217 protein-coding genes, 8 tRNA genes, 1 other RNA gene, 1 pseudogene and 1 riboswitch (2 of these 228 only partly in view) are annotated in these 226,965 nt (G+C 69.7%); of the genes and pseudogenes, 157 read left to right on the plus strand and 70 right to left on the minus strand.

Annotated features, from left to right (window positions below):
- From ABMQ42_RS12250 to ABMQ42_RS12305, 12 genes are all read left to right on the plus strand, one after another.
- Positions 1–973, plus strand: the 3' portion of a protein-coding gene (locus ABMQ42_RS12250; protein ID WP_349723277.1) for a glutamate-5-semialdehyde dehydrogenase. Its footprint begins 287 nt before the window's first position; only the last 973 of its 1,260 coding nucleotides appear in the window; the start codon falls outside the window, past its left edge; it ends in the stop codon at positions 971–973.
- Positions 974–1,029: 56 nt separating this feature from the next.
- Complete coding sequence (locus ABMQ42_RS12255) at positions 1,030–1,254, plus strand: hypothetical protein (RefSeq protein ID WP_349723278.1); 225 nt, start codon at positions 1,030–1,032, stop codon at positions 1,252–1,254.
- A 9-nt stretch (positions 1,255–1,263) separates the two neighbouring features.
- The gene (gene nadD / locus ABMQ42_RS12260; RefSeq protein ID WP_349723279.1) at positions 1,264–1,860 is read left to right on the plus strand and encodes a nicotinate-nucleotide adenylyltransferase; all 597 of its coding nucleotides are present in this window, start codon (positions 1,264–1,266) and stop codon (positions 1,858–1,860) included.
- The gene (locus tag ABMQ42_RS12265; RefSeq protein WP_349723280.1) at positions 1,857–2,996 is read left to right on the plus strand and encodes a hypothetical protein; all 1,140 of its coding nucleotides are present in this window, start codon (positions 1,857–1,859) and stop codon (positions 2,994–2,996) included. The genes nadD and ABMQ42_RS12265 overlap by 4 nt, the downstream gene beginning before the upstream one ends.
- Positions 2,993–3,370, plus strand: coding sequence for a ribosome silencing factor (gene rsfS / locus ABMQ42_RS12270; RefSeq protein ID WP_349723281.1), 378 nt, complete (start codon positions 2,993–2,995; stop codon positions 3,368–3,370). Before ABMQ42_RS12265 ends, rsfS begins: the two co-directional genes overlap by 4 nt.
- A gap of 72 nt (positions 3,371–3,442) precedes the next feature.
- A tRNA-Ala gene (locus ABMQ42_RS12275) sits at positions 3,443–3,518 on the plus strand.
- Positions 3,519–3,628: 110 nt separating this feature from the next.
- Positions 3,629–4,510 (plus strand): helix-turn-helix transcriptional regulator, encoded by an 882-nt coding sequence (locus tag ABMQ42_RS12280; protein ID WP_349723282.1) that lies wholly within the window; start codon positions 3,629–3,631, stop codon positions 4,508–4,510.
- A gap of 1 nt (position 4,511) precedes the next feature.
- On the plus strand, positions 4,512–5,498 hold the full coding sequence (locus tag ABMQ42_RS12285; protein ID WP_349723283.1) for an aldo/keto reductase: 987 nt from the start codon (positions 4,512–4,514) through the stop codon (positions 5,496–5,498).
- Between the two features lie 69 nt (positions 5,499–5,567).
- Positions 5,568–6,005, plus strand: a complete 438-nt coding sequence (locus tag ABMQ42_RS12290; protein ID WP_349723284.1) for an SRPBCC family protein — start codon at positions 5,568–5,570, stop codon at positions 6,003–6,005.
- On the plus strand, positions 6,002–6,472 hold the full coding sequence (locus ABMQ42_RS12295) for a MarR family winged helix-turn-helix transcriptional regulator (protein WP_349723285.1): 471 nt from the start codon (positions 6,002–6,004) through the stop codon (positions 6,470–6,472). Before ABMQ42_RS12290 ends, ABMQ42_RS12295 begins: the two co-directional genes overlap by 4 nt.
- Before the next feature lie 42 nt (positions 6,473–6,514).
- Entirely contained in the window at positions 6,515–8,320 is a 1,806-nt protein-coding gene (locus ABMQ42_RS12300; RefSeq protein WP_349723286.1) for an oleate hydratase, read from the plus strand.
- Positions 8,321–8,340: 20 nt separating this feature from the next.
- Complete coding sequence (locus ABMQ42_RS12305; RefSeq protein ID WP_349723287.1) at positions 8,341–9,192, plus strand: hypothetical protein; 852 nt, start codon at positions 8,341–8,343, stop codon at positions 9,190–9,192.
- A 10-nt stretch (positions 9,193–9,202) separates the two neighbouring features.
- Here ABMQ42_RS12305 and ABMQ42_RS12310 read toward each other — a convergent pair whose 3' ends face one another.
- Positions 9,203–9,871 (minus strand): TetR/AcrR family transcriptional regulator, encoded by a 669-nt coding sequence (locus tag ABMQ42_RS12310; protein ID WP_502884696.1) that lies wholly within the window; start codon positions 9,869–9,871, stop codon positions 9,203–9,205.
- Positions 9,872–10,005: 134 nt separating this feature from the next.
- On the opposite strand from ABMQ42_RS12310, the gene ABMQ42_RS12315 reads away from it, so the two are divergent.
- The 6 genes from ABMQ42_RS12315 (at position 10,006) to ABMQ42_RS12340 (ending at position 17,726) form a co-directional block, all read left to right on the plus strand.
- Positions 10,006–11,685, plus strand: a complete 1,680-nt coding sequence (locus tag ABMQ42_RS12315) for an ABC transporter substrate-binding protein (protein WP_349723289.1) — start codon at positions 10,006–10,008, stop codon at positions 11,683–11,685.
- A 75-nt stretch (positions 11,686–11,760) separates the two neighbouring features.
- Entirely contained in the window at positions 11,761–12,585 is an 825-nt protein-coding gene (locus ABMQ42_RS12320; RefSeq protein ID WP_349723290.1) for an ABC transporter ATP-binding protein, read from the plus strand.
- Positions 12,582–13,394, plus strand: a complete 813-nt coding sequence (locus ABMQ42_RS12325) for an ABC transporter ATP-binding protein (protein WP_349723291.1) — start codon at positions 12,582–12,584, stop codon at positions 13,392–13,394. The genes ABMQ42_RS12320 and ABMQ42_RS12325 overlap by 4 nt, the downstream gene beginning before the upstream one ends.
- Positions 13,391–14,476 carry an ABC transporter permease gene (locus tag ABMQ42_RS12330; protein ID WP_349723292.1) on the plus strand — a complete coding sequence of 362 codons (1,086 nt, stop codon included), beginning with the start codon at positions 13,391–13,393 and terminating at the stop codon, positions 14,474–14,476. The genes ABMQ42_RS12325 and ABMQ42_RS12330 overlap by 4 nt, the downstream gene beginning before the upstream one ends.
- Positions 14,477–14,478: 2 nt before the next feature.
- Positions 14,479–15,483, plus strand: a complete 1,005-nt coding sequence (locus tag ABMQ42_RS12335; RefSeq protein WP_349723293.1) for an ABC transporter permease — start codon at positions 14,479–14,481, stop codon at positions 15,481–15,483.
- Entirely contained in the window at positions 15,480–17,726 is a 2,247-nt protein-coding gene (locus ABMQ42_RS12340) for an exo-beta-d-1,3/1,6-glucosidase (protein WP_349723294.1), read from the plus strand. The genes ABMQ42_RS12335 and ABMQ42_RS12340 overlap by 4 nt, the downstream gene beginning before the upstream one ends.
- Here ABMQ42_RS12340 and ABMQ42_RS12345 read toward each other — a convergent pair.
- Both ABMQ42_RS12345 and ABMQ42_RS12350 read right to left on the minus strand, forming a co-directional pair.
- On the minus strand, positions 17,713–18,261 hold the full coding sequence (locus tag ABMQ42_RS12345) for a cysteine hydrolase family protein (protein ID WP_349723295.1): 549 nt from the start codon (positions 18,259–18,261) through the stop codon (positions 17,713–17,715). The two genes, ABMQ42_RS12340 and ABMQ42_RS12345, sit on opposite strands and share 14 nt — an antisense overlap.
- On the minus strand, positions 18,258–19,748 hold the full coding sequence (locus tag ABMQ42_RS12350) for a purine-cytosine permease family protein (protein WP_502884697.1): 1,491 nt from the start codon (positions 19,746–19,748) through the stop codon (positions 18,258–18,260). Before ABMQ42_RS12350 ends, ABMQ42_RS12345 begins: the two co-directional genes overlap by 4 nt.
- A gap of 71 nt (positions 19,749–19,819) precedes the next feature.
- Here ABMQ42_RS12350 and ABMQ42_RS12355 point away from each other — a divergent pair, with 71 nt between their 5' ends.
- Complete coding sequence (locus ABMQ42_RS12355) at positions 19,820–20,899, plus strand: PQQ-dependent sugar dehydrogenase (RefSeq protein ID WP_349723297.1); 1,080 nt, start codon at positions 19,820–19,822, stop codon at positions 20,897–20,899.
- A gap of 4 nt (positions 20,900–20,903) precedes the next feature.
- Positions 20,904–22,577: an acyl-CoA dehydrogenase family protein gene (locus ABMQ42_RS12360; RefSeq protein ID WP_349723298.1), complete on the plus strand. Its 1,674-nt coding sequence runs from the start codon at positions 20,904–20,906 to the stop codon at positions 22,575–22,577.
- 3 nt (positions 22,578–22,580) lie between these two features.
- Here the strand turns inward: ABMQ42_RS12360 and ABMQ42_RS12365 are convergent, their stop codons facing one another.
- A complete protein-coding gene (locus tag ABMQ42_RS12365) occupies positions 22,581–23,396 on the minus strand; it encodes a DUF805 domain-containing protein (RefSeq protein WP_349723299.1) in 816 nt (271 codons plus the stop codon).
- Between the two features lie 68 nt (positions 23,397–23,464).
- On the opposite strand from ABMQ42_RS12365, the gene ABMQ42_RS12370 reads away from it, so the two are divergent.
- Entirely contained in the window at positions 23,465–24,655 is a 1,191-nt protein-coding gene (locus tag ABMQ42_RS12370; protein WP_349723300.1) for a glycoside hydrolase family 3 N-terminal domain-containing protein, read from the plus strand.
- On the opposite strand, the gene ABMQ42_RS12375 is transcribed toward ABMQ42_RS12370, so the two are convergent.
- Genes ABMQ42_RS12375 through ABMQ42_RS12390 form a run of 4 tightly spaced genes read right to left on the minus strand, consistent with a single transcriptional unit; the run spans position 24,656 to position 28,007 of the window.
- Positions 24,656–25,516 carry a 3-methyladenine DNA glycosylase gene (locus tag ABMQ42_RS12375; RefSeq protein ID WP_349723301.1) on the minus strand — a complete coding sequence of 287 codons (861 nt, stop codon included), beginning with the start codon at positions 25,514–25,516 and terminating at the stop codon, positions 24,656–24,658. It abuts the gene before it with no gap.
- Entirely contained in the window at positions 25,513–26,241 is a 729-nt protein-coding gene (locus tag ABMQ42_RS12380; protein ID WP_349723302.1) for an SOS response-associated peptidase, read from the minus strand. Before ABMQ42_RS12380 ends, ABMQ42_RS12375 begins: the two co-directional genes overlap by 4 nt.
- Before the next feature lie 39 nt (positions 26,242–26,280).
- Complete coding sequence (locus tag ABMQ42_RS12385) at positions 26,281–27,318, minus strand: App1 family protein phosphatidate phosphatase (protein ID WP_349723303.1); 1,038 nt, start codon at positions 27,316–27,318, stop codon at positions 26,281–26,283.
- Between the two features lie 5 nt (positions 27,319–27,323).
- Positions 27,324–28,007 (minus strand): DedA family protein, encoded by a 684-nt coding sequence (locus tag ABMQ42_RS12390; protein WP_349723304.1) that lies wholly within the window; start codon positions 28,005–28,007, stop codon positions 27,324–27,326.
- A 42-nt stretch (positions 28,008–28,049) separates the two neighbouring features.
- On the opposite strand from ABMQ42_RS12390, the gene ABMQ42_RS12395 reads away from it, so the two are divergent.
- From ABMQ42_RS12395 to holA, 5 genes and pseudogenes are all read left to right on the plus strand, one after another.
- Entirely contained in the window at positions 28,050–29,309 is a 1,260-nt protein-coding gene (locus ABMQ42_RS12395) for an anthranilate synthase component I family protein (RefSeq protein ID WP_349723305.1), read from the plus strand.
- Between the two features lie 48 nt (positions 29,310–29,357).
- A complete protein-coding gene (gene leuS / locus ABMQ42_RS12400; RefSeq protein WP_502884699.1) occupies positions 29,358–31,898 on the plus strand; it encodes a leucine--tRNA ligase in 2,541 nt (846 codons plus the stop codon).
- A gap of 92 nt (positions 31,899–31,990) precedes the next feature.
- On the plus strand, positions 31,991–32,593 hold the full coding sequence (locus ABMQ42_RS12405; protein WP_349723307.1) for a helix-hairpin-helix domain-containing protein: 603 nt from the start codon (positions 31,991–31,993) through the stop codon (positions 32,591–32,593).
- Positions 32,594–33,155: 562 nt separating this feature from the next.
- Positions 33,156–34,376: pseudogene (locus ABMQ42_RS12410) on the plus strand (ComEC/Rec2 family competence protein); the annotation flags it as partial.
- Positions 34,377–34,921: 545 nt separating this feature from the next.
- Positions 34,922–35,950 carry a DNA polymerase III subunit delta gene (gene holA, locus ABMQ42_RS12415; protein WP_349723308.1) on the plus strand — a complete coding sequence of 343 codons (1,029 nt, stop codon included), beginning with the start codon at positions 34,922–34,924 and terminating at the stop codon, positions 35,948–35,950.
- Between the two features lie 50 nt (positions 35,951–36,000).
- On the opposite strand, the gene rpsT is transcribed toward holA, so the two are convergent.
- Positions 36,001–36,261 (minus strand): 30S ribosomal protein S20, encoded by a 261-nt coding sequence (rpsT, locus tag ABMQ42_RS12420; RefSeq protein WP_349723309.1) that lies wholly within the window; start codon positions 36,259–36,261, stop codon positions 36,001–36,003.
- A 206-nt stretch (positions 36,262–36,467) separates the two neighbouring features.
- On the opposite strand from rpsT, the gene ABMQ42_RS12425 reads away from it, so the two are divergent.
- Together ABMQ42_RS12425 and ABMQ42_RS12430 are read left to right on the plus strand one after the other, a co-directional pair.
- Positions 36,468–37,826, plus strand: a complete 1,359-nt coding sequence (locus ABMQ42_RS12425; protein WP_349723310.1) for a GH1 family beta-glucosidase — start codon at positions 36,468–36,470, stop codon at positions 37,824–37,826.
- Positions 37,823–39,088, plus strand: a complete 1,266-nt coding sequence (locus ABMQ42_RS12430; protein ID WP_349723311.1) for an MFS transporter — start codon at positions 37,823–37,825, stop codon at positions 39,086–39,088. The genes ABMQ42_RS12425 and ABMQ42_RS12430 overlap by 4 nt, the downstream gene beginning before the upstream one ends.
- On the opposite strand, the gene ABMQ42_RS12435 is transcribed toward ABMQ42_RS12430, so the two are convergent.
- Entirely contained in the window at positions 39,021–39,761 is a 741-nt protein-coding gene (locus tag ABMQ42_RS12435; protein WP_349723312.1) for an alpha/beta fold hydrolase, read from the minus strand. The genes ABMQ42_RS12430 and ABMQ42_RS12435 overlap by 68 nt on opposite strands.
- Positions 39,762–39,804: 43 nt before the next feature.
- On the opposite strand from ABMQ42_RS12435, the gene lepA reads away from it, so the two are divergent.
- The 12 genes from lepA (at position 39,805) to leuA (ending at position 52,628) form a co-directional block, all read left to right on the plus strand.
- A complete protein-coding gene (gene lepA / locus ABMQ42_RS12440; RefSeq protein ID WP_349723313.1) occupies positions 39,805–41,655 on the plus strand; it encodes a translation elongation factor 4 in 1,851 nt (616 codons plus the stop codon).
- A gap of 45 nt (positions 41,656–41,700) precedes the next feature.
- Entirely contained in the window at positions 41,701–42,348 is a 648-nt protein-coding gene (locus ABMQ42_RS12445) for a DUF1990 domain-containing protein (RefSeq protein ID WP_349723314.1), read from the plus strand.
- A gap of 7 nt (positions 42,349–42,355) precedes the next feature.
- A complete protein-coding gene (hemW, locus tag ABMQ42_RS12450) occupies positions 42,356–43,573 on the plus strand; it encodes a radical SAM family heme chaperone HemW (RefSeq protein ID WP_349723315.1) in 1,218 nt (405 codons plus the stop codon).
- A gap of 102 nt (positions 43,574–43,675) precedes the next feature.
- Complete coding sequence (gene hrcA / locus ABMQ42_RS12455; protein WP_349723316.1) at positions 43,676–44,722, plus strand: heat-inducible transcriptional repressor HrcA; 1,047 nt, start codon at positions 43,676–43,678, stop codon at positions 44,720–44,722.
- A gap of 51 nt (positions 44,723–44,773) precedes the next feature.
- The gene (gene dnaJ, locus ABMQ42_RS12460) at positions 44,774–45,889 is read left to right on the plus strand and encodes a molecular chaperone DnaJ (protein ID WP_349723317.1); all 1,116 of its coding nucleotides are present in this window, start codon (positions 44,774–44,776) and stop codon (positions 45,887–45,889) included.
- A 3-nt stretch (positions 45,890–45,892) separates the two neighbouring features.
- Positions 45,893–46,624 (plus strand): 16S rRNA (uracil(1498)-N(3))-methyltransferase, encoded by a 732-nt coding sequence (locus ABMQ42_RS12465; protein ID WP_349723318.1) that lies wholly within the window; start codon positions 45,893–45,895, stop codon positions 46,622–46,624.
- Positions 46,625–46,647: 23 nt separating this feature from the next.
- Positions 46,648–46,998 (plus strand): HIT domain-containing protein, encoded by a 351-nt coding sequence (locus ABMQ42_RS12470; RefSeq protein ID WP_349723319.1) that lies wholly within the window; start codon positions 46,648–46,650, stop codon positions 46,996–46,998.
- Positions 46,988–48,070 (plus strand): PhoH family protein, encoded by a 1,083-nt coding sequence (locus ABMQ42_RS12475; RefSeq protein ID WP_349723320.1) that lies wholly within the window; start codon positions 46,988–46,990, stop codon positions 48,068–48,070. The genes ABMQ42_RS12470 and ABMQ42_RS12475 overlap by 11 nt, the downstream gene beginning before the upstream one ends.
- Positions 48,067–48,534 carry an rRNA maturation RNase YbeY gene (gene ybeY / locus ABMQ42_RS12480; RefSeq protein WP_349723321.1) on the plus strand — a complete coding sequence of 156 codons (468 nt, stop codon included), beginning with the start codon at positions 48,067–48,069 and terminating at the stop codon, positions 48,532–48,534. The genes ABMQ42_RS12475 and ybeY overlap by 4 nt, the downstream gene beginning before the upstream one ends.
- Positions 48,531–49,817: a hemolysin family protein gene (locus ABMQ42_RS12485; RefSeq protein ID WP_349723322.1), complete on the plus strand. Its 1,287-nt coding sequence runs from the start codon at positions 48,531–48,533 to the stop codon at positions 49,815–49,817. Before ybeY ends, ABMQ42_RS12485 begins: the two co-directional genes overlap by 4 nt.
- Entirely contained in the window at positions 49,814–50,707 is an 894-nt protein-coding gene (gene era / locus ABMQ42_RS12490; protein ID WP_349723323.1) for a GTPase Era, read from the plus strand. The genes ABMQ42_RS12485 and era overlap by 4 nt, the downstream gene beginning before the upstream one ends.
- Positions 50,708–50,867: 160 nt before the next feature.
- Entirely contained in the window at positions 50,868–52,628 is a 1,761-nt protein-coding gene (gene leuA, locus ABMQ42_RS12495; RefSeq protein WP_349723324.1) for a 2-isopropylmalate synthase, read from the plus strand.
- Here the strand turns inward: leuA and ABMQ42_RS12500 are convergent.
- Positions 52,625–53,317 (minus strand): trimeric intracellular cation channel family protein, encoded by a 693-nt coding sequence (locus ABMQ42_RS12500; RefSeq protein WP_349723325.1) that lies wholly within the window; start codon positions 53,315–53,317, stop codon positions 52,625–52,627. The genes leuA and ABMQ42_RS12500 overlap by 4 nt on opposite strands.
- Before the next feature lie 37 nt (positions 53,318–53,354).
- Here ABMQ42_RS12500 and recO point away from each other — a divergent pair, with 37 nt between their 5' ends.
- Both recO and ABMQ42_RS12510 read left to right on the plus strand, forming a co-directional pair.
- On the plus strand, positions 53,355–54,107 hold the full coding sequence (gene recO, locus ABMQ42_RS12505; protein WP_349723326.1) for a DNA repair protein RecO: 753 nt from the start codon (positions 53,355–53,357) through the stop codon (positions 54,105–54,107).
- Complete coding sequence (locus ABMQ42_RS12510) at positions 54,104–54,913, plus strand: isoprenyl transferase (RefSeq protein WP_349723327.1); 810 nt, start codon at positions 54,104–54,106, stop codon at positions 54,911–54,913. Before recO ends, ABMQ42_RS12510 begins: the two co-directional genes overlap by 4 nt.
- Here the strand turns inward: ABMQ42_RS12510 and ABMQ42_RS12515 are convergent, their stop codons facing one another.
- Positions 54,914–55,585, minus strand: a complete 672-nt coding sequence (locus tag ABMQ42_RS12515; RefSeq protein WP_349723328.1) for a DsbA family oxidoreductase — start codon at positions 55,583–55,585, stop codon at positions 54,914–54,916. It abuts the gene before it with no gap.
- Positions 55,586–55,634: 49 nt separating this feature from the next.
- A complete protein-coding gene (locus ABMQ42_RS12520; RefSeq protein WP_349723329.1) occupies positions 55,635–56,138 on the minus strand; it encodes a glutathione peroxidase in 504 nt (167 codons plus the stop codon).
- Positions 56,139–56,195: 57 nt separating this feature from the next.
- On the opposite strand from ABMQ42_RS12520, the gene dusB reads away from it, so the two are divergent.
- The 6 genes from dusB to ABMQ42_RS12550 all read left to right on the plus strand — a co-directional run bounded on the left by dusB (position 56,196) and on the right by ABMQ42_RS12550 (position 62,102).
- Positions 56,196–57,359, plus strand: a complete 1,164-nt coding sequence (gene dusB / locus ABMQ42_RS12525; RefSeq protein ID WP_349723330.1) for a tRNA dihydrouridine synthase DusB — start codon at positions 56,196–56,198, stop codon at positions 57,357–57,359.
- The gene (locus ABMQ42_RS12530; protein ID WP_349723331.1) at positions 57,349–58,683 is read left to right on the plus strand and encodes a deoxyguanosinetriphosphate triphosphohydrolase; all 1,335 of its coding nucleotides are present in this window, start codon (positions 57,349–57,351) and stop codon (positions 58,681–58,683) included. Before dusB ends, ABMQ42_RS12530 begins: the two co-directional genes overlap by 11 nt.
- Complete coding sequence (gene dnaG, locus ABMQ42_RS12535; protein WP_349723332.1) at positions 58,683–60,542, plus strand: DNA primase; 1,860 nt, start codon at positions 58,683–58,685, stop codon at positions 60,540–60,542. The genes ABMQ42_RS12530 and dnaG overlap by 1 nt, the downstream gene beginning before the upstream one ends.
- A gap of 43 nt (positions 60,543–60,585) precedes the next feature.
- The gene (locus ABMQ42_RS12540) at positions 60,586–61,371 is read left to right on the plus strand and encodes an ATP-binding cassette domain-containing protein (RefSeq protein ID WP_349723333.1); all 786 of its coding nucleotides are present in this window, start codon (positions 60,586–60,588) and stop codon (positions 61,369–61,371) included.
- Between the two features lie 55 nt (positions 61,372–61,426).
- Positions 61,427–61,499 (plus strand) — tRNA-Asn (locus ABMQ42_RS12545).
- Between the two features lie 57 nt (positions 61,500–61,556).
- Positions 61,557–62,102 (plus strand): ribonuclease H family protein, encoded by a 546-nt coding sequence (locus ABMQ42_RS12550; RefSeq protein WP_349723334.1) that lies wholly within the window; start codon positions 61,557–61,559, stop codon positions 62,100–62,102.
- An 8-nt stretch (positions 62,103–62,110) separates the two neighbouring features.
- Here the strand turns inward: ABMQ42_RS12550 and def are convergent, their stop codons facing one another.
- Positions 62,111–62,677 (minus strand): peptide deformylase, encoded by a 567-nt coding sequence (def, locus tag ABMQ42_RS12555; protein ID WP_349723335.1) that lies wholly within the window; start codon positions 62,675–62,677, stop codon positions 62,111–62,113.
- A gap of 42 nt (positions 62,678–62,719) precedes the next feature.
- Here def and ABMQ42_RS12560 point away from each other — a divergent pair, with 42 nt between their 5' ends.
- Positions 62,720–63,718 (plus strand): DMT family transporter, encoded by a 999-nt coding sequence (locus tag ABMQ42_RS12560; protein ID WP_349723336.1) that lies wholly within the window; start codon positions 62,720–62,722, stop codon positions 63,716–63,718.
- Here ABMQ42_RS12560 and ABMQ42_RS12565 read toward each other — a convergent pair.
- Positions 63,715–63,909, minus strand: coding sequence for a hypothetical protein (locus ABMQ42_RS12565; RefSeq protein WP_349723337.1), 195 nt, complete (start codon positions 63,907–63,909; stop codon positions 63,715–63,717). The genes ABMQ42_RS12560 and ABMQ42_RS12565 overlap by 4 nt on opposite strands.
- A 56-nt stretch (positions 63,910–63,965) precedes the next feature.
- Between ABMQ42_RS12565 and ABMQ42_RS12570 the strand changes: the two genes are divergently transcribed.
- From ABMQ42_RS12570 to ABMQ42_RS12585, 4 genes are all read left to right on the plus strand, one after another.
- Positions 63,966–64,039, plus strand: a tRNA-Ile gene (locus ABMQ42_RS12570).
- A 265-nt stretch (positions 64,040–64,304) separates the two neighbouring features.
- Entirely contained in the window at positions 64,305–65,513 is a 1,209-nt protein-coding gene (gene istA / locus ABMQ42_RS12575) for an IS21 family transposase (RefSeq protein WP_349723338.1), read from the plus strand.
- Positions 65,513–66,310, plus strand: coding sequence for an IS21-like element helper ATPase IstB (gene istB, locus ABMQ42_RS12580; protein WP_349723339.1), 798 nt, complete (start codon positions 65,513–65,515; stop codon positions 66,308–66,310). The genes istA and istB overlap by 1 nt, the downstream gene beginning before the upstream one ends.
- 642 nt (positions 66,311–66,952) lie before the next feature.
- Complete coding sequence (locus ABMQ42_RS12585) at positions 66,953–67,168, plus strand: hypothetical protein (RefSeq protein WP_349723340.1); 216 nt, start codon at positions 66,953–66,955, stop codon at positions 67,166–67,168.
- Here the strand turns inward: ABMQ42_RS12585 and ABMQ42_RS12590 are convergent.
- Together ABMQ42_RS12590 and ABMQ42_RS12595 are read right to left on the minus strand one after the other, a co-directional pair.
- On the minus strand, positions 67,165–68,478 hold the full coding sequence (locus ABMQ42_RS12590; RefSeq protein WP_349723341.1) for a 13E12 repeat family protein: 1,314 nt from the start codon (positions 68,476–68,478) through the stop codon (positions 67,165–67,167). The genes ABMQ42_RS12585 and ABMQ42_RS12590 overlap by 4 nt on opposite strands.
- Positions 68,479–68,588: 110 nt before the next feature.
- Entirely contained in the window at positions 68,589–69,257 is a 669-nt protein-coding gene (locus ABMQ42_RS12595) for an NAD(P)H-hydrate epimerase (RefSeq protein ID WP_349723342.1), read from the minus strand.
- A 148-nt stretch (positions 69,258–69,405) separates the two neighbouring features.
- Between ABMQ42_RS12595 and ABMQ42_RS12600 the strand changes: the two genes are divergently transcribed.
- A complete protein-coding gene (locus ABMQ42_RS12600) occupies positions 69,406–69,909 on the plus strand; it encodes a DUF3145 domain-containing protein (protein ID WP_349723343.1) in 504 nt (167 codons plus the stop codon).
- Between the two features lie 148 nt (positions 69,910–70,057).
- On the opposite strand, the gene ABMQ42_RS12605 is transcribed toward ABMQ42_RS12600, so the two are convergent.
- The 6 genes from ABMQ42_RS12605 to aceE form a co-directional block, all read right to left on the minus strand.
- On the minus strand, positions 70,058–71,296 hold the full coding sequence (locus tag ABMQ42_RS12605; protein ID WP_349723344.1) for a beta-ketoacyl-[acyl-carrier-protein] synthase family protein: 1,239 nt from the start codon (positions 71,294–71,296) through the stop codon (positions 70,058–70,060).
- A gap of 57 nt (positions 71,297–71,353) precedes the next feature.
- Positions 71,354–71,602, minus strand: coding sequence for an acyl carrier protein (locus tag ABMQ42_RS12610; RefSeq protein ID WP_275279757.1), 249 nt, complete (start codon positions 71,600–71,602; stop codon positions 71,354–71,356).
- Between the two features lie 74 nt (positions 71,603–71,676).
- A complete protein-coding gene (locus ABMQ42_RS12615) occupies positions 71,677–72,681 on the minus strand; it encodes a beta-ketoacyl-ACP synthase III (protein WP_349723345.1) in 1,005 nt (334 codons plus the stop codon).
- Positions 72,678–73,598: an ACP S-malonyltransferase gene (locus ABMQ42_RS12620; RefSeq protein ID WP_349723346.1), complete on the minus strand. Its 921-nt coding sequence runs from the start codon at positions 73,596–73,598 to the stop codon at positions 72,678–72,680. The genes ABMQ42_RS12615 and ABMQ42_RS12620 overlap by 4 nt, the downstream gene beginning before the upstream one ends.
- A gap of 76 nt (positions 73,599–73,674) precedes the next feature.
- Complete coding sequence (locus ABMQ42_RS12625; RefSeq protein ID WP_349723347.1) at positions 73,675–74,901, minus strand: PucR family transcriptional regulator; 1,227 nt, start codon at positions 74,899–74,901, stop codon at positions 73,675–73,677.
- Positions 74,902–74,907: 6 nt separating this feature from the next.
- Positions 74,908–77,634 carry a pyruvate dehydrogenase (acetyl-transferring), homodimeric type gene (aceE, locus tag ABMQ42_RS12630; protein WP_349723348.1) on the minus strand — a complete coding sequence of 909 codons (2,727 nt, stop codon included), beginning with the start codon at positions 77,632–77,634 and terminating at the stop codon, positions 74,908–74,910.
- 132 nt (positions 77,635–77,766) lie between these two features.
- Here aceE and ABMQ42_RS12635 point away from each other — a divergent pair.
- The 3 genes from ABMQ42_RS12635 to ABMQ42_RS12645 all read left to right on the plus strand — a co-directional run bounded on the left by ABMQ42_RS12635 (position 77,767) and on the right by ABMQ42_RS12645 (position 80,304).
- Positions 77,767–77,839 (plus strand) — tRNA-Val (locus ABMQ42_RS12635).
- 1 nt (position 77,840) lies between these two features.
- The gene (locus ABMQ42_RS12640; RefSeq protein WP_349723349.1) at positions 77,841–78,572 is read left to right on the plus strand and encodes a zinc ribbon domain-containing protein; all 732 of its coding nucleotides are present in this window, start codon (positions 77,841–77,843) and stop codon (positions 78,570–78,572) included.
- A gap of 25 nt (positions 78,573–78,597) precedes the next feature.
- The gene (locus ABMQ42_RS12645; RefSeq protein ID WP_349723350.1) at positions 78,598–80,304 is read left to right on the plus strand and encodes a bifunctional 3'-5' exonuclease/DNA polymerase; all 1,707 of its coding nucleotides are present in this window, start codon (positions 78,598–78,600) and stop codon (positions 80,302–80,304) included.
- A gap of 11 nt (positions 80,305–80,315) precedes the next feature.
- Here the strand turns inward: ABMQ42_RS12645 and ABMQ42_RS12650 are convergent, their stop codons facing one another.
- Positions 80,316–80,981, minus strand: a complete 666-nt coding sequence (locus tag ABMQ42_RS12650; RefSeq protein WP_349723351.1) for an LPXTG cell wall anchor domain-containing protein — start codon at positions 80,979–80,981, stop codon at positions 80,316–80,318.
- A gap of 155 nt (positions 80,982–81,136) precedes the next feature.
- On the opposite strand from ABMQ42_RS12650, the gene rnpB reads away from it, so the two are divergent.
- An RNA gene (gene rnpB, locus ABMQ42_RS12655) (RNase P RNA component class A) lies at positions 81,137–81,502 on the plus strand.
- 77 nt (positions 81,503–81,579) lie between these two features.
- On the opposite strand, the gene ppgK is transcribed toward rnpB, so the two are convergent.
- Positions 81,580–82,344, minus strand: a complete 765-nt coding sequence (ppgK, locus tag ABMQ42_RS12660; RefSeq protein WP_349723352.1) for a polyphosphate--glucose phosphotransferase — start codon at positions 82,342–82,344, stop codon at positions 81,580–81,582.
- 126 nt (positions 82,345–82,470) lie between these two features.
- Between ppgK and ABMQ42_RS12665 the strand changes: the two genes are divergently transcribed.
- From ABMQ42_RS12665 to ABMQ42_RS12675, 3 genes are read left to right on the plus strand one after another with little or no spacing between them, the layout of a single operon-like run.
- Complete coding sequence (locus ABMQ42_RS12665) at positions 82,471–82,692, plus strand: SPOR domain-containing protein (protein ID WP_349723353.1); 222 nt, start codon at positions 82,471–82,473, stop codon at positions 82,690–82,692.
- Positions 82,693–82,717: 25 nt separating this feature from the next.
- Positions 82,718–84,055, plus strand: coding sequence for a type I glutamate--ammonia ligase (glnA, locus tag ABMQ42_RS12670; protein ID WP_349723354.1), 1,338 nt, complete (start codon positions 82,718–82,720; stop codon positions 84,053–84,055).
- A gap of 16 nt (positions 84,056–84,071) precedes the next feature.
- Positions 84,072–87,050: a bifunctional [glutamine synthetase] adenylyltransferase/[glutamine synthetase]-adenylyl-L-tyrosine phosphorylase gene (locus ABMQ42_RS12675; protein WP_349723355.1), complete on the plus strand. Its 2,979-nt coding sequence runs from the start codon at positions 84,072–84,074 to the stop codon at positions 87,048–87,050.
- A gap of 51 nt (positions 87,051–87,101) precedes the next feature.
- Here the strand turns inward: ABMQ42_RS12675 and glnA (ABMQ42_RS12680) are convergent, their stop codons facing one another.
- Positions 87,102–88,526 (minus strand): type I glutamate--ammonia ligase, encoded by a 1,425-nt coding sequence (glnA, locus tag ABMQ42_RS12680; protein ID WP_349723356.1) that lies wholly within the window; start codon positions 88,524–88,526, stop codon positions 87,102–87,104.
- 138 nt (positions 88,527–88,664) lie between these two features.
- On the opposite strand from glnA (ABMQ42_RS12680), the gene ABMQ42_RS12685 reads away from it, so the two are divergent.
- Entirely contained in the window at positions 88,665–89,081 is a 417-nt protein-coding gene (locus ABMQ42_RS12685; protein ID WP_349723647.1) for an RDD family protein, read from the plus strand.
- 12 nt (positions 89,082–89,093) lie between these two features.
- Here ABMQ42_RS12685 and ABMQ42_RS12690 read toward each other — a convergent pair whose 3' ends face one another.
- Positions 89,094–89,804, minus strand: a complete 711-nt coding sequence (locus ABMQ42_RS12690) for a DUF4191 family protein (RefSeq protein ID WP_349723357.1) — start codon at positions 89,802–89,804, stop codon at positions 89,094–89,096.
- Positions 89,805–89,920: 116 nt separating this feature from the next.
- On the opposite strand from ABMQ42_RS12690, the gene ABMQ42_RS12695 reads away from it, so the two are divergent.
- Positions 89,921–91,189 (plus strand): hypothetical protein, encoded by a 1,269-nt coding sequence (locus tag ABMQ42_RS12695; protein ID WP_349723358.1) that lies wholly within the window; start codon positions 89,921–89,923, stop codon positions 91,187–91,189.
- A 6-nt stretch (positions 91,190–91,195) separates the two neighbouring features.
- Here ABMQ42_RS12695 and sucB read toward each other — a convergent pair whose 3' ends face one another.
- From sucB to ABMQ42_RS12710, 3 genes are all read right to left on the minus strand, one after another.
- Positions 91,196–92,950 carry a 2-oxoglutarate dehydrogenase, E2 component, dihydrolipoamide succinyltransferase gene (gene sucB, locus ABMQ42_RS12700; protein WP_349723359.1) on the minus strand — a complete coding sequence of 585 codons (1,755 nt, stop codon included), beginning with the start codon at positions 92,948–92,950 and terminating at the stop codon, positions 91,196–91,198.
- 63 nt (positions 92,951–93,013) lie between these two features.
- A complete protein-coding gene (lpdA, locus tag ABMQ42_RS12705; protein ID WP_349723360.1) occupies positions 93,014–94,387 on the minus strand; it encodes a dihydrolipoyl dehydrogenase in 1,374 nt (457 codons plus the stop codon).
- The gene (locus ABMQ42_RS12710) at positions 94,384–95,853 is read right to left on the minus strand and encodes a leucyl aminopeptidase (protein ID WP_349723361.1); all 1,470 of its coding nucleotides are present in this window, start codon (positions 95,851–95,853) and stop codon (positions 94,384–94,386) included. Before ABMQ42_RS12710 ends, lpdA begins: the two co-directional genes overlap by 4 nt.
- Before the next feature lie 79 nt (positions 95,854–95,932).
- On the opposite strand from ABMQ42_RS12710, the gene ABMQ42_RS12715 reads away from it, so the two are divergent.
- The 3 genes from ABMQ42_RS12715 (at position 95,933) to ABMQ42_RS12725 (ending at position 99,054) form a co-directional block, all read left to right on the plus strand.
- Complete coding sequence (locus ABMQ42_RS12715) at positions 95,933–96,856, plus strand: proteasome assembly chaperone family protein (protein WP_349723362.1); 924 nt, start codon at positions 95,933–95,935, stop codon at positions 96,854–96,856.
- 213 nt (positions 96,857–97,069) lie between these two features.
- Complete coding sequence (locus ABMQ42_RS12720) at positions 97,070–98,356, plus strand: RNA polymerase sigma factor (RefSeq protein WP_349723363.1); 1,287 nt, start codon at positions 97,070–97,072, stop codon at positions 98,354–98,356.
- The gene (locus ABMQ42_RS12725; protein WP_349723364.1) at positions 98,353–99,054 is read left to right on the plus strand and encodes a coenzyme F420-0:L-glutamate ligase; all 702 of its coding nucleotides are present in this window, start codon (positions 98,353–98,355) and stop codon (positions 99,052–99,054) included. Before ABMQ42_RS12720 ends, ABMQ42_RS12725 begins: the two co-directional genes overlap by 4 nt.
- A gap of 3 nt (positions 99,055–99,057) precedes the next feature.
- On the opposite strand, the gene ABMQ42_RS12730 is transcribed toward ABMQ42_RS12725, so the two are convergent.
- Positions 99,058–100,077: a sugar-transfer associated ATP-grasp domain-containing protein gene (locus ABMQ42_RS12730; protein WP_349723365.1), complete on the minus strand. Its 1,020-nt coding sequence runs from the start codon at positions 100,075–100,077 to the stop codon at positions 99,058–99,060.
- 77 nt (positions 100,078–100,154) lie between these two features.
- On the opposite strand from ABMQ42_RS12730, the gene ABMQ42_RS12735 reads away from it, so the two are divergent.
- From ABMQ42_RS12735 to ABMQ42_RS12745, 3 genes are read left to right on the plus strand one after another with little or no spacing between them, the layout of a single operon-like run.
- On the plus strand, positions 100,155–101,171 hold the full coding sequence (locus tag ABMQ42_RS12735) for a sugar-transfer associated ATP-grasp domain-containing protein (protein WP_349723366.1): 1,017 nt from the start codon (positions 100,155–100,157) through the stop codon (positions 101,169–101,171).
- A 2-nt stretch (positions 101,172–101,173) separates the two neighbouring features.
- Positions 101,174–101,800: an alanine racemase C-terminal domain-containing protein gene (locus ABMQ42_RS12740; RefSeq protein ID WP_349723367.1), complete on the plus strand. Its 627-nt coding sequence runs from the start codon at positions 101,174–101,176 to the stop codon at positions 101,798–101,800.
- Positions 101,797–102,828, plus strand: a complete 1,032-nt coding sequence (locus ABMQ42_RS12745; protein WP_349723368.1) for an alanine racemase — start codon at positions 101,797–101,799, stop codon at positions 102,826–102,828. The genes ABMQ42_RS12740 and ABMQ42_RS12745 overlap by 4 nt, the downstream gene beginning before the upstream one ends.
- A 13-nt stretch (positions 102,829–102,841) precedes the next feature.
- Here the strand turns inward: ABMQ42_RS12745 and ABMQ42_RS12750 are convergent, their stop codons facing one another.
- Positions 102,842–103,063, minus strand: a complete 222-nt coding sequence (locus ABMQ42_RS12750; RefSeq protein ID WP_349723369.1) for a DUF7455 domain-containing protein — start codon at positions 103,061–103,063, stop codon at positions 102,842–102,844.
- A 165-nt stretch (positions 103,064–103,228) separates the two neighbouring features.
- Between ABMQ42_RS12750 and ABMQ42_RS12755 the strand changes: the two genes are divergently transcribed.
- Complete coding sequence (locus tag ABMQ42_RS12755; protein ID WP_502884706.1) at positions 103,229–105,298, plus strand: DNA gyrase/topoisomerase IV subunit B; 2,070 nt, start codon at positions 103,229–103,231, stop codon at positions 105,296–105,298.
- A gap of 27 nt (positions 105,299–105,325) precedes the next feature.
- Here the strand turns inward: ABMQ42_RS12755 and ABMQ42_RS12760 are convergent, their stop codons facing one another.
- Entirely contained in the window at positions 105,326–107,782 is a 2,457-nt protein-coding gene (locus ABMQ42_RS12760; RefSeq protein ID WP_349723370.1) for a DNA gyrase/topoisomerase IV subunit A, read from the minus strand.
- A gap of 55 nt (positions 107,783–107,837) precedes the next feature.
- On the opposite strand from ABMQ42_RS12760, the gene ABMQ42_RS12765 reads away from it, so the two are divergent.
- Complete coding sequence (locus tag ABMQ42_RS12765; RefSeq protein ID WP_349723371.1) at positions 107,838–108,965, plus strand: alkaline phosphatase family protein; 1,128 nt, start codon at positions 107,838–107,840, stop codon at positions 108,963–108,965.
- A gap of 3 nt (positions 108,966–108,968) precedes the next feature.
- Here the strand turns inward: ABMQ42_RS12765 and sepH are convergent, their stop codons facing one another.
- Positions 108,969–110,033, minus strand: coding sequence for a septation protein SepH (sepH, locus tag ABMQ42_RS12770; protein ID WP_349723372.1), 1,065 nt, complete (start codon positions 110,031–110,033; stop codon positions 108,969–108,971).
- A gap of 212 nt (positions 110,034–110,245) precedes the next feature.
- Here sepH and ABMQ42_RS12775 point away from each other — a divergent pair, with 212 nt between their 5' ends.
- On the plus strand, positions 110,246–110,539 hold the full coding sequence (locus ABMQ42_RS12775; protein WP_349723373.1) for a DUF4193 domain-containing protein: 294 nt from the start codon (positions 110,246–110,248) through the stop codon (positions 110,537–110,539).
- 4 nt (positions 110,540–110,543) lie between these two features.
- On the opposite strand, the gene ABMQ42_RS12780 is transcribed toward ABMQ42_RS12775, so the two are convergent.
- Entirely contained in the window at positions 110,544–111,032 is a 489-nt protein-coding gene (locus ABMQ42_RS12780; protein ID WP_349723374.1) for a DUF3093 domain-containing protein, read from the minus strand.
- Positions 111,033–111,050: 18 nt separating this feature from the next.
- Here ABMQ42_RS12780 and dut point away from each other — a divergent pair, with 18 nt between their 5' ends.
- The 4 genes from dut to acnA all read left to right on the plus strand — a co-directional run bounded on the left by dut (position 111,051) and on the right by acnA (position 115,808).
- Positions 111,051–111,506, plus strand: a complete 456-nt coding sequence (gene dut, locus ABMQ42_RS12785) for a dUTP diphosphatase (RefSeq protein ID WP_349723375.1) — start codon at positions 111,051–111,053, stop codon at positions 111,504–111,506.
- Entirely contained in the window at positions 111,503–112,099 is a 597-nt protein-coding gene (locus tag ABMQ42_RS12790) for a DUF3710 domain-containing protein (RefSeq protein WP_349723376.1), read from the plus strand. Before dut ends, ABMQ42_RS12790 begins: the two co-directional genes overlap by 4 nt.
- On the plus strand, positions 112,096–112,860 hold the full coding sequence (locus ABMQ42_RS12795; RefSeq protein ID WP_349723377.1) for a DUF3159 domain-containing protein: 765 nt from the start codon (positions 112,096–112,098) through the stop codon (positions 112,858–112,860). The genes ABMQ42_RS12790 and ABMQ42_RS12795 overlap by 4 nt, the downstream gene beginning before the upstream one ends.
- Before the next feature lie 137 nt (positions 112,861–112,997).
- Entirely contained in the window at positions 112,998–115,808 is a 2,811-nt protein-coding gene (gene acnA, locus ABMQ42_RS12800; protein ID WP_349723378.1) for an aconitate hydratase AcnA, read from the plus strand.
- A 62-nt stretch (positions 115,809–115,870) separates the two neighbouring features.
- On the opposite strand, the gene ABMQ42_RS12805 is transcribed toward acnA, so the two are convergent.
- Entirely contained in the window at positions 115,871–116,653 is a 783-nt protein-coding gene (locus ABMQ42_RS12805; protein ID WP_349723379.1) for an MOSC domain-containing protein, read from the minus strand.
- 48 nt (positions 116,654–116,701) lie between these two features.
- On the opposite strand from ABMQ42_RS12805, the gene dxs reads away from it, so the two are divergent.
- Positions 116,702–118,654 (plus strand): 1-deoxy-D-xylulose-5-phosphate synthase, encoded by a 1,953-nt coding sequence (gene dxs, locus ABMQ42_RS12810; protein WP_349723380.1) that lies wholly within the window; start codon positions 116,702–116,704, stop codon positions 118,652–118,654.
- Between the two features lie 41 nt (positions 118,655–118,695).
- Positions 118,696–119,163 carry a hypothetical protein gene (locus ABMQ42_RS12815; RefSeq protein ID WP_349723381.1) on the plus strand — a complete coding sequence of 156 codons (468 nt, stop codon included), beginning with the start codon at positions 118,696–118,698 and terminating at the stop codon, positions 119,161–119,163.
- 102 nt (positions 119,164–119,265) lie between these two features.
- Here ABMQ42_RS12815 and ABMQ42_RS12820 read toward each other — a convergent pair whose 3' ends face one another.
- The 4 genes from ABMQ42_RS12820 to ABMQ42_RS12835 form a co-directional block, all read right to left on the minus strand.
- Positions 119,266–121,425 (minus strand): 3-hydroxyacyl-CoA dehydrogenase NAD-binding domain-containing protein, encoded by a 2,160-nt coding sequence (locus ABMQ42_RS12820; protein ID WP_349723382.1) that lies wholly within the window; start codon positions 121,423–121,425, stop codon positions 119,266–119,268.
- Between the two features lie 5 nt (positions 121,426–121,430).
- A complete protein-coding gene (locus ABMQ42_RS12825) occupies positions 121,431–122,633 on the minus strand; it encodes a thiolase family protein (RefSeq protein ID WP_349723383.1) in 1,203 nt (400 codons plus the stop codon).
- 73 nt (positions 122,634–122,706) lie between these two features.
- Positions 122,707–123,903 carry an HRDC domain-containing protein gene (locus tag ABMQ42_RS12830; protein WP_349723384.1) on the minus strand — a complete coding sequence of 399 codons (1,197 nt, stop codon included), beginning with the start codon at positions 123,901–123,903 and terminating at the stop codon, positions 122,707–122,709.
- Positions 123,896–124,480, minus strand: coding sequence for a DUF3000 domain-containing protein (locus ABMQ42_RS12835; protein ID WP_349723385.1), 585 nt, complete (start codon positions 124,478–124,480; stop codon positions 123,896–123,898). The genes ABMQ42_RS12830 and ABMQ42_RS12835 overlap by 8 nt, the downstream gene beginning before the upstream one ends.
- A 25-nt stretch (positions 124,481–124,505) precedes the next feature.
- Here ABMQ42_RS12835 and ABMQ42_RS12840 point away from each other — a divergent pair, with 25 nt between their 5' ends.
- Positions 124,506–125,717, plus strand: a complete 1,212-nt coding sequence (locus tag ABMQ42_RS12840) for an alpha/beta hydrolase family protein (RefSeq protein WP_349723386.1) — start codon at positions 124,506–124,508, stop codon at positions 125,715–125,717.
- Positions 125,718–125,741: 24 nt separating this feature from the next.
- On the opposite strand, the gene ABMQ42_RS12845 is transcribed toward ABMQ42_RS12840, so the two are convergent.
- On the minus strand, positions 125,742–126,182 hold the full coding sequence (locus ABMQ42_RS12845; RefSeq protein ID WP_349723387.1) for a SufE family protein: 441 nt from the start codon (positions 126,180–126,182) through the stop codon (positions 125,742–125,744).
- 23 nt (positions 126,183–126,205) lie between these two features.
- A complete protein-coding gene (locus ABMQ42_RS12850; RefSeq protein ID WP_349723388.1) occupies positions 126,206–127,111 on the minus strand; it encodes a sulfurtransferase in 906 nt (301 codons plus the stop codon).
- 153 nt (positions 127,112–127,264) lie between these two features.
- Between ABMQ42_RS12850 and zapE the strand changes: the two genes are divergently transcribed.
- The 3 genes from zapE to ABMQ42_RS12865 all read left to right on the plus strand — a co-directional run bounded on the left by zapE (position 127,265) and on the right by ABMQ42_RS12865 (position 130,261).
- The gene (gene zapE, locus ABMQ42_RS12855; protein WP_349723389.1) at positions 127,265–128,278 is read left to right on the plus strand and encodes a cell division protein ZapE; all 1,014 of its coding nucleotides are present in this window, start codon (positions 127,265–127,267) and stop codon (positions 128,276–128,278) included.
- A gap of 99 nt (positions 128,279–128,377) precedes the next feature.
- Entirely contained in the window at positions 128,378–129,691 is a 1,314-nt protein-coding gene (locus tag ABMQ42_RS12860; protein ID WP_349723390.1) for an ammonium transporter, read from the plus strand.
- A 21-nt stretch (positions 129,692–129,712) separates the two neighbouring features.
- Positions 129,713–130,261 (plus strand): type II toxin-antitoxin system PemK/MazF family toxin, encoded by a 549-nt coding sequence (locus ABMQ42_RS12865; RefSeq protein WP_349723391.1) that lies wholly within the window; start codon positions 129,713–129,715, stop codon positions 130,259–130,261.
- A 12-nt stretch (positions 130,262–130,273) separates the two neighbouring features.
- Here the strand turns inward: ABMQ42_RS12865 and ABMQ42_RS12870 are convergent, their stop codons facing one another.
- Positions 130,274–130,846: a TetR/AcrR family transcriptional regulator gene (locus ABMQ42_RS12870; protein ID WP_349723392.1), complete on the minus strand. Its 573-nt coding sequence runs from the start codon at positions 130,844–130,846 to the stop codon at positions 130,274–130,276.
- Between the two features lie 5 nt (positions 130,847–130,851).
- Positions 130,852–131,649, minus strand: a complete 798-nt coding sequence (locus ABMQ42_RS12875) for a CPBP family intramembrane glutamic endopeptidase (protein ID WP_349723393.1) — start codon at positions 131,647–131,649, stop codon at positions 130,852–130,854.
- A 284-nt stretch (positions 131,650–131,933) separates the two neighbouring features.
- Here ABMQ42_RS12875 and ABMQ42_RS12880 point away from each other — a divergent pair, with 284 nt between their 5' ends.
- Positions 131,934–132,146 carry a hypothetical protein gene (locus tag ABMQ42_RS12880; protein ID WP_349723394.1) on the plus strand — a complete coding sequence of 71 codons (213 nt, stop codon included), beginning with the start codon at positions 131,934–131,936 and terminating at the stop codon, positions 132,144–132,146.
- A gap of 7 nt (positions 132,147–132,153) precedes the next feature.
- On the opposite strand, the gene ABMQ42_RS12885 is transcribed toward ABMQ42_RS12880, so the two are convergent.
- A complete protein-coding gene (locus ABMQ42_RS12885; protein WP_349723395.1) occupies positions 132,154–132,807 on the minus strand; it encodes an NAD(P)-dependent oxidoreductase in 654 nt (217 codons plus the stop codon).
- A gap of 41 nt (positions 132,808–132,848) precedes the next feature.
- Entirely contained in the window at positions 132,849–133,439 is a 591-nt protein-coding gene (locus tag ABMQ42_RS12890) for a TetR/AcrR family transcriptional regulator (protein WP_349723396.1), read from the minus strand.
- Positions 133,440–133,517: 78 nt separating this feature from the next.
- On the opposite strand from ABMQ42_RS12890, the gene ABMQ42_RS12895 reads away from it, so the two are divergent.
- Positions 133,518–133,778 (plus strand): hypothetical protein, encoded by a 261-nt coding sequence (locus ABMQ42_RS12895; protein ID WP_349723397.1) that lies wholly within the window; start codon positions 133,518–133,520, stop codon positions 133,776–133,778.
- 286 nt (positions 133,779–134,064) lie between these two features.
- Here the strand turns inward: ABMQ42_RS12895 and ABMQ42_RS12900 are convergent, their stop codons facing one another.
- From ABMQ42_RS12900 to ABMQ42_RS12940, 10 genes are all read right to left on the minus strand, one after another.
- Positions 134,065–134,433, minus strand: coding sequence for a hypothetical protein (locus tag ABMQ42_RS12900; RefSeq protein WP_349723398.1), 369 nt, complete (start codon positions 134,431–134,433; stop codon positions 134,065–134,067).
- Positions 134,433–135,281, minus strand: coding sequence for a phage major capsid protein (locus ABMQ42_RS12905; protein ID WP_349723399.1), 849 nt, complete (start codon positions 135,279–135,281; stop codon positions 134,433–134,435). Before ABMQ42_RS12905 ends, ABMQ42_RS12900 begins: the two co-directional genes overlap by 1 nt.
- 85 nt (positions 135,282–135,366) lie before the next feature.
- The gene (locus ABMQ42_RS12910) at positions 135,367–135,789 is read right to left on the minus strand and encodes a hypothetical protein (protein WP_349723400.1); all 423 of its coding nucleotides are present in this window, start codon (positions 135,787–135,789) and stop codon (positions 135,367–135,369) included.
- On the minus strand, positions 135,782–136,321 hold the full coding sequence (locus ABMQ42_RS12915) for a hypothetical protein (protein WP_349723401.1): 540 nt from the start codon (positions 136,319–136,321) through the stop codon (positions 135,782–135,784). The genes ABMQ42_RS12910 and ABMQ42_RS12915 overlap by 8 nt, the downstream gene beginning before the upstream one ends.
- Positions 136,318–137,007: a hypothetical protein gene (locus ABMQ42_RS12920; protein WP_349723402.1), complete on the minus strand. Its 690-nt coding sequence runs from the start codon at positions 137,005–137,007 to the stop codon at positions 136,318–136,320. Before ABMQ42_RS12920 ends, ABMQ42_RS12915 begins: the two co-directional genes overlap by 4 nt.
- The gene (locus ABMQ42_RS12925) at positions 137,004–137,621 is read right to left on the minus strand and encodes a terminase large subunit (RefSeq protein WP_349723403.1); all 618 of its coding nucleotides are present in this window, start codon (positions 137,619–137,621) and stop codon (positions 137,004–137,006) included. Before ABMQ42_RS12925 ends, ABMQ42_RS12920 begins: the two co-directional genes overlap by 4 nt.
- A 123-nt stretch (positions 137,622–137,744) precedes the next feature.
- Positions 137,745–138,272 (minus strand): helix-turn-helix domain-containing protein, encoded by a 528-nt coding sequence (locus tag ABMQ42_RS12930; protein ID WP_349723404.1) that lies wholly within the window; start codon positions 138,270–138,272, stop codon positions 137,745–137,747.
- Between the two features lie 781 nt (positions 138,273–139,053).
- Positions 139,054–139,335, minus strand: coding sequence for a helix-turn-helix domain-containing protein (locus ABMQ42_RS18185; protein WP_502884708.1), 282 nt, complete (start codon positions 139,333–139,335; stop codon positions 139,054–139,056).
- Positions 139,336–139,338: 3 nt separating this feature from the next.
- Positions 139,339–139,593 (minus strand): hypothetical protein, encoded by a 255-nt coding sequence (locus ABMQ42_RS12935; protein ID WP_349723405.1) that lies wholly within the window; start codon positions 139,591–139,593, stop codon positions 139,339–139,341.
- 37 nt (positions 139,594–139,630) lie between these two features.
- Positions 139,631–139,813, minus strand: coding sequence for a hypothetical protein (locus ABMQ42_RS12940; protein WP_349723406.1), 183 nt, complete (start codon positions 139,811–139,813; stop codon positions 139,631–139,633).
- Between the two features lie 142 nt (positions 139,814–139,955).
- Between ABMQ42_RS12940 and ABMQ42_RS12945 the strand changes: the two genes are divergently transcribed.
- From ABMQ42_RS12945 to ABMQ42_RS12960, 4 genes are all read left to right on the plus strand, one after another.
- Positions 139,956–140,453: a helix-turn-helix transcriptional regulator gene (locus tag ABMQ42_RS12945; RefSeq protein WP_349723407.1), complete on the plus strand. Its 498-nt coding sequence runs from the start codon at positions 139,956–139,958 to the stop codon at positions 140,451–140,453.
- A gap of 85 nt (positions 140,454–140,538) precedes the next feature.
- Positions 140,539–140,859 (plus strand): hypothetical protein, encoded by a 321-nt coding sequence (locus ABMQ42_RS12950; RefSeq protein WP_349723408.1) that lies wholly within the window; start codon positions 140,539–140,541, stop codon positions 140,857–140,859.
- A complete protein-coding gene (locus tag ABMQ42_RS12955; protein ID WP_349723409.1) occupies positions 140,856–141,056 on the plus strand; it encodes a hypothetical protein in 201 nt (66 codons plus the stop codon). Before ABMQ42_RS12950 ends, ABMQ42_RS12955 begins: the two co-directional genes overlap by 4 nt.
- Positions 141,053–142,405, plus strand: a complete 1,353-nt coding sequence (locus ABMQ42_RS12960; RefSeq protein ID WP_349723410.1) for a site-specific integrase — start codon at positions 141,053–141,055, stop codon at positions 142,403–142,405. The genes ABMQ42_RS12955 and ABMQ42_RS12960 overlap by 4 nt, the downstream gene beginning before the upstream one ends.
- A gap of 56 nt (positions 142,406–142,461) precedes the next feature.
- On the opposite strand, the gene ABMQ42_RS12965 is transcribed toward ABMQ42_RS12960, so the two are convergent.
- A tRNA-Val gene (locus ABMQ42_RS12965) sits at positions 142,462–142,537 on the minus strand.
- Positions 142,538–142,690: 153 nt separating this feature from the next.
- Between ABMQ42_RS12965 and ABMQ42_RS12970 the strand changes: the two genes are divergently transcribed.
- The 3 genes from ABMQ42_RS12970 (at position 142,691) to ABMQ42_RS12980 (ending at position 142,997) form a co-directional block, all read left to right on the plus strand.
- Positions 142,691–142,763 (plus strand) — tRNA-Gly (locus ABMQ42_RS12970).
- A gap of 51 nt (positions 142,764–142,814) precedes the next feature.
- Positions 142,815–142,888, plus strand: a tRNA-Cys gene (locus tag ABMQ42_RS12975).
- Between the two features lie 37 nt (positions 142,889–142,925).
- Positions 142,926–142,997: transfer RNA gene (locus ABMQ42_RS12980), tRNA-Val, on the plus strand.
- Positions 142,998–143,072: 75 nt separating this feature from the next.
- Here ABMQ42_RS12980 and ABMQ42_RS12985 read toward each other — a convergent pair.
- Positions 143,073–143,669 carry a hypothetical protein gene (locus ABMQ42_RS12985; protein WP_349723411.1) on the minus strand — a complete coding sequence of 199 codons (597 nt, stop codon included), beginning with the start codon at positions 143,667–143,669 and terminating at the stop codon, positions 143,073–143,075.
- A gap of 115 nt (positions 143,670–143,784) precedes the next feature.
- On the opposite strand from ABMQ42_RS12985, the gene ABMQ42_RS12990 reads away from it, so the two are divergent.
- The 4 genes from ABMQ42_RS12990 (at position 143,785) to ABMQ42_RS13005 (ending at position 148,087) form a co-directional block, all read left to right on the plus strand.
- A complete protein-coding gene (locus ABMQ42_RS12990; protein ID WP_349723412.1) occupies positions 143,785–144,951 on the plus strand; it encodes an acyltransferase family protein in 1,167 nt (388 codons plus the stop codon).
- A 49-nt stretch (positions 144,952–145,000) separates the two neighbouring features.
- Positions 145,001–145,510, plus strand: coding sequence for a glycine cleavage system transcriptional repressor (locus tag ABMQ42_RS12995; RefSeq protein ID WP_349723413.1), 510 nt, complete (start codon positions 145,001–145,003; stop codon positions 145,508–145,510).
- A gap of 85 nt (positions 145,511–145,595) precedes the next feature.
- A complete protein-coding gene (thrS, locus tag ABMQ42_RS13000) occupies positions 145,596–147,533 on the plus strand; it encodes a threonine--tRNA ligase (RefSeq protein ID WP_349723649.1) in 1,938 nt (645 codons plus the stop codon).
- Complete coding sequence (locus ABMQ42_RS13005) at positions 147,530–148,087, plus strand: HIT family protein (RefSeq protein WP_349723414.1); 558 nt, start codon at positions 147,530–147,532, stop codon at positions 148,085–148,087. The genes thrS and ABMQ42_RS13005 overlap by 4 nt, the downstream gene beginning before the upstream one ends.
- A gap of 4 nt (positions 148,088–148,091) precedes the next feature.
- Here the strand turns inward: ABMQ42_RS13005 and pdxY are convergent, their stop codons facing one another.
- Positions 148,092–148,943, minus strand: coding sequence for a pyridoxal kinase PdxY (pdxY, locus tag ABMQ42_RS13010; protein ID WP_349723415.1), 852 nt, complete (start codon positions 148,941–148,943; stop codon positions 148,092–148,094).
- A 7-nt stretch (positions 148,944–148,950) separates the two neighbouring features.
- Positions 148,951–150,288, minus strand: coding sequence for an aminotransferase class I/II-fold pyridoxal phosphate-dependent enzyme (locus tag ABMQ42_RS13015; protein ID WP_349723416.1), 1,338 nt, complete (start codon positions 150,286–150,288; stop codon positions 148,951–148,953).
- A gap of 90 nt (positions 150,289–150,378) precedes the next feature.
- Between ABMQ42_RS13015 and pdxS the strand changes: the two genes are divergently transcribed.
- The 13 genes from pdxS (at position 150,379) to ABMQ42_RS13080 (ending at position 162,037) form a co-directional block, all read left to right on the plus strand.
- Positions 150,379–151,269 (plus strand): pyridoxal 5'-phosphate synthase lyase subunit PdxS, encoded by an 891-nt coding sequence (pdxS, locus tag ABMQ42_RS13020; protein WP_349723417.1) that lies wholly within the window; start codon positions 150,379–150,381, stop codon positions 151,267–151,269.
- Positions 151,259–151,849, plus strand: coding sequence for a pyridoxal 5'-phosphate synthase glutaminase subunit PdxT (pdxT, locus tag ABMQ42_RS13025; protein ID WP_349723418.1), 591 nt, complete (start codon positions 151,259–151,261; stop codon positions 151,847–151,849). The genes pdxS and pdxT overlap by 11 nt, the downstream gene beginning before the upstream one ends.
- Positions 151,846–152,379 (plus strand): DUF1697 domain-containing protein, encoded by a 534-nt coding sequence (locus ABMQ42_RS13030; protein ID WP_349723419.1) that lies wholly within the window; start codon positions 151,846–151,848, stop codon positions 152,377–152,379. Before pdxT ends, ABMQ42_RS13030 begins: the two co-directional genes overlap by 4 nt.
- A 22-nt stretch (positions 152,380–152,401) precedes the next feature.
- Positions 152,402–152,632: a hypothetical protein gene (locus ABMQ42_RS13035; protein ID WP_349723420.1), complete on the plus strand. Its 231-nt coding sequence runs from the start codon at positions 152,402–152,404 to the stop codon at positions 152,630–152,632.
- Positions 152,633–152,692: 60 nt separating this feature from the next.
- Positions 152,693–153,262: a ribonuclease FAU-1 family protein gene (locus tag ABMQ42_RS13040; protein ID WP_349723421.1), complete on the plus strand. Its 570-nt coding sequence runs from the start codon at positions 152,693–152,695 to the stop codon at positions 153,260–153,262.
- A 59-nt stretch (positions 153,263–153,321) separates the two neighbouring features.
- A complete protein-coding gene (locus ABMQ42_RS13045) occupies positions 153,322–154,083 on the plus strand; it encodes a YebC/PmpR family DNA-binding transcriptional regulator (RefSeq protein WP_349723422.1) in 762 nt (253 codons plus the stop codon).
- Between the two features lie 54 nt (positions 154,084–154,137).
- The gene (gene ruvC, locus ABMQ42_RS13050) at positions 154,138–154,707 is read left to right on the plus strand and encodes a crossover junction endodeoxyribonuclease RuvC (RefSeq protein ID WP_349723423.1); all 570 of its coding nucleotides are present in this window, start codon (positions 154,138–154,140) and stop codon (positions 154,705–154,707) included.
- Positions 154,708–154,756: 49 nt separating this feature from the next.
- Positions 154,757–155,374: a Holliday junction branch migration protein RuvA gene (gene ruvA / locus ABMQ42_RS13055; protein WP_349723424.1), complete on the plus strand. Its 618-nt coding sequence runs from the start codon at positions 154,757–154,759 to the stop codon at positions 155,372–155,374.
- Positions 155,367–156,395 (plus strand): Holliday junction branch migration DNA helicase RuvB, encoded by a 1,029-nt coding sequence (gene ruvB, locus ABMQ42_RS13060; protein WP_349723425.1) that lies wholly within the window; start codon positions 155,367–155,369, stop codon positions 156,393–156,395. Before ruvA ends, ruvB begins: the two co-directional genes overlap by 8 nt.
- Before the next feature lie 76 nt (positions 156,396–156,471).
- Positions 156,472–156,939, plus strand: a complete 468-nt coding sequence (locus ABMQ42_RS13065; RefSeq protein WP_349723426.1) for a preprotein translocase subunit YajC — start codon at positions 156,472–156,474, stop codon at positions 156,937–156,939.
- A gap of 31 nt (positions 156,940–156,970) precedes the next feature.
- On the plus strand, positions 156,971–158,734 hold the full coding sequence (secD, locus tag ABMQ42_RS13070; protein WP_349723427.1) for a protein translocase subunit SecD: 1,764 nt from the start codon (positions 156,971–156,973) through the stop codon (positions 158,732–158,734).
- Positions 158,734–159,723 (plus strand): protein translocase subunit SecF, encoded by a 990-nt coding sequence (gene secF, locus ABMQ42_RS13075; protein ID WP_349723428.1) that lies wholly within the window; start codon positions 158,734–158,736, stop codon positions 159,721–159,723. The genes secD and secF overlap by 1 nt, the downstream gene beginning before the upstream one ends.
- A gap of 61 nt (positions 159,724–159,784) precedes the next feature.
- Entirely contained in the window at positions 159,785–162,037 is a 2,253-nt protein-coding gene (locus tag ABMQ42_RS13080; protein ID WP_349723429.1) for a RelA/SpoT family protein, read from the plus strand.
- Here ABMQ42_RS13080 and ABMQ42_RS13085 read toward each other — a convergent pair.
- From ABMQ42_RS13085 to ABMQ42_RS13095, 3 genes are all read right to left on the minus strand, one after another.
- Positions 162,016–162,579, minus strand: coding sequence for a hypothetical protein (locus ABMQ42_RS13085; RefSeq protein ID WP_349723430.1), 564 nt, complete (start codon positions 162,577–162,579; stop codon positions 162,016–162,018). The two genes, ABMQ42_RS13080 and ABMQ42_RS13085, sit on opposite strands and share 22 nt — an antisense overlap.
- 63 nt (positions 162,580–162,642) lie before the next feature.
- Positions 162,643–163,905: a DUF349 domain-containing protein gene (locus ABMQ42_RS13090; protein ID WP_349723650.1), complete on the minus strand. Its 1,263-nt coding sequence runs from the start codon at positions 163,903–163,905 to the stop codon at positions 162,643–162,645.
- A gap of 148 nt (positions 163,906–164,053) precedes the next feature.
- Positions 164,054–164,353 carry a dioxygenase gene (locus ABMQ42_RS13095; RefSeq protein ID WP_349723431.1) on the minus strand — a complete coding sequence of 100 codons (300 nt, stop codon included), beginning with the start codon at positions 164,351–164,353 and terminating at the stop codon, positions 164,054–164,056.
- 112 nt (positions 164,354–164,465) lie between these two features.
- Here ABMQ42_RS13095 and ABMQ42_RS13100 point away from each other — a divergent pair, with 112 nt between their 5' ends.
- The 12 genes from ABMQ42_RS13100 to aroQ all read left to right on the plus strand — a co-directional run bounded on the left by ABMQ42_RS13100 (position 164,466) and on the right by aroQ (position 176,769).
- Entirely contained in the window at positions 164,466–165,791 is a 1,326-nt protein-coding gene (locus ABMQ42_RS13100) for a replication-associated recombination protein A (RefSeq protein WP_349723432.1), read from the plus strand.
- Between the two features lie 180 nt (positions 165,792–165,971).
- Positions 165,972–166,601 carry a 30S ribosomal protein S4 gene (rpsD, locus tag ABMQ42_RS13105; protein WP_275279866.1) on the plus strand — a complete coding sequence of 210 codons (630 nt, stop codon included), beginning with the start codon at positions 165,972–165,974 and terminating at the stop codon, positions 166,599–166,601.
- A gap of 131 nt (positions 166,602–166,732) precedes the next feature.
- On the plus strand, positions 166,733–166,936 hold the full coding sequence (locus tag ABMQ42_RS13110; protein WP_349723433.1) for a hypothetical protein: 204 nt from the start codon (positions 166,733–166,735) through the stop codon (positions 166,934–166,936).
- Between the two features lie 69 nt (positions 166,937–167,005).
- Entirely contained in the window at positions 167,006–169,666 is a 2,661-nt protein-coding gene (alaS, locus tag ABMQ42_RS13115; protein WP_349723434.1) for an alanine--tRNA ligase, read from the plus strand.
- Positions 169,663–170,136 carry a Holliday junction resolvase RuvX gene (ruvX, locus tag ABMQ42_RS13120; RefSeq protein WP_349723435.1) on the plus strand — a complete coding sequence of 158 codons (474 nt, stop codon included), beginning with the start codon at positions 169,663–169,665 and terminating at the stop codon, positions 170,134–170,136. Before alaS ends, ruvX begins: the two co-directional genes overlap by 4 nt.
- A 1-nt stretch (position 170,137) precedes the next feature.
- A complete protein-coding gene (mltG, locus tag ABMQ42_RS13125) occupies positions 170,138–171,718 on the plus strand; it encodes an endolytic transglycosylase MltG (protein ID WP_349723436.1) in 1,581 nt (526 codons plus the stop codon).
- Complete coding sequence (locus tag ABMQ42_RS13130; protein WP_349723437.1) at positions 171,712–172,551, plus strand: shikimate dehydrogenase; 840 nt, start codon at positions 171,712–171,714, stop codon at positions 172,549–172,551. The genes mltG and ABMQ42_RS13130 overlap by 7 nt, the downstream gene beginning before the upstream one ends.
- Positions 172,552–172,581: 30 nt before the next feature.
- Positions 172,582–173,799: a chorismate synthase gene (gene aroC, locus ABMQ42_RS13135; RefSeq protein ID WP_349723438.1), complete on the plus strand. Its 1,218-nt coding sequence runs from the start codon at positions 172,582–172,584 to the stop codon at positions 173,797–173,799.
- Positions 173,796–174,329 carry a shikimate kinase gene (locus ABMQ42_RS13140; protein ID WP_349723439.1) on the plus strand — a complete coding sequence of 178 codons (534 nt, stop codon included), beginning with the start codon at positions 173,796–173,798 and terminating at the stop codon, positions 174,327–174,329. The genes aroC and ABMQ42_RS13140 overlap by 4 nt, the downstream gene beginning before the upstream one ends.
- On the plus strand, positions 174,326–175,408 hold the full coding sequence (gene aroB, locus ABMQ42_RS13145) for a 3-dehydroquinate synthase (RefSeq protein ID WP_349723440.1): 1,083 nt from the start codon (positions 174,326–174,328) through the stop codon (positions 175,406–175,408). Before ABMQ42_RS13140 ends, aroB begins: the two co-directional genes overlap by 4 nt.
- A 321-nt stretch (positions 175,409–175,729) precedes the next feature.
- Entirely contained in the window at positions 175,730–176,314 is a 585-nt protein-coding gene (locus tag ABMQ42_RS13150; RefSeq protein WP_349723441.1) for a helix-turn-helix domain-containing protein, read from the plus strand.
- A complete protein-coding gene (gene aroQ / locus ABMQ42_RS13155; protein ID WP_349723442.1) occupies positions 176,311–176,769 on the plus strand; it encodes a type II 3-dehydroquinate dehydratase in 459 nt (152 codons plus the stop codon). Before ABMQ42_RS13150 ends, aroQ begins: the two co-directional genes overlap by 4 nt.
- Here the strand turns inward: aroQ and ABMQ42_RS13160 are convergent.
- Positions 176,712–178,166 carry an MDR family MFS transporter gene (locus tag ABMQ42_RS13160; protein WP_349723443.1) on the minus strand — a complete coding sequence of 485 codons (1,455 nt, stop codon included), beginning with the start codon at positions 178,164–178,166 and terminating at the stop codon, positions 176,712–176,714. The genes aroQ and ABMQ42_RS13160 overlap by 58 nt on opposite strands.
- 72 nt (positions 178,167–178,238) lie before the next feature.
- On the opposite strand from ABMQ42_RS13160, the gene ABMQ42_RS13165 reads away from it, so the two are divergent.
- The 37 genes from ABMQ42_RS13165 (at position 178,239) to ABMQ42_RS13345 (ending at position 219,541) form a co-directional block, all read left to right on the plus strand.
- Positions 178,239–178,865, plus strand: a complete 627-nt coding sequence (locus tag ABMQ42_RS13165; RefSeq protein ID WP_349723444.1) for a TetR/AcrR family transcriptional regulator — start codon at positions 178,239–178,241, stop codon at positions 178,863–178,865.
- A gap of 58 nt (positions 178,866–178,923) precedes the next feature.
- The gene (efp, locus tag ABMQ42_RS13170; protein WP_349723445.1) at positions 178,924–179,484 is read left to right on the plus strand and encodes an elongation factor P; all 561 of its coding nucleotides are present in this window, start codon (positions 178,924–178,926) and stop codon (positions 179,482–179,484) included.
- A 19-nt stretch (positions 179,485–179,503) separates the two neighbouring features.
- A complete protein-coding gene (nusB, locus tag ABMQ42_RS13175) occupies positions 179,504–179,914 on the plus strand; it encodes a transcription antitermination factor NusB (protein ID WP_349723446.1) in 411 nt (136 codons plus the stop codon).
- Between the two features lie 41 nt (positions 179,915–179,955).
- Positions 179,956–183,243 (plus strand): DEAD/DEAH box helicase, encoded by a 3,288-nt coding sequence (locus ABMQ42_RS13180; RefSeq protein ID WP_349723447.1) that lies wholly within the window; start codon positions 179,956–179,958, stop codon positions 183,241–183,243.
- A 75-nt stretch (positions 183,244–183,318) separates the two neighbouring features.
- Complete coding sequence (locus ABMQ42_RS13185; protein WP_349723448.1) at positions 183,319–184,887, plus strand: Rieske 2Fe-2S domain-containing protein; 1,569 nt, start codon at positions 183,319–183,321, stop codon at positions 184,885–184,887.
- 45 nt (positions 184,888–184,932) lie between these two features.
- Positions 184,933–185,190, plus strand: coding sequence for a hypothetical protein (locus tag ABMQ42_RS13190; protein WP_349723449.1), 258 nt, complete (start codon positions 184,933–184,935; stop codon positions 185,188–185,190).
- Positions 185,187–185,567 (plus strand): type II toxin-antitoxin system VapC family toxin, encoded by a 381-nt coding sequence (locus ABMQ42_RS13195; RefSeq protein ID WP_349723450.1) that lies wholly within the window; start codon positions 185,187–185,189, stop codon positions 185,565–185,567. The genes ABMQ42_RS13190 and ABMQ42_RS13195 overlap by 4 nt, the downstream gene beginning before the upstream one ends.
- Positions 185,568–185,638: 71 nt before the next feature.
- On the plus strand, positions 185,639–186,169 hold the full coding sequence (gene pyrR / locus ABMQ42_RS13200) for a bifunctional pyr operon transcriptional regulator/uracil phosphoribosyltransferase PyrR (protein ID WP_349723451.1): 531 nt from the start codon (positions 185,639–185,641) through the stop codon (positions 186,167–186,169).
- The gene (locus ABMQ42_RS13205) at positions 186,166–187,155 is read left to right on the plus strand and encodes an aspartate carbamoyltransferase catalytic subunit (protein WP_349723452.1); all 990 of its coding nucleotides are present in this window, start codon (positions 186,166–186,168) and stop codon (positions 187,153–187,155) included. Before pyrR ends, ABMQ42_RS13205 begins: the two co-directional genes overlap by 4 nt.
- A complete protein-coding gene (locus tag ABMQ42_RS13210; RefSeq protein WP_349723453.1) occupies positions 187,152–188,456 on the plus strand; it encodes a dihydroorotase in 1,305 nt (434 codons plus the stop codon). Before ABMQ42_RS13205 ends, ABMQ42_RS13210 begins: the two co-directional genes overlap by 4 nt.
- On the plus strand, positions 188,453–188,962 hold the full coding sequence (locus ABMQ42_RS13215) for a PH-like domain-containing protein (RefSeq protein ID WP_349723454.1): 510 nt from the start codon (positions 188,453–188,455) through the stop codon (positions 188,960–188,962). The genes ABMQ42_RS13210 and ABMQ42_RS13215 overlap by 4 nt, the downstream gene beginning before the upstream one ends.
- Positions 188,959–190,113: a glutamine-hydrolyzing carbamoyl-phosphate synthase small subunit gene (carA, locus tag ABMQ42_RS13220; RefSeq protein WP_349723455.1), complete on the plus strand. Its 1,155-nt coding sequence runs from the start codon at positions 188,959–188,961 to the stop codon at positions 190,111–190,113. The genes ABMQ42_RS13215 and carA overlap by 4 nt, the downstream gene beginning before the upstream one ends.
- On the plus strand, positions 190,113–193,406 hold the full coding sequence (gene carB / locus ABMQ42_RS13225; protein WP_349723456.1) for a carbamoyl-phosphate synthase large subunit: 3,294 nt from the start codon (positions 190,113–190,115) through the stop codon (positions 193,404–193,406). The genes carA and carB overlap by 1 nt, the downstream gene beginning before the upstream one ends.
- The gene (gene pyrF / locus ABMQ42_RS13230) at positions 193,403–194,227 is read left to right on the plus strand and encodes an orotidine-5'-phosphate decarboxylase (protein ID WP_349723457.1); all 825 of its coding nucleotides are present in this window, start codon (positions 193,403–193,405) and stop codon (positions 194,225–194,227) included. The genes carB and pyrF overlap by 4 nt, the downstream gene beginning before the upstream one ends.
- Positions 194,228–194,230: 3 nt before the next feature.
- Entirely contained in the window at positions 194,231–195,127 is an 897-nt protein-coding gene (gmk, locus tag ABMQ42_RS13235; protein ID WP_349723458.1) for a guanylate kinase, read from the plus strand.
- Between the two features lie 104 nt (positions 195,128–195,231).
- The gene (gene rpoZ, locus ABMQ42_RS13240) at positions 195,232–195,486 is read left to right on the plus strand and encodes a DNA-directed RNA polymerase subunit omega (protein ID WP_349723459.1); all 255 of its coding nucleotides are present in this window, start codon (positions 195,232–195,234) and stop codon (positions 195,484–195,486) included.
- A 91-nt stretch (positions 195,487–195,577) separates the two neighbouring features.
- Positions 195,578–196,771 (plus strand): methionine adenosyltransferase, encoded by a 1,194-nt coding sequence (gene metK, locus ABMQ42_RS13245; protein ID WP_349723460.1) that lies wholly within the window; start codon positions 195,578–195,580, stop codon positions 196,769–196,771.
- Position 196,772: 1 nt separating this feature from the next.
- Positions 196,773–198,755: a primosomal protein N' family DNA-binding protein gene (locus tag ABMQ42_RS13250; protein WP_349723461.1), complete on the plus strand. Its 1,983-nt coding sequence runs from the start codon at positions 196,773–196,775 to the stop codon at positions 198,753–198,755.
- Positions 198,756–198,772: 17 nt separating this feature from the next.
- Positions 198,773–199,693: a methionyl-tRNA formyltransferase gene (gene fmt, locus ABMQ42_RS13255; RefSeq protein WP_349723462.1), complete on the plus strand. Its 921-nt coding sequence runs from the start codon at positions 198,773–198,775 to the stop codon at positions 199,691–199,693.
- Positions 199,690–201,051: an RsmB/NOP family class I SAM-dependent RNA methyltransferase gene (locus tag ABMQ42_RS13260; protein ID WP_349723463.1), complete on the plus strand. Its 1,362-nt coding sequence runs from the start codon at positions 199,690–199,692 to the stop codon at positions 201,049–201,051. Before fmt ends, ABMQ42_RS13260 begins: the two co-directional genes overlap by 4 nt.
- Positions 201,052–201,085: 34 nt before the next feature.
- Complete coding sequence (rpe, locus tag ABMQ42_RS13265; RefSeq protein ID WP_349723464.1) at positions 201,086–201,754, plus strand: ribulose-phosphate 3-epimerase; 669 nt, start codon at positions 201,086–201,088, stop codon at positions 201,752–201,754.
- Between the two features lie 46 nt (positions 201,755–201,800).
- Positions 201,801–202,064, plus strand: a complete 264-nt coding sequence (locus ABMQ42_RS13270) for a phosphoribosyl-ATP diphosphatase (protein WP_349723465.1) — start codon at positions 201,801–201,803, stop codon at positions 202,062–202,064.
- Between the two features lie 41 nt (positions 202,065–202,105).
- Positions 202,106–202,948, plus strand: coding sequence for an ATP phosphoribosyltransferase (hisG, locus tag ABMQ42_RS13275; RefSeq protein ID WP_349723466.1), 843 nt, complete (start codon positions 202,106–202,108; stop codon positions 202,946–202,948).
- Complete coding sequence (gene hisF / locus ABMQ42_RS13280; protein WP_349723467.1) at positions 202,948–203,727, plus strand: imidazole glycerol phosphate synthase subunit HisF; 780 nt, start codon at positions 202,948–202,950, stop codon at positions 203,725–203,727. Before hisG ends, hisF begins: the two co-directional genes overlap by 1 nt.
- Positions 203,724–204,083, plus strand: a complete 360-nt coding sequence (gene hisI, locus ABMQ42_RS13285) for a phosphoribosyl-AMP cyclohydrolase (RefSeq protein WP_349723468.1) — start codon at positions 203,724–203,726, stop codon at positions 204,081–204,083. Before hisF ends, hisI begins: the two co-directional genes overlap by 4 nt.
- Positions 204,080–204,682: a Trp biosynthesis-associated membrane protein gene (locus ABMQ42_RS13290; protein ID WP_349723469.1), complete on the plus strand. Its 603-nt coding sequence runs from the start codon at positions 204,080–204,082 to the stop codon at positions 204,680–204,682. Before hisI ends, ABMQ42_RS13290 begins: the two co-directional genes overlap by 4 nt.
- Before the next feature lie 45 nt (positions 204,683–204,727).
- Positions 204,728–204,958: a DUF6704 family protein gene (locus ABMQ42_RS13295; protein WP_349723470.1), complete on the plus strand. Its 231-nt coding sequence runs from the start codon at positions 204,728–204,730 to the stop codon at positions 204,956–204,958.
- A 2-nt stretch (positions 204,959–204,960) separates the two neighbouring features.
- The gene (gene trpC, locus ABMQ42_RS13300) at positions 204,961–205,746 is read left to right on the plus strand and encodes an indole-3-glycerol phosphate synthase TrpC (protein WP_349723471.1); all 786 of its coding nucleotides are present in this window, start codon (positions 204,961–204,963) and stop codon (positions 205,744–205,746) included.
- Positions 205,743–206,951, plus strand: coding sequence for a tryptophan synthase subunit beta (gene trpB, locus ABMQ42_RS13305; RefSeq protein ID WP_349723472.1), 1,209 nt, complete (start codon positions 205,743–205,745; stop codon positions 206,949–206,951). Before trpC ends, trpB begins: the two co-directional genes overlap by 4 nt.
- On the plus strand, positions 206,948–207,754 hold the full coding sequence (gene trpA, locus ABMQ42_RS13310) for a tryptophan synthase subunit alpha (RefSeq protein ID WP_349723473.1): 807 nt from the start codon (positions 206,948–206,950) through the stop codon (positions 207,752–207,754). Before trpB ends, trpA begins: the two co-directional genes overlap by 4 nt.
- Positions 207,755–207,764: 10 nt before the next feature.
- A complete protein-coding gene (gene lgt, locus ABMQ42_RS13315) occupies positions 207,765–208,760 on the plus strand; it encodes a prolipoprotein diacylglyceryl transferase (protein ID WP_349723474.1) in 996 nt (331 codons plus the stop codon).
- An 80-nt stretch (positions 208,761–208,840) separates the two neighbouring features.
- Complete coding sequence (gene gltB / locus ABMQ42_RS13320) at positions 208,841–213,415, plus strand: glutamate synthase large subunit (RefSeq protein ID WP_349723475.1); 4,575 nt, start codon at positions 208,841–208,843, stop codon at positions 213,413–213,415.
- Positions 213,408–214,874 carry a glutamate synthase subunit beta gene (locus ABMQ42_RS13325; protein ID WP_349723476.1) on the plus strand — a complete coding sequence of 489 codons (1,467 nt, stop codon included), beginning with the start codon at positions 213,408–213,410 and terminating at the stop codon, positions 214,872–214,874. Before gltB ends, ABMQ42_RS13325 begins: the two co-directional genes overlap by 8 nt.
- A 68-nt stretch (positions 214,875–214,942) precedes the next feature.
- Complete coding sequence (gene pyk, locus ABMQ42_RS13330; RefSeq protein ID WP_349723477.1) at positions 214,943–216,394, plus strand: pyruvate kinase; 1,452 nt, start codon at positions 214,943–214,945, stop codon at positions 216,392–216,394.
- A gap of 70 nt (positions 216,395–216,464) precedes the next feature.
- Entirely contained in the window at positions 216,465–217,613 is a 1,149-nt protein-coding gene (locus tag ABMQ42_RS13335; RefSeq protein WP_349723478.1) for a low temperature requirement protein A, read from the plus strand.
- A 263-nt stretch (positions 217,614–217,876) separates the two neighbouring features.
- On the plus strand, positions 217,877–218,719 hold the full coding sequence (locus ABMQ42_RS13340) for a type II toxin-antitoxin system death-on-curing family toxin (RefSeq protein WP_349723479.1): 843 nt from the start codon (positions 217,877–217,879) through the stop codon (positions 218,717–218,719).
- Between the two features lie 6 nt (positions 218,720–218,725).
- Positions 218,726–219,541, plus strand: coding sequence for a methyltransferase domain-containing protein (locus ABMQ42_RS13345; protein WP_349723480.1), 816 nt, complete (start codon positions 218,726–218,728; stop codon positions 219,539–219,541).
- Here ABMQ42_RS13345 and ABMQ42_RS13350 read toward each other — a convergent pair.
- From ABMQ42_RS13350 to ABMQ42_RS13375, 6 genes are read right to left on the minus strand one after another with little or no spacing between them, the layout of a single operon-like run.
- A complete protein-coding gene (locus tag ABMQ42_RS13350) occupies positions 219,523–220,113 on the minus strand; it encodes an HAD family hydrolase (protein ID WP_349723481.1) in 591 nt (196 codons plus the stop codon). The genes ABMQ42_RS13345 and ABMQ42_RS13350 overlap by 19 nt on opposite strands.
- On the minus strand, positions 220,113–221,876 hold the full coding sequence (locus ABMQ42_RS13355) for an HAD-IC family P-type ATPase (protein ID WP_349723482.1): 1,764 nt from the start codon (positions 221,874–221,876) through the stop codon (positions 220,113–220,115). The genes ABMQ42_RS13350 and ABMQ42_RS13355 overlap by 1 nt, the downstream gene beginning before the upstream one ends.
- 46 nt (positions 221,877–221,922) lie before the next feature.
- Complete coding sequence (locus ABMQ42_RS13360) at positions 221,923–222,486, minus strand: histidine phosphatase family protein (RefSeq protein ID WP_349723483.1); 564 nt, start codon at positions 222,484–222,486, stop codon at positions 221,923–221,925.
- Positions 222,483–223,775 (minus strand): phosphopyruvate hydratase, encoded by a 1,293-nt coding sequence (gene eno / locus ABMQ42_RS13365; RefSeq protein WP_349723484.1) that lies wholly within the window; start codon positions 223,773–223,775, stop codon positions 222,483–222,485. The genes ABMQ42_RS13360 and eno overlap by 4 nt, the downstream gene beginning before the upstream one ends.
- The gene (locus ABMQ42_RS13370; protein WP_349723485.1) at positions 223,765–225,315 is read right to left on the minus strand and encodes a MutS-related protein; all 1,551 of its coding nucleotides are present in this window, start codon (positions 225,313–225,315) and stop codon (positions 223,765–223,767) included. Before ABMQ42_RS13370 ends, eno begins: the two co-directional genes overlap by 11 nt.
- Positions 225,312–226,895: a MutS-related protein gene (locus ABMQ42_RS13375; RefSeq protein ID WP_349723486.1), complete on the minus strand. Its 1,584-nt coding sequence runs from the start codon at positions 226,893–226,895 to the stop codon at positions 225,312–225,314. The genes ABMQ42_RS13370 and ABMQ42_RS13375 overlap by 4 nt, the downstream gene beginning before the upstream one ends.
- Positions 226,896–226,906: 11 nt before the next feature.
- Positions 226,907–226,965, minus strand: a riboswitch (Fluoride riboswitch) (it continues 13 nt past the right edge of the window).

The raw sequence follows: 226,965 nt of genomic DNA on the forward strand, positions 1-226,965 counted from the left end.
GGGCCGGGTGCTCGACGAACGGACGCTGCCGAGCGGCGTGCGCCTGCAGAAGGTCTCGGTGCCGTTCGGCGTGGTCGGCGCGATCTACGAGGCGCGCCCGAACGTCACCGTCGACATCACGGCGATCGCGCTGCGCTCGGGCAACGCCGTCGTGCTGCGCGGCGGATCTGCGGCGCAGCGCACCAACGCCGTCCTCGTGGACGTGATCCGCGAGGCGCTCGAGGGCGCCGGTGTGGATCCCCGTGCGGTGCAGAGCGTCGATGACTTCGGTCGTGACGGCGCGCGTGAGCTCATGCATGCCCGCGGTCTCGTCGACGTCCTCGTGCCACGGGGGAGCGCCCAGCTGATCGAGACGGTCGTCACCGAGTCGTCCGTCCCCGTCATCGAGACGGGCGCCGGTGTCGTGCACATCGTGCTCGACGCGAGCGCGCCGCTCGACTGGTCGCGCGACATCGTGGTGAATGCGAAGGTGCAGCGCCCGAGTGTGTGCAACGCCGTCGAGACGGTGCTGGTGCACCGGGATGCCGCGCCGCGCCTCGTCGGTCCGGTCGTGGCGGCCCTGCAGCAGGCGGGTGTGACCGTCCACGGCGATGCGTCGGTGGCGGCTCTCGCCGACGAGGTCGTCCCTGCGACGGAGGAGGACTGGGCGCTCGAGCATCTGAGCCTCGACCTGTCGATGCGCGTGGTCGACGACCTCGACGACGCGCTGGCGCACATCCGCCGCTACTCGACGCATCACACCGAGTCGATCATCACGACCGACGACGCCAGCGCAGAGCGCTTCCTCGCCGAGGTCGACTCGGCCGTGGTCATGGCGAACGCCTCGACGCGCTTCACCGACGGCGGGGAGTTCGGGTTCGGCGCCGAGGTGGGCATCTCGACGCAGAAGCTGCATGCGCGGGGGCCCATGGGGCTGGCCGAGCTGACCAGCACGAAGTGGCTCGCGCGCGGTGCAGGACAGGTCCGGGCATAGCGCCTAGACTGAGGGATGGCGCGTAAGCGCCCAGGAACGACACGAACGGAGTCCCGATGACCTTCGCCCCGCTGATCGCCTTCGCCGCCGAGGAGGCCGAGCACTCCGGCAACGTGATGCTCGAGACGGTGTGGTACCCGATCATCGCCCTCTGCGTGTTCTTCTTCCTCGCCATGGTGACGCTCTCCTACAAGAACGTCGCCAACCGTCACGCGCACAAGGCCGAGGCCTACGCGAAGGAGCACGCGGACGACGCACCGCAGGCGGGTCACGGCCACTAGGCCCACCGTATGACGGCGTCGCGGCCCGAGCGCATCGGGGTCATGGGTGGGACGTTCGACCCGATCCACCATGGCCACCTCGTCGCGGCGTCCGAAGTGGCGGAGTCCTTCGACCTCGACGAGGTCATCTTCGTGCCGACCGGCCAGCCGTGGCAGAAGCAGAAGGTCTCGCCGAGTGAGCACCGGTATCTGATGACCGTCATCGCGACGGCATCCAACCCCCGTTTCACGACGAGTCGGGTCGACATCGACCGCTCCGGTCCGACGTACACGATCGACACCCTCCGCGAGCTGCGTGCGGAACGGCCCCATGCGGAGTTCTTCTTCATCACGGGCGCCGATGCCGTAGCGCAAATTCTCAGTTGGAGGGACCATGATGAACTATGGGATCTTGCGCACTTCGTCGCCGTCTCCAGGCCCGGCCATGTTCTGAACACGGACGGCTTGCCGAGTGACGACGTGAGTCAGCTGGAGATCCCCGCCCTGGCGATATCGTCGACGGATTGTCGGCAGCGCGTCCGTGAGGGCCACCCCGTGTGGTACCTCGTCCCGGACGGCGTCGTCCAGTACATCGCAAAGCATCATCTTTACCGGAGCAAGGCATGAGCACACCCGATCAGCCGCTCACGCGTCGGCAGCTGCGTGAGCTGCGCAACACCGGCGTCACCCCCGTGGTCACGCCCGCGACCGCGTCAGACAACGCGGAGGCGGAGCAGGATGCCGTGGCCGCCGTGCCTCCGGCTGTGCCGCAGCCCGAACCCGCGCCGCAGCCCGATCCCACGCCCGCCCCTGTCGCTGCACCCGCGCCGTTGCCGCGCGCGGCAGCGCCCGCACCGGTGCACACCGCTCCGGTCCCCGACCACAACGTCGATCTCGGCGCCACACCGCTGACCCGCCGCCAGGCCCGCCAGCAGGAGCGCATCCGCACGGCGTCCGTTCCCGTCATCACGCCCGAGGTCGCAGGGGCAGCCGCTTCGTTCCCCGCCCTGCGCCCGGCAGCGACCACGGTCGCGGAGCGGTCGCCCTGGGCTCCGCCCGAAGAGGCGGCTCCGAGCACGCCCGCGCCCGCGGCGCACGAGCCCGTGGTGCCCGCACCGGCTCCCGTGCCGGTGGCGCAGCCCGAACCCGAGCCGTCCTTCGAGCAGCTGCTGGGCATCGACGCGTCCGCCGAAGACGCCGCGCCGGCGGCCCCGCAACCCGCTCAGGCCGCACAGGCCGCTTCTGCCGCTCCTGCGAGCGAGAAGCCTGTGCTGAACCCCGCCTTCGGCGCGCATCTGCTCGCCGGTGACGCGAAGGCGCCCGAGCCGGCCGCCTCGTTCGAGCAGCTGCTCACGCGCGACACCGCGAGCACCGGCAGCACGTCCGCACCGCACGCGCTCATCATGTCGCAGACCTCGGCACCCCTCGTCGCACCGATCGCCGGCACCGGCGAGGTGCTCGTGACCGGCACGTTCGCGTTGCCGGAGGGCCTCGGTTCGACCGGACACGCCGTCGGCACCGCCGACGGCAAAGAGGTCGACGCGATCCTCGTCGACGGCGAGCTGCCCGCGCACTCGTCGCCCACGCCGATCGCCGCCAGCGCCGCGGTCAGCACGATCAAGACCAACGACGAGGTCATGCAGGCGCCCGCCCCCGAGAAGGGCGGCAAGCTCATGCTGTCGCTCGCCATCACCGCCGGCGTGCTCGCGCTCGCCCTTGTCGGCGTGCTCGTCTACGCCCTCGCTTCTGGAGTCATTTCGTGACAGCAACCCCACAGGGACTCGACATGCTGGCCGTCGCCGCGGCCGCCGCACAGGCCAAGGGCGGTGAAGAGCTCGTCGCCCTCGACGTGTCCGAGCCGTTGCCGCTCGTCGACGTCTTCCTCGTCGTCTCCGGTCGCAGCGAGCGCAATGTCGCCGCCATCGCCGACGAGATCGAAGACAAGATGCTCGAGGCAGGCTACAAGCGCCTGCGCCGCGAGGGACGGCAGGAGGCCCGTTGGATCCTGCTCGACTTCGGTGACCTCGTCGCGCACGTCTTCCACGAGCAGGAGCGCGAATTCTACGGTCTCGAGAGGCTGTGGAAGGACTGCCCGGTGCTGCCGATCGCCGAGGAGCAGCCGGCCTCTGTCGGCTGATGGCTCGATTTCGTCGGTGCCCCGGAATGTAGTAATCTAAACGGGTTGCTTCGAGAGCTTCGAAGTGATTCTGGGCCTGTGGCGCAGCTGGTAGCGCACCTGCATGGCATGCAGGGGGTCAGGGGTTCGAGTCCCCTCAGGTCCACCAGAGAAACCCCCGGGAGAACCGGGGGTTTCGTCGTTCCGGCGGCACGTCCTCGCCGAAGGGGGTACGCACAGGGCATCCCTCAGCGGTGCGCGCCGTCGTACGGTATGGGCATGGACAACAGGAGCGAAGTCCGGGAGTTCCTCATGTCGCGGCGGGCGAGGCTCACCCCCGAGCAGGCGGGCATCACCGTGGCGGGCAACAGGCGCGTGGCAGGCCTGCGGCGCAGCGAGGTCGCGATGCTCGCCGATGTGAGCATCGAGTACTACACCAAGATCGAGCGGGGCAACGTCGCGGGCGTGTCCGACAGCGTGCTGGACGCGGTCGCGCGCGCCCTGCAGCTGGATGACGCCGAGCGCGAACACCTCTTTGACCTCGCCCGCGTCGCGCACGGCGGTGCGGAGCCGGTGAAGCGCCGCAAGCCGTCCCGGTGGGCGCCGCGCGAGACGCTGACCCGCGCCCTCGACGCCGTCACCGCCGGGCCGGCGTTCGTGCGCAACGGGCGCATGGATGTCCTCGCCACCAATGCACTCGGCGCCGCGTTCTACGACCATGTCCTCGAACCGCCGTCGCGTGGCAACCTGGCGCGGTTCGCGTTCCTCGACGAGCGCGCCCGCGATTTCTATTCGGACTGGGATGCCGCGGCCGATGTGACCGTCGCGATCCTGCGTACGGAGGCGGGGCGCGATCCGCGTGACAAGCGCCTGCACGATCTGATCGGTGAGCTCTCGACGTGCTCGGATGAGTTCCGCACCCGGTGGGGAGCCCACAACGTCCGACGGCACGGCTCGGGCACCAAGAGCTTCCACCACCATCTGGTCGGAGATCTCACCCTCGGCTATGAAGGGCTCGAGCTCACCGCAGAGCCCGGGCTGTCATTCCTGATCTACACGGCCGAATCGGGCTCGCCGAGCCAAGAGCGGCTGAACCTGCTCGCAAGCTGGAGTGCGACGCCCGCACCGCAGGTATCGGCCGACGTCGTGGCAGAGGGCTGAGATGCACACGAGAACGCTGGGCCAGGGACTCGAGGTCTCGGCGATCGGCCTCGGCTGCATGGGCATGTCGCAGAGCTACGGGGCGAACCCCGGCACGCGCGACGAGATGATCGGCGTGATCCGCTCCGCCGTCGACAGCGGAGTGACGTTCTTCGACACCGCGGAGGTGTACGGCCCCTACGAGAATGAGGAGCTCGTCGGCGAGGCGCTGCAGCCGATCCGCGGCGAGGTCGTCGTCGCCACGAAGTTCGGCTGGCGCATCGAAGACGTCAGGAGCGTCGGGCTGGACAGCCGTCCGGAGCGGATCGCCGAGGTCGCCGACGCCTCGCTGCGCAGGCTGCGCACCGACGTCATCGACCTCTTCTATCAGCACCGGGTGGATCCTGACGTGCCCATCGAAGACGTCGCGGGCGCGGTCGGTGATCTCGTGCGGGCGGGCAAGGTCCGCCACTTCGGGCTCTCGGAGGCATCCGCGGCGACGATCCGTCGTGCCCACGCCGTCTACCCGGTCACCGCCGTGCAGAGCGAGTACTCGCTGTGGACGCGCGATCCGGAGGTCGAGGTGCTGCCGGTGCTGGGGGAGCTGGGGATCGGGTTCGTGCCGTTCAGCCCGTTGGGCAAGGGCTTCCTCACCGGCACGGTGTCGACCGATACCGCCTTCAGTGAGGGCGACGTGCGAGCGACGATCCCGCGGTTCACCGAAGAGAACCGTGCGGCGAACCAGGTCCTGATCGACCAGGTGGCGGCGCTCGCCGCGGCGAAGGGTGCCACGCCGGGGCAGGTCGCCCTCGCCTGGCTGCTCGCCCGACAGCCGTGGATCGTGCCGATCCCGGGCACCCGCCGCACCGCGCGCATCGAGGAGAACGCCGGTGCCACGCGGGTGGCGCTGTCTGCCGATGAGCGCGCGGACCTCGACGCGCTCGCGACGCGCGTGGGCGTGCACGGTGATCGCTACAACGCCTTTCACCTCGGACTCGTCGGTCGCTGATTCCGCCGGGGGATGCGCTCCGAGTGCTTCGGTGATATAGTAAGCGCACATACTAATGAGGGGGATGTCATGTGGACAACGACGTACACGGCCGAGACGACCGCTGATGCCCGCGCCGTCTGGGCGGCGCTGGAGGCACTGCACTCGGGCATGCCGCTGGGGCCCGGTTCCGACAGCTTCGAGCTGCACGGTCCGTTCGAGGTCGGGACCACGGTGACGGTCACACCTCAGGGGCAGGAGCCGATGACCTCGTCGATCGTCGAGCTCGTGCCGGAGCGCGTATACGCCGACCGGACCGTGTTCGGGCGGGTGGCGCTGACCTTCCGCCATACGCTCGCGCGCAGGGCTGACGGCGGAACCAGGGTCTCGCACACGCTGGAGATCGATGGCTCCGACGCGGATGCCGTCGGACCCGAGTTGGGCCCTCAGATCAGTGGCGACTTCCCCGTGGCGATGGGGGAGCTGCTCGCGGCGGCGGAGCGCGGCGTACCGCGGATGTCGGCGTGACCGGCCTTGAGACGGCGTATCCCGATGCGTCGCTCAGCCCGGGTCTGGCGCTGTGGCGGGTCACCAACGCCTGGCAGCGGGCGATCCGTGCGGCGCTCGCGCCGCACGACCTGACGCACGTGCAGTTCGTCCTGCTCGCGTCGCTGACGTGGATGGACCGCAGCGAGCCCGTCACTCAGCAGGATCTGGCGGCGCATGCCGGCACCGACGTGATGATGACCTCGCAGGTCCTCCGCACGCTTGAGACGAAGGGATGCGTGTCGCGCTCGCGGCATCCCACCGATCGACGTGCGTACGCCCTCGCGCCGACGCCCGCCGGAGTGCGCCTCGCGAGTGCCGCGAACGCCGACGTCGAAGCGGCCGACCGGGAGTACTTCGGTGCGCTCGACGACGACGCGCGGGCCGTCTTCCTGCGCTGCCTGCAGACGCTGGAGGAGCCCTATCGAAGCCGCGGTCGCGCCCGTTAGATTGGCAGCACATGCTGGTGATCGACGGTCGGGGGAGACGACATGTACTACAGCAGTGGCAACTACGAGGCCTTCGCGCGGCCCCGCAAGCCGGAGGGCGTGGAGAAGAAGACGGCCTGGTTCGTCGGGGCGGGACTGACCTCGATGGCATCAGCGGTCTTCATGATCCGCGACGGGCAGCTGCCGGGGGAACGGATCACGATCCTCGAACGCCTCGAGCTTCCCGGTGGGGCGCTCGACGGCATCAAGAAGCCGGAGAAGGGCTTCGTCATCCGCGGCGGGCGCGAGATGGAAGACCACATGGAGTGCCTGTGGGACCTCTTCCGCAGCATCCCGTCCCTCGAAGTCGAGGGCTCGGTCCTCGACGAGTTCTACTGGCTCAACAAGGACGACCCCAATTACTCGCTCTGCCGCGTGACGTACGGGCAGGGGAAGGATGCCGAGACCCACAACCGCTTCGGGCTCAGCGATGCCGCGCAGAAGGACATCGTGAAGATCTTCCTCGCCTCGCGTGAGGAGATGGAGGACAAGCGCATCGACGAGGTGTTCGGCGAGGACTTCCTCGCCAGCAACTTCTGGCTGTACTGGCGCACGATGTTCGCGTTCGAGGAATGGCACTCGGCGCTGGAGATGAAGCTCTATCTGCACCGCTTCGTGCACCACATCGGGGGACTGCCCGACCTCTCCGCGCTGAAGTTCACGAAGTACAACCAGTACGAGTCGCTGGTTCTGCCGATGTACCGCTGGCTGCTCGACCAGGGGGTGACCTTCCGCTTCGAGACCGAGGTCACCGACATCGACTTCGCCTTCGACGGAGATCGGAAGCAGGCGACGCGGATCCACTGGCTCGCGGGCGGCGAGGAGAGCGGGGTCGACCTGGGGCCGGATGACCTGGTGCTCACGACGATCGGGTCGCTGACCGAGAACTCCGACGACGGCAACCACCACCGTGCAGCGTCGCTGAACGAGGGCCCCGCGCCGGCGTGGGACCTGTGGCGGCGGATCGCCGCCAAGCATCCGTCGTTCGGACGTCCGGACGTGTTCGGGGGCGACATCGCCAAGACGAAGTGGGAGTCGGCGACGGTCACGACGGTCGGGCCGGAGATCCCCGCGTACATCGAGCGCATCGCTCGACGCGACCCGTTCGCGGGCAAGGTCGTGACCGGCGGCATCGTCACGGCCAAGGACTCGTCGTGGCTGATGAGCTGGACGGTGAACCGCCAGCCGCATTTCACAGCGCAGGCACCCGATGAGATCGTCGTGTGGGTCTACGGCCTGTTCGTGGACGTCCCCGGTGACTACGTGAAGAAGCCCCTGCAGGACTGCACGGGCGAGGAGATCACCCAGGAGTGGCTCTACCACCTCGGCGTGCCGGTCGAGGACATCCCGCGGCTGGCGGCCGAGGGGGCGAAGACGGTCCCGGTGATGATGCCGTACGTCACGGCGTTCTTCATGCCGCGGCGGGCTGGTGACCGTCCCGACGTCGTTCCCGAGGGCGCCGTGAACTTCGCGTTCATCGGCCAGTTCGCCGAGACGACGCGTGACACCATCTTCACCACCGAGTACTCGGTGCGCACGGGGATGGAGGCGGCCTATCAGCTGCTGGGCATCGATCGCGGCATCCCCGAGGTCTTCAACTCGACCTACGATCTGCGCTTCCTCCTGAAGGCGACGACGCGCTTGCGGGACGGCGCGGAGGTGGAGCTGCCCGGGCCGAGGTTCATCGGCAACAGCGTCATCCGCAAGCTCGATCACACGCAGATCGGCCAGCTGCTCACCGACTTCGGGCTCGTGCCGGCGGTGGGCGACACGATCCAGCGCGATCGCAGCGACGACGCCGGCGCATGACCGCCGCGGGGGAGGAACCGATGCTCGAGCAGGCGGCACAGACGGGCCTGGAATGGTGGGATGAGCGCGGCCCGGTGTTCTCGACGATGGAGCACGGTGCCCGCGTGACCCGGATTCCGCCGGGCTTCGTCTTCCGTGAGCGGGCGACCGCCGACATCGCGGGGGCCGTCGCCTGCGCGGTGTTCGCCGCACTCGCGGTCTGGGGCGTGTCGCTCCTCTTCGTCGGCCCGAGCACGGACGGCGTGGTACCCGGCGGGCTCTGGTGGCTTGCGCTGGTGATCCCCGCTGCGCTGCTCTCGGGCGGGATCGCGCTGGGCATGACGCTGACGGCGCCCGACCGCTACGGGCGGGCGGGGGTCGGAGGTGCGCTCGCGGCGACCGGCATGGCCGGTGGCATCGCCGTCGGATTCGCGGTCACGGTGCTCCGCGTCGACGGAGCGATGCGGACGGTGCTCGCGGTCCTGGCGGCCGCGTTCCTGGTCACCGCCCTCGTCTGCGTGCTGTGTACACCGCCGGCGCTGCGACGCGCGAAGATCGAGGCGTCGCGCATCATGCGATTGCGCGAGAGCGGCGACCGGTTCACCGGGCGGGTGCTGGCGCCGCCGGACAGCGACACGTGGAAGGGCCGTGGCCCGGTCTCGATCCGGTACGACGACGGTGCGGGGGAGCGCACTCTGCAGGCGACGGTGCATGCGACGCCGTCGCGGGTGCCGACCGGGGGGACCCAGGTTCTGGTGTTCACCCGTTCGCCCGCCGGGGTCGCGCCGACGGCGGAGGGAGTGCACATCGAGCTCGACACCTCCATCGCCCCGCGGTTCTTCCCCCGGCCGCGCGAGTACGAGAGCGCGGGTGCCGACGGCGGGACCATGTGAGCACGGGTGCTCAGCTCGCGTAGCTCTCCAGCACCGGGCCGGGGTGCAGAACGCCGTTGACGATCGAACGGATCGCGAACTCGCTCGCGTGGGCGAGGTCGACCGCCGACGGGTCGAGAAGCCACTGCAGCTGCAGGCCGTCCATGACCGCCAGGATGGCCGCGGATGCGGCATCCACCGTCTCCGTCGACGTGACGCCCTCCTGCGCGCACAATTCGCGGAACGCGGTGGCGACGTCGCCGCGCAGCACCCGATAGCGCTCTTCGAAGTAGGGCCGGCCGGGGTGGTCATCGGTCACCGACTCGGCTGACAGCACCGTGTACACCTGGACGATGCCGGGGCGCTGCGCATTCGCGAGCGCAGTGCGCACGAGGTGCAGGAAAAGCTCAGGTCCGCCCGGGATATGCTGGTCGGCGAGTTCGGCGACATCCGTCTGATCCCGGTACGACAGCACCGCGAGCAGCAGATTCTGCTTCGACCCGAAGTGGTGGAGGACGCCGGCGTGCGTCATGCCGGCCTGTTCGGCGATGTCTGCCAGGGTGCCGTTCGTCGACCCCTTGCTCCCGAAGACATCCATGGCGGCCTGAAGAATCTCCGCATGCTTGCGCTGTGTGGCGGGTCGCATGCGCGCGCCGAGACCTTCAGCACCATCGGCCACGTTGGCTCCTTCGTCGAACATCACAAATCGGCAACTGTCACTTGTCAGCTTACCGATGAGTAGGTAATCTCACATCAACTTACTTTCTCGACAGTAAGTTTACCCACGGGGCACTGCCCCATCCATTGCACAAGGACCCGTGTCAAGGAGACGCAATGAAGCTCGGAAAGTCACTGATCGCGTGGACGGCGATCACCGTCCTCAGCGCCACAGCGCTGGCAGGATGCTCGTCAGGCGGCAGCAACGGCGACAAGGGGTCGGCGAGTTCCGGCTCGCTCACCGTCGCCAAGCCGGACGGATCCGGCGTCCTGTCGACGCAGATCAACAACCCGTTCATCGGCACGGGGTCGGGCATGTCGCTCGGCTACGACCGGATGATCTACGAACCGCTGGCCATGGTCAACCCGGTCGGCAAGAACGAGACGACCCCGTGGCTCGCCTCGAAGGTCGAGTGGAACAGCGACTACACGCAGCTGACCGTCACCCCGCGTGAGGGCGTGAAGTGGAACGACGGCGAGCCGTTCACCGCCGACGACATCATCTTCACGTTCAACCTGATCAAGAACACTCCGGCACTCGACCTGGGCGGCCTGAAGCTCGCAGACATCAAGAAGGACGGCGACAACGTCGTCATGACCTTCAGCGAGTCGAAGTTCGTCAAGCAGGGTGACGTGCTGCAGATCAGCATCGTCCCCGAGCACCAGTGGAAGGACATCGCGGACCCGACGAAGGATCCCGTGAAGGATGCCGTCGGCACCGGTCCCTACACGATCAAGACGTTCTCGTCGCAGGGCGTCGTCCTCGACGCGCGCAGCGACTACTGGGGTGGCGACGTTCCGGTGGGGCAGCTCAAGTACCTCGAGTACAACGACAACACCGGTCTGCTGCGTGCACTGCAGAACGGCGAGACCGACTGGGCGCAGATCTTCATCACCGACTACCAGACCAACTACGTCGACAAGGACCCCGATCACAACGTGTTCTGGGGCGCGAACGTGCTCAGCCCCGACATGATCCTGGTCAACACGACGAAGGCGCCGTTCGATGACGTCGCGTTCCGCAAGGCCGTGAACATGGTCGTCGACCGCAAGGCCCACGCCGAGAAAGCGCGCAGCAATGCGGGCCCGGAGCTGACCAGCGTCACCGGCATCCCGCAGCCGACGGGCGACCAGTACATCGCGCCCGAGTACAAGGATCAGAGCTTCAGCGTCGACGTCGACGGTGCGAAGAAGGTGCTCTCCGACGCCGGCTACACCTGGAAGGACGGCGCGCTGATCGACCCGAAGGGCAACCCGGTGTCGTTCACGCTGCAGGACCCGCAGGGCTGGAACGACTACGTGACCGGCATCCAGCTCGTCGCCACCCAGGTCAAGAAGACCCTCGGCGCGGACGCCAAGGTCGCCACTCCCGACGCCGACACCTGGACCACCAACATGGCGACCGGCAACTTCGACGCCGCGCTGCACTGGTCGGGTTCGGGCTCGAACCCCTGGCACATCTACGACGACGTCATGAACGGCGCCTACCTCGAGCAGGCCGCCGATGGGAAGGTGTCCGACAACTTCGGGCGCTACAACAACCCCGAGGCGACCGCCCTGCTGAAGGAGTACGCGCAGGCGTCCGACGACGCGACCCGCACCGCGGCACTCAACAAGATCCAGAAGATCTTCGTCGAGGACGTGCCCGCGATCCCGATCGGCACCCACCCGCAGCTCGCACAGTACAACACCCGCTCGTTCACCGGCTGGCCCAGCGAAGACGACCAGTACGCCACGGCCGACCCGACGCAGCCGTCGGCCGTGCAGGTGCTGATGAACCTGAAGCCCGCCAAGTAACGGTGCCTTCCCGGTCGTTGAGCGGAGCCCACGGGCCCCGCTCAACGACCGGGGTGCGAGAACGAAGGAACCCCCATGCCCGATTCCCTCCTGTCTGTGCGCGACTTCTCCGTCGTGTACGACGTGGACCCGCCGGTCAAGGCCGTGGCGAACGTGAACCTCGAGATCCAGCGCGGCGAGATCGTCGGCCTCGCCGGTGAGAGCGGCAGCGGCAAGACCACGCTCGCGTACGGTGTTCAGCGGCTGCTCAAGCCGCCGGCGGTGATCACGAGCGGCAGCGTCGTCTTCCACGACGAGAGCGGCGAGGACATCGACCTGCACTCTCTCGACGTCGAGCAGATGCGGCGGTTCCGCTGGGACCGCATCTCGATGGTCTTCCAAGGCGCGATGAATGCGCTGAACCCGGTCGCCACGATCGGTTCGCAGCTCGACGATGTGTTCGTCGTCCATCGTCCCGGCATGACCCGCAGAGACCGCCGTGCGGCGGTCGCCGAACTGCTGGACATCGTGAAGGTCGGCGCACAGCGTGCGCGGTCGTACCCGCACGAGCTCTCAGGCGGCATGCGGCAGCGCGTCATGATCGCGATGGCACTCGCCCTCCGGCCACAGCTCATGGTGATGGATGAACCGACGACGGCCCTCGATGTGCTGGTGCAGCGCGAGATCCTCAAGCAGATCTCGCAGCTGCGTCGCGAGTTCGGGTTCTCGGTGGTGTTCATCACCCACGATCTGCCGCTGCTGCTCGAGATCAGCGACCGCATCGCGATCATGCGCGATGGGGCGATCGTCGAACTGGCCGACGCGCGGGAGATCTGGAGCAACCCGCAGCATGAGTACACGCGCAGCCTGCTCAGCTCGTTCCCCCGGCTGACCGGCGAGAGGGGGGTGGTGGTGCGATGACCGTTCTCGAGTTCAGGAACGTCACCAAGATCTACAACGTCCGCGGGTCGGGACAGATCAAGGCCCTCGACGACGTGAGCTTCACGCTGCACTCCCGGCAGACGATCGGTCTGGTGGGCCAGTCGGGCAGCGGCAAATCGACGATCGCGAAGATCCTCACGCAGCTGGAGACACCGACGCGCGGTGAGGTCCTCCTCGACGGAGCGCCCATTCCCCGCAGCGGCAAGGGGCTTCGCCGGTATCGGCAGCAGCTGCGGATGGTCTTCCAGGATCCGTTCGCGTCGCTCAACCCGTACCATTCCATCCGCCACCACATCGAGAGGCCGCTGCGGCTGGACAAGGTGGTTCCCCGCGACGAGGTCGACGACGAGGTCCGCCGTCTGCTCGAACGCGTGCGGCTCGATGCCGACGCCGTCATGGAGCGGCGACCGCACGAGCTGTCCGGCGGCCAGCGTCAGCGCGTCGCGATCGCCCGAGCGCTGGCCTCCCGTCCGGCGCTCCTGGTCGCGGATGAGCCGGTGTCGATGCTCGACGTGTCGATCCGACTCGGTGTGCTGAACCTCCTCGCCGACCTTCAGCGCGAAGAGGGGCTCGGTGTGCTGTACATCACGCACGACCTGGCCACCGCGCGGCACTTCAGCGACGAGATCATGGTGCTCAACCAGGGCCGGGTCGTCGAGCAGGGCCCTGCCGACGACGTCATCCTCCACCCGCAGGACCCGTACACCCGCGAGCTGCGGGCGGCCTCGCCCGATCCCGAGGAGTTCTTCCGCACGGCCGGTGCACAGATTCAGGGAGGTGCGCGATGAGCGCCGAGATCACGACGCCGGTCGACCCGACACCGGTCGACCCGACGCTCGTCGGCACGACGGCGACCGTCGCCGAGCGCGGCGGTGTCCGCGTGCCGTGGCGGTTCATCGGCGGACGAGCGGCCTTCTACCTGTTCACGGCCTGGGCGGCCATCACCATCAACTTCTTCCTGCCGCGCATGATGAAGGGCGACGCGGTCGACGCCTACATGGCGCGCAGTCAGGGGCAGCTGCCGCCCGAAGCGGAGAAGGCGCTGCGTGCGCTTTTCGGTCTCGACAAGTCCGTCCCGCTCTGGCAGCAGTACTTCGACTACTGGGGCCGGCTGCTGCACGGTGACCTCGGCCTCTCGATCTCGACGGGTATGGCACCCGTCGGCCAGGCGATCGCCTCTGCGCTGCCGTGGACGCTCGGGCTCGTCGGCGTCGCGACCGTCATCTCGTTCGTCGTCGGCACGGTGCTCGGCGCGGTGATCGGATGGCGCCGCGGGGGACGTCTGGACGCCCTTGTGCCCATCACCACTTTCATGGGAACCGTGCCGTACTTCTGGCTCGGACTCATCTTCATCGCGATCTTCTCGACACTGCTGGGCTGGTTCCCCGCCGGCCATGCGTACGAAGTGGGGGTGGATCCGGGCTGGAACACCGCGTTCGTCTCAGAGGTGGTCTCCCACGCGGCCCTGCCCGTGATCACGATCGTGATCGCGTCGATCGGCGGCTGGGTGCTCGGGATGCGCAACATGATGCTCACCGTGCTCGACGAGGACTACATCACCGTCGCGCAGGCCAAGGGCATGCCGAACCGGCGCGTTCTCTGGCGGTACGCGGCCCGCAACGCGGTGCTGCCGCAGATCCAGAGCTTCGCTCTCGCGCTCGGCTTCATCGTCGGGGGCACGATCGTGATGGAGATGGTGTTCTCGTATCCGGGGATCGGCCTGCTGCTGCTCAGTGCCACCAACGCGAAGGACTACGCGCTGATGCAGGGGATCTTCCTCGTGCTCGTGCTGGCCGTGCTGATCGCGAACATCCTGGCCGACATCGCCTATGCGATCCTCGACCCCCGTACCCGTCAGACGGAGGCCTGACCATGACCGCTCCTGTGATGACCGCCCCGGCCTCGGAGGCCGAGGCGGCGAAGAGCAAGAAGACGTTCTGGACGCAGCTGTCGGCGTCGATGGCGATGTTCAGCAACCGGAAGTCGGCCGCGGGGCTGATCATCCTGGGCGTCTTCATCCTCGTGGCGATCTTCGCTCCGCTGATCGCCCCGTACGATCCGACCGAGCAGAACCTCGATGCGACCCTGCAGGCGCCCTCGTTCCAGCACCTTCTGGGCACCACGCACATCGGAGAGGACGTGTTCAGCCAGATCGTCTACGGCACCCGCGGCGTGCTCGTGGTCGGCTTCCTGGCGACGATCATGGCGACGGTGGTCGCCGTCGTGGTCGGTGTGACCGCCGGGTATCTGCGCGGATGGAAGAGCGAGTCGCTGTCGGCGCTGTCGAACGTGTTCCTCGTCATCCCCGGGCTGCCGCTGATGATCATCATCGCCTCGCAGTTCGCCGACCCGCCGCTGTGGATCATCGCCGCCGTGCTGGGACTGACCGGCTGGGCGTGGGGGGCGCGCGTGCTGCGCGCGCAGACGATGTCGCTGCGCAACCGCGACTTCATCCAGGCCGCGCGCGCCAACGGCGAGCCGCTGCACCGCATCATCCTCGTCGAGATGCTGCCGAACCTCATGGCGCTCATCGCCTCGAGCTTCGTCGGCACGATGACCGCGGCGGTGCTGGGCCTGACCACTCTGGCCTTCATCGGCGTCATCCCGGTGTCGAACCTCAACTGGGGGACCATCCTGTTCTGGGCGCAGCAGAACAGCGCCTTCCCCGACTACTGGTGGTGGTACGTGCCCGCGGGCCTGTGCATCGCCTTCGTGGGAGTCGCGCTCGCGCTGATCAACTTCGGCATCGACGAGTACGTCAACCCGCGCCTGCGCTCGGCAGGAGAACGCGCCCGGGCCATGAAGAAGAAGGGCCTCAACGTGAACGACGCCGTGACGGCCGTGCGGACCGCAGACGACGAAGAAAGCCAGGCATGACCATCCTCAGCACCTCCACGCTCCCGTACCGCGATACAACCCTCACCACAGCCGAGCGCGTCGCCGATCTCCTGGGGCGGATGACGCTCGAGGAGAAGATCGGGCAGATGCTGCAGCTCGACGCCCGAGGCGACCTGGACGACATCGTGCTTCAGCGGCACGCCGGCTCGATCCTGCACACCTCGCCGGAGCGGATCCTTCAGGCGAACGCGCTCACCGCGCGCACGCGCCTGGGCATTCCGCTCCTGGTCGCCGAGGACTGCATCCACGGTCATTCCTTCTGGCCGGGGGCGACGATCTTCCCGACCCAGCTGGGGCTCGCCGCCAGCTGGGACGCCGAGCTTCTCGAGCGGGTCGCGCGCGTCACCGCCGTGGAGGTGGCGGCCACCGGCATCCACTGGACCTTCTCCCCGGTGCTGTGCATCGCCCGCGACCTGCGCTGGGGCCGCGTCGATGAGACGTTCGGCGAGGACCCCTTCCTCATCGGAGAGCTGGCCTCGGCGATGGTGCGCGGCTATCAGGGCGCCGGGCTCGACGACCCGACGGCGATCCTGGCGACGGCGAAGCACTTCGCCGGCTATTCGGAGACCCAGGGCGGACGGGACGCCAGCGAGGCGGACATCTCCCGCCGCAAGCTGCGCAGCTGGTTCCTCCCGCCGTTCGAGCGCGTCGCGCGAGAGGGCTGCCGCACCTTCATGCTCGGCTATCAGAGCACCGACGGCGTGCCGATCACCGTGAACGACTGGCTGCTCAGCGACGTGCTCAAGGGGGAATGGGGCTATACCGGCACCCTCATCACCGACTGGGACAACGTCGGCCGCATGGTCTGGGAGCAGCACGTGCAGCCCGACTACGCGCACGCGGCGGCGGCGGCGACCCGCGCCGGCAACGACATGATCATGACGACGCCCGGATTCTTCGAGGGCGCACGGCAGGCGGTGGACGACGGGATGCTGCCGCCCGACGCGTTCGATGACGCCGTGGCGCGCATCCTCACCCTGAAGTTCGATCTGGGACTGTTCGAGGACCCGCGCCTCCCACAGGCCGGTCTCGACCGGATCGTCGGCTCGGACGAGCACGCCGCCCTCAACCTCGAGGCCGCGCGACGCTCGATCGTGCTCCTCGAGAACGACGGCACCCTGCCGCTGACCGACCGTGCGGCATCCATCGCCGTCGTCGGCCCGCTCGCCGACGACGCCCAGTACCAGCTCGGCGACTGGGCCGGCGGTTCCGGGCAGGCGGGCTGGCTCGACGGCCAGCCGCGCGCGATGATCACCACCGTGCTCGACGGCGTGCGCGCGCTCGCGCCGCAGGGCTCGACGGTCACGCATGCGCGGGGCGCCGACATCCTGACGATGCAGCCCGACCCGGCCGGGGCCACGTTCCCCGACGGGCAGCCGCGGCCCCCGGTGGTGCACGCGTGCCCGCCCGACGACGCGAGGATCGCCGAGGCGGTCGCCGCGGCCGAAGCAGCCGACGTCGTGATCGCGGTCGTCGGCGACCACATCGAGCTCGTCGGGGAGGGGCGCTCCACAGCCACGCTCGAGCTCATCGGCGGGCAGAACGCGCTCCTGGATGCGGTGATCGCGACCGGCACACCCGTGGTCGTCGTGCTCCTGGCGTCCAAGCCCCTCGTGCTGCCGGCTTCCGTGCAGCGCGCCGCGGCCGTGCTCTGGATCGCGAACCCCGGCATGCAGGGTGGCCGGGCGCTCGCCGAGGTGCTCACCGGTCGCGTCGAGCCCTCGGGGCGACTGCCGATCTCGTTCGCGCGCCACGCCGGGCAGCTGCCCATCTACTACAACCGCATCCGCGGGCAGCACGGCGACCGCTACGCCGATCTGACGCAGGCGCCGGCGTGGGCCTTCGGCGAGGGGCTGTCGTACACGACCGTCGAGTACACGGACCTCGCGCTCGCCGAGGCCCGGCTGAGCGAGTCCGACACGCTCGTCGCCGAGGTGACCGTGCGCAACACCGGGCAGCGCCCCGCACGCGAGACCGTGCAGCTGTACGTGTGCGACGACGTGACCTCGGTGAGCTGGGCGGAGAAGGAGCTCAAGGCGTACCGGCAGGTCGACATCGCTCCCGGCGCGTCCGAGCGGGTGCGCATCGAGCTGCCCGTCGCCGAGTGCACGATCGTGGATGCCGCGGGCCGGCGCCTGGTCGAAGCCGGCCGCTTCCACGCCCTGGTGGGCTCGTCGTCGCGCGACGCGAATCTGCTGTCGGCCGAGTTCAGCGTGCGGTGAGCACGGCCGCCGTGTCGGTGAGGGCGATCTGCGGCGGGTAGAGACCGAGCACGTGCAGGGCGGCGGCCTGGTTCTCGGCCGTGGACCCGGCGCACGCATCGGCGACGATCTCGACGTGCGCGCCGGCGTCGGCCGCCGGCAGCGCCGTGGAGATCACGCAGCAGTCGGTCGACACGCCGCACAGCACGAGGTGCGGTGCGGGGCCGGTGATCCGCTCGAGCGCCGGACCCCACTTGCCGAAGGTGGGGAGGTCGACGGTTGCGCGTGGTGACAGGCCCGCGGCATCCGGCACCAGCGCATAGAGGGGATCGTCGGCCGGCACGTCCGCGAACGGCCACGCGGCGAAGTAGTCGCCCCAGGCCGTCGACCGGTCGGCGGTGGGCAGCCACCGCGTCACGATGACGCGGTCGCCGAACGCGTCGGCGAGGCGCCGGATGTTCGCGAACGCCTCGGGGAAGAACGGCGAGCCCCAGTCCGAGTCGGGCGCCGCGAAGATCGCCTGCGGATCGATGACGACGAGCCAGCGGTCGGTCACACGGACTCCTGCCGACGGATCCGGCGCTCGCGTGCGAGCAGGGTCACCACGAAGCCGATCACCAGGGCGAAGAACACGCCGAGATTGGCGTAGGCCCAGTCGCCGTCCTTGCCCCCGATGAGGAACAGCAAGTAGCCCTGCCAGTTGTTCCAGCTGGCGTCCTCGGCGAAGTTGTTGATGACGAAGCCCCAGCCGATGACCGAGGCGACGACCATCGTGATGATGGAGGTCCAGTCCCACGACCCGTAACGGCCCTTCGGGTCGAACAGGGCGGCCTCGTCGTAGTCCTTGCGGCGGCGCAGGATGTCGGCGATGAGGATGCCGGCCCACGCCGCCAGCGGGACGCCGAGCGTGATCAGGAAGCTCTGGAACGGTCCGAGGAAGCTCTGGGCGAAGAACACGACCCAGATCGTGCCGAGGGTCAGGATGACGCCGTCGATCGCCGCGGCGGAGGGCCGCGGGATGCGGATGCCGAGGCTGAGCAGCGTCAGCCCCGACGAGTAGATGCCCAGGACCGCGCCGGAGACGAGGGCGAGGATCGCCGTGATGAGGAACGGCACGAGCACCCACACCGGGAGGATCTTCGCGAGGGCGCCGATCGGGTCGTTCTGCACGCCCTGGAACAGCTCGTCGTTCGAGCCCGCCAGCAGCAGACCGAAGATCACGAGGATCACCGGGGCGACGGCGCCGCCGAAGGTGTTCCACCAGATGATGGCGCCGTCCGAGGCCGTGCGCTTCTGGTAGCGCGACCAGTCGGCGGCGATGTTGATCCAGCCCAGGCCGAAGCCGGTCATGACCATGACGAGCGCGCCGATGACGTGGCCGATGTTGCCTGACGGCAGCGCCATGACGGCGCCCAGATCGATCTGCGGGATCGCGAGGATGATGTACAGGATCGTGACGATGCCGGTGATCCAGGTGAGCACCGACTGCAGCCGCATGATCGTGTGGTAGCCGAGCACCGACGCGGCGACGATGAGCGCCGCGACGATGAGGATCGCCACGATCTTCAGCCATACGCTGTCGCCGTCGCCGCCCAGCTGCGAGATGATCGTCGCCGTGGCGAGCACCGCGGTGATGGCCAGGAACGTCTCCCACCCGATCGAGGTGAGCCATGAGACGATGCCGGGCACCTTCTGACCGTGGACGCCGAAGGCGGCGCGCGAGAGCACCATCGTCGGCGCGGAGCCGCGCTTGCCGGCGATGGCGATCAGCCCGCACAGGAAGAACGAGACCACGATGCCGATCACCGAGACGACGGTGGCCTGCCAGAAGGAGATGCCGAAGCCGAGCACGAACGAGCCGTACGACATGCCGAACACCGACACGTTCGCGGCGAACCACGGCCAGAACAGGTCGCGGGGCTTCGCGGTGCGGTCGGACTCGGGGATGATCTCGATGCCGGTGCGCTCGATGAGCGTCGACGCCGGCAGGGTCTCGTCGGGTGCGGACACGTGTGCCTCCCAGGGGCAGAGTGGTGCGGGCATCCCCATCCTGGCACTTTCCTGTGAGTCGTGGGCGGTCTTGTGTCCGGAGAGACGGCGCGGGACGCTGGAGCATGGGCGCCCGTCGGGGAGGACTGCTGGTCACCGTGCTGCTGGTGGCTCTGGTCGGTTGCGCGCCGGTCTCCGAGAACCTGCCGGCCACCGGCGTCCCGTCGTCGTCGAACGGGGACGATGGGACGATCGTCCGCGGACTCGACGCCCCGTGGTCCTTGGCGATGCTGCCCGACGGGGGAGCCCTGGTCTCACAACGGGACGACGGCAGGATCCTGGAGATCTCCGCCGGCGACCACGAGGTGCGCGAGGTGGGCACCGTGCCCGGCGTCGTCGCGCAGGGGGAGGGCGGGCTGAACGGCATCGCCCTCTGGGACGGGGACGGCGGCACCTGGCTGTACGCGTACCACGCGGCGGCCGACGACAATCGGGTGGTGCGGATGCCGCTGCTGGGCCAGCCGGACGCGTATCGCCTCGGCGATGCCGAGGTCGTGCTGCGGGGCATCCGCAAGGCGTCGTTCCACAACGGCGGGCGTCTCGCGTTCGGACCCGACGGAATGCTCTATGTGACGACGGGGGATGCGGGGGACTCCGCGCAGTCGCAGGACACGTCGAGCCTGGGCGGCAAGATCCTGCGCATCACGCCGGAGGGGGAACCGGCCCCCGGCAACCCGTTCGGCAACGCGGTCTACAGCTACGGCCACCGCAATGTGCAGGGCATCGCCTGGACGAGCGACGGCGTGATGTGGGCGGATGAGTTCGGGCAGGACACCTGGGACGAGCTGAACGTCATCGTGCCCGGCGGCGACTACGGCTGGCCGGTTGTCGAGGGCATCGCGCACGACGGGCGCTTCCGCGACCCGCTGCTGCAGTGGCACACGGATCAGGCCAGCCCCAGCGGCCTCGCGGCGGTCGGCGACGTGCTGTACCTGGCCTGCTTGCGCGGCGAGCGGCTGTGGCGCGTGACGACCGACGGCGACACCGTCGTGGGCGATCCTGAGGCTCTGCTGCAGGGGAGCGGACGGCTGCGGGATGCCGCGACCGCCGACGACGGGACGCTGTGGGTGCTCACGAACAACACGGACGGGCGGGGGAGCCCGCGCCCCGGCGACGATCGCGTGCTGCGGTTCGCAGTAACGTGACGGCATGACCACAATCGGCCGCGGCCTGCAACCGGGTGGCACCCACCTGGTCGAGAACCAACCCGAGTGGCGGGTCGGCACCGACGAATACGCAGCGAACCTCCCGCTCACACAGGCCGTCGACGACTTCGGAGCCGGCTGGGCCCAGGGCGAGCTGCACGAGATCGGCGCGCTGGTCGGCGGCGAGGACTTCCAGCGCGACGCCTTCCTGGCCCACGCGCACCCGCCGATCGCGCACACCTTCGACCGCTGGGGCTTCCGCCTCGACGAGGTCGAGTACGACGAGTCGTACCACCGCATCATCGCCGCCGCTGTCGCCCACGGCGCCCACACCTCGGCGTGGGCCGATCCCCGACCCGGGGCCGCCGTCGCGCGTGCCGCGGCGTTCATGCTCTTCGCGCAGATCGAGCCGGGCCATGCCTGCCCGATCTCGATGACGCACTCGGCCGTGGCATCCCTCAAGGAATCGCCCTGGATCGGCGACACCTGGCTGCCCCGGCTCTACTCGCGCGAGTACGATCGCCACCTCCTGTCGTCCAGCCAGAAGCCGAGCGCCCTGGTGGGCATGGCCATGACCGAGAAGCAGGGCGGCTCGGACGTGCGCGCGAACACGACCGTCGGCGTGCATGTCAGCGGGCACAGCTACCAGATCACCGGGCACAAGTGGTTCTGCTCGGCCCCGATGTCGGACGCCTTCCTCGTGCTCGCCCAGACGCGCCGCGGCGGCAGGGACGAGGGGCTGTCATGCCTGTTCGTGCCGCGGGTGCTGCCGCACGGTCAGCGCAACGTGTTCCGCATCCAGCGCCTCAAGGACAAGGTCGGCAACCGGTCCAATGCATCGGCGGAGGTCGAGTTCGACGGCACCGTCGGGAGGCTGCTCGGGGAGCCGGGACGCGGTGTGCGCACGATCATCGAGATGGTGCAGCGCACACGGCTCGACTGCGTGCTGGGGACGGCGGCGGGCATGCGGCAGAGCGTCGCCGAGGCGGTGTGGCACGCGCGGGGACGGCGGGCGTTCGGGCGTGATCTCGTGGACCAGCCGGCGATGACGGCGGTGCTGGCCGATCTCGCGCTCGAGGCGGAGGCGGCCATGCTCACCGGGCTGCGGCTCGCGCAGGCGTTCGAGGCGGATGCCTCATCGGCCGACGTCGCGTTCCGCCGGCTCGCGACGCCGGTGTCGAAGTACTGGGTGTGCAAGCGAGGCCCGCAGCACGCCTACGAGGCCATGGAGTGCCTCGGCGGCAACGGCTACACCGAGACGTTCCCCCTCGGCCGGCGGTTCCGCGAGCAGCCGGTCATGGCGATCTGGGAGGGGTCGGGCAACGTGATCGCGCTCGACGTGCTGCGTGCCCTCGCCCGCGATCCCGAGTCGGCCGCCGCCGTGCAGGACGAGCTGGTCTCCACGCAGGGAGCGCATCCGCTGCTGGACGCGCACGTCGCCCGCACGCTCGCGCTGCTGCACGAGATCGCGACGGATGACATGGATGCCGCGGCCGCCCACGCGCGTCGTCTCACCGAATTTCTCGCGCTGGCGCTTCAGGCGAGCGTCATGGTGCGCCACGCGCCGCAGATCGACGCCGAGGCGTTCATCTCAGCGCGCCTCGGCGACGATCGCGGGTGGCAGTACGGGGTGCTGCCGCGGGGAACGGATGCCGCGGCCATCGTGGCGCGGCACTGACGATCAGCGCTCGGGGAACTTGCTGGGCAGGCAGGTCATGACGAGCACGGCGATGCTGCCGAACGGGACGAGGCTGAGGAACACGAAGCCCCACGCGAAGCCCGCGTCGCGCAACCGTCGGACGAGCACGGCGAGGGTCGGGATGATGAGGGCCAGCTCCCAGAGACCGGCGAGCATGAAGAGCACACTGCCGAGGATCGAGATGCCCGCACCCGCGGTGTGGCCCGCGTTGATGCTCGCCGCCGCCGCGAGGACGATCACGAGTCCGACGATGTACAGCACCAGGAAGACGGCGTAGTTCGCCAGAATCCACCACCAGTACTCGGCGCGGCCGGCGCGCCCCGTGAACGTGGCGAACTTCGAGAACACGACGCGGATGGCGTCGACCAGGTTCCGCACGACCGGACGGTCGTCCTCGGGCGAGCGCCACATGCCGACCGGCGCGACGGCCGGGGCCGCATAGCCGGCATAGCCGGGCTGAGGCTGCGGTGCGCCGGGGTAGCCCTGCTGCGCACCGGGGTAGGCCTGCTGGGCGCCGGGGTAGCCCGGCTGTGCGCCCGGGTAGCCCTGCTGGGCGCCCGGGTAGCCCTGCTGGGCGCCCGGGTAGCCCTGCTGCACCGCCGGGTAGGGATCGGCTGCCGGGGCCACAGGCTCGGCCGGAGCCACAGGCTCAGCCGGAGCAGCCGGAGCGACCGGCGCCTCGGGCTGGGCGGCACGGGTCTCGGACGACCAGGCCACGCCGTTCCACCACCGCTGCCCATCCCCTCCCTGGGGGTCGGGGTACCAGCCGGCCGGGGGCAGGGATGAGGGCGTGCTCACGTGCGATCGTCTCCTTGGGGTGGGAAAAGCAGTACACCTACCGTAGCGGGTGCGCTTAGCCTGGTCGCGTGGGAATCCGAATGCCGGCGACGGCCGGAGCCGTCGTGATCTCGGTGCTCGCCGTCGCGAGCCCGGGCACGACGTCGCCGCCGCCTGCGGCGGCGCCGGCCGCGGCATCCATCACCGTCATCGCCGGCACCGACGATGATCTGACCGTGCAGGCGCAGGCGCGCGTCGCCGCGCTCAGCCTGCACGAGAAGGCGGCATCGGTGGTCATGGGGCACATCCCGACCACCGACACGGCGGCGCTGCGCTCGTACATGCAGAGCAGCGACGCCGGCGGATTCATCCTGATGGGCGCGAACATCCCCGGGAGCGAAGCGGCGCTGCGCACGCTGACGGCCGCATTGACGCTCGACCCGGCGCTGCCGCCGCTGATCGCCGTCGACGAGGAAGGGGGAGATGTCACCCGCCTGCCGTGGGACCGCTTCCCCGCCGCATGGCAGGTGCGCGACGACACTCCCGAGATCGCAGGGCAGGCGTATGCGGCCCGCGCCGCCCTCGTGCAGCGCGCCGGGATCGGCGTGAACTTCGGCGTCATCGCCGACGTCACCGATGACTCCGCCTCGTTCATCTACGACCGGGTGCTGGGAACGACACCGGATGCCGCGGCCGAGCGCGTCACCGCCGCCGTCGACGGCGAGTCGGGGCAGGTGCTGACCACGCTCAAGCACTTCCCCGGTCACGGTGCGGTCGAGGGCAACTCGCACGTGATGATCCCGTCCACGCCGCTGTCGAAGGCAGAGTGGAAGAAGACGGATGCCGTGCCGTTCGCCGCGGGCATCGACGCGGGCGCTCCCCTTCTGATGTTCGGGCACCTCGCCTATACCTCCGTCGACAGGGCGCCGGCATCGCTGTCGGCGACCTGGCACGAGATCGCGCGGGATGAGCTCGGGTTCACCGGCGTCGCGATCACCGACGATCTGGGCATGCTGCAGGCGTCGGGCGTCGCGGCCTACGCGGATCCCGTGGCGAACGCGGTGCAGGCGCTCGTGGCCGGAAACGACATGGTGCTCGCGGTCATGTACACGACGCCCGATTCGGTGCGCGCGATCAGTGACGGCATCGTGGCGGCGGTCAAGGACGGCACGCTCAGCGAGGATCGTCTCGACGAGGCGGCCGTCCGGGTGATGCGGCTGAGACTGCAGACCGCGGCGGACGGGCGCGGGCTGCTGCCATGCGACTCCTGCGGCGGCTGATCAGCCCAGGCTGTCGAGCAGCCGGTGCCGCAGCGCGTTCGCGCGGTCGGCGAACCCGCGCTGGCGGCGGACGTACTCGGCCTTGCCCTCCGGCGTCTCGATGCGCACCGGCGCGCCGGCCCAGGCCCGCATGTCATAGGGCGAGGCCTGCATGTCGAGGTAGCGGATGTCGCGGGCCAGCTCGAAGGCGTCGAGCAGCAGTTCGCCGGGCACGAGCGGGCCGAGCTTGACCGCCCACTTGTAGACGTCCATGTTCGCGTGGAGGCAGCCGGGCTGCTCGGTGTCCGCCTGCGTTGCGCGGCTCAGCCGCTGCCCGTTGCGCGGAACGGCGTCGGGCGTGAAGAACCGGAAGGCGTCGAAGTGCGTGCAGCGCAGCTCGTGCGCCTCGACGACGGCGTCGGTCTCGGACCGCCCGAGGCGCAGCGGCACCGGGTGTCGGTGCTCGCGCTGCCGATAGACCATCGCCCACTCGTGCAGGCCGAAGCAGCCGAACCGGGCAGGACGATCGACGGTCGCGCGGAGGATGCGGGTGATGCCGTCGACGAGCGCACCCTTCTCGGCGCGGAAGGCGGTGTCGTCGACGCGGGCGCTGCCCGGCGTCGTGCCGGGTGCGTACCAGCGCTTCGCCGCGCGCTCGGCGGCATCGTCGAGCTCGACACCCGTGCCCGGATGCCAGGCACGCAGCACCGCAGGCTTATAGGAGTAGTACGTGAACAGGAAGTCCTCGACGGGGTGCTTCTCGCCCCGTGCCGCCCGGGCGCGGTGCCCGGCGGTCAGCGCATCGGCGCGTTCGCGGTGCGCCGCCTCGCGGGCGCGCCACTCGGCACCGGGGAGCACGTCGGGAGCGGCGAGGACGGTCACCCTTCCAGGGTAGGCGGCTCTGCCGGCTCGATCAGTTCGGGCCCGTTGTTGCGCACGTTGCCGACGGCCTTTGAGACGGTGAAGTCGGCGAGGGTCTCGGCGACGTCGGGAGCCGCGTCGACCGCCGCATCGAGGATGTCGCCGACATTCTCTGTGGTGGGGTCGAGCCAGGCGTCGGCGAAGTCGGGGTCGAGGAACAGCGGCATGCGGTCGTGGATGGATCCGAGGTGGCCGATCGCGTCGCGGGTGAGGATCGTGAAGCTCAGCACCCATCGTGCAGGATCGTCGTCTTTCAGCGCCGGGTCCTTCCACCACTCGTAGAGGCCGGCGAAGAACATCGGAGAGCCGTCGGCCGGGTGGATGTAGTGCGGCGTCTTCAGACCCTCGGCGGTCTTCCATTCGTAGTAGCCGGATGCCGGGACCACCGCGCGGTGCTTGATGAGCGCATTGCGGAACAGGGGCTTGTCTTCGACCTCTTCGGCGCGGGCGTTGAACGCGCGCGAGCCGATCGAGACGTCTTTCGCCCACGAGGGGACCAGCCCCCATCGGGCCGATGCGAGCCGACGCGTGGGCGGCTCGGTCTTCACCGAATCGAGGACGATGGCCGCCTGATCGGTCGGCGCGATGTTGTAGGACGGCGCCGGCAGGTCATCGCCCTCCACATCGACGCGCAGCACGCCCACGAGCTCGGAACCGGCCTCGGCGACCACGAATCTTCCGCACATGGCTTCAGCCTAGGGCGGGCCACCGACATGCGTGCGGAGTCAGTCCTGGGCGATGCCGGCCTCTTCGAGGCGCTCGAGCAGCGCCGCGCCGTCGTCGCCGGTGACCCACGGCACTTCGGAGGCCGAATGGTCGTTCACGGTCGTGCGGCCGCCGGCCAGCACCGCCTGCGTCGACGAGAGGCGGCGGATCGCCACGGCGGAGACGCTCTCGGGGTGACTGCCGGCGAAGGCGGTGTAGATCGCGTCGTCGTGCTGCCCGTCGTCGCCGACCAGGAGCCAGCTCACCTGCGGGAATTCCTCGGCGAGCCGCTCCAGGTTGGCGCTCTTGTGCTCGGTGCCGCTGCGGAAGAGGCGGTCATGGGTCGGTCCCCAGTCCGTCAGCAGGAGCGCGCCCGTCGGGAACAGATGGCGGCTCAGGAACCGCAGCAGGGTCGGGCCGACGTTCCACGCTCCGGTGGAGAGGTAGACGACCGGTGCACCGGGGTTCTCGCGGACGAGACGTTCGAGGAGCACGGACATGCCGGGTACGGGCTGGCGTGCATGCTCGTCGACGACGAAGGAGTTCCACGCCGCGACCAGCGGGCGCGGCAGCGCGGTCACCATGACGGTGTCGTCGACGTCGCACACGATGCCGAAGCGGATGTCGTCTCCGACGACGAAGACCCGCGTATCGACCGGTGTGCCGTCTTCGACCGACATGGCCACGGTGTGCCACCCCGGGGAGAGGTCGACCGGCAGCACCGTGTCGACGACGCCACCACGGTCGGCGACCACGTCGTGCGTCGCGTCGCCGATGCGGACGGTCACCTGGGCGAAGCCGATCGGGACGGCCAGGAAGCTGCGCCATCCCCGCACGGATGCATATTCGCCGGTCGGGTCGCGGCGTGCCGGCGGGGTGATGAGCACGCGGCCGACGACCCGCACCCAGCCGTTGCCGCCGTAGCCGGGGAACGCCGCGACCGTGGGGGTCAGTCCGCGCCTGCGGGCGCGACGCTCGCGCCACGCGTGGAACCGATATTCCAGGCGCGCGAGCCACAGCACTTTGGCGCGCTGGGTCGCCGCGGGGTTCTCGGGCATCCGTCTCAGTCTCGCACGGTCGTGCCGTCGCTCCCAACGGACGACTCGGGCTCGGCGGCCAGATGCCGCTGTTCAAGACGCTCGAGCAGCTTCTTGCCGCCCACGATCAAGAGCAGGAACACGACGATGACGCCGATGAAGATGTACCCGGCGAGGTGCACGGTGTCGGCGGCGTCGCGGTACGTGTGCGCGGCGATCGACACCACGGTGACGTACATGCTCGCCCACAGCACGCACGCCGGCGCCGTCCAAGCCAGGAAGCGCCGGTAGCGGTAGCCGCTCATCCCGACGGTCAGCGGCACGACGGAGTGCAGCACGGGCAGGAAGCGGGAGATGAGGATGGCGATGCCGCCGCGCCGTGTGACGTACCGCTCGGCGCGCTGCCAGTGGCTCTCGCCGATCCATCGTCCGATGCGGGAATGGCGGATGCGCGGGCCGAGCACGCGCCCCAGCCAGAATCCGATGCTCTCGCCGATGAGCGAGCCCACGATGATCGTGGCGACGAGGGCCGCGCCCTCCCAGAAGGAGCCCACCGCCGTGCCCGCGACCATGACGATCGTGTCGCCGGGGACGAACAGCCCGACGAGCACGCTCGTCTCGAGCATCATCGCGACGCCGGCGATGAGCACGCGCCAGACCGGGGCGACGCTCTGCACGGCGTCGAGCAGGCCGGTGAGCAGGTCGTTCACCCCGCCGAGCTTACGGGCGCCGGCGCCCTCTAGCCTGGGAGCATGCCCCAGGTACTGCAGCCCGGCCGAGCGGTGCCGTGGCGCGATCCGTCCGCCGCCTTCGACGTGGTCGCCGCGGACCACGACGGTGTCTTCTGGCTGGACGCCGGACCCGACGCCTCCGACGGGCGCAGCATCGTCGGCTGGGGTGTGCCCGACGAGGTCGCACGTGTACGCAGCACCGTTGTGGTCGGCGGCGACGGCGCCTTCCGCGGCGGGTGGGTCGGCTGGTTCGGCTACGAGGCCGGCGCTGAGGCAGCAGGTGCGCCGGTGGCGGCATCCGATCCCGACGTCCCCGGCGACCTTCTGCTCGCCGTGCGCGGGTTCGCGGTGTTCGACCACGCCGCGCGCACGGTGGCCTGCCACGGCGACATCGACCTCGAGGGGCCGACACCGAGGCCTCCGCAGGCGCCGCGGACCGCGGCATCCACCGCCCGCAGCCGTCACACGCCGGTCGAGTACGCCGCGCTGATCGGCCGGTGCCGCGACGCCATCCGCGCGGGGGACGCCTACCAGCTGTGCCTGACCACGCGGTTCGAGGTCGACGGCGATGTCGATCCGATCGCCGCGCATCGCGCGCTGCGCGCGGCGACGCCCGCGCATCATGGTGGCCTCATCCGCTCCGGGGGCGTCGCACTGGTGAGTGCGAGCCCCGAGCGCTTCCTCGAGATCGGCGGGCGCACCGTGCGCACGCACCCGATCAAGGGCACACGGCCGCGTGGAGTGGATGCCGCGGCCGACGCGAGGCTTGCGGCAGAGCTCGTCGCGAGCCCGAAGGAGCGCGCCGAGAACGTCATGATCGTCGACCTCATGCGCAACGATCTCGCGCGGATGTGCGAGCCGGGCACCGTGCGCGTCGAGCAGCTGCTCGCGGTGGAGAGCTACCCTGCCGTGCACCAGCTCGTGAGCACGGTCGCGGGCACGCTGCGCGACGGCACGACGGTCGGGCAGGTGCTCGACGCCGCGTTCCCGGCCGGCAGCATGACCGGCGCACCGAAGCTGTCGGCGATGACGATCCTGCACGAGCTCGAGCGGGGACCCCGCGGTGTCTTCGCCGGCTGCTTCGGCTGGATCGGCGCCGACGGCGGGCTCGATCTCGCGATGGTCATCCGCTCGATCGTCACCCGTCCGGGCGGCGCGTATGTCGGTGCCGGGGGCGGCATCACGTGGCTCTCGGACGCCGCCGAAGAGGTTGCCGAGGTGGGGCTGAAGGCGCGGGCGCCGCTGCGGGCGATCGGCGCCGTGCCGCCCAGGGGGTGGTGAGACGCCGCTGGTATCCTGAAGGATGCGCGTTTCGCGCGGCATCCCGACATGATCCGATTGGCTCCATCCGTGTCTCAGACCACTGCTACCGACGTCCCGACCGAGGGCGGCTACGACCCGCACGTCATCCAGGCGAAGTGGCAGCGACTCTGGGCCGAGCAGGTGCCCTTCCGTGCCGGCGGCGACGACGACACGCGGCCGCGCAAGTACGTGCTGGCGATGTTCCCGTACCCGTCGGGCGACCTGCACATGGGACACGCCGAGAACTACCTCTACTCCGACATCGTCGCGCGCTACTGGCGGCATCGCGGTCACAACGTGCTCAACCCGATCGGCTGGGACTCGTTCGGGCTGCCCGCCGAGAACGCGGCGATCAAGCGCGGTGCCGACCCGCGCGAGTGGACCTACGCGAACATCGACCAGCAGAAGGCCGGGTTCCGTCAGTACGGCGTCTCGTTCGACTGGAGCCGTGAGCTGCACACGAGCGACCCCGAGTACTACCGCTGGAACCAGTGGCTGTTCCAGCGCCTGTACGAGCGGGGCCTGGCGTACCGGAAGCAAAGCCCGGTGAACTGGTGCCCGAACGACCAGACCGTGCTGGCCAACGAGCAGGTCGTCGACGGCCACTGCGAGCGCTGCGGCGCCGAGGTCGTGAAGAAGAAGCTCACGCAGTGGTACTTCCGCATCACGGACTACGCCGACCGGCTGCTGGACGACCTCGACACGCTCGAGGGGCACTGGCCGAACAAGGTGCTGCAGATGCAGCGCAACTGGATCGGCCGCTCCACCGGCGCCGACATCGACTTCGAGATCGAGGGCCGTGCCGAGAAGGTCACGGTCTTCTCGACCCGCCCCGATACGCTGTACGGTGCGACGTTCTTCGTGGTCGCGCCCGACTCCGATCTGGCGGCCGAGCTGGTCGCCGAGACCTCGGCCGACGTGCGTATGCAGTTCCAGGCATATCTCGAGAGGGTGCAGAAGCAGACCGACATCGAGCGGCAGAGCACCGAGCGCGAGAAGACCGGTGTGTTCCTGGGCCGCTACGCGATCAACCCGGTCAACGGCGAGCGGCTGCCGATCTGGGCGGCCGACTACGTGCTGGCCGACTACGGCCACGGCGCGGTCATGGCCGTGCCCGCACACGACCAGCGCGACCTCGACTTCGCGCGCGCGTTCGACCTGCCCGTGCGGGTCGTCGTCGACACGACCGTCGAGGGCGGTCCGACCCTGGACGAGCTGGATCCCGTCGCGACCGGCACGGCGATGGCCGGGGAGGGGCGCATGATCAACTCCGGCGCGCTCGACGGCCTGGGCAAGAAGGACGCCATCGCCGCGATGATCGCCGAGCTCGAGAAGCGCGAGGCGGGCCACGCCGCCACGACGTTCCGGCTGCGCGACTGGCTGATCTCGCGGCAGCGGTTCTGGGGCACGCCGATCCCGATGATCCACACCGAGGACGGCCAGATCGTCCCGGTGCCCGAAGACCAGCTGCCGGTGCTGCTGCCGCAGGCGAAGGACCTCGACCTCAAGCCCAAGGGCCAGTCGCCGTTGGGCGCGGCGACCGAGTGGGTCACCACGACCGACCCGGCCACCGGCGCGCCGGCGCGCCGCGACCCCGACACCATGGACACTTTCGTCGACAGCTCGTGGTACTTCCTGCGGTTCCTGTCGCCGAACTCCGCCACGCAGGCGTTCCCGCCGGCCGAGGCTGCGCGCTGGGCGCCCGTCGACTTCTACATCGGCGGCGTCGAGCACGCCATCCTGCACCTGCTGTACGCGCGGTTCATCACCAAGGTGCTGCACGACATGGGGCTGATCGACTTCGACGAGCCGTTCTCGAGCCTCATCAACCAGGGCATGGTCATCCTCAACGGCGCGAAGATGTCGAAGTCGAAGGGCAACCTCGTGCTCTTCAACGAAGAGCTCGACGCGCACGGCGCCGACGCGCTGCGCACGGCCCTCGCCTTCGCCGGTCCGGTGGAGGACGACAAGGACTGGGCCGACGTCTCGGCGACCGGTGCCACGAAGTTCCTCGCCCGCGCACTGCGCGTGGCGCACGACGTCGCGAGCCCGGTCGGCGCCGATGCGTCGACGGGCGACGTCGCGCTGCGCCGCGTCACGCACCGCGTGCTGGCGGACGCGTCGGGCCTCGTCGAGCAGACGAAGTTCAACGTGATCGTCGCGCGCCTCATGGAGCTGGTCAACGCCACCCGCAAGACCATCGACTCGGGGGCCGGTGCGGCCGACCCCGCCGTGCGCGAGGCCGCCGAGGTCACCGCGCAGGTTCTCGACCTCGTTGCGCCGCACACTGCCGAGGAGATGTGGTCGGTGCTCGGCCACGAGCCGTTTATCGGCCTTGTCGAGTGGCCTTCGGCCGACCCGGCGCTGCTGGTCGACGACAGCGTGACCGCGGTGGTGCAGATCGACGGCAAGGTGCGCGCGAAGATCGACGTGCCCGCCGACATCGCGCCCGACGTGCTCGAGCAGCTCGCTCGCGATGACGAGCACGTGCAGCGCTCGCTCGGCGACCGTGCGATCACGCGCGCGATCGTGCGCGCGCCGAAGATCGTCAGCTTCAGCACGAAGTAGCGGTTCCTCCCCAGGCAGGGCCGGGCGGGGAGTTGTCCACCGATCGGGGGAGACCGCCTCGGCGGTGCCCGGCGCGTGCCTAGCGTGGTCGGGTGTCATCCGCTGAGCCCGAACCCCGTGCACCGGCCCGCCACCGGCTCGGGCTCGGGGCCGCTGTGGTGCTCGTCCTGGTGGCGCTGGCCGTCACGGTGGGCATCGGCATCTTCCGCGGCCAGTCGGCGCCCACGCAGGCCGTCACGATCGATCAGACGCCGGCGGCCACGTCGGGTGCGGGGGCCGAGATCTACGTGCATGTGTCGGGCGCGGTGCGCGAGCCCGGGCTGTATGTGCTGCCGGACAGATCGAGGGTGGTGGATGCCGTGGCCGCCGCCGGCGGCTTCGCCAAGAGCGCCGCGCGCGACGGGGTGAATCTCGCCCGTGAGCTCAGCGACGGCGAGCAGCTCGTCGTCCCGAAGAAGGGGGAGGAAGCGACCGTCGCCCCCGGTGGCGGGGTCACCGCGGGTGGAAAGCTGAATCTGAATACGGCCGACCAGTCCGCGCTCGAAGAGCTGCCGGGCATCGGCCCGGCGCTCGGCCAGCGGATCATCGCGTGGCGTGACGAGAACGGCCGGTTCACGAGCGTCGACGATCTGCTGGCGGTGTCGGGCATCGGCGAGAAGGTCCTGGCCGGGCTGCGCGACCTGGTGACGGTGTGACGTGCGCGTACGGGATCTGCGGCTCGTCCCGATCGCCGCCGCCGCGTGGGGCGGGGCGGCAGCGGGCGTCATGCTTCCCGGGCTCGCACGGTGGATCGCCCTCGGGCTCTGGGCGGGCTCGCTGGCGGCGATCGGCATCACGACGCGACGGCGCACGACGGCGTGGGCACTGGTCGCCGTGAGCCTCGCGATGGCGGCGGCCGCGGCATCCCACGTCGCACTCGTGCAGCCCGCGCGCGCCGCGGCCGCGGAGCTGGCGATCGGCGGCGGTCGGGCGATCGTCGTGCACGCGACGGTCACCGGCAAGGCCGAGCGGACGGCATCGGGGCAGGTGGCCTTCGACGCCCGGGCCGACGAGATCGACATCGGCGAGAGGAGCGCGCGGGTCGCCGTGCCCGTGGTCATCCGCGGAGACGAGGGTGCGGATGTCGGTGCGCGCGTCGTCGCCTCGGGGACGGCGTTCGCCGCCGACGCGGGAGAGCGCGCGGTGCTGATCGTGAGCGCCGGGCGAGGCATCGACGTCGTGTCCGCGCCGACCGGGGTCGCCGCCGTGGCGGCGAGCATGCGCCATGCGCTGGCCGATGCGACCGAGGGACTACCCCAACCGGCCGCGGGTCTCATCCCGGGGCTCGCGGTGGGCGACACCGGGGGTGTGACGGCGACGCTGGACACCGCGATGAAGGCCGCGTCGCTCTCGCATCTGACGGCGGTCTCCGGAGCCAACTGCGCGATCGTCGTCGGGCTCGCCTTCGGCGCCGCGGCGCTGTGCGGTGCGCGGCGCGGCGTGCGCGTGGGCGCAGGAGTTGCCGCACTGGCGGGCTTCGTCGTGCTGGTCACCCCCGAACCGAGCGTCGTCCGCGCGGCGGCGATGGCCGGGATCGCCATGCTCGGCGTGCTGCTGGGGCGCGTGGGCGCGGGCGTCTCCCTTCTCGCGCTCGCGGTGGTCGTGGTGCTCGTCGCCGATCCGTGGCTGGCCGTGTCGATGGGGTTCGCGCTGTCGGCAGCGGCCACGGGCGCGCTGCTCGTGCTGGCGGCGCCGCTGGCTCGCGGGATGGCACGGTGGCTCCCGCAGGCCATCGCACTGGGGCTCGCCGTCCCGCTGGCCGCGCAGCTGGTGTGCGGGCCGCTGCTGATCCTCATCAACCCGACGGTGCCGCTGTACGGCGTCGCGGCGAATCTGCTGGCGGCTCCCGCGGCGCCGATCGCCACGGTGCTGGGGCTCGCCGCGTGCGTGGCGGCGCCCGTCGTCCCGATGCTCGCATCCGGGCTCGTCGCGCTCACCTGGCTGCCGGCTGCCTGGATCAGCGAGACCGCACTGGTGAGTGTCACCCTGCCGCAGGCCGCGCTGCCGTGGCCCTCGGGGTGGGTGGGTGCGCTCGCGTTGACGGCGGTGGGCGCGGCCGCTGTCATCCTCCTGCTGCCACGGACAGAACGCCGCGGGTGGCGCCTCGCGCGCCGGATCGCGGCGGCGTCGCTCGCCCTGATCGTCGGGGTGCAGACCGGCACGGCGGCCCTGCGTACGACGGTGGGGAGTCTGACACTGCCCGGTGACTGGACCATCGCCCTGTGCGACGTCGGCCAGGGAGATGCGATCCTCGTCCGTTCTGAAGGGGCTGTGGCACTCATCGACACCGGTCCCGATCCGGCGCCGCTGCGCGCCTGCCTCGACAGGTTCGGCATCCATCGCCTCGATCTCCTGGTGCTCACGCACTACGACCAGGACCACATCGGCGGGCTGGCGGCCGCCGAAGGCCGGGCTACGATCGTGCTGCACGGTCCGCCGGGCGACGCGGGCGATCGGCGGACGCTCGCCGACCTCGCATCCACGGGTGCGCAGGTGGTGGACGCCGCGGCCGGCCTGTCGGGCCGCCTCGGCGCCGCCACGTGGACCGTCCTGTGGCCGCGAGCGGATGACCCGGCGTTCCCGACCGGCAACGAGGCGAGTGTGGTGCTCGATGTGCGGGGCGGGGGAGTGCCCGCATCCCTCTTCCTCGGGGACATGGATGCCGTGTCCCAGCGCGCCCTGCGTGCGTCCGGTGCGCTGCATCCGCCGTATGCCGTCGTGAAGGTCGCGCACCACGGCAGTGCCGATCAGGATCCGGAGCTCTACCGTTCGCTCGGCGCCGCGGTCGCGTTGATCTCGGTGGGCGCCGGGAACGACTACGGGCACCCGCGGGCCGGGACCCTCGCCTTCCTGCGGGCCGACGGGATGACGATCGGGCGCACCGACCAGTCGGGGGTCGTCGCGGTGTCGGTCGACGGTGACGGGCTCGCCGTGTGGCGCGAGCGCGCGCCGCCGATGTCGGCACCGCCCCGTAGGCTGGAAGCATGCCGGCCCGCCGTACTCCCGCTCGCGCGAAGAGCGCGATCCCGCAGCTCGACTGGCGCACGCCGCAGCCGGCGCCGATCGTGCTGGTGTCGGGCCCCGAAGAGGTGTGCGCCGAGCGTGCCATCGCCGCCGTCCGCGACTATCTCCGTGCCGAAGACGCCAGCCTTGAGGTGAGTGATCTCCGCGCCGACGACTACGAGTCCGGCACTCTCATGGCGCTGACCTCCCCCTCGCTGTTCGGCGAGCCGCGCCTGGTGCGCATCACCGGGGGAGAGAAGTCGTCCGACGCGTTCCTCACCGAGGCGCTCGCGTATCTCGAGCATCCGCAGGACGGCGCGACCGTCATCCTGCGCCACACCGGCGCCACCGTGCGGGGCAAGAAGCTCCTCGACGCGATCCGCGCGGCGGCCGGCATCGCGGTGGAGGTGCCGTGCGCGGCCGTGAAGCGCGACGGCGACCGATTCGACTTCGCTGCCGGCGAGTTCAAGGCCGCGAAGAAGAAGATCGCGCCCGCCGCACTCCGCGCCCTCACCCAGGCGTTTGCGGACGACCTCACCGAGCTCGCGGCCGCGTGCCAGCAGCTGATCGCCGACGTCCCCGGCGAGGTGACGGCCGAGGTCGTGCAGCGGTACTACGGCGGCCGCGTCGAGACCACGGCGTTCACCGTGGCCGACACCGCGATCGCGGGTCGCTACGGCGACGCGCTGATCGCGCTGCGCCACGCGCTCGACTCGGGCGCCGACCCGGTGCCGCTGGTCGCCGCCGTCGCGATGAAGCTGCGGACGATGGCGCGCGTCGCGGGTCGCCGCGGCTCGTCGGCCGCGCTTGCGGCCGAGATCGGCATGAAGGACTGGCAGGTCGACCGTGCCCGGCGTGACCTGTCGGGCTGGAACGAAGAGAGCCTTGGCCGTGCCATCCAGGCGACCGCGCGGGCCGACGCCGAGGTCAAGGGCGCCTCGCGCGACGCCGTGTTCGCGTTGGAACGGATGATCACCGTCATCGCGACCCGCGCACCGTTCGGCGGCTGAGACGACGAAGCCCGCCCCTTGCGGGACGGGCTTCGGCAGAACTGCTCGCGTCAGAGCGCGTTGACCTGCTTCGCGATCGCCGACTTGCGGTTCGCGGCCTGGTTGCTGTGGATGACGCCCTTGCTGACGGCCTTGTCGAGCTTCTTGCTCGCGGTCCCCAGCGCCTTCTCGGCGGCGGCCTTGTCGCCGGCTGCGACGGCCTCGCGGGTGCGACGCACCGCGGTCTTCAGCTCGCTCTTGACGGCCTTGTTGCGCTCGCGCGCCTTCTCGTTGGTCTTGTTGCGCTTGATCTGCGACTTGATGTTTGCCACGTGTGGACGTTCTTTCGTTCAGGTGATCGGTTGAGTGCCGTCCGGCAGAGAGGGCGCCGTCGGGCGTGTGCGGGAAAAACCCACACGCAAGCCAAGAGAAGAGTCTACCAGGAAACGCCCGAGTCCCCGATTCGCGCAACCGGCGCGCGTGCACCATGATTACAGCACCCGAACACTCTCGCACGACGACGAGCGAGGAGACTTCCATGTCAGAGCCGACACCCGACCCGCGACTGCTGGCGGCGCGCTTCCCCGCGCGCATGCGCTGGGCGGCCGCGACGTCGTCCTTCCAGATCGAGGGCGCTCGGACCGGTGACGGCCGTGGCCGCAGCATCTGGGACACCCAGGTCGACGTACCCGGCTGGGTGAAGGACGGCTCCACGGCCGAGCCGGGTCCCGACAGCTACCACCGCTACGGCGACGACATCGCCCTGCTGCGCGAGCTCGGCGTCGATCGCTACCGGTTCTCCCTCTCGTGGGTGCGCATCCAGCCCGACGGAACGGGCCCCGCCGAGCCCCGTGGTCTCGACTACTACGACCGGCTCATCGACGGGCTGCTGGATGCCGGGATCACGCCCTTCCCCACGCTCTATCACTGGGACCACCCGCAGCAGCTCGAAGACGCCGGCGGCTGGCTCACGCGCGACATGGCCGACCGCTTCGCCGACTACACGAGCATCGTCGCCGACCGGTTCGCGGACCGCGTGCGGCACTGGTACACGATCAACGAGCCCGTCTCGATGTCCTTGCAGGGATACGGACTCGGCACGCTGGCGCCGGCCCGGCAGCTGCTGTTCGAGGCGCTGGCGACCGTGCACCATCAGCTGCTGGCCCATGGCCGGGCTGTGCAGGCGCTGCGTGCCGCGGGCGCGACAGAGATCGGCATCCCGAACAACCACACCCTCGTCCGACCCCTGCACCCGGATGACGGGGCGGCCGTGGCCACCTACGATCTGCTGCACAACAGGGTCTTCGCCGACCCGCTGCTGACGGGGGAGTATCCCGACCTCGAGTCGTTCGGGCTGCCGCCGATGCCTGTCCGCGGCGATGATCTGGCTGTCATCGCGGAGCCGCTCGACGTCTACGGCATCAACTTCTACAATCCGACCACGGTCACCCGTGCCACCGCTCCCGGCCCCCTGCCCTTTGACATCGTCCCCACGCCGGGTGTGCCGGTGACCGGTTTCGGTCCGGAATGGCCCATCGATCCGCCCGCGCTCCGCGACCTGCTGATCGATTTCGGCTCCCGGTACGGCGAGCGGCTGCCGCCCATCGTCATCGGCGAGAACGGCGCCTCGTTCCCCGAGCCCGAGCGGGCTGCGCGCGTGCAGGACGACGACCGCATCGCCTATCTCGCCGAGCACATCGGAGCGGTCGCCGACGCGATGGACGCCGGTGTCGACGTCCGCGAGTACACGGTGTGGTCGCTCCTCGACAACTTCGAGTGGGCGGACGGCTTCACCCAGCGCTTCGGACTCGTGCATGTCGATCAGCGCACCTCCGAACGCACGCCCAAGGCGTCCTTCGACTGGTATCGCACGCTCATCCGAGAGGCCCACGCATGACACCTCCCCGCACGACCAAGGTCGGTCGCCTCTGGTTCCTGCTCTTCACACTCGCGTGGCTGGCGATCTGGACCGTCCAGCTCACCCCCGTGCAGCTGCTGCTGCCCGATCAGCTCGACACGCCGGGGGATGCCGGCACCTGGGTGTACGGCGTCGTCTCGTCGGGCATCGTGCTCGGCATCGGGGGACTGGCCGGCATCGTCGCCGCACCCCTGTCCGGTGCCCTCTCCGACCGCACGCGGTCGCGCTGGGGCCGGCGCCGCCCGTGGGCGGTGGGCGCGAGCTGGTTGACGGCGGTCTGTCTCGTTCTCACCGGGTTCGCACACGGCGCGTGGCCGATCGGTCTGGCCTGGACGGGTGTCTCGATCGGCGTCGCCGTCGCGTCGGCCGCCTTCACCGCGCTCATCGCCGACCAGCTGCCCGAGTCGCAGCGTGGGGCGGCGGCCGCGTCTGCGAGCTCATCGCAGGCGGTCGGGATCGTCGTGGGTGTGGGCGCTGTCGTCCTGCTGGGGCTCAGCGTGCTCGCCGGGTATCTCGTTCTCGCCGTCTTCATCGCGGTGATCGGCACGCTGGCGGCCGTGTTCCTGCCGGATCCGAAGCCGGATGCCGCGCAGCAGCCGGTCCGCGAGCGCCGGGGTCTTCCCTGGGAGTCGCTCCGCGACCGCGACTTCGCCTGGGTCGTGTGGGGTCGCTTCGTCACCAACGTCGGCAATGCGCTGCCGACGACGCTGTTCCTCTTCTTCCTCATGTACGGGCTCGGGCAGCCCAAGGCAGACGCGGAAGACAACCTGCTGCTGATCATCGTCGTGTACACGATCTTCGTCGTCATCGCCTCGGTGCTCGCCGGCGGCTGGTCTGACCGGACGGGCGCGCGCCGCGGCCTGACGGTGATCTCCGCGCTCGTGCAGGCGGCAGCCGCCGTCGTCATCCTCGTCTCGCCGTCACTGACCACCACGATGATCGCCGCGGCACTGCTTGGCGTCGGCTACGGCGCGTTCTCGACGGTCGGGCTGGCCTTCGCGACCGATCTCCTGCCGCATCCCGACGACCATGCCCGCGACCTCGGACTCGTCAACACCGCGGCCGCCCTCGGTCAGCTGGTGGGCCCGCTGGTGGGCGCGCTGCTCGTGGCGCTCGTCGGCGGCTTCTGGCTGCTGCTGGTCTTCAGCGTCGTGCTCTCGGCGGTCGGCGGCATCATGTCGGGCTTTGCGCGTGAGCGTCGGAGCACACGGTCGCCACAGCCAGATCAAGCACTGCGTTGAAGACGCGCGGCCGCATGGCCGTGACCAGATGCGTCGTGCGCGGCACGACGATCAGCTCGGCATGCGGCACGAGCGCGCAGAAGGTGCGCTCGTTGATCCGCAGCTGGTCGAACTGCCCGTTCACGAACCAGGTCGGCACGGTGATGCGCCGCAGAGCGGCCGCGAGGTCGAGCTGCGCGAGAGAGCGCAGCGCGGCATCCTGCGCGAGGAACGCGTAGCCCCCGGCGCCGAAGTCGGCACGGGTGTCGTCCGGCAGCGTCGCGTCGAGCACCCGCTCGGCGAGCCAGAGCCCGTGATCGGGCAGCGCCGTCATGGCCTGCGTCGCGAACCGGTAGGCGGCCAGGCCCGCACCGCGCGGGAACGCGGTGCACGACCCCGCAACGAACCCGGCGAGCGGCGGCGGGTTTTCGCGCCCCGCGTACGCGGTGGACACGAGCCCGCCCATCGAATGGCCCACCAGCAGCACGGGGCCGTCGGCCGCGGCATCCCGCACCGCACGATCCACGGTCGCGAAGGCCTCATCCAGGGTGAACGGCTCGGCCATCCGGGTGCCGTGCGCGGGCAGATCCACCGCGGTGGAGGGGATACCGTGCTCGGTCAGATGCGCGACCTGCGTCCGCCACATCGTCGCGGAGGTGCGGATCCCGTGCACGAAGACGACGTGGACCACCATTCCTTCAGGGTAGGACAGGCCGTCCCCGTAGAATCGAAGCGACATGTCACCACGCGCCACACAGCCCCTCGAGCCGTCGCAGACGCCCCCGGAGCTCATCCGCAACTTCTGCATCATCGCCCACATCGACCACGGCAAGTCGACCCTCGCCGACCGCATGCTGCAGATCACCGGTGTGGTCTCCGACCGCGACATGCGTGCGCAGTACCTCGACCGCATGGACATCGAGCGCGAGCGCGGCATCACGATCAAGAGCCAGGCCGTGCGCATGCCGTGGGCCACGGCCGACGGCACGTTCGCGCTGAACATGATCGACACGCCCGGCCACGTCGACTTCACGTACGAGGTCTCGCGGTCGCTCGCGGCCTGCGAGGGGGCGATCCTGCTGGTGGATGCCGCGCAGGGCATCGAGGCGCAGACCCTGGCGAACCTCTACCTGGCGCTCGAGAACGATCTGCAGATCATCCCCGTGCTGAACAAGATCGACCTGCCCGCCGCCGATCCCGACAAGTTCGCGGCGGAGCTGGCGAACCTCATCGGCGGCAGCCCCGACGACGTGCTCCGTGTGTCGGGCAAGACCGGTGAGGGCGTCGAAGAGCTGCTCGACCTGATCGTGGAGCGCATCCCCGCCCCGCAGGGAGATGCCGACGCGCCGGCCCGCGCCATGATCTTCGACTCGGTGTACGACGCCTATCGAGGGGTCGTCACCTATGTGCGCATGATCGACGGGCGCCTGCAGCCGCGGCAGCGCATCCAGATGATGTCGACGCGCGCGACCCACGACCTGCTCGAGCTGGGCGTGTCCAGCCCCGAGCCGACGCCCGCGCAGGGACTCGGAGTCGGTGAGGTGGGATATCTCATCACCGGCGTGAAGGACGTGCGCCAGTCCAAGGTCGGCGACACCGTCACCGACGCGCGCAAGCCCGCCGGGCACGCGCTGCCCGGCTACACCGACCCGAAGCCGATGGTGTTCTCGGGGCTGTACCCGATCGACGCCAGCGACTACGCCGAGCTGCGCGAGGCCCTCGACAAGCTCAAGCTGTCGGACGCGGCGCTGGTCTACGAGCCCGAGACGTCGGTGGCACTGGGCTTCGGCTTCCGTTGCGGTTTCCTGGGGCTCCTGCACCTCGAGATCGTCACCGAGCGTCTCGCGCGCGAGTTCGACCTCGACCTCATCACGACCGCGCCCAGCGTCGTCTACGAGGTCACCACCGACGCCGGCGAGCACGTCACCGTCACGAACCCGAGCGAGTACCCCGACGGGCGGGTCGACAGCGTGTCCGAGCCGATGGTGAAGGCCGCGATCCTCACGCCGAAGGACTTCGTGGGCACCGTCATGGAGCTGTGCCAGTCGCGCCGCGGCAGCCTGCTGGGCATGGACTACCTCAGCGAGGACCGCGTCGAGCTGCGCTACAACATGCCGCTCGGCGAGATCGTCTTCGACTTCTTCGATCAGCTGAAGTCGCGCACCCAGGGCTACGCGTCGCTGGACTACGAGCCCAACGGCGAGCAGGAGGCCGACCTGGTGAAGGTCGACATCCTGCTGCAGGGCGAGCGCGTCGACGCGTTCAGCTCGATCGTGCACCGCGACAAGGCCTACTCCTACGGCACGATGATGACCGAACGCCTGCGCAAGCTCATCCCGCGCCAGCAGTTCGAGGTGCCCATCCAGGCCGCCATCGGCGCCCGCATCATCGCCCGCGAGAACATCCGCGCCATCCGCAAGGACGTGCTGGCCAAGTGCTACGGCGGCGACATCTCCCGCAAGCGCAAGCTGCTCGAGAAGCAGAAAGAAGGCAAGAAGCGCATGAAGATGGTCGGCCGCGTCGAGGTGCCTCAGGAGGCCTTCATCGCCGCGCTCTCGGGCGACGTCGAGGGCAAGGACAAGAAGTAGACGCGTGCACTCCGCTCACAGGCTGGTCTCGGTAGGCTGAAGCCCATGCGTCGAGGGACCTTCCGTGACGAGACGGTGGATTATGCAGCGGTCGGGGCGACCCAGGCGCCCGATCTCATGCAGTATCCGCCCGAGCGCAGCCGCCCCGCGCAGGAGTCGTGGCGCCTCGGCAGCGGTGAGGACCGCTTCCGCACCGCGTCGGAGGCCGTGCTCTCGTGGCGCGCGCAGCGCGACGGCGGGCTGATCGTCACCGACGTGCGCCCCGCCTCCGGGCCGATGTACTCCGGCGTCAGCTTCGACGCCGAGGGCACCCCGATCGCGCCGAGCAAGCTCGAGGCCGACCAGCGTTTCGACGCGGACGGCACACCCTGGGTCAGCTCGGGTGCGACCGTGCACCTCCGCGGCCGCGTCAAGGGCTTGAAGGCGGGCGGCGAGCTGCGGGTCATCCAGGCCATCGAAGAGCCGCGTCGCGTCGGGTTCCTGCTCGGCACGGTCAGCGACACCGTCGTCAGCGGCGAGGAGTCGTTCATGATCGACTGGTACGAGAACGACGAGGTGTGGTTCACCGTGCGCGCGTTCGACGCCCCGCGGTCGTTCTTCTACAAGGCCATGCCCTGGCTGATCTCGCGCCGGCGCAAGGCGCTCTTCCAGCGGTACCTGCGGGCCATCTCGCCGCTGTACGCGACCCGGTGAGGCTCTGATGGGCTCGGCTCTGCCGCTGGGCGATCCGGCGCCGGCCGACGGGATGCTGCCGGCCGATCTGCCGGTCGACCGCGGGGTGCCGTTCAGCGTCTACCTGCATGTGCCGTTCTGCCGCGTGCGCTGCGGATACTGCGACTTCAACACGTACACCGCGACCGAGCTGCGGGGTGCCCGGCAGGATCAGTACGCCGACACGCTGCTGACCGAGATCGCGCTGGCACGGGGGGTGATGGATGCCGCAGCCGCCGGCCGCGCGGCATCCACCGTCTTCTTCGGCGGCGGCACGCCGACGCTGCTGCCGCCCGGCGATCTGGCACGGATGCTCGACGGCGTCCGCGACGCGTTCGGCCTCGAGTCGGGCGCGGAGGTCACGGTCGAGGCGAACCCCGACACCGTGACCGACGCGGTGGTCCGCGACCTCGCGGCGGCGGGTGTGACCCGGCTCTCGATCGGCATGCAGTCGGCGGTGCCGCACGTGCTGGCGGCGCTCGACCGCACGCACGACCCCGCGAACGTCGACACGGCGGTCGCGGCGGCGCGCGCCGCCGGGCTCGATGTCAGCGTCGACCTGATCTACGGCGCACCGGGGGAGTCGCTGGACGACTGGCGGCGTTCGGTGGACACGGCCGTCGCGCTCGAGCCCGACCACATCTCGGCGTACGCGCTGATCATCGAGCAGGGCACGAAGCTCGCCCGGCAGATCCGCCGCGGCGAGGTGCCGGCCCCCGACGATGATCTGCAGGCCGACATGTACGAGCTCGCCGACGCCGCACTGGCCGACTCCGGCTTCGGCTGGTACGAGGTGTCGAACTGGGCGCGGGGCGACGCGCACCGCTCGCGCCACAACCTCGCGTACTGGCGCGGTCACGACTGGTGGGGGTTCGGCCCCGGCGCGCACAGCCATGTCGCGGGCCTGCGCTGGTGGAACGTGAAGCACCCCGCGGCGTACGCGCAGCGCCTCGCGCTCGGGGAGTCGCCCGCCGCCGGACGCGAGCGCCCCGATGAGACGGCGCGTCAGCTCGAGGCCGTGCTGCTGCGCACCCGCATCCGGGAGGGGATGCCGGTGGCCGAGCTCGCGGGCGATCGACGCGGTGCCGTCGCCGGCCTGATCGCCGACGGTCTGGTCTCGGGTGCCGACGCCGTTCACGGCCGGATCGTGCTGACCCTGAAGGGCCGACTTCTCGCCGATGCGGTGGTGCGGGCGCTCACCGACTGACGGCGAAGCGCGCCACGCCCATCCACCCGAGCGGTTCCCCAGCCGGACTCGCTAGAATTGGCACTCGACCCAGACGAGTGCCAGCAGACGGAGGGAGCGCACATGGTCACGGAACGCGGACTGCAGGTGCTCCAGGCGATCGTGCAGGACTACGTCGAGACCCGCGAACCGGTCGGCAGCAAGCGCATCGTCGACCGCCATGCCTTCGGCGTGTCGGCGGCGACGATCCGCAACGACATGGCGCTGCTCGAAGACGAAGAGCTCATCGCCGCCCCGCACACCTCGTCGGGGCGCGTGCCCACCGACAAGGGCTACCGGGTGTTCGTCGACCACCTGGCCGAGCTGCGACCGCTCAGCCCGGCGCAACGCTCGGCGATCACGATGTTCCTCGACGGCTCGACCGACCTCGACGACGTGCTGGCACGCACGGTGCGGGCGCTCACCCGGCTCACCGGCCAGGTCGCCATCGTGCAGTACCCCTCGTTCGCCCAGGCGAACGTCACCCACGTCGAGCTCGTCGACCTCGGCGATGCGCGACTGCTCGTGATCCTGGTGACCGACACCGGTCGGGTCTCGCAGCGCATCGTGCCCGTTCCCCTCGCCCTCGACGAGGCGGATGCCGCGCAGTTGCGCGCCCGGCTGTCGGTGCTCCTCACCGGGCACAGCGTCGGCGACGGCGCGAAGGCGGTCACGGCGCTCCTGGCGGCCATCGCCGACCAGAGCAGGCCTGCGCGACTCGACCCCGCACTGCAGTCGCTGCTGGGTGTGGTCGCGGAAGAGCTGGAGGAGTTCCGGCAGGACAAGCTGCTGATGGCCGGGGCGGCGAACCTCGCGCGCAGCGAAGCAGACTTCCGCGGCTCGATCTATCCGCTGCTGGAGGCCATCGAAGAGCAGGTGACGCTGCTCCGGTTGATGAGCGAGATGGTGGCCGACCAGGAGGGGCTGGCCGCATCGATCGGACGCGAGAACGCGCCGTTCGGGCTGGCCGAGGCCTCGCTCGTCGTCGGCGACTACGACGTCGCGCGCACGCGCGGGCGGGTCGGCGTGCTCGGCCCGACGCGCATGGACTATCCCACCAACCTCGCGGCGGTGCGAGCCGTCGCGCACTACTTGAGCAGGTTGCTCGAAGAGGACGAGTCGGGGCGCTGACCCGACCCAGACACGACGAACCCGCGCTGCGGCGCGGGCAGGAAGGCGATTGTGGCTGATCAGGACCACTACGAAGTGCTCGGCGTGTCGCGCGATGCGACGCCGGACGAGATCAAGAAGGCGTACCGGCGGCTGGCGCGCGAGCTGCACCCCGATGTGAATCCGGGCGCGGACGCCGAGGAGAAGTTCAAGCACGTCACGCACGCCTACGACGTGCTGAGCGACCCCGAGCAGCGTCGCCGTTACGACATGGGCGGCGATTCGGCCTTCGGCGGTGCGGGCGGGTTCGGCGGCTTCGGTGACATCTTCGAGACGTTCTTCGGTGCCGCCGGGGGCGGCCAGCGCGGGGCCCGTCCGCGGTCGCGGCGGGAGCGGGGGCAGGATGCCCTGGTGCGCGTCTCGCTCGAGCTCGGTGACGTCGTGTTCGGCGTGCACCGTGACATCGAGGTCGACACCGCCGTGCTGTGCGAGACCTGCGACGGCTCGTGCTGCCAGCCCGGCACCTCCCCGGTGACCTGCGAGATCTGCCACGGGAGCGGGCACGTGCAGCGCACGGTGCGCAGCCTGCTGGGCAACGTGGTCACCAGCGCGCCCTGCAACGTCTGCCAGGGCTACGGCACGACCATCCCGTACCCCTGTGCGACCTGCCAGGGGCAGGGCCGCGTGCGGGCCCGCCGCACGGTGTCGGTCGACATCCCCGCCGGCGTCGAGTCGGGGCTGCGGCTGCAGATGCCGGGATCCGGCGAGGTCGGCCCCGCCGGCGGCCCCAACGGCGACCTGTATCTGGAGATCACCGTCGCCCACCACGATGTGTTCAGCCGTGAGGGCGACGACCTTCTCGCGACGCTCGAAGTCTCGATGCCCGACGCGATCCTCGGCACCACCACGACCATCGAGTCGCTCGACGGCACCGTCGAGCTCGAGGTGCGGCCCGGCGTGCAGAGCGGCGACGTTCTGACCATCAAGAACCGCGGCATCACGGCGCTGCGCGGTGCGGGACGCGGTGACCTGCGTGTCGGCGTGCACGTCATCACGCCGACACGCCTCGACGCCAAGGAGCGCGCGCTCATCACCGACTTCAAGAAGAAGACGAAGGCGCCGGCGCCCAAGCTCGCCGAGTTCCAGCAGGGGCTGTTCGCGCGGCTGCGCGACCGCTTCCGCAACTGACCCATGGCCCTGCACTTCGTGGTGGATGCCGCGACCGACGCCCGCATCGGCGACCGCGTCGTGCTCACCGGTGCCGAGGCGCACCATGCCGCGACCGTGCGGCGTGTGCGCGCGGGCGAGCAGATCACGCTCGGCGACGGTCGTGGCGCCTGGCTGACCGCCGAGTGCGAGGACGTCGCACCCCAGCAGGTCGCCGTGCGCGTGACCGCCCGCGACGACGTGCCGGCTCCGGCTCCGCGCATCGTGCTGGTCCAGGCGCTGGCCAAGGGTGACCGCGACGAGCTCGCCGTGCAGGCGTCGACCGAGCTGGGGGTCGACGAGATCGTCCCGTGGCAGGCGGCACGCAGCGTGTCGCGCTGGGAGGGCGCGAAGAAGGCGAAGGCTCGTGGTCGCTGGCAGACCATCGCCCGCGAGGCGGCCAAGCAGGCGCACCGCGCCTGGATCCCGGAGGTGGCCGAGGTCGCCACGACGCGTGAGCTGATCGGCCGGGCTGCGGCATCCCGCCTCATCGTCCTCGAGCCGACCGGAGCCGAACGACTGAGCGCGCTCGACCTCCCGGTCGACCGCGACGTCGTGCTGATCGTCGGGCCCGAGGGCGGCGTGGCGCCCGAAGAGCTCACGGCGTTCGCCGACGCGGGGGCCGTCATCGCCGTCCTCGGCGACACGGTGCTGCGCACCTCGACCGCGGGGCCGGCCGCGATGGCCATCGTCAGCACGCGCCTCGGGCGCTGGTGAGACCCGCTCAGTAGACTGGACGCATGAGCGAACCCTCGATCTTCACGCGCATCCTGAACGGCGAGATCCCGTCGGAGATCGTCGCGCAGACCGACACGCTGTTCGCGATCCGCGACATCGCGCCGAAGGCGCCGACCCACCTGCTGGTGATCCCCAAGACACAGGAGTACCGCGACGTGACCGAGCTCGCCGCGGGCGACCCCGGGCTGCTCATCGAGATGATCGAGCTCGCGAAGGGGCTCGCCGACGCGGAGGGCGACGGCGACTTCCGCCTCATCTTCAACACCGGCGCGAATGCCGGTCAGACCGTCTTCCACGTGCATGCGCACGTGCTGTCGGGCGGCCTCGACGAATCGAGCATGAATGCCGGATGACGCAGCCGCCGTCGAGCGGATCTACGCGGACGGCGTCGCGATGGTGCAGCTCCTCGGTCCGCAGGACCGCCTGCTGCGCGTGGTGGAGCGTGAGCATCCTGATGTCGATGTGCACGTGCGCGGCAACGAGATCACGCTCTCCGGTGACGCGCCGGCCGTGAGCGCGGCACGGTCGCTGGTCGAAGAGCTCATCGCGATGGCCCGCGCCGGCCACGGCCTCGACCCCGTCGACGTCGTGTCGTCGAACCGTATGCTGCGGGCCGAGACGGGCATGCGCCCGTCCGAGGTGCTCGGCGAGGCGATCCTGTCGTCGCGCGGCAAGGTGATCCGCCCGAAGACCGCCGGCCAGAAGGCCTACGTCGACGCGATCGACGAGAACACCATCGTGTTCGGCATCGGTCCGGCCGGTACCGGCAAGACCTATCTGGCCATGGCCAAGGCCGTGCAGGCGCTGCAGCGCAAAGAGGTCAGCCGCATCATCCTGTCCCGTCCGGCCATCGAGGCGGGGGAGCGGCTGGGGTTCCTGCCCGGCACGCTCAACGACAAGATCGACCCGTACCTGCGGCCGCTGTACGACGCGCTCAACGAGATGATGGACCCCGAGCTGGTCCCCAAGCTGATAGCGAGCGGCACGATCGAGGTCGCGCCGCTGGCGTACATGCGCGGAAGGACGCTCAACGACTCCTTCGTCGTGCTCGACGAGGCGCAGAACACCACGCCCGAGCAGATGAAGATGTTCCTCACACGCCTCGGCTTCGGCACGCGCATGGTCGTCACCGGCGACATCACGCAGATCGACCTGCCGCAGTCGGCGTCGGGCCTGCGGCTCGTGACACGCGTGCTGAAGGAGATCGACGACATCCACTTCTCGTACCTCACCAGCGACGACGTGGTGCGCCACACCCTGGTGGGCCGCATCGTCGATGCGTACACCGAGTACGACGAGAAGCGCCTGGCCGCGCGCCGCGAGCGCGATGAGGCCGAGGAGTTCGCCAACCGCGCCGAGCGGCGCGGCGCACAGCTGCGCCCACGCGGACCACGAGACCACCAGCAGAGGCGAGGACGGCCATGACGATCGAGATAACCAACGAGTCGGGCGTCACGGTCGACGAGCGGAAGCTGCTCCGGCTGACCGAGCACAACCTGGCCCAGCTGCACGTGAGCCCCGACGCCGAGGTGGCGATCCTGCTCGTCGACGAGGGCGCCATGGAGTCCCTGCACGTGCAGTGGATGGACGAGCCGGGCCCCACCGACGTCCTCAGCTTCCCGATGGACGAGCTGCGCCCCGGCACCGCCGACCTGCCCACGCCCGCGGGGCTGCTCGGCGACATCGTGCTGTGCCCGCAGGTCGCCGAGGTGCAGGCCGAGCAGGCCGGCCATTCGACGCTCGACGAGCTGCTGCTGCTGACCACGCACGGACTGCTCCACCTGCTCGGCTTCGACCACGCCGAGCCCGACGAGGAGCGCGAGATGTTCGGACTGCAGCGCGACCTGCTGCTGAGCTTCCACACCGCGGAGCGCCGCCACCGCTCATGACGGCACTCCTCCTTCTCATCGCCGCCGTCCTCCTGGTGGCGTTCGGCGGGCTCATGGCCGCCATCGACGCCGCGATGGAGGTGACCAGTCGTCAGGACCTCGTCGACATGGCCGAGGACGGCGGCCGCGGGGCACCGCAGCTGCGCCGCATCGCCGACGACGCCGACGCGCACCTGCAGGCGGTCACGTTCATCCGCGTGCTCGTCGAGACCGGTGCCGCCGTGCTGGTCACGGTCGCGTTCACGATCCTGTTCCACAGCATCTGGTGGGCGATGCTCGCCGCGGTCATCCTCATGACCGCGATCTCGTTCGTCCTGGTGGGCGCGAGCCCCCGCTCGGTGGGCCGGCGCCACGCGCAGGGCCTGCTGCGCGGCAGCGCGCGCATCGTGCGCGGCATCCGGATCATCCTCGGCCCGATCGTGCACGGCCTCATCGCCTTCGGCGACAAGGTCACCCCCGGCGGCGCGCGGGGTGCGTCGTTCTCCAGCGAAGAGCAGCTCCTCAGCATGGTCGACGAGGCCGCGTCGCAGGACCTCATCGAGCAGGACGACCGCGACCTCATCCACTCCGTGTTCGACTTCACCGACACGTTCGTGCGCGAGGTGATGGTCCCGCGCCCCGACATGGTTTCGGTGGATGCCACGACCAACGCCCGTGAGGCGATGAGCGTGTTCCTCGACAAGGGCGTGTCGCGCATCCCCGTGGTCGACGACGACGCCGACGACGTCGTGGGCGTGCTGTATCTGAAGGACCTCGTGCTGATCGGGTTCCGCGATGGCGGGACCGACACCGGGTGGCAGGATGCCCCGGTGACGGGCATCGCGCGTCCGCCGGTGTTCGTCCCCGAGTCGATGCGGGTCGAGACGCTTCTGCAGCAGATGAAGCGTGACGCCGTGCACGTGTGCATGGTGGTCGACGAGTACGGGTCCGTGGCGGGCCTGGTCACGCTCGAGGACATCATCGAGGAGCTCGTGGGCGAGATCGCCGACGAGTACGACCCTCGCGCGAGCGAGGTGGTCGAGCTGGGCCCCGAGCGGTTCCGGGTCAGCTCGCGGCTGCCGGTGTCGGACGTGGGGGAGCTCTTCGACCTCGAGCTCGACGATGAAGAAGTGGACTCGATCGGCGGACTCCTCGGCAAGGTGCTGGGCCGGGTGCCGCAGCCGGGGGCGACGGCCGTCTACGACGGGCTGAGACTGACCGGGGGCGCCTCGCGCGGGCGCGGGCGCGGCATCGCGACCGTGTTCGTCGAGCGCGTCGCCGCAGAGAAGGAGCAGGGACGATGACCGACATCCGATGCGGATTCGTGACGTTCGTGGGGCGCCCGAACGTGGGCAAATCGACGTTGACCAACGCGCTCGTCGGCGAGAAGGTCGCCATCACCAGCGAGAAGCCGCAGACCACGCGGCGGGCGATCCGCGGCATCCTGAACCGCCCCGACGGCCAGCTGATCATCGTCGACACCCCCGGCATCCACCGCCCGCGCACCCTGCTCGGGCAGCGGCTGAACGATCTCGTCGAGCAGGTGCTCGGCGACGTCGACGTCATCGCCTTCTGCGCTCCCGCGACCGAGAAGGTGGGGCCGGGCGACCGGCGCATCGCGGCGTCGCTCGACGGATATCCGCGTGCGAAGAAGGTCGCGATCGTGACGAAGACGGATGCCGCGACCCGCGACGAGATCACCGAGCGGCTGGTGGAGGTCGATCAGCTGCGCGAGGACTGGGCGGCGGTCATCCCGCTCTCGGCGCTCACACGCGACCAGCTCGACGTGCTCAGCGACGAGCTGCTCTCCCTCATGCCGACCGGGCCGGCGCTGTACCCCGACGACGTCGTGACCGATGAGAGCCTCGAAGACCGCATCGCCGAGATCATCCGCGAGGCGTCGTTGGAGGGCGTGCGCGACGAGCTGCCGCACTCGATAGCAGTGACCATCCAGGACATCTCGCGACGCGACGACAAGGAGCTCACCGACGTCTACGCCGACATCGTCGTGGAGCGCGACAGCCAGAAGGCGATCATCATCGGGCGCAAGGGTGCACGGCTGAAGGATGTCGGGGCCCGCGCTCGCGCGGGGATCGAGCCGCTCGTGGGCACCAAGGTGTTCCTGTCGCTGCACGTGCGCGTGGCCAAGGAGTGGCAGCGCGACCCCAAGCAGCTCGGGCGCCTGGGATTCTGAACCGTGTCCTGCACGCCCTCGCGACGGGTGTACTCTGTCTTCATGCGTGCAGGCTTCGTGCTTCTCCTTAGCTGCCGCGGCGAGTCCTCGTTCTAGGGCCTTCCTCGTCGCGGAGCTTCGCGTTGGCCCGCTTTCCAGACGAGAGATGCAGAGCCCCGAGATGAAGAACAACCAGAAGCCCTCGACGATGCCGATCCACAAGTATCGGCCGTTCCACGAGCAGATCCGCGTCGACCTGCCCGACCGCACCTGGCCCACGAAGCACATCAGCGTCGCGCCCCGGTGGTGCGCGGTCGATCTGCGCGACGGCAACCAGGCGCTCATCGACCCGATGAGCCCCGAGCGCAAGCGCATCATGTTCGACCTGCTGGTGCGCATGGGCTACAAGGAGATCGAGGTCGGATTCCCCTCGGCGAGCCAGACCGACTTCGACTTCGTGCGCCAGCTGATCGAAGAGCACCTCATCCCCGACGACGTCACGATCCAGGTGCTGACGCAGTCGCGCGAGCACCTGATCGAGCGCACGTACGAGGCGATCGCCGGGGCCAAGCAGGCCATCGTGCACCTGTACAACTCGACGAGCATCCTGCAGCGCGAGGTCGTGTTCCGCACCGACAAGCAGGGCATCATCGACATCGCCCTGAACGGTGCCCGCCTGTGCCGCGAGTACGAGAAGCGGGTGCCCGAGACGGCCGTGTACTACGAGTACTCGCCCGAGAGCTACACGGGCACCGAACTGGAGTTCGCCGCCGACATCTGCAACCAGGTGCTGGACATCTTCGAGCCTGAGCCCTCCCGCAAGGTCATCATCAATCTGCCCGCCACCGTCGAGATGGCCACGCCCAACGTGTACGCGGACTCGATCGAGTGGATGAACCGGCACCTGAACCACCGCGAGAACGTCATCCTCTCGCTGCACCCGCACAACGACCGCGGCACCGCGGTCGCGGCGGCCGAGCTGGGCTACATGGCCGGCGCGGACCGGATCGAGGGCTGCCTGTTCGGCAACGGTGAGCGCACCGGCAACGTCGACCTGGTGACGCTGGGCGTCAACCTGTTCACGCAGGGCATCGACCCGCAGATCGACTTCAGCGACATCGATCAGATCAAGCGCACCGTCGAGCACTGCAACCAGCTGCCCGTGCCCGAACGCACGCCGTGGGGCGGCGACCTGGTCTTCACCGCGTTCAGCGGCTCGCACCAGGACGCCATCAAGAAGGGCTTCGAGTCGATGGAGGCCCGCGCCGCCGCGGCGGGCGTCACGGTCGACGAGATCGAGTGGGGCGTGCCTTATCTGCCCGTCGACCCGAAGGACCTGGGCCGCTCCTACGAGGCGGTCATCCGTGTCAACTCGCAGTCGGGCAAGGGCGGCGTCGCCTACCTGTTGAAGACCGACCACGCGCTCGACCTGCCGCGCCGTCTGCAGATCGAGTTCTCTGGTGTCGTGCAGGCCAAGACCGACGAAGAGGGCGGCGAGGTCACCAGCTCCCAGATCTGGGACATCTTCACCGACGAGTACCTGCCCACCGATGTGGACGAGGCGCGCTGGGGCCGGTTCGAGCTGCTGAGCACGCGCACCTCGAGCGACATGACCGGTGACGTGGTGCTCGACGTGAAGCTGCGCGACGGCGAGATCGAGGTGCAGACGCAGGCGACCGGCAACGGCCCGGTCGCGGCGTTCGTCGAGGTGCTGCGCGCCGAGGGCATCGACGTCACGGTGTACGACTACGTCGAGCACGCGCTCTCCACCGGCGGCGACGCGCAGGCGGCCTCGTACGTCGAGCTGCAGGTCGACGACCAGCGCCTGTGGGGCGTCGGCATCGACGGCGACATCTCGACGGCATCGCTCAAGGCCATCGTGTCGGGAGTCAACCGGGCGATCCGTACGCGGCAGGAGTCGCAGACCCTCGCCGCGGTCTAGTCCTCGGGCTTGACGATCGGGATCGCGGTGGTCTCCACCGCGACCTTGCGCCGATGCAGCATGCGCTGCTCGGGCAGCGACACGTCGAAGACCACCGCGAGCACGCGGATCACGGCGGTCACCACGATCCCGATCACGGCCGAGGCCACCATCGGCGTGCCGAGCAGGTGGGCCACGGCCAGTACGAGGCATCCCGCGCCGGCGGCGACGGCGTAGAGCGACCCGACGTGCATGATCGCGACGGGCAGTCCCACGAGGACATCGCGCAGAACGCCGCCGCCGACCGCGGCGCACGCTCCGATGAAGACGGCCGGCACGAGCGGCAGCCCCAACGTCAGGGCCTTGCTCGTTCCGAACGCGCCGAACAGGGCGATCACGAGGGCGTCGAGCCCCACGATCACACCGTTGGCCCTGCTCAACGGCCCCGCGAGGAGCATCCCCACGAGGGATGCCGCCGTCGCCGTCAGGAGGTACCAGTTGCTGTGCAGCGTCACCGGCGTGACGTTCAGCAGCAGGTCGCGGATGAGCCCGCCGCCCATCCCGACCATGATCCCGATGATCGCTACGCCCAGGAAGTCCAGGCGGCGCTGCCCGCGGAACCCGGCGGCGAACAGCGCGCCCTGGATGCCGCCGAGGGCCACCGCGGTCAGGTCCGCCCACAGCGGAATGATGAGGATCGGCTCGTTCACGCCCTCTATTGTCCCCGGTGCCCGGGATAATGGAGGAGTGCCCACCTATCGCGACGAAGTCGTGGTCCTGCGCACCCACAAGCTGGGTGAAGCCGACCGCATCGTCACCTGCCTGAGCAGGCGGCACGGCAAGGTCCGCGCGGTCGCGAAGGGCGTGCGGCGCACCTCGTCGCGCTTCGGCGCGCGCCTCGAGCCGTTCATGGTGGCCGACGTGCAGCTGTACGTCGGGCGCAGTCTCGACATCATCCAGCAGGCCGAGTCGCTGGGCGCGTACGGTGCCGAGATCGCGATGCACTACGACCGCTACACGGCCGCCAGCGCCATGGTCGAGACCGCCGATCGGCTGAACGAGGCCGAGGCGACACCCCAGCAGTATCTCCTGCTGGTGGGCGGCCTGCGGGCCCTCGCACGCGGCGAGCACGCGGCGCGCAGCATCCTCGATTCCTATCTGCTGCGCGCGATGTCGATGTCGGGCTGGGCACCCGGGCTCGGCGACTGCGCGCGCTGCGGGCTGCCGGGCCCCCACGAGAACTTCGTCGCGCAGCTGGGGGGCGTCGTGTGCCACGAATGCGCACCCGCGGGCTCCGTCCGCGTCGACATGGCGACGACCGGGCTGCTGCAGTCGCTCATCGCGGGGGAGTGGGATGTGGTGGATGCCGCGACCCCGGCCGCGACGGCGGCCGCGTCGGGCCTCGTGGCGGCCTACGCCCAGTGGCACCTCGAGCGCGGCATCCGCGCCCTCGAGCACGTCCTCTCCGAGCCGGCGCTGCCGGAGGAAGCCCGCCTGTGAGCCCCAAGCCCTACACGCACAAAGACGCCGTGCCGTTCCGCCCCCTCGATTGGACGGGCGTGTACCCGCCGGAGTATCCGAAGGGGGCGGTGCCCGACCACGTCGCCATCGTGATGGACGGCAACGGGCGCTGGGCGAACCGCCGCGGTCTCACCCGCGTCGAGGGGCACCGCGCGGGTGAGGCGGCACTGCTCGACGTCGTCGCCGGCGCCGTCCAGGCGGGCGTGAAGCACCTGTCGGTCTATGCCTTCTCGACCGAGAACTGGACGCGCTCGCCCGACGAGGTGCGCTTCCTCATGGGGTTCAACCGCGAGGTGCTGCACCGGCGGCGCGACCAGCTCAACGAGTGGGGCGTGCGCGTGCGGTGGGCGGGGCGCAAGCCGCGGCTGTGGGGTTCGGTCATCAAAGAGCTGCAGTACGCCGAGCAGCTCACCGCCGGCAACGACGTGCTCACCCTCACGATGTGCGTGAACTACGGCGGCCGCGTCGAGCTCGTCGACGTGATGCGCTCGATCGCCGACGACGTCGCCGCGAAGAGGCTGAAGCCGTCGGCGGTGACCGAGAAGCTCATCCGACGCCGGCTCTACATCCCCGAGATGCCCGACGTCGACCTGTTCGTGCGCTCGTCGGGCGAGCAGCGCACGTCGAACTTCCTGCTGTGGGAGTCGGCCTACGCCGAATTCGTCTTCCTCGACACGCTGTGGCCCGACTTCACCCGGCAGGACCTCTGGCACGCCATCGACCTGTACCTCGACCGCGATCGGCGGTTCGGGGGCGCGGTGGACGCCCCCGACGAAGCGCTCTGATCAGGCCGTCGCAGCGCGGTGCTCGTCCCACACCTGGCGAGCGATCTGCGCGAAGGCCTCGGGCGGCTGGGCGCCGCTGACACCGTACTTGCCGTCGATGACGAAGAACGGCACGCCGTTGATGCCGTAGGCGGCGGCCTGGGCCTGGTCGTCGCGCACGGCCTGCAGGTAGCGGCCCGACTCGAGCGCGTCGCGGGCGGCCGCGGCATCCAGCCCCACCTCTTCGGCGAGCGCGACGAGGTCGTCGATGCGCCCGACGTGGCGTCCCTCCGTGAAGTACGCCGACATCAGGCGCTCCTTCATCTCGCGCTGCGCGCCGTGCTCCTTCGCGAAGTGCAGCAGCTCGTGCGCCTTCACCGTGTTGGTGTGCTGCAGACTGTCGAAGTCGTAGTGCAGCCCCGCCTGGGCGGCCACTCCCGTCACGCGGTCGAGCATCTGGTGCACCTGGTCGGGCGACATGCCCTTGTGCCCCGTGAGGTAGTCGACCTCCGTGCCCTGGAAGTCGACGGGGGTGTCGGGGGAGAGCTCGAACGAGTGGAACACCACCTCCACCTCGGGGGCGTCGTCGCCCTCGGATGCCTGGGCCAGCCCCTTCTCGAGGTTGCGCTTGCCGATGTAGCACCACGGGCAGGCGATGTCGGACCAGATGTCGATCGAGATGGGTTCAGTCACAGCAGGTGCAACCTCTCCGGGCGAGATGTATTCCCACGCATGGGAAAGATCACGCGGGCAGGTTCTCTTCGATCACGGCGACGACGGCGGGGTCGTCGGGCTTCGTCTTGGGGTGGAAGCGATGGATGCCGCCGCCCGGCGTCACCACGAACTTCTCGAAGTTCCAGCGGATCGGGCCGCGCTCGCCCTCGGCGTTGCGCGCCTTCTTCAGCGCCTTGTAGAGCGGAGCGGCGCCGGGCCCGTTGACCTTGATCTTGTCGAGGATGGGGAAGGTGACCCCCCAGGTGGTGGAGCAGTACTCGACGATCTCGTCGATCGAGCCGGGCTCCTGGCCCATGAACTGGTTGCAGGGGAAGCCGAGCACGGTGAAGCCGCGGTCGCCGTAGGCCTCCTGCAGCTGCTCGAGCTGCTCGTACTGCGGGGTGTTGCCGCACCGGGAGGCGACGTTGACGATCATCACGACCTTGCCGTCATAGTCCTGCAGGGTCGCGGAGCCGCCATCGGCCGTCGCGAAGGGGATCTCGCCGAGCGAGGGGGAGGTTTCGGGTGCCATGTCCACAGCCTAAGCGTGTGCGTCCCGCCTGGCGCCGCGGTCTGGGAGAATGGACAGGTGACGACCCTGACCGCCCCCGCCCGCACGCTGCGCATCGGGCCGATCGAGCTCGACGCGCCCGTCGTGCTCGCGCCCATGGCAGGGATCACCAACGCCGCGTTCCGGCGGCTGTGTCGCGAGTACGGTGCTGGCCTCTATGTCAGCGAGATGATCACCACTCGTGCGCTCGTCGAGCGCAACGCGGTCACGATGCGGCTGATCACCCACCACGAGTCCGAGTCGCTGCGGTCGATCCAGCTGTACGGCGTCGATCCTGTGACGGTCGAGAACGCGGTGAAGATCCTCGTCGACGAAGACCGCGCCGATCACATCGACATGAACTTCGGATGCCCCGTTCCCAAGGTCACCCGCAAGGGCGGCGGTTCCGCGCTGCCGTGGAAGCTCGACCTGTTCGAGGCCATCGTGACACGCGCCGTGAAAGCCGCGGGTGACGTCCCGGTCACCATCAAGATGCGCAAGGGCATCGACGACACGCACCTCACCTATCTCGATGCGGCGCGCATCGCCGAAGACGCGGGGGTATCGGCCATCGCGCTGCACGCGCGCACGGCGGGCCAGTACTACTCCGGTCACGCCGACTGGTCGGCGATCGCGACCCTGAAGGATGCGGTGACGAGCATTCCCGTGCTCGGCAACGGCGACATCTGGTCGGCGGCCGACGCGCAGCGGATGATGGCCGAGACCGGCTGCGACGGCGTCGTGGTGGGTCGTGGATGCCTCGGCCGCCCATGGCTGTTCGGCGACCTCGCCCGTGCCCTGGGCGAGCCCGGCGCCGCGCACGGCGACCCCGTCGACGCGACGCTCGGCTTCGTCGCGCAGGCGTTCCGTCGCCATGCCGAGCTGCTCGTCGAGTTCTTCGAGGATGAGGACCGCGGGTGCCGCGATGTCCGCAAGCACGTCGCCTGGTATTTCAAGGGCTATCCGGTGGGCGGCGAGCTGCGTGCGCGCCTGGCCACCGCCTCGAGCCTCGCCGAGATCGACGAGCTCCTCGCGGAGATGGATCTCGATGCCCCGTATCCCGGGGCGGGTGCCGAAGGCCAGCGCGGCCGTGCCGGCTCTCCCAAGCGCACGGTGCTGCCCGAGGGGTGGCTCGACTCGCGCGAGATCGGTGCGCACGCCGCGACCCTGACCGAATCGGAGGCCGACACGAGTGGCGGCTGAAGGCGCGTCCGCGGTCGGCGTCTCCCCGGGCCGGCCGAGCGGATACGACGACGCCGATGCCGCGCGCTTCTTCGGGGAGCGGCATCGCTCGCAGCGCGACGACTTCGCCCGTGACCGCGCCCGAGTGCTGCACTCCGCGGCGCTGCGCCGGCTGGCCGCGAAGACGCAGGTGCTCAGCCCCGCCTCGCCCGCCGATTTCGCACGCAACCGACTGACGCACTCGCTCGAGGTCGCGCAGGTGGGCCGCGAGCTGGCCACGGCCCTGCGCCTGTCGCCCGACGTGGTCGACACCGCGTGCCTGAACCACGACCTGGGGCATCCGCCGTTCGGACACAACGGCGAGCGCGCCATGAACGAGTGGGCCGAAGACATCGGCGGCTTCGAGGGCAACGCGCAGACCCTGCGCATCGTGACGCGACTCGAGCCGAAGGTGCTCGGGCCCGACGGGGCCAGCTACGGGTTGAACCTCACCCGTGCGAGCCTCGACGCCACCTGCAAGTACCCGTGGACGGCCGACAGACCCCTGCCCGACGCCGGCGGACGACTCAAGTTCGGCGTGTACGCCGAGGACGAGGACATCTTCCACTGGATGCGTGCCGGCGCGCCCGGTCGGGTGCGCTGCATCGAGGCCGAGGTCATGGATCTCTCCGACGACATCGCCTACTCGGTCCACGACTTCGAGGACGCGATCGTCAACGGGTACCTCGACCCGGCGCGTCTGACCGCACCCGGTGAGCACGAGGCTCTGCTGGACGCCATCCAGACCTGGGTGGGGTACGACTTCCACCGCGACGAGCTGGCCGACGCCCTGCATCGGCTCACCCGGCTCGGCGAGTGGCTGACGACGTTCACCGCCACACGGGCCGATCTCGCGCGGTTGAAGAACCTGACCAGCGACTTGATCGGGCGCTTCGCCCGGGCGGCGACCGCAGCGACGCGCGACGCGTACGCCGCAGAAGACCTGACCCGCTATCGCGCACACGTCGTGGTGCCGCGGGTCATCGAGGTCGAGATGGCGGTGCTCAAGGGCGTCATCGGCGCATTCGTCGTCTCGATCGAGGGGCGCAAGCAGCTGTACAAGGAGCAGCGGAGAGTCCTCAAGCGGCTCGCCGACGCGCTGGTGCAGCATCCCGAACGTCTGTCGCCCATGTACGCGGAGGACTTCGCCGCCGCGGGGACGGATGCCGCGGCACGGCGCGTCGTCGTCGATCAGGTCGCGAGTCTCACCGACCAGCAGGCGATCTCCTGGCATCGGACGCTCGTCGGCGACATCGACGCGGCCTCGCTGGGAGTGTGGTCGCCCGACCCGGTCGGGGCGCACTGATGGCGGGTCGCATCGCGCAGGCCGACATCGACGAGGTCAAGGCGCGCGTGAACATCGCCGACGTCATCGGCGAGCGCGTGGCGCTCAAGCCCGCCGGCATCGGCTCGATGAAGGGTCTCTGCCCGTTCCACGACGAGAAGAGCCCGAGCTTCAACGTGCGCCCGCAGGTGGGCTTCTACCACTGCTTCGGCTGCGGCGAGTCGGGCGACGTGTACACGTTCCTGCGGCAGATGGACCATCTCACGTTCACCGAGGCCGTCGAGCGGATGGCCGCGCGCATCGGCTACACCCTTCACTACGAGGAGGGCGGGGTCGCCCCCGAGACCTCCGGCCGCACGCGGTTGTACGCCGCGAACTCCGCGGCTGCCGAGTGGTACCGCCAGCAGCTGATGACCCCCGCCGCCGATGCCGGTCGGCGCTTCCTCGGCCAGCGCGGCTTCGATGCGGGTGCGGCGGCGCATTTCGGCGTCGGCTTCGCGCCGAAGGGATGGTCGGGACTGCGCGACGCCCTGCACAAGCAGGGGTTCACCGATGAGGAGCTCCTGGCCGCCGGGCTCGTGTCACAGGGCCAGCGCGGCGTCTACGATCGCTTCCGCGGGCGGGTCGTCTGGCCGATCCGTGACATCACGGGGCAGACGCTCGGCTTCGGCGCGCGCCGGCTGTTCGACGACGACAACGGTCCGAAGTACCTGAACACCCCCGAGACCGTGCTCTACAAGAAGACCCAGGTGCTGTACGGGCTCGACCTCGCCAAGCGCGACATCTCGCGCGGTGACCCGCGTCGGGTGGTCGTCGTCGAGGGGTACACCGACGTCATGGCCTGCCATCTGGCCGGCGTGACGACGGCGGTCGCGACCTGTGGCACGGCGTTCGGCGGCGAGCACATGAACATCCTCCGCCGCGTGATCGGCGACGACGGCTCCGCCGAGGTGGTCTTCACCTTCGACCCCGACGCCGCGGGCCAGAAGGCCGCGGTGCGCGCGTTCGCCTCGACCAAGGGGCTGAAGGCGCAGAGCTTCGTGGCCACCGGTCCGGAGGGTCTCGACCCCTGCGATCTCCGACTGCAGCGGGGGGATGCCGCGGTCCGTTCCCTCATGGACGCGAAGGTGCCCATGTTCGAGTTCGTCATCGACCAGCGGGTCTCGGGGTTCGATCTCGCGACGGTGGAGGGACGCATCGGCGGCCTGCGGGCTGCGGCGCCGATCGTCGCAGAGCTGCGCGACCCGCTGCTGCGCAGCGAGTACAAGCACGTGCTCTCCCGCCGGCTCGGCATGGAGCCGGGCGCCGTCGATCGCGAGGTCGACCGTGCCGCCCACGCCGAGGCGAACCAGGCCCGGACGCCGCAGCGGCAGGATGCCGCGGCATCCACCCCGTCCGAACCCGAGCTGCGGGTCACGCTGGCCACGCTGCAGCGCACGCCCGACGTGGGGCTGGAACGCGACGCGATGATGGGGTTCCTGCAGTACGGGCACCGCATCGAGACGACGTTGCGCGTGCGCGCGCTCGCCCTGCCGCTGCGCAACCCGGCGCTGGAGGCCGTGCGGCAGAGCGTGGCGGCCGTCACCGATGTCGAGCGCACCGGGTGGGCCGTCGATGCGGTCTCGGCGGTGCGCGAGCCGTACCGGTCGCTGGCGGCCGAGCTTCTCACGGGGGAGTTCCCGGCGCGCGACGACGACCACGCCGTGGTGTCGGCGCACGACCTGGCGCGTCGGCTGGTGCTGCGCGCGCTGGACGGGCGCAAGCGCGAGCTGCTCGGAGCCATCCAGCGCGTGCCGGCCGATTCCGAAGAGGGCCGTGCCGTCCGACTCGAGCTGCGTGAGCTCGATGCCGAACGGCAGCGACTGCTCGCCGACTCGTAGCGCGTCGCTGGCGCCGTCGGCGGGGACAGGGCAGGATGAAGGCATGACCCGACGACGTGACGCCGAAGTCGCCATCGAGTGCGTCGATCTGTCGATCGCGCGGGCCTCCGCTCGCGGGGGAGCACGCGTCGTCGACGGCGTCAGTGCGAGGCTGCCGCACGGCGGGGCCCTCGCGGTGCTCGGGCCCACGGGGGCGGGCAAATCGAGCCTGGCGACCGTGCTCGCCGGCGCGGAAGAACCCGGACTGGCCGTCGTGGGCGGCGATGCATGGGTGGAGGGGATCCCCGTGCGCAAGCCGGGACGTGCGCACCGCCAGCACACCTATGTGACCGGTTACCTCGCACAGGGCGATGGCGCCCGCCTGCCGTCGCGGCTGACGGTCGAAGAGGTCATCGCCTCACCGATCACCCGACGCTCGCGTCGAGTCGACAAGCGCGCACTGGCGATTCGCGTCGCCGCGCTGCTCGACGAGATGAAGCTCCCTCTGGGCATCACGGTGCAGTATCCGTACGAGCTGAGCGCAGGGATGCGGCAGCGGGTCGCCTTCGCCCGCGCCGTGATGCTGCAGCCGCGCGTGCTCATCGCCGACGATCTGGTGGCGAATCTCGACCTCTCGTCGCGGGAGGCGGTGCTGGCGGCCATCCGCCGGCGACGCGAGGCCTACGGCATGTCGACCCTGCTCGTGGGCAACGATCGAGACGTCGTGGAGGCGCTCGGCGCCCACGTGCTGGTGCTGCGCGCGGGGCACGTCGTCGCCGTGGGCGAGAGTGCGTCGGACGTCACCTGGACCCCGAGCGGCGACGCGGATCATCGCCTCATCGCGTCATGAGCACCCCGAGAAGTTTGCTAAGCTAGACGAGCTGCTGCGGCGACGCGGTATGTATTCCTCCATAGCTCAATTGGCAGAGCAGCCGGCTGTTAACCGGCAGGTTCTTGGTTCGAGTCCAAGTGGGGGAGCGAAGGCCCTGAGGCTCCACCCTCAGGGCCTTTTTTCGCGCGCGAGAAGGGGCCCCCGTGACTGACAGCTACACCCTCGCAACAGACGGCGCCTGCTCGGGAAACCCCGGGCCCGCAGGATGGGCGTGGGTGGGCGCCGACGGCCAGTGGGCCGCCGGTTCGGTCGTGCAGGGGACGAACAACATCGGGGAGCTGCTCGCGCTGCTCAACGCGATCCGCGATCACCGGGATGTCGAGAACCTCACGGTCCAGGCCGACTCGAAGTACGCGATCGACACCTACGCGTCGTGGATGGACGGTCACGCGCGCCGCGGCTGGAAGACCAGTACGGGCGCCCGCACGAAGAACGTCGACATCCTCAAGGACCTCATCGCCGAGCGCGACGCCCGCCGTGAGCACGGGCTGCCCGACGTGATCCTCGAGCACGTGCGCGGCCACACCGGCCACCGGTTGAACAGCTGGGCCGATGAGCGTGCCGTGCGCGCGGCGAAGCACGCCGCGAAGGGGACGGCGAGCCGGTGGTCGTCGCTGGACGGCCAGGAGCCGCTCGACGTGAGCGTCGACCCGCCCCGCTCTGCGCAGGACAAGCCGAAGCGCCGTTAGGCGCGTTGCTAGGCGTCGATGTCGTCGACGCCGGGCGTCCAGGCCTGTCCGGGGCGACCCCAGCCGCGCTTCCTGGCGATCTTCTGCGTCGTCTTCCAGTCGCTGTCGCTCAGCCGATCGATGTAGAGCACGCCGTCGAGGTGATCGAACTCGTGCTGCATGATGCGGGCGCGCCAGCCGTCCACCTGGATCTGGACCGGCCTGCCCTCGACATCGATGCCGGTGACGAGCACCTCATCGGATCGGCGGAGCGGGAACCGCTCGCCGGGAAACGACAGGCACCCTTCCGACTCCTCATCGGGGTCGGGCGCGCCGGGCTCGGCCGGCTTCATCCACAGCACCGGATTGATGATCTCGCCGCGCCAGGGAGCACCGTCGTCGTCCTGATACGTGTAGACGTAGATGCGCAGCGGCACGCCCACCTGAGGCGCCGCGAGGCCCACGCCGGGTGCGGCATCCATCGTTTCGTACATGTCGGCAACCAGCTGTCGGATCTCGTCGGTGATCTCGTCGACGAGGGCCGCGGGGGAGTGGAGCACGGGGTCGCCCATTATGCGGATGGGAAGAACAGGCACGTCTTCAGCCTACCGGCGGCCTCGCCCCGGTAATGTCGAAGGGTGATCGCGACGGACCTGCCGCTGGACGATGTCACCGACCAGCTGGTCGGGGTCCTTGGTGACCCGAAGATCCTCATCGGTATTCCGCTGGCGCTGCTCGGAGCCGTCTTCATGTCGTTCGGTGCGCAGTATCAGTACCGTGGCGTCAACAAGGTCGAGCGGATCACCGGCACCAGCGGCAGCGAGGGGCTCACCGGCAAGCAGATGCTCAGCCTGCTGCGCCGGCCGTCCTGGGTCGTCGGAACGCTCATGCTGGGCCTCGCGATCGTCTGCCAGCTCAGCGCCCTCGTGTTCGCCCCGCTGATCCTCGTGCAGCCGCTGGGCGCCGTGTCGCTCGTGATCACGACGCTGCTGAACGCCCGCGTGTCGGGCCACAAGCCCACGACGCAGTCCGTGCGGTCGATCATCGCCTGCGTGGGCGGCATCTTCGTGTTCGTCACGATCGCCGCGTTCGTGGCCACCGAGACGCTGCTGACGGACGGACAGATCCTGACCGTCGTCGTCATGCTGGGAGTCGTGCTGGTGCTCGCCGCCGGCACGTGGCTCGTGTTCCGCAAGCGTGCGCACCCGCTGTTCTACATCGTGACGTCGGGCATCCTCTACGGCTTCGTCGCGACGCTCGCGAAGATCGTCATCAAGCGCGTGCAGGCGGGCGACATCGATTGGCTGACGATCGCGTGCGCCGCGGGCCTGCTGCTCGCCGTGGTGCTGGGCGCCTACTTCGTGCAGACGGCGTATTCGGTGGGCCCGCCCGACCTCGTCATCGCGGGGCTGACCGTCATCGACCCGATGGTGGCGGTGCTCATCGGCCTGCTCGTCCTGAAGGAAGCCGCGACGGCCAACATCTGGGCGTTCCTCGGATTCGTCGCGGCCGGCCTCATCGCCGTCTACGGAGTGTTCTCGCTGGCACGCAACCATCCGCAGGTCATCAGCGAGAGCCAGGAGCTGCCGATCCGCCGCGGCAGCCACGGCACGAACGACGGCAAGCCGGAGAATTAGTCCCGCTCGGTGCTGATCACGATCTTGCCGTCGTGAATGCGTCCCTTGTCGCCGGGGATCGGCGTGGGTGCGGGCAGCTCGACCTGCATCTCCCAGTCGGCATGCGCCTCTTCGGCCGTCGGACGCCAGACCACGTCGAGTCCGGATCCGAGTCCCCCGAATGACGAGGCCCGACGCCGGAGCCAGCCCATCGCACCCATGGTGTGATCATCCCACGACGGCGGCACGATAGGCTCGTTCTCCGAGAGGGGCGGTGGCCAAGCTGGTGAAGGCAGCGGGCTCATAACCCGACGATCGTGGGTTCAAGTCCCACCCGCCCTACAAAAAGATCTGGTCAGACGCGATTAATTTCGGGACCAAAGAGCTCAGGATGCCGCCACCTACGCAATAGGTTTCGTGAACCTCGGTGGAGAAGTAGGTTCTCGAGAGTACTGGATCCGAGTTCTCCGCACGAGGCAAACCTGGTCAGCAGGACTTCGCGTCATTCAAGAGTGCTACAGGATGCTGCTCCGAGGTGCTCTTGTCGGCGGCGCTCGAAAACTGGACAGTAGCGGCGCTTGAAAAGTGAACACTCAACGATTGGAGAGTGATCACTTTGGAGGACTGGGCGCTGATTCGGAGGCTTGCCGCGGAGGGTGAGCCGAAGGCGAAGATCGCGGCGAGGTTGGGGATCTCGCGGACCACGGTCATCAGGGCGGTGAATTCGGAGTCGCCGCCGCGGTATGAGCGCAGGCCTGCGCCGACGTCGTTCACGCCGTTCGAGGCGCGGGTGCGTGAACTTCTGGGCGAGACTCCGACGATGCCGGCGACAGTGCTCGCCGAACGGGTTGGCTGGACCGGGTCGATCCGATGGTTCCGCGACAACGTGAAGAGGCTGCGACCCGAGCAGCAGCGCATCGATCCTGCTGACCGGCTGGTCTGGGCCGCGGGCGACGCGGCGCAATGCGACTTGTGGTTCCCGCCGAGGAAGATCCCTCTCGAGGACGGAACGGCGAAGCTGCTCCCGGTGCTGGTCATCGCTCCGGCGCACTCGAGATTCGTGACGGGGCGGATGATCCCGACCCGCAAGACCGAGGATCTGCTGCTGGCATCGTGGGAGCTGATCGAACGGCTCGGGCGGGTGCCGCGGCGGCTGCTCTGGGACAACGAGCCCGGCATCGGCCGCGGCAAACGGCACGCGGACGGGATCGACGCGTTCATGGGAACCCTCGCGACAAAGCTGGTGCTGCTACCGCCACGGGACCCGGAATCGAAGGGCATCGTGGAGCGCCGCAACGGGTGGTTCGAGACCTCGTTCATGCCAGGCCGGTCGTTCACCTCACCGGCGGACTTCAACGAGCAGTTCACCGACTGGCTGACTCTCGCGAACGGGCGGGTCGTGCGCACTCTGGGTGCGTCTCCGGCTTCCCGGTTGGAGACAGACCTGGCGGGCATGCTGCCGTTGCCGCCGATCCGGCTGCATCTGGGCTGGCGCAGTCGGATCCGGCTCGGCCGGGACTATTACGTCCGCGTCGACACGAACGACTACTCCGTTGACCCGCGCGCTATCGGGCGGGTCGTGGAGGTGACCGCCGATCTTGATCAGGTTCGAGTGCGTCTGGACGGGCGGGTCGTCGCGGACCATCCCCGGTCGTGGGCGCGCGGAAGGGTGATCACCGACCCCGCCCACAAGGACGCGGCGGCGGTGCTGCGGCACCAGTTCCAGCAGCCGCGGCGGGTCGCGGCCGGTGATGATCTCGCCCGAGACCTCGCGGACTACGACCGGGCGTTCGGTCTGGTCGAGGGAGATCACTGATGGCCGCCACCAAGACCACCGAGTCGGTCAAGCAGATCACCTACCTTGCCGGTGCGCTGAAAGCGCCCCGGATCACCGAAGCTGCCTCCCGGATGGCGGACCAGGCCCGGGATGCGGGCTGGTCGTTCGAGGACTACCTCGCCGCTGTCCTGGAACGCGAAGTGAGCGCCCGGAACGCTTCGGGCGCGGAGCTGCGGATCAAAGCGGCCGGGTTCTCCGCGCGGAAGACGCTCGAGGACTTCGACTGGGACGCGCAACCGGCCGCCCGGCAGCAGATCGCCGCTCTCGCCTCCGGAGGGTTCCTCCTCGAAGCGCAGAACGTGGTCCTGCTCGGCCCGCCTGGAACCGGGAAGACGCACCTCACGACTGCGCTCGGAATCGTCGCCGCGCGGCACGGGCACCGGGTGTTGTTCGGGACCGCGACGGAATGGGTCACCCGCCTGACCGACGCACACCGGCAAGGCAACCTACCCCGTGAGCTTGCGAGGTTGCGGCGTTACGGGCTGATCATCGTCGACGAAGTCGGCTACCTCCCCTTCGAGCAAGACGCCGCGAACCTGTTCTTCCAGCTCGTCTCATCCCGCTACGAACACGCGTCGCTGATCCTGACCTCGAACCTGCCGTTCTCCGGCTGGGGCGGGGTCTTCGGAGACCAAGCCGTCGCCGCTGCGATGATCGACCGGATCGTTCACCATGCCGATGTCCTCACCCTCAAGGGCGCCAGCTACCGACTCCGCGGCAGAGGCATCGACAGCCTTCCCAGCATCCGAACCACCACCGACGAAACACCCAGCTAAACTGCCCGCAACCGTTCACTTTTCGAACGCCGAAAGCGTTCAGAGTTCGAGCGCCGCCGACAGTGACAGACGTCGGTTGAATAGTGGCCGACACGAAGCTGTTGGGCGCTGATGCACCGAGGTTCGCGTCGTTGGCCGTTGAGCTCCAGAACATGGAAGCGAGCGACAAGATCGTGGTGACGACGATCACGCCGGGGCAGGGTGTCACGCTTCTTCACCTCAGGTCTACGAGCCGGTGCGGGACGAGTCGCAGAAAGATTAGCAGGCTACGAACACACTCGAACGGGTAGGGGCGGGACCTTTCCTCGGCTGGCAGAATGGTCAAGGCGTCGGGCGCAGTTGAGTTCGCTCCTGCGTATCTCGTAGCAACTCGTCCGTGCGCGGCTTCTCGCTGCATATCGACACGCTCTCTGACGCTGTCCGGAAACTCGAGCACATCCACGAAGACGCCGAGGTTGCGGACAAGTCGCTGTTGCAACCGGCTCACGTCAGGAACGCGGCACGAGAGAATGCCCTCGACCGGTTCGCGGGTGTTGCCTTGCGTGGCTGGGGTGAGCGCACCTCGGCCATCCACCAGCTCGCCGAACGGCTGGGCCTGGTGAGGCATCTGTACGAGAACGCCGTCCAGGTGGGTCAGCAGTTATGCAACTGGGACAGACCAGCGACCCGACAGCACTGGTTCCGCGATCTGTCGCCGGCATCGAGGCTGTTGTCACCGCATGGCAGAAGCGCGGCGACACGGCATCTCAGATCGCGCGTGCGCTGCGTCGGCAGGCCGTTCCTGAGGGCTGGGCCGGTGACGGTGCTGACGGGCTCGAGGCCCGCGAGAGCGAGATCGCGGCCTCCCGCGCACCCTAGAAGGGTGGTTTGTCGGGGAGTGGGGGTGTGGGTCTGGTGCGGTGCCCGGTGGGGAATTCGAGTTGGATGGTGTGGTCGCGTCGTCGTCGGTGTTTGATTTTGGTGAAGTCTTTGATGACGTGGTCGGGGTCGCATTCCGGTGCGAGGTTGGCGATGTTCGTGGGCCCTCGTTTCGGCCCGTGGTATTGGCACCAGTGGTCGATGTCGGCGTCCAGGGCGAGCCGATCGCACCCGTCGCGCAGGCAGGTGCCGTGCCATAAGGCCAACCATGCCCGCTGGGCGGGGGTGGCGGTGCGGGTCCGGCGGTCCATGTCGAGGATGACCCCGGTGACCGGGTCGGTGATCACACGGGTGAACGCCCCGGCATCCAGGAGCAGCTGGCGGGCGGTGGCCTCGTCGATGGGTCCTTCGCCGGGGATGAGGGGTTCCCGGTTCAGGTTGAGCCCTGCCCGGCCGGGCACATGCTCGCGCACCGACGCCCGAGCACCGGGGGTGAGCTTGTCCAACGGGATGGTGACGAACACTTTCGTCTTCACCGCGTGCGGGGTGTTCTCCCCGAGCAGGGAGGCTGTGGCGAGGTCTGCGCGGAGTTGGTGGCGGGTGCGGTCTTCACGCTGGTTCTTGGCGAGGTGTTTGGCGGTGGAGGTCTGCCGGCGGAAGACGGCCTTCGCCTTCCAGGTGGGCATCAGCACGCTGTACCAGGACATGCCGTCCTCGACGTCGGTGACGACCACCCGGCGTTCCTTCAACGCCTGTGCGTGTTTCTCGGCGGCGGAGGCTTGCAGCAGCCGGTGGGCGAGTTCTTTCGCCTTCTTCTTGAACACGGGCAGGCTCACCCGCAGGGCGAGGTCGGCGAGGGTGGTGTCGTAGGTCTCGCGGAGTGTGGGGTTGTGGCGCATGGCACCGAGGTGGGTGGATGCCGCGGTCACATGTGCGGGTGTGGCGAACCCTTCGCGGACCTGGTGCCAGAGCCCGGGCAGCAGGCGGCGTCCGTCGCGGGCGGCTTGGGCGAGGGCCCAGACCTCGCGTTCGGGCAGGCACATGCGGGAGGCGGCCTCGATGGCCGCGCACCGTTCGGCGAGTTCGGTCTGGTCGTGCGCCCATCCGCCCCGGTTGGGGGTGTCGACGTAGATGTCGGGGATCTCCCGCGCCATATCCAGGATCGCAGCGAGCTGTTCGGCGCGACGGGCAAGAGCCCGATTCGCGTCGTACTGGTCGGCCTCGGCGGTATGGAACAGGGCCCGCAGCGCGTGGACGTCATCGACCCGCTCAGCGGGGTCTTCGCCCGGGGTGCTCGACGACTGGTCCATACCCCCACATTACCGAACAAGCCTTCGAATTGCAACCCCGATTATGCACGTGATCTGGGTTATTCCCGGGGGAGAACCCTACCCTCAACCTCCGACATCGACCCTCGACGTCACTCGCACACCTCGACCACCGGCGTCATCGCGGCGAGGTCGTCGCCGATCCCGATGTCGACGAGCCGCACGTCGCCCGCGAGCCGAACGGCGTCACCGCGGAGCAGTCCGGTCTTGTACCCGCCGAAGGTGACGGTGACGTCCGCGGGCAGCACGGTCGGGTCGGGAACGGACCCGTCGTCGGGATCGATGCCGCTCGGAATGTCGACGGCGACGACGGCCGCGGCATCCCGCCCCGACAGTGCCGGCAGCAGCGACGCCACCACCGCGCGGGCACGTCCGCGTAACGCAGGGGTCGCCGCGGCGCCCGTGCCGAGGATCCCGTCGACGATGACGTCGGCTGAGACTGCCGCGGCGTCGGCGACGACCCGCGCCCCGGCCTCCAGCGCCGCGTGCAGTCCCTCCGCATGCGTTCGCGATCCGAGCTCGACGATCGATACCTCATGCCCGTCGCGCGCGAGTGATGCCCCGGCGAACAGCGCGTCGCCACCGTTGTTGCCCGAACCCACCAGCAGCAGAATGCGACCGCGCGCGGCATCCCGACCCACGAGCACCTCACGCACCGCATCCGCCAGCGCTGCGGCAGCGCGCGCCATCAGCGGCTCACCGGCGGTCAGATGGGGCGCCTCGGCATCACGGATCTGCTGGGCCGAGTATCCGTGTCGCATAGCCCGACCCTAGTGGGCCGACATTCGTATCACACGCTTGTGATTCGCTCTGGCCCGGGTCATAATGGCGGGAGAACAGAACAGCACGTCACCGGGTGGATTCCGGTCAGGTCGTAGGGGAAGACGCACCTGACGAAACGGAGAGACCATGGCGACGACACAGGCGCGCGGAGTGATCATCATCCACTCGGCGCCACGCGCGTTGTGCCCGCACCTGGAATGGGCGGTCGGACGCGCTCTCGGGCGTGCTGTCAACTTCGACTGGGCCGATCAGCCGGTGCTCTCGGGCAGCCGACGCGCGGAGTTCTACTGGGAGGCCCCGGCCGGCACCGGGGCTGCTCTGGCCACGGCGATCCGCGGCTGGGAGCATCTGCGGTTCGAGGTGACCGAAGACCCGAGCACGCGTGGCGACGGCGGGCGGTGGATGCACACCCCCGACCTCGGCATCCATTACGCGCAGACGGATGCCGCGGGCAACGTCGTCATCGGTGAAGACCGTGTCCGGTACGCGATGGAGGTCGCGGCCGGCGACGTGGCCGAGCTCGAACGCGAGCTGCACGTCGCGCTCGGTGCGGCGTGGGACGAGGAACTCGAGCCGTTCCGGCACGCGAGCGATGACACCCCCGTCGTCTGGCTGCACAAGGTCGGGTGAGCTGCGGGCGGTCAGGCGCCACTACCGGCGATCGGTGAGACATCCCGGTGGCTGTGAACGCGAATGACCGCCCGATGGAACGAAGATGCCCCGCGGTGGCTTCCCGCGGGGCATCTTGGGTTTCGCGAACGTCAGGCGGACGCGGACGTCAGGCGGACGCGAAGGCCACGACGGCGTTGTGTCCGCCGAAGCCGAACGAGTTGCTGAGCGCCAGCTGGTCACCGGCGCCGAGCGACTGCTCGTCACCCGAGATGCGGAAGGGCACCTCAGGATCCTGCTCGGTGATGTTGATCGTCGGGGGAGCGATGCGCTCGCGCAGCGCGAGGATCGTGAACACCGCCTCCAGAGCGCCGGTGCCGCCCAGCAGGTGACCGGTGGACGCCTTGGTCGCCGACACGGGGATGTCGTCGATCCGGTCGCCGAACACCTGCTTGAGCGCCTGGTACTCGTTCGGGTCGCCGACCGGGGTCGAGGTGGCGTGCGCGTTGATGTGGGTGACGTCGTCCGGCGAGGCGCCTGCCTCGTCGAGAGCCAGCCGCACCGCGCGCGCGGCGCCATGCCCTTCGGGATCGTTGGCGGTGATGTGGTACGAGTCGGCCGTCACGCCGCCGCCCACGAGCACGGCGTAGATCTTCGCGCCGCGCGCCTTGGCGTGCTCTTCGGTCTCGAGCACGAGCGCCGCGGCGCCCTCGCCCATGACGAAGCCGTCACGGTCGATGCTGCCCGGACGCGACGCGTGCTCGGGGTCGTCGTTGCGACGCGAGAGCGCCTGCATCGACGCGAACGACGCCATCGTGATGGGGTGGATGGCCGACTCGGTGCCGCCCGCGATCACCACGTCGGCCAGGCCGTCGCGCAGGTGCTCGTATGCGTTGACGAGCGACTCGGTGCTCGAGGCGCACGCGCTGGCGACGGTGCGCGCGAACGCGCGCGCGCCGAAGTGCAGCGACAGGTTGCCCGCGGCGGCGTTCGGCATGAGCATCGGGACCGTCATCGGCATGACCCGGCGCGGTCCCTTCTCGCGCAGGGTGTCCCACGCGTCGAGCAGCGTCCAGACGCCGCCGATGCCGGTAGCGAAGTCCACGCCGAGGCGCTCGGGCTCGACGTCGGGCTCACCGGCGTCGGCCCAGGCCTCCTTGGCCGCGACCAGGGCGAACTGCGACGCCGGGTCGAGGCGCTTGGCGATGGGCCGTTCGAGGACGGTGTCGGGGCGAACGGCGCCCTCGGCTGCGAACGTGACGGGAAGCTGATACTTCTCGACCCACTCGTGGGTGAGGGTGTGGGTGCCGCTGACTCCGGCGCGCAGGGCGGACCAGCTCTCGGGCGCCGTGCCCCCCAGTGGGGTCGACGCGCCGATGCCGGTGACGACGATGCGGGACGTGCTCATGTGGGATTCCTCGGTGTTGTGCGTACCGGCGGGGGCGATGCGCCCCCGCCGCGAAGGTCACGCCTGGTGGGAGGTGATGAAGGTGACGGCGTCGCCGACGGTCTTGAGGTTCTTGACCTCGTCGTCGGGGATCGTCACGCCGAACTTCTCCTCGGCGTTGACGACGATCGTCATCATCGAGATCGAGTCGATGTCGAGGTCGTCGGTGAACGACTTCTCGAGCGCGACCTCGTCGGCCGAGATGCCGGTCTCGTCGGTGATCAGCTCGGCGAGTCCTGCGAGGACCTCGTCGTTGGTGAGTGCCATTTCTGCTCCTTGTTGTTGGGATCGCTTCTCGGCCCGGCGGGCCGTGGACAAGTCTAGAGTCGGGTGGGCCCGGCTCAGGGGAGGACGACGACCTGGGCGCCGAAGACGAGCCCGGCGCCGAACCCGATCTGCAGTGCGAGACCACCCGACAGCTCGGGGTGCTCCTCGAGCAGGCGGTGGGTGGCGAGCGGGATGGATGCCGCGGACGTGTTGCCCGTCGTCTCGATGTCGTGTCCGACGACGACGGTGTCGGGAAGCTTCAGCTGCTTCGCGAACTCGTCGACGATGCGCAGGTTCGCCTGGTGGGGGACGAAAGCCGCCAGATCGGCCGGGGTGATGCCCGCGGCCTCGAGCGCGCGGCGCGCGACCTTGACCATCTCCCACACGGCCCAGCGGAACACGCTGGGGCCCTCCTGGCGGAGGGTCGGCCACGGCGCCTTGCCGTCGCGGAACTCGGTGAGCGTCGCGTTCATGCCCACCAGTTCGGCCTTCGAGCCGTCGGAGCCCCACACGGTGGGTCCGATGCCGGGGAAGTCGCTGGGCCCGACCACGGCCGCGCCCGCGCCGTCGGCCAGCAGGAACGAGATGCTCCGGTCGGTCGGGTCGACGATGTCGCTGAGCTTCTCGGCGCCGATGACGACCGCATAGTGCGCGGCGCCGGCGCGGATCAGTGCGTCGGCCTGCGCCACGGCATAGGCGAAGCCCGCGCAGGCGGCGTTCACGTCATAGGCCGCGGCGGGGTTGGCACCGATCCGGTCGGCGACGATCGCCGAGACCGACGGGGTCTGCTTCGGGTTGCTGATTGTCGCGATGATGACCGCGTCGATGTCTTCGGGCGCCACGCCCGACCGCTCGACGGCCTCGCGGGCCGCCTCGGTGGCCAGGTCGATGGCGTTCGTCTCGGCGTTCGCACGGGCGCGGGTGATGATGCCGGTGCGCTGCCGGATCCACTCGTCGCTGGAGTTGATCGGGCCGACGATGTCATCGTTGGGCACCGCGTTCTCGCCACGCGCCGCGCCGTACGCGTACAGGCGCGTGTAGGCGGGGCCGGTGGACTGCTTCAGGGTGATCTCGGTCATGCGGCTTCTCCGGTCAGCAGGGCGGCTGCGGCATCCAGGTCTTCCGGCGTCTTCACGGCGACCGAGGGGACGCCGCGCAGTCCGCGCTTGGCGAGGCCCACCAGCGTTCCGGCGGGCGCGAGCTCGATGATGCCGGTCACGTCATGGGCGGCGAACGACTCCATGCACAGGTCCCAGCGCACCGGTGAGGCGACCTGCGCGACCATGAGGTCGATCGCGGCGCGCCCCGAGGTGACGACGCTGCCGTCGCTGTTCGTCCACAGGGTCAGATCGGGGTCGGATACCTCGACCTGTGCCGCCGCGACGCGCATCGTGTCGACGGCCGGCGCCATGTAACGCGTGTGGAAGGCGCCGGCGACCTGGAGCGGGATGACGCGTGTGCCGCGGGGCGGGTCGGCGGCGAGCTCGGCGAGGTCGCCCAGTGCGCCCGCGGCGACGATCTGCCCGCCGCCGTTGTGGTTGGCGGGCGTCAGGTGCGCGGCCTGCAGGCGCGCGAGCACGTCGTCGGCGCTGCCGCCGACCACCGCGCTCATGCCGGTCTGCTCGGTCGCTGCCGCCTCCGCCATCGCGCGGCCGCGGATGCCGACCAGGCGCAGTGCGTCGGCGTCGCTCACGACGTGTGCCGCGGCGAGGGCGGCGAGCTCGCCGACCGAGTGACCGGCGACTCCGGCGGGGGCGGTGCCCGCGGCATCCGACAGCGCTTCGTACGAGAGCAGACTCGCGGCGACGATGAGCGGCTGGGCGACCTTCGTGTCGCGGATGCGGTCGGCATCCCATTCGGTGCCGGCGGCGACGAGGTCGACCTGCGCCTGCTCGGAGAACTCGGCGAGGCGCTCATGCGCCCCGTCTCGTTCCAGCCACGGAGTGAGGAACCCGGGGGTCTGCGAACCCTGCCCGGGGAAGACGGCGATGATCACCTTCCCATCCTGCCAAACACGAGGACGTCCAACTGGCCACAGGCGCACAAGAATGCGGGCATCGTTTGTGTGTGCCCTACACGTTGTGGCCGGGCCGACGGCGCGGCGAGGGGCTGCGACGCCGCGTGGTGTCGGTGCCGATGGCTCCCAGGATGAGGGCCGTCTGCAGGATGAGCGCTTCACGCGGGCCCGTGGCATCCCACCCGATCACGTCGGTGACCCGCTTCAGCCGATAGCGGACCGTGTTCGGGTGCACGAAGAGCTCGCGCGCGGTCGCCTCGAGCGAGCGACCGTTGTCGAGGTAGCTCCAGAGCGTCGTGACGAGGTCGGTGCTGTGCGACTGCAGCGGGTGGTACACCTTCTCGACGAGGGTGTGCTTGGCGAGGGGATCGCCGGCCAGCGCGCGCTCGGGCAGGAGATCATCGGCCTCGACGGGGCGCGGCGCGTGCCGCCACGAGCGCGCGACGGCGAAGCCCGCGAGGGCGGCCCGGGCGCTCTGGCCGGCATCGACGAGTGCGGAGACGGTCGGACCGAGCACCAGATGCCCCGGACCGAATCCGGGCTCGAGGTGGCGGGCGATCTGCAGGAACGGCAGACCCTCCTCCTCGGCACCGCGCTCGGGGTGCTCGGCGCGGCCGAGAACGAGCACCAGACGTGAGCCCTGCACGCCGATCAGCGCATCGACGCCGAGCTTGCGGGCGGCGCGGCGCAGCTGATCGACGTCGAACTGCGGAGGAGTGGTCCCCACCAGAACCGCGACCTCGCCGTGGCCGTGCCAGCCGAGGGCGGCGATGCGGCTGGGCAGCTCCTCGTCGGCCTCGCCGGTGAGGATCGAGTCGACGACGAGGGCTTCCAGCCGGGCGTCCCACAGACCGCGCGCCTCGGCGGCGCGGGCGTACACGTCGGCGGCGGCGAACGCCACTTCGCGCGAGTACAGCAGGATCGCTTCGCGCAGATGCACGCCGCGGTTGGCCACCTTCTCCTCGGTGACCTCGACGGTCACACGGATGAGCTGCAGCGTCTGCGTCAGGCTCACGCTGCGCAGCAGCTCGCGAGGCGCGGCGGCGAAGATGTCGGCGGCGATCCAGGGGGTCGAGTTGGGGTCTTCGTACCACTGGATGAACGAGGTGATGCCGGCCTGCGCGACGAGTCCGACCGCCGAGCGGCGGGCGGGGGGCATGTCGGCGTACCAGGGGAGTGTCTTCTCCAACCGGCCCAGTGTCGCCGTGGCGAGGTCCCCGGAGATGCGACGGAGCCACGCCAGGGTCTCCGCCTTGTCCATCGGGGTCTCATCACCGGTCATGGCCACTCAGCTCTCTCCGCCCGCGTTTCCGCTGGTTCCGGCGTTGACGTCGTGCAGGCGGTACTTCTCGATCGCCTCGGCCGCCAGCGCACGGTCGACGACGCCGTCGTCGGCCAGCGCCTGTAGAGTGCGCACCGCGAGCGAGGGGCCGTCGATCTTGAAGAAGCGGCGTGCGGCCGGCCGGGTGTCGCTGAACCCGAAGCCGTCGGCGCCGAGCGTCGCGAAGCGGTTCGGCACCCAGGGGCGGATCTGATCCTGCACCGCGTGCATGTAGTCGCTGACGGCGACCACGGGACCCTCGGCGCCCTGCAGCTTCTGCGTGATGTACGCGCTGCGCGGCTCCTCTCCCGGGTGCAGGAAGTTGTGCTCGTCGGCGGCGAGCCCGTCGCGACGCAGTTCGGACCAGCTCGTGACGCTCCAGACGTCGGCGCTCACGCCCCAGTCGTTGCGCAGCAGCTGCTGGGCCTCCAGCGCCCACGGGACGCCGACGCCCGAGGCGAGCAGCTGCGCCCGCGGACCGTCGCCGGTGCCTTCGGCGATGCGGTGGATGCCGCGCAGAATGCCCTCGACATCGACGCCCTTGGGCTCGGCGGGCTGGACGAGCGGCTCGTTGTACACGGTGAGGTAGTACATGACGTTCGGGTCGGGGTGGTTCCCGCCGTACATGCGCTCGAGGCCGTCGCGCACAATGTGCGCGATCTCGTAGCCGTAGGCGGGGTCGTAGGCGACCGTGGCCGGGTTCGTGGACGCCAGCAGCGGAGAGTGGCCGTCGGCGTGCTGCAGGCCCTCGCCGGTCAACGTCGTGCGTCCGGCGGTCGCGCCGATCACGAAGCCGCGCGCCATCTGGTCGCCGGCGGCCCAGTTCGCGTCGCCCGTGCGCTGGAAGCCGAACATCGAGTAGAAGATGTAGACCGGGATGAGCGGCTCGCCGTGCGTCGAGTACGAGGTGCCGGCGGCGGTGAAGGCGGCCATGGCGCCGGCCTCGTTGATGCCGACGTGCACGATCTGCCCCTGGGCGCTCTCCTTGTAGGCCAGCAGCAGGTCGCGGTCGACCGAGGTGTAGTGCTGGCCGTTCGGGTTGTAGATCTTCGCCGTCGGGAAGAACGCGTCGATGCCGAAGGTGCGCGCTTCGTCGGGGATGATCGGCACGATCCGGTGACCGAAGTCCTTCGCGCGCAGCAGGTCCTTGAGCAGACGCACGAACGCCATCGTCGTGGCGATCTCCTGCGTGCCCGACCCCTTCTTGGGGAGGGCGTAGGCGGCGTCGTCGGGCAGCGCGAGATCGACGTGCGTCGTGCGGCGCTCGGGCAGGAAGCCACCCAGCTCGCGCCGGCGCTCGAGCATGTACTGGATGGTCTCGTCCTGCGGGCCCGGGTTGTAGTACGGCGGGAGATACGGGTTCTCTTCGAGCACGGCATCCGTCACCGGAATGTGCATGGCGTCGCGGAACTGCTTGAGGTCCTCGAGCGTCATCTTCTTCATCTGGTGCGTGGCGTTGCGCCCGGCGAAGTGCGGGCCCAGTCCGTAGCCCTTGATCGTCTTGGCGAGGATGACGGTGGGCTGGCCCTTGTGCTCCACCGCGGCCTTGAAGGCCGCGTACACCTTGCGGTAGTCGTGACCGCCGCGGCGCAGGTTCCAGATCTGGTCGTCGGTGAAGTCCTTCACGAGGGCGAGCGCGCGCTCGTCCTTGCCGAAGAAGTGCTCGCGCACGTAGGCGCCGTTCTCGGCCTTGTACGTCTGGTAGTCGCCGTCGGGGGTGACGTTCATCACGTTCAGCAGCGCGCCGTCGACGTCGCGGGCGAGCAGGTCGTCCCACTCGCGACCCCAGACGACCTTGATGACGTTCCACCCGGCGCCGCGGAAGAAGCTCTCGAGCTCCTGGATGATCTTCCCGTTGCCGCGCACGGGCCCGTCGAGTCGCTGCAGGTTGCAGTTGACGACGAATGTGAGGTTGTCCAGGCCCTCGTTCGCGGCGACCTGCAGCTGGCCGCGGCTCTCCACCTCGTCGAGCTCGCCGTCGCCGAGGAAGGCCCACACGCGCGAGTCGGAGAGATCCTTGATCCCGCGGTTGGTGAGGTACTTGTTCGTCATCGCCTGGTAGATGGCGTTGATCGGGCCGATGCCCATCGAGACCGTCGGGAACTGCCAGAACTCCGGCATCAGGCGAGGGTGCGGATAGGAGGGGATGCCGTGCGGCGCGCGCGACTTCTCCTGGCGGAACCCGTCGAGCTGCTGCTCGGTCAGGCGCCCCTCGAGGAACGCCCGGGCGTACATGCCGGGTGAGGCATGCCCCTGGAAGAAGATCTGGTCTCCGCCGGACGGGTGGTCCTGTCCGCGGAAGAAGTGGTTGAACCCGACCTCGTAGAGCGACGCAGAAGACGCGTACGTCGAGATGTGGCCGCCGACCGCGATGCCGGGCCGCTGCGCGCGGTGCACGGTGAGCGCGGCGTTCCAGCGGATCCACGAGCGGTACCGCCGTTCGAGCTCCTCGTCGCCTGGGAAGGGCGCCTCGTTCTCCGGCGCGATCGTGTTGATGTAGTCGGTGGTCGGCACAGCCGGCACGCCGAGGTGGAGGTCTTTGGAGGTCTTGAGCAGGCTGAGCATGATCTCCCGCCCGCGCCCGGCGCCCTTGGCCTGCACGAGCTGCTGGAGGGATTCCTGCCACTCGCTCGTCTCGTCGGGATCGCTGTCGAGGGGGCCCTGGGAGTACGGATCCTGGTCGTGAACAGTCACGGGAGACCTTTCTTCGTCTGGCGGGTCGCGTCAGAGACGGATGCGGGCGGGCGCCGCGGGTCGGACTCGGCGCACACCTCGCACAAGCCTAGCGACACGGCGGGCTGTGGTTCGGACATAGACTTTCGGGACGGGCCTTTAGCTCAGCTGGTAGAGCGCCACGTTTACACCGTGGATGTCGTCGGTTCGAACCCGGCAGGGCCCACGTGAACGCACAGCCCGCACAGCAGCGCCGTCTGCTCGACCTCGCCGACCTCGACGCGACCATCCGACGTGCCGAAGACGCCCGGCGCAATCCCGCACAGGCCGCCCGGGTGCACGAGCTCGTCGCACGGAGGACAGAGCTCACGCAGGAGCTGACAACGCGTCAGGGCGTGCGCGACGACCTGCGCACCGAGCTGAAGCGCATCGAGTCGGACGTCGCCGTCGTCGACGCACGGCGCGAGCGCGACCTGGAACGGCTGAATGCGGCATCCAATCCGAAGGAGGCGCAGGGTCTCGAGAGCGAGCTGGCCTCGCTGGCACGGCGGAAGAGCGACCTCGAGGACGGCGAGCTCGAGGTGATGCAGAAGCTCGAAGAGGCCGAGGCGGCCGTGGCCGAGATCGAAGCGCAGATCGCCGAGGTCAACGACGAGGGCGGTCGGCTGAGCGCCGCCGGCAAGGCGGAGGTCGCCGAGGCGACCGCGAAGCTCGAAGCGGCGACCCGCGATCGCGGGGCGGTCGTGGGCGAGCTCCCGGACGAACTGGTGGCGTTCTACGACCGGGTCGCCACGCGCAGCGCCGGCGCCGCGCTGCTGCGCCGTCAGACGTGCGAGGGATGCCGCATGGTCCTGTCGGGCACTGACCTGAGCGAGATCCGCCAGGCGTCCGCCGACGCCGTCGTGACCTGCCCGGAGTGCGGGTGCATCCTGGTGCGCACGGAGGAGTCCGGGCTGTGACGCCGCACCGCATGCGGCGGCGGTGATGAGCGCGGGGGCGATCGTCCTCGGCACCTCGACAGACGGGCTCGGGTTCGCGCGCCTCGACGCGGACGGGGCGATCGCCGAGCGCGGAACGATCGCCGACGACGACCTCGCGGCATTCGTGGGGCACACCGACACCACACGCTGGATCTGGTCGGACACCGCCCACTGGTACCCGCGGCTGCTCGCCGCGGGCGTCCGCGTCGCCCGCTGCCGTGACCTGCGTCTGTGCCACGCGATCCTGCGCGAGAGCGCACTCGTCGGAGCGCCCGAGGCCGTCCGCGCGGCGACCCCGTGGGATGCGGCAGGGGAGCCGGAGGGGGATGCCGCGCCCGCGCTGTTCGCGTTGTCCGTCGAGAGCGGGCCGCGCGGCGTGCCGCACGATCTCGACGCGGCCCTTGCCGAGGAGGCCCGGCAGCGCGCCGCGGTGAGATCGGCCGCGGAGCACGGTCGGTTGGAGCTTCTGTGCGCGGCCGAGTCGGCCGGCGCGCTGGTCGCGGCCGAGATGCGGGCGGCCGGTCTGCCCTGGGACGTCGCCGAGCACGAGCGGATCCTCGAGGAGGTGCTGGGCCCGCGACCGGCCGGCGGAGGGACGCCGGAGCGGATGGCGACACTGGCCCGAGACATCCGCACGCATCTGGGAGACGCGCAGGCCACCCTGGACGCCCCCGCGAAGCTCCTGCGCAGCCTGCACCGCATCGGCGTGCCGGCCCAGTCGACGTCGAAATGGGAACTCGCTCGATACGAGCATCCGGTCGTCGCGCCGCTGCTCGAGTACAAGCGCCTGAGCCGCCTGCTCACCGCGAACGGATGGGCATGGCTGGACGAATGGGTGGCCGACGGCCGGTTCCGGCCGGTGTACGTGCCCGCGGGGGTGGTCACGGGGCGCTGGGCGTCATCCGGCGGCGGGGCCCTGCAGATTCCGCGGATGCTGCGCCGCGCGGTGCGCGCGGACGAGGGATGGACCTTCGTCGTGGCGGATGTCGCGCAGCTCGAACCGCGGGTGCTCGCGGGGATGTCGAACGACCTCGCGCTCGCACGGGCGGCACACGGTCGGGACCTCTACGCGGGGATCGTCGACAGCGGCACCGTGGCGACCCGGGCCGAGGCGAAGGTCGCGATGCTCGGCGCCATGTACGGGGCGACGACGGGCGAGAGCGGCCGCCTCGTGCCGCGGCTGCGCCGCGCGTATCCGCGCGCCATGAGGCTCGTGGACGACGCGGCGCGCACAGGGGAACAGGGCGGTGTGGTCTCCACATGGCTGGGGCGCTCGTGTCCGGCGCCGTCGCAACGATGGGCGCGTGCGCAACGGCAGGCGGCGGGGGAGACGGGGACGTCCGCGGAACGCGATCGCGCGCGCCGCGAGGCCGGCGACCGTGGCCGGTTCACCCGCAACTTCGTCGTGCAGGGGACGGCGGCGGAATGGGCGCTGGCGTGGCTCGGCGAGGTGCGTTCGCGCCTGGCTGCGCTCGACGCCGTACCGGCACCGGAGGCGGCACCGCGTTCAGGACCGGCGCTGGGGTCGCGCCCGCATCTGGCCTTCTTCCTGCACGACGAGCTGATCGTGCACACCCCGCTGCGGCACGCCGATGCCGCAGCCTCAATCGTGCGTGAGGCTGCGGCATCCGCCGGCCGTCTCCTGTTCGGGGGATTCCCGATCGACTTCCCGCTGGATCTGAAGGTCGCGGAGACCGCCGCGAAGGAGTGAACCCGGGGAGGTCAGCTGTGACGGCGGCGACGTGCGAGCAGCAGCCCGGCACCGGCGAGCAGGACGATGCCGCCGCCGATGGCGATCGGGATGACCGGCACGCTCAGCCCTGTGACGGCGAGGATTCCCGCCTTGTCGGAGGACGCCGCGGCGGCCGGCGGGTTGGCGCACGTGGACGTCTCGGACGGGTAGCTCATCGTGACCTTGAGCGACGGGTTCACCTCGAGGATCACGGTCAGTGTGCCGCGCGTCCAGGCGAAGTTGCCGGACGTGGGCACCAGGTTGCCGTTGTCGTCGAGCTTCCAGCCCGGCCAGAGGACCGGCTCGCCGTTGACGATCTTGGCACCCGGCCAGAGCACCTTGCCGGAGAGCTTGTTCTTCGCGTTGAGCGTGCCCAGCGACAGCGTGGTGTGGTGTGAGCCGTCGGTGAGCGTCAGCGTCGCGTCGTGGCTGGTCGCCGTGTGGTCGGGGTCGGACATCGTGAGGTCGTAGGTGATCCACGGCGCGCCGTTCTCGCACGTGCCGATCGCGGATGAGCCGACGAGTGACGCGGTGTCGGTGGTGACGGGTGTGTAGCCGTTGTCGGTCGTGTCGCCGTCATCGGCGAATGCCGCCTGGGCTCCACCAAAAGCCAGAAGCGCGGTCACCGCCGCGACCGCCATGGACTTGCGGAACATCGCTGCCTCCCCAGTAGGCATCTTCATGGCCACCCCTGGCCATGTGCACCCTCCCCAGTCGGGGTGCCCCGTCAGTTTAGCGCACATCGCCCCACAGCGACGGAGTTCTTTCGCGGCGCGTTCGCACCGTGCCGCGATAGGCTCGGGGGTGCGAATGGGTCGGCTGGATGGTCGCGTCGCGCATGGTCCGCCATGTCGCGCCGAGGAACGTCCGGGCTCCGCAGGGCAGGGCGGTGGGCAACACCCACCCGGAGAGATCCGCGAGACAGTGCCACAGAGAGCAGACCGCCGGCGCGAGCCGGTAAGGGTGAAAGGGCGGTGTAAGAGACCACCGGGGTCGTGGTGACACGACCCGCACGGCAAACCTCGCCCGGAGCAAGGCCAGACAGGGGATGACGACGCGGCCCGCCGAGTCCCCGGGTAGGCCGCTGGAGCGGCACGGCAACGTGTCGCCGAGAGAGATGACCATCCACGGGGCGCGAGCCCCCGGACAGAACCCGGCGTACAGGCCGGCCCATTCGCCCCTCAGCAGGAACGACGAAGCCGCCCCACCGAACTCGGTGAAGGCGGCTTCTGTCGTGTGCGGGTTGGTCCGCGATCAGTCGGCAGCCAGCGCCGCGGCCCCGATGATGCCCGCGTTGTTGCGATGCACGGCGGGAACGATGGGTGTCTTCAGATCGAGCAGAGGGAAGAACTCGTCGGCGTGCTTGGAGACGCCGCCGCCGACGACGAACAGGTCGGGGCTGAAGAGGAACTCGAGGTGGTCGTAGTACTTCTGCAGGCGCTTGGCCCACTGCTTCCAGGAGAGTTCGTCGCGCTCCATCGCCGAGTACGCCGCGTACGCCTCGAAGTCCTTGTCATGCCCCGCGCGCTGCAGGTGCCCGAGCTCGGTGTTGGGCACGAGGACCCCGTCGTGGATGAGCGCGGTGCCGATGCCGGTGCCCAGCGTCGTCAGCAGGACGATGCCGCCCTTGCCTTTCGCGGCCCCGTAGCGGACCTCGGCAACGCCCGCCACATCGGCGTCGTTGGCGAAGTGGATGTCGCGGCCCAGGCCGTCCTCGAAGAACTTCTCGGCTTCGAATCCGATCCAGTCGGAGGAGACGTTCGCGGCCGAGAGGGTCTTGCCGTTCTTGACGATCGCGGGGAAGGCCACGCCGAGCGGCATGTCGTCGGAGTCCTCGACACCCAGGGTGCCCAGCACCTCTTTCACCGCGGCCAGCACGTCGTCGGGCTTGGCGCCCTTCGGTGTGGAGACCTTGATCCTGTCGCTGAGCAGCGTGCCCTTCTCGAGGTCGACGATGCCACCCTTGATGCCCGTGCCGCCGATGTCCACGCCGACGGCGCGTGTCGTTCCAGATGCCATGCGCACCAGCCTAGCCACCCCCGCGTGCGCGCCCGCGCCATATGTCGTCTTCTCAGTAGGATCGACGTGCGGCCCGGTGCGGGTCGCCCCACCGCGGCTCGGCCGCATCAGCATCGTGGAGGCGTCATGGCCGACAACGACGACAAGTACTGGTACAACCTGAAGACCGGCGAGGTCGAGCGCGGGATGCAGGTGCCGGCGCCGGATCGCGCGGGCCCCTTCGACACCGCGGAGGAGGCCGCTCGGGCACCGGAGATCATCCGCGAGCGGTCGAAGCAGTGGGAAGAAGAAGAGCGTCGCGAGGACTCCTGGGGGTCCGGCGGCGACGAAGCCGGAATCGAAGGCTGACACCGCGAGCAGCGGAGGAGAGAGCATGGACAAACAGCGTGACTTCGTGCTGCGCACGATCGAAGAGCGCGGCGTGAAGTTCGTCCGGCTGTGGTTCACCGATGTGGTGGGCACGCTGAAGTCGGTCGCGATCGCCCCCGCCGAGGTGGAGGGCGCCTTCACCGAGGGCATCGGCTTCGACGGATCGGCCATCGAGGGGCTGACCCGGTCGTACGAGTCAGACCTGCTGGCCAATCCCGACCCGACCACCTTCCAGATCCTGCCGTGGCGCGGCGAGATCGATCCGACCGCGCGCATGTTCTGCGATATCACGACGCCCGACGGGCAGCCGGCCGTCGCCGACCCGCGATATGTGCTCAAGCGCGCGCTCGCGAAGGCCAGCGATGCAGGCTTCACGTTCTACACGCACCCGGAGATCGAGTTCTACCTCCTGAAGTCGAGCCGGTTCGGCCCCGACGGTCCCGAGCCGGTCGATTCCGCGGGCTACTTCGACAACGTCCCCGGCGGGACCGCCCACGACTTCCGTCGTCGTTCGGTGCGGATGCTGGAAGACCTGGGCATCTCCGTCGAGTACAGCCACCACGAGGGCGGGCCCGGACAGAACGAGATCGATCTGCGGTACGCCGACGCGCTGACCACGGCCGACAACATCCAGACCTTCCGCACCGTGGTGAAGGAGGTCGCGATCGAGCAGGGCGTCTACGCGACGTTCATGCCCAAGCCGCTCAGCGACCAGCCGGGCAGCGGCATGCACACGCACATGTCGCTGTTCGAGGGCGACGTCAACGCGTTCTACGAGGCGGGCGCGCAGTACCAGCTCTCGCGCATCGGCCGTCATTTCATCGCCGGCCTGCTGAGGCACGCGAACGAGATCTCGGCGGTGACGAACCAGTTCGTCAACTCGTACAAGCGGCTGTGGGGCGGCGACGAGGCTCCGAGCTACGTCTGCTGGGGTCACAACAACCGCTCCGCCCTCGTGCGCGTGCCGATGTACAAGCCGAACAAGGGGCAGTCGTCGCGCGTGGAGTACCGCGCGCTCGACTCCGCCGCGAACCCGTATCTCGCGTACGCGCTCATGCTGGCGGCGGGGCTCAAGGGCATCGAGGAGGAGTACGAGCTGCCCGCTGAGGCCGAGGACAACGTGTGGTCCCTGACACCGGGAGAGCGCCGTGCGCTGGGCTTCTCGGCACTGCCGTCGAGCCTCGAGCACGCGCTGGAGTACCTCGAGGAGTCGGAGCTGGTCGCCGAGACGCTCGGCGAGCAGATGTTCAACTACGTGCTGCTGAACAAGCGCCGCGAGTGGGGGGAATACCGCTCGCAGGTCACGCCGTTCGAGCTGCGGCGCAACCTCGAGATGCTCTGACGCGTCGGGTGGCGACATGGCAGACCGCGCAACCGGACTGACCGCCCTCGCGCGTCTCGGCTTCACCGCCCTCGGCGAGGCGGATGCGCGGCTCGAGGAGCTCGCCACGGTCCTCGACCTTCCGCGGCCGCTGCTCACCGACGGAGCCGGCGTCGCCGCCGACCCCGACGGGGCGGTGGACGGGATGCTGCGGGTCGCGCGCCGTGATGCGGACGCCGTCCGCGCGGTGCTCGCCGACGAGGCGCGGGCGCGCAGCGCGTGGGCGCTGTTCGGCGCGTCCCGCGGCTTCGCGGACTTCTACCTGCGGCATCCCGATGAACTGTCCCGGCTGCCGGCGCCGGGTGCGCCGCTGCCGACCGCCGACGAGCTGCGCGACCAGCTGCAGGAGGCGGTCGGTGCCGTGGACGGCTTCGCCGCCGACGGGTCGGAGGAGTCGTGGGTCGCGCTGCGGGTGCGATATCGCCGGATGCTGGCATCCATCGCCGTCCACGATCTTCTCGCAGACGACCCGGTCGCGGCGCTGAAGGATGTCGCCGCGGCACTCGCCGACGCGGCCGGCGCGGCGCTGGAGGCGTCGCTGTCGGTGGCGCGCACGCGGCTGTCGACGACGCTGGCGATGTTCCCGCAGGCCGACGTGGCCGCCACCGCGTTCGCGATCATCGGCATGGGCAAGTGCGGTGCGCGCGAGCTGAACTATGTCAGCGACGTCGACGTCATCTTCGTGGGCGGGCCGAGCGACGACTCGATCGCCGAGGCCCGGGCGGTGGACGTGGCCACGCGCCTGGCGGTGCAGACGATGGCGGGGATCTCGGGCATCGAGACCGAACCGGCGTTGTGGGATGTGGATGCGAACCTTCGTCCCGAGGGCAAGCAGGGCGCGCTCGTGCGCACACTGGAGTCGCACCTCTCGTACTACGACCGGTGGGCGCACAGCTGGGAGTTCCAGGCCCTGCTGAAGGCCCGGTACATCGCGGGTGACGCGGAGCTCGGCGAACGGTATGTCGACGCCGTGCGGGAGCGGGTGTGGAGCAGCGCGGCACGCGAGAACTTCGTCGACAGCGTGCAGCACATGCGCGAGCGCGTCACCGAGCACATCCCTCCCGACGAGGTGCCCCTGCAGATCAAACTGGGCCCCGGCGGCATCCGTGACATCGAGTTCACCGTCCAGCTCCTTCAGCTCGTGCACGGGCTGAGCGACGACGCGGTGCGCGTGCGCGGCACGCTCGATGCGCTCGATGCGCTCGTGGCCGAGGGATACATCGGTCGGGCCGACACCGCCGTGTTCGACCGCGACTACCGCCTGCTGCGCGTGCTCGAGCACCGCGTGCAGCTGCGTGAGCTCCGCCGCACGCATCTGATGCCCGACCGCCCGGAGGAGCTGCGGGTGCTTGCCCGTGCCAGCCGGCTCGCGGACACGGGCGACGGAGTGTGGGAGCTCTGGGAGCAGGTGAAGCGCGAGGTCCGCGACATCCACGTCCGCCTGTTCTACCGTCCGCTGCTGTCGGCCGTCGCCGCACTGCCCGAGGAAGAGCGCGCGCTCTCACCGGAGCAGGCTCTCGACCGGCTGTCGGCGATCGGGTTCACCGACCCCGCGGGCGCCCTGCGGCACATCGGCGCGCTCACGACGGGGATCAGCCGCAAGGTCGTGATCCAGCGCCACCTGATGCCGGTGATGCTGCGCTGGTTCGCCGACGGTGTGGACCCCGACTACGGGCTGCTCGCCTTCCGGCGGATCAGTGAGCGGCTGGGCGACACGCCGTGGTTCCTGCGGATGCTGCGCGACTCGTCGGGCGCGGCGGAGAGCCTCACCCGGGTGCTCTCCGGATCTCGCTACATCGGCGAGCTGATGGAGTGGATACCCGAGTCGGTGGCGTGGCTGGATGACGATGCCACGCTGCGGCCGCGCAGCGCCGCGGCCCTCGCGCAGGAAGCGCGCGCGATCCACACCCGGCACACCTCCGTGGCGTCCGCCGCGCGGGCCGTGCGCGGGCTGCGTCGTCGCGAGCTGCTGCGCACGGCCATGGCGGCCGTGCTGGGCGTGGTCACGCTCGAAGAGCTCGCGACCTCGCTCACCGACATCACCGATGTGACGCTGCGCACGCTGCTGGAGATCGTCTACCGGGATGTCGTGCCGGAGGCCGACCGTGCTCTGGAGTTCGCGATCATCGCGATGGGTCGCTACGGGGGAGCGGAGCTGGGATTCGGCTCGGACGCGGACGTGCTGTTCGTGCAGCGCGCGGGAGGGCTCGACCCCGAGCGCGCCCAGGCGCACGCACGTGCGATCGTGGCGGGCCTGCGCGAGCACTCCGAAGACAACCGGACGCCGCTGGAGCTGGATGCCGACCTGCGTCCGGAGGGGCGCAATGGCCCGCTGGTACGCTCGCTCGACGCGTATCGGGAGTACTACCGCCGCTGGTCGCTGTCGTGGGAGGCCCAGGCGCTCCTCCGAGCGCGGCCGGTGGCCGGATCGCCGTCCCTGCTCGATGACTTCATGTCACTGGCCGACGATGTTCGATACCCCGCGCAGGTCGACGAGACGGGGCTGCGCGAGATCCGACGCATCAAGGCCCGGGTCGAGTCCGAACGCCTGCCGCAGGGGGCCGCGCCCGAGCGGCACCTCAAACTCGGGCCGGGTGGGCTCAGCGACGTGGAGTGGCTCGTGCAGCTGCTGCAGCTGGAGCACGCCGCACGGCTGCCCGCCCTGCGGACGACCTCGACGCTGGGAGGGATGGATGCCGCGGTCGACGCCGGTCTCGTGCCCGAGGCCGCTGCGGACCGGCTACGGCAGGCGTGGCGGCTCGCCAGCCGCCTGCGGTCGGCGCACACGCTCCTGTCGGGTCGGACGAGCGATGTTCTCCCGGCGGACCGACGGGACCTGGACGGCATCGGCCGCCTGCTGGAGTTTCCGCCGCGCTCGGCGACCGCGGTCGAGGAGGCCTGGATGCGTGCTTCGCGCCGGGCACGTCGGGTCTTCGAGAAGCTGTTCTACGGCTGAGGACGCGAAAGAGCCCCGGCGGTCGGCCGGGGCTCTTCACGAGTGTCGGGATCAGACCCCGAAGTAGAGCTCGTACTCGAAGGGGTGCGGGCGCTGGGCCAGCGGCTTGATCTCGTTCTCGAGCTTGTACTCGATCCAGGTCTGGATGAGCTCCTCGGTGAACACTCCGCCCTCGAGGAGGAACGCGTGGTCGGCGGCGAGGGCGTCGAGCGAGTCCTGCAGCGAGTTCGGGACCTGCGGGATGTCCTTGGCCTCCTCGGGCGGCAGCTCGTAGAGGTCCTTGTCGATGGGCTCGTGCGGCTCGATGCGGTTCTTGATGCCGTCGAGGCCCGCCATCAGCTGCGCGGCGAAGGCGAGGTACGGGTTGCCGGACGCGTCGGGCGCGCGGAACTCGATGCGCTTGGCCTTCGGGTTGGAGCCGGTGATCGGGATGCGGATCGCCGCCGAGCGGTTGCCGGCCGAGTAGACCAGGTTGACCGGCGCCTCGAAGCCCTTGACCAGGCGGTGGTAGCTGTTCAGCGTGGGGTTCGTGAACGCGAGCACGGAGGCGGCGTGCTTCAGGAGGCCGCCGATGTACCAGCGCGCGATGTCGGAGAGCCCGCCGTAGCCCTTCTCGTCGTAGAAGAGCGGCTGCCCGCCGAGCCACAGCGACTGGTGCGTGTGCATGCCGGAGCCGTTGTCGCCGTACAGCGGCTTGGGCATGAAGGTCGCGACCTTGCCCCACTGCTCGGCGACGTTCTTGACGATGTACTTGAACTTCAGGATGTCGTCGGCCGCGTGCACCATGGTGTCGAAGCGGTAGTTGATCTCCTGCTGGCCGCCGGTGCCCACCTCGTGGTGCGCGCGCTCGAGCTCGAGCCCCGCGTCGATCAGGTGCAGGCTGATGTCGTCGCGCAGGTCGGCGGTCTTGTCGACGGGGGAGACGGGGAAGTACCCGCCCTTGTACGGCGTCTTGTTGGCGAGGTTGCCGCCCTCTTCGGTGCGGCCGGTGTTCCAGGCGCCTTCTTCGGAGTCGACCGAGTAGAAGCTCGCGTTCTGCTTCACCTCGTAGCGCACGTCGTCGAAGATGTAGAACTCCGCCTCGGGGGCGAAGAACGCGGTGTCGGCGATCCCGGTCGAGGCGAGGTACTTCTCGGCCTTCTTGGCGACCTGGCGGGGGTCCTTGCCGTAGATCTCACCCGTGCGCGGGTTGTAGATGTCGAAGAGCATGACGAGCGTCTTCGCCTCGCGGAACGGGTCGACGTACGCGGTCGTCACGTCGGGGATGAGCTGCATGTCCGACTCGTGGATGCTCGCGAACCCCCGGATCGACGACCCGTCGAACAGCTGCCCGATGCTGAAGAAGTCTTCGTCGACGGTCGAGGCGGGGATGTTGAAGTGCTGCTGCACACCAGGGAGATCCGTGAAGCGGATGTCGAGGAACTTGACGTCCTCGTCCTTGATGAACGCCAGCACCTCGGAGGAGTCCTTGAACATGTGCTCTCCAGTTCGGGTGGGGATGATCGCCCAACGGGCGTCACTGAAACTACCCGGGACCCGTTGCCCGGGAGTGTCTGTGATGTTTCCGGCATGTTACACGGGCGCCCCGTCTAGGCTGTATGGGTGCCTGACGCGATGGTCTCCTCCCACCCCGGCGAACGACTCGGACTCCCCGACTCCGGCCGGGGAAGCATCGCCCGGTTCGGCAGGCGCCTGGGGGCGCTTGCCATCGACCTCGCCTGCGCCACGATCATCGGCTACGCGTTCTTCCACCATGTGGATGCGGTGACCGGGATGCCGGTGGCCGATCCGATCGCGACGAACATCATCTTCGCCCTGGTGCAGATCGTCTTCATCCCGACGTTGGGCGGCAGCCCCGGGCACCGACTGCTCGGCATGCGCGTCGTGCCGCTCAAGGGCGGCTGGGTCGGCCTGTGGCGGCCGATCGTGCGCACGGCGCTGCTGTTCCTCGTGCTGCCGGCGCTGATCTGGGACGCGGATCAGCGCGGGCTGCACGACAAGGCCGCGGGCACCGTGCTCATCCGCGCCTGACGCGCGGAGCCGTCACCGGGGACGGGGTGCGCGCGCCTTCATCGGGTCGATGCCCTTCGGGATCGGCAGCGACGCCAGCGACTGCGACACGGAGTCGATGCGCTTGATGACGGCCGCCTGCGTGGCGCGGTTGATCGCCTTGGGCAGCTTCTTGATCGTCTTGGCGAGGTCGGCGATCGCCACGTCGTCGTCGCCGTGACCCACGTACAGGACGGTGACGGGAACGCCGCTGGCCACGCGCTTGACCTTCGCACGCTCTTCGTTGACCAGACGCGTCAGACGGCCGCGCGCACCTTCTCCGACCACGACGACCCCGCCGCGCCCGACGGCGCGGTATACGGCGTCCTGCGTCTTCGGGTTGACGCCCACCGGGGTGTCACCGGCGGTCCAGTTGCGGCCGAGAGAGGTCGACAGCACGTGACCGGTGGCGCCGGGCCGACCGTCGATCTTCTCGTACATCGCCTTGGTCGACAGCCGCGTCAGCAGCATGAGGCCGCCGAGCACACCGAGCAGGAGACCCGTGAGGCCCCACAGCGTGATGCTCCACCACACGCCCGGTGTGAGCAGGAAGCCGATGAGGATGCCGACCCAGATGCCGACGACGAGGATGCCGATCTCAGCCCACAGCAACCAGGGGAAGACGTCCTTGGTGAAGTCGAAGAGCGACTTGAGCTGTTTGAAGAAGTTCTGCTTCTTCTCGGTCTGGGTACTGCGTGCGGCCATGATGTCCAGCCTACCTTTTCGCCGCGGTTCCTCCCCAGTCGAGACCGTCTCGTCGGTTGTCCACAGATCCGCGACCGACGACCCATGATCCCGTCGGCCGTGCGGAGACTGGGGAGATGTCATCCACCCTCGCACTCCCGGCCGGCCCTCGCCCTCTGCGTGCCGTGCGGCCACCGGACGCACCGTGGGCGGCCGTCCTCGCCCAGGCCGATGACGGCGGTCGGTGCCTTCTCGTCGACTCGGCAGACGTGGAAGGCGCCATCGCCTGGAGTGGTGCCGGCGCCGAGCATCTCGCCGCCGCGACCGACCTGGTGCGCACCCCCGCCGGCGTGGCGGCCGTCCTTCCCGTCTGCGTGCAGCCCCTGGCGGCATTCCTGAGTCGCCGCACGGGTGGGGCGCCGCTGGGCGCCGGCGAGATCGTGACACTCGCCGTGAGCCTGGTCCGAGGCGCGGCGGAGGCGCTGTCACTCGGTCCTGAGCAGCCCTGCGGCGAGTGGTGGCTGGACGACAGCGGGCGGCCGATGCTCGTGGGCGGTGGCGATTCGGGCGCCGCGCACACTGCGGCCGAGGCGGTGAGGGAGATGAGGGGCGGGGCCGACCCCGCTCTGTCGGCCGCGCTCGAGCTGGCCGCCGACGTGCTTGCGGACCCGCGCCGGGTGCCGCAGGAGGTGACCGACGTCGAGGCGGCGCTGTTCGCAGCGGCGCGCGCGGAGCCCGTCGCGACGTCGATTCTGGCGATGCCCGACCTGCGTCGCGTCCCGATGGAGACGGGCGGTCTCACGGCGACGACGGCGAAGACCCGGTGGCGGGACGCGGTGGTCGAGAACGTGGATGCCGGGCTCGGCGAGCTCGTCTCGCGCGTCGTGACCGCGGTGTGGCGCAGAGCACGGGCGGACCGCCCGCCGACCGGGCGCAGGAAGCACCCGCTCATCGCCGCGGGCGTCGCCGGAGCGCTCGTCCTGGGCGCGGGACTCCTCTGGCCGCGCGGCGGTGAGGACCCGGCGGTGGCGGAGCCGCGGCATCCCTCGCCCACAGTCACTCATCCGTCGGAGTCGCCATCGCGGTCCCCGTCGCGGTCCGCGTCGGCGACGGCGACCGCGCCTCGTGAACTCGTGGATATCGTGGGCGACCTTCTGGACCGCCGCGCAGAATGCCCCACGACCGCATGCCGTGCGGCGACGCAGGAGGACCCTGACGCGCACTTCACCGCCGACGTGACGGCCGCAGAGGAGCGCGAGGTGGTGCTGCTCGACGACTTCGGCGGCGCGGCCGTCGTGCGCCTGAGCGCAGACGGACTCCCCGACCGGTTCGTGGTGGTCGTCCAGCAGGACGGAAAATGGCTGCTCCGCGACATCAGGGACGTCGCGGAGCAGCCGGAGGGGTGATTCGGATCAGATCCCGAGCGAGCCCTCGAAATCGCCGGCCTCGAGGCGGGCCTTCACCGCGCCGAGGAAGCGGGCCGCGTCGGCGCCGTCGACGATGCGGTGATCGTACGAGAGCGCCAGGTACACGTACGAGCGGATGGAGATCGCGTCCTTGCCGTCGACCGAGACCACGCCGGGGCGCTTCACGACCGTGCCGGTGCCGAGGATCGCCGACTGGGGCAGGAACACCACCGGGGTGTCGAACAGTGCACCGCGCGACCCGGTGTTGGTGACTGTGAACGTGCCGCCGGCCAGCTCGTCGGGCTTGAGCTTGTTGTCGCGCGTCCGCGCGGCGAGATCGGCGATCTCGTGCGCGATCTGCGCGACGTTCTTCGCACCCGCGTCGCGCAGGACCGGGGTGAGCAGTCCGCGCTCGGTGTCGACCGCGATCGAGACGTTCTCGGTGGCGGGGTAGACGACCTGGTCGCCGTCCACCGTGGCGTTGATCACCGGGAACGCCTGCAGCGCCTCAGCGGCCGCCAGCGTGAAGAACGGCAGGAACGACAGCTTGTCACCGGTCTTCGACAGGAAGTCCGCCTTGACGCGGTCACGCAGGGCGGCCAAGCGGGTGACGTCCACCTCGACGACGGTCGTCAGCTGCGCCGTCTGCTGCATCGAGGCCACAGCGCGCTCGGCGAGGACCTTCCGCAGACGCGACATCGGCTGGGTCGTGCCGCGCAGCGGCGAGACCTCGAGCGGAGCGGGTGCGGCTGCCGGCGTCGCCTGGGCGGCGGGCGCCGACGCCTGTGCCTGTGCCGCCTCGGCGGCCTTGAGCACGTCTTCCTTGCGGATGCGTCCGCCGACGCCGGTTCCCTTGACAGTGGCCAGGTCGACGCCCTGCTGCTGCGCCAGCCGACGCACGAGCGGTGTGACGTAGGTGACCTCGTCATCGGCGGAAGCCGCTGCCGGGGCCGGCGCCGCCGGGGCTGCCGGAGCGGGCGCCGCGGGGGCCGCGGGGGCCGGAGCCGGGGCTGCGGGGGCTGCCTGCGGGGCAGGGGCGGCCGGGGCGGGTGCGGGTGCCGCCGGAGCGGGTGCGGGTGCCGCCGGAGCGGGCTCGGCGGCGGGTGCGGGCTCGGCGGCGGGAGCGGCTTCTGCCGCCGCGCCTTCCCCGATGCGACCGAGCACGGAACCGACCTCGACGGTCTCGTCCTCCTGCACGAGGATCTCCTGCAGCGTTCCGGCGAGCGGTGAGGGGATCTCGGTGTCGACCTTGTCGGTGGAGATCTCGAGCAGCGGCTCGTCGACCTCGACGCTGTCGCCCACCTGCTTCAGCCACCGGGTGACGGTGCCCTCGGTCACGCTCTCGCCGAGCTCTGGAAGGAGGATGTCCTTGCCGCCCGACGCGGCCGGTGCGGCGGGCGCCGACTCGGCCGCCGGTGCGGCGGGTGCAGGCTCGGGAGCGGGGGCCTCCGCCGGGGCCGGCTCGGGCTCGGATGCGGGCGTCTCTTCGGCGGCGGGCTGCTCGGCGGCCGGGGCCGCGCCGGAGCCATCGCCGATGTGCGCGAGGATCGCGCCGACCTCGACGGTCTCGTCCTCCTGGACCAGGATGTCCTCGAGGACGCCCGAGACGGGCGAGGGAATCTCGGTGTCCACCTTGTCCGTGGAGATCTCGAGCAGGCCCTCGTCCTCCTGGACGGTGTCCCCGACGTTCTTGAGCCAGCGGGTGACCGTTCCCTCTGTCACGCTCTCGCCGAGCGGGGGGAGGACCACGGAAGTGCTCATGGATGTGTCTCCTTTGAAGCCGATGTCGTCTCTAGCTTAGTGATGCGTGTGCGCCGCCGCGTGTCACAGGGCATGCAGCGGCTTGCCTGCAAGCGCGAGGAAAGCCTCGCCGAGCGCCTCGCTCTGAGTGGGGTGGGCGTGGATGAGAGGAGCGATGTCTTCGGGGTGCGCCTCCCACCCGACGGCGAGCTGGCCCTCGGTGATGAGCTCACCGACCCGGTCGCCGAGCAGGTGCACGCCGAGCACGGGGCCGTCGACGGCACGGACGACCTTGACGAGACCCGCCGTTCCGATGATCTCGCTCTTGCCGTTGCCGGCGAGGTTGAACTCGTATGAGCGCACACCGTCGGCGCCGTGCCGTTCGATCGCCTGCGCCTCGGTGAGGCCCACGGAGGCGACCTCGGGACTGCAGTAGGTGACCTTGGGGATCTGCGTCTCCGGCACGGCGATCGGGGCGAGCCCGCCGATCTGCTCGGCGACGAAGATCCCCTGCTGGAAGCCGCGGTGGGCGAGTTGGAGCCCGGGGACGATGTCGCCGACGGCCCAGACATGCGGGGCGTCGGTGCGGAGCCGGTCGTCGACTCGGACGAAGCCGCGGTCGAGCACGACGCCGGCCTCTTCGTAGCCGAGGTCCGCCGTCACCGGGCCGCGACCGACGGCGACGAGCAGATAGTCGGCCTCGAAGCTCTTGCCGTCCTCGAGGGTGACGGTGACCGCGTCGTCATCCTGCGTGGCGGAGGCGAACCGTACGCCGAGCGAGAACGCGACGCCGCGCTTGCGGAACGCGCGCTCGAGTCCCTTGCTGAGTGCGAGATCCTCGTTGGGGACGAGATGATCGAGCGCCTCGATGATCGTCACCTCGGCGCCGAACGAGCGCCACACGCTGGCGAACTCGACGCCGATCACACCACCGCCGAGCACGAGGACCCGCCGGGGCACCTCGTCGAGGCCGAGGGCCTGCTCGCTGGTGATGATCCGTCCGCCGATCTCGAGCGCAGGCAGCGTCCGGCTGTACGAGCCGGTCGCGAGCACGACGTCGGTGCCGCGCAGGACGTCGTCGCCGACCTGGATCCCGTGGTCGGGGAGCAGTCGGCCCTCGCCGTCGACGACGGTGATCCCTCGCGCCTTGATCAGTCCCTGCAGACCCTTGTGCTTCTTCGCGACGATGCCCTCGCAGTAGGTGCGCAGGGCCGCCGGGTCGATGCCGTCGAGCTGTGCGCGGACGCCGAAGGAGGCGGCATCCCGCGCGGCGTCGGCGACTTCGGCGGCGTGCAGCAGCGCCTTGGTGGGGATGCAGCCGCGGTGCAGGCAGGTGCCGCCCAGCTTGTCCTTCTCGACGAGTGCGACGCTCTTGCCGAGCTCGGCGAGGCGGAGGGCGGCGGCGTACCCGCCGCTGCCGCCGCCGAGGACGACGACGTCGAAACTGCGCTCGCTCATGCGCGCACCCCCTCGATGAACGCCAGCAGCGCCCGCACGGTCGCGCCGGTGGGTCCCTTGTCGGTGAAGCCGAACGGCGAACCGCCGTTCTCGCCCGAACCAGCGATGTCGAGATGCACCCAGGGGATGCGCGGCGCGCCGTCGTCGTCGGAGACGCGTCCGACGAAGCGCTGCAGGAAGAGGCCCGCGAACAGCGACCCTCCGGACCGGTCGCCGATCTTCGCGTTCTGCAGGTCGGCGATGGGGGAGTCGAGTTCCTTCTCCATATGGGCGGGCAGTGGCAGATGCCAGGCGAGCTCGTCGGTCTCGCCGGCGGCGGCGAGGTAGTCGGCCACCGCCTCGTCGGAGCCCATGACACCGGTGTGGCGTGTCCCGAGGGCCACGAGGATCGCACCGGTGAGGGTGGCGACGTCGACGATGACGTCGGGGTTCTCGCGGCTGGCCGCGGCCAACCCGTCGGCGAGCACCAGCCGGCCCTCGGCATCGGTGTTCAGCACTTCGACGCTCGTTCCGTCGCTGATGCGCAGCACGTCGCCGGGACGGATGGCCTTGCCCGAGGGCATGTTGTCGGCGATGCACATCCAGGCGGTGACCCGCACCGGGAGCGCGAGGACCGCGGCTGCGCGCACGACGGCGAGGACCGTGGCGGCCCCCGTCATGTCGAACTTCATGCCGACCATGCCTGTGGGGGGCTTGAGGGAGAGGCCGCCGGTGTCGAAGGTGATCCCCTTGCCGACGAGGGCGACATGACCGGAGGCACCGGCCGGCGCGTAGTCGAGGCGCACCAGGCGGGGCGGGCGCTCCGAACCCTGACCGACGCCGAGGATGCCTCCGAAGCCGCCTTCGGCGAGCTCGGCCTCATCGAACACGTGCACGTCGACGGGCAGGTCGGCCACGGCATCGAGGGCGCGGTCGACGAGGTCCTGCGGACCGAGCCACTGGGCGGGCGTGGCCGCCAGGTCCTTGACGAGCGCGACGGCGGCGGCCGCGGCATCCACCCTCGTCACGTCGTCGTCCGTGAGATCCGCACCGTGCACGGTGACGGCAGCGGCGGGGCGTTTGCGGTCTGTCGCGGACTTGTAGTCGTCGAACCAGTACCCGCCCAGGGCGGCGCCCTCCAGTGCCGCGCGCTGCGCGGCGGCGTCCGCACCCGGAACGAGCACGGCGGCGCTCTCGAAGCCCGTGAGCGTGCGGACGGCGGTACCCACCGCATCGCGCACATCGGACGCCGAGGGAGCGGCGCCGGTGCCGACCACCGCCAGGCGGGCGTGGCCGGGGACGGGCACCCGCACGGTCTCGCCGACCGCGCCGGTGAACCCGACGGAGGTCAGCGCCTCGTCAAGACCCGGCCGATCGGACAGGTCCGGGGGTGTGGGCCCGTCCAGCGGAGGGAGAGCGAGGATCAGGAGTTCGACATCGGACTGGGTCGGAGGCGTCGTGCGCGCGGCCAGCTTCGGAAACGGCATGTCCTCCATCCTACGAGCGGGCTGTTCGCTGTCAGCGGGATGCGTCCCGCGTGTGGGACGACACTCTTAGAGTGGACCCATGCCCTCATCGCTGTTCGAGCGTGCGGCTGCCGCACCGCCGGTGCCGCAGGGACTTCCCCTCGTCATCGCACTGACCGGCTTCACCGACGCCGGCGCCGCCGTCGCGCAGCTCATCACCTATATGCGCGACGAGCTCGATCCGCTTCCCCTCGCCGTGTTCGACAACGACATCCTGCTGGACTACCGCGCCCGACGGCCGATCGTCACCTTCGACGGCGAGCGGATCACCGATTACCGCCCGGCGCGGCTGGAACTGTCCCTCGTGCGCGACACCGTCGGCCAGCCGTTCCTTCTGCTGGCCGGCTACGAGCCCGACTTCGTGTGGGAGGAGTTCGCCCGCAACGTGGTGGCGCTGGCGGCAGAGTACGAGGTGGCCTCGGTCACGTGGCTGCAGGCCATTCCGATGCCCGTGCCGCATACGCGGCCGATCGGCACGACGGTCAGCGGCACCCGCTCGACGCTGACCGCGGCCCACTCGGTCTGGCGGCCGCACACCCAGGTGCCGGGCACCATCGGGCATCTCCTCGAGGTCCGGTTCGCCGAGGCGGAGGTCTCCGTCGCCGGATTCGTGCTGCTCGTGCCGCACTATCTGGGCGACACCGAGTACCCGGCCGCGACGCTGGCCGCCCTCGACAGCGTGAGCGCCGCCACGGGACTCGTCTTCGACGGCGACGACCTGCGCAGTCAGAACCGCGAGTATCTGCAGCGCGTGTCCGAGCAGATCGATGAGAACGAGGAGCTCGGCCGCATGCTCAAGAACCTCGAGGAGCGCTACGACGCCTACATGGCGGGCTCCACGATGGCCGCTCCCATGGTGCACACCGGTGATCTGCCCAGCGCCGATGAGCTCGCGGCCGAGCTCGAGCGGTTCCTCGCGACCCGGCCCGGCGACGAGGACAAGCGCGGCGGCGCGCGCGCCTGACGGAATACTCCGGGGCCACGGGGCGTTTTCTCCAGTGTCCGATGAACACCGCACGTCCGGCGTCACGCGCAGGATGTGCGACAATGGAACACCGACCCATTGCCAATCGCCGCCGACCCCGTGTCCGTGCGTCGACTTGACAAGGGTCTTACTAGTGTCCGAAACGACCGGGGCCCGTGTGTGACGACCCACGCCCCCGGTGAAAGGCGAGACGTGACCGCAGGCACGAAGACCACCACCCGCTCCACAGCGAAGGACGCCGCCGTCGACGAGACCGCCGAGGAGGCGACGACGACCGCGGCCGAGACCGCGAAGAAGACGCCGGCGAAGAAGACCGCGGCGCGCAAGCCCGCCGCGAAGTCGACCGCCGCGAAGACCACGGCGACCAAGAAGAAGGCCGCCGGCTCGAAGAGTAAGAAGGCCGACGACGTCTTCGAAGACGAGGATGCCGCGACCGAGGACGACGGCGCCGAAGAGGCGACGAGCAAGAAGCCCGAATTCACCGAGCCGCTCCCGTCGGGTGCGATCGTCATCTCGTCGAAGGACGAGGAAGACGTCCCCGTCTACTCGACGCAGATCACCGGCGCGACCGCCGACCCGGTCAAGGACTACCTGAAGCAGATCGGAAAGGTCCCGCTGCTGAACGCGGCCGAAGAGGTCGAGCTCGCGATGCGCATCGAGGCGGGCCTGTTCGCCGAGGAGAAGCTGTCGCACATGTCGGCGGCGGAGAAGTCCTCGCAGATCGGACTCGACCTGCAGTGGGTCGCCCGTGACGGCCAGCGCGCCAAGAGCCACCTGCTCGGCGCGAACCTGCGCCTGGTCGTGTCGCTGGCGAAGCGCTACACCGGCCGCGGCATGCAGTTCCTGGACCTCATCCAGGAGGGCAACCTGGGCCTCATCCGTGCGGTCGAGAAGTTCGACTACACGAAGGGCTTCAAGTTCTCGACCTATGCGACGTGGTGGATCCGTCAGGCCATCACGCGTGCCATGGCCGACCAGGCCCGCACGATCCGCATCCCCGTGCACATGGTCGAGGTCATCAACAAGCTCGCCCGCGTGCAGCGTCAGATGCTGCAGGATCTGGGCCGCGAGCCCACCCCCGAGGAGCTCTCGCGCGAGCTGGACATGACGCCTGAGAAGGTCGTCGAGGTGCAGAAGTACGGCCGTGAGCCGATCTCGCTGCACACCCCGCTCGGCGAGGACGGCGACAGCGAGTTCGGTGACCTCATCGAAGACACCGAGGCCGTCGTACCCGCCGACGCCGTGGGCTTCACGATGCTGCAGCGCCAGCTCGAGTCGCTGCTCGACTCGCTGAGCGAGCGCGAGGCGGGCGTCATCCGGATGCGCTTCGGCCTCGGCGACGGTCAGCCGAAGACGCTCGACCAGATCGGCGACACCTTCGGCGTCACGCGTGAGCGGATCCGCCAGATCGAGTCCAAGACGATGGCGAAGCTGCGGCATCCGTCCCGTTCGCAGTCCCTCCGGGACTACCTCGAATGAGTTCGGCCGCCAACGAGGGCAAGGCCCTCACCGTCTCCGTCGACGGCTCCGACTACGCACGCATCCCGATCCGCACCCGGGTGGTCATGCCCGACGACGATCTCGACGCGTTCATCCGCGAGTACGCCCCCGAGCAGGTGCGTCCCGGCGACATCCTCTTCGTCACCGAGAAGATCGTGGCGATCACGCAGGGCCGTTCGTTCTCGGTGAAGGAGATCACGCCGCGCAAGCTGGCGGTCTTCCTCTCCAGCCACGTCACCAAGACGCCGTGGGGCATCGGCCTGGGCATCCCCGAGACGATGGAGATGGCGCTGCGCGAGTGCGGCACGCCCCGCATCGTGTTCGCCGCCGGAGTGGCGGCGGTCACCAAGGCCTTCGGCCGCAAGGGCGACTTCTACCGCATCGCCGGCGACAAGGCGCGCGCGATCGACGGGCCGACGAAGCACACCATCCCGCCCTACAACGAGGCCGTGGTGCTGGCTCCCGAGCGCCCGCGCGAGGTCGCGGCGCACCTCAAGGACGACGTTCTGGGCGGTGTCTGCGATGTCGCCGTGGTCGACATCAACGATCTGGGCGGCAACATCCTCGGCTCGACGCTCGATCGGGCGGGGGAGGAGCGCCTCGTGCGCATCCTCAAGGACAACCCGCTGGGCCAGCGGCACGAGTCGACGCCGCTCGGCATCGTCCGCGGCGCCTGAGGTTCACAGATCGAGGCCGGTCGCCTCGCGGTAGCGCTGCAGAAGCCCTGTGCGCACGCCCGAGACGGTCGGCTTCATCTGGAACACGCTGGAGTTGTGGTTCGCCTCGATGACAGCGGGCCCCTTCGGGGTGATCGCGATGTCCCACCCCATGTAGGGGATCTGCGGCAGGCGCCGTGACAGTCGTTCGACCATCGCCACGGCCTCGTCGTACATCGGCACCGCCAGGCCCGCGATCTGCACGCCGGTCACCGGGTGGCTCGCGAACACGTTGCTCTTCTTGTCGACGCCCGGGTACAGCGCGACGCCGCGGTCGTCGAGCATGGTGAACATGCCGCCGCCGGCGAAATTGTCGATCACGCCGCCGTTGCCGATGCGCAGAACGCCGGCGATGACGTGGAAGGCGCCCGCCTTGTCGAGGAACGTGACCAGCCGGATCGTGTTGACGCTCCCGGGGTACAGTGCCTCCAGCTCGGGATGCTGCACCAGCACCTCTTCGAGGAGCGTCTGGTCCTTCGCGATCTGGGTGTCGCGCCAGGCCGCCGCGTCGGCGATGTCAGAGGTCTCGATGCGATCGATGCCCGCGCCCCCGAATCCCTGCGCGGGCTTGGCGATGACGCGTTCATGCCGTGCGAGGAATGCGTCGATCTCGGCGGGCTGCGCGGTGCGCAGATCGATCCAGTCGCGCCGGATCTCGTCGGCGAAGTCGCGGTAGAAACGGGGCTTGTCCTCGACGAGATCGCGGGCGTCGGGACTGTTGAGCAGCTTGGTGATGCGGTATGACTTCGGGTGCGTCATCCAGGTCTTGCGCTCTCGGGCCTTGAGCAGGCGGATGTCCCACACGGCGTAGTCGCGGAAGCCCATGTCGTAGCGGAACGCACACCACATCATGTCGGCGACGATGACCGGTGCCGGCGCCTTTGAGACGCGCTTCACCTGCTCGGTGAACTCGCTGAGGTTCGCGGGGCTGAGGCGGCGTGCGCGGCCGGCGAGATAGCGCATCCGGACACCGAGTTGACCCATGCGCTCGAACGTATCACGCGCTGTCGGCGGCCTCCGGACAGGGGGCGTGCAGGTGCTCGCGGCTATGCTGGTGGACGATGAAAATCGACCTTGACGCTCGCATGAAGTACCTCCTGCGCCGGGCCCGCCGCTTCACCCCCTCCCGTGTCACGACGTTCGCACGTCAGATCGCGAAAGAGCAGGGGAAGTGGATGCCGGCGGTCGCTGTCGACATGCTGTGGAGCGCCGCGTTCCATGACACGGCGTTCATCGACTACTACGAGGCGGACTTCGCCGCGCTCAGCCGCGCAGAGCGCAAGACGTTCATGACCTCGCTCGTCCAGCACCACATCGCCGTGAAGCTGAATGACCAAGAGGCTGCGCAGACGTTCAACGACAAGCGCCTGTTCCACCGTCGGTTCGGTGAGTTCACCGGCCGGGAGTGGCTCGACCTGGGGGAGTCGGGTCCCGAAGCCCTGGAGGAGTTCGCGCAGCGCCACCCCGTGCTGATCGCGAAGGAGCCGATCAGCCGCGAGGGCCACGGCGTCTTCCGGTATGACGCCGCCGACGTCACCGACTGGCCTGCCTTCCACGCCGAACTGGTGGCCAAGGGGCAGGTGCTGGTCGAAGAGGCCATCGTGCAGCATCCCTACCTCGCCGGCTACTGCGCGGGGACGGTCAACACCACCCGCCTCGTCTCGTATTTCGACGGCACGAAGGTGCACATCGTCTCGCGTGTGCAGAAGTTCGGTCGCGGAGCCGTCAGCGACCAGTTCACCTGGGGCGGGTTCTTCACGATGCTGGATCGCGACGGCAAGGCCGTCGGCCGCGGGCACTCCGGCAAGAACGACACGTTCTACTCGGTGCACCCCGACTCGGGCCTGTCGATCGTGGACTTCCAGGTGCCGATGTGGGACGAGGTCGTAGCCCTCATCGATCGGGCCGCCCGTGTCGTCCCCGAGGTGCCGTACGTCGGATGGGACGTCGCCGTCACCGAGAACGGCCCGGTCCTCATCGAGGGCAACTGGATTCCCGGTCTGTATGAGACGCGGGTCACCGCCACCGGCATCCGCACCGGCTCGCGCCCCGAGCACGAAGCCGTGATGACCTGGTAGTCATGGCGTCCCCGCGACCCGTACGGGCGCTCATCTCCCTCGCCGCCCTCGCTGAGAACGCGCACGGACTGTGGGGCGTCGCCGACGTGCGACGCGACGCGTACGGCCACGGACTGGACGTGTGCGGCCCCGTGCTCGCCGAGCAGGGGCTGGCGCTGTGGACGGACGAGGTGCGACCGGAGGGACCGGTCATCGATCCGGTGCGGCTCTGGGGCCTGCCCGGCGGCGGGACCCGGCCGGTGATGGCGCTGCGGGGCAGCGTGCTCAGCACCAAACCGCTGCGCGCCGGCGAGGGCGTGTCGTACGGCTACACCTTCCGCGCCGAGCTGGACACCCGGGTCGCTCTGGTGTCGGGCGGATACGCGCAGGGCGTGGTCCGTGAGATCGGCAACCGGGCGCGGGTGCGCGTCGCAGGGCAGGACGTGCCGATCGTCGGCCGCGTGGCGATGGACGCGTGCGTCATCGACATCGGCGCGACGGAGGTCGACCGCGGCGACGAGGTCGCGTTCTTCGGCGACCCGCGCGCGGGCGACCCCGATCTCGCGGTGTGGACGGATGCGACCGGCCTCGGGCCGGCGGAGATCGTCAGCCTCGTCGGGGCGCGCAGCGCACGGGAGGTGCGCGCATGAGCGCGTGGCTCGACGTCGATCTGGAGGTGTTCGCGGCGAACCTCGCCCGGATCCGTGAGGTCGCCGCGCCGGCGCGGCACATGCTCGTGGTGAAGGACGACGCGTACGGCCACGGCCTGACACCCGTCGTGGAGCGCGCGGTCGCCGAGGGCGTCGACTGGTTCGGCACCTTCGACGTGCCCACCGCGCTGGCCGTGCGCCGGGCGGGGGGCCCGGAGTGCCGCATTCTGGCGTGGACGGTCTACGACGACGCCGATATCGACCGGGCGCTGGATGCGTCCATCGATCTCGGGCTGGGCGACGCGTTCGCGCTGGATGCGGTGATCCACCGTGCGCGTCGGCGTGCAGCCCGGGCGCGGGTGCATCTGAAGATCGACACCGGGCTGCACCGCAACGGCTTCCGTCCGGAGGCGTGGACCGCAGCGGTCACCCGCGTGCAGGAGGCGGCGGATGCCGTGACGCTCACCGGCGTCTGGAGCCACATCTCCGAGGCGTCCGACGCAGAGGACGACGCGGCACGGACGGCGTTCGTCGCCGCCGCCGACGAGGCTGCCGCGGCGGTGTCGCCGGCGCCGTTGCGGCACCTCGCCGCGAGCGCGGCCTCCTTCGCGCGACCCGAGTTCCGGTTCGACCTCGTGCGCATCGGTGCCTTCGCCTACGGCATCCGTCCGGACGGCGGTCCGAGCGACGAACGGCTCGGCATCCGCCCGGTGGCGACGCTGCGCGCCACCGTGATCGACGCGGGCACCGAGGGGGCCACGGTCGACGTCGGGGCGCTCGACGGGCTCGACTCCCGGCTCGCGGGGCTGTTGCGCGTCGGCACGCCGGCGGGGGAACGGACGCTGCGAGCGGTCGACGCGACCACCGCGACGGTGCAGGGGTGGCCGGATGCGCGGCCCGGTGACGTCGTGACGTTGCTCGGCGGAGACGCGCCGATGACGGCCACCGACGCCGCCGAAGCGCTGGGCGCCATCGGCGAGCAGGTGGTGCTGAGGATCTCACCGCGCCTGCCGCGGCGCTACCGCTGAGGCGGCCGGCGGATCAGTCCGTGGCGTTCAGACGAGCGGTCTCGTCGTGCCAGGAGGTCGCGACGCTGCGCAGCTTCTCCTCGTACTTGCGGCCGTGGTGTGCGCAGAAGAGCAGCTCGCTGCCGTTGACGACGGCGGCGATGTAGGCCTGCGCGCCGCACGCGTCGCAGCGGTCGGCGGCGGTCAGACGGTACTCGGCGAGAGTCTGCTCTTCCGGGGTGGTGAGCGTGTTCATCGTCTGCCTCCTCGTGTGTGTGCGACGGTCCGTTCCTCACATACAACCACGCGCACCCCGGAAGGATGCCGATAACGGGGGCCGTTTCGCTCAGCGCGTACCGACTGATGGGTGGGCCGTGTGTCTGCGATGACGGTGTCGCCGGCCCGGATATCCTTGAGGATTGTGACCGCTGAGTACTCCGCCCATCATCTGCAGGTGCTCGAGGGTCTCGAGGCGGTTCGCAAGCGCCCCGGCATGTACATCGGCTCGACCGACTCGCGCGGGCTCATGCACTGCCTGTGGGAGATCATCGACAACTCCGTCGACGAGGCACTCGGCGGCTACGGCGCGCGCATCGACATCCTCCTGCGCGACGACGGCAGCGTCGAGGTGCAGGACCGCGCCCGCGGCATCCCCGTCGACATCGAACCGCGCACGGGCCTGTCCGGCGTCGAGGTCGTCTTCACGAAGCTGCACGCGGGCGGCAAGTTCGGGTCGGGGTCGTACACCGCGTCGGGCGGCCTGCACGGTGTGGGCGCGTCCGTCGTGAACGCGCTCTCCGAGCGGCTCGACGTGGAGGTCGACCGCGACGGCAAGACGTGGGCGATGTCGTTCCGACGCGGCGAGCCCGGCGTCTTCGACGGCGAAGGGCCGGAGGCGCCCTTCACGCCGTTCGCGACGTCGAGCAAGCTGCGCGCCGTCGGCAAGGTCGCCAAGGGCGTCACCGGCACACGTATCCGCTATTGGGCCGACCGCCAGATCTTCACGAAGGACGCCCGCTTCGGCCTCACCGAGCTCGAGCAGCGCGTACGCCAGACGGCGTTCCTCGTGCCCGGTCTCGAGCTGCTCATCCGCGACGAACGCGGTGACGAGGCGGTGGAGTCGTCGTACCACTTCGAGGGCGGCATCTCCGAGTTCGCCGAGTTCCTCGCGACCGACGCGCCGGTCACCGACACCTGGCGCCTGAGCGGGTCGGGCACGTTCAGCGAGACCGTCCCGGTGCTGCAGCCGTCCGGTGCGCTGGTGCCGACGGAGGTCGAGCGAGAGTGCCAGGTCGACATCGCGCTGCGCTGGGGGACCGGCTACGACACGGTCTTCCGATCGTTCGTCAACATCATCGCCACGCCCAAGGGCGGCACGCATCAGCAGGGCTTCGAGCAGGGGCTCGTCAAGGCGGTGCGTGCGCAGGTCGACCAGAATGCGCGCAAGCTCAAGGTCGGCAACGACAAGCTCGAGAAGGACGACATCCTCGCGGGGCTGACCGTCGTGCTGACGGTGCGCCTGCCCGAGCCGCAGTTCGAGGGCCAGACCAAGGAGGTCCTGGGCACCCCCGCGGTGCGCCAGATCGTCTCGAACGTGGTCAACAAGCAGCTGACCGAGCGTCTGACGTCGACCAAGCGCGACGACAAGTCGCAGGCGTCGCAGCTGCTCGACAAGATCGTCGCGGAGATGAAGGCGCGCATCTCGGCACGCGCCCACAAAGAGACCCAGCGGCGCAAGAACGCGCTCGAGTCCTCGTCTCTGCCGGTGAAGCTCGTCGACTGCCGCTCGAACGACGTGACCGAGTCAGAGCTGTTCATCGTCGAGGGCGACTCGGCGCTGGGCACCGCCAAGCTCGCGCGCGACAGCGAGCACCAGGCGCTGCTGCCGATCCGGGGGAAGATCCTCAACGTGCAGAAGGCGTCGATCAGCGACATGCTCTCGAACGCCGAGTGCGCCGCGATCATCACCTCGGTGGGCGCCGGCTCGGGCCGGTCGTTCGATCTGAGCGCCGCACGCTACGGCAAGGTTATCATGATGAGTGATGCGGACGTGGACGGCGCGCACATCCGCACGCTGCTGCTCACCCTGTTCTTCCGCTACATGCGGCCGCTCATCGAGGACGGCCGGGTGTTCGCCGCGGTTCCGCCGCTGCATCGCGTCGTGGTGATCAACCCCGGATCGAAGCCGAACGAGACGGTCTACACGTACTCCGAGCAGGAGCTGCACACGCTGCTGGCGAAGCTGACCAAGTCGGGCAAGCGGTGGCAGGAGCCGGTGCAGCGCTACAAGGGCCTCGGCGAGATGGACGCCGAGCAACTGGCCAGCACCACGATGGACCGCTCGGCTCGCACGCTCCGTCGGGTGCGGGTGGAGGATGCCGAGGCCGCCGCCCGGGTGTTCGAGATGCTCATGGGCAGCGACGTCGCGCCCCGACGCGACTTCATCGTGACGTCGAGCGACGCGCTCGCGCGCGAGCGCATCGACGCGTGACGCTTCGCATCATCGCGCAGCGGCGCGTCAGCGCACGGTGGTGCCGAGCGCGCCGATGACGGCGTCGAGCGGCGTGCCCGAGGCATCCCGCTTTCCGAGCTCCTCCGGCAGCTGACGCACCGCGCCGTCTCCGCCGACCGCGTGCGGCTGCGTGCCGACCCAGGCCAGGGTGACGGCGTCTTCGCCCTTGAGGAACCGCTGCGCGCGCACACCGCCCGTGCCACGGCCCTTGGCGGGGAACTGGTCGAACGCCGAGACCTTGGCGGTTCCGGCGTCGGCGCCGGCGAGCACCTGGGTGGAGCCGGCGATGGTGACCACGACGGCGTCGGCGTCGGTTCCCGCGGGCACGACGTCGAACGACACCACGCTCTGGCCGGACGTGACGCGGACACCGGCCATGCCGCCTGCCGAGCGGCCCTGTGGGCGCACGGCCGAGGCGGCGAAACGCAGCAGCTGGGCGTCGGAGGTGACGAACACGAGCTCGGCGTCATCGGGGGCGGGCGCCGCACCGACCACCGTGTCGCCCGGCTTCAGCGTGATGATCTCGGCCTCGGGCTTGTTGGCAAGCTCGGTGGCGGCGACCCGCTTGACGACGCCCTGCGCGGTGCCCAGTGCGACGGCGGGCTCGGCCACGAGCGGCACGATCGCCACCACGTGCTCGCCCTTGGCGAGTGCCAGGTACTGGTCGACGCGGGTGCCGGCGCCGAGCTGCACGGAGTTGCCCGGGACCGAGGGGAGGTCGACCGGGGTGAAGCGCACGAGACGGCCCGTGGTGGTGACCGCGCCCACCTCGCCGCGGGACGTGGTGTCGACGACGGAGCGGATGGCGTCGTGCTTGGACCGGCGGGACGGGGTGCGGATGCCGCCGTCTTCGGCGTCGGCGACCAGGTCTGCCCGCACCATGCGTCCGGTCGCCGAGAGGAAAACCCGGCACGGGGTGTCGGCGATCTCCAGCGACGGCGCACGGCGGCTGGTGCGCGGCTGGATGGGTCCGCCGTCGAGCAGCAGGGTGCGGCGCGGAGTTCCGTAGGCGTCGGCCGCGGCATCCAGCTCCCGGGCCACCTGCTGGCGCAGCAGCACTTCCGAGCCGAGCAGCTCGACCAGCGCGGCGATCTCGCTCTGCAACTGGTCGCGCTCGGCCTCGAGCTCGATACGAGAGAACTTGGTGAGACGGCGCAGTCGCAGTTCGAGGATGTACTCGGCCTGCTGCTCGGACAGGTCGAAGACGCTGCGCAGGCGCGTGCGCGCCTGTTCGCTGTCGTCGGACGAGCGGATGACCTGGATGACCTCGTCGATGTCGAGGATCGCGATGAGCAGGCCCTCGACCAGGTGCAGTCGTTCGCGCTTGCGCGCCAGGCGATACTCGCTGCGCCGCGTGACGACGCGGATGCGGTGGTCGAGGTACACCCGAAGAAGCTCGCGCAGGCCCAGCGTCTGCGGCTGGCCGTCGACGAGGGCGACGTTGTTGATCGAGAAGGAGTCCTCGAGCGGCGTGAGCCGGTACAGGTGCTCGAGGACCGCCTTGGGGTCGAAGCCGGTCTTGATCGAGATGACCAGGCGCAGGCCGTTCTTCCGGTCGGTGAGGTCGGCGACGTCGGAGATGCCGGTGAGCTTCTTCGCCTGCACCGCGTCTTTGATCTTCTCGATGACGCGCTCCGGGCCCACCAGATAGGGCAGCTCGGTGACGACGATGCCGGTCTTGCGCGGGCCGAGCTGCTCGATCGACACCTTGGCGCGCGTGCGGAAGGCCCCGCGTCCCGTGCGGTAGGCGTCCTTGATGCCGTCGACGCCGGTGATGATGCCGCCGCCGGGCAGATCCGGTCCGGGAACGAACTCCATGAGCTCGTCGACGGTGGCGTCGGGGTGCTCGAGCAGATGCGTGGCCGCCGAGGCCACCTCGATGAGATTGTGCGGCGCCATGTTCGTGGCCATGCCGACGGCGATGCCGGAGGCGCCGTTCACGAGCAGGTTGGGGAAGGCCGCCGGCAGCACCGCGGGCTGTTGGAACTGCCCGTCGTAGTTCGGGATGAAGTCGACGACGTCCTCGTCGAGGCTCTCCGTCATCGCCAGGGCGGGCGGGGCCAGCCGCGCCTCGGTGTAGCGGGAGGCGGCGGGCCCGTCGTCGAGGGAGCCGAAGTTGCCGTGCCCGTCGACGAGCGGCACCCGGAGTGTGAACGGCTGCGCGAGGCGCACCAGGGCGTCGTAGATGGCGGAGTCGCCGTGGGGGTGGAGCTTGCCCATGACCTCGCCGACGACGCGGGCACTCTTCACATGGCCCTTGTCGGGCCGCAGGCCCATCTCGGCCATCTGGAACAGGATGCGACGCTGCACGGGCTTCAGGCCGTCGCGCGCGTCGGGCAGTGCACGCGAGTAGATGACCGAATACGCGTACTCGAGGTACGACCCCTGCATCTCGGCCGAGACGTCGACGTCCTCGATGCGCTCGTTGCTCGGGCTCGACGGCGTGGGGGTCTTGGCAGGCATACGGCTCCGGTTCGGGTTGCGGGCGGGGCGGGCCCCGTGTGCGAGACTGGCCCCGATGACAATCAGCCTACCGGCGGCGGCGCCGGGCGCCCGGCGCCTCACCGGCGTTGTGCCGCAGCTCATCGCGGCGATGTCGGGCGCCTCGGAGTGGTTCGCGCCTGCGCGCAGTGCGATCGTCTTCACCGTCGACGGGCTGGGCGCGCACAACCTCAGCGCACGCCGTGGCCACGCGCGGTTCCTGTCCGCGCACCGGACCAAGAAGGACGTCGCGCAGACCGTCTTCCCGTCGACGACGGCGACGGCGCTGACCGGTCTTCTGACGGGGGCGTCGGCCGGCGAGCACGGCATCGTCGGCTACCGCGCCCGGGTGCCCGGCACCGACACCGTCGTCAACCAGCTCAAGGGCTGGGACGAGCACGCCATCGACCCCGCGACCTGGCAACGGGCCGAGCCCCTCTTCGCGCGGGAGGCGGCACAGGGCCGGCCGTGCTTCGTGGTCACCAAGCCGGCGTTCGCCGCGTCGGGGTTCACCCGTGCGACGACCCGCGGTGCGCAGATGCACACGGCGGACACCGCTGTGGATCGCGCCGAGCTGGCCGCGGACCTCGCGGCGCGGCATCCCGGCGCTCTCGTCTACGTCTACACACCCGACCTCGACCGTGTCGGTCACAAGCACGGCGTCGAGTCCGAGCAGTGGTCGGCCGCGCTCGAGGAAGTCGACGGCGCGGTGCGCGCACTGGCCGAGGCCCTGCCCTCAGACGTGGGCGCGGTCGTGACCGCCGACCACGGCATGGTCGACGTGCCACGGCACCGTCAGATCCTCCTCGCCGTCGGCGATCCGCTGCTGGACGGGGTGCGGCTCATCGGCGGCGAGCCGCGGATGCTCCACCTTTACGCCGAGGACGGGGCGGCGGCCGTCGTGCACGCGCAATGGACGGAGGCCGAAGGCGGCCGTTCCTGGGTCATGACGCGTGACGAGGCGATCGAGGCGGACCTGTTCGGGCGGGTGGATGCCGCGGTCCGTGGCCGCATCGGCGATGTGTTGGTGGCGGCCCGAGTCGGAATCGTCTACTACGACGACCGGCTCGACGACAAGGCGGCGCAGAAGATGGTGGGGCAGCACGGATCGCTGAGCCCCGAGGAGACGACGGTTCCGCTGATCCGCCTCGGCGCATTCGCCTGACGGTCAGCTGTCGTCGCTGCGCGCGCCGAAGACGATCTCGTCCCACGACGGCATCGCCGGGCGCCCCTTGCGCCGGGCCTCACCGGCGGGTGCGGACGACGACGCGCGCTGGCCGCCGTCGTCGTCGGACGGCGACGGGTCCTCGGGCTTGTCATAGCCGGGTTCGAGCGCGTCGAACAGGGCCATGGGCCGCGGCTGCTCGGAGCCGGACGGCTCCTGCGGCGCCTGCGGCGCGGGGGAGCGCTGACCGCGACGCCGCCGCAGGGCCTCGAGAAGGTCCGCGGTCTCGCTCGAGGTCTGCGACTGCTCGGGGGCGCGCTTGATGGCGGCGTTCTGCACGGCCGCAGGGGCTGCTTCGGTCGTGGACGACGCCGGGGACTGCGCCTGTGCGGCCGCCTCTTCGGCCTCAGCGCGCATCCGACGCGGGCCGAACTGCTCGAGGTCGAAACGGGAGTCGTCCTTGGACTCCGGGGTGTCGAGGGCGCGCAGGCGGGGAATGAGGCCCTCGGGCAGCGATCCCTGTCGCGAAAGCTGCGTGGCGTCGGCGTTCAACGGCGACAGCGTGCCACGGCGGGGCTCGAAGCTCCACCGGGCGTCATGGTCGACATCCGCGGCGGTGAACTCGAGCTTGACGATCCAGGTGCGGTCGTCCTTCCAGCTGCTCCAGCGCTCGCTCGTCGCATGCGCTTCGGCGAGCTTGGCCCGCACCGCGCCGCCGAACGTCTGGGAGGCCTCATCGATGTCGCCGGCCACCAGCACCGGAACCGCCAGCGCCTGATCCACGATGTGCTCGCGCTCGGCCAGCACGGGGCCCTCGTAGCGCGCGACGTCCTCGACGGTCACGCCCAGCGCCTCGGCGACCTCGGCCGCCGTCATCCCCGCGCGGATGCGGGACTGCACGTCGCGCGGGTTGAGGCGGGGGCCGCGCGGCTCGTCCTCGGCCGGACGGTGCGACCGCTTGAGCTCGCTGCGCAGCAGGTCATCGACCGGAAGAGTGAAGCGAGTGCCGGATTCGGTGGCCAGGACGAGAGCGTCGTCTTCGGAGCCGATGATCCTGAGCTGTTCCATGCGAACACGCCTTTCCTTCGCTGTACAGTCATGGTCGCACGCGTGCGCGAAGCGCCCGGGAATATCGCGGGCGCGCCGCGGGTTTCATCGCTGGATCGCGACACGCCGCCGCCGAGTGCGAGATGCATTTGCGAAATGCGGCGCGTTCGTGCAAACTATGCCCGCCCCTTTGGGTCCATACACTTCCGAGGAAAGTAGAGACGTCAGTCAAAATGGCCACCGATTACGACGCCCCGCGCAAGAACGAGGACGACAGCGAGTCGATCGAAGCCCTCAAGGAGCGCGTGCCGGACAAGGGGGCCGGGTCGGGTGAGTCCGAGGACTCCGACAACCCCACCGGCTTCGAGCTGCCGGGCGCCGACCTTTCGGATCTCGAGCTCGACGTCGTCGTGCTCCCGCCGCAGGAGGATGAGTTCACGTGTGTGAGCTGCTTCCTCGTCAAGCACCGCTCGCAGCTCGATCACGAAGACGCCGCCGGCCCGATCTGCATCGACTGCGCGGGCTGAACCGCTACGCCGTCGTCGTGCCGGCGCGCTGTGCGCGTCGGACGGCGGCGGTGAGCCGGTCCGGCGTGCGGGACGAGATCACCCAGACCGGTGTCGGGTCGGCCGGGTCGGTGACCCGTGCCTGCACGATCCCGTCGATACCGCCGCGGATGAGGTGCCACGCGTCGCGCTGCAGGCCGGGGCCGCGCAGGTCGCGCGCTTCATTGCCGACGAACGGCTCGACATCGTCGAGGAACCCGACCGGGATGTGCGCGCGCCCGGCGACGAGTTCGCCGCCGCGCACCTCGACGCGCGGTGCCGCAGCGATCATCAGGACGACGACCAGAACCGCGACGACGATGCCGGCGGCGAGCGCGATCGTCGTGTCGAACGGCACGAAGACCATCGCGGCCATCGGCGCCACCACCGCGGCGCTCACGAACGCCCACAGCGACGGCGTCAGGCGCTCGCGATAGATGATGCCCGCGGCATCCGTGGCATTCGTCGATGTCATCTGCATTACCCTCGTGGAGTGACCGAAACCGTGGACGTCCCCATTATCGCCCCCGAGCTTCCGGCTTACGCCCATCCCGGTGATGCCGGCGCCGACCTGGTGTCGGTGGAGGCTCTGCGTCTGGAGCCGGGCGAGCGGGCGCTGGTGGGCACCGGGGTGCGCATCGCCGTGCCCGACGGCTATGCGGCGTTCGTGGTGCCGCGCAGCGGCCTCGCGACCAAGCACGGCATCACGATCGTGAACGCGCCCGGGACGGTGGATGCCGGATATCGGGGCGAACTGAAGGTCACGCTGCTGAACACCGACGCGCGCGAGGCATACGACATCGCGGTCGGCGACCGCATCGCGCAGCTCATCATCATGCCGGTCGTGCGTGCCCGGTTCACCCCCGTCGAGGCGCTCGAGGACAGCGCGCGCGGCGAGGGCGGGTTCGGCTCCACCGGATACACGAACGAGACGAGGAACCCCTCATGACCGAAGAGAACGAAGACCCGACGCCACGCAAGTCGGCACCTGACGACCGGGCGGAAGCGGGTCCGTTCGACGACTCCGAGGCGAACCCTGTCCGCCCGTACATCGACCTCGGCGGCATCAAGATCCTGCCCCGCGAAGGCCTGAACCTGCGGCTGGAGGTCGAGGAGCAGACGCAGCGCATCGTCGCCGTGGGACTCGACTACGCCGAGTCGACGCTCCAGGTGCAGCCGTTCGCGGCGCCGCGCTCGACCGGGCTGTGGGACGAGACGCGCGCGCAGATCCGCGATCAGGTCAAGCAGCAGGGCGGTCGCGTCGAAGAGCGCGAGGGGCCGCTCGGGGCGGAGCTGCTCGCCGAGGTGCCGGTGACCGGCCCCGACGGCCAGCCGGCACGCCGCCTGGCACGGTTCATCGGCGTCGACGGGCCGCGCTGGTTCCTGCGCGGAGTGATCGGGGGGGCCGCCACGGGCGACGTCGACGCCGCCGCCAAGGTGGAGGACCTGTTCCGGTCGATCGTGGTCGTGCGCGGCGGATCGCCGATGCCGCCGCGCGACCTCATCGCGCTGAAGATGCCGACCGCGCCGGGAGCGGCGTGAGCGATCAGGAAGGCAAGGATGCCGCGGAACCCGCGGCATCCGACATCCTCGGCGCCGCGCTCGGCGGCGCGGCCCGGCGTGCGGGCCTGGACCCGGCCCAGTCAGGCAGCACCGGGCACATCGTCTGGCATGCGATGGGCGGCTGGCGCGGCATCCTCGAATCCGTCCTCCCGACGCTCGTCTTCATCATCACCTGGACCCTCACGGTCGACCCGAAGACGAACCAGGGCGATCTGTGGCTCGCCGTGGGACTCTCCGTCGGCCTGGCCGTCGTGTTCACCGTCGTCCGGCTGATCGCCCGCTCGCCCGCGACGGCGGCCGTCGGCGGGCTCATCGCGACGGCTGCGGCCGCAGCTCTGGCGCTGTGGACCGGTCGGGCGGCCGACAACTTCGTGCTCGGACTGATCACGAACGGCGCGTACGGCAGCGTGCTGCTCGTCTCGGCACTCATCGGCTGGCCGCTGATCGGCCTCGCCGTCGGCTGGCTGATGAACGAGGGGACCGCGTGGCGCCAGGACAAGCGCAAGCGTCGCGCGTTCTTCTGGCTCACCATCGCCTGGGCGGGGCTGTTCGCGGCGCGGCTGGCCGTGGAGCTGCCGCTGTTCCTGACCGACCAGGTGACGGCGCTCGGGACGTTCAAGCTGATCATGGGGCTGCCCCTGTTCGCGCCGATGGTGGCGGTGACGTGGCTGGCCGTGCGCGGGCTGTACCCGAAGCGCGCGGAGACCGTGTCGGAGTCATCGGCGCCCGACGGCGAGTGATATATTTATCTTGATATCAAGATAAATTCGTCCCGCCGCAGGTTAGGCGACCCTGACTGGTCATGCCACGTGCGGCGAGGAAAGATGGGGGTGCGGACGTTCGTCCGCGCTTCCGCCGCCGACGAAGGAGACGAGACGTGTCCACGGTTGACAGCTTCGGTGCGAAGAGCACCCTGACGGTCGGCAGCACCGACTACGAGATCTTCCGCATCGATGCCGTCGCCGGCTTCGAGAAGCTCCCGTTCAGCCTCAAGGTGCTGCTGGAGAACCTCCTGCGCACGGAAGACGGCGCGAACGTCACCAAGGAGCAGATCCAGGCCCTGGGCTCGTGGAACCCGGACGCCGAGCCCGACACGGAGATCCAGTTCACCCCGGCACGCGTCGTCATGCAGGACTTCACCGGTGTGCCCTGCATCGTCGACCTCGCGACGATGCGCGAGGCCATGGCCGACCTGGGCGGCGACCCGACCAAGATCAACCCGCTCTCGCCGGCCGAGATGGTCATCGACCACTCCGTCATCGCCGAGCTGTTCGGCACGCCCGACGCGTTCGAGCGCAACGTCGAGATCGAGTACCAGCGCAACGGTGAGCGCTACCAGTTCCTGCGCTGGGGCCAGACCGCGTTCGACGACTTCAAGGTCGTTCCCCCGGGGACCGGCATCGTGCACCAGGTCAACATCGAGTATCTGGCGCGCGTCACCTTCACGCGTGAGGTCGACGGCGTCGTGCGGGCCTACCCCGACACCCTGGTGGGCACCGACTCGCACACGACGATGGTCAACGGCCTGGGCGTGCTCGGCTGGGGCGTCGGCGGCATCGAGGCTGAGGCCGCCATGCTCGGCCAGCCGGTGTCGATGCTCATCCCGCGCGTGGTCGGCTTCAAGCTGAGCGGCGAGATCCCCTCGGGCGTCACCGCGACCGACGTCGTGCTCACCATCACCGACATGCTGCGCAAGCACGGCGTCGTGGGCAAGTTCGTCGAGTTCTACGGCGACGGCGTCGCCTCGGTGCCGCTGGCCAACCGCGCCACGATCGGCAACATGAGCCCGGAGTTCGGCTCGACCGCGGCGATCTTCCCGATCGACGACGTCACACTCGACTACCTGCGCCTCACCGGCCGCAGCACCGAGCAGGTCGCACTGGTGGAGGCGTACTCGAAGGAGCAGCACCTCTGGCACGACACCGCCAGCGAGCCCTCGTTCAGCGAATACCTCGAGCTCGACCTGTCGACGGTCGTCCCGTCGATCGCCGGCCCGAAGCGTCCGCAGGACCGCATTCTGCTCAGCGAGTCGAAGCAGAAGTTCGAGCAGGACCTCGTCAACTACGCCGACGTCGAGCACGACCTGGTCGACCTTGAGGTCGCCGAGTCGTTCCCGGCCTCCGACCCGCCGGAGAACACCCCGGAAGACGAGAACAGCGCCCACCACCACACGCACCGCTCGCACGCCCCGAAGACGGCGTCCAAGCCGACCGATGTCACCCTCGCCGACGGCGAGGAGTTCGTGCTCGACCACGGCGCGGTCACGATCGCCGCGATCACGTCGTGCACCAACACCTCGAACCCGTCGGTCATGCTCGCCGCGGGCCTGCTCGCACGCAACGCGGCCAACAAGGGCCTGAAGGTCAAGCCGTGGGTCAAGACCACGCTCGCACCCGGTTCGAAGGTCGTCACGGAGTACTACGAGAAGGCCGGCCTCAACGAGGACCTCGAGAAGCTCGGCTTCTACACGGTCGGCTACGGTTGCACGACCTGCATCGGCAACTCGGGGCCGCTCATCGAAGAGGTCTCGGCGGCCATCAACGAGAACGACCTGGCGGTCACCGCGGTGCTCTCGGGCAACCGCAACTTCGAGGGCCGGATCAACCCCGACGTCAAGATGAACTACCTGGCGTCGCCGCCCCTGGTCATCGCGTACGCCCTCGCCGGATCGATGAACTTCGACTTCGACAAGGACGCGCTGGGCGTGGGCACCGACGGCGGCGAGGTGTTCCTCAAGGACATCTGGCCGGATGCCGCGGAGGTGCAGGCGACCATCGACTCGTCGATCTCGACCGACATGTTCGACCGCGAGTACTCGTCGGTCTTCGAGGGCGATGAGCGCTGGCGCTCGCTCCCGACGCCCACCGGCGCCGTGTTCGAGTGGGACGACGCGTCGACCTACGTGCGCAAGGCCCCCTACTTCGACGGCATGCCGAAGGACCCGGAGCCGGTCGCCGACATCAGCGGCGCCCGCGTGCTCGCCAAGCTCGGCGACTCGGTCACCACGGACCACATCTCGCCGGCCGGTGCCATCAAGGCCGACAGCCCGGCGGGACGCTACCTGGCCGAGCACGGCATCGAGCGCAAGGACTTCAACTCCTACGGCTCGCGTCGCGGCAACCACGAGGTGATGATCCGCGGCACGTTCGCGAACATCCGTCTGCGCAACCAGCTGCTGGACGGCGTGGAGGGCGGCTACACCCGCGACTTCACCCAGGCCGGCGGGCCGCAGTCGTTCATCTACGACGCCTCGCAGAACTACCAGGCCGCGGGCACCCCGCTGGTGGTCCTCGCCGGCAAGGAGTACGGCTCGGGATCGTCGCGCGACTGGGCGGCCAAGGGCACGACGCTTCTGGGCGTGCGCGCGGTCATCGCGGAGAGCTTCGAGCGCATCCACCGCTCGAACCTCATCGGCATGGGCGTCATCCCGCTGCAGTTCCCCGCCGGCGAGACCGCCGACTCGCTGGGCCTGGACGGCACCGAGTCGTTCGCGTTCACCGGGATCGAGGCGCTCAACGAGGGCTCCACGCCCAAGACGGTGCACGTCGTCGCGACGCCCACCGGCGACTCGGCCGACGGCAAGGCGCCCGTCGAGTTCGACGCGGTGGTGCGCATCGACACCCCCGGTGAGGCCGACTACTACCGCAACGGCGGCATCCTGCAGTACGTGCTGCGTTCGCTCGTCTGACGGCTGACGCACAGAGCCCCCGCCGTGCCGCACGGCGGGGGCTCTGTCGTGAGCAGACGGCGTCACATGACCACGAGCTCATCACCCACCCGGATCACGCCGCCGCCGGCCGCCGGCAGCAGCAACCGGCCGAGCGTGGGCTGATCCTGCCCGATCCGGCGTGTGAGGGTCGTGAGGATGGGCGCGTTGCGCACGCCCGTGTCGGGGTCGGCGTGCGGGGCAAGGCATCGGACGACGGGCCCCTCGGTCGTGAACTCCACGTCGCCGATGCGGATGCGACCGCTCCATGACAGCTCTTCCCACGCGGCGAGATCGTCGACCACGACGTTGGAGCGGAAACGGCGGTCGTCGGCGTCGCGTTCGAGTGCGTGCTCGAGTGCGCGGACGCTGGCGCGGCCGTGCACGGTCACGTAGCCGCGCGCGCGGTCCTGGAAGCGGGCCCGCGTGCCGTCGCCGACGAGGACGAGCGGCAGCCGCCCGTCCAGAAGCGACGCCTCGGGTGTGGTGCGGACGAACGACGTGACGGCATCGACCAGCCGGGCGCGTCCTTCGGCGTCGAGTCCCGCCTCTACCAGGACCTCGTCGTCGCGCGTGATGCGCACGACCCCGTCCCGGAGCCGCAGTCGCAGCGCCGCCAGCGACGGGAAGCTCTGCAGGGCGAGGCCCTTGGACTTCGGCCAGTAGTCGAGCCCGTCCTGCTGCTCGGGCGTCGCGGCCCCGGCGAAGCGGAACGCGAGCACGCGGTCGCCGGCGATGCGTCCGTCATCCTGAACGATGAGTTCATCGCGCTCCTCCGGGGTGAAGCTTTTGACGGGATAGCGGTAGAGGGCGACGACATGGGGCATCCTTCGATCCTTTCAGACGGCGGTACGGCCCCGCGTACACTCGGATCCATGAGTCTGCTCTCCGCGATCTCTGGGCCCCGTGATCTGGATGCGCTCGACGAGGCGCAGCTGACCGCCCTGGCCGCGGAGATCCGGGCGTTCCTCATCGAGAACGTCGCGCGCACCGGCGGGCACCTGGGTCCGAACCTCGGCGTGGTCGAGCTGACCATCGCCCTGCACCGCGTCTTCGACTCGCCGAACGATCCGATCGTGTTCGACACCGGCCATCAGTCGTACGTGCACAAGCTGCTGACCGGGCGGCAGGATTTCTCCGGCCTGCGCCAGCGCGGCGGCCTGGCCGGCTACCCGCAGCGCGCCGAGAGCGTGCACGACGTGGTCGAGTCGTCGCACGCCTCGAGCTCGCTGAGCTGGGCGGACGGCATCTCACGCGCGTTTGCGCGCACCGGGCGCCGGGACCGGCACGTGGTCGCCGTGGTGGGCGACGGGTCGCTCACCGGCGGCATGACGTGGGAGGCGCTGAACAACATCTCCGACGACAACGAGCGCAATCTCGTGATCGTCGTCAATGACAACGGCCGTTCGTACGCGCCGACGATCGGCGGCATGGCGCGGTACCTCAACCGCATCCGCACGGCGCAGACCTACCGCGAGCTGGACGAGCGGTCGGAGTATCTCTTCCGCCGCTTCGGCGGTGTCGGCCGGGCTGTGCACCGCGGCCTGCGCGGCGGCACCCGGGGCTTCCTGTCGCGCTTCACCGGCAATGAGGCGCTGTACTCGAACCTCGACATCAAGTATCTCGGCCCCGTCGACGGCCACGACATCCCCACGCTGATCGAGACGCTGCAGCTGGCCAAGCGCTACGGTGCGCCGGTGATCGTGCACGCGATCACCGAGAAGGGCCGGGGCTACGAGCCGGCACGTCACGATGAGGCCGACCAGTTCCACGCCGTGGGCCGCATCGACCCGCGTACGGGAGCCGCGCTGGGGGAGTCGTCCTCGGCCTCGTGGACGGATGCGTTCGCCGCCGAGCTCGCCGCGATCGGCGACGAGCGTCCCGACGTGGTGGCGTTGACCGCCGCGATGCTGCGCCCGACCGGGCTGCTCCCGTTCGCCCAGCGCTTCCCCGACCGCGTGCACGACGTGGGCATCGCCGAGCAGCACGCCGTCGCGTCGGCCGCCGGCCTCGCGTACGGAGGCCTGCATCCGGTGGTCGCGCTGTATGCCACGTTCATCGGGCGCGCGTTCGATCAGGTGCTGATGGATGTCGGTCTGCACCGTGCCGGCGTCACGTTCGTGCTCGACCGTGCCGGGGTGACCGGGCCCGACGGCCCGAGTCACCACGGCATCTGGGATCTGGCGACGCTGCAGCTCGTGCCGCACATCCGCATCGCCGCTCCCCGGGATGCCGCGCGCCTGCAGGAGGAGCTGCGGGAGGCCGTGGCGGTGGATGACGCGCCGACCGTGATCCGCTATCCGAAGGGTGCTGCGGCCGCCGACCTGCCGGCGCTCGAGCGGCTCGACGACGGCGTGGACGTGCTGGCGCGCGGCGAGACCGCCGACGTGCTCCTGATCGGCATCGGCCCGATGGCCCATGTGGCGGTCGACGTCGCATCCCGCCTGCGCGCGCAGGGCATCGGCGCAACGGTCGTGGATCCGCGCTGGGCCGTTCCCGTGCCCGCGTCGATCGTCGCCCTCGCGGCATCCCACCGCCTCGTCATCACCATCGAAGACGGCATCCGCGTGGGCGGGGTCGGCACACGCGTGCGCCAGGTCCTGCGCGAGGCGGGCGTTGACACCGCGGTCGATGAGCTCGGTCTGCCCGACGAGTTCATCCCGCACGCGTCGCGCGACGAGATCCTGCGCGACGCGGGGCTGACCGCCTCGAAGATCGCGCAGGACGTCGTCGCCCAGGTGCTGGGCACCCGCATCCCCTCCGCGCGTCCGACGCAGGACGACGCCGGTCTGCCCGAGTGGGCCCGCGCGGGGCGCGACGGCGCGTAGAACAGGTCCGCTCGCGCGCGACGCTCGGCTAGCGTGGAGGCATGCAGTCTCGTTCGCCCGCGTGGGGCGTGGTGATCGGCCTCGTCGGACTCGGGCTCGCCGCCTGGATCGCGTTTGGAAGGGCTCTGTTCGGCATGGCGGGGTCGCTCGCGATCGTGTACGCGTTGACGCTGGGCATCGTGATGGTCGTGCTGCACATCTTCATCGCGGAGGGCTTCGTGCGCACGGCGCAGCGAGGATTCCGCCACCGGGGCGCCACGTACGGGTCGCTGGCGGCCTGCTGGGGCCTGGCCGTCGTCCTGGGGCTGCTGATCCCCGACGTCACGCCGGCGGGCCTGCAGACCATCGTCTCGGGCACGTCGGAGCCCGCGCGGGGGATGGCGATCGGGTTCGCGAATCCCATCGGCATCATCATGATCGTGTTCGCGTTCGTCGCGCTGTTCCTGGCGCGCGGCGACGCCGTCGGCCGGGCCGACGCCCCGCGCATCGAAGAGGACGAGCTCCTCTGATGCGCCCTCGCCTCGGGCGAGGAGAAAAGACGAGGCGAGGGCGCCTCCCGCAGGAAACGCCCTCGCCTCGGCAGATCCCCTCGCCTCGGGCGAGGGAGCGGGTCAGCCGGCCACGCCCCGGATCACCGGAGTGTGGAAGGTGCCGCCGGTCGCGCGCTCCGAGGCTCCCTGCTGGTCGAGGTAGACCGACGCGCCGCCGTCGATGAGCGGCCAGCCGGCTCCGAAGATCAGGCACAGGTCGATGTCCTCGACCTCGGGCACGACCTTCTCGTCGAGCATGAGCCGGATCTCCTGCGCCAGGCCGTCCTGCACGCGGCGGAGGATCGTCGCATCGTCGACCGGCGTCTTGCCGACCGCGGGCTTGAGGAGCTTCTCGGCCTGCTTCGTCCAGCCGGTCACGCGGCCGCCCTTGTCCTTCTCGACGATCTCGGGCAGCTCCGCGAGCGCGTGGAAGTTCTCGTTCGCGTAGAACCGGTCGGGGAAGGCGTGGGCCATCGTGTCCTGCACGTGGGCCGCGACCTTCCAGCCGACGAGGTCGATGAGCTGGAACGGCCCCATCGGCAGCCCGAGCGGCGCGAACGCCTTCTCGACCTTGTCGACCGGGGTGCCCTCGTAGACCGCACGGGCGGCCTCGCCCATGACCTTGGCCAGCAGCCGGTTGACCACGAAGCCGGGTGCGTCGGCGGTCAGCACCGCGTTCTTGCCGAGTCCCTTGGCGACGACGAAGGCCGTCGACAATGCGGCGTCGGTCGTGTGCGACGTCTTCACGATCTCGATCAGCGGCATGACCGCGACCGGATTGAAGAAGTGGAAGCCGACGAGGCGCTCGGGATGTGCGAGCTTCGAGCCGATCTCCTCGACCGACAGCGACGAGGTGTTCGTGGCCAGGATCGCGTCCTCCGCGATGATCTGCTCGATCTCGCCGAAGACCTGCTGCTTGACGCCGACCTCTTCGAACACCGCCTCGATGACGAAGTCGCAGTCCGCGTACTCGGTCTTGTCGGTGGTGCCGTGCACGAGTCCGCGCAGCTTGTTCGCGCTGTCGCCGTCGAGACGCCCCTTGGCCTCGAGCTTGCCGATCTCGTCGTTGATGTACGCGAGCCCCTTGTCGACGCGCGCCTGGTCGAGGTCGGTGATGAGCACCGGCACCTGCAGCTTGCGCACGAACAGCAGCGCGAACTGACTGGCCATGAGCCCGGCGCCGATGACGCCGACCTTCGTGACCTTGCGGGCGAGTGCCTTGTCGGGGGCGCCCACCGGACGCTTCGCGCGCTTCTGCACGAGATCGAATCCGTACATGGATGCCGCGAACTGGTCGCCCGTGACGAGCTCGGAGAGCGTCTCGTCCTCGCGGGCGAATCCCTCGGCGATCGAACCGCTGCGGGCGGCTTCGAGCAGGGCGAGTGCCGCGTACGGCGAGCGGGGCACGGTGCCGATCTTCGACTCGAGCATGCCGCGCGCCATCTTGATGGCGACGGGCCACTTCACGGTGCGCTCGATCTTGCCGGGCTGGTTCTTGCGCTCGACCTTGACGCGCCCGTTCAGCACGCCGTCGGCCCACAGCAGCGAGTCCTCGAGGTAGTTCGCGGCCGGGAAGATGGCATCGAACATCCCGTACTCGAACGCCTTCTGCGGCTTGAGCGTGCGGTTCTGCTTCAGCGGGTTCGAGATGACGACCTCGAGCGCGTTCTCGATGCCGATGAGGTTCGGCAGCAGCGTGGAGCCGCCCCAGCCGGGGATGATGCCGAGGAACACCTCGGGCAGCGCGATGGCGGCGGCCGAGGCATCCACCGTCCGATACGTCGAGTTCAGCGCGATCTCGACGCCGCCGCCCAGAGCCAGGCCGTTCACGAACGCGAACGAGGGCACGCCGAGCTCGCCGAGCATGCCGAGCACCTGGTGCCCGCGCTGCGCGATGAGCTTGGCGGTCGCCTTCGAGTCGAGCTTCGAGATGCCCGACAGGTCGGCGCCCGCGGCGAGGATGTACTGCTTGCCGGTGATGCCGACGGCGTCGAGCTCGCCGGCCGCCGCGCGCTCCTTCAGGCCGCTGAGTGTGGCGTGCAGCTCCTTCAGGGTGGCGGGACCGAGCGTGTTCGGGCGGCGGTGGTCGAGCCCGTTGTCGAGCGTGATCAGCGCGAGCGTCCTGCCCGAGGGCAGCCGCACGTCACGGACGGGGGAGTGCGTGATGACCTCGTCGGCGCTGAAGGCGTCCAGCGGCGAGAAGTCGACGGAGGCGTACTGATCGGTGATGGGGGTGGCCATCTGCGTCACTTCTTCTTTCCGTTGTAGTTCGGGTTCTCCCAGATGACCGAGCCGCCCTGGCCGAGGCCGACGCACATCGCGGTCAGTCCGTAGCGGACGTCGGGGCGCTCGGCGAACTGCGCGGCGAGCTGGATCATCAGGCGCACGCCGGTCGCGGCCAGCGGGTGACCGACGGCGATCGCGCCGCCCCACTGGTTCACGCGCGGGTCGTCGTCGGCGATGCCGAAGTGGTCGAGCAGCGAGATGACCTGGATCGCGAACGCCTCGTTCAACTCGAACAGGCCGATGTCGGAGATGTCGAGGCCCGCCTTGCGCAGTGCCTTCTCGGTCGACGGGATCGGGCCGATGCCCATGATCTCGGGCTGCACGCCGGCGAAGGCGAACGAGACGAGCTTCATCTTGGGCGCGAGGCCGAACTCCTTGACGGCGTCACCCCCGGCCAGGAGCGACATGGTCGCGCCGTCGGTGAGCGGCGACGAGGTGCCCGCCGTCACACGGCCGTGCGGCCGGAACGGCGTCTTGAGGGTCGCCAGACCCTCCATCGTGGTCTCAGGGCGTCGGCCCTCGTCCTCGGTGGCGAGACCCCAGGCGCCGTCGGCGCCCTTGATCGCGACCGGCACGAGGTCGGGCTGCAGCTTGCCGGCGTCATAGGCGGCCTGCGCCTTGTGCTGGCTGAGCATGCCGTAGCGGTCGGCGCGCTCCCTGGTCAGGTGCGGGAACCGGTCGTGGATGCGCTCGGCGGTCACGCCCATGTTCAGCGCGTTCGGGTCGACCATGCGCTCGGCCACGAACCGTGGGTTCGGGTCGGCGTTGGCACCGATGGGGTGGTGCCCCATGTGCTCGACGCCGCCGGCGAGGGCGACGTCGTACATGCCGGATGCGATGGATGCCGACATCATGGCGACACTGGTCATCGCACCGGCGCACATCCGGTCGATCGCGAAGCCGGGAACCGACTGCGGGAGCCCGGCGAGGATGCCGACGCTGCGGCCGAGGGTGAGGCCCTGGTCGCCGGTCTGGCTCGTCGCGGCGATCGCGATGTCGTCGACGCGGTCGGCGGGCAGCTGCCCGTTGCGCTCCATGAGTCCGATGGTCGCCTTCACGGCGAGGTCATCGGCGCGGGTGTTCCAGTACATGCCCTTTTCGCCGGCGCGCCCGAAAGGGGTGCGCATTCCGTCGACGAAGAAGACGTCCGAAAGCTCGGCCACTCTGCCTCCAAAGGTTGGGTATGCGCCCAGCCTACGGAGCGGTCCGACCGGGGCCGAACCCGGTGTGCGCAATCTACGAAGCGGCTTCGGAGGGCTCCTGGTCGTCTTGCAGGGAGGCGACAAAGGCATCGGCGATGATCTGTGTCGTCTCTGCAAGCTGCCAGGGGCGTGCGCCGAGTGCAGCGAGGGCGTCGCCGACCGCCTGCGGGCTGGCGGGCATGGGCGGCTCCCAGCTCACGCGCCGCAGCAATTCGGGCGTGAGCAGGTTCTCCGTCGGCATGTTGAGCTCTTCGGCACGGGCCGCGACGGCCGGACGGGCGAGCGCGATGCGACGAGCCGCCGCCGGGTTGCGGTCCTTCCAGGCGCGTACCGGCGGCAGTCCGTCGCCGGGCACGCGCTCCAGTGGGAGATCGGATGCCGCGCGCCCGCGTTCGATCGCCTGCCACCACCGATCGAGCTCGCTGCGGCTGGCACGGCCGGTGAACTCCTTGAGCCCGGCGAGCTCACCCTTCGAGCGGGGGTCGGCGCGGATCGCCGCCACCAGTGAGCGGTCGGGCACGAGGCGGCCGGGGGAGACGTCCTGCTCACGCGCGAAGTCCTCGCGCGTGGTCCACAGCTCACGGGCGATCGCGAACGCGCGCCGGCCGCGCACGGTGTGCAATCCGCTGAGACGCCGCCAGGGGTCGTCGCGCGGCGGCTTGGGCGGCCGCGCGAGTTCGGCGGCGAACTCCTGTTGGGCGATCTCGGTCTTGCCGGCCTCGGCGAGCTCCGTCTCGAGCGCGTCCCGGGCATCGATGAGGTATTCGACGTCGAGGGCGGCGTACTCGAGCCACGGCTGCGGGAGGGGCCTCGTCGACCAGTCCGCGGCGGAGTGCTCCTTGGCCAGGGTGATGCCGAGCGTGTCTTCGACGACGGCGCCGAGCCCGACGTGGGCGTGGCCGAGGAGACGCGCGGCGAGCTCGGTGTCGAAGATCACGGGCGGGACGAGCTCGAGCTCGCGGAGTGAGGGCAGGTCCTGGCTGGCGGCGTGCAGCACCCATTCTTCACCGCCGATGGCCGACTGCAGAGGATGGAGATCGCCGATGGCGGGCGGGTCGAAGAGGAAGACTCCGGCATCGCGCCGGAAGACCTGCACGAGGTACGCCCGCTGCGAGTAGCGATAGCCCGATGCCCTCTCCACGTCCACGCCGACGGGTCCTGTACCGCCGGCGAGGGCATCGGCCGCGTCGCGCAGCGCCTTCGCGTCCGACAGCACCTCGTAATCAGTCACGCCTTATCCTCCGCGCCGTGAAGACTTCGATGCCCTCCGACCCCGGCGGAAGCCCGGCGAGCATGCACACGAGTTCGGCCCACGCCTGCACGTGTCCGGTCGGAGACCCCTCCGGCGACCACGAGGCGCGCAACTCGATCTGCGACCCGTCGCCCTCGGCGGCCAGCGAACCGAAACCGCGCGAGATGGTCTTCGTCGCCGTGCCGGCCTCGGCGTGGTACGCGGCGCCGTGAGACGCCAGCGCATCGACCAGCCACGACCAGGCGACGTCCGCCAGCAGCGGATCGCTGCCGATCTCGGGCTCCAGCGGAGCCTGTGCAAAACTCACGATACGCCATGGGCCGTTCCAGGCGTCGGGGGCATCGGGATCGTGCAGCAGCACGAAACGGCCGGTGCCGTACCTCGACTCGCCCTCCTCCGCATCGTCGGGGCGCACATCTGCCGCGAGCGCGAGAGCGTGCGGCGCCAGGCCCCCGGGTGCGGGGATCTCGCGAACCACGAGATCGTTGCGGAAGGCAAGCGCGCGCACCTCGGCGGCAGCCCGCTCGAAAGGCGTGGAGAGTCCGGGGTCAGCCACGCCGACAGACTAGAGTGAACCCTCGATGAAGCACTCCAGGCGCGCCGTATCGCGCGCGGCAACCCGGCCCTCCCCGCTCGGCCTCCGCGCCGCGATCGCGGCGCTGGCGGGCGCGTTGGCCGCGGTGTCGGCGGTGTGGGCGATCGTGTCGCTGCAGGTGGTGCGCCGCATCGTCACGCCGCCGGCGCGGCGCATGTTCGACACCAAGATCGTCGGGGTCGATCTCGCCGCGCAGACCATCACGCTCCAGCGCACGCCCGACACCGAACTGCCGGGGCGCTACGGCCTGTTCACCACCGGTTCGGAACCGTATGTCAAACTCGGCACGGTCCTCAGCGCCGACGCGGCGACGGTCAAGCGCAAGCTGCTGACCGAGATCGGTCCCGACAGCACGCTCGCCGGTGAGGCCGCCTTCAGCGGCTGGTACTACGACAAGCCCGAGCAGCTGCACCTGCCGTTCACCAGCGAGCTCATCGGTTCGGCGGTCGGCCCGTGCCCCGCCTGGCTCTTCGAGGCGGAGGATGCCACGACCTGGGTCATCCAGGTGCACGGTCGTGGCACGACCCGTGCGGAGTGCCTGCGCGCCGTGCCGCTCCTGCACCGCCTCGGGCTCTCGGTGCTGGTGGTCTCGTATCGCAACGACGGCGAGGCGCCGCGCACGGGCGGCGGCACCTACGCACTCGGGACGACGGAATGGCGCGACGTCGACGCGGCCATCTCCTTCGCGCTGCGGCGCGGTGCCGAGCGCGTGGTGCTGATGGGATGGTCGATGGGCGGCGCGGTCGTGCTTCAGACCGCTTTGAACTCTGCGCACTCCGACGCCGTGTGCGGAATGATCCTCGAGTCGCCGGTGGTGGACTGGCGCGTCGTGCTCGGCTTTCAAGCGGGACAGCTGCACCTGCCCTACCCCGTCACGGAACTGGCTCTCGGCGCGCTGCAGGGCGGCTGGGGACGGCCGGTCACCCACGCCGGCGGCATCTCCCTGGACTCGCTCGACATCGTCGCGCGGGCAGGGGAGCTGCGGCATCCCGTTCTCATCCTGCACAGCGACGACGACGGCTACGTGCCGTCGGACGCCTCGCACGCCTTGGCGGACGCCCGTCCCGACCTCGTCGAGCTGCAGGTGTTCCAGGTCGCGCGGCACACGAAGCTGTGGAACTACGACCCCGAGCGCTGGTCGGAGGCGATCCGGGAATGGCTGACCCGCCACGACCTGGTCGTGGCGGGTCAGCATTGATTCGACGGGTGAACCGAAGCGGGATCACACGGCCGTGAGTGCACGCACCTGACGCTGGGTGCGCACCAGCATGCCGGTCATGCCGGCGATGCGCAACGGCGAGACGGCGCGGGTGATGCCCAGGCTCTGCGGGTAATCGCTCGGAATGGCCAGGACCTCTTCGGCGGACAGCCCGTTGATGCCCTGCACGAGGATGCTCGCGAAGCCGCGCGTGGTCGGCGCCTCTTCGGGGGCCGTCGCGTGCAGCACCACGGTCCTGTCATCGGCGACCTCGGCCGCGATGAACACCGGCGACTGGCACTCGGCGACCCGCTCGTACTGATCGGGGTTCGCCGCGTAGTCGTCGGGGACCGGCGGCAGCTCGCGCGAGAACTCCAGCAGCAGCTGCAGGCGTTCGTGCTCTTCGAGTTCGAGGAATTCTTCGCGGATCTCGGCGAGAGTGTCCGGCGTGTGAAGTACGGTCATCCCCGCCATTCTCCCACTCCGGCTCAGCGTGCGGCCGGGACGTCACCCGGCTCGGCGCCGGCGACGATCGGCACGCGCACCGACGAGCCCCACTCGGTCCACGAACCGTCGTAGTTGCGCACGTCCTGGAAGCCGAGCAGGTGCTGGAGGACGAACCAAGTGTGGCTCGAGCGCTCACCGATGCGGCAGTATGCGATGACCTCGTCGCCCTCGTTCAGGCCGATCTCGTCGCGGTAGATGGCGTCGAGCTCCGCGCGGGGCTTGAAGGTGCCGTCGTCGGCCACGGCGCGCTTCCACGGCACGCTCTTCGCGGTGGGGATGTGGCCGCCGCGCAGCGAGCTCTCCTGCGGGTACTCGGGCATGTGGGTGCGCTCGCCCGTGTACTCCTCGGGGGAGCGCACATCGATGAGCGGCTTGCCCAGGTGCACGAGGACGTCCTCGCGGAAGGCCCGCAGACCGCTGTCGTCGCGCTCGACGATCGGGTACTCGGTCTGTGCGCGCTGCGGCACCTCGGTGGTGATCTCGCGGCCCTGGGCGATCCACAGGTCACGGCCGCCGTCGAGCAGACGCACGTCCTCGTGGCCGAACAGCGAGAAGACCCAGAGGGCGTAGGCGGCCCACCAGTTGTTCTTGTCGCCGTAGATGACGATCGTGTCGTCGCGGCTGATGCCCTTGCGGCTGAGCAGCTTCGCGAAGCCCTCGCCGTCCAGGTAGTCGCGCACGACCTCGTCGTTCAGCTCGGTGTGCCAGTCGACCTTGACCGCGCCCGGGATGTGGCCGGTCTCGTACAGCAGCACATCCTCGTCGGACTCCACCACGACCAGTCCGGGCTCGCCCAGGTGCTCCTGCAGCCAGTCGGGCGTGACCAAGCGCGACGGCTCGGCGTACTCTGTGAATTTCTCGGATGACGTGTCGAATTCGACGGTCATAGTGGCTCCTCAGATGAAGGCGATCGGGTGTGACGGCGTAGTCTTGATGTCGTCGTTTTCGACATTAGCCGTCCGTCTGGACGCCGCATCCTTTCGTTCACACTCCGTCATGTTCAGTCGTAATCCGACACGAGAGACGGCCGGGAGAGACCCATGACCATCGTGCATCTGGCCGATCGCGCCCCTCAGATGACCGGCGCCGAGATGGTCGCCGCTCTCGTGCCGCCGCCGCAGTTCGAATCGGCGACGTTCGAGTCCTATCGGCCCGATGCGGCATACCCCTCGCAGCAGGGGGCCAAGGAGCTCCTGGAGACATTCAGCTCGCCGGTGGCGGCTCCGGCCAAGGGCGGGCTCTTCCGCCGTGCGAAGAGGACACCTCCGAGCAAGCCCGGCGTCTACCTCGACGGTGGCTTCGGCGTCGGCAAGACGCACCTTCTCGCCTCGGTGTTCCATGCGATGCCCGCCCGCCGCAAGTACTTCGGGTCGTTCATCGAGTACACCGCGCTGGTCGGCGCACTCGGGTATCAGAACACCGTGGAGCTGTTCCGCGGCTCGCAGCTGCTCTGCATCGACGAGTTCGAGCTCGACGACCCCGGCGACACCATGGTGATGACCCGGCTGCTGGGCGAGCTCGTCACCTCGGGCACGAAGCTGGCCGCGACATCCAACACTCCGCCCAACGCCCTGGGCGAGGGCCGTTTCGCCGCTCAGGACTTCCTCCGTGAGATCCAGGCGATGTCCGACAGCTTCCAGACCGTGCGCATCGACGGCACCGACTACCGCCAGCGGGCGGTGGACGGCACGGCGCCGGTCCTGGACGAGGTCGGGTACGAGAAGGCGATGGCGGATGCCACGGCCGCCGGCACCGCGTCGGACGACGAGTTCACGACCTTGGTCGCCCACCTCGCTCGCGTGCACCCCTCGCGGTACATCCGGCTCATCGACGGCGTGGAGGTCATCGGGTTGCGCGAGGTCGTGCAGCTGGACGACCAATCGGCCGCACTGCGCTTCGTGGCGTTCGTGGACCGCGCGTACGACGCGCAGATCCCGATCCGTGCGACCGGGCACCCGCTCAGCGATGTGTTCAGCGCGGAGATGCTCGCCGGCGGGTACCGCAAGAAGTACCTGCGCGCCGTGTCGCGGCTCATCGCTCTGACCACCTCCTGAGCGCTGCGAAACGAGTTGTTCACACGACACGCGATCCCGTAACATCGCGGAAACCTTCTGCGGAACCGCCGGTAATCTGCCGCGCGGAGACTGTCCGCCATGGACAGCGGAAACCTTGCGTGGTATCTCACCGCGACAGCCCTGGTGCTCGTGATGACACCCGGCGTCGCATTCTTCTACGGCGGCCTCGTGCGCGCCAAGAGCGTCGTGAGCATGATGATGCTCAGCTTCGGCGCGATGGGTCTGGTCGGCGTTCTCTGGATCTGTTACGGGTTCAACATGCAGAACGTGTCGACGGGCTGGATCGGCGTCGCCGGCAACCCGTTCACGAACTTCGCCCTCTCCGACACGATCAACGCGGCCGACGCGAATGATCAGCTCGCCGGTGTCGCCTACGGTGCGACCTTCGCGATCATCACCGTCGCGCTGATCTCGGGGGCGATCGCCGATCGCGCCAAGTTCGGAGCGTGGATGCTGTTCGTCGCGCTGTTCGCGACGGTCGACTACTTCCTCGTCGCGGGCTGGGTGTGGGGCGCCGACGGCTGGATCATGAACCTCGGCACGAACCTGGGTCTCTCGGCGAACGTGATCGACTACGCCGGCGGCACCGCGGTGCACATCAACGCCGGTGCGGCCGCTCTGGCCCTCTCGATCGTGCTGGGCAAGCGCGTCGGGTTCGGCAAGCAGCTCAACCGCCCGCACAACGTTCCCCTCGTGCTCATCGGCGCAGCGCTGCTCTGGTTCGGGTGGTTCGGGTTCAACGGGGGAGCCGCCGCTCTCGGCGACGGCATCTCCGGCGAGGGCTCGCAGGTCGGCCTGATCATCCTGAACACCCTCGGTGCGACGGCGGCCGCCATCCTCGGCTGGCTCATCGCCGAGAAGCTCAAGAACGGCAAGGCGACCTCGGTGGGCGCTGCGTCGGGCGCCGTCGCGGGTCTGGTCGCGATCACTCCGAGCTGTGCGAATCTCGCACCCGGATGGGCGATCCTCCTCGGGCTCGTCGCCGGCGCGGTCTGCGCGATCGCGGTCGAGCTGAAGTGGCGCCTGGGTTTCGATGACTCGCTCGACGTCGTCGGCGTGCACCTGGTCGGTGGCCTCATCGGCACGCTGTACCTCGGCTTCTTCGCCACGGGGACGGGCCTGTTCACCGGCGGCAACGCCGACCAGCTCATCGTCCAGGCGATCGCCGCAGTGGCCGTCCTCGTGTACTCCTTCGTTGTGGCCCTGGTCATCGGCTGGGGCATCCAGAAGACGATGGGCTTCCGGATCCGCAGCGAAGACGAGCTCGCCGGCGTCGACACGGTCGTGCACGGCGAGAGCGGATACGAGTTCCCCGATGAAGGTGTCAGCACCGGTCCCGTGCCCGTGCAGGTCCCCGTCGCCGAGCAGGAACCGGAGAAGGTCCTCAGCTGACCGGACGGATAGGGTGACCGGGTGAGTTCTGATTCCGGCATCCTGTCCCGCCTCCTCGGACTGCTGCGCCCCTCCGCGCGCTCCACGAACAGTCGCCGTCCGACCCCGCGTGGGTCGGACGGCGGCGGCGTGTCGGAGCTCTCGCCCGGGCAGGCCGGAGCCGCTGCGACCGTCGAGATCGACCCGTCGCAGGCGGACGACCTGCGCATCACGTACGCGCCCCGAGTCGATGGCGATCCCGACGCGGGTGAGATCGTCTGGACGTGGGTGCCCTATGAGGAGCACGACGGGCGTGGAAAGGACCGCCCTGTGCTTGTGATCGGCCGACGCGACGCCGACACGGTGTATGCCGTGAAGCTGACCAGCAAGTCGCATGACGGCGAGCGCGACTTCCTGCCGATCGGGTCCGGTCCGTGGGACGGGCAGGGACGCCCATCGTGGCTCGATGCCGACCAGCTGTACCTGGTGCACCACGAGGGGATGCGCCGCGAGGCGGCGGCGCTGGACGGCGAGCGCTTCGCCCGCGTGGCCGCCGAGCTGCACAAGCGCTACGGGTGGGCGCTCGGCTGAGCGGCGGAATCCTCAGCGCAGAAGCGCCGCGACCAGAGCGTCGATGCGTGTGCGGATGACGTTCTCCGCCGTCGGCTGGTAGAGCAGCTGGGCGGTGAGCCCCTGCGTGATCGCCAGGAGCGCCCAGGCGGTCTGCGGCGGGTCGACGTGCTCGGGGATATCGCCTTCGGCACGGGCGCGGGCGACCAGGGATGCGAGCTGGCCGCGAAGCTGGTCGTCGCTCGCCGCGACCGCGGCGGCGATCTCGCCGTCGTTCAGGGCGAGCTGCGCGAACGCGTCGGCCTGTCGCTGGACGGCGAGCCGCTCGTCGTCGAGAGGGAGGATCGCGACCAGAAGCGCCACGAGCCATTCGCGCAGGGTCGGCCGCCCGGGCTCGCCCGGGGGGAGCGGAACCCCCTGCTCACGCAGCCGGGCGAAGGCGGCGGCGAGCATCCGGTCCTTCGAGGGGAAGGCCTTCTGCACGGCGCCGAGCGACCACCCCGCTTCGGCGGCCACGGCACGGAAGGAGACGGCGGGCAGACCGGCGCGTGCGACGATCCGCAGGGCGGCGTCGGCGAGCTCCTCCTGCCGTGTGCTCAGTTCCATGGTGTTCAGCGTACGGGGGCGCCGTCGGCGTCCAGCGGTGATGCGGCCGCGCCGGCACGCATCGCGCGGGGCCAGAGCACGATCGCGTACACGAGCATGAGCGCGCACGCCAGACCGATGCCGATGAGCGCGGCCGGGGTGGTCGCGTTGCCGCCGAGGTAGTTGGTGAAGTCCCAGGCCGCGTGCCACAGAATGCCGGGCCAGAGGCTGCCGGTCAGCACCACCAGCAGGGCGGCGACGAGTCCGAACAGGACGGCGAACACGAGCTGCAGCGCGGCGTCGGCCGGGTTCTCTCCGCCGGCGAGGTTCGCCAGGTGCAGGACTCCGAAGAGGGCCGAGGTGCCGATGACGGCTCCGCGCACTCCTGCGGAGCGCAGAACCGCGAGGACGATGCCGCGGAACCAGACCTCTTCGTTCACGGCCACCGCGATGGTGAGGACGGCGTAGGCGGCGACGGTCGGCACGGGAAGATGGACGCCCTGCGTGAGGAGCACGATGAGGACGGTGATGGGCAGCGGGGCGAACCACCACGCGGCAGCCGCGCGGTGTGCCGCGCGGAACCCGTACCGGCGCAACGTCGCGGGTGAGACCTTCATGACCCCCAACCCGATGAGTGCCGAGACAGCGGCACCTGCCGCGATGACGAGCGCCGCGCCGATGTCGTCGGCACCCGTCAGCTCTGCGGTCGCCGACGCGGCCGCGGTGAACACCACCGGCACGAGCGCGAAGGCGATGGCGACCGGCCATCGGTGCCGAAGCGGCCAGCTCGCGGGGCCGTGGGTGTCGTGCGTCTGATCGACCATGATGCTCCTCACCGGAATACGAATGTATTCTCTTGCCGTGAGAATACGCATGTATTCTCGACTGGTCAAGCCTTGGCGCCGATAGATTCCGCATATGCGCAGAGCGGTGTCCGGCACCCACGGGGCCGGCAAGTCGACCCTGATCGCGGCCTTCGCCGCGCGGCATCCCGAGTTCGACGTGTTCGGCGACCCCGACGACCTATCTGGAGGCGTGGGAGGCGCTCCGGCGTCCAGGCGGTGTCGGGGGAGTGGACGGCGATCTTCTCGCGCAGGCCGCGTCTGCGATGGCTGCGGTCGATCTGCTTGTTCTGCTGCCGTTGAGCGCGGCCCGCGGCATCCACCTCTCCACTGACGAGGATCTCGATCTGCGGGAGGAGATGGATGCCGCGCTTCTCGCCCTGGCGGAGGACCCGGATCTGGTTCCGGAGTCGGTGCGGACGATCGAGCTCGGGGGTGATGGCACCGCCCGCCTCAGGGCGCTCGAGGCGGCGCTGTGAGGGGCCCTCAGCCGGCGGACTTCCAGCCGGCAGGTGTGGTGAGAAGGATGCGCTGCCCGATGGTGGCCGAATCCGTGATGACGGTGAGGATGCCGGCGGCGGCGTTCTCGAACGGCAGCGTCGGCAGGCCGGGAACACGGCCGACCTCGGAGAGCGGCGTGACAGTGGCTCCATCGGGGAGTGGGGCGGCGTCCTTGAGATTGACGGGGTAGACGATCGTCCAGTCCACACCGGAAGACATGAGCAGCTTGTCGGATGCGGCCTTGTCGCGGAGGAACCCGCCGAGGGCTGTCTTGTAGACGAGTCGGGCGAAGCCGGACGCCTTCTGCGCCGTGTCGCCGGCGCCGAACACGGAGATGAGGACGAGGCGACGGACGCCCGCGTGTTCTGCGGCGGTGAGGATCGTCGGCAGAGTGCGCTGCATGAAGGAGTGATCCTTCATCGGACCCGTGATGGAGATCAGGATCGCGTCGGCTCCGCGTGCGGCGGCGGCCAGGGCGTCGGTGTCTTCCGCGGACCCTCCGACGACCGTGATTCCGGGGGAGTTCACCACGGCTTCGGGCCTGCGCGCGTACGCGATGATCTGGTGACCGTCGTGGACGGCGCGGGCGATGAACCGAGAGCCGACGTTGCCGGTGGCTCCGAGGACGAGGATCTTCATGGTGCTCCCTTGAATCGGATGGGTGGGCGGAGCCGGTGGTGTCATCCGGCGGACAGTCGGCGTCCGAGGATGCCTTCGAACGCGGCGAGGCACAGTGCGAGCACGCGCTCACGGGGAACGACGGGGGACTGGGCTGCACCGCGCGCCACATGCTCGACGAATGCCAGCCAGGCGCTCATCGCGAGGCGTGACGCGGGGGTGTCGTCGGCGCCCGAGATGTCGAGTAGTCGGTTCACCTGCACGGTGTGGTTCTGCGCGATCAGCTCGGCCGCCGGTGAGCGCGGTGCCGCAGACGGGGCGTACAGCTCTCTCAGGTCTCCGGAACTCGCCTCGAAGCGATCGAGGTAGCCGGTCAGCGCACGCTCGAGGTTCTCGCGCTCGGACAGTGATGCGAGGGGTGTCGTTGCGACGAGCACGCTCTCCGCTTCGCGTTCGAAGACGGCGTCCAAGAGTGCTTCCTTGCCGGAGAAATAGTGATACACCAGAGCGCGCGTCACGCCCGCGTCTTCGGCGATCCGGGTCATCGACGCGCCGGCCACGCCGTGCTTCGTGAAGTGTGCTGCCGCGACATCCACGATCTGAGCGCGGCGCGCGTCGGGCGACAGTCGCCGGCGGTCCGCGTTGTTTGTCATATGTAAAACAATAGCGCAGCTCGAATGTCGGACCCGAGGAAGAGAATTGACGGTGATCCGGAGAGAGACGGGGACGACATGTTCGAGCACTATGACGCAACGTTGACACCAGGTGAGGGACCGTACCCGCACGACGACATCGAGCACTTCTCAGGCATCGTCGGCCATGACGTGCTCGTGCAGGCGTGGGAACCGACGACGGGCTCATGGCGCTTCATCTATCGAGGCAACCTCGATGACGCTGCCGATCTGCCAGATGGCACATACCAGGGCACCAGCCACCGTTTCATCGGCACCGTGATCGTGCGCGGCGGCATCGTCGTCAGCGTCGGCAGCTAGCCGATCATCTGTTCCACATGAGAAGACCCCCGGCAATCGGGGGTCTTGGTGGTGGGCGATGCCGGACTCGAACCGACGACCTCTTCCGTGTGAATCAATTTCGGGAGTGACCGGGCATCCCCGCCGGTGCCCGTAGGTGCGGAATCACGCGGGCGCGCACCCATCCGCATGCCGCCTCGTGCCCCTCCGTGACGGCGGGTGCCCGCAAGTGTGTGCACACGTCCGCACACACATACCGACCCCCGGCGCGGGCAAACAACCCCGAATGCGCGCCGGGGGTCGGTGGTCATGTGCGGACGCGGCGCCGGATGAGCCCAGCTGCCTCCGCAAGCTCCACCGCGACGGGGGAGAGCAGCACGTCGGCCGGCGTGGCTGTCATGTGTGGCAGGGTCACCGTGCCGATGCGGCCCCCGCCGAGCCCTGCGGCGCCCGTCTCGTCGCCCAACTCCCCGAACCATGCGATCTGCTCGGCGGTCATCTCCGTGAGCAGCTGCGCGACACCCGCGCTGGTGGGCATCCCGTCATCGCTGGTCGCGTATTCGGCGCCGTGCAGAATCCGGTCTACCTGCCGCGACGCGCGGCGCAGGGCTGCGTCGCCGGGGGTGATCCCGACGAGCGCGGCCACCTGCGCCGCGGTCGCGTAGACGCGTGTCATCAGTCGCCGCTGAGCGTGATCTTCTGGACCGCGGCTGCGTGGGGGAACGCGAACCCGACGCGCATGGTCGCGCGCACTGCGGTGCGGTCGCTGGTGAAGTACGGCGACGTGTCTACCTGCAGGTCAACGTCGTTTCGGCGGATGAGCAGCGCGCGCGTCTTCGGGATGCCCCAGACGGTGCCGGCGGTGACCGCGGAGGACACGAGCAGCGGGACGCCCTGGATGGTGCGGCGGGTGGGCTGCGTGGGGTCCGGGGTGAGCAGCGGACGCTTGCTCGTCGTGGACTCCTTCAGCTGCGCGAGGGTGAGCGCGTCGGCAGGGTTGGCGACAAACGACGTGAGCGCGAGCCCGAGCGTCTCCGCGTTCGACAGGGCCTCGGCGAACGCGTCAACGTCCGCCCACGCGGCGCCCGCATCCACGGCGCCAACGCCGGTCAGGTCTTCGAGCCCCGCGGGCTGCACGGTGCTGGACCCCTTCGAGCCGAAGAACGCCGCGTCGATCTTCCGGGCGATGTCGCGTGCGAGCCCGTCGCCGACGATGCCGGATGCCTCCGGGCTGCTGTCGGCCGCAAGCTCGTTCGTGATGACAGTGAGGCCTGCAACCTTCGCCGGGATGATCACGAGGTCATCGATCGTCGGGTCCGACGCGGTGATCTCGTTTCCCTCGCCGACCCATGCGGCGGTCGGGTCGCCGGTCACGAGCGGGATGTGCGTGTGGGTCGCATCGGTCGGGATGATGGTGGACGCCTGCGCGGCCACCGAATCGCGTTCGACGGGAACCGTGATGAGTGCTGCGATCGCGTCGGGCGTGATGCCGCGAACGTTGCTGGTGGTGGTGAGAACAGTCATGAGAAAAGCCCCTTTCCGGGCGTGCGAAACAGTGATGATGTCTCGACGCCCGCAAGGGGCATTCGGTCAGGCGCAGGGCCTGCCCTCAGTCTACGTCCACGGCTTCCCAGCGCAGATTCTCTGCGTCGATGATGTACTCGGACACGTTTCCGTCGAACGGGTACGTGATGCGTCCAATCAGCCTGCCTGGCTCTACGAGCGCACTCACGACGCGGCACGGGGCGCCGCGCCCTGCCGCGAGCACCGCCGCGTTCTCGAACGTGTCTGCCCACGCGGGCCGGTGCTCCGTGCCCGGCGTGCACGCCCGATACAGCACCCGCAGCGTCGGCGTGTATGGGGTGATCGTGACGACGGCGACACCGCGGCCCCGGGGCGCAACACACATGGCATGAAACGGGGCGTATGCGCTCATCACACGCAACGCGCCCGGCGGTGCCCACGGCTCACCGTCCGGGTGTGTCGTGTCCACATTCACCCACCGGGCCACGGCGTCGCGTAGGTCATCCATGCAGCACGTCGGCCCACGACGCGGCCTGTCCAGATGAGCGGCTGTCACCGGTCGCCGGTGTGCCGCCCGTGTTCGCCGGTGCGACCCTGGCCACGAACAGGTGCGGCCGATCGGTGCGCAGCTGCTCAATCCGCGCGAGCGCCGCCGCCTCATCCAACAGGCCCGCAGCATCCACTACCTCGCCGGTGGGGATGTGCTGCGCGAGGTCGCCGCGTGCCGTCGCCGCGAGCCCTTCACGGACCGCGAGGGCCTGCAGCGCGTCCGTCTGGAACGCCTGCACGGTCGCGGCCAGCTGGTCGCGTTCCGTCTTCGCCGCGCGCAGCCGGTCACGCACGGACGCCTCATCGCGGCGCTTCTCCCGCAGCATCGCCGCGAGACGATCCGCGGGCAGTGCCGCGAGGTCATCCGCGGCGCCCTCAGCGCCCGTCTGAGCGCCTGAAACGCCCTGGACGCCTCCCGGTGCCTCCGGGGCCTGCACGGCGGTCTGTGGGGCGCCGGCGGGGGTCTGCGTGCCGTTGGTGTCGTCGGTCATGATGTTGCCTTTCTGGTGATGGTGTCTGGATGCTCAACGACCCGAGGCCGCCGCATCTCATTGGGTTGGATGAGCGCGAGCATGAGCGCGGACACGAGGTCGCCGTGCCCCTCCCCGTCGCGCCGTTGAATGTCGAACGTCTCCCGGCCCGAATCGGTCAGCTTCTGCCGGAACCCGAGCAGTTCGCGTTCAAGCACCGGCCCCAGCTGCAGGCCCTCCGCGACCCGCAGCCGGTTCTGTTGCAGCTGCAGCTGCAACTCCGTGAACAGGTCACGCTTCGGGATGTTCCACCCGTTGCGCTCCACACCGCCCGTCGTGATGATCCCCACCGCCGGCGCGCACGCGAACCGCACAAGCCGGCGCGTCTGGAACAGCAGGTCACCGACCGCACGCCCCACCCCAGACCGGTCAAACACGAGCAGCCCGTCATCAAGCGGCGGGCGCCGCATCATCGCCGCGACATCCGACACGATCGCCGGATACCCCGTACCCAACGGCCACCGCCGCAGCGCACGCACATGCGACTCCTGCACAATCCCCGCCACGAAATCCGCCGGCGACAACACGAACGCCTCCCGCGACACACCGGCCGGCAACACCGCCACCGTCTCCACAACGACCGCCGCCGAATAGTCCGCACCCTGCCCGAAATCCAGCCCCACCGTCCACCGCTCCGCACGCCTCACGCCGCCACCTCCAACGGCTCCACGCCCGGCGCGAACGCCCGCCGCACATCCTCAGTCCCGAACGCCTGCGACTCCACATCCGCAAACCGGACCTCATAATCCGACGCCCACACGAACGACGACACCGCCGCCCGCGTCCGCGCGATCCGCTCCGGCGAGTACTGCGCCGACTCATACACGCTCACCGTCGTTCGCTCCCAGTCCGCGCCCTCATCCTGAAACGCCGCAGCCCACCACCCCCGATCACCCCACGGCGTAGACGCCGCGATAATCTGCCCATCCCGCGCCGACACCATCGGCAACACCGACGCCCACACGTCATCCGGCACCCGCGACGCCTCATCCACAATCAGCAACCGCACCGCCGAGAACCCGCGAATACCGCCCTCACTGCCCGGCAAGCTCACCACCCGCGACCCATTCGCCAACCCCAACTCAGACGCGTTGTCCCGCACCAGCCGCGGCGCACCCGCCAACGCCCGATAGTGCGCCCGCACCCGCTGCAGCATCTCGTCCGACTGCCGCTGAGTCGGCGACACGATCAACACATCACGCCCCGGCTCATACACCCCCACGTGCAGCCCCTTATAGCTCAGCGTGTCCGTCTTCCCCACCTGCCGCGCACACCGCACCAAAGCCCGCGGCGCCCGCGACCGCAACACCCCGCCTCCCACGGCTCCGCATCAAACCCGAAACCCGCACCGAACCGCACCGGGTCCAACGCCCCCGCAATGTCATCAGCCAGCGATGCCACGACGCACCCCCTCACCCGACAGCGCCGCAGCGACCGCCGCCGCAGCCTCCGGGAACGGCACCAGAGCGCCCATGATCGCCGCACGCACCGCCAGCCACTCCGGCGCCTCCTGCACGTTCACGACCGCCACCTGCGGCCGCTCATCCAACTCCCCAGACAGCCGGGCCAGCAACTCCACGACGCCGCGCAACTCCCGCACCGCCTGCAAGCTCAGCGAGTTCTGCCCCTTCGCTTCCGCCGCCGCCAGCACCCGCTGCGCAGCCTGATACAACGCCTCCGCACGATCCGCCGCGCGCGTGATCCCCGACCGTTCACGCTCCGCCGCGACCGCCAGCAGCGCCGCGGGCATGTGCGCCCGCTTGTGCCGGCGCAGCGTATCCCGCGACACCCCGAACCGCTCCGCCAGCTGCTGGAACGACAGTCCGCCGGAGATAATCGCCTCATCCACCGCGTCACGGTCCGGGCGCCGGCAGATGTGGCACCGCGGCTCGTATGCGGTCGTGTCGGTCATGCCCGCCCCCGATCGGCCAGCGCGTCCATGAGGGAAGCGAGCGCCCGGCGTGCTTCGTCGCGCTCCGCTTCCGCAGCCCGCAGCCGCGACCGGCACGACCTCGCCTCCGTCCGAAGCCGAGCGATCATCTCCTGCGCCCATGACGGCAGGCCTTCGACGTTCCGCGGACCGTCGCGCAGGTCGCCCAGTTCGCGGGTGAGTGTGCGGACCTTCGCGCGGAGTTGCCGGACCTCGGCGACATCCCCCGGCGTCACGCGCGCGCTTCCCTCCCGATCAACAGACCCGCCCGCGAGCCCTTGCACCGACTGGGAACGCGCGGACGTGTGAGCAGCGTGTGCACGCGCGGACCCGACACGATCACCAGCAGCAGACCCCGCGACCTCAGCACCCGCGCGGAAAGAAGACGAGCCCCGCGGTGGTGTGGGGGTCGGGCTGGGGGTTTGTGGTGTTTCACTCATGGTCGTTCTTTCTGCTGTACGCGCGTACTTGGGTTGCGCTGGGTGCCGTGCTGGTTGCGTCGTGTGGTCTGCCGGGGTCGCCCCCTCCGCCCCCATCCGGGGGAATGTCGTATCGCTGCGCGATCCGACGCGGGCGGGGGTGTGTTCGTCCGTGCGGCGCGGAGCGCCTGTGAGTCGGAGCGACGGGCAGTCGCGGAGCGAGCCCGGGTGCGGTAGCCCGGGTTACGTGAGCTATAGATACTTCTGGCCCACTCAGGCGGGCAGGTTGCATCCGGCAAACCTGCCTCTCTCTCGGGCAGGTTGAGACAGCCAAACCTGCCCACCTAGACGGGCAGGTTTGCGGCGACCCGGTAGCGGGTTGAACGACCTGGCCTACCGGGCTCGGCCTCAGCGACGACGCCGGCCGCGATGAGGCGTGCAAGTGACCGCTGAACCGCTTGCCGGGATAACCCGAGCTCGCGCGCGATCCGGACCTGTGAGGGCCACGCGATCCGGTCACGGTCGGCACGATCGAGTAGCGCGAGTAGCACGAGAGCATCGCGCGGGGTGAGTCCGAGCCGGGCGATGTCGCCGCGGAGCAGGGAACGGTTCGTGACTCGTGCCACACGTCACGCTCCGTCCGACGTGAAGTGTTCGCCGGGGGAGTGGTGCAGGCGTGGCCGGTTCGGCTCGTACGCTTGCAGCGCTTCGGCCAGCATGGACACGACGAGCACGAGCACGCCTGCCGCGTCGGGTCTGGTGCCGATCGTGGATAGCAGCGCGAGCACGTCGTCATGGGTGCGCGCGTTCCATGTGAGTACCGCGATGTCGGCTGCGTCGTCGATCGCTGCGAGGATCGGCGCGGGCAGGTCGTCGTCGTTCATCTTCCCCTCCTGGGGTTCCGCCTGGGTGGGGTCGGGGTCAGTCGATCTCGCCGAGCATGCGGCGCAGCTTCGCGACGGGCACGACAATGCGTCGGCCAATACGAATGGTGGGGATGTCGCCGCGCGCCGCCGCCTCGTAGGTGGCGTTCCGGCCGAGATGCATGATCTGCCCGGCGTCTGGCCAGAGTCGGATGGTCCGCTGACCGTCGAGTGCGTCCATGGTGCCGTGCCTCCTGTAAGTGAGTCCGATTACTCCGGGTAAAGCGTGTGCTTTCCTGACTCAGTTTGACTTGGGGGTTGCGGTCCGTCAAGCTGACACTTACATTTGAGGAAAGAACGGGATATACAGGGAGGTGGACCACTTGACTCTGACTGTCGAGCAGCTGATCGGCCGCAACGTCGCATATGCGCGGTACAACCGGCACGACCCGGAGCACGTCACCACGCAGGCGCAGCTGGGGGAAGCGATCGGCGCGGCGCTCGGAGAGCCGTCGCGCTCATGGTCACGGCAGGTTGTTCATCAGGCCGAAGCCGGCAAGCGATCGTGGGCGGTCGCTGATCTGCTCATCGTTGCCTCCGCACTCGGAGTGTCTGCCCTGGACCTTCTGCGGCCGCTCTATGACACCGACGACGTTGAGGTGCAGGGGTGCGTGTTCGCGCGCGATTGGCTGGAGCGCGTCAGCGGGCTCACCGCCGCGACGACGCCCGACGAACTCGCGCAAGACGCGCTCCGCGCGACCCTGGCTGCGCTGGATGAGCAGGCCGCAGCCGTAGAGACGATGCGTCAGCAGGTGCGCAACGCGCTATCAGGCGGGTGGCTGGAACAGTCCCCGCCTCCGGAAGACTCCCCGGCGGGATAGTCGGGGTCATGAAAAGCGGCCCCCGCGCAGCGGCAACTGCACGAGGGCCAGTGTCCGAACACACATGAGAGATGAGGTAGGGACAATGACAACCCTAGACAACGGTCTGCGCCCGTGCGAGCGGTACAGCTGGTGCGTCGGCCACGCCGCCGGAGCAGACATCACCACGGACGGCTGCTTCGGCACCGTTCCCGTCTACGTGAACGCGAACGTCGGGCACGTAGACCTCGCGGTGGAAGTGAAGCAGGGACGGGTGGAGTTCACCCCGCTGCAGGTGTTCGAGTCGTGGACGTGGGACGGCGCACTGCTGGACGGCGAGATTGCCGACAGTGAAGCGGTCGTGTCTGCGGTCGCGGCCGCGGCGCGCGAGGTCGCCGCCGACATCCGGAAGCAGGCGGACCGGTGACCGCCGTCGCTGCCCGGTTCGCCGGTGGATCGCTGACCGTCGAGACAGACGACTACGCGGGCGCGCGCATGGTCGTGTTCGAGCAGCCCGGCGCGAACCGCACGCCCCTCTGGCCGGATGAGGCCCGGCGTCTGGCCGTCGCGCTGATCGAACAGGCCGCGCAAGCTGAACAGCCCGAAGCGGGGGATTGGCCGTGAGCGCCGCCGTCGTCCTGTTCCGTCGCTGCGGATGCCGCCTGCCGGACGGGCGCCAGTACCCGAACCTGCCCGGCGTCAAGCCGACCGACGCCCAGCGCGCCGCCGCGTGCCCGAAGCTCACCGCCGACCCGAAACACGGCGCCTGGGGCTACTCGATCAGCGGGGGAACGACGCTGAACCGTGACGGCAAGCGGGTGCGCGTGCAGGTGCGAAAGTCCGGCTTCCGCACGCGCGCCGAAGCGCTCACCGCCGGCAACACGGAAGCGTCCGCGATCGGCGCGGGAACATGGGTGAAAACGGACCGGCAGACCGTCGCGGAGTGGATGGACGAATGGCTGCCCCGCCACGCCCTGACCGCCCGCCACGGGCAGGGCCTGCGGACGACGACACGTGAGCAGTACGCCCGCTACATCGCGAACGACATCAAGCCCTCACGGTTGGGTGCGATGGAACTGCGCGAGGTCCGCCGCGCGCACATCGTCGCGTTTCTGGACGGTCTGCGCACCGCCGGGCGCGGTGTGTCCACGCTCCACAAGCTGCTGGTGACGCTGCAGGCTGCGTTCTCCGCCGCCGTGGCCGACGAGCGCATCCCCGCCAACCCGGCGCTCAGAATCCCGCTGGAAGCCGAGCAGCGCCGCAAGTTCATCGCGTGGGAGCCGTGGCAGGTGGGCAGGTTCCTGGATGAGGCGTCCCGGCACCGGCTGGGCGCCGTCTACGAGCTCGCAGTGTTCACCGGTCTGCGCCGCGCGGAGCTCGCGGGCCTGCGCTGGGTTGACGTGGACCTCACGCAGCGGCGCCTGCACATCGTGAACGCACGCGTGCAGGCCGCGTCGGGCGTCGTCGTCGGGAAGCCGAAGACGGAGAACAGCGTGCGCACCGTCAGCCTGGACGATCAAGCCGTGGCCGTGCTGCTGGGCTGGAAGCTCGCGCAGGACGCCGACCGCGACGCGGCCGCGGAAGCATGGACCGACAGCGGCTACGTGTTCACCGACGAGTTGGGCGCCGCCGTCCTCCCGGACCGTCTCACGCGCACGTTCGAGAAGCTGCGCCAGCGTGTGAACGCGAACCTCGCTGCGGAGAACGCGACCCGTGAGGCCGCGGGGGAAGACGCCCTGCCACTCCTGCCGAAGACGACCCTGCACGGGCTCCGCCACGAGCACGCGTCGCTCTGGATTGCCAGCGGGGGAGACATCAGCATGCTCTCCAAAAGGCTGGGGCACTCGTCCATCAGCGTCACCAGCGACATCTACGTGTCGCGCGTCGGCGACGCGGACCGTGCGCAGGCTGAGCAGGTCGCCGCGATGATCCCCAGAGGGTCTGTGCACACAGTGAGCACACAACAGGCCTGACCGGGCAACGACAGAGGCCCGGAATCCGCGTCTACCGCGTGATTCCGGGCCTCTTTTGGTGGGCGATGCCGGACTCGAACCGACGACCTCTTCCGTGTGAAGGAAGCGCGCTACCAACTGCGCCAATCGCCCTCATCGCCGTGCCGGCGACCTCTCGATCGTAGCGGATGTTCGGCGGCACTTCGAACCGAGACGCGGGACACGCGCGGGTGACATCCTCGTTTTGCACATCGGCCCCGATCGGATAAAGTCATATCTGTTGCCGGAGAGATCCGGAAACGAAATGCGGATGTAGCGCAGTTGGTAGCGCATCACCTTGCCAAGGTGAGGGTCGCGAGTTCGAGTCTCGTCATCCGCTCGAGTGCGGGAAACCTCTTCGGAGGATCACGCCGTGGGGTTCGAACCACGCGGTGGCGTGGCCGAGAGGCTAGGCACCGGCCTGCAAAGCCGTTTACACGGGTTCGAATCCCGTCGCCACCTCCACTCCCGGCCAGTCCGGAAAAGTGAAAAGCCTGTACAGGCGCGATTGGCGCAGCGGTAGCGCGCTTCCCTGACACGGAAGAGGTCACTGGTTCGATCCCAGTATCGCGCACAGACCAAAACCCCCGGTTCGCCGGGGGTTTTCGCGTTCACGCTTCCGCGTGCCAGCAGTGCATTGCGCGCGCCATCAGCGTCGATACATCGGTGGTGCGTCGTGATATGCGGCGTCCTGCTGATGATTGTATTCATGCACCAGTCTTGCGACGGACGGATCGTGCGCACTCGAGTAGTCGGGGTCGCACCCTGTGAAGTAGTCGCCGGGATCACACTCCCAGTCGACTCCGACGGGGAAATAAGAGAGTCCTGCACGGTCGGCCATTGAACAGTCGTCAGCGCTGACGTTCGCCACGCATACCACGTAGACGTATGCGCCATTCACGAGAGAGGTGTCGATGACGTGTGCATCGGGATACTCGGAGACGAGCTCCGTGAGGCTGAAACACTCCTGCTCCGGCGAGTCTTCTCGCGTGCACCAGTCTCCCTGGAGGTCGTCAGGGAATCCGGGGACGACTACGGGCGCTTCCGGTGTCGCCGTCGTCGTGGCAGTGACGGTCACCGTGGGCAGGGCGACAGGGCGCGCTGAAGTGTCAGTTGCTGTGCATGCGGCGAGTGCAATGGCGGCGGTGAGTAGTGCAAGAAGCGTTGAGAGTCGATGGCGCGACACGGATCCCCCAGAAATCGTTGGCGTGAGCGGAGTCTCCCACTCGAAATCGGTCTCGTCCATGTATCCGTGTTGCTGCGCGTGCCTGCCTAAGTGTTCAGCCCCGTTCAGATGAGAGTCCTCTCAAAGGGCGCGTATCCTCAGCCCACGTTGATAACGACTTTGTAACGTCGAGGGGATGCCAGGTTCCAAACGACTCAATTCGCTGGACGGACTGCGCGGCGTTGCGGCGCTCATCGTGGTGGTGCACCACTGCTTCCTCGTGTCGCCCGCCTTCGCCGCGGCGTACTACGGCGGCCAGACAGGCGACTCGCCCCTGCGGCAGGCGCTGATCTACAGCCCGCTGCATCTGGTGTGGGGCGGCGCAGAGGCGGTCGTGGTCTTCTTCGTGCTGTCGGGATTCGTCCTGGCCCGCGGCATCCGCTCGTCGTCCTTCGACTGGTTCGCGTACTTCCCGTCCCGCATCCTGCGCCTCTACGTGCCGGTCGCCGGCGCCGTGGCGCTCGGGTTCCTCCTGCTGCTGGCGCCGCATGCCGGCGGCCCTGACAGCCCGTGGCTGCAGAGGGACGCGTCCGACTACGACCTCGGAAGCGTCCTGCAGGATCTGACACTCGTCGGCGGCACGAGCGGGGTGGTCTCGCCGCTCTGGTCGCTGCGCTGGGAGGTCATCTTCTCGCTGCTGCTGCCCGTCATCGCCTACGCCGCACGCGTGATCCCCGCCTGGCTGTTCGGTCTCATCTGCGTGGCGCTGTCTGCGATCGGCGCCGGACAGGAGAGCGCCGCGATGCAGTACCTGCCGATCTTCGGCGTCGGTGTGGCGCTCGAAGGGGAGTGGGGCCGCATCGAGCGACTCGTCGGCGGCCTGTCGCGCGTTGCGCGGGGCGTGCTGTGGGGCGGGATGCTGCCGCTCGTCGTCGTGCTGCTGAGCATGCGCTGGCTGCTGCCCACGACGCTGGACCACTCGACGCTCGTGGCTCTCGCGCAGGCGCCGATCGTGCTCGGAGCCGGCCTGCTCGTGGTGATGGTGGCGCAGTGCGCGCCGCTGTCGCGACTCTTCTCGTGGCGACCGATCGCGTGGCTCGGGGCGATCTCGTTCAGCCTCTACCTCGTGCACGAGCCGTTCGTGCTGATCATGGCCAGCGTGACGGGCGCGGCCCGATGGACTCTCCTCACGGCGGTGCCGCTCGCGCTGGTGGTGGCGTGGCTGTTCTGCCGGGTGGTGGAGCGCCCTGCGCACAAGCTCTCACGCCGAGTGCGCGAACGGGCCCGGGCGAAGAGGACCGTCATCGTCGAAGACGCACCGGTGGCAGCTGCCGAGCGCGGGCGAGAACTGACCCACGTGTGACGCGGTGACCCTCGGCATCCCGCCATCGTTCACGCAGTAGGCTCGGCCCATGGCCCACCTCGTGCTCACCGTGGTCGGAGATGACCGCGCCGGTCTCGTGAAATCGCTCGCCGATGTGATCGCCGCGCACGGCGGCAACTGGGAGCGCAGTGAGCTCGCCGAACTCGCCGGCGCCTTCGCCGGCATCGTGCTCGTCGAGGTCGCCGACGACCATCGCGACGCGCTCGTGGCGGGGCTCGAGACCCTCGACCAGCTGCTGCAGATCACCCCGTACACCGGCAGCGAGCCGGTGGAGCCGCCGCCGGGGGAGCGCGTGACGTTCACGGTGCTCGGCAACGACCGCCCGGGCATCGTGCGCGACATCACCCAGGTGCTCGTCGGCGGCGGACTGACCATCGACCGCTTCACGAGTCGCACGGTCGAAGCGCCCATGTCGGGCGGAGAGCTGTTCGAGGCGACGGTGAGCGCGCGTGCCCGTGCCGGCGACGCCGCCACCGACGCGGTCACCGAGCTCGAGGAGCTCGCCGGGGAGATCCAGGTCGACCTCACCTTCGGCTGAGGCGCTCGGCGTGCGCCGATAGACTCGGGTGGTGACCACTCCATCCGACGGCTTCGCTCTGTTCCCCGACCGCTCCGTCGTCGCCATGCGCGTCAATGGCGACCTGAAGGACCTCGCGACGCAGGTCACGGAGACAGACACCGTCGAGCCGGTCACGATCGACAGCCCCGACGGGCTGAACATCCTCCGCCACTCGGCCGCGCACGTCATGGCGCAGGCTGTGCAGCGCATCAAGCCGCAGACCAACCTCGGCATCGGCCCGCCCATCACCGACGGCTTCTACTACGACTTCGGCACCGCCGAGCCGTTCACCCCCGAAGATCTGAAGGCCATCGACAAGGAGATGCAGCGCATCATCCGCGAGGGCCAGCGCTTCGTGCGCCGGGTCGTGACGGAAGAGGATGCGCGGGCCGAGCTCGCGGACGAGCCGTTCAAGCTCGAGCTCATCGGGCTCGCCGGGGGGCCCGGCTCCGGCGCGCACGCGGCCGAAGGCGCCTCCGTCGAGATCGGCGCGGGTGACCTCACGATCTACGACAACGTCAACCGCGACGGAGAGACGGTCTGGAAGGACCTCTGCCGCGGCCCGCACCTGCCCTCGACGCGGCTCATCGGCAACGGCTGGGCTCTGCAGCGCGTCGCCGGCGCGTACTGGCGCGGCAGCGAGAAGAACCCGCAGCTGCAGCGCATCTACGGCACCGCATGGCCGAGCAAAGACGAGCTGCGCGCCTACAAGGAGCGCCTCGAAGAGGCCGCCAAGCGCGACCACCGCAAGCTCGGCAAGGAGCTCGACCTGTTCTCGTTCCCCGACGAGATCGGCTCGGGCCTGTCGGTATGGCACCCGCGCGGCGGCATCATCCGTCAGGAGATGGAGCAGCACGCGCTGCGCCGCCACCGCGAGGCCGGGTACACCTACGTGTACACGCCGCACATCACGAAGAAGGACCTCTTCCTCGAGTCGAACCACCTCGTCACCTACAAGGAGGGCATGTTCCCGCCCATCCGCCTCGACGAGGAGCGCGACGAGAACGGTGAGATCACCAAGGCCGGCATCGACTACTACCTGAAGCCGATGAACTGCCCGATGCACATCCTGATCTACCGGGAGCGCGCGCGCAGCTACCGCGACCTGCCGATGCGGCTCTACGAGAACGGCACCGTGTACCGGTACGAGCTCTCCGGGGCCCTCCACGGCCTGACCCGGGTGCGCGGCTTCACGCAGGACGACTCGCACCTGTTCGTCACGCCCGACCAGCTCGAGGGCGAAGCGACGAACGTGCTCGAATTCGTCCTCTCGATGCTGCGCGATTTCGGGCTGACCGACTTCGAGCTCGAACTGTCGATGCGTGACGACGAGAAGTCGAAGTGGATCGGCGACGAGGAGCACTGGGCGATGGCCACCGACGCGCTGCGGCGCGTCGCGCAGGCCTCCGGCCTGAAGCTCACCGAGGTGCCCGGTGAAGCGGCGTTCTACGGGCCGAAGATCGACCTGAAGACGAAGGACGCCCTGGGTCGCACCTGGCAGCTCGCCACCGTGCAGCTCGACTTCAACCTGCCCGAGCGCTTCGAGCTCGAGTACACCGGCCCCGACGGCGAGAAGCACCGCCCCGTGATGATCCACCGGGCGCTGTTCGGCTCGATCGAGCGCTTCTTCGCGATTCTGCTCGAGCACTACGCGGGGGCGTTCCCGGTGTGGCTCGCGCCGGTGCAGGTCGTGGGCATCCCGGTGGCGGAGGAGTACGCCGACTACCTCGACGAGATCATCGCGCGGCTCAAAGCCGTCGGCGTGCGCGCAGAGGTGGACCACAGCGACGACCGCATGCAGAAGAAGATCCGCACGCACACGACGCAGAAGGTGCCGCTCCAGCTCATCGCTGGCGAGCAGGACCGCGCCGCAGGCGCGGTGTCGTTCCGCTTCCGCGACGGGTCGCAGCGCAACGGCGTCCCGGTCGACGAGGCGGTGCGTCTCATCCGCCACGCGATCGATGAGAAGGCGCTGGTCGACACCGACGAGGACCTGGCATGACCGAGGGGGATGCCCCGGCCGCCGGCATCCCGGATCTCGTCGCCGCCAGCGAGCTGGCCGGTGTGCCCGACGAGTTCCAGCGGCTGTGGACCCCGCACCGGATGGCGTACATCCAGGCGGGTGCCGACGCGATGCGCGCGGCGTGCCCGTTCTGCGCGGCGCCGGAGAAGTCCGACGAGGACGGGCTGATCGTGCACCGCGGCGAAACGGCCTATGCGCTGTTGAACCTCTTCCCGTACAACTCCGGTCACCTGCTGGTGTGCCCGTACCGGCACATCGCCACGTACGACCACGCGACCGACGCGGAGGTCGCCGAGATCGGCGCGATCACGCAGCACGCCATGACGGTGCTGCGCAGCGTGTCGAAGTGCGACGGGTTCAACATCGGCATGAACCAGGGCCGTGTGGCAGGGGCCGGTGTCGACGAGCACCTGCACCAGCACATCGTGCCGCGGTGGGAGACCGACGCGAACTTCTTCCCGATCATCGCGCGCACGAAGGCGCTGCCGCAGCTGCTGGGCGAGGTACGGCAGGCCGTCGCCGACGCGTGGTGAGTGGTCAGCGCACCCGGGTGACCTCGAACTGCATGCGCGGGTCGGCGTAGAACTCCTGCGCCTCGACGAGCTGCAGCTCGCGCGCGCCCGACTCGTGAGTGAGACGCAGCAGATCCCACACGCTCGACGTCGTACGCGCGAGGGCATCGGCGGCGCTGCCCGTGGAGCGGTAGTGCGCGGTGAACAGGGCTGCCGTGACATCCCCCGATCCGTTCGCCTTCAGCGGCAGCAGCGGCGTCTGCACGATCCAGGCACCGGCGTCGTCGACGGCCAGCATCTCGATGGTGCCCTCGGGTTGGTCGGGGCGCTCGACACTGGTGACCAGCACGGTGCGGGGGCCGGTCGCGCGGGCCGCGTCGGCGGACGCCAGCGTGGAGTCGAGGTCGGACGGCTCGGTGCCGGTGAGGTAGCCCAGTTCGAACTGGTTCGGGGTGATGATGTCGGCGGCGGGAACGACGCGATCGCGCAGCAGATCGGGGATGGCGGGGGCCACGAAGCAGCCCGACTTGGCGTTGCCCATCACCGGGTCGCAGGCGTACACGGCGTTCGGGTTCGCGGCCTTCACGCGGGCGACGGCGTCGAGGATGACGTCGGCGATGCCCTCGCCGCCCTGGTAGCCGCTGAGCACGACATCGATCTCGCCGAGCACGCCGCGCTCCTCGATGCCGGTGATGACGTCGCGCACATCGTCGGGGCTGATCATCGGGCCGCGCCACGCGCCGTACCCGGTGTGGTTCGAGAAGGTCACGGTGTACACCGGCAGCACCTCGACGCCGATCCGCTGGAGCGGGAAGACGGCGGCGGAGTTGCCGACGTGACCGTAGGCGACGGCGGACTGGATCGAGAGGATGTTCACCGCTCGATCATCCCACCTTCGAAACAGCGGTCGTGACAGCGGTGGCCAGGTCGGCGGCGAGCTGGTCGGCATCGTCGTCGTCGAGATCGTGCACGGTGAGGCGGAGATGAGTGGATGCCACATCGGTCAGGGTGAAGTCGTCACCGAGCCGCGCCAGCCAGCCGCGCAGCATGAGCCGCTCGCGCACGTCGCGCGCGGGCACCGGTGTGCGAACCCAGACGTTGAGTCCGTCGGTGGATGCTGCGCCCGCCGTCGACGCGTCGCCCCGGTGTGTGGCGAGCCGGGCCAGGAACGCGCCGTTGCGCTGCGCGTAGTGCCGCCCGGCGTCGTCGATCTGGGTACGGACATCGGGGTCGGCGAGGAGCGTGGCCGCCAGGCGCTGCAGGAGGTGGCTGACCCAGGTCGTGCCGGGACTGAGTCGGAGCGCAAGCCGCTCGGCCGTCGTCGGGTCGGATGCCACGATCGCCAAGCACATGTCGGGGCCCAGGAACTTCGATACCGAGCGGACGAGGGCGAACCGGCGGTGTCCGGTCGGCACGATGCTGTGGAAGGGCTGCTGCGAGAGCAACGAGAAGTGGTCGTCTTCGATCACGAGCGCGTAGGGATGGTCGGTGAGGACGTCGCGCAGCGCAGACGCGCGCTCGGCCGAGAGACTGGCACCGGTCGGGTTCTGCGCGCGTGGCGTGCAGATGACGGCCCGGGCCCCGGCATCCATCGCCGCCCGCAGCCCGTCGACGGTCATGCCGTGCTCGTCGACCGGGACGGGGATGGTGCGGTAACCGCCCAGACGCGCGGTCTGGATGCCGGCGAGCCAGCACGGGTCTTCCAGGGCGACGGCGTCGTCGCGCGTGAGCGCCTGCGCGAGAAGCCGTTCGACGGCGTCGACGGCGCCGCTCGTGACGGTGAGCCGCAGGTCGACGTCGGGCAGATCGCGGGCGGTCCAGCCCTGCGCCCACTCTTCGAGCGCCTCGTCGATGACGGGCTCGCCGTACAGCACCGGGCGTCCGACGACCGCGGACAGCGCCGCGGACGGGTCGGGGATGAGCCGCGGGTCGGGATTGCCGGTGCCCACGTCGCGCAGCACGCTGCCGGGCGCGAAGCCCTCCTGCGGGGTGCGCTCGTGGTCGACGATGCGGGTTCCGCCGCGGCCGTGGGTCTGGGCGATGCCGGCCAGCACGAGCTGACGATAGGCGGATACGACCGTGTTGCGGTTGACGGTGAGGCGCTCGGCGAGCGTGCGCACGGGCGGGAGCGTGTCGCCCGCGGCGATGTGCCCGTGGTCGTGCAGCTCGCGGATGCTCTCGGCGATCTCCGCGGCCGTGGAACCGGTGATGCGCGACTCCATGTCACCTCCTTCGTCGACTGTACGCGAACGTGGTACTTTTTGGCATAGGTCAATGGACGTCATTGGCGAGACGAACGTGAGGAAGCCATCGTGTCGGACGGAACCACCGGGGGCGCGCGCGTCAAGCGCGGCCTGGCCGAGATGCTCAAGGGCGGCGTGATCATGGACGTGGTCACCGCCGATCAGGCGAAGATCGCAGAGGATGCCGGTGCGGTCGCCGTCATGGCGCTGGAGCGCGTGCCCGCCGATATCCGTGCCCAGGGCGGTGTGGCGCGCATGAGCGATCCCGACCTCATCGACCAGATCATCGACGCGGTCTCGATCCCGGTCATGGCCAAGGCGCGCATCGGCCACTTCGTCGAGGCGCAGGTGCTGCAGGAACTCGGCGTCGACTACATCGACGAGTCCGAGGTGCTCTCGCCGGCCGACTACGTCAACCACATCGACAAGTGGAACTACACCGTGCCGTTCGTGTGCGGCGCGACGAACCTCGGGGAGGCGCTGCGCCGCATCACCGAGGGTGCGGCGATGATCCGCTCCAAGGGCGAGGCGGGCACGGGCGACGTCTCCGAGGCCACAAAGCACATCCGCACGATCAGTGCTGAGATCAACGGGCTGCGCGCGAAGACGAAGGACGAGCTGTACGTCGCGGCGAAGGAGCTGCAGGCGCCCTACGAGCTCGTCGCCGAGGTCGCCGAGACCGGAAAGCTGCCGGTCGTCCTGTTCGTCGCCGGGGGAGTTGCGACGCCGGCGGATGCCGCGATGATGATGCAGCTGGGTGCGGATGGCGTGTTCGTCGGCTCGGGCATCTTCAAGTCGGGCGACCCGGCCGCACGTGCTGCCGCGATCGTCAAGGCGACCACGTTCTACGACGACGCGAAGGTCGTGGCCGAGGTGTCGCGCGGTCTCGGCGAGGCCATGGTCGGCATCAACGTCGCCGACCTGCCGGCGCCGCACCGCCTCGCCGACCGTGGCTGGTAGCAGCCGGGTCGGCGTCCTCGCCCTGCAGGGTGACGTGCGTGAGCACGTCCGTGTGCTCACCGACCTGGGCGCCGACGTGGTGCGCGTGCGCCGACCCGACGATCTCGTGGGGCTCGGCGGACTCGTGCTGCCCGGCGGTGAGTCGAGCGTCATCGACAAGCTGTCGCGCACGTTCGGGCTGCGCGAGCCGTTGCGCGAGGCGATCGCCGCAGGACTTCCGGTGTACGGCACCTGCGCGGGGATGATCCTGCTCGCGGACCGCATCGTCGACGGCATCGAGGGGCAGCAGACCTTCGGCGGCATCGACGTGACCGTGCGCCGCAATGCCTTCGGCGGTCAGGCCGAGTCGTTCGAGACCGACCTGGACGTCCCTGCGATCACGGGGGCGCCGGTGCGGGCGGTGTTCATCCGCGCGCCGATCGTCGAAGAGGTCGGCCCTGCCGCCGAGACGCTGGCGGCTCTGCCCGACGGGCGGGTCGTGGCCGTGGCGCAGGGGCGGCTGATGGCCACGTCGTTCCACCCCGAGATGAGTGGGGAAGACCGCTTTCACCGGAGGTTCCTCGATATCGTTGCCGCATGACGGCATGGGCGGCACTGCTGCGCGGGGTCAACGTCGGCGGCATCACGATCCGCAGCGCGGACCTCGCCGAGCTCTTCCGCGCACTCGGGTTCGACGGCGTGCGGACGGTGCTCGCGAGCGGCAACGTGGTGTTCGAGACGGATGCCGCGGCCGACGCGCGCGAAGGACTCAAGCGGCGCATCGAGCAGGCGCTGCGGGAGCGCTTCGCATACGACGCGTGGATCGTGCTCGTCACGACCGAGGAGCTGTCGGCGGCCGCCGACGGCTATCCGTTCGACGCGGGCGATGCCGGCCGCCAGCCGTACGTGATCTTCTGCTCCGACGAGGCGATGCGTGACGAACTGCTGGGGGCCGCGGCATCCCTCGACGCCACCGTCGACCCGGTCGAGCCTGGACCCGGCGTGATCTTCTGGAACCCGGAGAAGGGGCATTCCCTCGACACGGCATTTGCGCGGATCCTGGCGAAGGCACGGTACAAGGCGAGCACGACGACACGCAATCTACGCACCGTGGTGAAGATGATCGGCTGACGGCGCGCGATACCGTGTCTGCATGCGTCTGCCCCTCGGAAGCGTCGATGTCAGCGCCAGCGGAGGAACGGCGACGCTGGTGGGCAGACGCGGGGAGGCATGGCCGCGCATCTCGACGCGGGAGCTGAGCGTCGCCGATACACTCGCGCGCCTCGACACGGAGTTCTCGACGGGTCGCTCGGCCCCCGGGTTCGGGGCGTCGGTGCCGTCGGCGGACGGGCCACGCTTTGCGCACGGCCAGGACATCCTGTAGCGCTATGGCAGGCACCTCGAGACCGCGCGCGTCGTGCGCGACGACGAACGAGGACTCGTCGTGTGGATACCGCCCGGCTCGGAGCGCCTCGAGTCCGTCCCTGCGGACGGGCGTCGCACCCGCGACGTGCCGGTGGAAGAGCGCTTCCGCGTTCCGTGGGTGATCCGCCAGGCGTCGTGGACCGGGCCCGGACTGGTTCGCGTGGCGCCGACCGGCAGGCCGTGGTCCGTCTGGTTCTTCCGGCGCGACGACGGCACGCCGACGGGCGCGTACGTGAATCTGGAGCTGCCGCACCGTCGCGATGCCGGCGGTGTGTACTCGCGTGACCTCGTCATGGATCTGTGGGTGGATGCCGGTCATCCGGGGAATGAGGGCGTCTGGCTGAAGGATGTCGACGAGCTCGACGCCACCGTCGCGCAGGGCCGTTACTCGGCCGTTCAGGCAGAGGCGATCCGGTCGCTCGCTGATCTGGCCGGCAGCGAGCTCGTCGCCCCGGGAGCGTGGCCGCTCGACGAGGACTGGGGGCGGTGGGCGCCCTCCCCGGAGATGGACGTGCCGGTGCGCCTGCCCGACTCGGCGGAGGTGCGGGCGGCGCGTGAGCGCTCGGGGCGGGTGAGCGGCGAGGGGTGACGCACGGGTTCTGACATCGTGCGAAAGAGGACAGGCTGAGAGTCCGTACACTGGAAGTCATGTCCGGCCACTCCAAGTGGGCGACGACCAAGCACAAGAAAGCCGTCATCGACGCGCGCCGTGCCAAGTCGTTCGCCAAGCTCATCAAGAACATCGAAGTCGCCGCCAAGATGGGCGGCGCCGACCTCGCAGGCAACCCGACGCTGTACGACGCCGTGCAGAAGGCGAAGAAGACGTCGGTGCCCAACGACAACATCGATCGCGCCATCAAGCGCGGCGCGGGCGTCTCGGGCGAGTCCGTCGACTACCAGACGATCATGTACGAGGGCTACGGCCCGAACGGCGTGGCGCTGCTGATCGAGTGCCTCACCGACAACAAGAACCGCGCTGCGGCCGAGGTGCGCACCGCGCTGACCCGCAACGGCGCGACGCTCGCCGACCCGGGCAGCGTCTCGTACAACTTCGCTCGCAAGGGCGTCATCGTCGTCGGTGGCGAGGGCACGACCGAGGACGACCTGATGCTGGCGGCACTCGAGGCCGGCGCGGAAGACGTCGGGCCCCACGCGGACGGCTTCGAGGTCGTCACCGAGGCCTCCGACCTGGTCACCGTGCGCTCGGCGATCCAGGACGCCGGCATCGACTACGAGTCGGCGGATGTGGAGTTCGTCCCGTCGCTGAAGGTCGAGGTCGACGCCGACACCGCGCGCAAGATCTTCCGCATCATCGACGCACTCGAAGACAGCGACGACGTGCAGAACGTCTACAGCAACTTCGACCTGACAGCCGAGGTGCAGGCCGAGCTCGAGAACGACGACGACTAATCCCGCGGGCGCGCCGCCCGGGCCCGTCTCGGACACCGGCCTAGGGTGGACGGCGTGAGCGGACGCAGCGTGCGGGTGCTCGGGGTGGACCCCGGGCTCACCCGCTGCGGCGTGGGAGTGGTGGATGTCGCTCCCGACCGCTCCGCCCGTCTCGTGTACGTCGGGGTCGTGCGCTCGCCCGCGGATGCGCGCATCGAGTCGCGGCTGGCGACGATCGCGGCCGGCATCCGTGAGGTCCTCGCCGCGCATCGCCCCGATGTGCTGGCGGTGGAGCGGGTCTTCGCCCAGCAGAACCGCAACACGGTGATGGGCACCGCCCAGGCCAGCGGCATCGCGCTGCTGCTGGCTGCCGAGCACGGCATCCCGGCCGCCACGCACACCCCGACCGAGGTGAAGGCTGCCATCACCGGCTACGGCGGTGCCGACAAGCTGCAGGTGCAGACGATGGTGGCGCGCATCCTGCGGCTGGACGCCCTGCCCAAGCCGGCCGACGCCGCCGATGCGCTGGCCCTCGCGCTGTGCCACGCGTGGCGGGGGAGCGGGCCGGAGTCCGCGGGCGCCCGGGGGCCCTTGACCCCTGCGCAGCGCGCCTGGGCCGACGCCGAACGCGCCTCGCGCCGGTGAGACGCGTGTCGGTCGAACAAACGTCCGACGTCCACCGTAGGGTGGACGCATGATCTCTTCTCTGCACGGCACCGTGCTGCATGCCGGGTCCGACGTCGTCGAGGTCGTGGTGGGCGGTGTGGGCTTCACCGTCGCCGTGACGCCGGAGGTCGCGCGTTCCGCGCGGGTCGGCGAGACGCTGCACCTGCACACGAACCTCATCGTGCGCGAAGACGCCCTGTCGCTCTACGGGTTCGCCGAGCGGGCCGAGTGCTCGCTGTTCCAGATTCTGCTCGGGGTGACCGGCGTCGGGCCGAAGTCGGCGCTGGGCGTGCTGTCGGCGATGTCGGTCGACCAGATCGCGCAGGCCGTCGCCGACGATGATGACGCGCCGTTCCGTCGCGTGTCGGGGATCGGGCCGAAGACGGCGAAGCTCATCGTCGTGCAGCTGACCGGAAAGCTGGCGCCGCCGGCGGCGGCGCCCACGGGTGGGGCAGCCGCGTCGCCGGCGATCAGCGGCCAGGTCGTGACCGCGCTGGTCGGGCTGGGGTGGAGCGAGCGCATCGCGGCCGAGGCCGTCGACGCTGTGGCCGCCGATGCGGGCGAGGCGGATCGGGCGAGTGTCCCGGCGCTGCTGCGCCTGGCGCTGGCGCAGTTGGGCCCCGCGCGGGAGGCCGCCCGTGGATGACCTCGATCCCGAGATCCAGGACGAGTCCGAACTGGCCATCGAGGGCGCGCTGCGCCCGGGGTCGCTGGCGGAGTTCATCGGTCAGCAGAAGGTCCGCGGGCAGCTGCAGCTGCTGCTCGACGCGGCCCGCATCCAGCAGCGGCCGGCCGACCACATCCTTCTCGCCGGTCCTCCTGGGCTGGGCAAGACCACGCTCGCGATGATCGTGGCCCATGAGAGCGGGCGTGCACTGCGCATGTCGAGCGGCCCCGCCATCCAGCACGCCGGCGATCTGGCCGCGTTGCTGTCGAGCCTGACGCCGGGCGAGGTGCTCTTCATCGACGAGGTGCACCGCATGGCGCGCTCGGCGGAAGAGATGCTGTACCTCGCCATGGAGGACTTCCGCATCGACATCATGGTCGGCAAGGGCGCCGGGGCCACCAGCATCCCGCTCGACCTCGCCCCCTTCACCCTCGTGGGCGCCACTACCCGGTCGGGGCTGCTGCCCAACCCCCTGCGCGACCGGTTCGGGTTCACCGCTCACCTGGAGTACTACGAGCCCGAAGAGCTCGAAGAGGTCATCGCACGCTCGGCGGCGATGCTCGACATCCCGTTGCCGCAGCCGGCGCGCGCGGAGATCGCCCGGCGCTCGCGTGGCACACCGCGCATCGCGAATCGCCTGCTGCGGCGCGTCCGCGACTACGTGATCGTGCATGGGGCGGATGCCGCGGGAACCGTGGATCCGGCGACCGTCGACGCCGCGCTCGATCTCTACGACGTCGACGCGATCGGACTGGACCGACTCGACCGCGCTGTGCTCGACGGCCTCATCCGCCGGTTCCACGGGGGACCGGTGGGCCTGAACACGCTGGCCGTCACCGTGGGCGAAGAGGCGGAGACGATCGAGTCCGTGGTCGAGCCCTATCTGGTGCGCATCGGGTACATGGCCCGCACCCCACGAGGGCGCGTGGCCACGCCCGAGGCCTACAGGCACCTGGGGATTCCCCGCTCGGACGGGGCCCTGAACCTCGATGACCTATAATCGCTGAAGGCTTTCCCCGATCCCCCTCCGGCAGTGCCGCCGCGGCATGCCGACCTTGAAAGGTGTTTACCCCCGCATGATCTTTGCGCAGACGACAGCCGCCGCCGCCGACACAGCGTCTTCGGGAGGCATCGCCACGTTCTTCTCCCAGTACGGACTGATCATCCTGCTGGTCCTGCTGCTGGTGTTCATGTTCTGGAGCTCGCGTCGCCGCATGGCGAAGCAGAAGACGGAGCAGGAGGCCAAGGCCCGCCAGACGGTGCCGGGCGCCGAGGTGCTGCTGCAGGGCGGCCTGTACGGCACGATCATCTCGTACGACCCCGACAACCTCGACCAGCCGGCCATCGTCGAGCTCGCTCCGGGCGTGGACATCAAGGTGCACAGCCAGGCGATCCTGCGCGTCGTGACCCCGACCGACGAGGCGCCCGTGGTCGATGAGAGCATCGACGACGCGCCCGCCGCGCCGCAGATCGAGACGGCGGAGGAGACTGCAGATCGTCTCAACGCCGAGAAGAACGACAAGAAGGACACGCCCGAGGCCTGATCGGGCCGCCCCGCGAGAAAGCTGACCCTCCGTGGCCGCATCCACCCCCGTCAAGCACGCTTGGCGCGCCCTCCTGGGCCTTGTCATCGTCGTCGCCGTCCTGGCCGGCATCAATGCCCTGGGCGTCTACGTGTTCAAGGGCGCCTCCTGGGCGCCCGAACTCGCCCTCGACCTGCGAGGCGGCACGCAGATCATCCTGCAGGCCAAGACTCCTGACGGCTCCAAGCCGACCACCGACGAGATGGCGCAGGCGGCCACGATCATCCGGCAGCGCGTCGACGCGTCGGGTGTCGGCGAGTCCGACATCCAGACCCAGGCCGGCAATCAGATCGTCGTGCAGATCCCCGGCAAGGCCGACGACGAGACGCGGAAGCGCATCGAGGCGTCTGCTCAGATGCAGCTGCGCGCCGTGCTGTATGCGGGTGCACCCGCCACCAGCTACGTCGGCGAGGACAACAAGGAGACCCCGTATCCCACGCCGGCCGCGACGCTGGAGGCGACGCCGACCGCATCGCCGTCCAACGCGAGCGACCCGAGTTGGATCACGCCGAAGCTGCAGGCGCAGTTCCTCGCCTACGACTGCGACAATCCCGACAACGATCCCGCGGATGCGCCCAAGGACGAGCCGCTGATCACCTGTGAGACGGATGGTTCGGCGAAGTACATCCTGGGCCCTGTCGAGAGCAAGGAGATCGACGGCAAGACGGTCTACCTGGACGGCTCGCGCATCAAGACGGCCAGCTACGGCACCAACTCGCAGACCGGCGAGTGGCAGGTGGATCTGAAGTTCGACGCCAACGGCACGACGATCTTCTCCGAGGTCAGCGTGCGCCTCTACGGGCTGAAGAGCGAGTCGCCGCGCGACCAGTTCGCCTTCGTGCTCGACGGCAAGGTGATCTCCGCCCCGGCGATGAACGGCGTCATCACCGACGGCAACCCGTCCATCACCGGAAACTTCAACGAGCAGACGGCGAAGACGCTGGCCGACCAGCTGAAGTACGGTGCTCTGCCGCTGAGCTTCACGGTCGTCAGCTCTGACACGATCTCGGCGACGCTCGGCTCGCAGCAGTTGCAGATCGGTCTGATCGCGGGTCTCATCGGCCTGGCGCTCGTCGCCCTCTACTCCCTGATCAGCTACCGCGCGCTCGGGTTCGTCATCATCGCCTCGCTTGCGGTGATGGGCGTCATCACGTACCTGATGCTGTGCATCCTCGCGTGGCGCATGGGCTTCCGCCTGTCGCTGGCCGGCGTCGCCGGTCTGATCGTGACGATCGCGTTCACCGCCGACTCGTTCATCGTCTACTTCGAACGAATACGCGATGAGCTGCGCGACGGCAAGTCCATCACTGGCGCCGTCGAAGACGGCTGGGCCAGTGCGAAGCGCACGATCTACATCGCGAAGGCCGTCAACATCCTGGCCGCCGTGGTGCTGTACATCCTGGCGGACGCCACGGTGAAGGGCTTCGCCTTCACCCTCGGCCTGACCACCGCCATCGACATCCTGATCTTCATCCTGTTCACCCACCCGGTGATGCAGCTGGTCGCCCGCACAAGGTTCTTCGGCGAGGGGCACAAGCTGTCGGGCATGGATCCGGACGCCCTGGGCGCCGTCTACCGCGGACGCGCGCAGTTCGTCGCTCCGGCCGTCGAAGGCAAGGGTTCCGCTGCCCGGCGCACCGGCCGCTCCCGCAAGGAGGCCGAACGGCGCCAGACCATCGCCGAGCGGAAGCTCGCGGAGGAGCGTGAGGCCAAGGAGAGCCAATCCACCACCGTCAAGAAGGGGGCTGATCGCTGATGGGCGCCATGAGCCGGTTCGGCAACAACCTCTACTCGGGCAAGGTCTCCTTCCCCTTCGTCCCCAAGCGGCGACTGTGGTTCATCATCGCCGGTGCGCTCGTCGTGCTGTCGGTGCTGGTGCCTTTCGTGCGTCCCGTGCAGTTCTCCATCGAGTTCACGGGCGGTTCGCAGTTCACCGTCTCGGGCGTCAGCAATCCGGATCAGGAGACGGCCACCGCGGCTGTGGTGTCGGTGGTGTCGGATGCCACCACCAAGGTGACCACGGTCGGCACCGACGCGGTGCGCGTGCAGACGAACCAGATGACCTCCGACGAGACCCAGGCCGTGCGCGAGGCGCTGGCGAAGGCGTTCGACGTCGAGATCGACGAGGTCACCGCATCGTTCATCGGCCCGAGCTGGGGAGCGGACGTGACCCGGCAGTCGCTCTGGGGCCTGGCGATCTTCCTGGCGCTGACCTTCCTGATCCTCGCGCTGTACTTCCGCACCTGGAAGATGTCGGCCGCGGCGATCATCGGCCTCGTCGACGTGCTGGTCATCACGATCGGCATCTACGCAGCGGCAGGATTCGAGGTCTCGCCCGCAGCGGTCATCGGATTCCTCACGATCCTGGCGTACTCGCTGTACGACGTGACGGTCGTGTTCGACAAGATCCGCGAGAACACGCATGAGGACGGCGAACATGCCAACCGCACGTTCGCGGAATCGGTGAACCTCGCGGTCAACCAGACGCTGGTCCGGTCGATCAACACGACCGTGGTGGCGGTGCTGCCGGTCGGGGCGATCCTCTTCATCGGGGCACTGTGGTTGGGTGCGGAGACGCTCAGTGACATCTCGCTCGCGATCTTCGTGGGCATCATCGTCGCGGCGTACTCGACGCTGTTCGTGGCATCCCCCCTCTACTCACTGTTCCGCGAGGGCGAGCCCGCCCTCAAGGCACACGATGCGAAGGTGCGCAAAGCGCGCGCCGCATCTGCCGTGACCGCCTGACGAAGGGCCGGCGGGTGCGCCGGGCGTAGGATTGTCGGAATCGACGCAGAGGGGGCGGAGCATGGCCGAGACCGTCTCTCCTGCGCAGAGTTCCTCGCTGCGACGGCTGGTGCCGAGGATCTTCTCGCGGGCCGCCCGGCGTGACGATGTCGAGCAGCTTATCCGCACCGTCCGTGCGCATCACCCCAAGGGCGACCTGTCCATTCTCGAACGGGCATATGCCACGGCCGACGAGGCCCATGCGGGGCAGAAGCGGCAGAGCGGCGAGCCGTACATCACCCACCCGCTGGCCGTCGCACAGATCCTCGCAGACCTGGGCCTGGGCCCGCGGGCGGTGGCCGCAGCGCTCCTGCACGACACCGTCGAAGACACCGACTACAGCCTCGCCGAGCTGACGCGCGACTACGGCGACGAGGTCGCGATGCTCGTCGACGGCGTCACGAAGCTCGACAAGGTCAAGTACGGCGAGAGCGCGCAGGCCGAGACCGTGCGCAAGATGATCGTGGCGATGTCCCGTGACATCCGGGTGCTGATCATCAAGCTGGCGGACCGTCTGCACAACGCCCGCACCTGGGGCTTCGTGCCGCCGGAGAAGGCCAAGCGCAAGGCGACCGAGACCCTGGAGATCTACGCTCCGCTGGCCCATCGCCTCGGCATCCAGACCATCAAGGCAGAACTCGAGGACCTGTCGTTCGCCGTGCTGCAGCCCAAGCTGTACGCCGAGATCGACAGCCTCGTCAAGCAGCGCACCCCGCAGCGCGAGCAGTATGTGCAGACCGTCATCAAGGACGTCGAGTCCGACCTACGCGACCTGAAGATCCGCGGTCAGGTGATGGGGCGGCCCAAGCAGCTGTACTCCGTCTACCAGAAGATGATCGTCCGCGGTCGCGAGTTCGACGACATCTACGACCTCATCGGCATCCGCGTGCTCGTGAACACCGTGCGCGACTGCTACGCGGTGCTCGGTGCCATCCACGCGCGTTGGACGCCGCTGCCGGGGCGCTTCAAGGACTACATCGCGACCCCGAAGTTCAACCTCTACCAGTCGCTGCACACGACGGTGATCGGCCCTGGCGGGCGCACCGTCGAGATCCAGATCCGCACGCACGAGATGCACCAGCAGGCCGAGTACGGCGTCGCCGCGCACTGGAAGTACAAGGAGCGGATGAACGGCGGCAAGTCCGACGGCCGCGTGGACGCCGACATGGCCTGGCTCGCCCGCATCTCGGACTGGCAGGCGGAGACGGCCGATCCGGGGGAGTTCCTCGACTCGCTGCGCTTCGAGATCGGTGCCAAGGAGGTCTACGTCTTCACGCCGAAGGGGCGTGTCATCGGACTCCCCGCCGGCGCCACCCCCGTCGACTTCGCCTATGCGGTGCACACCGAGGTGGGGCACCGCACCATGGGCGCGAAGGTCAACGGGCGCCTGGTGCCGCTCGAGTCGGAACTGCACTCCGGTGATGTCGTCGAGGTGTTCACGTCGAAGAATCCCGACGCGGGGCCCAGCCAGGACTGGCTGAGCTTCGTCAAGAGCACGCGTGCGCGCAGCAAGATCCGCGGCTGGTTCACGAAGGAGCGCCGCGAGGAGGCCATCGAGCAGGGCAAGGAGGCCATCGCCCGGGCGATGCGCCGGCAGAACCTGCCCCTGCAGCGTCTGATGAGCCAGGACTCGTTCGCGGAGGTGGCCCAGCAGCTGCGCTACGAAGACGTGTCGGCGCTCTACGCGGCGGTCGGCGAGGGGCATGTCTCGACCCAGTCGGTGCTGGAGAAGGTCACGGCTCTCGTCACGGCGAACGAGACCGCGACCGGCCCGATCGATCTGCCCCCGCATGGCGGCAAGCCCCGTTCGCACCGCGGAGGCAGCGACTCCGGCATCCTCGTGCGCGGGGCCGACGACATCCTCGTGAAGCTGGCGAAGTGCTGCACCCCCGTGCCCGGCGACAAGATCGTCGGCTTCGTCACCCGCGGCAGCGGCGTGTCGGTGCACCGCGCCGACTGCACCAACGTCAAGGCGCTGATGGCGAACCCCGAGCGGCTGATCGAGGTGGAGTGGGCGCCGACGTCGAAGAGCGTGTTCCTGGTCCAGATCCAGGTGGAGGCGCTCGATCGCTCGGGGCTGCTCAGCGACGTGACGCGCGTGCTCAGCGATCACCACGTCAACATCCTGTCGGCCACGGTCAGCACGGGCGACGACCGGCTGGCGATCAGCCGTTTCGTGTTCGAGATGGGCGACACCGTTCACCTCGACCGAGTGCTGAACGCGGTGCGGCGCATTGAGGCCGTGTACGACGTCTATCGCGTGACGTCGAGCTGACCCGCGCTCGCGATCCACTCCTGCAGCAACCGTCGAGCGAGGCGTTTGCCCGGCAGCGGACCGGTGTCGTCGAGCGCGGCGAGGGCGGCGGCCGCGGTCACCGTCCGGGAGTCGATGAGACGGCGCGCGATCTGGATGTCGTGCGCCCCGCCGGGACGGAGCAGGTCTCCCACCGTGCGGGCGGGAGTGGCCACACGGACTCCGCCGACGCGGGTGAGGTCGGCCTCGGGGATCGGGGTGTCGTGGTACTCGAGTCGTCGGTCGATGACGTGATGCAGGCGTCGGGTGCCCACTCGCTGCACGCGGTGGCGAGCGGGCGGTTCGTCGATGCCGCCGTGGATCCATGCGGCGCTGAGGCCCGTGGCCGCGAGTCCGTCGCCGAGCAACGGCGCGATCGAACCGGCACGGAGGGCTGCGGTCTCGACGGCGTCCGCCGGTATGTAGGCGTCGCCGACGGCGACGAGGTGCCCGTCCAGACACGCCGCGGTCAGTTCGGCGGCGGAGAGGCGGTCACCGGGGAAGTACAGATGCGCGGAACCCATACCGGCAGTGTGCCGGAGCGCACGACACCGGGGAGACGGGATGCCGCCGCCTGTGGATAACCGTCAGCCGCCGACGACCTTCAGCCAGGCCTTGCGTGTCTCGAGGGCTTCGGCCGCAGCGGCGATGGCACGGGCGTCACCGGACGCCTCGGCGTCGGCGAGCTCCTGCTCGAGCTTCGCGATCGCGTCGTTCAGCTGCCGTGACATGTCGTTGGCGCGCGCCTTGGTCTCGGGGTTGTTGCGCTTCCAGTCGGCATCCTCGCGGCCGCGGACGTTCTGCTCGATCTTGCGGAGCTCGTCGTCGAGCGCGCGCTCCTTGTCACGCGGGAAGATGCGACCGATCTCATCCCAGCGGCGCTGGATCGCGGTCAGCGCCTGACGCGCCTTCGCGATGTCGGGCTCGTCGACGATGGGGCGGGCCTCGTCGAGGAGCGCCTTGCGCGCCTCGATCTTCTCGCGCGACGCCTCGACCTCGGCGGACTCGCGGTCTGCGCGAGCTCCGTACAGCACGTCTCCGGCCGCCTTGAACCGCGCCCACAGCGCGTCATCGGCCTTCTTGCCCGCGCGCCCTGCGTTCTTCCACGCGTCCAGCAGATCGCGATAGGCACCGATGCCGTCTTCGCCGCGCGGCGCGAGGGCCTCGGCGCGTTCGATCAGTGCGGTCTTGCGTGCGCGTGCGGCCTTGTGCACGTCATCCAGTTCGGCGTAGAACTCGCGGCGCGCGCGATCGAGCGTCGAGCGCGCGTCGCGGAACCGCTTCCAGAGCTTCTGCGCGACGGACTTCGGCAGGCGCGGCCCGTGGGACTGCTGCTCCTGCCACTGTGCGAACAGCTCGTTCAGCTCAGCGGTGGTCTGCTTCCACTGCACCGAGCCGAGATCACGCGCGGCGAGGGCCTCAACGCGCTCGACGAGGGCGGTGCGCTCGGCGATCGCGGCGTCCACGGCTTCGCGAGCGGCGGCGGTCTCGGCCACAGCGGCTTCTTCGAGCTCTGCGGTGAGCGCATCCAGCCGGGTCACCAGACCCTGAAGGTCGCCGACAGCGGCGGCACCGACGGTCTTCTCGCGAACGCTCGCGGCCGTGCTGCGCAGATCGGCGGCGGGGGCGCCGCCGCCGCGGTGGCGCGCTTCGACCAGTGCGACCTCGCCGGCGAGATCCGCGAACTTGCGCTCGAAATAGGCGAGCGCCTCTGCGGGCGTCCCGTCGGGGTATTCGCCGACGACACGCCACTCGTCGCCCTCGCGCACCGAGACGACGCCGCTGTCGTCGACGCGGCCCCATTCCTCGGAGGTCGACGTCTCGACGTCGACGACGGGGGCGGGCTGCACCTTGCGCAGCGCCACGGTCGGGGGCGCGGGAACGGGGGGCGTACGGGGAGTGTTCTCTGCGTCGGCAGTCACGGGAGCACCTCATCACGGCTGGCGCCGTCGGCGGGGGTTGAAAGGAACTCCCAGCCTAGTACGTCCGGCGCGTCGGTCACGGAGTCGTCGTCGGCGCCGGGGTCGCGGCATCCGTCACCGCGGGCGTCGGCGTCGGCGTGACCGTCGAGGTGGTCGTCGGCGACGGCTCCGGCGCGGGCTTGCCCGGGCCTGCCGTGTAGTAGGCGACCTGCGCGCCTAGGATCCCCAGCAGCAGCACGGCGCCGACGACGCCGCCGATGATGTTGTCGCGCGTGCGCCGTCGCTCGCGGCCGGCGTTCACCTCGAGCCGTGCCTGGTAGGCACGGGCTCGCTCGCGCTGGACGCGCGCGTCTCTGTCATTGGCACGGGGCGCCACGGGGCCTCCTCAACACTGCGGTTCCCGGCACGATCCGGGCCGGGACGATCCTACGCAAGGTCGCTATGTGACGACAAAGGGCGATGTCCGCGACCGCGACTAGCCTTGAGGTGTGACGACCGCATCCGCCCTGTTCGCCGGCCACACGCCGTTGGCCGTGCGGATGCGTCCCACCTCTCTCGATGAGGTCGCGGGGCAGAAGCACCTGCTGCGTCCGGGCTCGCCGCTGGTGGCTCTGGCGAACGCGGATGCCGCGTCCGCCGCATCCGTCTCCGTCATCCTCTGGGGGCCGCCCGGCACCGGCAAGACGACCCTCGCGCAGGCCATCGCGCGCTCGTCGGGGCGGCGCTTCGTCGAGCTCTCCGCGGTGACGGCCGGCGTGCGCGACGTGCGCGAGGTGATGCAGGAGGCACTGAACCAGCGCGACCTGTACGGCCAGTCGACGATCCTGTTCCTCGACGAGATCCACCGCTTCACGAAGGCCCAGCAGGACGCCCTGCTGCCCGGCGTCGAGAACGGTTGGGTCGTGCTCATCGCCGCGACGACCGAGAACCCGTCGTTCTCGGTGATCTCGCCGTTGCTGAGCAGATCGCTGCTGCTCACGCTGCAGCCGCTGAGCGACGAAGAGCTCGGTGTGCTCATCGACCGCGCTGTCACCGACGCCCGCGGGCTGGCCGGTGAGTACACCCTCGACGACGACGCGCGGGCCGCGCTCGTGCGGCTGGCTTCGGGCGATGCGCGTCGGGCGCTCACCTCGCTCGAGGCCGCGGCGTCGCTGGCAGCGCCGGGCGACGACGACGCGACGCCGGCGATCACCGCCGAGAATGTGTCGCAGGCCGTGGACAAGGCGCTGCTGCGCTACGACAAGCAGGGCGACGAGCACTACGACGTCATCAGCGCGTTCATCAAGTCGATCCGCGGCTCCGACGTCGACGCCGCGATGCACTACCTCGCGCGGATGATCGAGGCGGGGGAGGACCCCCGCTTCATCGCGCGGCGCCTGGTGATCTCGGCGGCCGAAGACATCGGGCTCGCCGACCCGCAGGCGCTGCAGATCGCGGTCGCGGCGGCCGATGCCGTGGCGTTCATCGGCATGCCCGAGGGGCGCATCCCGCTCGCCGAGGCCACGGCGTACCTGGCGACCACCGCGAAATCGAATGCGGCATATCTGGCCATCGACAAGGCCATCGCGGATGTGAAGGCAGGCGGGTTCGGCCGTGTGCCCGCGCATCTGCGCGACGCGCACTATGCGGGGGCGAAACGGCTCGGGCATGGCAAGGGGTACGTGTACCCGCATGACATCGAGGCGGGCGTCGCGACCCAGCAATATCTGCCGGACGAGCTGCGCGGGCGCCGCTACTACGAGCCGAAGGCACTCGGCGCTGAGCGCGACGTGCAGGCCCGGCTGGAGAAGATCCGGCGGATCCTGGGGGAGTAGCCGACGCCCGGAACACGCGGTCTGATAGCATGGATCGGCTCGAAACCGTGTTTTCGGGCATCCCCCTCCTCCGACCAAGACCTTCCGGCATGCCCCGGCGTGCAGTCCCGAAGGGCGAGGAGTGGGAGATACGTCCGCGAGCCGTGATCGACACGGCCGCGTCATCGGAAGGAAAACTTCGTGGTCACGAAGTCCCAGGACCGCCGTAAGGTCCGCCTGTCCCGTGCTCTCGGCGTCGCCCTGACGCCCAAGGCCGCGCGTTACCTCGAGAAGCGCCCCTACGGCCCCGGCGAGCACGGCCGCACCAAGCGCAAGCAGGACAGCGACTACGCCGTCCGTCTGCGTGAGAAGCAGCGTCTGCGCGAGCAGTACGGCATCCGCGAGAAGCAGCTGCGCATCGCGTTCAACGAGGCCCGCCGCAAGGACGGCCTGACCGGTGAGAACCTGGTCGAGCTGCTCGAGATGCGTCTGGACGCCCTCGTGCTGCGTTCGGGCATCGCCCGCACCACGGCGCAGGCTCGCCAGTTCGTCGTGCACCGTCACATCATGGTCGACGGCCAGCTCGTGGACCGCCCGTCGTTCCGCGTGAAGCCGGGCCAGCTCATCCACGTCAAGGAGCGCAGCGAGGGTACCGAGCCGTTCCAGGTCGCCGCCGCCGGTGGCAACGCCGAGGTGCTGCCCCCGGTTCCCGGCTACCTCGAGGTCGACCTCGAGAAGCTGCAGGCGCGACTCGTGCGTCGCCCGAAGCGCGCCGAGGTGCCCGTCACGTGTGACGTGCAGCTCGTCGTCGAGTACTACGCCGCGCGCTGACGCATCGCGCGACAAGCGAACGCGAGGGCGTCGGGAACTTCATCCCGGCGCCCTTCGTCGTACCGCCTGTACCCGTCGGCTGTGCCGATTACGATAGGGGGATGCCGCGTCCGCGGTCGAGGAGTGGAGACATGAAGAGTCTGGTGTGGTTCGTGTTCGGTACTGCCTGTGGCTTCGTCGTCGCGCACTTCATGAACAAGGACCCGCGCGGGCACGAGGTGCTCGCCGCCGTCGACGCGCGCATCACCGAGTTCACCGACCGCATGGGCGACGCCTACCGCCAGGAGGAGGCGCGTCTGTCCGGCGCCCCGGCGGGCGACGAGCCCGCCGCCTGACCGGCGGCATCCCGACCCTCGCCGGCTGCGCAGCGACGCCGCCGGCACCTCTCCCTGAGAAAGAAGCGCATGAAGACCGCTGAGATCGCCCAGCGCTACCTCGACTACTTCGAGAAGAACGACCACGTCATCGTCCCGTCGGCGTCGCTCGTCAGCAGTGACCCGTCGATCCTGTTCACGATCGCCGGCATGGTGCCGTTCATCCCGTATCTGAGCGGACTCGTGCCCGCGCCGTACGCGCGCGCCGCCGATGTGCAGAAGTGCATCCGCACCCTCGACATCGAGGAGGTCGGGCATACCGCCCGCCACGGCACCTTCTTCCAGATGCTGGGCAACTGGTCGTTCGGCGACTACTTCAAGGAAGGCGCGATCGGCTACGCCTGGGAGCTGCTGACCTCGTCCGAGGCCGACGGCGGCCTCGGCTTCGCCGAGAAGGACCTCTGGGTCACCGTCTACGAGGACGACGACGAGGCCGCCGAGCTGTGGCAGCGGATCGCGGGCCTGCCCGCCGAGCGCATCCAGCGGATGGGCAAGGAGGACAACTACTGGCACACCGGCCAGCCCGGACCCGGCGGACCCTGCTCGGAGATCTACTTCGACCGCGGCCCTGCCTACGGGCGCGACGGCGGCCCCGCGGTCGACGACAACCGGTTCACCGAGATCTGGAACCTCGTGTTCATGCAGGAGCAGATCACGAACGTGCGCTCGAAGACCGAGTTCGACGTCGTGGCGCCGCTGCCGAAGAAGAACATCGACACCGGCATGGGCCTGGAGCGCGTCGCCTTCATCAAGCAGGGCGTCGAGAACATGTACGAGATCGACCAGGTGCGGCCGGTGCTCGATCGGGCGGTGGACCTCTCGGGTCGCCGCTACGGCGCCGAGCACGGCGATGACGTGCGCTTCCGCGTCGTGGCCGACCACGTGCGTTCGTCCCTCATGCTGCTCTCCGACGGCGTCACCCCCTCGAACGAGGGCCGCGGCTACATCCTGCGCCGCCTGATGCGCCGCACCGTGCGCGCCATGCGCCTGCTCGGCGTCGACGAGCCGACGTTCCCCGAGCTGTTCGTCGCATCGCGCGACGCGATGAAGAGCGCCTACCCGGTCGTCGCCGACGACTGGACGCGCATCTCGCAGTACGCCTTCGCCGAGGAGGAGACCTTCCTGCGCACGCTCGCGTCGGGCTCGACGATCCTCGACGTCGCGATCGATGAGACCAAGAAGGCCGGCAAGAGCGCGATCAGCGGCTCGGAGGCCTTCCTGCTGCACGACACCTACGGCTTCCCGATCGACCTCACTCTCGAGGTGGCGCAGGAGGCCGGCCTGGACGTCGACCGCACCGCGTTCGACACGCTCATGCAGGAGCAGAAGTCGCGAGCCAAGGCCGATGCCCGTTCGCGCAAGCGGGCCATCGCCGACCAGAGCGTCTACCGCGAGTTCCGCGCGCAGGGCGAGACCGTCTTCTCGGGCTACACCGAGCTCGAGACGGGGTCGTCGGTGCTCGGCATCCTCGTCGACGGATTGCCGGTGCCGCAGGCGGTGCAGGGGCAGATCGCCGAGGTCATCCTGGCCGAGACCACGCTGTACGCCGAGAGTGGCGGCCAGGTCGCCGACAAGGGAATGATCGTGGGGCCGGGCTTCGAGCTCGAGGTGCTGGACGTGCAGCGTCCGGTGCCGGGCCTGATCAGTCACACCGTCGAGGTGTCGCAGGGTGAGGTCGGCGTCGGGCAGCCGGCGACGACGGTGGTGGATGCCGCGAACCGGCGCGCCGCCACGCAGGCGCACTCCGCGACCCACCTCGTGCACGCCGCGCTCCGCGACACGCTGGGCAAAACCGCGACCCAGGCGGGTTCGCTCAACCGCGCGGGCTATCTGCGCTTCGACTTCTCGTGGGGCCAGGCGCTGTCGGATGCGACCAAGAGCGAGATCGAAGAGATCGCCAACAACGCCGTGCGCGACGACCTGCAGGTCACCACGCGCGTGCTGCCGCTGACCGAGGCCAAGGAACTCGGCGCGATGGCGCTGTTCGGCGAGAAGTACGGCGACACCGTGCGCATGGTCGACATCGGCGGCCCGTGGTCGCGTGAGCTGTGCGGCGGCACACACGTCGCCACTTCCGGGCAGATCGGCCTCATCAGCCTCCTCGGCGAGTCGTCGGTCGGCGCGTCGAACCGCCGCGTGGAGGCACTCGTCGGCCAGGACGCCTTCCGTGAGCTCACCGCCGAGCGTGCCCTCGTCTCGCGGCTCACGAGCGCGCTGAAGACCCCGCGCGACCAGCTGGCCGAGCGGGTCGCCGAGCTGGCCGCAAACCTCAAGGCGGCGGAGAAGAAGATCGCCGCCTTCGAGGCACGCGCACTGGCCGACCGCGTGCCGACGCTCGCCGAGGGCGCCGTGCAGATCGGTGCGCACCGCGTCGTGACCGCGTCGCTCGGAACGGCGGGGTCGGGCGACGACGTGCGTTCTCTCGCGCTCCAGGTGCGCGACCGGCTCGGCTCGGATGCCGCCGTCGTCGCGCTCGGCGCCGAGGTCAAGGGCCGCCCCGTCGTGGTCGTGGCCACGAATGAGGCCGCGCGGACGGCCGGGGCGAAGGCCGGTGCGCTGGCCAAGACCGCGGCCGGTGTGCTCGGCGGTGGCGGTGGCGGCCGCGATGACGTGGCGCAGGGCGGGGGGACGGATGCCGCGGCACTGCCCGCGGCGCTGGAGGCCGTACGCGCCGCCCTGGAGACGGTGTGACCGACCCCCTGCGCGGAGTCCGTCTGGCCGTCGACGTCGGCAAGGCCCGCGTCGGGGTCGCCCGCAGCGACCCCGACGGCCTGCTCGCGGTGCCGGTGGAGACCGTGCCGCGCAAGGGCGAGCCGATCGCGCGCATCACGGCGCTGGCCGATGAGTACGAGGCGATCGAGATCATCGTCGGCCTGCCGCTGAACCTGCACGGGCAGGACACACCGTCGACCACCGATGCCCGGGAGTTCGCGGCGCGGCTGGCCGCGGCATCCACCGCCCCCGTCCGCATGATCGACGAGCGGCTCAGCACCGTGTCGGCTCACAACGCGCTGAGAGATTCGGGCCGATCCCAGCGTTCATCTCGTAGCATGGTGGATCAAGTCGCCGCGGTCGTGTTCCTGCAGCACGCACTCGACATCGAGAAACGGACAGGGCTGCCCGCCGGCGATCTCATCCCCCCAGCGCAGGAGCCCGCCTGACATGCCCGAAGTCCGTCCCCCCGACGGTGATCCCGCCTCCGGCGCACCCCTGACACGCCGCCAGGCACGTGAACTGGCCGCCCGCAGAGAAGCGGAGCAGGCCGCGGCGCGCGGCGCCCAGACGGCGGCTGCCCGCGAGCCGGCGGCGGCGCCTGAGCCGGCGCCGTGGACGCCGCCGGCGGCCGAGCCGCGCGCGGTGTCCGTGCCCGAGCCTCGTACCGCGTCGGTGCCCGAACCCGCGGCGGTCGCCGATCCGGCACCGACGGCACGGATCGACGCGCAGCCGTCGACGGAACGCGGCTACGGTCCGATGCGCACGGGTTCTCTTCTCGCGATGGATGAGGAGACCCCGGCCGACGTGCCCGTCGCGGCTGCGGCATCCCCCCGCCCCTCGCAAGATGCGGACCGTGGCCCGTCGATGCCGGTGCTCGACGACCTCTTCACGGGAACGACCACGACGGATAGTTTGGGGGCCGTGCCTGCGAAGAAGTCGAAGCGTCAGAAGCGCAAGGGCTGCCTGATCGGCTTCCTCATCGTGATCGTCGTGCTCGGCGGCATCGGGGCCGGCGGGCTGTACGTGTGGCACACCTACGAACCGCAGATTCGCAGCCTCATGGGCTGGGAGGAGCCGAAGGACTACGAGGCGGGCCTCGCGCACGGGGAAGCGCTGATCACCATCGAGTCGGGCGACACCGGTGCCGTCATCTCCAAGACGCTGTCGGACGCGGGCGTGACCAAGACATCGGGCGCGTTCTACGACCTGCTCGTGTCGACGGGGGCGAACCCGACGTTCTATCCGGGCGTGTACAAGCTCCAGAAGCAGATGACGGCGAAGGCGGCGTTGAAGGCGCTGCTGGACCCTGCGAGCAAGCAGGAGAACGCGGCGCTGCTGCCGGAGGGCCTGACCGAGGACCAGATCCTCGACCGGCTGTCGGACTCGCTGGGCATCCCGCGGAAGGACTTCACCGCGGCTGTGAAGAACCCCAGCGACTACGGGGTCGACGCCGACAGCCTCGAAGGCTGGCTGTTCCCCGCGATGTACGACTTCAACCCGGATGTGACCGCGAAGGACGTCATCAAGACGATGGTCGCGCGCACCGTCACTTCGCTCGACGACGCGGGCGTGCCCGAGGCCGATCGGCAGCGGATCCTCATCATCGCGTCGATCATCCAACGCGAGGCGCGTGAGGAGAAGGACTTCTACAAGGTCTCGCGGGTCATCGAGAACCGGCTCGACCCCGACAATCAGGAGACCTTCGGCAAGCTGCAGATGGACTCGACCGCGCAGTACGGCTACGGCGAGCTGCACGACGGCACGGCGAGCTCGTCGCAGGCGGCGCTCGACGACGACAACCCGTGGAACACCTACGTGCACGCCGGCCTGCCCGTCGGGCCGATCTCGAATCCCGGGGATGTCGCGATCGATGCCGCGATGCATCCTGCGAAGGGCCCCTGGCTGTACTTCGTCACGGTGAACATGGACACCGGCGAGACCGTCTTCAGCACGACCTACGCGGAGCACGAGAAGGCCATCACACAGATGCGGGCGTGGTGCACGGACCACCCGGATGCGGGATGCTGATCGCGGGGGACCGGCTGGAGGTCTGGGGCGACCCCATCGCGCACAGCCTGTCGCCGCGCCTGCACACGGCCGCCTACCGGACGCTCGGGCTGGAGTGGGCCTACGGGCGGCGACAGGTGTCTGCGGCGTCGTTCCCCGGCGAGTTCGGTGCGCTCGGGCCCTCGTACCGCGGGCTGTCGCTCACGATGCCGCTGAAGGGTCGTGCCTTCGACGCCGCCGTCAGCCGCAACCGGCATGGCGAGCTGTCGGGAGCGGTCAACACGCTGCTTCTCGCCGACGACGGCCCACACGGGTTCAACACGGATGTGGCCGGCATCGCCGCCGACGTCGCCGAGCAGCTGGATGCCCCGATCGATCGTGCACGGATCGTCGGCTCGGGCGCGACCGCGACATCGGCGCTTCTGGCGCTGGAGACGCTGGGCGTCTCGCGGGTCGAGGTGGCGGCGCGGCGCCCCGAGGCGGTCGAGCGGCTGGCGCGGCTGGGCGCTCAGATCGGCGTGACGGTCGAAGGCGTCGGGCTCGACACGCGCGCACGCGACGTGGTGGCGCTGACGGTCGCGACGCTGCCCGGTGGCGCACCGTTCGACCCCGCCGTGGCGGATGCGCTCGCGCGCGACGGGGGACTGCTCTACGACGTCGTGTACGGGCACTGGCCGACCGAGCTCGCGGTGGCGTGGGAACGTCACGGCGCGCGTGCCGTCGCCGGGATCGGGATGCTGGTGCATCAGGCCCTCCGACAGGTGCGCGTGTTCGTCTCGGGGTCCGATGAGAACGTGTTGCCGGACGAGCCCGCCGTCCTCGCCGCGATGTGGGACGCCGTCACGGAGGTCTGAGCGCCGCGGCGGGCGTGGGAGACTGGAGGAATGCTCCGCGTGCTCACGGCCGGCGAATCCCACGGCCCCGAACTCGTCGCCCTCATGGAGGGACTGCCCGCCGGCGTCCCCGTCTCCCGCGCCGCGATCCAAGCGGATCTCGCGCGTCGCAAGCTCGGCTACGGCCGCGGCTCGCGCATGAAGTTCGAGGAAGACGAGCTGACGATCTCGGCCGGCGTCCGATACGGCTTGAGCCTGGGCAGCCCCATCGCGGTGCGCATCGGCAACACCGAGTGGCCGAAGTGGACCGAGGTGATGAGCGCCGAGCCTGTGGAGCTCACCGACCGCTCGCGCGGACGGGGCGCCCCGCTGACGCGGCCGCGCCCCGGTCACGCCGATCTCGTCGGCATGCAGAAGTACGGGTTCGACGAGGCCCGGCCGATCCTCGAGCGCGCGAGCGCGCGCGAAACGGCTGCGCGCGTGGCACTCGGAGCGATCGCCCGGGCGTTCCTCGCCGAGCTGGGCATCGGCCTGGTCAGCCACACGCTGTCGATCGGGCCGGTGCAGGTACCCGACGGCTCGCCGCTGCCGAGGCCTGACGACGTCGACGCGCTGGACGCCGATCCGCTGCGCTGCTTCGATGCGGCGACGAGCGAGCGGATGGTGGCCGAGGTCGATGCGGCGCGCAAGGACGGCGACACGCTCGGCGGCATCGTCGAGGTGCTCGCCTACGGCCTGCCGCCCGGGCTGGGCTCGCACGTGCAATGGGACCGCAAGCTGGACGGCCGGCTCGCGCAGGCCCTGATGAGCATCCAGGCCATCAAGGGCGTCGAGATCGGCGACGGCTTCGAGACCACGCGGCGCCGCGGCTCCGCCGCGCATGATGAGCTCTTCGCGACCGACGGCGGCATCGCGCGGGCGAGCGACAGGGCCGGCGGCACCGAGGGCGGCATGTCGACCGGCACCGTGCTGCGCGTGCGTGCGGGCATGAAGCCGATCGCGACGGTTCCGCACTCGCTGCGCACCGTGGATGTCGCCAGCGGCGAAGCGGCCGGCGCCCACCACCAGCGTTCCGACGTGTGCGCGGTACCGGCCGCAGGTGTCGTGGCCGAGGCGATGGTCGCGATCGTGCTGGCGGGTTCGGTGCTCGAGAAGTTCGGGGGCGACAGCGTCACCGAGGTGCGCCGCAACCGTGACGCGTATCTGGCGGAGATTCCCGCGACCCTTCACACGACGGCGCTCAGCGACCCGACGCTCCTCGACCGATGAGCGGTCGCGCGGTCGTCCTGATCGGGCCGATGGGCGCGGGAAAGACGTCGATCGGGCGCAAGACGGCGAGAGCGCTGCATGTTCCGTTCACCGACACCGACATCTCGGTGGCGCGCGACCACGGCCGGATCTCCGAGATCTTCGCGGCTCACGGCGAACCGCGCTTCCGCGAGCTCGAGCGCGAGGCCGTGGAAGCGGCGCTGACCTCCGAAGGCATCGTGGCACTGGGCGGCGGGGCCGTGCTGCATCCGGACACCCGTGCGGATCTCGCGGGGCACCCGGTCGTCCTCCTGACGGTGGACCCGCGCACGGTGGCCGGCCGCATCCAGGGGACGAGCCGGCCCCTTCTGCAGGGGAAGGACGCCATGGAGTCGTGGCGACGCGTGATGGCCGAACGTGAGGGCATCTACGCCGAGCTCGCCGACATGACGGTCGACACGTCCACCGGACATATCCGTGACATCGTGGAACGGGTGGTGGCCTGGGTGCAGGAGCAATGGGCGCGCGACGCCAGGGAAGGATCGAAATGAGCCAGACGACGACGATCACGGTGTCGGGAGATCGGCCGTACGACGTGACGATCGGGCGGGGCATCCTGCTCGACTCGATCGCGGCGGCGCTCCCGCCGGCCGCCCGGAAGATCCTCGTGGTGCACCAGCCGGCGCTCGCGACCGCGGCCGGCCAACTCCGTGACGCGCTCTCGACGAGCGAGCGTCAGGTGCTGCTGGCCGAGATCCCCGATGCGGAAGCCGGCAAGCGCGTCGAGGTCGCGGCGTTCTGCTGGCAGATCATGGGGCAGGCCGATTTCACCCGGACCGACGCGGTCATCGGGTTCGGCGGGGGAGCGGTCACCGACCTCGCGGGTTTCGTCGCCGCCACCTGGCTGCGCGGCGTCGATGTCGTGCAGCTGCCGACCTCGGTGCTGGCGATGGTGGATGCCGGCATCGGCGGCAAGACCGGAATCAACACCAACGAGGGCAAGAACCTCGTGGGCGCGTTCTGGCCGCCGCGCGCGGTCATCTGCGACTTCGAGCTGCTGGATTCGCTGTCCGACAATGAGCGCATCGCCGGGTTCGCCGAGGTGATCAAGGCGGGGTTCATCTGGTATCCGGAGATCCTCGACCTCGTGGAGGCGGACAAGGCGGCGGCGCTGGACCCGCAGTCGGAGGCCTTCGCACGCTGCGTCGAGCTGGCGATCCGGATGAAGGCGGAGGTCGTGGGCAAGGATCTGCGCGAGTCGGGTCTTCGCGAGGTTCTCAATTACGGCCACACCCTCGGCCACGCGATCGAGTATTCCGAGCGGTATCAGTGGCGGCACGGCGCGGCGATCAGCGTGGGCATGATGTACGCCGCCGAGCTGTCGCGCCTGGCGGGGCGTCTGTCGGATGATGTGGTCGACCGCCACCGCTCCATCTTGACGTCGCTCGGTCTGCCGACGACCTATCGGTCAAACGCATGGAAGACCCTGCTGTCGACGATGCGCCGCGACAAGAAGGCCCGCGGCGACATGCTGCGTTTCATCGTGCTGGACGACATCGCACGTCCGACCGTGATGCAGGCGCCGGACGAGTCCCTGCTCTACGCGGCGTACCAGGAAGTCGGGGAGTAGCCGCCACGCCGCCGGGCACTCGCAGGCCCGGCCGGACCAGTGTGCGGCGCTGAAAATCGGCGCCGCACATCCCTTCTCGCGTCTCTCACCAGCTGATAACCCAGGATTATCAACGGGTGAGCCACTCGAGAGCAGCCCGTGCCTCACCGGTTGATCACTGAGAGTTATCAAGTGGTGAGCGGTTCACGAAGACATCGTCACCGCGCTTTTCGGTTCCGCTCCGTACGGCCGGGCGCGCCAGCTCGAGTCTTCGCGCCCTTGTCCATGGTCTTGAGCCGAGTCCACGCCAACAATGTCGGTGGTGGCTGAAAGAGTCTTGGCATGACATCGAGTGGCATGGTGGGTGACCCGACCAACGCGGGCGACGGGGTGCTTGCCCTCCTTGAGGGCGGGCTCGACACATCGGGCTTCGTCCGCCGCGCGCGTCGCCTGGCCGACCTCAGCCAGCGTGAACTCGCGGAGCGCATCGGCGCGAAGCAGCCACGCGTGTCGGCGATCGAGGGTGGTGCAGATCTGAGCGTGCAGATGTTCATGGGCATCCTCGCAACGGCCGGTTTGCGACTGACGGTCGTCGACGTCGAGGGGAACCCGGTCGAACCGATGCCCGACGACGTCTTCCACGATCGCGCGGGCAGGCGCCGGCCCGCGCACCTCGACGTGCATGCACGGCCCGAGAACCCCACGATGAAGATGCTTCTCCGCGCCGCGGATCCCGTGCCGCCGGGCGGAGCGTGGCACCACCTGCGCGAGGAACGCGACAGGCTGCGGCGCACGACCGGGGGAGATGCAGTGCGCGAACAGCTCACCAGCAGCGTCGCGCGGGCCCGGCGGGCGGAAGCCCAGCGTCGGCGGCCCCGGGCGCGACCACCGGACGCATCGCTGCCCGGCGGTAGGGTGGTGCCGTGACAGCACCGCGCCGACTTCTCCTCGTCAACGGTCCCAACCTGAACCTGCTGGGCGTGCGCGAGCCGGAGATCTACGGCACCGAAACCCTCGACGACGTGGTGCGGATCGCGACGGGTGCCGCATCCCGGCACGGGTTCGAGGTGCGCGCCGTACAGAGCAACCACGAGGGCGTCATCATCGACGCGATCCACGACGCGCGCACCGACTGCTCGGGCATCGTGATCAACCCCGGTGGCCTCACGCACACCTCGGTCGTGCTGCGCGACGCGCTCTCGGGCGTCGCGCTGCCGGTCGCCGAGGTGCACATCTCCGACGTCGCGCAGCGCGAGGAGTTCCGGCATTTCTCCTATGTCGCCGATGTCGCCGCCGTGCACGTCATCGGCGAGGGCGTCGCGGGCTACGCGACAGCCGTGGATTTGCTCGTCGACGTCATCTCGGGACGCGCCGAGGGCTGAGCAGGCCGTGCGGGCAGCGCGAAGCACACGACGATCGCGACGACCGTGAAGCCCACCGCCCACCAGAACGCGACATCGAAGCCGTCGGCGAGCGCACCCAGCGATGTGGTCGACCCCACCGCCCACTGCAGGATCACGGCCAGCAGCGCGGTGCCGAAAGCTCCACCCAGCTGCTGAGCGAGTCGCGTGATGAGGCTCGCGTGGGGCACCTGCTCGTGCTCGAGTCCGACGTAGGCGACCGCCATCACCGGTATCATCACGGCGCCGGTGCCGAGCCCGCGCACCAGCAGCACCGCCATCAGCCACCAGAGGTTCGTCGTCGCATCCGCCACGGCGAAGGGGACCGTGGCGAGTCCCATGATGACGAATCCGGCGATCGCGACCGCCCGCGCGCCGATTGTGTCGGTGAGCTTGCCCGCGAGCGTCCGACTCAGCAGCGCTCCGACGCCCTGCGGGATCATCAGCAGTCCGGCGGTGAGGACATCCACGCCGTGCAGCAGCTGGAAGAACAGCGGCAGCAACAGCATCGATCCATACAGGGCGGCACCGGAGAGGAACAGCACGGCCGACGAGGACGCCACCGGCCGCAGCCGCAGCAGCCCCACATCGATCAGCGCCGTCGCCGGCCTTCGCGACGACCGCCAGGCGAACAGTGCGAGCAGGATGATGCCCACCAGCGCCGGAAGCCACACGTCCAGGCGGGCGAACCCGCCCGGCTCGCCGACCCGCGACATCCCGTACAGAATCCCCACGACGCCGGGGGAGGCCAGCAGCAGCCCGACGAGGTCCAGCCGGACCCGGCCCGCGGGCTCGTCCTTCGGCACGAGCTTCCATGCCAGGAGCAGCCCGACGAGGCAGAAGGGTACGTTCACCCAGAAGAGCCAATGCCAGTCGAGCCAGTTCAGGATCACACCGCCGATCGTGGGACCGAGGATCGGGCCGAGCGCCGCGGGCAGGCTCACGAGCGCCATCAGCCGACCGAATGACGCGCCCTTGGGCACCTGCTGGATCGCCAGCGTCGCCATGAGCGGCATCATGAGACCGCCGCCGACGCCCTGCACGATCCGGAATGCGATGAGGCTCGGCGCGCTCCACGCGAGCGAGCAGGCGATGGATGCCGCGAGGAAGATCGTCAGCGCGATCATCCACAGGCGCTTTCCGCCGATGCGCGCCTGAGCCCAGCCGACCACGGGGATGGTGACGCCGAGCGCGAGCAGATAGGCGGTGCTGACCCATTGGATGGTGGCGACCGACACGTCGAGGTCGACGGCGAGCGTCTTCAGCGCGATGCTCACGATCGTGCTGTCGAAGATGACGGCGAGACCGCCGACGACGAGGGCGAGCGCCGTCACCACGGCGGAGCGGGGGATCGCCGGGGCGGACGATGAGACGGACATCGGAACTCCTTCGTAAGATACACGACTGTATCTCTGTTTCGGGAGTGTACGCCGACCCGATAAGATACACAAATGGATCTTGAAGGGGACGCCGCGCCCGCCCGCCGACGTCGGGGCGAAGAGCTCGAGCAGGCGCTGCTGCAGGCCGCGTGGGAGCAGCTGCTCGACGGCGGCTACCCGGGCTTCACGATCGACGCGGTCGCCGAGCGCGCGCAGACGAGCCGTTCGGTGCTCTACCGGCGCTGGTCCGATCGGGAGGCGCTCCTGGACGCCACGCTCTCGTACGGGCTGAACCTGGGGCGGATCGAGACGCCAGACACGGGCAGCCTGCGCGGCGACATGCTGGCGATGATGCGCGCCTCGAACGTCGCGCGCAGCGCGATCGCTCCGCTCATGAGCGTGTTCATGGGCGCGTACTACGCCGACTCGGGCCGCACGTTCGCCGATGTGCGGCAGCGGGCTTTCGGCGAACGATCCGGCAGAAGCGTCGACAAGATCCTGGATCGCGCCGTCGCCCGTGGCGAGGTCGACCCGAGTCGGCTCACTCCGCGTGTGCGCACCGTGGCCTCCGACCTCTTCCGGCACGACCTGCTGATGACCGCTGCGCCGCTCACCGATGAGGCGATCGTGGCCATCGTCGACGAGGTCTTCCTGCCGCTCGTCGCGGCCGACCGCGGCGCCGGCCGCGACATCCCGTAGAATCGAACGTCGGGTCTCGACACGACCCGTCACGAACTCACGAAACGGAACATCGCACATGGCATCCACCGCAGACATCCGCAACGGCGTCGTCCTCAACCTCGACGGCCAGCTCTGGAGCGTCGTGGAGTTCCAGCACGTCAAGCCCGGCAAGGGCGGTGCCTTCGTGCGCACCAAGCTCAAGAACGTCGTCACCGGCAAGACCAACGACAAGACCTTCAACGCCGGCTCGAAGGTCGAGATCGAGAACGTCGACCGCCGCGACTTCACCTACCTCTACAACGACGGTGACAGCTTCGTGTTCATGGACACCGCCGACTACGACCAGCTCACCGTGTCTGACACGGTCGTGGGCGACGCGAAGAACTTCATGCTCGAGAACCAGGCCGTCACGATCGCGCTGCACAACGGCAACCCGCTGTACGTCGAGATGCCGGCGTCGGTCATCCTCGAGATCACCTACACCGAGCCCGGACTTCAAGGCGACCGCTCGTCGGCCGGTACGAAGCCCGCCACCGTCGAGACCGGTTACGAGATCCAGGTGCCGCTGTTCCTCGAGACCGGCACCAAGGTCAAGGTCGACACCCGCACGGGTGACTACCTCGGCCGCGTGAACTGATCCGGGCGCCCCGCACACGATGAGCGCACGCAGCAAGGCGCGTCGCCGCGCGATGGACATCCTCTTCCAGTCGGACGTCCGCGGCGAGCAGATCGCGACGATCCTGGCCGCCGAGGCCAAGCGCGCAGCCACAGAGCCCGCTCGGGAGGCATCGTGGCTGTACGCACGGGAGATCGTCGACGGCGTGATCGACAACCAGGGCGAGATCGACGAGCAGATCACGACGTTCGCCAAGGACTGGTCGCTCGAGCGCATGCCGGCGGTCGACCGTGCTCTTCTGCGCATCGGCGCATGGGAGATCCTCTTCAACGAAGAGGTGCCCACCGCGGTGGCGATCGACGAGGCGGTGGAGCTCGCGAAGGAGTTCTCCACCGACGAGTCGGGCTCGTTCATCCACGGCGTGCTCGCGCGCATCGGCCGCTCATCCTGATCTGAGCGGCGGTGTCCGACGCCTCTGCGAGGATGGACGGCATGCGGCACCTCGACCCCGAAGACATCCGTCGTCGGGCCGAGGGCTATGGCTTCACGCGCGGCGTGGAGTACTTCCGCTCGGGTGCCGTGCGACAGGTGTCGTGGGATGAGGATGCCGCGGTCCTGGCCGGCATCGTCGACGGGAGCCGCTCGGCGGCGTACCGCACGCGCATCCATCTCGACTTCGGGCATCCGGGCGATCCGATCAGGTCCACGAGCTGCTCGTGCCCGATGGGCGCGGGATGCAAGCACGTCGTTGCCACGATGCTCGCGTGGAACGCACAGCAGATGGGCGCGACCGTGCCGGAAGCGGCTCCGCGGCTCGTCGCGCCCGCACCTCCGTCAGCGCCGGCGTGGCGCCCGCACGAGCCGGAACCAGAGGCGACCTGGCGCAGCATCCTCACCCCCGCACCCCGGTTGCACGGCACGCGTCAGCTCGCGCTGGGCGTCGAGCTGCGTCAGCGTGCGGGAAGCGGACACAGCCGTTGGGCGCCGGCGCGCTGGGTGACGGCGACCGCGCGGAGCCTGGCGACCGAGCCGAGCGAGCTGTCGCTCAGCCTGCGCCCGCTCGAGCGCAGCGCATCGACCGGGCGCTGGATCAGAGGCCAGATCTCGTGGGATGCCCTGCGCCGCACCGGTGTCGGTTACGACGAACGCCAGGTCGCCTGGATGCGCGAGCTGCACAGCATCGCACGGGCACCATGGTCGTTCGGCGGGTACGCCGACACCGGCGACTGGATCACCCTCGACGAAGTGACCTCCGGCCTGCTCTGGCCGCACCTGGCCGCAGGTGCCGCGCACGGGGTGGAGTTCGTCCCCACCGTGAAGTCACAGAGTGTGCGGCTCGCCGACGACGGGGCGGTGACGGTGCGCGTCGCGCCGGCGGCGGGGGCGCTGCGACTCACGGCGGAGCTGACCGTCGACGACGTCGTCGTCGAACCGGACGGCCTCAAGGCCATCGGCGACACCGGCGTCTATGCGTTCGTGTCGCATCGGTCACAGGTCGACATCACGCTGGTGCCGGCAGCGCTGAGCGATCCCGTCCGTGCGCTTCTGCAGGCGCCCGAGGGCGTGCTGGTGCCGGCGGCCGAGAGGGAGCAGTTCCTGCGCGAGGGCTATCCGAAGCTCGTCCGCCACAGCCCGATCACCGCCGACGGCGTGGCACTGCCCGAGCCCGAGCCCATCCGCCTCGAGCTTCTCGTGCGCTTCCGGCCGCGCGACACGATCGAGTTCGCACTGGAGTGGATCTACCCCGGCGAGGTGCGGTACGCCTACGGGTGGGATGCCGCTCCCGACCGCGATTCGGAGGGCGAGGCGTCGCTGCGCGCGGCGCTGACGGCCGCATGGCCCGAGGCCGCGGCATCCGGCACCCTGCTCGACATCGAGGCGGCGGAGTTCATCGCCACCGTGCTGCCGGTGCTGCATGAGATCGAGCATCTGCGCCTGGTGACGAAGGGCAAGCAGCGCACCTATCGCGAGCTGTCGGGCGATCCCGAGATCACCGTGTCGACCGTGGAGAGCACCGACCCCGACTGGTTCGACCTCGGCGTCATGGTGACGATCGACGGTCGCCACATCCCGTTCCAGCCACTGTTCACCGCGCTCGCGCAGCGTCGGGGCAAGCTGCTGCTCGCCGACGGCGGGTACTTCTCGCTCAAGCATCCGGCGCTCGATCGCCTGCGCGAGCTCATCGAGGAGTCTGCGGAGCTCAACGAATGGGAGACCGCCCCGCGCATCAACCGCTACCAGACCGCGCTCTGGGCGGACTTCGAAGACCTCGCCGACGTGTCCGAGCCCGCGGTGTCGTGGCGGGCTCTGGCGGAGGGGCTGCGCGATGTCGACCAGGTGGAGCCGACGGCGCTGCCTCACGCCCTTCACGCCGAGCTGCGGCCGTACCAGAAGGCCGGTTTCGACTGGCTCGCGTTCCTGTGGCGGCATCGGCTGGGCGGCATCCTCGCCGATGACATGGGGCTGGGCAAGACGCTGCAGACGCTCGCTCTCATCGCGCACACGCGTGAGGCGGGTGAGCGGCGCCCGGTCCTCGTGGTCGCCCCCACCTCTGTGCTCGCGACCTGGCGGGATGAGGCATCCCGCTTCGTCCCCGATCTGACCGTCGCGATCGTCGACGCCACGCGGTCCCGCCGGGGTGCGCTGCCCGACGACATCGACGTGATCATCACCTCGTACACGCTGCTGCGCCTCGATGAGGACGAGTTCGCGGCCCGCGACTGGGCGCTCGTCGTGCTCGACGAGGCACAGTTCGTGAAGAACCCCGCCACCAAGCTGCACAAGGCCGTGAAGCGGCTGCGCGCCGACGCGGTGTTCGCCCTCACCGGCACGCCGATGGAGAACACGCTGACCGAGCTGTGGGCGCTGCTCTCGCTCACGGCGCCGGGGCTGTTCGCGTCGGCGCGACGATTCCGCGAGGAGTACGTCGGGCCCATCGAGAAGGGCAGAGTGCCCGAGAATCAGGAGGGCGGGCCGTACCGTGCCGCGCGACTGAAGCGGCTGCGTCACCGGATCCGCCCGCTCATGCTGCGGCGCACCAAAGAGCTCGTGGCCGCCGATCTGCCCGCAAAACAGGAGCAGCAGTTGTGGGTCGAGCTGGCGCCGGCCCACCGCGCGCTGTACGACACCGTGCTGCAGCGGGAGCGGCAGAAGGTGCTGGGGCTGCTCGACGACTTGGACCGCAACCGGTTCATCGTGTTCCGCTCGCTGACGCTCCTGCGCATGCTCGCATTGGCCCCGGTGCTCGTGGATCCCGCGCATGCCCGCATCCCCTCCGCGAAGCTCGACGACCTCGTCGAGCAGATCGCGGAGCTGGCGGCCGAGGGCCATCGCTGCCTCGTCTTCAGCCAGTTCACGTCGTTCCTGCAGCTGGCGGCGGAGAGGCTGGATGCCGCGGGCATCGCGACCGAGTACCTCGACGGCTCGACGCGTCGCCGCGAGGACGTGATCGCCGCCTTCCGCACCGGCGAGGCGCCGGTGTTCCTCATCAGCCTGAAGGCGGGCGGGTTCGGACTGACGCTGACCGAGGCCGACTACGTGTTCCTGCTCGATCCGTGGTGGAACCCCGCCGCCGAGGCGCAGGCCGTCGACCGGACGCACCGGATCGGGCAGACGCGCAGCGTGTTCGTCTACCGCATGATCGCGACCGGCACCATCGAGGAGAAGGTGCTCGACCTGCAGCAGCGCAAGGCCCGTCTGTTCCGCTCGGTGATGGACGACGACGACCTGTTCGCGAAGGCGCTGTCGGCCGACGACATCCGCGGTCTGTTCGAGGACTGATTCTCCCGGCGTTGCCGGGGCGGGCCACAGGAGGCGCCGCGTAGAATCGGGAGGCCATCGATCAGGAGGAGTTCCATGCGGATCACCGGGCTCGGCCACGCCGGGATGTTCATCGAGACCGCCGGCGGCAGCATCATCTGCGACCCGGTCATCGGTCCGAGCTTCTACGGGGCCTGGTTCCCGTTCCCCGACAACCGCGGCCTGGACTGGGAGCGCTTCGGCAAGGCCGACTTCCTGTACATCTCGCACCGGCACCGCGACCACTTCGACCCGCGGCTCATGGAACGGTACATCCGCAAAGACATCCGGGTGCTCCTGCCCGAGTACGCGACCGATGACCTCGAAGACGACATCCGCACGCTCGGCTACACGAACATCATCTACACGCGGGCAGGCGTCCCGATGCAGTTCGGCGACCTGAAGCTCATGGTCACACCTCTGCGGGCCCCTTCCGACGGTCCGATCGGCGACTCGTCGCTCTCCGTCGACGACGGCACCGCCAGCATCCTGAACCAGAACGACTCGCACCCGCTGGATCTGGAGAAGCTGCTGAGCTTCTCGAAGCCCGACGCCTACTTCACCCAGACCTCGGGTGCGATCTGGTGGCCCATGGTCTACGACCTGCCGCAGGACGCCAAGCAGAACTTCGCGCGCCTGAAGCGCGACGCGCAGAACAAGCGCGCGATGTACTACATCGAGAAGGTCGACGCCGAGCACGTCTTCCCGATGGCGGGCCCGCCGATGTTCCTGCGCGACGACCTCTTCCGTTTCAACGGCTGGGGCAAGGAGGACGACGCGATCTTCACCGATCAGGCGCAGTTCCTCGAGCACATGGCCGCCGAGCGGCCCGAGCAGAAGGGATACCTGTTCGTGCCGGGCACGCAGGTGGACCTGAACCACGGCGAGATCGAGATCTCGCAGACGCTGTACACCGACGACGAGATCGACCGGATCTTCGGCGACAAATGGAACTACCTTGAGGAACAGCGCGCGTCGCGCCAGCAGGAGCTGCGCGATGAAGAGGCCTCGCGCGCCGCGGTGCTGCCGCCGGCCGAGATGCTCGCGGAGCTGAAGGCCTGGTGGGAGCCGATGCTGCGCAAGTCGCGCACGATCCGCCTGGGCGTCGGGGGACCGGTGCGCATGACCATCGGCGAGCTCGACCTCGTCGTCGACTTCCCGAAGGCCAAGGTCCGCGAGTACACGGGCGAGGACTGCGAGTTCTGGTACACGATCCCCGCCGACCTCGTCTCGACGAACATCCGTGACCACGAGATCGACTGGTCGAACTCGATCTTCCTGTCGCTGCAGTTCAGCGCGGGGCGCAAGGGCAAGTTCAACGAGTTCATCTACACGTTCTTCAAGTGCCTGTCGGCCGACCGCATCGAGTACGTGGAGAACTGGTACTCGGAGCAGGCCGACACCAGCGAGGATGTGCAACTCGACGACTGGATGGTGCAGCGTCGCTGCCCGCACCTGCGCGCCGATCTGTCGAAGACCGGCAAGATCGAGGACGGCGTGCTCACCTGCAGCATGCACGACTGGAAGTGGGACCTGGCCACCGGCCGGTGCCTGACGACCCAGGGGCACCCGATCCGCGCCGAGCAGTGCCCGATGACCGAAGAGGCGCTGCGCCCCGCGGGCTGATCGACCAGCCTGTACCACTTACGGCCGCGGTGGTACTCTGGCGTCATGGCGACCACACTTCCACGCATCCAGGTGACGCAGACGCCTGAGTTGGCTGCGGGGCTCGAACTCGCCGCGAAGGAGTGGCCGGGGGCATCCCGGTCCGAGCTCGTCGCGCGGCTGGCCGAGGCCGGTACTGAGACTCTGGCGGCACGTCGTGCCGAGCGGCGTGCCCAGCGCCGAAAGGTGCTCGACGAGACCAGGGGCAAATACGGTTATCCGCCCGGGTATCTGGAGGAGCTGCGCAAGGACTGGCCCGAGTGATCGTTCTTGATGCCAGTGTGCTCATTTCGTATTGGACGGCCGGAGACATCCACGCCGATGGGGCGCTGGCCATTCTCGACACCGAGAACGAGCTGTTGCTCCACCCCGTGACGTTGGCCGAGACGCTCGTCTGGCCGGTACAGCGTGGCCGAGGACAGGAAGCGCTCGAAGACATCGCGAGATTGGGCATCGAGCGACACTCTCCGCTGATCGATGAGCCGCTGCGTGCCGCACGGTTGCGGGCGACGACACGACTGAGGCTCCCGGATGTGTATGTGCTCGCCACGGCGCTCGAACTCGGTGCCACACTGGCGACCTTCGACGAGAAGCTGGCCGCGGCGGCCCGAGAACATGATGTCGCCGTCCAGGGCGCGTGAAGACCACCCGATAGACTTGGCTGAGCAAGCAACCTTTAACACCGTCCCGTGAGGCGGAGAAGGGAGCGACGATGAGCACGCGCACCGTGCTGCACGACGCTGACATACAACGCGCACTGCGAAGGATCGCGCACGAGATCCTCGAGTCGAACAAGGGGCCGGACGGGCTCGTGATCCTCGGGATACCGACCCGCGGTGTTCCGCTGGCACAGCGCCTGGCCGCACTCGTGACCAAGGTCGGCGGCGCCGAGGTTCCCGTCGGGTCACTCGACGTCACGATGTACCGCGACGATCTGCACCGGCATCCCACCCGCACACCGCAGCCCACGCAGATCCCGCCCGGCGGGATCGACGGCAAGACGGTCGTGCTCGTCGACGACGTGCTGTTCTCGGGCCGCAGCATCCGTGCCGCCCTCGATGCCCTGCAGGACATCGGCCGGCCCGCCGCCGTGCGCCTGGCGATCCTCGTCGACCGCGGCCACCGCGAGCTGCCGATCCGCCCCGACTTCGTCGGCAAGAACCTGCCCAGCGCCCGCGACGAGCGCGTCAACGTGCACCTTGCCGACATCGACGGCACCGACGAGGTGACGATCGAGTCATGAGGCACCTGCTCGACACCAAGACGCTCTCCCGCGACGACGCGCTGCAGATCCTCGACGTCGCCGAAGACATGGCCGACACCCAGCGTCGCGAGGTCAAGAAGCTGCCGACGCTGCGCGGCAAGACCGTCGTGAACCTCTTCTTCGAAGACTCCACGCGCACCCGCATCTCGTTCGAGGCCGCCGCCAAGCGGCTCTCGGCCGACGTCATCAACTTCTCGGCGAAGGGCTCGTCGGTCTCCAAGGGCGAATCGCTGCAGGACACCGCGCAGACCCTGCAGGCCATGGCGGCCGACGCCGTGGTCATCCGGCACGGCGCCTCCGGTGCGCCGCGCACGTTGGCCACGAGCGGCTGGATCAGCGCCGGCGTCGTCAACGCGGGCGACGGCACGCACGAGCACCCCACCCAGGCGCTGCTCGACGCCTTCACGATGCGCAAGCGCCGCTACGGCGCCGACAGCCGCGGTCGCGACCTCGAGGGTTTCCGCGTGACGATCGTCGGCGACATCCTGCACTCGCGCGTCGCACGGTCGAACGTGTGGCTGCTGCACACGCTCGGAGCGGAGATCACGCTGGTGGCTCCGCCGACGTTGATCCCGCAGGATGTCACGGCGTGGCCTGCCCGCGTCGGCTACGACCTCGACGAGGCCATCGCCGACGCGCCCGACGCCCTGATGATGCTGCGCATCCAGCTCGAGCGCATGAACGCGTCGTATTTCCCCACCGAACGGGAGTATTCGCGGTGCTGGGGTCTGGATCCTGAGCGCTTCGCCGCACTTCCGCAGAGTACGATGGTCATGCATCCCGGTCCGATGAACCGGGGCTTGGAGATCTGCGCAGAGGCCGCGGACTCGCCCCGGTCGACCGTGCTCGATCAGGTGACCAACGGGGTGTCTGTGCGCATGGCGGCGCTCTACCTGCTGCTGGCGGGGGAGCGGCCCACGCCCGTTGACGATGAGAACACCGCGAAGAAGGAGGACGCACGATGACCGAGAGCCTCCTGTTCCGTGGAGCATCGATCGAGGGCGGCGCGCCTGCCGACATCCTCGTCGAAGACGGCCGCATCGCCGAGGTCGGCAGCGGTCTCAGCCGTGCGGGCGCCCGCGTGGTCGACGCCCAGGGGCTCATCGCCCTGCCGGGGCTGGTCGATCTGCACACCCACCTGCGCGAGCCGGGGTACGAGGCGTCCGAGACGGTCCTGACCGGGTCGCGCGCCGCTGCCACCGGCGGCTACACCGCGGTGTTCGCCATGCCCAACACCTCGCCGGTCGCCGACACCGCCGGCGTCGTCGAGCAGGAGCTGGCGCTGGGCGAGGCCGCGGGCCTGGTCACGGTGCAGCCGATCGGCGCGGTCACCGTCGGGCAGAAGGGCGAGCGCCTCGCCGAGATCGGCGCCATGGCCGCGTCCCGGGCAGGCGTGCGCGTCTTCAGCGACGACGGCTTCTGCGTGTGGGACCCGCTCATCATGCGCCGCGCGCTCGAGTACGTGAAGGCGTTCGACGGGGTCATCGCGCAGCACGCGCAGGACCCGCGCCTGACCGAGGGCGCCCAGATGAACGAGGGCACGGTCTCGGCCGAGCTGGGCCTCGCCGGCTGGCCGGCCATGGCCGAGGAGTCGATCATCGCCCGCGACGTGCTCCTGGCCGAGCACGTCGGCTCACGCCTGCACGTGTGCCACCTGTCGACCGCGGGGTCCGTCGACCTCATCCGGTGGGCCAAGAAGCGCGGTGTCGCCGTGACCGCCGAGGTCACCCCACACCACCTGCTGCTCACCGAAGACCTCGTGCGCGGCTATGACGCACGCTTCAAGGTCAACCCGCCGCTGCGGCGCGATGAAGACGTGCAGGCGGTCCGCGAAGGCCTCGCCGACGGCACGATCGACATCGTCGCCACCGACCACGCCCCGCATCCCGCCGAGGCGAAGTCGTGCGAGTGGCAGGCGGCGGCCAACGGCATGGTCGGCCTGGAGTCGGCGCTGCGCGTCGTGCACACGGCGATGGTTCAGACCGGGATGCTGGGCTGGGCCGACGTCGCACGCGTCATGTCGCACACCCCGGCGCAGATCGGCCGGCTCGCCGGCCACGGTCGCCCGATCGCCGTGGGAGAGCCCGCCGAGCTGACGTTCTACGACGCCGCCGCGGGCGGTGTCTTCGCGCGCGACGATCTGCGCGGTCGCAGCGTGAACTCGCCGTACCTGGGTCGCGAGCTGCCCGGCTCGGTGCGCTGGACCGTGCACGCCGGACGGATCACCGTCGCCGACGGCGCGCTGAACGAGGAGGTGCCGGCATGACCCGCGAGGGTGCTCTGCTGATCATGGTCGCGATCGCGGTCGTGCTGCTGGGGCTCATGGCGTGGGGCTGGTACCGACGAACCAGGCGCGACGCCGAGCCGCTGACCGCGGTCCACGACCTGCCCGCGGGCACGTCGGTGATCGCCGCCTACGACGGGCTCTACGTCGCGACCACCCGGCACGACGAGCCGCTCGAACGGATCGCCGCCCCCGGGCTCGGTTATCGCTCCCGCGCCGACATCACGGTCGCCCACGCCGGTCTCGCCCTGGACATCCCCGGGCAGCAGCGTCTGGTGATCCCCGCCGAGCGCATCACGGCCGTCGCCCTCGCGACGGTCGCCATCGACCGCGTCGTCGAGAAGGACGGGCTCGTCTGCGTCAGCTGGCGCACCGACCCGGGCACGACCGTCGACACCTATCTCCGGGCACGAGATGCCTCGTCCGCCGCACTGGCCGACAGCATCCGCCCGCTCATCCACGACTCCCGGACAGGATCCGCCGCATGACCCTCACCACCGACCCCGCCGTCCTCGTACTCGAAGACGGCACCCGCCACCGCGGCCGCGCCTACGGCGCCCGCGGCACCACCCTCGGCGAAGTCGTCTTCTCCACCGGCATGACCGGCTACCAGGAGACCCTCACCGACCCGTCGTACGCCGGCCAGATCGTGCTGCAGACCGCACCGCACATCGGCAACACGGGTATGAACGACGAAGACCCCGAGTCGCGCCGCATCTGGGTGGCCGGCTACATCGTGCGCGATCCCTCGCGCGTCGTGTCGAACTGGCGCGCGAACACCTCGCTGGACGCGGCTCTCGAAGAGGACGGCATCATCGGCATCAGCGGCATCGACACGCGCGCCGTGACCCGCCACATCCGCTCCGCCGGCAGCATGCGCGGCGGTGTGTTCTCGGGTGAGGCCGCCGGTCTCGACCCGGAGGAGCAGCTGCGCATCGTCCGCGAGGCCCCGCAGATGGCCGGACAGAACCTCTCGTCGCAGGTGTCGGTGGATGCCGCGACCGTCGTGCCCGCACGCGGCGAGCGCATCGGGAGCGTGGCGCTCATCGACCTCGGCATCAAGCAGGCGAGCATCGAGAACCTGGCGGACCGCGGGTTCGACGTGCACGTGCTGCCGCACGACGCCAGCTACGAGCAGATCCGCGAGCAGGGCGTCGACGCGGTGTTCTACTCGAACGGCCCCGGCGACCCCGCCACGGCCGATGAGCAGGTGACGCTGCTGCGCCGTGTGCTCGATGACCGCACGCCGTTCTTCGGCATCTGCTTCGGCAACCAGCTGCTGGGCCGCGCGCTCGGCTTCGGCACCTACAAGCTGCCGTTCGGCCACCGCGGCATCAACCAGCCCGTGCTCGACAAGCAGACCGGGCGCGTGGAGATCACCGCGCACAACCACGGCTTCGCGGTCGACGCGCCCCTGGAGGGAGAGGTCGAGAGCCCGGCCGGCTACGGACGGGTCGTGGTCAGCCACGTCGACCTCAACGACAACGTCGTGGAGGGCCTGCGCGCCCTCGACATCCCGGCGTTCTCGGTGCAGTACCACCCCGAGGCCGCCGGCGGACCGCACGACGCCAACTATCTCTTCGACCGCTTCCGCGACATGGTCATCGCGCACATCGACTCCCAGAAGGCAGGCAACTGATGCCCAAGCGCGACGACATCACCTCCGTCCTCGTCATCGGCTCCGGCCCGATCGTCATCGGCCAGGCCTGCGAGTTCGACTACTCCGGCACCCAGGCGTGCCGCGTGCTGCGCGCCGAGGGGGTGCGCGTCATCCTCGTCAACTCCAACCCGGCGACGATCATGACCGACCCCGACTTCGCCGACGCGACCTACATCGAGCCGATCACCCCCGAGGTGATCGAGACGATCATCGCCAAGGAGAAGCCCGACGCGATCCTGCCGACGCTGGGCGGGCAGACGGCGCTGAACGCCGCCATGGCGCTGTACGAGCGGGGCATCCTCGCGAAGTACGACGTCGAGCTGATCGGCGCCAAGCCCGACGCGATCGAGAAGGGCGAGAACCGCCAGATCTTCAAGGAGCTCGTGCTGGAGGCGGGGGCGGATGTCGCCGCCAGCGTCATCTGCCACACCATGGACGAGCTGCTCGCCGGCGCCGAGAAGCTGGGCTACCCGCTGGTCGTGCGCCCCAGCTTCACGATGGGCGGGCTCGGTTCGGGCTTCGCGTACGACGAGACGGATCTGCGCCGCATCGGCGGCGCAGGACTGCACGACTCGCCGACGCACGAGGTACTGCTCGAGGAGTCGATCCTCGGGTGGAAGGAGTACGAGCTCGAGCTCATGCGCGACGCGGCCGACAACACGGTCGTCGTCTGCTCGATCGAGAACGTCGACCCGGTCGGCGTGCACACCGGTGACTCCATCACCGTCGCCCCGGCGCTGACCCTCACCGACCGCGAATACCAGAAGCTGCGCGACATCGGCATCGAGATCATCCGCCGCGTGGGCGTGGACACCGGCGGCTGCAACATCCAGTTCGCCGTCGACCCCGCCACCGGGCGCATCATCGTCATCGAGATGAACCCGCGCGTCTCGCGCTCATCGGCCCTGGCGTCGAAGGCCACCGGCTTCCCGATCGCGAAGATCGCCGCGAAGCTGGCCATCGGCTACCGCCTCGACGAGATCCCGAACGACATCACGAGGGTGACGCCGGCCAGCTTCGAGCCGACCCTCGACTACATCGTGGTCAAGGTGCCGCGCTTCAACTTCGAGAAGTTCCCGGCCGCCGACACCACGCTGACCACCACCATGAAGTCGGTGGGCGAGGCGATGGCGATCGGCCGCAACTACACGACCGCGCTGCAGAAGGCGCTCCGGTCGCTGGAGAAGCGCGGATCGAGCTTCCACTGGGGCGACGAGCAGCGCACGGTCGACGAGCTCATCGAGCTGTCGAAGACCCCGACCGACGGCCGCATCATCGTCATCCAGCAGGCGCTGCGCCTCGGCGCCACCGTTGAGCAGCTGTTCGACGCGACCGCGATGGACCCGTGGTTCCTTGACCAGATCGTGCTGATCAACGAGGTCGCCGACGCGGTGAAGGCGGCGGACGAGTTGGATGCCGACACCCTGCGCCTCGCGAAGGACCACGGCTTCAGCGACGCCCAGATCGCGCAGCTGCGGGGTCTTTCCGAGGCCGAGGTACGCGGCATCCGCCACGGACTCGACGTGCGCCCGGTGTACAAGACGGTGGACACCTGTGCGGGGGAGTTCCCGGCCCTCACGCCGTACCACTACTCCAGCTACGACGCCGAGACCGAGGTCACGCCGTCGGACCGCACGAAGGTCGTCATCATCGGGTCGGGCCCGAACCGCATCGGGCAGGGCGTCGAATTCGACTACTCGTGCGTGCACGCCTCGTTCGCGCTGGCCGACGCGGGCTTCGAGACCATCATGGTCAACTGCAACCCCGAGACGGTCTCGACCGACTACGACACCAGCGACCGGCTCTACTTCGAGCCGTTGACCCTCGAGGACGTCCTCGAGGTGCTGCACGCCGAAGAGCAGTCCGGTGAGATCCTGGGCGTCATCTGCCAGCTCGGCGGACAGACCCCGCTGGGACTCGCGAAGGGCATCGAGGACGCCGGATACACCATCCTCGGCACGAAGCCCGCCGCGATCGACCTCGCCGAGGAGCGCGGCCTGTTCAGCGGCATCCTCGACGACGCCGGTCTCGTGGCACCGCGCCACGGCACGGCAATCGACGTCGACGGCGCGGTCGCCGTGGCCGAGGAGATCGGCTACCCGGTGCTGGTGCGCCCCAGCTTCGTGCTCGGCGGCCGCGGCATGGAGATCGTCTACGACACCCCCAGCCTGCGCGACTACTTCGTGCGCATCGGCGAGGCGGCGATCATCGGCGAGGGAAAGCCGCTGCTTGTCGACCGCTTCCTGGACGACGCCGTCGAGATCGACGTCGACGCGCTCTTCGACGGCACCGATCTGTTCATCGGCGGCATCATGGAGCACCTCGAAGAGGCCGGCATCCACTCCGGAGACTCCAGCTGCGCGCTGCCGCCGATGAGCCTCGGCCGTGACGAGATCAACCGCGTGCGCGAGGCCACGCGCGGCATCGCCGCGGGCGTCGGCGTGCGGGGTCTGCTGAACGTCCAGTTCGCGGTGAGTGCCGGCGTGCTCTACGTCATCGAGGCCAACCCCCGCGCGAGCCGCACGGTGCCGTTCGTGTCGAAGGCCCTGGGCACCCCGCTGGCGAAGGCCGCGGCGCGTATCATGGCCGGTTCCACGATCGCCGAGCTGCGTACGGAGGGCCTGCTCCCGGCCGCCGGCGACGGCTCGACGGTGCCGATGAACGCACCGGTCGCCGTGAAGGAGGCCGTGTTGCCGTTCAAGCGGTTCCGGACCGCCGACGGCAAGACCGTCGACTCGGTGCTCGGCCCCGAGATGCGCTCGACCGGCGAGGTCATGGGCTTCGACCGCGACTTCCCGACCGCGTTCGCGAAGAGCCAGGCGGCCGCCTACGGCGGGATCCCGCGCTCGGGGACCGTCTTCATCTCGGTCGCCGATGACGACAAGCGCGCCGTGATCCTGCCGGCGCACCGACTGCGCCAGCTGGGCTACCGGCTGCTCGCGACCGAGGGCACCGCCGAGATCCTCACCCGCAACGGCATCGACGTGACGGTCGTGCGCAAATACAGCGAGACGCAGGCCGACGGCGAGCGGAACGTCGTGGACCTCATCGACGCCGGCGAGATCGACATCATCGTCAACACGCCCAGCGGCATGTCGGCGCGCGCCGACGGCTACGAGATCCGTGCCACGGCGGTCGCCGCCGACAAGGCGCTGTTCACGACGATCGCGACGCTCGGCGCCGCCGTCAGCGCGCTGGACGCCACCGGCGACGGCTTCGAGGTGCGCAGCCTGCAGGAATATGCCGCAGACCGTGCCGAGGCGCTCGCATGACGGGCTTCGGCGAACGGCTGCAGGCGGCGGTCGCCCGTCACGGGCGACTGTGCGTCGGCATCGACCCGCACACCGAGCTGCTGGAGGCGTGGGGGCTGGATGCCACGGGTGCCGGTGCGCGGGAGTTCGGGTTGCGCGTGGTCGAGGCCGCGGCCGGCCGCGTCGCGGTGGTCAAGCCCCAGGTGGCCTTCTTCGAGCGGCACGGCGCCGCCGGGTTCGCGGCCCTCGAGGACGTGCTGCACGCGGCCCGCGAGGCGGGGCTGCTGGTGCTCGTCGACGCGAAGCGCGGTGACATCGGCTCGACCATGCAGGCCTATGCCGAGGCCTGGTTCACGCCCGGGTCGCCGCTCGAGGCCGATGCGCTGACGGTCAGCCCGTATCTGGGCGTCGAGACGCTGGCACCCACCGCACAGCTCGCGGCGCGACACGGCAAGGGCCTGTTCGTGCTCTCCGCCACCAGCAATCCCGAGGGTGCTGCCGTCCAGCAGGCGACGGCGCCCTCGGGCGCGCCGCTTGCCGCCGACATCGCGGCGCAGGTGCGGGAGTGGGACGCCGCGGCAACCGGCTGGCACGCGTTCGGCGTCGTCGTCGGCGCCACCGTCGAGCGTGCGCGGTTCGGTCTGACCGACGAGCTCCTGCAGGACGTGCCCGTGCTGGCACCCGGCTTCGGCGCCCAGGGCGCACGGCTGGGCGACCTCTCCCGCCTCTTCGGCGCTCTCGCGCCGAACGTGCTCGCCAGCGCGAGCCGCAGCATCCTCTCCGCCGGTCCTGCGGGATTGGCGGAAGCCATCGATAACCATGTGAGCGAGTTGGAGGCCTGATCCGTGGCTGACGCCAAGCATCCCCCCGAGGTCGACCGGGTGGCCGCGTCGCAGAAGGCGATCGCGGCCCGCCGTGCGCGGGCGAGTCTGAAACGCGACCTGACGATGCGGGTGATCGCCCCGCAGGGCGTCGTCGCGCGCGCGATCGAGGATCCGGCGTCGGCGGCGGGAACACTGCGGATCACCGACTTCCTCACGGCGCTGCCCGCGATCGGAGAGGGCAAGCGCGATCGGATCCTCGCACAGCTGGAGATCTCGCCGGTCAAGCGCCTCGGCGGGCTGGGCATCCGTCAGCGCCGGGCACTGGGGGAGTGGCTCGACGGCCGGTTCCCTCAGCCGGTTCCGCGCATCGGTCGCAGCCGGCTGCTGGTCCTGGCCGGTCCGACCGCGGTGGGCAAGGGCACGGTGGCCGCCGCGGTGAAGGAGAATCACCCCGAGATCCTGCTCTCGGTGTCGGCCACGACACGCCCGGCACGCCCGGGCGAGGTCGACGGCGAGCACTACTACTTCGTCGACGACGCCGCGTTCGACCGGATGGTCGCCGGCGGCGAGCTGCTCGAGCACGCGACGGTGCACAACAAGTACCGCTACGGCACGCCGCGCATGCCCATCGAGCGAGCGCTCGCCCAGGGCCGCACGGTGCTGCTGGAGATCGACCTGCAGGGCGCCCGCCAGGTGCGCGACGCGGACCCGGCCGCGACGCTGATCTTCCTGCTGCCGCCGAGCTGGGACGAGCTGGTGAACCGGCTCGTCGGACGCGGGACGGAGGATGCGGAGGAGCGCGCCCGGCGCCTGCGCACCGCGAAGGGCGAGCTGGCCGCGCAGGCCGAGTTCGACTACCGCGTCGTCAACGACGAGGTCACCCGGGCGGCCGCCGAGGTCGCCGCGCTCGCGCGGTGAGGCGGGTTCTCGGCGTCACCGGGTAGACTGGGGGTTCGCGCGCCCGCGCGCCCCGACTTCCGCACCCGTCGGTGCGGCATCCGCGCTCAATCAGGAGGTTTCCCATGGCCGGAACGAACCAGGGCATCATCGAGCCCCCCATCGACAGTCTCCTCGAGAAGGTCGACTCGAAGTACCAGCTCGTCATCTATGCATCCAAGCGGGCGCGTCAGATCAACGACTACTACTCGGATCTGCACGAGGGCAACCTCTTCGACAACGTCGGGCCGCTCGTCGACTCGACCGTCGAAGACAAGCCGCTGACCATCGCGCTGCACGAGATCAACGAGGACAAGCTCCGCCTTCGTCAGGCCGAGTAGTCATCCATCGTCATCCAGAGCCCCCGGCGCCGGCCATGTCGGATGCCGGGGGCATACTGGTGCCCATCCGCCTTCACCCCTGGGGAGCACAATGACGCCGCTGCGCTTGTTCACGTCCGAGTCCGTCACCGAGGGGCACCCCGACAAGATCTGCGACCAGATCTCCGACAGCATCCTCGACCAGCTGCTCGCGAAAGACCCGGGCAGCCGGGTCGCCGTCGAGACCATGGTGACGACGGGCCTCGTGCACGTGGCCGGCGAGGTGCGCACCGAGGCCTGGGCCGACGTCCCCGGGACGGTCCGTGAGGTCGTGAACCGGATCGGCTACACCTCGAGCGAGACCGGCTTCGACGGCGACTCCTGCGGCGTGAGCGTGTCGATCGGCGAGCAGTCCAGCGACATCGCCCACGGCGTCGATCGTGCGCTCGAGCATCGCGACGCCGGTTCCACCGACCCGATCGACGAACTCGGCGCGGGTGACCAGGGCATCATGTTCGGGTATGCGACGACCGAGACGCCGCAGCTCATGCCGATCACGGCATGGACGGCGCACCGGCTGGCGGAGCGTCTGACCCAGACCCGACGCTCGGGCGCGCTGCCCTTCCTCCGCCCCGACGGCAAGACCCAGGTCACCGTCGGTTTCGAGGGTGATGTGCCGCGCACGATCGAGACCGTGGTCCTGTCGACGCAGCACCATCCCGACATCTCCATGCCGGCACTGCGCGCGGCCGTGCGCGCCGAGGTCATCGACCCGATCCTCGAGACGACGGGGCTGGATGCCTCGCACGCCGACTTCTTCATCAACCCGGCGGGTCCCTTCGTCATCGGCGGCCCCAAGGGCGATGCCGGGCTCACCGGCCGCAAGATCATCATCGACACCTACGGCGGCGCCGCACGGCACGGCGGTGGGGCGTTCAGCGGCAAGGACCCGTCGAAGGTCGATCGCTCCGGCGCCTACGCGATGCGCTGGGTCGCGAAGAACGCGGTGGCCGCAGGGTTCGCCGACCGCCTTGAGCTGCAGGTGGCCTATGCCATCGGCAAGGCGAGCCCGGTCGGGCTGTACGTCGAGACGTTCGGCACCGGCAAGATCCCCGACGAGCAGATCACCGCGGCGATCCGTGAGGTGTTCGATCTGCGGCCGCGTGCGATCATCGAGCAGCTCGATCTGCTGCGCCCGATCTACGCGCGCACCGCGGCCTATGGCCACTTCGGACGCGAGCTGCCCGAGTTCACCTGGGAGCGCACGGACCGCGTCGACGAACTGCGCCGCGCCGCCGGGCTCTGACATGGCGGCGCGCCGCGTGGCCCGTGTCCTCGTGGACTCGCCGCTGCCGCAGCTGGATCGGCTGTTCGACTATGTGATCCCCGACGAGCTCGCCGCCGACGCCGTGCCCGGGGTGCGCGTGAAGGTCCCGCTGCGCAGCGCCGGGCGCGTCGTCGAGGGCTATCTCGTCGAGATGGGAGTCGACGATCCCGCGGACCGTCCGCTCTCCGACCTCGAAGCGGTGGTCTCACCGGTCCAGGTTCTGCCCAAGCGGCTCTACCGGCTGGTGCGCGCCGTCGCCGATCGCGCGGCCGGCGGAGCGGGCGACGTCCTGCGTCTCGCCGTGCCCAAGCGCATGGTGCGGGCCGAGAAATCGTGGCTCGCCGGCGACCCGCCGGCGCCGTGCGCGGTGCCCGCCGCTGCGCACGACCGCGCGCGGAGCGTCCTCGCCGCATACCCCGCGCTGGAGGAAGGCATCGACGCCGGGGCGCGGATCGCGCTCGACGCGGCACCGGGAGTCGTGCGCGTGGCTGAAGAGCATGTCGTGGGCGCGTGGGCACTGCTGCTGGCAGCATCCGCCGTGACGACCCTGGCCGGTGGGCGCAGCGGCATCATCGTCGTTCCGGACTACCGCGACGAGGAGCAGATCCTTGCGGCACTCGCGTCGTTCGGCGTCGCCGACGCCGTGGTGCGGGTCGATGCGCGGCAGTCCGGCCCCGAACGGTACGCGGGCTATCTGCGCATCCTCGCCGAGGCGCCGTGCATCGTCGTCGGCAGCCGGTCCGCGGTGTATGCGCCCGCGCATGCCGTGGGGCTCGTGGCGCTGTGGGACGACGGCGACTCCCTGCTGACCGAACCGCTCAGCCCGGGAGTTCACCCCCGCGATGCCGCCCTGGTGCGGCAGGAGCTGGAAGGCGGCGCGCTCCTGTTCGCGGGCCATACGCGCACCACCGATGTGCAGCGACTGGTCGATGCGGGCTGGGTGCGCGAGGCGCCGGCGGCACGGCGCGCCTCGCCGCGGGTCATCCTCTCGGCCACGCGCGAGGGCGAGTCTCACGGCTCGCGGGTGCCCTCGGCGGCGTTCGCCGCGGCACGCGAGGCGCTGCAGGCCGGTCCCGTGCTCGTGCAGGTCGCGCGGCCCGGATTCGCGCCGTCTCTCGTGTGCGCCGAGTGCCGTTCGCCCGCACGCTGCCCGCACTGCGGCGGTCCGCTCCGGGCACACCGGCGCGGCGCCGTCCCCGAGTGCGCGTGGTGCGGTCGGGCGGCGAACGGCTGGACGTGCGCGGCGTGCGGCTCCGACCGCGTGCGCATGGCCTCGTCGGGGAGCGAGCGGACGGCCGACGAGCTCGGCCGCGCCTTCCCCGGGACGCGGATCATCGTCTCCGACGGCGCACACCCACTCACCGCCGTCGACGATCGCCCCGCCCTCGTCATCGCGACCCGCGGGGCCGAGCCGATCGCCGACGGCGGCTACCGCGCGGTCCTCCTCTTGGACGGCGACCGGATGCTGCAATCCGACGACCTGCGCATCGGCGAGTCGTGCCTGCGCTGGTGGTCGAATGCGGCCGCACTGGCCGCGCCCGGCGCTCCCGTGCACCTGGTGGGCGTGACGGGCTCCGTGGCGCGCGCCCTGGCCACCTGGTCGCAGCCGGCCTACGCGCGATCCGAGCTCGCCGAGCGCGCACCGCTGAAGATGCCGCCGACGGTGCGCGTCGCGACCGTCGAGGGAACGGCGAAGGAAGTGGATGCCGCGTTGACGGCCGTGCGCGCAGCGGTGACCGATCTGCCCGCGGATGCCGTGCTCGGGCCGGTACCGGTCGCCGAGTCGGAGACGATGCGCGCGCTCGTGCGCTTCACGTATGCCCAGGGTCGGGCTGTGACAGGGGCGCTGCGCGGTGCCGTCGTCACGGCCGCGTTGCGCACCCGGCGCCCCGCGAAGGGGCGTCCGCCAGGTCCGCGCAATACACTCAAAGTGCGTGTCGATGTGCTCGATCCCGAGCTGTGACGGAAAGCGAGGAGAGAATGCGCGTCGTGTTCGCCGGCACCCCCGAGGTCGCAGTCCCCACGCTGAGGCGGCTCGCCGACGGACCCCATGAGATCGTCGCCGTCGTCACGCGCCCGGACGCCCCGCAGGGACGAAAGCGGGTGCTGACGCCCTCTCCGGTCGCCGTGGCCGCAACGGAGCTCGGTCTGACGGTCATCAAGGCCTCTCGGCTCGACGACGATGCGACGTCGCAGGTGCTCGCGCAGCATCCCGATCTCGGCGTCGTCGTCGCCTACGGCGGGCTCGTGCGCGAGCCGCTGCTGTCCGCGCCGACGCACGGATGGGTCAACCTCCACTTCTCCGATCTGCCGCGCTGGCGCGGTGCCGCACCCGTGCAGCGCGCACTCATCGCCGGCGACGAGAGCCTGGGCGCCTGCGTCTTCTCACTGGTGCCCGCGCTCGACGCCGGCGACGTCTACGCCCGGCTGGACTATGAGCCACCCGCGATGGCGACGGCCGGCGACGTGCTCGACGCGCTCGCGCACCGCGGCGCCTACCTCGTCGCGGACGTCGTCGATGCACTCGCGGATGGATCCGCGCAGGCTGTTCCGCAGGAGGGCGAGCCGACGCATGCCGCCAAGCTCACGATCGAGGACGGGCGACTCGACTTCGACCAGCCGGCCGAGCGCGTGCTGGCACGCTGGCGCGGCGTGACGCCCGAACCCGGTGCGCACACGACCGTCGGCGGTGCACGGGTGAAGATCCTGGGCGCGCGCCCTGCCGAGCGTGCCGACGGTCTCGCGGCCGGGCGCATCGCGCAGGGCGACGGCGTCGTGCTGATCGGCACCGCGACCGAGCCGATCGCCGTCGACCGTGTGCAGCCGGCGGGCAAGGGGGCGATGGATGCCGCGGCGTGGTGGCGCGGCCTCCGTGTGGACGATCCGGTGGCCGGATCGTGAGCGCGGGTGCGCGCGGCGTCGCGTACGACACCCTGCGCGCCGTCGATGCCGACGACGCCTATGCCAACCTGCTTCTGCCGCGTCTGATCGAGCGCGCAGGACTCTCCGAGGCGGACGCCCGGCTGACCACGGAACTGACCTACGGCACACTGCGCCGACGCGGCACCTATGACGCCGTCATCACCGCGGCGGCCGACCGACCCGTGGAGAAGATCGACCCGGCGGTCCTCGACGCCCTCCGGCTCGGGGTGCACCAGATCATGTCCACGCGCATCGCGTCGCATGCCGCGGTGTACGAGACCGTCCAGCTCGTGCGGCGGGCCGCCGGCGGCCCTGCCTCGGGGTTCGCCAACGCCGTGCTCCGGCGCATCTCGCGCGACACACCGGGGGAGTGGATGGCGCGCATCCAGGACTCCGCGCGCTCCGATGACGAGCGGCTGGCGCTGCGCACCGCGCACCCGGTGTGGGTCATCCGGGCACTGCGGCGTGCCCTCGCGGCCGAGGGTCGCGCCGACGAGCTGGACGCCCTGCTGACGGCCGACAACCAGGCGCCGCAGGTGACGATGGCGGCTCTGCCGGGTCTGGCCGAGATCCCGCCGGGCCACGCGCGCACGCAGTACTCGCCACTGGGCTTCCGGCTCGGCGGCGGTGATCCCGAACCCGTCGTCCGGCGCTCTCGCGGCCGCGTGCGCGTGCAGGACGAAGGCTCGCAGCTCGCCGCCCTCGCCCTGACCCGCGCGCATCCCGTGGAGGAAGGCGAGCGCTGGCTCGACCTGTGCGCGGGCCCCGGGGGGAAGACCGCGATCCTCGCGGCGGAGGCCGTCGCGCACGGCGCGCGTCTCGAGGCCAATGAACTGGTCCCCGCGCGGGCCGGTCTGGTGCGCCAGGCTCTGGCGGCCGTCCCGAAGCGCTTCTCGGTGACCGAGGAGGACGGCCGCTCCCGGGCGGCCGAGAGTCCCGACACCTACGACCGCATCCTCGTCGACGCCCCCTGCACGGGACTGGGCGCCCTGCGCCGTCGCCCCGAGGCGCGCTGGCGCAAGAGCCCCGCCGATGTGCACGAGCTCACCGCACTGCAGACCGAGCTGGTCGATGCGGCGATCGGCGCACTGCGCCCCGGCGGCGTCGTCGCCTACGTCACCTGTTCGCCGCACCTGGCCGAGACCTCCGGTGTCCTCGCAGAGATCCTGCGCGCACGCTCCGACGTCGAACAGCTCGATGCCCGTGCCGTGCTGCAGTCCGTCAGCCGGGCCCCCATCGACCTCGCGGCCCCGGCCGACGGCTCGGGGCGCGCGCAGCTGTGGCCGCACCGCCACGGCACCGACGCGATGTTCATCAGCCTGCTGCGCCGCGTCTGACGTGGGTGCTGCGGCGGCCCGACATAATGGGGACGTGGCTCCCGACGTGCGTATCAACCCCAGCATCCTCGCCGCCGACTTCGTCAACATGCAGGCCGAGCTCGCCCGCATCGCGACGGCGGATTTCGTGCACGTCGATGTCATGGACAATCACTTCGTGCCGAACCTGACGTTCGGCCCGCAGATGGTCGAGCGCATCCAGGCCACGAGCCCGGTGCCGTTGGACGTGCATCTGATGATCGACGATCCCGACCGCTGGGCGCCCGGCTATGCCGAGATCGGTGCGGCGTCGGTGACGTTCCACCTCGAGGCGGCGAACGAGCCGGTCGCGCTGGCCCGGCGGCTGCGGGCGATCGGCGCGCGAGCGGGCGTCGCGGTCAAGCCGATGACGCCCGTCGAGCAGCTGTTCGACATCATCGACGACTTCGACCAGATCCTCGTGATGACCGTGGAGCCGGGATTCGGCGGGCAGTCCTTCATGCCCGAGACCATGCCCAAGCTGCGGCGGCTGCATGATGAGGCGCGCCGACGCGGCTCGCAGGTGTGGCTGCAGGTGGACGGCGGGATCGCGGCATCCACCATCGCCCAGGCCGCCGAGTCGGGCGCCGACACCTTCGTCGCGGGCTCTGCGGTGTTCGGCGCATCCGACCCCGCGCAGGCGATCGCCGCGCTGCGTGCCGATGCCAGTGCACACATGCATTGAGCGTCATGCGGTCCGAGAGCCCCCGCCGGTTCGATACCCTGGACAGGTGAAGACGTTCGACTCCCTGTTCGCGGAACTGACCGCGAAGGCGACCGACCGACCCGCGGGCTCCGGCACCGTCGCTGAACTGGACGCGGGAGTGCATGCGATCGGCAAGAAGGTCGTCGAAGAGGCCGCCGAGGTGTGGATGGCCGCCGAGTACGAGACGACGGATGCCGCGGCCGAAGAGATCTCGCAGCTGCTGTACCACCTGCAGGTCATGATGATCGCGAAGGGGCTCACGCTCGAGGACGTGTACCGACATCTCTGATGCCGCCACGATCCCCGCACGCCTCTGACGGAAAGACACACATGCTGCGAATCGCCGTTCCCAACAAGGGTTCGCTCGCCGAAACCGCCGCCGAGATGCTCGCGGAGGCCGGATACGCCGGTCGCCGCGACAGCAAGGAACTGCACCTGATCGACCCCGAGAACGAGGTCGAGTTCTTCTACCTGCGCCCCAAGGACATCGCGACCTACGTGGGCTCCGGGGCCCTGCACGTCGGCATCACCGGCCGCGACCTGCTCTGCGACGCCCGCATGCCCGGCGCGCGCGAGATCGAGGCCCTGGGCTTCGCGAACTCGACGTTCCGGTTCGCCGCCCCTCCGGGACGCTTCGCCGACGTGAGCGCGCTCGACGGCGCACGCGTGGCGACCTCCTATCCGGGGCTCGTCGACGCGTTCCTCGATGAGCGCGGCATCGCCGTCGACCTCGTGCCGCTGGACGGTGCCGTCGAATCCGCGGTCGAGCTCGGCGTCGCCGATGCGATCGCCGACGTCGTCGAGACCGGGACCACGCTGCGGCAGGCGGGCCTGGAGGTCTTCGGCCCCGAGATCCTGCGCTCCGAGGCCGTGCTGATCGCGGGCCCCGAAGACGTCGATGGCACCGAGACCCTGCTGCGCCGGCTGCGCGGCGTGATGGTCGCGCGCCGCTACGTGCTCATCGACTACGACCTGCCGGCGAACCTCGTCGAGCAGGCGGTCGCGGCGGTCCCCGGCATGGAATCGCCGACCATCTCACCGCTGCGCGACCCGGAATGGGTCGCCGTGCGCGTGATGAGCCCGCGCAAGACCGTCAACCAGGTCATGGACACGCTCTACGAGCTGGGCGCCCGCGCGATCCTCGTGACCGCGATCCACGCCGCGAGGCTCTGATGGCTCTCGCCACCCGGGTCATCCCGTGTCTGGACGTGGCCGCGGGCCGCGTCGTGAAGGGCGTCAACTTCCAGAACCTGCGCGACATGGGTGACCCGGTCGAGCTGGCGCGACTGTACTTCGATCAGGGGGCGGACGAGCTCACGTTCCTCGACGTCACCGCGACCGTCGACGAGCGCGCCACGACGTACGACGTCGTGCAGCGCACGGCCGAGCAGGTCTTCATCCCGCTCACGGTCGGCGGCGGCGTGCGCTCTGCTGACGACGTGGCGCGCCTGCTGGGAGTGGGCGCCGACAAGATCGGCGTCAACTCGGCGGCGATCGCGCGACCGGCGCTGCTCGACGAGATCGCGGATCGCTTCGGGGCGCAGGTACTTGTGCTCTCGCTGGATGTGAAGCGGTCGGATGCCGCGGCCTCCGGCTTCGTCGTCACCACCCACGGCGGGCGGGTCGAGACGACGCTCGACGCCCTCGAGTGGGCGCGCGAGGCCGTCGAGAGGGGCGCCGGCGAGCTGCTCGTGAACTCGATCGACGCCGACGGCACGAAAGAGGGCTTCGACCTCGAGCTGATCTCGCTGATGCGCGAGGTGTCATCGGTGCCGGTGATCGCCTCGGGCGGGGCGGGCGCCGCCGCCGACTTCCCGCCCGCGGTGCACGCCGGCGCGGACGCGCTGCTGGCGGCATCCGTCTTCCACTCCCGCCAGCTGTCCATCGCCGATGTCAAGGAGGCCCTGGCAGCCGACGGGATCCCGACCCGCAGAACGGGGGAGAGCGCATGACCGAGACGATCGACGAACGCATCGCCCGCGTGAGCTTCAACGATCAGGGGCTCGTGCCCGCCGTCATCCAGGAGTGGGACACGCAAGAGGTCCTCATGCTGGGATGGATGGATGCCGAGGCGCTGCGTCGCACCCTGTCCGAAGGGCGCGTCACCTTCTGGTCGCGATCGCGGCAGGAGTACTGGCGCAAGGGCGACACGTCCGGACACATCCAGCTCGTGCGCGGCGCGCGCCTCGACTGCGACGGCGACACCGTGCTCGTCTCCGTGCAGCAGGTCGGGGCCGCCTGCCACACCGGCGATCGCACGTGCTTCGACGCCGACGACCTCGACCCCGTCGTGGGCGGGCGCCCATGACGCGCCGGGGGCGCACCCTGGCCGTGGTGCTCACCGTGCTGAGCGGCGCGGTGGGCGTGCTCTCGGCGACGCAGACCTGGCTGCACGTGGCGCTGGCCGGCGGCGCGTCCGATGACCTCGCCGTCGCGGGCACCGCGGCCCTGGCGGTCTCCACCCCGCTGTGCCTGGCGGTGCTGGCGCTCGGGGTCGCGCTGTCGATCGTCGGACGTGTGCTGCGCTATGTCTTCGGTGCGATCGCGGTCGTGATCGCGCTCGTCCTCGGCTACCTGACGGTCGTCGTCGTGGCGACGCGGCCGATCTCGGCTGTGGCGCGCTCCGTGACCGACGCGACCGGCATCACCGGCGACGAGCCGATCGCGCAGCTGGTGGCGTCGATCTCTCTCACCGTCTGGCCGTTCGTGATGCTCGTCGCCATGGTCGTGCTGCTGGTCACCGGGGTGTTCGTCCTCGTCACCGCCCACTCGTGGTCGACGAGCGGTCGGAAGTATCGCACCGACGCCGCCCCTGTCGCGTCGGCCACCGGCCCTCTGGACGCCGTCGACTCGTGGGACGACCTGTCGCACGGCACGGATCCCACTGCCGGCGACGACCGCCGCTAGACTGAAATCGCGCGAATCGCCGCGCCCGTTTGACGAAGGAGCCCCATGAGCAATCCCATTGCCGACCCCGGCCACGGACACTCGCCGGCCGCCTGGACCGCTGTGATCATCATGCTGGTCGGGATCGGCGTCGGCACCGGTGCATTCTTCCTGGACGTGCCCTGGCTCGTGTGGTCGTGTGTGGTCCTGATCGTCATCGGGCTGGTCGCCGGCTTCATCCTGTCCAAGGCGGGGTACGGCGTCAACGGTCCGAAGTACACCCCCAAAGAGCATTGAGCATGCTCGCCGACCTCACGGCCGGCGCCGTCGAGGACGCGCGAACGCGCGAAGAGCAGTTCTCGCTGCAGGTCGTCGAGCAGCGTGCGGCCCAGCAGCAGCCGGCGCGTGACGCGCGCGCGGCGCTCGCTCCCGCCGGCCGGATCAAGGTCATCGCCGAGGTCAAGCGGGCCAGTCCCTCGCGCGGGCACCTGGCGGCCATACCCGATCCCGCACACCAGGCCGCGCTCTACGAGCAGGGCGGCGCCGGCGCGATCTCGGTGCTCACCGAGCAGCGGCGGTTCAAGGGCAGTCTCGCCGACCTGAGCGCGGTGAAGGCCGCGGTATCGCTCCCGGTGCTGCGCAAGGACTTCATCGCGACGCGCTATCAGGTGTTCGAGGCGCGGGCGGCGGGTGCCGACCTCGTGCTGCTCATCGTCGCGGCGCTCGATCAGCCGACGCTGCGCGAGCTCTACGCGTTGGTGACCGAGCTCGGCATGACGGCGCTCGTCGAAGCGCATTCGGCCGACGAGGTGGCTCGCGCCGTCGATCTGGGCGCACAGCTGATCGGTGTCAACGCGCGCGACCTGACCACCTTCGAGCTCGACCGTGATCTGTTCGGCAGGCTGGCGGCATCCATCCCCGCCGGCGTCGTCAAGATCGCCGAGTCTGCCGTCAAGACACCGGCCGATGTCGCGCACTACCGCGCCGCAGGCGCCGACGTCGTGCTCATCGGCGAGGCGCTGGTCACGGGCGATCCGGTTGCGACGCTGCATTCGTTCCTGAACCACTCCGAGGAGACGGCATGAGCCTGCGCGATGCCCACGGCCCGTTCTACGGCGACTTCGGCGGCCGGTACATGCCCGAGTCGCTGATCGCGGCCATCGACGAGCTCACCGAGGTGTACGAGCAGGCGATCGTGGACCCCGCGTTCCAGGCCGAGTTCACCCGCCTGCTCACCAGCTATGCCGGGCGCCCCTCGCCGATCACCGAGGTGCCGCGCTTCGCCGCGCACGCCGGCGGCGCGCGCGTGTTCCTCAAGCGGGAGGATCTCAACCACACCGGGTCGCACAAGATCAACAACGTCATCGGCCAGGCGCTGCTGACCAAGCGTCTGGGCAAGACGCGGGTCATCGCCGAGACCGGCGCCGGCCAGCACGGCGTCGCCACTGCCACGGCCGCGGCGCTGTTCGGCTTCGACTGCACGATCTACATGGGCGAGGTCGACACCGAGCGCCAGGCGCTCAACGTGGCTCGGATGCGCCTGCTGGGCGCCGAGGTGATCGCCGTCAAGACCGGATCGCGCACGCTCAAGGACGCGATCAACGAGGCCTACCGCGACTGGGTGGCGACCGCAGAGAAGACCAACTACATCTTCGGGACCGCGGCGGGTCCCCACCCGTTCCCGGCGATGGTGCGCGACTTCCAGAAGATCATCGGTGACGAGGCGCGCGCGCAACTGCTCGATGAGATCGGCCGACTGCCCGACGCCGTGATCGCGTGCGTGGGCGGCGGGTCGAACGCGATCGGCATGTTCGACGCGTTCCTCGACGACGCCGAGGTGAAACTGTACGGGGTCGAGGCGGCCGGAGCCGGCGTCGACACCGAGGAGCACGCCGCCTCCATCGAACGCGGTCGGCCCGGCATCCTCCACGGCGCACGCACCTATGTGCTGCAGGACGAGGACGGGCAGACGATCGAGTCGCACTCGATCTCGGCCGGGCTCGACTACCCGGGGGTGGGCCCCGAGCACTCCTGGCTCGCCTCGATCGGCCGGGCGCAGTACATCCCCGCCACCGACGACGAGGCCATGCAGGCGCTGCGGCTGCTCAGCGAGACCGAGGGCATCATCCCCGCGATCGAGTCCGCGCACGCCCTCGCCGGGGCGATGCGGATCGGGCGCGAGCTCGGCCCCGACGCTGTGCTCGCCGTGAGCCTCTCCGGCCGCGGCGACAAGGACATGGACACGGCAGCCGGCTACTTCGGGCTGTACGACGGAGAGGACGCCCGATGACCTCGCAAATCGCCGAGGCGATCGACGCAGCCCACGCCGCGGGACGCGGGGCGTTCGTCGGCTACCTGCCGCTGGGCTACCCCGATCTGCGGACTGGCATCGAGGCGGCCGTGGCCCTCGCACAGAACGGCGCCGACATCATCGAACTCGGGCCGCCGTACTCCGACCCGGTCATGGACGGCCCCGTGATCCAGGAGGCGGCCAATGCCGCCCTCGAGGCCGGCTTCAAGATCCGCGATCTGTTCCCCGCTGTGCGCGAGATCACCGAGCGGGGCGGCGTGCCCGTGGTGATCATGGTCTATTGGAACCTCGTGGTGCAGTACGGCGTCGCACGCTTCGCGGACGATCTGGCCGCCGCCGGGGGAGCAGGACTGATCACCCCCGACATCGCGCCCGACGCCGCGGCCGAGTGGATCGCGGAGAGCACCCGCACGGGCCTCGACCGGGTGTTCCTGGCCGCGCCGACGTCGACGGACGAGCGGTTGGAGATGATCGTGCGCGACAGCACCGGGTTCGTCTACACCGTGTCGACCATGGGCATCACCGGCGAGCGGGCGGAGCTGGATGCCGCGGCCCGGACCCTGGTCACGCGACTGCGCGCCCACGGGGCCGAGCGATGCTGCGTGGGCATCGGCATCTCGACGCCGCAGCAGATCGCCGAGACCGTGACCTATGCGGACGGCGCGATCGTCGGCACGGCCCTGGTCCGCGCCCTGCGCGACGGCGGTGTGGCGGGCCTGTCCGAAACGGCCCGCGCCCTCGCCGCCGGCACCACGCACGGGGCACGTTCCGCGAACGTTTAGACTCGTACGCATGACGTTCGCCCCCGCCAACGCGCTCAACGGCGTGCTTGCCAGCATCCCGAGCCCTTCGATCAGCTACTTCGACATCGGGCCGCTGCGGATCCACTTCTACGCGCTGTGCATCATCGCGGGCATCATCGTGGCGACGCTCATGGCCAACCATCGGCTGACCAAGCGGGGCGGCGAGCCCTGGGTCGTCATCGACATCGCGCTGATCGCGGTGCCGCTCGCGATCATCTGCGCACGCATCTACCACGTGCTCACGCACTTCTCGTTCTACTTCGGCGCGGGCAAGAACCCGTGGTCGGCGCTGTTCATCTGGGAAGGCGGCATCGCCATCTACGGCGCCCTGATCGGCGGTGCGGTCGGCGCCTGGCTGGGGTGCAAGTGGACGGGCGTCCGGTTCTGGTCCTTCGCCGACGCGCTGGCCCCGGGCCTGATCATCGCGCAGGCGATGGGCCGTCTCGGCAACTACTTCAACCACGAGCTGTTCGGACTGCCCACGAACCTTCCGTGGGGGCTCGAGATCGAGTCCAGCAACCCGGCGTTCCCCGCCGGACTCGCCGCCGGCACGCTCTTCCACCCGACGTTCCTGTACGAGATGATCTGGAACCTGCTGGGCGCGGCCGTTCTGCTGTGGGCCGGCCACCGGTTCCGCCTGCAGTGGGGGCGCCTGTTCGGCCTCTACCTGATCTGGTACAGCGCCGGCCGCATCGTGTGGGAATCCATCCGCATCGACCCGAGCGATGTCTTCCTCGGCCTGCGCACGAACGTGTGGGCGGCCATCTTCGGCGTCATCCTGGGTCTGGTGATCATGATCGTCCAGAAGCGGCGTCATACGGGTGAAGAACCGTCCGTGTATCGACCCGGACGCGAATGGCACCCCGCCGGGGCTGTACAATCGGGAACCACCCCCGAATACGTCGACGTGAGCGACCCTGTCGCGAACGCCGAACCCGCGGTCGCCGTCACGAGCGCACCCGCCGCGGAGAACGCCCGGGCCTGACAGCGCACACGGGCGGCCACACCGCTTCCAGTCCCTGGGCCGACGTCGTCCCATCCCGAGTTCAGTGAGGACGGCAGCTCATGTCAGCGACCTCTCGAGTGTCCCCGCCCGGTGGCACCTTCCCGCCCCGCCAGGGCCTGTACAACCCGGCGTTCGAAAAGGACGCCTGCGGCCTCGCCATGGTCGCGACGCTGCGTGGCGAGCCCGGGCACGACATCATCGAGCTGGCGCTGACCGCGCTGCGCAACCTCGAGCACCGCGGCGCCATCGGCTCCGACGCGGGCACCGGTGACGGAGCCGGCATCCTCACGCAGATGCCCGACGCGTTCCTGCGCGAGGTCGTCGAATTCCCGCTGCCTCCGGTGGGCGAGTACGCCGCCGGCATGGTCTTCCTGCCGCAGGACGCGAGCGAGCGCGCCGCGCAGAAGTCGGGCATCGAGAAGCTCGCCGCGGGCGAGAACCTCGTCGTGCTCGGCTGGCGCGCGGTGCCCACCGACGACGCGCACCTGGGCAAGCTCGCGTACGACGCCCGCCCCGTCTTCGAGCAGCTCTTCCTGTCCCGGCCCGCCATCGGCGGTGCGCCGGCGATGTCCGGGCTCGAGCTCGACCGTCGGGTCTATCGTCTGCGCAAGCGCGCCCAGCATGAACTGGGCGCGTATTTTGTTTCCCTGTCGGCGCGCACTCTCGGTTACAAGGGCATGGTCACGACCCTGCAGCTCGAGCCGTTCTATCCCGACCTGCAGGACGAGCGCTTCACCTCCGAGCTGGCCGTCGTCCACTCCCGGTACTCGACGAACACCTTCCCGTCGTGGCCGCTGGCGCAGCCGTTGCGCATGCTCGCGCACAACGGCGAGATCAACACCGTGGGCGGCAACCGCAACTGGATGCGTGCCCGGCAGTCGCAGCTGGCTTCCGAGCTGCTCGGCGACATCGAGCCGCTGCTGCCGATCTGCACCGAGGGGGCGAGCGATTCGGCGTCGTTCGACGAGGTGCTCGAGCTGCTGACGCTCACGGGACGCAGCCTGCCGCACGCGATGCTGATGATGGTTCCGGAGGCATACGAGAACCGCACCGATCTGGCACCCGACCTGCGCGCGTTCTACGAGTACCACGCGCTGCAGATGGAGCCGTGGGACGGCCCGGCCGCCATGATCTTCACCGACGGCACGCTCGTGGGCGCGACGCTCGACCGCAACGGACTGCGTCCCGGACGCTGGACGCAGACGACCGACGGACTCGTCGTGATCGGCAGCGAGACCGGCGTTCTCGAGTTCGAGCCCGAGCGCATCCAGCGCCGGGGTCGGCTCCAGCCCGGCCGGATGTTCCTCGTCGACACCGCGCAGCACCGCATCGTCGAGGACGAGGAGATCAAGTCCGAGCTGGCGCGCCTGCACCCCTGGGACCTCTGGCTGCGCCAGAAGCTGGCCCTCAGCGAGCTGCCCGAGCGCGAGCACGTCGTGCACCCGATCGCCTCGATCACACGTCGTCAGCGCACCTTCGGCTACACCGAAGAAGAGGTGCGCATCCTGCTCACCCCGATGGGTCAGAACGCCGCCGAGCCGATCGGCGCCATGGGGACCGACACGCCCGTCGCCGTGCTGAGCGAGCGGCCGCGACTGCTGTTCGACTACTTCACGCAGCAGTTCGCCCAGGTGACCAATCCGCCGCTGGACTCGATCCGCGAGGCCGTCGTCACGAGCCTGCGCACCGGCATCGGCCCCGAGCGCAACCTCCTCGAGTGGGGCCCCGACCACGCGCGTCAGATCACGATCGACTTCCCGGTGCTCGACAACGACGAGCTCGCGAAGATCCAGAACATCGAGCGCACGATGCCCGGCCGCCGGGCGGTCACGATCCGCGGCCTGTACCACTTCGACGCCGGACCCGGCACGATGCGCAAGCGCCTGGCGGAGATCTGCACCGAGGTGGATGCCGCGATCGCCGACGGTGCGGAGTTCCTGATCCTCTCCGACCGTGACTCCGACAAGGACCTGGTCCCGATCCCGTCCCTGCTGCTGCTGTCGACGGTGCACCACCACCTCATCCGCCAGCAGGACCGCATGAAGGTCGCGCTCGTGGTCGAGGCCGGCGATGTCCGCGAGGTGCACCACGTCGCGACCCTCCTCGGCTACGGCGCCTCGGCGGTCAACCCGTACCTGGCGATGGAGACCGTCGAGTACCTCGTCCGCTCGGGTGCCATCACCGGGCTCGCGCCCGAGAAGGCCGTGTCGAACATCATCTACGCGCTCGGCAAGGGCGTGCTGAAGATCATGTCGAAGATGGGCATCTCCACCGTCTCGTCGTACACCGGCGCGCAGGTGTTCGAGGCGATCGGCCTGGGCCAGGAGCTCATCGATGACTTCTTCACCGGGACCGAGTCGAAGGTCGGCGGCATCACCCTCGAAGACATCGAGGCCGAGAACCAGGTGCGCCACGACTTCGCGTACCCGAAGGACGACGCCGCGCGCACGCACGAGCGCCTCTGGACGGGCGGTGAGTACGAGTGGCGCCGCGAAGGCCCGCCGCACCTCTTCAACCCCGAGACGATCTTCCGGCTGCAGCACTCCACAGCCACGCGTCGGTACGACATCTTCCGCGAGTACACGTCGCTGGTCGACGACCAGGCGGCCGAGCTGAAGACGCTGCGCGGCCTGTTCCGGCTGCGCACCGACGAGCGGCCCGCCGTTCCCCTCGACGAGGTCGAGCCGGTGTCCGAGATCGTCAAGCGGTTCTCGACCGGCGCGATGAGCTACGGGTCGATCTCGCAGGAGGCCCACGAGACCCTGGCGATCGCCATGAACTCGATCGGCGGCAAGTCGAACACGGGCGAGGGCGGCGAAGACGTCGACCGTCTCCTGGACCCGCGACGCCGCAGCGCGATCAAGCAGGTCGCCTCGGGGCGGTTCGGTGTCACGAGCCTGTACCTCACCGAGGCCGACGACATCCAGATCAAGCTCGCCCAGGGCGCGAAGCCCGGTGAGGGCGGTCAGCTGCCGCCGGCGAAGGTGTATCCGTGGATCGCCCGCACGCGGCATGCGACCGCGGGCGTGGGGCTGATCTCGCCGCCGCCGCATCACGACATCTACTCGATCGAAGACCTCAAGCAGCTGATCTTCGACCTGAAGCGGGCCAACCCCAAGGCACGCGTGCACGTCAAGCTGGTGAGCCAGTCGGGTATCGGCGCGGTCGCCGCGGGCACGGCCAAGGCCCTGGCCGACGTCATCCTGGTCTCCGGCCACGACGGCGGCACGGGCGCGAGCCCCCTCAACTCGCTCAAGCACGCGGGCACCCCGTGGGAGCTGGGCCTGGCCGAGACCCAGCAGACGCTCATGCTCAACGGCATGCGCGATCGCGTGGTCGTGCAGGCGGACGGGCAGCTCAAGACCGGGCGCGATGTCGTCATCGCGGCGCTCCTGGGCGCGGAGGAGTTCGGGTTCGCCACCACTGCGCTCGTCGTCGAGGGCTGCATCATGATGCGCAAGTGCCACCTCGACACCTGCCCCGTCGGCGTCGCCACGCAGAATCCGCTGCTGCGTGACCGCTTCACCGGCAAGGCCGAGCACGTCGTGAACTTCATGCAGTTCATCGCCGAGGAGGTGCGCGAGCATCTCGCGTCGCTGGGCTTCCGCTCGATCGATGAGGCGGTCGGACACACCGAGATGCTCGACGTGGACGACGCCGTGCGGCACTTCAAGACCGAGGGTCTCGACCTCAGCCCGATCCTGCACGGACCGGCGTTCGGGCCCGACGCGCCGCGGCGCCACATGCGCGCGCAGGAGCACCACATCGAAGACCACTTCGACGTGCCGGTCATCGAGCGCGCACACGACATCATCGAGCACGGCGGCCACATCAGCCTCGACCTCGCGGTGCACAACACCGACCGGGCGATCGGCACGATGCTCGGCCACCATGTGACCAAGGCGCGCGGCGAGCACGGTCTGCAGGCCGATTCGATCGAGTTGAACCTGAGTGGCTCGGCCGGGCAGTCCTTCGGGGCGTTCCTGCCCGCGGGCATCAGCCTGCGGCTGGAGGGCGACTCCAACGACTACGTCGGCAAGGGCTTGTCGGGCGGTCAGATCGTCATCCGTCCGCCGCGCGGGTCGATCTTCGACGCGACCGAGAACGTCATCGCAGGCAACGTGATCGGCTACGGCTCGACCAGCGGCAGCATGTTCCTGCGCGGTGTCGTCGGCGAGCGCTTCTTCGTGCGAAACTCGGGGGCCACCGCGGTCGTCGAGGGCGTGGGCGACCACGCGCTCGAGTACATGACCGGCGGGCTCGCGGTGATCCTCGGGCGCACCGGCCGCAATCTCGGCGCCGGCATGTCGGGCGGCACGGCGTACGTGTACGACCTCGACGAGGCCAAGGTCAACGCCGAGGCGCTCGCGTCGGGCGAGATCGAGCTGACCGGGTTGGGGAGCGCGGATGCCACGATCCTGCGCGATCTGCTGGAACGGCACCGCGCAGAGACGGGATCGACGCGCGCCGCGGCGATCCTCGACGACTTCGAGGCGGAGGTGGCCCGCTTCGTCCGGGTGCTGCCGCGCGATTACGCCGCGGTGCTGCGCACCCGGCAGACAGCCCTGGACGAGGGGCTGGACCCCGACGGCGACGTCGTCTGGAACCGGATTCTGGAGGTGACCCATGGCTGACCCGAAAGGCTTCCTCAAGGTGACCGAGCGGGAGCTTCCGCCGCGTCGCCCGGTGCCGGTCCGGCTCATGGACTGGAAAGAGGTCTACGAGCCGACGCAGCTGCCCATGGTGCAGCGCCAGGCGAGCCGCTGCATGGACTGCGGCGTGCCCTTCTGCCACAAGGGGTGTCCTCTGGGCAACCTCATCCCCGAGTGGAACGACCTCACCCGGCGCGATGAGATGCACTCGGCCAGCCAGCGGCTGCATGCGACGAACAACTTCCCGGAGCTCACCGGGCGGCTGTGCCCGGCACCGTGCGAGAGCGCCTGTGTGCTGGGGATCAACCAGCCGCCGGTGACGATCAAGCGCATCGAGCAGACCATCGCCGACGAGGCCTTCGCCCGCGGCTGGGTCACACCGCAGCCTCCGGGACGTCTCACCGGCAAGACGGTCGCCGTCGTCGGCTCGGGCCCGGCGGGCCTGGCCGCCGCGCAGCAGCTCACCCGCGCCGGGCACACCGTCGCCGTGTTCGAGCGCGACGACCGCATCGGCGGCCTGCTGCGCTACGGCATCCCCGACTTCAAGCTGGAGAAGGCCGTGGTCGACGCCCGCCTGAAGCAGCTCGAGGCCGAGGGCACCAAGTTCCGCCCGGGCGTGGAGATCGGTCGCGACATCAGCTGGAGCGATCTGCGCGCGCGGTATGACGCGGTCGTGGTCGCCACCGGCGCGACGGTCCCGCGTGATCTGCCGATCCCCGGCCGCGATGCCCGCGGCATCCACTTCGCCATGGACTATCTCGTCCAGGCCAACCACGTCGAAGCCGGTGACACGGTCCCTGACCAGATCACGGCCGAGGGCAAGCACGTCATCGTCATCGGCGGCGGCGACACGGGATCGGACTGCATCGGCACGGCGCATCGCCAGGGCGCGCGCAGCGTGACGAACCTTGCGATCGGGCGACAGCCGTCGGTCGACCGCCCCGAGCACCAGCCGTGGCCGATGTACCCGACCGTGTTCGAGGTGCAGTCCTCCCACGAGGAGGGCGGCGAGCGCGCCTACCTGGCGTCGACGGTGGAGTTCCTCACCGATGACGAAGGCACCGTCCGCGCGCTGCGCGTGGCCGAGACGGAGTACGTCGACGGCACGCGTGTTCCCAAGGCCGGCACCGAGCGGGAGATCCCCGCGGACCTGGTCTTGATCGCAATGGGGTTCACCGGCCCCGAGCGCGAGGCTCTCGACGCACAGATCGAGCTGCCGTTCACGAAGCGCGGCGTCATCGCGCGCACGCCGAAGTTCGAGACGTCGGTCCCCGGCGTGTTCGTCGCCGGCGATGCGGGCCGCGGCCAGTCGCTGATCGTGTGGGCGATCGCCGAGGGACGAGCGGCGGCCGCGGCCGCCGACCGCTTCCTCGTGGGGGAGACCGCTCTCCCCGCGGTCGTCAACGCAAACGATGTCGCGATCGGCCTACAGCCCGCGTAGGCTGGGCGCAACCCCTTCTTCCGCGAAACATTCGCGGAAAATGACAGAAACCCGGAGTACTGCTCGGTATGAGACGCGCGAAAATCGTCGCCACCCTGGGCCCGGCCACATCGACGTATGAGATGGTCCGTGCGATCATCGACGCCGGTGTGGACGTCGCCCGCTTCAACCTCAGTCACGGTGACTACACCGTGCACGACAACAACTTCGCCAACGTGCGCAAGGCGGCCGAGGACGCGAAGCGTCCCGTGGCGGTCCTCGTCGACCTGCAGGGGCCGAAGATCCGCCTCGGCAAGTTCGCCGACGGCCCCCACGAGCTCGCCGAGGGCGACATCTTCAAGATCACGGTCGAAGACGTGCCGGGTACGAAGGAGATCGTCGGCACGACGTTCAAGGGCCTGCCGCAGGACGTCAAGCCCGGCGACTTCCTCCTGATCGACGACGGCAAGGTCCGGGTGCAGGTCGTCGAGACGGACGGAACGGTCGTCACCACCAAGGTGATCGTCGGCGGTGCGGTCTCGAACAACAAGGGCATCAACCTGCCCGGCGTCGCCGTGAACGTGCCGGCGCTGAGCGACAAGGACGAGGCCGACCTGCGCTGGGGCCTGCGCACCGGCGCCGACCTCATCGCGCTCTCGTTCGTACGCGACGCGAAGGACATCGAGCGCGTCCACGAGATCATGGCCGAAGAGGGCCGGCGCGTCCCCGTCATCGCGAAGATCGAGAAGCCTCAGGCGGTCGACCACCTCGAGGAGATCATCGACGCCTTCGACGGCATCATGGTCGCGCGCGGTGACCTCGGCGTCGAACTGCCGCTCGAGGCCGTGCCGATCGTGCAGAAGCGCGCGGTCGAGCTGTGCCGCCGCATGGCCAAGCCCGTCATCGTCGCGACGCAGATGCTCGAGACGATGATCAACAACCCCGTGCCCACTCGTGCCGAGACCAGCGACGTGGCGAACGCCGTGCTCGACGGCGCCGACGCGGTCATGCTCTCCGGCGAGACGAGCGTGGGGGAGTACCCGGTCGTCGTCGTGCAGACGATGGCGCGCATCGTCGCGTCGACCGAAGACCACGGGCTCGAGCGCATCCTGCCACTGGGCACCACGCCTCGCACGCAGGGCGGTGCGATCACCGCCGCCGCTCTCGAGGTGGCCGAGTTCGTCGAGGCGAAGTACCTGTGCATCTTCACCGAGTCGGGCGACACCGCGCGGCGCATGTCGCGGCTGCGTCCGCGCATCCCCATGCTGGCGTTCACACCCGACCCGGCGATCCGCCGCCGCATGGCGATCACCTGGGGCATCCAGTCGTCGCTGGTCGAGCACGTGCCGCACACCGACCGCATGTTCATCCAGGTCGATGAGCACCTCCTCGGCAACAAGCTGTGCGAGGTCGGCGACAAGGTCGTCGTGATCTCCGGTTCCCCTCCCGGAATCATCGGCTCCACGAACGACATCCGCATCCACAAGGTGGGCGACGCCGTGCACGGCAACGCACCCATCTACCGCGACCACAAGGCGTAGTCGCAGCTGAGCGGATCATGAAGCGGGATGCCCCGGGTTGGGGCATCCCGCTTCGTTTTATGCTGAGCCGGTGAGCGAGCAGCCGCAGGTGACGCCGGGCCGTCGTGTCCATTGGCTCGAGCTGCTGTTCGACCTGGTCATGGTCGCGTACATCGGGCAGGTGGCGCACATGCTGCACGGCGCCCCTTCGGGGCGTGACGCCGTGGCATTCTCCGTGCTTTTGGCCGCCGGCTGGTGGGCCTGGGTCAATGCGAGCGTCACCATGAACCTGTTCGGCGCACGGGTGACCTCGGTGCTCTGGGTCTCGGTCGCGGTCGCGATGATCGCGGTGGGTGTCATGGCGGCGTCTGTCCCGGAGGCGCTGGGGGCCCGGGCCGCGGGCTTCGCGATCGGGAACGCGGTGATCCGGGTGGTGTGGATGCTGCCGTGGTGGATGAAGCGCGGCGCGACGGGTGCGGCGTGGTGGCGTCCGTTCGTGTACTGCCTCGTGCCGGCGCTGCTCTGGGTGGTCTCGATCTGGGTGCCGGCGCCGTGGCGGTACGGCCTGTGGGCCCTTGCGGTGGCCGTCGAGATCGTGCTGCTGGCCGTCCTCGGCGGCGCGACGGGCTGGCTGCAGCGCACTCTTGACGTCGGTCACCTTGTCGAGCGCGTGAGCCTGCTGGTGGTGATCGTGTTCGGCGAGTCGGTTCTGAGCGTGATCACGCAGCTCGCGGCACACTGGGGTCCACCGGCGTGGCTGGCGGCGCTGCTCGGCTTCGTCGCCATTGTGCTGCTCGCGTGGGTCTTCTTCACGTTCGCGCCGGGGGCCGTCGAGACGGGATTGCATCGCCTGCAGCTGCGGGGGAGTGTCGGCGGTCTGCGTGACACGGTGATGTACCTGCCGCTCGTGCTCATCGCAGGCGTCGTGCTCTTCGCGGTCGCCGTGGGGACGGCCGTGGCGGATGCCGCGGCGGCCCTGCCATCATCAGCCGCGGTGTGCCTGGCGGTCGGGGTGAGTCTCTTCTTCCTGGCGAGCGGCGCCGAGTCGCTGCGCTACGGCGCGGGGTGGCGGGCCGTCGTGCTGTGGGCGCCCGCCGGCGTGGTGCTGCCCTGGATCCTGCTGCCGGTGGCCACCGTGCTCTCGGCGACGGGAGTCGTGGCGGCGGCCGTGCTTGTGATCGCAGTGATCGCCACGCTGAACGCCGTCAATGCGCGGCGGGTGCGGGTGCGCGGCGGGTGATGATGATCTCGTCACCGCACGTCGTCCGTGGAAGACTCGCAGAAGAGCGAAGGACGGGAATGGGTGAATCACAGCCGCAGGGGAAGACTACCCAGAAGTCGGACCGTGGCTCGATCACGCCCAAAGTCCAATCCGCCACGGAGGCGGGGCTGCTCCCGCAGGCGGTCCAGGAGACGGCTGTGGAACTCTACTCGTCGCCGGATGGAGCCGTAAGCCTCCAGGTGCGGTTCGACGGTGACACGGTCTGGGCCACGCAAGCACAGATGGCGGAGTTGTTCGGCACGACACAGCAGAACGTCAGCCTGCATCTGCAGAACGCGATCGACGATGGTGAGATCGACCAGGCGGCAACTCACAAGGATTTCTTGTTGGTTCGACGTGAGGGCTCGCGAGACGTCACGCGCAGCATCCAGCACTACGACCTGGACGCGATCATCTCCGTCGGCTACCGGGTGCACTCGCCCCGCGGTGTGCACTTCCGGAAGTGGGCGACGAATGTCCTTCGGCAGCGGATCCTGGACGAGAACGCGGCACGGCTGCACCGCACCCAGCAGCTGGGGGAGCTGCTGGCGACCTCCAAGGACGAGCAGCTGGCCGGCATCGGCCGGATCATGCAACGGTATGCCGGCGACCTGGACCGGCTGGCCGACTTCGACCGGGGAGAGCTGACCGCACCGCGGGAGGAGCTTGCGACCGCTCGCATCGACATCGACGACGTCGACCGGATCATCGCCGAGCTCCGCGACCGGTACCCGACCGACGAGCGCCTCGGCATCCCGAAAGACGAGTCGATCCATGGGGTGCTCGGGCAGCTGGACCAGACCTTCGGGGGCCAGGACCTGTACCCGAGCGCGCAGGAGAAAGCCGCGAACCTGCTCTACATGGTCGCCAAGGACCACCCGTTCAGCGACGGGAACAAGCGCACCGCCGCAGCCCTGTTCGCGTACTTCCTGGACCGCAACGGCATCGAGCTGGACCGGGCCATCCCCGGGAACATGCTCACGGCGCTGACGCTGATCGCAGCCGCCAGCGACCCGGCCAGGAAGGACGAGACGGTCACCCTGATCCGGAGCCTGCTCGCACCCGAACAACGGCCGCAGGCATAGGTGCCCATGCCCGCACCCGTACGCTCCACGCTTGAGAATCGCTACTTCGAGCGGATGGCAGCCGCGCTCGGCGACAAGGCGCGCCTGGCGGACGCACTCGTGCCGGGCAGCGTCGCCGACGTCGGCGCCGGTGGGGGAGAGCTGTCCGCATTGTTCGCGGCTCGGGACGGCATCAGTGGTGTGTACGCGATAGACGACGCACCGGACGCCCTCGCACGCCTCCGCGACCTCTCTGGGGTGACGGCGGTGGCCGGTTCCGTGGCGCAGCTGCCCGGTCTCGCCCCACTGGACAACATCGTGTTCTGCAGCGTGCTGCACGAGGTCTACTCCTATGCCGGCGGGTACCCGGCTGTCGCCGAGGCCCTCGACCTCGCCGCAGCATCCCTCCGATCCGGTGGCCGGCTGATCATCCGCAACGGCGTCATGCCCGAGCGTCCTGGTGAGCCTGCGACGCTCACAGCCCCCGACGACGAGCTCGTCACCGACTACCTCGCCCTCACCCCGCACCGGGAACTCGCCCTCGCCCATGCCGGACCGGGGGCCTGGATCGGCACCCGCCACGCGGTCGCCGAGGCCGTCCTCACCCTCACCTGGGGCAGGGACTCCCTGCCCCGCGAGTCGCAGGAGCGGTACCAGCTGGACACCCTCGACGGCTACCGGCACAGTGTCGTCACCGGCCGCAGCCTGCGGCTGCTGCGCGCGCGCTCGTATGTCCAGCCCGAGTACGTCCGACACCTGGCCGACTACACGCTCATCGACCCGGCATCCGGTCACTGGTTCCCACCCACCAACGCGGTATGGGTCTACGAGAAGTCCGCCTGATCTGTCACGCGGCGGTAGACGTGCACCTTGATCGCGTCGAGGATGAGCGTCACGACGATCGTGACCACGGCCACGAGCAGCAGCGATGACCGGGGGACGGGAGCGGTGAGCACCCCGAGCAGAACGAGCAGTGTCGTCAGGATGATGTTGCCGGCGACCACGCTGCCGACCCACCGGGACGGCGCGGATCGCCAGAACACGTTGCGGGATCGGGTCATCAGGATGGTGGCCATTGCCGAGTAGATCAGGTACGCGAACATGAGCGAACTGATCTGCGCGGGAGCGAGGTTCTGCACGCCCAGGTAATACGCGAGTAGACCGAGGCCGACGGCCGCCCAGCCGACGGTGAAGATTGCCGCGGTACGCGCCAAGCGGGGCATGTCCCACCGCTCCGGGCTCGTGGAGGCGCCGGCTCGGTCCGTGCCCAGTGTGAGGGTCACCAGGTCGTTGAGGATCACGATGAGCACGATCAGGCTGAGGGAGACGGGAAAGAACCCTGCCATGATGAACCCGAAGGTCAGCAGCGTGGCCAGCTCGGCGGTGCGGGCGAGCTTGGTGATGGTCCACGTCATCATCCGTCGGTAGACACGGTGTCCGCTGTCGATGACTCAGGCACCCCGCCCAGCCCCTCAGCGGTCAGCACGATGCGGGCGGCGGACTTGGCGACGTCGGTCGCGTCCGCGACGGCGATCCCGACATCGGCCTGCTTGAGGGCGGCGGCGTCGTTGATGCCGTCGCCGGTCATCCCGACCACGTGCCCGGCTTTCTGCAGGGTCGCAACCACGACGTGCTTGTCTTCGGGGTAGACCTCGGCCAGCACGTCGAAGTCGCCGGGGTGGGAGAGTGCGTCCTGCCGGATGCCGGCTCGCTCGCCGATGCCGACCTGCGCGGCGATCGCCTGCGCGCTGCGCAGGCTGTCGCCGGTGATCATGATGACCCGCACTCCGCGCTCGCGCACCAGAGCCAGCATCTCGGCGGCATCCTCACGCGGAGAGTCCGCGAGCGCGACCAGCCCCCGCACGCGCAGTTCGTACTCGTTTGGCCCTGCCGCCAGGGCCAGCACCCGCGCACCGGTTGCGGCCAGTTCATCGACGTGCTCGGCGTACTCGACCGGCGTCGACGCGAGACGTGCCAGCGCGGCCGGGGCGCCGAGCACGACGGCCACGGCTTGGCCGTCGCCGGCGACGCGGGCCCGAGACACCTTCGCGACCGGGTCGAACGCGATGAACGAGAGTCGTGTCAGCGGCCGGAAGGCCGCATCCTGGCCGGCAGCACGGGCGATCGCGGCGCTGATGGTGTCGCGCGCGTCCGCGTCCGTCGCCGCGACGGCCAGGCGCAGCACTTCGGCGCCGGTGACGCCGCCGAACCCGAGCAGCTTCGCGATCTCGGGCCGGTTGCGGGTGAGCGTGCCCGTCTTGTCGACCAGCAGCACGTCCATCGTCGCGGCTTCCTGGATGCCGGACAGGCCCACCACGAGCGTGCCCTTCTCGGCGAGGACGCGGGCCTCGAGCGAATTCGCGACAGTGAAGCTGGAGGGCATGGAGATGGGGATGGTGGCGATGAAGAGGATGACCACGAACGGCAGGAGATCGACCCACGACTCGCCCCGGATCACGGCGGCGATGACGAGGACGACGGCGAGGACGACGTCGAGGAACGCCAGGTAGCGCACGATCGTGAACAGCAGCTTCTGCAATCGGCCCGGGGGCTCGGCGGTGCGCACCAGCTCGGCGGTCTTGCCGTACGAGCTCGACGCGCCTGTGGCGGTCACGATGCAGATCGCGGCCCCATGACTGATCGTCGCCGCCTGCGGCAGAGCCTCATCGGTTGTCTTGGTGAGATCGGCCGACTCGCCGGTCAGGGCGGCCTCGTTCACGCTCACCGTGCCCTGCGTGATGTGCAGGTCCGCAGGCACGATGTCGCCGACGCCGATGTGGACGACATCGCCGGGCACCAGCTCACGGGCCGGCAGTATCGCCCACGTCCCATCCCGGAGGGTGCGGGCCGACACCTGCAACCGCTCGTGCAGATACCCGATCGCCTTCGCCGCCCGCGAGGCCTGCACCTGCCCGGTGACGGCCGAGAAGGCCAGAAGGGCGAGGACGAAGACGGCCTGGATGGTCTGCCCCAGCACGAACTCGAAGATGATCGCGGCTTCCAACAGCCACGACACCGGGTCCCACATCCGCTTCACCGTGCCCCGCACCGGCCCGGTCGACTTCTCCGGGACCTCGTTGAAGCCGTACTCTGCACGGGCCCTCTCGACCTCGATGTTGGTCAACCCGCCGTGAAGCTCCGCCGGCTCACGTGGACCGAGGTATCCGTCGAGCATCATCGTGCACTCCTCACGGCATGAAGAGGCACCGGTTGCGCATGATGCGTCATCCGGCGGTGAGATCGGGGATGCGACCCGCGACGATGACGCGCCAACCGCTGTTGTCCCATTGCAGCTCCGACCATGATCCGGTGGGGATGACGGGTTCTTCGCCTTCGGCGAAACCCGCGATGAGCGGCTTGATGACCGCATCGTGGGACACGATGACGACCGCGCGATCCTCCTGGAGCACGGCGTCAAGGGCAGGACGGACGCGTGCGAGTACATCGGCGGTGGCCTCGACGCCGGGTGCGGCATCCACCGATCCGAACTCTTCGATCACGGCGCGACGTTCATGCCCCGTCCACGGTCCGTAGTCTCGGTCGTTGAACCGCGCATCCGGGCGCGCGGACAGGCCGAACTGCGCGGCTATCGCCTCGGCCGTCCAAACCGCACGCTGCAGAGGACTCGAGTAGACGGCGGCGATGTCGTTTCCGGCGAGCACCGCGGCCACAGCCTCGGCCTGGGCGACCCCCACGTCGTCCAAGGGAGGGTCCGACAGCCCGCGCAGCCGGTCCTGCGCGTTCAGGGTGGTCCGGCCGTGACGGACGAGGTAGACCGTGGCGGTCATCGTGCAGATCCTTCCGCGAGTCCGTAGGGTATGCCGCCGGACTCGGCTTCGATCTCCATGAGCCGGTTGTACTTGGCCACGCGCTCACCGCGTGCCGGCGCGCCGGACTTGATCTGTCCCACGCCGGTGCCGACGACAAGGTCGGCGATGAAGTCGTCGGTCGTCTCGCCCGAGCGGTGCGACACCATGCATCGCATGTCGTGCTCGCGGGCGACGGTGATCGCGTCGAGGGTTCCGGTGACCGTGCCGATCTGGTTGGGCTTGATGAGCACAGCGTTCGACCAGTGACTGAGCGCGCCCTCTTCGATGCGGCGCGCGTCGGTGACGTAGAGGTCGTCGCCGACGAGCTGGGTGCGCCGCCCGGTGGCATCGAACATCAGCCGCCACCCTTCGTGGTCATCTTCCGCGAACCCGTCTTCGATGCTCCGCAGCGGGTAGGTATCGAGGAGTCGCTCGTAGTAGTCGACAAGCTGCCCGCGGTCGAGCACACGGCCGTCCACGCGATATCGGCCGTCCCCCTGGTAGAAGCCGTTGGCGGCGGGATCGATCGCGATCGCCACCTCATCGACTGCGGCGGTCAGCCCTGTGTCTTCGATGGCTGCGACCAGCAGGTCGAGGGCTTCGTGTGGGTTGGCCACGTCGGGGGCGAAACCGCCCTCGTCACCGAGGCCTGCGGTGCCGAAGCGCTGCTTCACGCGGGCTGCGAGGGCGTGATAGACCTCGGCTCCGGTCTGCACCGCTTCCTCTTCGCTCGCGGCCCCCACCGGCGCGACCATGAATTCCTGGAAATCCAGGGGGTTCGCCGCATGCGCACCGCCGTTGAGCACATTGAAGTGCGGGACCGGCAAGCGCTCGGAACTGCCGGTCAGTCGCGCCAGCCACGCATGCACGCTCGTGTCGGCGACGTGGGCGAAGGCCCGTGTCGCCGCGATCGAGACGGCGACCACGGCGTTCGCGCCGAGCCGGGCAAGGTTGTCGGTGCCGTCCACGTCGATCATCGCCGCGTCGAGCTCATGCAGGGTGGCCCAGGGGTGCGAAGTCAGGGCTTCGGCGAGCTCTCCCGTGACGGATGCCACGGCTTGGCGTACACCGCGTCCGGAGTATGCGTCATCGCCGTCACGGAGCTCTACCGCTTCGAACTCACCCGTCGACGCTCCGGCGGGGGCCGAGGCGTCCACGGTGGCGCCGTCGTCGAGCGTCAGGCGGACGGCAACCGTGGGGTACCCGCGGGAGTCGAGGGTCTGGCGCGCGGCGACGGCACTGATCGTCACCTTGCTGTCATCGGGCATGGGAGTCTCCTTCTGTATGGTGATCGTCGGGTCCGTCTTCGCTGCCGACGTGAGCGAGACGCGTGCCGAAGACACGGTCGTACAGGTCGACCCCGTAGCTCGTGGCAAGCGGTGCGCCTGCTTCGAGCCGGTAGTTGCGTGCACCGGCGGCGTCGCGCGGGGCGCGCAGGAATTCGGCGCCCAGGCCCGCATCCTGGACGGCGTGGGCGAAGTCGTACATATGGGTGACGTATCGCACGCGCACGCCTGCCCTGATAAGGGCGGACGTCACATCGAGGGCGATCTGGGATCCTTCGGCTTCGTTGGTCGACGCGAAGGACTCGTTGCACAGGAGCAGGTCGCCGGGCCGGGTGCGGTCGATGAGTCCGCTCATCCGGTCGAGTTCTTCGTCGAGCTTGCCGTGGCGCAGTTCGGGGTCCTCCTCGCGGGTCCAATGGGTGAGCACCTGGCCCACCGCCGGGCATGAGAAGCGGGATGCCGCGACGACACCTCCCGACTGGGCCATCAGCTGCGCTGCGCCCAGGGCGCGCAGGAAGGTGGATTTGCCGCCGTGATTGGCGCCGGTGATGACGAGCAGTCGGCCGTCGGCCAGGTCGAGGTCGTTTCCGACCGGCGCGGTGCCGGCGCGCAGCGCGAGACACGGGTCGCACAGTGCGACCGCGGTGCAGCCTGGCCTGTCTGTGACCTCCGGGATGCAGGTGGGTACGCCGACGCCTTCGAGGGCCGCGCGCAGGTTCGCGACGGCCTGGTAGAAGGCGAGCTCGATGCGCAGCTGCCGGAAGAAGTCCAGAACGTGTTCGGTGGATTCGTGCACGGCGGCGGAGACCTCCGCGACGCTGCGGGCCCGGAGGTCGGCGAGCGCATTGAAGCCGGCTTCGTCGCGTTCGGGGATCGTGAACGCGAACCGTGGTTTGCGTAGGGGCGTTCGGTCGAAGAACCCCTGGTTGGCACGCTTGCCACGCCGCAGGATCTGCCCCGTCACCTGCCCGTCACGCGCGACATGGGCGCTCATGAGCATGCCCGGCCCGAACTCGAGCTCTTTGAGCTGACCGCGCATGCGTTGCATGTAGGAGTCGTCGAGTTCGCGGACGACGACGGCGAACAGCTCCCGGAACGCGGCGGACCGGAATGCGTCGGTCACCTCGGCGCACAGCGTGCGGAGAGTGTCGAGGCGGTCGGCGAGCTGGGTGAGCATCCGCACGGAGTGGGAGAGGGTGATCTCGGGGCGTCCACGCACGGGCATCATGAGGATTCCGCGCCGCACCGCCAGGGCGTCCATCGTCACCGCATACAGGCGGGAGACGGCATCCGGGTTCTCGAACACGTCCCGCAGGGCATCCTGTCGGTACGCGATGGTCTCAGGATGGGTCGCCGGCCGGACGGTCGCGGCTCGTGCGACCGCACGCAGGAATCCGTCGCCGGCACCCATCGCGTCCCACAGGAAGTCGAGTTCGAGGTCGCGACGCAGATCGTCGGCGGTGCCGGGCTCCGCAGCGTCGGGATCGAAGTCCGTGTCGGGGTCGAGCAGCCTGACCTTCATCGTTCCTGCCCCTTTCGTGTGCTCATCCGTTCGGTGGTCTGAGGGCCGGTCAGTCCGTGCCGGGCGGCCAAGGCGCGGGCGTACGCACGGCCGTCGGCGTGCCGTCGCTCCACGCGGAAGGTGCGGACAGCGGCATCGTGCGGGTCGACGGTGCTGACCATCGAGACCGTGCGCTCGTCGAGCCGTGAGAGCTCGTCGATGAACGTGACGCAGATCGCGAGGGCATCCAGATCGAGGATGCGGTGCAGGACGTCGCGGGTGAGGATGCGGGCGTCCTGCAGCGCGGTCGATGAGAACACCTCGTTGAGCACGAGCACACAACGCCCGGTTGCGTGGGCGAGCAGCTCATGCATCCGCTGGATCTCGGCTCCCAGGCGGCCCTCCAGGTCGTCCAGCTGCTCCTCGCGCTCGAAGGCGGTGAGCACGCGGTCGCACAGGAACACCCGCACCGTCCGCCCCGGGACGGGGCATCCGATCCCCGCCAGATGGTGCAACTGCCCGAATGCCCGGGCCGTGGTCGACTTGCCGCCCTGATTCGGACCGGAGACGACGATCACGCGCTCGCCGCCGTCGAGGCGGATGTCGTTGCGCACCACCGGTTCCCCGTCGGCGACCAGTCGGGTGGCCAGGGCGACGTCGAACGTGTCGCGGGCGTCCAGCTCCTTGGTCTCGGCGGAGACCGTGGGAGAGCAGAAGGGGAGCCCTGCCGCCTGCAGGGGAGCGATGTGCTCGAGCCAGGCCAGATAGAACCAGACCTCGGCAGCGAACCGCTGTACGACCTCATCCCGGTACCCGTCGGTGCTTGCGGTGAACCGCCGCAGCCGTTCGAAAGCGCCCGGGCGCACGAGGGCGACTTTCTCGAGCACCCACGCCTGCACGTGATCCAACCCCGGATCGCGAAATGTCTCAGCGGCGAACTCGGCGTCTGCGGAGCGGAAGCGAGCGAAGGTCTCGAGGACTGCCTCGCGGAGGTCGTCCTCGTCGTCGGTGGGGGCGACGATCACCTTCCCGCCGCGGATCAGCATGTTGTACTCCAGTGCGTCAAGCTCCTCGCGGCACCCCTGCGCCTCCTGTTCCAGCCGCGTGAACACGGCGGAGGAACGGTAGTCGGCCAGATGACCGGCCAACCCCGTCAACGCGGCGGAGCGGGGTGTCGAAGCGTTGTCAGACACGCAATCGGCGAGGGCGTTCACGGCGCCCGCGTAGCGCAGCACAGCCTCCAACCGCCAGAACTCGCCCTCGAACGGGTAGTGGGCATGCGCAGCCCCCGCATCGGCGACATCGGCGCGGTCCATCTCCTGCAGGAACGTCTTCACCCCCGTGCGGAGAACGTCGTCGTCGAGGGCTGCGAAGACCTCCTGCCGATACGAGACCTCGGCCTCATCGGTGCAGAGAGTGCGAAACGCGTCGGCGGCAGCGGGAGCACGCTCTATCAGCCGGTCCAGCACCTGGTCGAGTGCCAGATCGTGCAGCGCATCATCCGACGTGCGGCGGTCAGAGGGAACACCTCGATCGCCGGGGGTGAGAACGCTTCGAAAAACCGTGTCGGTGCGCGATGCACCGGGGGAGATGACAGGCACCCGTGACTCCTCTCGTCACAGGTGCCATCAGCGCTCTTGCGGTTCGGGCCAACGCCCCGGCGGACTCCAT

It is taken from the genome of Microbacterium sp. KR10-403, from assembly GCF_040196215.1.
Lineage (GTDB): Bacteria > Actinomycetota > Actinomycetes > Actinomycetales > Microbacteriaceae > Microbacterium.

Bases quoted from the DNA above. Each gene is read 5' to 3' on its own strand.
- ABMQ42_RS13355 (WP_349723482.1), bottom strand. From the start codon at position 221,876: ATGATGCTCGACGGATACCTCGGTCCACGTGAGCCGGCGGAGCTTCAC.
- ABMQ42_RS12950 (WP_349723408.1), top strand. From the start codon at position 140,539: ATGACAACCCTAGACAACGGTCTGCGCCCGTGCGAGCGGTACAGCTGG.
- ABMQ42_RS12645 (WP_349723350.1), top strand. From the start codon at position 78,598: ATGAGCGCGGGGGCGATCGTCCTCGGCACCTCGACAGACGGGCTCGGG.
- glnA (WP_349723354.1), top strand. From the start codon at position 82,718: ATGGACAAACAGCGTGACTTCGTGCTGCGCACGATCGAAGAGCGCGGC.
- ABMQ42_RS13325 (WP_349723476.1), top strand. From the start codon at position 213,408: ATGGCTGACCCGAAAGGCTTCCTCAAGGTGACCGAGCGGGAGCTTCCG.
- ABMQ42_RS12445 (WP_349723314.1), top strand. From the start codon at position 41,701: ATGCGTCGAGGGACCTTCCGTGACGAGACGGTGGATTATGCAGCGGTC.
- ABMQ42_RS12860 (WP_349723390.1), top strand. From the start codon at position 128,378: ATGGACAGCGGAAACCTTGCGTGGTATCTCACCGCGACAGCCCTGGTG.
- ABMQ42_RS12585 (WP_349723340.1), top strand. From the start codon at position 66,953: ATGCAACTGGGACAGACCAGCGACCCGACAGCACTGGTTCCGCGATCT.
- ABMQ42_RS13165 (WP_349723444.1), top strand. From the start codon at position 178,239: ATGGATCTTGAAGGGGACGCCGCGCCCGCCCGCCGACGTCGGGGCGAA.
- ABMQ42_RS12255 (WP_349723278.1), top strand. From the start codon at position 1,030: ATGACCTTCGCCCCGCTGATCGCCTTCGCCGCCGAGGAGGCCGAGCAC.
- ABMQ42_RS12435 (WP_349723312.1), bottom strand. From the start codon at position 39,761: ATGGTGGTCCACGTCGTCTTCGTGCACGGGATCCGCACCTCCGCGACG.
- hisF (WP_349723467.1), top strand. From the start codon at position 202,948: ATGGCTCTCGCCACCCGGGTCATCCCGTGTCTGGACGTGGCCGCGGGC.
- alaS (WP_349723434.1), top strand. From the start codon at position 167,006: ATGAAGACCGCTGAGATCGCCCAGCGCTACCTCGACTACTTCGAGAAG.
- ABMQ42_RS12600 (WP_349723343.1), top strand. From the start codon at position 69,406: ATGGCGACGACACAGGCGCGCGGAGTGATCATCATCCACTCGGCGCCA.
- ABMQ42_RS12725 (WP_349723364.1), top strand. From the start codon at position 98,353: ATGAGTTCGGCCGCCAACGAGGGCAAGGCCCTCACCGTCTCCGTCGAC.
- ABMQ42_RS12625 (WP_349723347.1), bottom strand. From the start codon at position 74,901: ATGACCGGTGATGAGACCCCGATGGACAAGGCGGAGACCCTGGCGTGG.
- ABMQ42_RS12385 (WP_349723303.1), bottom strand. From the start codon at position 27,318: ATGCCCGAGAACCCCGCGGCGACCCAGCGCGCCAAAGTGCTGTGGCTC.
- ABMQ42_RS13180 (WP_349723447.1), top strand. From the start codon at position 179,956: ATGCGGCACCTCGACCCCGAAGACATCCGTCGTCGGGCCGAGGGCTAT.
- ABMQ42_RS12870 (WP_349723392.1), bottom strand. From the start codon at position 130,846: ATGGAACTGAGCACACGGCAGGAGGAGCTCGCCGACGCCGCCCTGCGG.
- hrcA (WP_349723316.1), top strand. From the start codon at position 43,676: ATGGTCACGGAACGCGGACTGCAGGTGCTCCAGGCGATCGTGCAGGAC.
- sucB (WP_349723359.1), bottom strand. From the start codon at position 92,950: ATGAGCACTTCCGTGGTCCTCCCCCCGCTCGGCGAGAGCGTGACAGAG.
- lepA (WP_349723313.1), top strand. From the start codon at position 39,805: ATGTCACCACGCGCCACACAGCCCCTCGAGCCGTCGCAGACGCCCCCG.
- ABMQ42_RS12820 (WP_349723382.1), bottom strand. From the start codon at position 121,425: ATGGCCACCCCCATCACCGATCAGTACGCCTCCGTCGACTTCTCGCCG.
- ABMQ42_RS12780 (WP_349723374.1), bottom strand. From the start codon at position 111,032: ATGACATCGACGAATGCCACGGATGCCGCGGGCATCATCTATCGCGAG.
- holA (WP_349723308.1), top strand. From the start codon at position 34,922: ATGCCGGCCCGCCGTACTCCCGCTCGCGCGAAGAGCGCGATCCCGCAG.
- lgt (WP_349723474.1), top strand. From the start codon at position 207,765: ATGACGTTCGCCCCCGCCAACGCGCTCAACGGCGTGCTTGCCAGCATC.
- thrS (WP_349723649.1), top strand. From the start codon at position 145,596: ATGCGCGTCAATGGCGACCTGAAGGACCTCGCGACGCAGGTCACGGAG.
- ABMQ42_RS13035 (WP_349723420.1), top strand. From the start codon at position 152,402: ATGCGTCTGCCCCTCGGAAGCGTCGATGTCAGCGCCAGCGGAGGAACG.
- eno (WP_349723484.1), bottom strand. From the start codon at position 223,775: ATGCCCGATGACAGCAAGGTGACGATCAGTGCCGTCGCCGCGCGCCAG.
- ABMQ42_RS12615 (WP_349723345.1), bottom strand. From the start codon at position 72,681: ATGACCGAGATCACCCTGAAGCAGTCCACCGGCCCCGCCTACACGCGC.
- dxs (WP_349723380.1), top strand. From the start codon at position 116,702: ATGAGTCTGCTCTCCGCGATCTCTGGGCCCCGTGATCTGGATGCGCTC.
- pyrF (WP_349723457.1), top strand. From the start codon at position 193,403: ATGACGGGCTTCGGCGAACGGCTGCAGGCGGCGGTCGCCCGTCACGGG.
- ABMQ42_RS12520 (WP_349723329.1), bottom strand. From the start codon at position 56,138: ATGGCACCCGAAACCTCCCCCTCGCTCGGCGAGATCCCCTTCGCGACG.
- ABMQ42_RS12910 (WP_349723400.1), bottom strand. From the start codon at position 135,789: ATGGATGACCTACGCGACGCCGTGGCCCGGTGGGTGAATGTGGACACG.
- ABMQ42_RS12335 (WP_349723293.1), top strand. From the start codon at position 14,479: ATGACCGCTCCTGTGATGACCGCCCCGGCCTCGGAGGCCGAGGCGGCG.
- ABMQ42_RS12310 (WP_502884696.1), bottom strand. From the start codon at position 9,871: ATGTTCGACGAAGGAGCCAACGTGGCCGATGGTGCTGAAGGTCTCGGC.
- gltB (WP_349723475.1), top strand. From the start codon at position 208,841: ATGTCAGCGACCTCTCGAGTGTCCCCGCCCGGTGGCACCTTCCCGCCC.
- ABMQ42_RS12985 (WP_349723411.1), bottom strand. From the start codon at position 143,669: ATGGACGAGACCGATTTCGAGTGGGAGACTCCGCTCACGCCAACGATT.
- ABMQ42_RS13345 (WP_349723480.1), top strand. From the start codon at position 218,726: ATGCCCGCACCCGTACGCTCCACGCTTGAGAATCGCTACTTCGAGCGG.
- trpA (WP_349723473.1), top strand. From the start codon at position 206,948: ATGACCTCGCAAATCGCCGAGGCGATCGACGCAGCCCACGCCGCGGGA.
- ABMQ42_RS12285 (WP_349723283.1), top strand. From the start codon at position 4,512: ATGCACACGAGAACGCTGGGCCAGGGACTCGAGGTCTCGGCGATCGGC.
- hemW (WP_349723315.1), top strand. From the start codon at position 42,356: ATGGGCTCGGCTCTGCCGCTGGGCGATCCGGCGCCGGCCGACGGGATG.
- ABMQ42_RS13360 (WP_349723483.1), bottom strand. From the start codon at position 222,486: ATGACCGCCACGGTCTACCTCGTCCGTCACGGCCGGACCACCCTGAAC.
- ABMQ42_RS12890 (WP_349723396.1), bottom strand. From the start codon at position 133,439: ATGACAAACAACGCGGACCGCCGGCGACTGTCGCCCGACGCGCGCCGC.
- ABMQ42_RS12300 (WP_349723286.1), top strand. From the start codon at position 6,515: ATGTACTACAGCAGTGGCAACTACGAGGCCTTCGCGCGGCCCCGCAAG.
- ABMQ42_RS12740 (WP_349723367.1), top strand. From the start codon at position 101,174: ATGGCGTCCCCGCGACCCGTACGGGCGCTCATCTCCCTCGCCGCCCTC.
- pyk (WP_349723477.1), top strand. From the start codon at position 214,943: ATGAGACGCGCGAAAATCGTCGCCACCCTGGGCCCGGCCACATCGACG.
- ABMQ42_RS12690 (WP_349723357.1), bottom strand. From the start codon at position 89,804: ATGGCCGCACGCAGTACCCAGACCGAGAAGAAGCAGAACTTCTTCAAA.
- nadD (WP_349723279.1), top strand. From the start codon at position 1,264: ATGACGGCGTCGCGGCCCGAGCGCATCGGGGTCATGGGTGGGACGTTC.
- mltG (WP_349723436.1), top strand. From the start codon at position 170,138: ATGCCCGAAGTCCGTCCCCCCGACGGTGATCCCGCCTCCGGCGCACCC.
- ABMQ42_RS13030 (WP_349723419.1), top strand. From the start codon at position 151,846: ATGACGGCATGGGCGGCACTGCTGCGCGGGGTCAACGTCGGCGGCATC.
- carB (WP_349723456.1), top strand. From the start codon at position 190,113: ATGCCCAAGCGCGACGACATCACCTCCGTCCTCGTCATCGGCTCCGGC.
- ABMQ42_RS13160 (WP_349723443.1), bottom strand. From the start codon at position 178,166: ATGTCCGTCTCATCGTCCGCCCCGGCGATCCCCCGCTCCGCCGTGGTG.
- ABMQ42_RS12465 (WP_349723318.1), top strand. From the start codon at position 45,893: ATGGCCCTGCACTTCGTGGTGGATGCCGCGACCGACGCCCGCATCGGC.
- ABMQ42_RS12265 (WP_349723280.1), top strand. From the start codon at position 1,857: ATGAGCACACCCGATCAGCCGCTCACGCGTCGGCAGCTGCGTGAGCTG.
- ABMQ42_RS12895 (WP_349723397.1), top strand. From the start codon at position 133,518: ATGTTCGAGCACTATGACGCAACGTTGACACCAGGTGAGGGACCGTAC.
- ABMQ42_RS12880 (WP_349723394.1), top strand. From the start codon at position 131,934: ATGGCTGCGGTCGATCTGCTTGTTCTGCTGCCGTTGAGCGCGGCCCGC.
- hisI (WP_349723468.1), top strand. From the start codon at position 203,724: ATGACCGAGACGATCGACGAACGCATCGCCCGCGTGAGCTTCAACGAT.
- zapE (WP_349723389.1), top strand. From the start codon at position 127,265: ATGACCATCGTGCATCTGGCCGATCGCGCCCCTCAGATGACCGGCGCC.
- ABMQ42_RS12805 (WP_349723379.1), bottom strand. From the start codon at position 116,653: ATGCCCCATGTCGTCGCCCTCTACCGCTATCCCGTCAAAAGCTTCACC.
- aroB (WP_349723440.1), top strand. From the start codon at position 174,326: ATGAGCCAGACGACGACGATCACGGTGTCGGGAGATCGGCCGTACGAC.
- ABMQ42_RS12930 (WP_349723404.1), bottom strand. From the start codon at position 138,272: ATGACCGACACGACCGCATACGAGCCGCGGTGCCACATCTGCCGGCGC.
- ABMQ42_RS12380 (WP_349723302.1), bottom strand. From the start codon at position 26,241: ATGTGCGGAAGATTCGTGGTCGCCGAGGCCGGTTCCGAGCTCGTGGGC.
- fmt (WP_349723462.1), top strand. From the start codon at position 198,773: ATGCGCGTCGTGTTCGCCGGCACCCCCGAGGTCGCAGTCCCCACGCTG.
- ABMQ42_RS12790 (WP_349723376.1), top strand. From the start codon at position 111,503: ATGACCGAAGAGAACGAAGACCCGACGCCACGCAAGTCGGCACCTGAC.
- ABMQ42_RS13045 (WP_349723422.1), top strand. From the start codon at position 153,322: ATGTCCGGCCACTCCAAGTGGGCGACGACCAAGCACAAGAAAGCCGTC.
- ABMQ42_RS12750 (WP_349723369.1), bottom strand. From the start codon at position 103,063: ATGAACACGCTCACCACCCCGGAAGAGCAGACTCTCGCCGAGTACCGT.
- ABMQ42_RS12685 (WP_349723647.1), top strand. From the start codon at position 88,665: ATGGTCTCCTCCCACCCCGGCGAACGACTCGGACTCCCCGACTCCGGC.
- ABMQ42_RS12915 (WP_349723401.1), bottom strand. From the start codon at position 136,321: ATGACCGACGACACCAACGGCACGCAGACCCCCGCCGGCGCCCCACAG.
- secF (WP_349723428.1), top strand. From the start codon at position 158,734: ATGGGCGCCATGAGCCGGTTCGGCAACAACCTCTACTCGGGCAAGGTC.
- ABMQ42_RS12650 (WP_349723351.1), bottom strand. From the start codon at position 80,981: ATGTTCCGCAAGTCCATGGCGGTCGCGGCGGTGACCGCGCTTCTGGCT.
- ABMQ42_RS12675 (WP_349723355.1), top strand. From the start codon at position 84,072: ATGGCAGACCGCGCAACCGGACTGACCGCCCTCGCGCGTCTCGGCTTC.
- ybeY (WP_349723321.1), top strand. From the start codon at position 48,067: ATGACGATCGAGATAACCAACGAGTCGGGCGTCACGGTCGACGAGCGG.
- ABMQ42_RS12315 (WP_349723289.1), top strand. From the start codon at position 10,006: ATGAAGCTCGGAAAGTCACTGATCGCGTGGACGGCGATCACCGTCCTC.
- ABMQ42_RS12845 (WP_349723387.1), bottom strand. From the start codon at position 126,182: ATGACCGTACTTCACACGCCGGACACTCTCGCCGAGATCCGCGAAGAA.
- ABMQ42_RS12540 (WP_349723333.1), top strand. From the start codon at position 60,586: ATGACCCGACGACGTGACGCCGAAGTCGCCATCGAGTGCGTCGATCTG.
- ABMQ42_RS13290 (WP_349723469.1), top strand. From the start codon at position 204,080: ATGACGCGCCGGGGGCGCACCCTGGCCGTGGTGCTCACCGTGCTGAGC.
- ABMQ42_RS12325 (WP_349723291.1), top strand. From the start codon at position 12,582: ATGACCGTTCTCGAGTTCAGGAACGTCACCAAGATCTACAACGTCCGC.
- ABMQ42_RS12765 (WP_349723371.1), top strand. From the start codon at position 107,838: ATGACAATCAGCCTACCGGCGGCGGCGCCGGGCGCCCGGCGCCTCACC.
- ABMQ42_RS12885 (WP_349723395.1), bottom strand. From the start codon at position 132,807: ATGAAGATCCTCGTCCTCGGAGCCACCGGCAACGTCGGCTCTCGGTTC.
- ABMQ42_RS13340 (WP_349723479.1), top strand. From the start codon at position 217,877: ATGGCGGAGTTGTTCGGCACGACACAGCAGAACGTCAGCCTGCATCTG.
- leuS (WP_502884699.1), top strand. From the start codon at position 29,358: ATGATCCGATTGGCTCCATCCGTGTCTCAGACCACTGCTACCGACGTC.
- ABMQ42_RS13080 (WP_349723429.1), top strand. From the start codon at position 159,785: ATGGCCGAGACCGTCTCTCCTGCGCAGAGTTCCTCGCTGCGACGGCTG.
- leuA (WP_349723324.1), top strand. From the start codon at position 50,868: ATGAAGAACAACCAGAAGCCCTCGACGATGCCGATCCACAAGTATCGG.
- ABMQ42_RS12425 (WP_349723310.1), top strand. From the start codon at position 36,468: ATGTCAGAGCCGACACCCGACCCGCGACTGCTGGCGGCGCGCTTCCCC.
- ABMQ42_RS12760 (WP_349723370.1), bottom strand. From the start codon at position 107,782: ATGCCTGCCAAGACCCCCACGCCGTCGAGCCCGAGCAACGAGCGCATC.
- ABMQ42_RS12995 (WP_349723413.1), top strand. From the start codon at position 145,001: ATGGCCCACCTCGTGCTCACCGTGGTCGGAGATGACCGCGCCGGTCTC.
- sepH (WP_349723372.1), bottom strand. From the start codon at position 110,033: ATGGAACAGCTCAGGATCATCGGCTCCGAAGACGACGCTCTCGTCCTG.
- istB (WP_349723339.1), top strand. From the start codon at position 65,513: ATGGCCGCCACCAAGACCACCGAGTCGGTCAAGCAGATCACCTACCTT.
- ABMQ42_RS13005 (WP_349723414.1), top strand. From the start codon at position 147,530: ATGACCGAGGGGGATGCCCCGGCCGCCGGCATCCCGGATCTCGTCGCC.
- ABMQ42_RS12730 (WP_349723365.1), bottom strand. From the start codon at position 100,077: ATGGGTCAACTCGGTGTCCGGATGCGCTATCTCGCCGGCCGCGCACGC.
- metK (WP_349723460.1), top strand. From the start codon at position 195,578: ATGACGCCGCTGCGCTTGTTCACGTCCGAGTCCGTCACCGAGGGGCAC.
- ABMQ42_RS12900 (WP_349723398.1), bottom strand. From the start codon at position 134,433: ATGACACGCGTCTACGCGACCGCGGCGCAGGTGGCCGCGCTCGTCGGG.
- ABMQ42_RS12280 (WP_349723282.1), top strand. From the start codon at position 3,629: ATGGACAACAGGAGCGAAGTCCGGGAGTTCCTCATGTCGCGGCGGGCG.
- ABMQ42_RS12665 (WP_349723353.1), top strand. From the start codon at position 82,471: ATGGCCGACAACGACGACAAGTACTGGTACAACCTGAAGACCGGCGAG.
- hisG (WP_349723466.1), top strand. From the start codon at position 202,106: ATGCTGCGAATCGCCGTTCCCAACAAGGGTTCGCTCGCCGAAACCGCC.
- ABMQ42_RS12350 (WP_502884697.1), bottom strand. From the start codon at position 19,748: ATGCCCGCACCACTCTGCCCCTGGGAGGCACACGTGTCCGCACCCGAC.
- ABMQ42_RS13085 (WP_349723430.1), bottom strand. From the start codon at position 162,579: ATGGGTTCCGCGCATCTGTACTTCCCCGGTGACCGCCTCTCCGCCGCC.
- ABMQ42_RS12775 (WP_349723373.1), top strand. From the start codon at position 110,246: ATGGCCACCGATTACGACGCCCCGCGCAAGAACGAGGACGACAGCGAG.
- ABMQ42_RS12320 (WP_349723290.1), top strand. From the start codon at position 11,761: ATGCCCGATTCCCTCCTGTCTGTGCGCGACTTCTCCGTCGTGTACGAC.
- ABMQ42_RS12940 (WP_349723406.1), bottom strand. From the start codon at position 139,813: ATGGACGCACTCGACGGTCAGCGGACCATCCGACTCTGGCCAGACGCC.
- ABMQ42_RS13210 (WP_349723453.1), top strand. From the start codon at position 187,152: ATGACCGAGAGCCTCCTGTTCCGTGGAGCATCGATCGAGGGCGGCGCG.
- pyrR (WP_349723451.1), top strand. From the start codon at position 185,639: ATGAGCACGCGCACCGTGCTGCACGACGCTGACATACAACGCGCACTG.
- ABMQ42_RS13015 (WP_349723416.1), bottom strand. From the start codon at position 150,288: ATGGAGTCGCGCATCACCGGTTCCACGGCCGCGGAGATCGCCGAGAGC.
- ABMQ42_RS13150 (WP_349723441.1), top strand. From the start codon at position 175,730: ATGACATCGAGTGGCATGGTGGGTGACCCGACCAACGCGGGCGACGGG.
- nusB (WP_349723446.1), top strand. From the start codon at position 179,504: ATGAGCGCACGCAGCAAGGCGCGTCGCCGCGCGATGGACATCCTCTTC.
- ABMQ42_RS12990 (WP_349723412.1), top strand. From the start codon at position 143,785: ATGCCAGGTTCCAAACGACTCAATTCGCTGGACGGACTGCGCGGCGTT.
- ABMQ42_RS12745 (WP_349723368.1), top strand. From the start codon at position 101,797: ATGAGCGCGTGGCTCGACGTCGATCTGGAGGTGTTCGCGGCGAACCTC.
- trpC (WP_349723471.1), top strand. From the start codon at position 204,961: ATGCTCGCCGACCTCACGGCCGGCGCCGTCGAGGACGCGCGAACGCGC.
- ABMQ42_RS12875 (WP_349723393.1), bottom strand. From the start codon at position 131,649: ATGGTCGATCAGACGCACGACACCCACGGCCCCGCGAGCTGGCCGCTT.
- ABMQ42_RS12565 (WP_349723337.1), bottom strand. From the start codon at position 63,909: ATGGGCTGGCTCCGGCGTCGGGCCTCGTCATTCGGGGGACTCGGATCC.
- ABMQ42_RS13350 (WP_349723481.1), bottom strand. From the start codon at position 220,113: ATGACGTGGACCATCACCAAGCTCGCCCGCACCGCCGAGCTGGCCACG.
- aroC (WP_349723438.1), top strand. From the start codon at position 172,582: ATGCTCCGCGTGCTCACGGCCGGCGAATCCCACGGCCCCGAACTCGTC.
- ABMQ42_RS12355 (WP_349723297.1), top strand. From the start codon at position 19,820: ATGGGCGCCCGTCGGGGAGGACTGCTGGTCACCGTGCTGCTGGTGGCT.
- ABMQ42_RS13250 (WP_349723461.1), top strand. From the start codon at position 196,773: ATGGCGGCGCGCCGCGTGGCCCGTGTCCTCGTGGACTCGCCGCTGCCG.
- ABMQ42_RS12715 (WP_349723362.1), top strand. From the start codon at position 95,933: ATGCCCTCATCGCTGTTCGAGCGTGCGGCTGCCGCACCGCCGGTGCCG.
- carA (WP_349723455.1), top strand. From the start codon at position 188,959: ATGACCCTCACCACCGACCCCGCCGTCCTCGTACTCGAAGACGGCACC.
- ABMQ42_RS13370 (WP_349723485.1), bottom strand. From the start codon at position 225,315: ATGAAGGTCAGGCTGCTCGACCCCGACACGGACTTCGATCCCGACGCT.
- ABMQ42_RS13185 (WP_349723448.1), top strand. From the start codon at position 183,319: ATGCGGATCACCGGGCTCGGCCACGCCGGGATGTTCATCGAGACCGCC.
- ABMQ42_RS12395 (WP_349723305.1), top strand. From the start codon at position 28,050: ATGCCCCAGGTACTGCAGCCCGGCCGAGCGGTGCCGTGGCGCGATCCG.
- era (WP_349723323.1), top strand. From the start codon at position 49,814: ATGACCGACATCCGATGCGGATTCGTGACGTTCGTGGGGCGCCCGAAC.
- ABMQ42_RS12590 (WP_349723341.1), bottom strand. From the start codon at position 68,478: ATGGACCAGTCGTCGAGCACCCCGGGCGAAGACCCCGCTGAGCGGGTC.
- ABMQ42_RS12605 (WP_349723344.1), bottom strand. From the start codon at position 71,296: ATGAGCACGTCCCGCATCGTCGTCACCGGCATCGGCGCGTCGACCCCA.
- ABMQ42_RS12710 (WP_349723361.1), bottom strand. From the start codon at position 95,853: ATGCCGTTTCCGAAGCTGGCCGCGCGCACGACGCCTCCGACCCAGTCC.
- ABMQ42_RS12610 (WP_275279757.1), bottom strand. From the start codon at position 71,602: ATGGCACTCACCAACGACGAGGTCCTCGCAGGACTCGCCGAGCTGATC.
- ABMQ42_RS12340 (WP_349723294.1), top strand. From the start codon at position 15,480: ATGACCATCCTCAGCACCTCCACGCTCCCGTACCGCGATACAACCCTC.
- ABMQ42_RS13140 (WP_349723439.1), top strand. From the start codon at position 173,796: ATGAGCGGTCGCGCGGTCGTCCTGATCGGGCCGATGGGCGCGGGAAAG.
- rpoZ (WP_349723459.1), top strand. From the start codon at position 195,232: ATGGCCGGAACGAACCAGGGCATCATCGAGCCCCCCATCGACAGTCTC.
- glnA (WP_349723356.1), bottom strand. From the start codon at position 88,526: ATGTTCAAGGACTCCTCCGAGGTGCTGGCGTTCATCAAGGACGAGGAC.
- ABMQ42_RS12290 (WP_349723284.1), top strand. From the start codon at position 5,568: ATGTGGACAACGACGTACACGGCCGAGACGACCGCTGATGCCCGCGCC.
- ABMQ42_RS12485 (WP_349723322.1), top strand. From the start codon at position 48,531: ATGACGGCACTCCTCCTTCTCATCGCCGCCGTCCTCCTGGTGGCGTTC.
- dnaG (WP_349723332.1), top strand. From the start codon at position 58,683: ATGGCGGGTCGCATCGCGCAGGCCGACATCGACGAGGTCAAGGCGCGC.
- ABMQ42_RS12735 (WP_349723366.1), top strand. From the start codon at position 100,155: ATGAAAATCGACCTTGACGCTCGCATGAAGTACCTCCTGCGCCGGGCC.
- ABMQ42_RS12850 (WP_349723388.1), bottom strand. From the start codon at position 127,111: ATGACCGTCGAATTCGACACGTCATCCGAGAAATTCACAGAGTACGCC.
- ABMQ42_RS12815 (WP_349723381.1), top strand. From the start codon at position 118,696: ATGCAGTCTCGTTCGCCCGCGTGGGGCGTGGTGATCGGCCTCGTCGGA.
- ABMQ42_RS12840 (WP_349723386.1), top strand. From the start codon at position 124,506: ATGAAGCACTCCAGGCGCGCCGTATCGCGCGCGGCAACCCGGCCCTCC.
- ABMQ42_RS13190 (WP_349723449.1), top strand. From the start codon at position 184,933: ATGGCGACCACACTTCCACGCATCCAGGTGACGCAGACGCCTGAGTTG.
- ABMQ42_RS12430 (WP_349723311.1), top strand. From the start codon at position 37,823: ATGACACCTCCCCGCACGACCAAGGTCGGTCGCCTCTGGTTCCTGCTC.
- ABMQ42_RS12305 (WP_349723287.1), top strand. From the start codon at position 8,341: ATGCTCGAGCAGGCGGCACAGACGGGCCTGGAATGGTGGGATGAGCGC.
- ABMQ42_RS12695 (WP_349723358.1), top strand. From the start codon at position 89,921: ATGTCATCCACCCTCGCACTCCCGGCCGGCCCTCGCCCTCTGCGTGCC.
- ruvA (WP_349723424.1), top strand. From the start codon at position 154,757: ATGATCTCTTCTCTGCACGGCACCGTGCTGCATGCCGGGTCCGACGTC.
- ABMQ42_RS13295 (WP_349723470.1), top strand. From the start codon at position 204,728: ATGAGCAATCCCATTGCCGACCCCGGCCACGGACACTCGCCGGCCGCC.
- ABMQ42_RS12330 (WP_349723292.1), top strand. From the start codon at position 13,391: ATGAGCGCCGAGATCACGACGCCGGTCGACCCGACACCGGTCGACCCG.
- trpB (WP_349723472.1), top strand. From the start codon at position 205,743: ATGAGCCTGCGCGATGCCCACGGCCCGTTCTACGGCGACTTCGGCGGC.
- ABMQ42_RS12905 (WP_349723399.1), bottom strand. From the start codon at position 135,281: ATGACTGTTCTCACCACCACCAGCAACGTTCGCGGCATCACGCCCGAC.
- ABMQ42_RS13110 (WP_349723433.1), top strand. From the start codon at position 166,733: ATGAAGAGTCTGGTGTGGTTCGTGTTCGGTACTGCCTGTGGCTTCGTC.
- ppgK (WP_349723352.1), bottom strand. From the start codon at position 82,344: ATGGCATCTGGAACGACACGCGCCGTCGGCGTGGACATCGGCGGCACG.
- ABMQ42_RS12470 (WP_349723319.1), top strand. From the start codon at position 46,648: ATGAGCGAACCCTCGATCTTCACGCGCATCCTGAACGGCGAGATCCCG.
- ABMQ42_RS12595 (WP_349723342.1), bottom strand. From the start codon at position 69,257: ATGCGACACGGATACTCGGCCCAGCAGATCCGTGATGCCGAGGCGCCC.
- ABMQ42_RS13205 (WP_349723452.1), top strand. From the start codon at position 186,166: ATGAGGCACCTGCTCGACACCAAGACGCTCTCCCGCGACGACGCGCTG.
- ABMQ42_RS13065 (WP_349723426.1), top strand. From the start codon at position 156,472: ATGATCTTTGCGCAGACGACAGCCGCCGCCGCCGACACAGCGTCTTCG.
- ABMQ42_RS12475 (WP_349723320.1), top strand. From the start codon at position 46,988: ATGCCGGATGACGCAGCCGCCGTCGAGCGGATCTACGCGGACGGCGTC.
- efp (WP_349723445.1), top strand. From the start codon at position 178,924: ATGGCATCCACCGCAGACATCCGCAACGGCGTCGTCCTCAACCTCGAC.
- lpdA (WP_349723360.1), bottom strand. From the start codon at position 94,387: ATGAGCGAGCGCAGTTTCGACGTCGTCGTCCTCGGCGGCGGCAGCGGC.
- ABMQ42_RS12360 (WP_349723298.1), top strand. From the start codon at position 20,904: ATGACCACAATCGGCCGCGGCCTGCAACCGGGTGGCACCCACCTGGTC.
- ABMQ42_RS13215 (WP_349723454.1), top strand. From the start codon at position 188,453: ATGACCCGCGAGGGTGCTCTGCTGATCATGGTCGCGATCGCGGTCGTG.
- ABMQ42_RS12935 (WP_349723405.1), bottom strand. From the start codon at position 139,593: ATGAACGACGACGACCTGCCCGCGCCGATCCTCGCAGCGATCGACGAC.
- ABMQ42_RS13130 (WP_349723437.1), top strand. From the start codon at position 171,712: ATGCTGATCGCGGGGGACCGGCTGGAGGTCTGGGGCGACCCCATCGCG.